At 31.3% G+C, this 230,686-nt stretch carries 189 protein-coding genes, 8 tRNA genes and 1 riboswitch (2 of these 198 running past the window's edge); of the genes, 62 read left to right on the top strand and 135 right to left on the bottom strand.

The annotated features are described in order from the left end of the window. A protein-coding gene (locus AWN65_RS15240; RefSeq protein ID WP_081078413.1) for an EcoRI family type II restriction endonuclease crosses the window boundary here: on the bottom strand, positions 1-686 show its 5' portion. 373 nt of this gene lie to the left of the window's left edge; only the first 686 of its 1,059 coding nucleotides appear in the window; its start codon is at positions 684-686; its stop codon lies beyond the left edge, outside the window. A gap of 120 nt (positions 687-806) precedes the next feature. On the opposite strand from AWN65_RS15240, the gene AWN65_RS08470 reads away from it, so the two are divergent. The 4 genes from AWN65_RS08470 (at position 807) to AWN65_RS15245 (ending at position 5,867) form a co-directional block, all read left to right on the top strand. Beyond that, the gene (locus AWN65_RS08470; RefSeq protein WP_060382770.1) at positions 807-1,469 is read left to right on the top strand and encodes a thiamine diphosphokinase; all 663 of its coding nucleotides are present in this window, start codon (positions 807-809) and stop codon (positions 1,467-1,469) included. 90 nt (positions 1,470-1,559) lie between these two features. Further along, positions 1,560-3,551 (top strand): excinuclease ABC subunit UvrB, encoded by a 1,992-nt coding sequence (uvrB, locus tag AWN65_RS08475; RefSeq protein ID WP_060382771.1) that lies wholly within the window; start codon positions 1,560-1,562, stop codon positions 3,549-3,551. A 179-nt stretch (positions 3,552-3,730) separates the two neighbouring features. Continuing rightward, a complete protein-coding gene (locus tag AWN65_RS08480) occupies positions 3,731-4,264 on the top strand; it encodes a hypothetical protein (RefSeq protein ID WP_060382772.1) in 534 nt (177 codons plus the stop codon). A 241-nt stretch (positions 4,265-4,505) separates the two neighbouring features. After that, positions 4,506-5,867 carry a hypothetical protein gene (locus AWN65_RS15245; protein ID WP_063744209.1) on the top strand — a complete coding sequence of 454 codons (1,362 nt, stop codon included), beginning with the start codon at positions 4,506-4,508 and terminating at the stop codon, positions 5,865-5,867. Positions 5,868-6,055: 188 nt separating this feature from the next. On the opposite strand, the gene argS is transcribed toward AWN65_RS15245, so the two are convergent. Beyond that, complete coding sequence (argS, locus tag AWN65_RS08490; protein ID WP_060382773.1) at positions 6,056-7,834, bottom strand: arginine--tRNA ligase; 1,779 nt, start codon at positions 7,832-7,834, stop codon at positions 6,056-6,058. Between the two features lie 202 nt (positions 7,835-8,036). On the opposite strand from argS, the gene AWN65_RS08495 reads away from it, so the two are divergent. From AWN65_RS08495 to AWN65_RS08505, 3 genes are all read left to right on the top strand, one after another. Beyond that, on the top strand, positions 8,037-12,350 hold the full coding sequence (locus AWN65_RS08495) for a T9SS type B sorting domain-containing protein (RefSeq protein ID WP_060382774.1): 4,314 nt from the start codon (positions 8,037-8,039) through the stop codon (positions 12,348-12,350). A gap of 175 nt (positions 12,351-12,525) precedes the next feature. Next, positions 12,526-14,943 (top strand): outer membrane beta-barrel family protein, encoded by a 2,418-nt coding sequence (locus tag AWN65_RS08500; protein WP_060382775.1) that lies wholly within the window; start codon positions 12,526-12,528, stop codon positions 14,941-14,943. A gap of 798 nt (positions 14,944-15,741) precedes the next feature. After that, on the top strand, positions 15,742-18,426 hold the full coding sequence (locus tag AWN65_RS08505) for a polysaccharide lyase family 8 super-sandwich domain-containing protein (protein ID WP_081078414.1): 2,685 nt from the start codon (positions 15,742-15,744) through the stop codon (positions 18,424-18,426). Positions 18,427-19,576: 1,150 nt separating this feature from the next. Here the strand turns inward: AWN65_RS08505 and AWN65_RS08510 are convergent. From AWN65_RS08510 to AWN65_RS08585, 17 genes are all read right to left on the bottom strand, one after another. Then, a complete protein-coding gene (locus AWN65_RS08510) occupies positions 19,577-20,449 on the bottom strand; it encodes an Rpn family recombination-promoting nuclease/putative transposase (protein ID WP_060382777.1) in 873 nt (290 codons plus the stop codon). 3,014 nt (positions 20,450-23,463) lie between these two features. Further along, positions 23,464-24,369, bottom strand: a complete 906-nt coding sequence (locus AWN65_RS08515) for a DUF5655 domain-containing protein (RefSeq protein WP_060382778.1) — start codon at positions 24,367-24,369, stop codon at positions 23,464-23,466. Between the two features lie 36 nt (positions 24,370-24,405). After that, entirely contained in the window at positions 24,406-27,426 is a 3,021-nt protein-coding gene (locus tag AWN65_RS08520; protein WP_060382779.1) for a type I restriction endonuclease subunit R, read from the bottom strand. After that, positions 27,423-27,878 carry an AAA family ATPase gene (locus AWN65_RS08525; protein WP_060382780.1) on the bottom strand — a complete coding sequence of 152 codons (456 nt, stop codon included), beginning with the start codon at positions 27,876-27,878 and terminating at the stop codon, positions 27,423-27,425. The genes AWN65_RS08520 and AWN65_RS08525 overlap by 4 nt, the downstream gene beginning before the upstream one ends. A gap of 3 nt (positions 27,879-27,881) precedes the next feature. After that, complete coding sequence (locus AWN65_RS08530; protein ID WP_081078415.1) at positions 27,882-29,159, bottom strand: restriction endonuclease subunit S; 1,278 nt, start codon at positions 29,157-29,159, stop codon at positions 27,882-27,884. Then, a complete protein-coding gene (locus AWN65_RS08535; RefSeq protein ID WP_060382781.1) occupies positions 29,156-31,147 on the bottom strand; it encodes a type I restriction-modification system subunit M in 1,992 nt (663 codons plus the stop codon). Before AWN65_RS08535 ends, AWN65_RS08530 begins: the two co-directional genes overlap by 4 nt. 414 nt (positions 31,148-31,561) lie before the next feature. Then, positions 31,562-31,906, bottom strand: a complete 345-nt coding sequence (locus AWN65_RS14910) for a hypothetical protein (protein ID WP_158447594.1) — start codon at positions 31,904-31,906, stop codon at positions 31,562-31,564. Between the two features lie 247 nt (positions 31,907-32,153). Further along, on the bottom strand, positions 32,154-32,627 hold the full coding sequence (locus AWN65_RS08540; protein WP_060382782.1) for a hypothetical protein: 474 nt from the start codon (positions 32,625-32,627) through the stop codon (positions 32,154-32,156). Positions 32,628-34,326: 1,699 nt separating this feature from the next. Further along, positions 34,327-34,400 (bottom strand) — tRNA-Thr (locus AWN65_RS08545). A 49-nt stretch (positions 34,401-34,449) separates the two neighbouring features. Beyond that, positions 34,450-34,523 (bottom strand) — tRNA-Thr (locus tag AWN65_RS08550). 52 nt (positions 34,524-34,575) lie between these two features. Further along, a tRNA-Thr gene (locus AWN65_RS08555) sits at positions 34,576-34,649 on the bottom strand. A gap of 80 nt (positions 34,650-34,729) precedes the next feature. Next, complete coding sequence (locus tag AWN65_RS08560) at positions 34,730-34,996, bottom strand: hypothetical protein (RefSeq protein ID WP_060382783.1); 267 nt, start codon at positions 34,994-34,996, stop codon at positions 34,730-34,732. A gap of 54 nt (positions 34,997-35,050) precedes the next feature. Next, the gene (locus tag AWN65_RS08565; RefSeq protein WP_060382784.1) at positions 35,051-36,019 is read right to left on the bottom strand and encodes a type I phosphomannose isomerase catalytic subunit; all 969 of its coding nucleotides are present in this window, start codon (positions 36,017-36,019) and stop codon (positions 35,051-35,053) included. Beyond that, positions 36,019-36,480 (bottom strand): peroxiredoxin, encoded by a 462-nt coding sequence (locus AWN65_RS08570; protein WP_060382785.1) that lies wholly within the window; start codon positions 36,478-36,480, stop codon positions 36,019-36,021. Before AWN65_RS08570 ends, AWN65_RS08565 begins: the two co-directional genes overlap by 1 nt. 7 nt (positions 36,481-36,487) lie before the next feature. Further along, complete coding sequence (locus tag AWN65_RS08575; RefSeq protein WP_060382786.1) at positions 36,488-36,895, bottom strand: 6-pyruvoyl trahydropterin synthase family protein; 408 nt, start codon at positions 36,893-36,895, stop codon at positions 36,488-36,490. After that, positions 36,892-37,419: an isopentenyl-diphosphate Delta-isomerase gene (gene idi / locus AWN65_RS08580; protein ID WP_060382787.1), complete on the bottom strand. Its 528-nt coding sequence runs from the start codon at positions 37,417-37,419 to the stop codon at positions 36,892-36,894. Before idi ends, AWN65_RS08575 begins: the two co-directional genes overlap by 4 nt. Before the next feature lie 96 nt (positions 37,420-37,515). Beyond that, positions 37,516-39,078 (bottom strand): NAD(P)/FAD-dependent oxidoreductase, encoded by a 1,563-nt coding sequence (locus AWN65_RS08585; RefSeq protein ID WP_060382788.1) that lies wholly within the window; start codon positions 39,076-39,078, stop codon positions 37,516-37,518. 79 nt (positions 39,079-39,157) lie between these two features. Between AWN65_RS08585 and AWN65_RS08590 the strand changes: the two genes are divergently transcribed. From AWN65_RS08590 to AWN65_RS08620, 7 genes are all read left to right on the top strand, one after another. Next, positions 39,158-39,391: a hypothetical protein gene (locus AWN65_RS08590; RefSeq protein WP_060382789.1), complete on the top strand. Its 234-nt coding sequence runs from the start codon at positions 39,158-39,160 to the stop codon at positions 39,389-39,391. A 66-nt stretch (positions 39,392-39,457) separates the two neighbouring features. Continuing rightward, positions 39,458-40,285 (top strand): sterol desaturase family protein, encoded by an 828-nt coding sequence (locus AWN65_RS08595; protein ID WP_060382790.1) that lies wholly within the window; start codon positions 39,458-39,460, stop codon positions 40,283-40,285. Between the two features lie 86 nt (positions 40,286-40,371). Further along, complete coding sequence (locus tag AWN65_RS08600; protein ID WP_060382791.1) at positions 40,372-40,650, top strand: TIGR03643 family protein; 279 nt, start codon at positions 40,372-40,374, stop codon at positions 40,648-40,650. A gap of 225 nt (positions 40,651-40,875) precedes the next feature. Continuing rightward, positions 40,876-42,729: a M61 family metallopeptidase gene (locus AWN65_RS08605; protein WP_060382792.1), complete on the top strand. Its 1,854-nt coding sequence runs from the start codon at positions 40,876-40,878 to the stop codon at positions 42,727-42,729. An 88-nt stretch (positions 42,730-42,817) separates the two neighbouring features. Next, positions 42,818-43,516: a DUF4369 domain-containing protein gene (locus tag AWN65_RS08610; protein ID WP_060382793.1), complete on the top strand. Its 699-nt coding sequence runs from the start codon at positions 42,818-42,820 to the stop codon at positions 43,514-43,516. Positions 43,517-43,691: 175 nt separating this feature from the next. Further along, positions 43,692-44,537 (top strand): helix-turn-helix domain-containing protein, encoded by an 846-nt coding sequence (locus AWN65_RS08615; RefSeq protein ID WP_060382794.1) that lies wholly within the window; start codon positions 43,692-43,694, stop codon positions 44,535-44,537. Between the two features lie 78 nt (positions 44,538-44,615). Further along, on the top strand, positions 44,616-45,155 hold the full coding sequence (locus AWN65_RS08620) for a YbhB/YbcL family Raf kinase inhibitor-like protein (RefSeq protein ID WP_060382795.1): 540 nt from the start codon (positions 44,616-44,618) through the stop codon (positions 45,153-45,155). Positions 45,156-45,230: 75 nt separating this feature from the next. On the opposite strand, the gene AWN65_RS08625 is transcribed toward AWN65_RS08620, so the two are convergent. Further along, positions 45,231-45,731 carry a DUF4252 domain-containing protein gene (locus tag AWN65_RS08625; protein ID WP_060382796.1) on the bottom strand — a complete coding sequence of 167 codons (501 nt, stop codon included), beginning with the start codon at positions 45,729-45,731 and terminating at the stop codon, positions 45,231-45,233. A 4-nt stretch (positions 45,732-45,735) separates the two neighbouring features. After that, entirely contained in the window at positions 45,736-46,029 is a 294-nt protein-coding gene (locus AWN65_RS08630) for a hypothetical protein (protein WP_060382797.1), read from the bottom strand. Positions 46,030-46,053: 24 nt separating this feature from the next. On the opposite strand from AWN65_RS08630, the gene AWN65_RS08635 reads away from it, so the two are divergent. Next, a complete protein-coding gene (locus tag AWN65_RS08635) occupies positions 46,054-47,466 on the top strand; it encodes a S41 family peptidase (protein ID WP_060382798.1) in 1,413 nt (470 codons plus the stop codon). A gap of 139 nt (positions 47,467-47,605) precedes the next feature. Here AWN65_RS08635 and AWN65_RS08640 read toward each other — a convergent pair whose 3' ends face one another. The 7 genes from AWN65_RS08640 to AWN65_RS08670 form a co-directional block, all read right to left on the bottom strand. Continuing rightward, positions 47,606-49,516: a TonB-dependent receptor plug domain-containing protein gene (locus AWN65_RS08640; protein WP_060382799.1), complete on the bottom strand. Its 1,911-nt coding sequence runs from the start codon at positions 49,514-49,516 to the stop codon at positions 47,606-47,608. A gap of 69 nt (positions 49,517-49,585) precedes the next feature. After that, positions 49,586-49,865: riboswitch (cobalamin riboswitch) on the bottom strand. Between the two features lie 470 nt (positions 49,866-50,335). After that, positions 50,336-51,097 (bottom strand): DUF2490 domain-containing protein, encoded by a 762-nt coding sequence (locus tag AWN65_RS08645; protein WP_060382800.1) that lies wholly within the window; start codon positions 51,095-51,097, stop codon positions 50,336-50,338. Positions 51,098-51,280: 183 nt separating this feature from the next. Continuing rightward, positions 51,281-51,811, bottom strand: coding sequence for an alpha-ribazole phosphatase (gene cobC, locus AWN65_RS08650; RefSeq protein WP_060382801.1), 531 nt, complete (start codon positions 51,809-51,811; stop codon positions 51,281-51,283). Beyond that, the gene (locus AWN65_RS08655) at positions 51,796-52,596 is read right to left on the bottom strand and encodes an adenosylcobinamide-GDP ribazoletransferase (RefSeq protein ID WP_060382802.1); all 801 of its coding nucleotides are present in this window, start codon (positions 52,594-52,596) and stop codon (positions 51,796-51,798) included. The genes cobC and AWN65_RS08655 overlap by 16 nt, the downstream gene beginning before the upstream one ends. 36 nt (positions 52,597-52,632) lie before the next feature. Continuing rightward, the gene (gene cobT, locus AWN65_RS08660) at positions 52,633-53,640 is read right to left on the bottom strand and encodes a nicotinate-nucleotide--dimethylbenzimidazole phosphoribosyltransferase (protein WP_060382803.1); all 1,008 of its coding nucleotides are present in this window, start codon (positions 53,638-53,640) and stop codon (positions 52,633-52,635) included. A gap of 11 nt (positions 53,641-53,651) precedes the next feature. Continuing rightward, positions 53,652-54,296 carry a Dph6-related ATP pyrophosphatase gene (locus AWN65_RS08665; RefSeq protein WP_060382804.1) on the bottom strand — a complete coding sequence of 215 codons (645 nt, stop codon included), beginning with the start codon at positions 54,294-54,296 and terminating at the stop codon, positions 53,652-53,654. A 43-nt stretch (positions 54,297-54,339) separates the two neighbouring features. Further along, a complete protein-coding gene (locus AWN65_RS08670; RefSeq protein WP_060382805.1) occupies positions 54,340-54,846 on the bottom strand; it encodes a bifunctional adenosylcobinamide kinase/adenosylcobinamide-phosphate guanylyltransferase in 507 nt (168 codons plus the stop codon). 113 nt (positions 54,847-54,959) lie between these two features. Between AWN65_RS08670 and AWN65_RS08675 the strand changes: the two genes are divergently transcribed. From AWN65_RS08675 to AWN65_RS08690, 4 genes are all read left to right on the top strand, one after another. Next, positions 54,960-55,469 carry a mechanosensitive ion channel domain-containing protein gene (locus AWN65_RS08675; protein ID WP_060382806.1) on the top strand — a complete coding sequence of 170 codons (510 nt, stop codon included), beginning with the start codon at positions 54,960-54,962 and terminating at the stop codon, positions 55,467-55,469. 103 nt (positions 55,470-55,572) lie between these two features. After that, positions 55,573-56,712, top strand: a complete 1,140-nt coding sequence (locus AWN65_RS08680; RefSeq protein WP_060382807.1) for an ABC transporter substrate-binding protein — start codon at positions 55,573-55,575, stop codon at positions 56,710-56,712. 5 nt (positions 56,713-56,717) lie between these two features. After that, positions 56,718-57,728 (top strand): iron ABC transporter permease, encoded by a 1,011-nt coding sequence (locus AWN65_RS08685; RefSeq protein WP_060382808.1) that lies wholly within the window; start codon positions 56,718-56,720, stop codon positions 57,726-57,728. Then, a complete protein-coding gene (locus AWN65_RS08690) occupies positions 57,728-58,510 on the top strand; it encodes an ABC transporter ATP-binding protein (protein ID WP_060383865.1) in 783 nt (260 codons plus the stop codon). Before AWN65_RS08685 ends, AWN65_RS08690 begins: the two co-directional genes overlap by 1 nt. A gap of 6 nt (positions 58,511-58,516) precedes the next feature. Here the strand turns inward: AWN65_RS08690 and AWN65_RS08695 are convergent, their stop codons facing one another. Beyond that, a complete protein-coding gene (locus AWN65_RS08695; protein ID WP_060382809.1) occupies positions 58,517-59,470 on the bottom strand; it encodes an acyltransferase family protein in 954 nt (317 codons plus the stop codon). A gap of 76 nt (positions 59,471-59,546) precedes the next feature. Continuing rightward, complete coding sequence (locus AWN65_RS08700) at positions 59,547-60,113, bottom strand: pseudouridine synthase (protein WP_060382810.1); 567 nt, start codon at positions 60,111-60,113, stop codon at positions 59,547-59,549. Between the two features lie 287 nt (positions 60,114-60,400). On the opposite strand from AWN65_RS08700, the gene AWN65_RS14915 reads away from it, so the two are divergent. The 6 genes from AWN65_RS14915 (at position 60,401) to AWN65_RS08725 (ending at position 64,839) form a co-directional block, all read left to right on the top strand. After that, complete coding sequence (locus AWN65_RS14915; RefSeq protein ID WP_158447596.1) at positions 60,401-60,577, top strand: hypothetical protein; 177 nt, start codon at positions 60,401-60,403, stop codon at positions 60,575-60,577. Beyond that, complete coding sequence (locus AWN65_RS08705) at positions 60,546-60,953, top strand: DUF2335 domain-containing protein (RefSeq protein WP_060382811.1); 408 nt, start codon at positions 60,546-60,548, stop codon at positions 60,951-60,953. Before AWN65_RS14915 ends, AWN65_RS08705 begins: the two co-directional genes overlap by 32 nt. 413 nt (positions 60,954-61,366) lie before the next feature. Next, positions 61,367-62,737 (top strand): DNA recombination protein RmuC, encoded by a 1,371-nt coding sequence (gene rmuC / locus AWN65_RS08710; protein WP_060382812.1) that lies wholly within the window; start codon positions 61,367-61,369, stop codon positions 62,735-62,737. 7 nt (positions 62,738-62,744) lie between these two features. Further along, positions 62,745-63,113 (top strand): hypothetical protein, encoded by a 369-nt coding sequence (locus AWN65_RS08715; protein WP_014165131.1) that lies wholly within the window; start codon positions 62,745-62,747, stop codon positions 63,111-63,113. A 38-nt stretch (positions 63,114-63,151) separates the two neighbouring features. After that, positions 63,152-64,270 (top strand): esterase-like activity of phytase family protein, encoded by a 1,119-nt coding sequence (locus AWN65_RS08720; RefSeq protein WP_060382813.1) that lies wholly within the window; start codon positions 63,152-63,154, stop codon positions 64,268-64,270. Positions 64,271-64,290: 20 nt separating this feature from the next. Then, positions 64,291-64,839, top strand: a complete 549-nt coding sequence (locus tag AWN65_RS08725; RefSeq protein ID WP_014165133.1) for an acyl-CoA thioesterase — start codon at positions 64,291-64,293, stop codon at positions 64,837-64,839. A 131-nt stretch (positions 64,840-64,970) separates the two neighbouring features. On the opposite strand, the gene AWN65_RS08730 is transcribed toward AWN65_RS08725, so the two are convergent. Next, positions 64,971-65,819 (bottom strand): DUF5777 family beta-barrel protein, encoded by an 849-nt coding sequence (locus AWN65_RS08730; RefSeq protein WP_060382814.1) that lies wholly within the window; start codon positions 65,817-65,819, stop codon positions 64,971-64,973. Positions 65,820-65,919: 100 nt separating this feature from the next. Between AWN65_RS08730 and AWN65_RS08735 the strand changes: the two genes are divergently transcribed. Together AWN65_RS08735 and AWN65_RS08740 are read left to right on the top strand one after the other, a co-directional pair. Further along, complete coding sequence (locus AWN65_RS08735; RefSeq protein ID WP_060382815.1) at positions 65,920-66,258, top strand: cytochrome c family protein; 339 nt, start codon at positions 65,920-65,922, stop codon at positions 66,256-66,258. A gap of 99 nt (positions 66,259-66,357) precedes the next feature. After that, positions 66,358-66,900 (top strand): YceI family protein, encoded by a 543-nt coding sequence (locus tag AWN65_RS08740; RefSeq protein ID WP_060382816.1) that lies wholly within the window; start codon positions 66,358-66,360, stop codon positions 66,898-66,900. A 26-nt stretch (positions 66,901-66,926) separates the two neighbouring features. Here the strand turns inward: AWN65_RS08740 and AWN65_RS08745 are convergent, their stop codons facing one another. Beyond that, the gene (locus AWN65_RS08745) at positions 66,927-67,886 is read right to left on the bottom strand and encodes an ion channel (protein ID WP_335338724.1); all 960 of its coding nucleotides are present in this window, start codon (positions 67,884-67,886) and stop codon (positions 66,927-66,929) included. 45 nt (positions 67,887-67,931) lie between these two features. Here AWN65_RS08745 and nhaA point away from each other — a divergent pair, with 45 nt between their 5' ends. After that, complete coding sequence (gene nhaA, locus AWN65_RS08750) at positions 67,932-69,074, top strand: Na+/H+ antiporter NhaA (protein ID WP_060383867.1); 1,143 nt, start codon at positions 67,932-67,934, stop codon at positions 69,072-69,074. An 867-nt stretch (positions 69,075-69,941) separates the two neighbouring features. Here the strand turns inward: nhaA and AWN65_RS08755 are convergent. Beyond that, the gene (locus AWN65_RS08755) at positions 69,942-70,382 is read right to left on the bottom strand and encodes a hypothetical protein (RefSeq protein ID WP_060382817.1); all 441 of its coding nucleotides are present in this window, start codon (positions 70,380-70,382) and stop codon (positions 69,942-69,944) included. Between the two features lie 89 nt (positions 70,383-70,471). On the opposite strand from AWN65_RS08755, the gene AWN65_RS08760 reads away from it, so the two are divergent. Further along, positions 70,472-71,158, top strand: coding sequence for a Crp/Fnr family transcriptional regulator (locus tag AWN65_RS08760; protein WP_060382818.1), 687 nt, complete (start codon positions 70,472-70,474; stop codon positions 71,156-71,158). 11 nt (positions 71,159-71,169) lie between these two features. Here AWN65_RS08760 and AWN65_RS08765 read toward each other — a convergent pair whose 3' ends face one another. The 3 genes from AWN65_RS08765 to rpmH all read right to left on the bottom strand — a co-directional run bounded on the left by AWN65_RS08765 (position 71,170) and on the right by rpmH (position 76,390). After that, on the bottom strand, positions 71,170-72,987 hold the full coding sequence (locus tag AWN65_RS08765; protein WP_081078419.1) for a chloride channel protein: 1,818 nt from the start codon (positions 72,985-72,987) through the stop codon (positions 71,170-71,172). A gap of 236 nt (positions 72,988-73,223) precedes the next feature. Then, positions 73,224-76,079: a carbamoyl-phosphate synthase large subunit gene (carB, locus tag AWN65_RS08770; RefSeq protein ID WP_060382819.1), complete on the bottom strand. Its 2,856-nt coding sequence runs from the start codon at positions 76,077-76,079 to the stop codon at positions 73,224-73,226. A 149-nt stretch (positions 76,080-76,228) separates the two neighbouring features. Further along, a complete protein-coding gene (rpmH, locus tag AWN65_RS08775; RefSeq protein WP_026979292.1) occupies positions 76,229-76,390 on the bottom strand; it encodes a 50S ribosomal protein L34 in 162 nt (53 codons plus the stop codon). A gap of 207 nt (positions 76,391-76,597) precedes the next feature. On the opposite strand from rpmH, the gene AWN65_RS08780 reads away from it, so the two are divergent. Beyond that, on the top strand, positions 76,598-77,107 hold the full coding sequence (locus tag AWN65_RS08780; protein ID WP_060382820.1) for a hypothetical protein: 510 nt from the start codon (positions 76,598-76,600) through the stop codon (positions 77,105-77,107). A 148-nt stretch (positions 77,108-77,255) separates the two neighbouring features. Beyond that, positions 77,256-77,957, top strand: coding sequence for a TlpA family protein disulfide reductase (locus AWN65_RS08785; protein ID WP_081078420.1), 702 nt, complete (start codon positions 77,256-77,258; stop codon positions 77,955-77,957). Between the two features lies 1 nt (position 77,958). Here AWN65_RS08785 and AWN65_RS08790 read toward each other — a convergent pair whose 3' ends face one another. The 3 genes from AWN65_RS08790 to AWN65_RS08800 form a co-directional block, all read right to left on the bottom strand. Next, positions 77,959-78,327 carry a sulfite exporter TauE/SafE family protein gene (locus AWN65_RS08790; protein ID WP_060382822.1) on the bottom strand — a complete coding sequence of 123 codons (369 nt, stop codon included), beginning with the start codon at positions 78,325-78,327 and terminating at the stop codon, positions 77,959-77,961. An 86-nt stretch (positions 78,328-78,413) separates the two neighbouring features. Beyond that, positions 78,414-79,211, bottom strand: coding sequence for a lytic transglycosylase domain-containing protein (locus AWN65_RS08795; protein ID WP_235588363.1), 798 nt, complete (start codon positions 79,209-79,211; stop codon positions 78,414-78,416). Between the two features lie 46 nt (positions 79,212-79,257). Continuing rightward, a complete protein-coding gene (locus AWN65_RS08800; RefSeq protein WP_060382824.1) occupies positions 79,258-79,917 on the bottom strand; it encodes an alpha/beta hydrolase in 660 nt (219 codons plus the stop codon). A gap of 103 nt (positions 79,918-80,020) precedes the next feature. Here AWN65_RS08800 and AWN65_RS08805 point away from each other — a divergent pair, with 103 nt between their 5' ends. Continuing rightward, positions 80,021-80,779, top strand: coding sequence for a hypothetical protein (locus tag AWN65_RS08805; RefSeq protein ID WP_060382825.1), 759 nt, complete (start codon positions 80,021-80,023; stop codon positions 80,777-80,779). A 226-nt stretch (positions 80,780-81,005) separates the two neighbouring features. Here the strand turns inward: AWN65_RS08805 and mtaB are convergent, their stop codons facing one another. The 4 genes from mtaB to AWN65_RS08825 form a co-directional block, all read right to left on the bottom strand. Then, on the bottom strand, positions 81,006-82,328 hold the full coding sequence (mtaB, locus tag AWN65_RS08810; protein ID WP_060382826.1) for a tRNA (N(6)-L-threonylcarbamoyladenosine(37)-C(2))-methylthiotransferase MtaB: 1,323 nt from the start codon (positions 82,326-82,328) through the stop codon (positions 81,006-81,008). Positions 82,329-82,543: 215 nt separating this feature from the next. Beyond that, positions 82,544-83,944 (bottom strand): aspartate ammonia-lyase, encoded by a 1,401-nt coding sequence (gene aspA / locus AWN65_RS08815; RefSeq protein ID WP_060382827.1) that lies wholly within the window; start codon positions 83,942-83,944, stop codon positions 82,544-82,546. A 64-nt stretch (positions 83,945-84,008) separates the two neighbouring features. After that, the gene (locus AWN65_RS08820) at positions 84,009-85,181 is read right to left on the bottom strand and encodes a GlmU family protein (RefSeq protein WP_060382828.1); all 1,173 of its coding nucleotides are present in this window, start codon (positions 85,179-85,181) and stop codon (positions 84,009-84,011) included. A 278-nt stretch (positions 85,182-85,459) separates the two neighbouring features. Further along, complete coding sequence (locus AWN65_RS08825; RefSeq protein ID WP_014165095.1) at positions 85,460-85,711, bottom strand: type B 50S ribosomal protein L31; 252 nt, start codon at positions 85,709-85,711, stop codon at positions 85,460-85,462. Between the two features lie 216 nt (positions 85,712-85,927). On the opposite strand from AWN65_RS08825, the gene AWN65_RS08830 reads away from it, so the two are divergent. The 4 genes from AWN65_RS08830 to AWN65_RS08845 all read left to right on the top strand — a co-directional run bounded on the left by AWN65_RS08830 (position 85,928) and on the right by AWN65_RS08845 (position 91,180). After that, complete coding sequence (locus AWN65_RS08830) at positions 85,928-86,458, top strand: DUF4199 domain-containing protein (protein WP_060382829.1); 531 nt, start codon at positions 85,928-85,930, stop codon at positions 86,456-86,458. A gap of 2 nt (positions 86,459-86,460) precedes the next feature. Next, positions 86,461-87,411 carry a glycosyltransferase family 2 protein gene (locus AWN65_RS08835; RefSeq protein WP_060382830.1) on the top strand — a complete coding sequence of 317 codons (951 nt, stop codon included), beginning with the start codon at positions 86,461-86,463 and terminating at the stop codon, positions 87,409-87,411. A 212-nt stretch (positions 87,412-87,623) separates the two neighbouring features. Continuing rightward, positions 87,624-89,351 carry a phospho-sugar mutase gene (locus AWN65_RS08840; protein WP_060382831.1) on the top strand — a complete coding sequence of 576 codons (1,728 nt, stop codon included), beginning with the start codon at positions 87,624-87,626 and terminating at the stop codon, positions 89,349-89,351. Then, on the top strand, positions 89,351-91,180 hold the full coding sequence (locus tag AWN65_RS08845; RefSeq protein ID WP_060382832.1) for an ABC transporter ATP-binding protein: 1,830 nt from the start codon (positions 89,351-89,353) through the stop codon (positions 91,178-91,180). Before AWN65_RS08840 ends, AWN65_RS08845 begins: the two co-directional genes overlap by 1 nt. A 156-nt stretch (positions 91,181-91,336) precedes the next feature. On the opposite strand, the gene AWN65_RS08850 is transcribed toward AWN65_RS08845, so the two are convergent. From AWN65_RS08850 to AWN65_RS08860, 3 genes are read right to left on the bottom strand one after another with little or no spacing between them, the layout of a single operon-like run. Further along, positions 91,337-92,023 (bottom strand): hypothetical protein, encoded by a 687-nt coding sequence (locus AWN65_RS08850; RefSeq protein WP_060382833.1) that lies wholly within the window; start codon positions 92,021-92,023, stop codon positions 91,337-91,339. A 37-nt stretch (positions 92,024-92,060) separates the two neighbouring features. Beyond that, positions 92,061-94,517, bottom strand: coding sequence for a TonB-dependent receptor (locus AWN65_RS08855; protein ID WP_060382834.1), 2,457 nt, complete (start codon positions 94,515-94,517; stop codon positions 92,061-92,063). 2 nt (positions 94,518-94,519) lie between these two features. Then, entirely contained in the window at positions 94,520-96,220 is a 1,701-nt protein-coding gene (locus tag AWN65_RS08860) for a M23 family metallopeptidase (protein ID WP_060382835.1), read from the bottom strand. 222 nt (positions 96,221-96,442) lie between these two features. Here AWN65_RS08860 and AWN65_RS08865 point away from each other — a divergent pair, with 222 nt between their 5' ends. The 3 genes from AWN65_RS08865 to rny all read left to right on the top strand — a co-directional run bounded on the left by AWN65_RS08865 (position 96,443) and on the right by rny (position 98,816). Beyond that, positions 96,443-96,733: a hypothetical protein gene (locus AWN65_RS08865; protein WP_060382836.1), complete on the top strand. Its 291-nt coding sequence runs from the start codon at positions 96,443-96,445 to the stop codon at positions 96,731-96,733. Positions 96,734-96,741: 8 nt separating this feature from the next. After that, a complete protein-coding gene (locus tag AWN65_RS08870) occupies positions 96,742-97,029 on the top strand; it encodes a cell division protein ZapA (RefSeq protein ID WP_060382837.1) in 288 nt (95 codons plus the stop codon). A gap of 224 nt (positions 97,030-97,253) precedes the next feature. Further along, complete coding sequence (gene rny, locus AWN65_RS08875) at positions 97,254-98,816, top strand: ribonuclease Y (protein ID WP_060382838.1); 1,563 nt, start codon at positions 97,254-97,256, stop codon at positions 98,814-98,816. A 454-nt stretch (positions 98,817-99,270) separates the two neighbouring features. On the opposite strand, the gene AWN65_RS08880 is transcribed toward rny, so the two are convergent. Both AWN65_RS08880 and AWN65_RS08885 read right to left on the bottom strand, forming a co-directional pair. Then, positions 99,271-100,767, bottom strand: a complete 1,497-nt coding sequence (locus tag AWN65_RS08880; RefSeq protein WP_060382839.1) for a PAS domain-containing sensor histidine kinase — start codon at positions 100,765-100,767, stop codon at positions 99,271-99,273. Between the two features lie 528 nt (positions 100,768-101,295). After that, positions 101,296-101,369 (bottom strand) — tRNA-Met (locus tag AWN65_RS08885). Positions 101,370-101,668: 299 nt separating this feature from the next. Between AWN65_RS08885 and AWN65_RS08890 the strand changes: the two genes are divergently transcribed. Both AWN65_RS08890 and AWN65_RS08895 read left to right on the top strand, forming a co-directional pair. Next, positions 101,669-102,061, top strand: a complete 393-nt coding sequence (locus tag AWN65_RS08890; RefSeq protein WP_060382840.1) for an START-like domain-containing protein — start codon at positions 101,669-101,671, stop codon at positions 102,059-102,061. A 46-nt stretch (positions 102,062-102,107) separates the two neighbouring features. After that, entirely contained in the window at positions 102,108-102,920 is an 813-nt protein-coding gene (locus AWN65_RS08895) for an aminotransferase class IV (protein WP_060382841.1), read from the top strand. On the opposite strand, the gene AWN65_RS08900 is transcribed toward AWN65_RS08895, so the two are convergent. The 5 genes from AWN65_RS08900 to AWN65_RS08920 all read right to left on the bottom strand — a co-directional run bounded on the left by AWN65_RS08900 (position 102,917) and on the right by AWN65_RS08920 (position 107,475). Next, positions 102,917-103,477 carry a YqgE/AlgH family protein gene (locus tag AWN65_RS08900; RefSeq protein ID WP_060382842.1) on the bottom strand — a complete coding sequence of 187 codons (561 nt, stop codon included), beginning with the start codon at positions 103,475-103,477 and terminating at the stop codon, positions 102,917-102,919. The two genes, AWN65_RS08895 and AWN65_RS08900, sit on opposite strands and share 4 nt — an antisense overlap. A 116-nt stretch (positions 103,478-103,593) precedes the next feature. Then, positions 103,594-103,869 carry an HU family DNA-binding protein gene (locus tag AWN65_RS08905; RefSeq protein WP_014165082.1) on the bottom strand — a complete coding sequence of 92 codons (276 nt, stop codon included), beginning with the start codon at positions 103,867-103,869 and terminating at the stop codon, positions 103,594-103,596. 172 nt (positions 103,870-104,041) lie between these two features. Then, complete coding sequence (gene fmt / locus AWN65_RS08910; protein WP_060382843.1) at positions 104,042-104,992, bottom strand: methionyl-tRNA formyltransferase; 951 nt, start codon at positions 104,990-104,992, stop codon at positions 104,042-104,044. Further along, positions 104,992-106,884: a RecQ family ATP-dependent DNA helicase gene (locus AWN65_RS08915; protein WP_060382844.1), complete on the bottom strand. Its 1,893-nt coding sequence runs from the start codon at positions 106,882-106,884 to the stop codon at positions 104,992-104,994. The genes fmt and AWN65_RS08915 overlap by 1 nt, the downstream gene beginning before the upstream one ends. A 45-nt stretch (positions 106,885-106,929) precedes the next feature. Beyond that, on the bottom strand, positions 106,930-107,475 hold the full coding sequence (locus tag AWN65_RS08920) for an AAA family ATPase (RefSeq protein ID WP_060382845.1): 546 nt from the start codon (positions 107,473-107,475) through the stop codon (positions 106,930-106,932). Positions 107,476-107,718: 243 nt separating this feature from the next. On the opposite strand from AWN65_RS08920, the gene AWN65_RS08925 reads away from it, so the two are divergent. The 4 genes from AWN65_RS08925 to AWN65_RS08940 all read left to right on the top strand — a co-directional run bounded on the left by AWN65_RS08925 (position 107,719) and on the right by AWN65_RS08940 (position 111,073). After that, entirely contained in the window at positions 107,719-108,006 is a 288-nt protein-coding gene (locus tag AWN65_RS08925) for a DUF493 family protein (protein WP_088419198.1), read from the top strand. Position 108,007: 1 nt separating this feature from the next. Next, positions 108,008-108,727 (top strand): DUF4290 domain-containing protein, encoded by a 720-nt coding sequence (locus tag AWN65_RS08930; RefSeq protein WP_060382847.1) that lies wholly within the window; start codon positions 108,008-108,010, stop codon positions 108,725-108,727. Between the two features lie 35 nt (positions 108,728-108,762). Continuing rightward, entirely contained in the window at positions 108,763-110,073 is a 1,311-nt protein-coding gene (gene murA / locus AWN65_RS08935) for a UDP-N-acetylglucosamine 1-carboxyvinyltransferase (RefSeq protein ID WP_060382848.1), read from the top strand. A 232-nt stretch (positions 110,074-110,305) separates the two neighbouring features. After that, a complete protein-coding gene (locus AWN65_RS08940) occupies positions 110,306-111,073 on the top strand; it encodes a sulfite exporter TauE/SafE family protein (RefSeq protein WP_060382849.1) in 768 nt (255 codons plus the stop codon). Between the two features lie 78 nt (positions 111,074-111,151). Here AWN65_RS08940 and aroQ read toward each other — a convergent pair whose 3' ends face one another. Then, a complete protein-coding gene (aroQ, locus tag AWN65_RS08945) occupies positions 111,152-111,568 on the bottom strand; it encodes a type II 3-dehydroquinate dehydratase (RefSeq protein WP_060382850.1) in 417 nt (138 codons plus the stop codon). 71 nt (positions 111,569-111,639) lie between these two features. Further along, positions 111,640-112,176 (bottom strand): porin family protein, encoded by a 537-nt coding sequence (locus AWN65_RS08950; RefSeq protein WP_060382851.1) that lies wholly within the window; start codon positions 112,174-112,176, stop codon positions 111,640-111,642. Positions 112,177-112,365: 189 nt separating this feature from the next. On the opposite strand from AWN65_RS08950, the gene AWN65_RS08955 reads away from it, so the two are divergent. Continuing rightward, positions 112,366-113,070, top strand: a complete 705-nt coding sequence (locus AWN65_RS08955) for a hypothetical protein (protein ID WP_060382852.1) — start codon at positions 112,366-112,368, stop codon at positions 113,068-113,070. Positions 113,071-113,145: 75 nt separating this feature from the next. Beyond that, a complete protein-coding gene (gene xerD / locus AWN65_RS08960) occupies positions 113,146-114,054 on the top strand; it encodes a site-specific tyrosine recombinase XerD (protein WP_060382853.1) in 909 nt (302 codons plus the stop codon). A 56-nt stretch (positions 114,055-114,110) separates the two neighbouring features. Here xerD and hisS read toward each other — a convergent pair whose 3' ends face one another. Further along, positions 114,111-115,529, bottom strand: coding sequence for a histidine--tRNA ligase (hisS, locus tag AWN65_RS08965; RefSeq protein ID WP_060382854.1), 1,419 nt, complete (start codon positions 115,527-115,529; stop codon positions 114,111-114,113). Positions 115,530-115,705: 176 nt separating this feature from the next. On the opposite strand from hisS, the gene AWN65_RS08970 reads away from it, so the two are divergent. Beyond that, on the top strand, positions 115,706-116,950 hold the full coding sequence (locus tag AWN65_RS08970) for an ABC transporter permease (protein ID WP_060382855.1): 1,245 nt from the start codon (positions 115,706-115,708) through the stop codon (positions 116,948-116,950). Positions 116,951-117,003: 53 nt separating this feature from the next. Here AWN65_RS08970 and prmC read toward each other — a convergent pair whose 3' ends face one another. Together prmC and AWN65_RS08980 are read right to left on the bottom strand one after the other, a co-directional pair. Next, positions 117,004-117,873 (bottom strand): peptide chain release factor N(5)-glutamine methyltransferase, encoded by an 870-nt coding sequence (gene prmC, locus AWN65_RS08975; protein ID WP_060382856.1) that lies wholly within the window; start codon positions 117,871-117,873, stop codon positions 117,004-117,006. A 19-nt stretch (positions 117,874-117,892) separates the two neighbouring features. Beyond that, positions 117,893-118,366 carry a GNAT family N-acetyltransferase gene (locus AWN65_RS08980; protein WP_060382857.1) on the bottom strand — a complete coding sequence of 158 codons (474 nt, stop codon included), beginning with the start codon at positions 118,364-118,366 and terminating at the stop codon, positions 117,893-117,895. Positions 118,367-118,451: 85 nt separating this feature from the next. Between AWN65_RS08980 and ribD the strand changes: the two genes are divergently transcribed. From ribD to AWN65_RS08995, 3 genes are read left to right on the top strand one after another with little or no spacing between them, the layout of a single operon-like run. Next, positions 118,452-119,459 carry a bifunctional diaminohydroxyphosphoribosylaminopyrimidine deaminase/5-amino-6-(5-phosphoribosylamino)uracil reductase RibD gene (gene ribD, locus AWN65_RS08985; protein ID WP_060382858.1) on the top strand — a complete coding sequence of 336 codons (1,008 nt, stop codon included), beginning with the start codon at positions 118,452-118,454 and terminating at the stop codon, positions 119,457-119,459. Continuing rightward, on the top strand, positions 119,452-120,060 hold the full coding sequence (locus AWN65_RS08990; protein WP_060382859.1) for an HAD family hydrolase: 609 nt from the start codon (positions 119,452-119,454) through the stop codon (positions 120,058-120,060). Before ribD ends, AWN65_RS08990 begins: the two co-directional genes overlap by 8 nt. Positions 120,061-120,114: 54 nt before the next feature. Then, entirely contained in the window at positions 120,115-120,723 is a 609-nt protein-coding gene (locus tag AWN65_RS08995; protein WP_060382860.1) for an IMPACT family protein, read from the top strand. On the opposite strand, the gene AWN65_RS09000 is transcribed toward AWN65_RS08995, so the two are convergent. After that, on the bottom strand, positions 120,720-121,121 hold the full coding sequence (locus tag AWN65_RS09000; RefSeq protein WP_060382861.1) for an acyl-CoA thioesterase: 402 nt from the start codon (positions 121,119-121,121) through the stop codon (positions 120,720-120,722). The genes AWN65_RS08995 and AWN65_RS09000 overlap by 4 nt on opposite strands. Positions 121,122-121,318: 197 nt before the next feature. Here AWN65_RS09000 and dnaA point away from each other — a divergent pair, with 197 nt between their 5' ends. The 3 genes from dnaA to AWN65_RS09015 all read left to right on the top strand — a co-directional run bounded on the left by dnaA (position 121,319) and on the right by AWN65_RS09015 (position 124,068). Continuing rightward, positions 121,319-122,746, top strand: a complete 1,428-nt coding sequence (dnaA, locus tag AWN65_RS09005) for a chromosomal replication initiator protein DnaA (protein WP_060383869.1) — start codon at positions 121,319-121,321, stop codon at positions 122,744-122,746. Next, positions 122,746-123,213, top strand: coding sequence for a low molecular weight protein-tyrosine-phosphatase (locus tag AWN65_RS09010; RefSeq protein WP_060382862.1), 468 nt, complete (start codon positions 122,746-122,748; stop codon positions 123,211-123,213). Before dnaA ends, AWN65_RS09010 begins: the two co-directional genes overlap by 1 nt. A 129-nt stretch (positions 123,214-123,342) precedes the next feature. Next, complete coding sequence (locus AWN65_RS09015; RefSeq protein ID WP_060382863.1) at positions 123,343-124,068, top strand: SAM-dependent methyltransferase; 726 nt, start codon at positions 123,343-123,345, stop codon at positions 124,066-124,068. On the opposite strand, the gene AWN65_RS09020 is transcribed toward AWN65_RS09015, so the two are convergent. The 4 genes from AWN65_RS09020 to dapF all read right to left on the bottom strand — a co-directional run bounded on the left by AWN65_RS09020 (position 124,069) and on the right by dapF (position 127,734). After that, a complete protein-coding gene (locus tag AWN65_RS09020; RefSeq protein ID WP_060382864.1) occupies positions 124,069-124,713 on the bottom strand; it encodes a hypothetical protein in 645 nt (214 codons plus the stop codon). Positions 124,714-125,297: 584 nt separating this feature from the next. After that, the gene (gene mltG, locus AWN65_RS09025) at positions 125,298-126,317 is read right to left on the bottom strand and encodes an endolytic transglycosylase MltG (RefSeq protein ID WP_060382865.1); all 1,020 of its coding nucleotides are present in this window, start codon (positions 126,315-126,317) and stop codon (positions 125,298-125,300) included. Between the two features lie 12 nt (positions 126,318-126,329). Next, a complete protein-coding gene (locus AWN65_RS09030) occupies positions 126,330-126,863 on the bottom strand; it encodes a GNAT family N-acetyltransferase (RefSeq protein ID WP_060382866.1) in 534 nt (177 codons plus the stop codon). An 88-nt stretch (positions 126,864-126,951) separates the two neighbouring features. Further along, positions 126,952-127,734 carry a diaminopimelate epimerase gene (gene dapF, locus AWN65_RS09035; protein WP_060382867.1) on the bottom strand — a complete coding sequence of 261 codons (783 nt, stop codon included), beginning with the start codon at positions 127,732-127,734 and terminating at the stop codon, positions 126,952-126,954. Positions 127,735-127,958: 224 nt separating this feature from the next. On the opposite strand from dapF, the gene AWN65_RS09040 reads away from it, so the two are divergent. The 4 genes from AWN65_RS09040 (at position 127,959) to AWN65_RS09055 (ending at position 132,471) form a co-directional block, all read left to right on the top strand. Next, positions 127,959-129,344 carry a S1C family serine protease gene (locus AWN65_RS09040; RefSeq protein WP_060382868.1) on the top strand — a complete coding sequence of 462 codons (1,386 nt, stop codon included), beginning with the start codon at positions 127,959-127,961 and terminating at the stop codon, positions 129,342-129,344. 130 nt (positions 129,345-129,474) lie between these two features. Then, a complete protein-coding gene (locus AWN65_RS09045) occupies positions 129,475-130,920 on the top strand; it encodes a glyceraldehyde-3-phosphate dehydrogenase (RefSeq protein ID WP_060382869.1) in 1,446 nt (481 codons plus the stop codon). Positions 130,921-131,048: 128 nt separating this feature from the next. Beyond that, positions 131,049-131,903, top strand: a complete 855-nt coding sequence (locus tag AWN65_RS09050; protein WP_060382870.1) for an alpha/beta hydrolase — start codon at positions 131,049-131,051, stop codon at positions 131,901-131,903. Between the two features lies 1 nt (position 131,904). After that, positions 131,905-132,471 carry a GNAT family N-acetyltransferase gene (locus AWN65_RS09055; protein WP_235588305.1) on the top strand — a complete coding sequence of 189 codons (567 nt, stop codon included), beginning with the start codon at positions 131,905-131,907 and terminating at the stop codon, positions 132,469-132,471. Positions 132,472-132,600: 129 nt separating this feature from the next. Here the strand turns inward: AWN65_RS09055 and AWN65_RS09065 are convergent, their stop codons facing one another. From AWN65_RS09065 to AWN65_RS09145, 16 genes are all read right to left on the bottom strand, one after another. Next, positions 132,601-133,659, bottom strand: coding sequence for an acyltransferase family protein (locus AWN65_RS09065; protein WP_060382873.1), 1,059 nt, complete (start codon positions 133,657-133,659; stop codon positions 132,601-132,603). Next, positions 133,656-134,792 carry a hypothetical protein gene (locus AWN65_RS09070; protein ID WP_060382874.1) on the bottom strand — a complete coding sequence of 379 codons (1,137 nt, stop codon included), beginning with the start codon at positions 134,790-134,792 and terminating at the stop codon, positions 133,656-133,658. The genes AWN65_RS09065 and AWN65_RS09070 overlap by 4 nt, the downstream gene beginning before the upstream one ends. Positions 134,793-134,983: 191 nt before the next feature. Then, entirely contained in the window at positions 134,984-136,312 is a 1,329-nt protein-coding gene (locus AWN65_RS09075) for a peptidoglycan endopeptidase (protein ID WP_060382875.1), read from the bottom strand. 549 nt (positions 136,313-136,861) lie between these two features. Next, a complete protein-coding gene (locus tag AWN65_RS09080) occupies positions 136,862-137,359 on the bottom strand; it encodes an endonuclease V (RefSeq protein WP_060382876.1) in 498 nt (165 codons plus the stop codon). Positions 137,360-137,851: 492 nt separating this feature from the next. After that, on the bottom strand, positions 137,852-140,623 hold the full coding sequence (locus AWN65_RS09085; RefSeq protein ID WP_060382877.1) for a bifunctional aconitate hydratase 2/2-methylisocitrate dehydratase: 2,772 nt from the start codon (positions 140,621-140,623) through the stop codon (positions 137,852-137,854). Positions 140,624-140,837: 214 nt separating this feature from the next. Next, positions 140,838-141,521: a carboxylesterase family protein gene (locus AWN65_RS09090; protein ID WP_060383870.1), complete on the bottom strand. Its 684-nt coding sequence runs from the start codon at positions 141,519-141,521 to the stop codon at positions 140,838-140,840. A gap of 1 nt (position 141,522) precedes the next feature. After that, on the bottom strand, positions 141,523-142,476 hold the full coding sequence (locus AWN65_RS09095) for an AAA family ATPase (protein ID WP_060382878.1): 954 nt from the start codon (positions 142,474-142,476) through the stop codon (positions 141,523-141,525). Positions 142,477-142,614: 138 nt separating this feature from the next. Then, on the bottom strand, positions 142,615-144,264 hold the full coding sequence (locus AWN65_RS09100; RefSeq protein ID WP_060382879.1) for a hypothetical protein: 1,650 nt from the start codon (positions 144,262-144,264) through the stop codon (positions 142,615-142,617). 105 nt (positions 144,265-144,369) lie between these two features. Further along, a complete protein-coding gene (locus AWN65_RS09105; RefSeq protein WP_060382880.1) occupies positions 144,370-145,722 on the bottom strand; it encodes a peptidylprolyl isomerase in 1,353 nt (450 codons plus the stop codon). Positions 145,723-145,742: 20 nt separating this feature from the next. After that, positions 145,743-147,701, bottom strand: a complete 1,959-nt coding sequence (locus tag AWN65_RS09110; protein ID WP_060382881.1) for a peptidylprolyl isomerase — start codon at positions 147,699-147,701, stop codon at positions 145,743-145,745. 142 nt (positions 147,702-147,843) lie between these two features. Continuing rightward, positions 147,844-149,802: an OmpA family protein gene (locus tag AWN65_RS09115; RefSeq protein WP_060382882.1), complete on the bottom strand. Its 1,959-nt coding sequence runs from the start codon at positions 149,800-149,802 to the stop codon at positions 147,844-147,846. A gap of 10 nt (positions 149,803-149,812) precedes the next feature. Continuing rightward, positions 149,813-150,727, bottom strand: a complete 915-nt coding sequence (locus AWN65_RS09120; RefSeq protein WP_060382883.1) for a PorP/SprF family type IX secretion system membrane protein — start codon at positions 150,725-150,727, stop codon at positions 149,813-149,815. Between the two features lie 54 nt (positions 150,728-150,781). Continuing rightward, a complete protein-coding gene (locus AWN65_RS09125) occupies positions 150,782-160,177 on the bottom strand; it encodes a gliding motility-associated C-terminal domain-containing protein (protein WP_060382884.1) in 9,396 nt (3,131 codons plus the stop codon). 756 nt (positions 160,178-160,933) lie between these two features. Next, positions 160,934-162,760 (bottom strand): T9SS type A sorting domain-containing protein, encoded by a 1,827-nt coding sequence (locus AWN65_RS09130; protein WP_060382885.1) that lies wholly within the window; start codon positions 162,758-162,760, stop codon positions 160,934-160,936. A 514-nt stretch (positions 162,761-163,274) separates the two neighbouring features. After that, complete coding sequence (locus AWN65_RS09140) at positions 163,275-163,886, bottom strand: response regulator transcription factor (RefSeq protein ID WP_060382887.1); 612 nt, start codon at positions 163,884-163,886, stop codon at positions 163,275-163,277. Beyond that, the gene (locus AWN65_RS09145; RefSeq protein WP_060382888.1) at positions 163,886-165,580 is read right to left on the bottom strand and encodes a sensor histidine kinase; all 1,695 of its coding nucleotides are present in this window, start codon (positions 165,578-165,580) and stop codon (positions 163,886-163,888) included. Before AWN65_RS09145 ends, AWN65_RS09140 begins: the two co-directional genes overlap by 1 nt. 124 nt (positions 165,581-165,704) lie before the next feature. Here AWN65_RS09145 and AWN65_RS09150 point away from each other — a divergent pair, with 124 nt between their 5' ends. Beyond that, entirely contained in the window at positions 165,705-167,294 is a 1,590-nt protein-coding gene (locus tag AWN65_RS09150) for a peptide chain release factor 3 (protein ID WP_060382889.1), read from the top strand. Positions 167,295-167,465: 171 nt separating this feature from the next. Here AWN65_RS09150 and AWN65_RS09155 read toward each other — a convergent pair whose 3' ends face one another. From AWN65_RS09155 to AWN65_RS09285, 27 genes are all read right to left on the bottom strand, one after another. Next, positions 167,466-167,780, bottom strand: coding sequence for a DUF3467 domain-containing protein (locus tag AWN65_RS09155; protein WP_060382890.1), 315 nt, complete (start codon positions 167,778-167,780; stop codon positions 167,466-167,468). Positions 167,781-168,006: 226 nt separating this feature from the next. Next, positions 168,007-168,282, bottom strand: a complete 276-nt coding sequence (locus tag AWN65_RS09160; RefSeq protein WP_060382891.1) for a hypothetical protein — start codon at positions 168,280-168,282, stop codon at positions 168,007-168,009. A gap of 84 nt (positions 168,283-168,366) precedes the next feature. Beyond that, the gene (gene rpoC, locus AWN65_RS09165) at positions 168,367-172,671 is read right to left on the bottom strand and encodes a DNA-directed RNA polymerase subunit beta' (RefSeq protein ID WP_060382892.1); all 4,305 of its coding nucleotides are present in this window, start codon (positions 172,669-172,671) and stop codon (positions 168,367-168,369) included. Between the two features lie 76 nt (positions 172,672-172,747). After that, complete coding sequence (gene rpoB / locus AWN65_RS09170) at positions 172,748-176,560, bottom strand: DNA-directed RNA polymerase subunit beta (RefSeq protein ID WP_060382893.1); 3,813 nt, start codon at positions 176,558-176,560, stop codon at positions 172,748-172,750. A 262-nt stretch (positions 176,561-176,822) separates the two neighbouring features. Further along, positions 176,823-177,188 (bottom strand): 50S ribosomal protein L7/L12, encoded by a 366-nt coding sequence (gene rplL, locus AWN65_RS09175; RefSeq protein ID WP_060382894.1) that lies wholly within the window; start codon positions 177,186-177,188, stop codon positions 176,823-176,825. Positions 177,189-177,245: 57 nt separating this feature from the next. Next, positions 177,246-177,749: a 50S ribosomal protein L10 gene (gene rplJ, locus AWN65_RS09180; protein ID WP_060382895.1), complete on the bottom strand. Its 504-nt coding sequence runs from the start codon at positions 177,747-177,749 to the stop codon at positions 177,246-177,248. A 25-nt stretch (positions 177,750-177,774) separates the two neighbouring features. Beyond that, positions 177,775-178,464 carry a 50S ribosomal protein L1 gene (gene rplA / locus AWN65_RS09185; RefSeq protein WP_060382896.1) on the bottom strand — a complete coding sequence of 230 codons (690 nt, stop codon included), beginning with the start codon at positions 178,462-178,464 and terminating at the stop codon, positions 177,775-177,777. 6 nt (positions 178,465-178,470) lie between these two features. Then, the gene (gene rplK, locus AWN65_RS09190) at positions 178,471-178,911 is read right to left on the bottom strand and encodes a 50S ribosomal protein L11 (protein ID WP_060382897.1); all 441 of its coding nucleotides are present in this window, start codon (positions 178,909-178,911) and stop codon (positions 178,471-178,473) included. A gap of 63 nt (positions 178,912-178,974) precedes the next feature. Next, positions 178,975-179,526: a transcription termination/antitermination protein NusG gene (gene nusG / locus AWN65_RS09195; protein ID WP_060382898.1), complete on the bottom strand. Its 552-nt coding sequence runs from the start codon at positions 179,524-179,526 to the stop codon at positions 178,975-178,977. A 9-nt stretch (positions 179,527-179,535) separates the two neighbouring features. Further along, the gene (gene secE, locus AWN65_RS09200; protein ID WP_060382899.1) at positions 179,536-179,733 is read right to left on the bottom strand and encodes a preprotein translocase subunit SecE; all 198 of its coding nucleotides are present in this window, start codon (positions 179,731-179,733) and stop codon (positions 179,536-179,538) included. A gap of 15 nt (positions 179,734-179,748) precedes the next feature. Then, a tRNA-Trp gene (locus AWN65_RS09205) sits at positions 179,749-179,820 on the bottom strand. Between the two features lie 57 nt (positions 179,821-179,877). Then, positions 179,878-181,065 (bottom strand): elongation factor Tu, encoded by a 1,188-nt coding sequence (gene tuf, locus AWN65_RS09210; protein WP_060382900.1) that lies wholly within the window; start codon positions 181,063-181,065, stop codon positions 179,878-179,880. Between the two features lie 54 nt (positions 181,066-181,119). Next, positions 181,120-181,191, bottom strand: a tRNA-Thr gene (locus tag AWN65_RS09215). A 78-nt stretch (positions 181,192-181,269) separates the two neighbouring features. Beyond that, positions 181,270-181,350 (bottom strand) — tRNA-Tyr (locus AWN65_RS09220). 66 nt (positions 181,351-181,416) lie between these two features. Further along, positions 181,417-181,490: transfer RNA gene (locus AWN65_RS09225), tRNA-Thr, on the bottom strand. Between the two features lie 100 nt (positions 181,491-181,590). Next, a complete protein-coding gene (gene hpf / locus AWN65_RS09230) occupies positions 181,591-181,893 on the bottom strand; it encodes a ribosome hibernation-promoting factor, HPF/YfiA family (protein ID WP_060382901.1) in 303 nt (100 codons plus the stop codon). A 36-nt stretch (positions 181,894-181,929) separates the two neighbouring features. Then, positions 181,930-182,823 (bottom strand): tyrosine-type recombinase/integrase, encoded by an 894-nt coding sequence (locus tag AWN65_RS09235; RefSeq protein WP_060382902.1) that lies wholly within the window; start codon positions 182,821-182,823, stop codon positions 181,930-181,932. A gap of 88 nt (positions 182,824-182,911) precedes the next feature. Then, positions 182,912-183,106 (bottom strand): 30S ribosomal protein S21, encoded by a 195-nt coding sequence (gene rpsU / locus AWN65_RS09240; protein WP_060383871.1) that lies wholly within the window; start codon positions 183,104-183,106, stop codon positions 182,912-182,914. A 321-nt stretch (positions 183,107-183,427) separates the two neighbouring features. Beyond that, positions 183,428-184,768 (bottom strand): flavin monoamine oxidase family protein, encoded by a 1,341-nt coding sequence (locus AWN65_RS09245; protein WP_060382903.1) that lies wholly within the window; start codon positions 184,766-184,768, stop codon positions 183,428-183,430. Positions 184,769-185,073: 305 nt separating this feature from the next. Then, positions 185,074-186,243 (bottom strand): acyl-CoA dehydrogenase family protein, encoded by a 1,170-nt coding sequence (locus AWN65_RS09250; protein WP_060382904.1) that lies wholly within the window; start codon positions 186,241-186,243, stop codon positions 185,074-185,076. Between the two features lie 25 nt (positions 186,244-186,268). Beyond that, positions 186,269-187,162, bottom strand: coding sequence for a ComEA family DNA-binding protein (locus AWN65_RS09255; protein WP_060382905.1), 894 nt, complete (start codon positions 187,160-187,162; stop codon positions 186,269-186,271). 2 nt (positions 187,163-187,164) lie between these two features. Then, positions 187,165-187,386 carry a hypothetical protein gene (locus AWN65_RS09260; protein WP_060382906.1) on the bottom strand — a complete coding sequence of 74 codons (222 nt, stop codon included), beginning with the start codon at positions 187,384-187,386 and terminating at the stop codon, positions 187,165-187,167. A 49-nt stretch (positions 187,387-187,435) separates the two neighbouring features. Further along, the gene (locus AWN65_RS09265) at positions 187,436-188,710 is read right to left on the bottom strand and encodes a DUF2851 family protein (protein ID WP_060382907.1); all 1,275 of its coding nucleotides are present in this window, start codon (positions 188,708-188,710) and stop codon (positions 187,436-187,438) included. A 190-nt stretch (positions 188,711-188,900) separates the two neighbouring features. Continuing rightward, a complete protein-coding gene (locus AWN65_RS09270; RefSeq protein WP_060382908.1) occupies positions 188,901-190,262 on the bottom strand; it encodes a pyridoxal-phosphate dependent enzyme in 1,362 nt (453 codons plus the stop codon). A gap of 150 nt (positions 190,263-190,412) precedes the next feature. After that, positions 190,413-192,329, bottom strand: a complete 1,917-nt coding sequence (locus tag AWN65_RS09275) for a putative porin (protein ID WP_060382909.1) — start codon at positions 192,327-192,329, stop codon at positions 190,413-190,415. A gap of 74 nt (positions 192,330-192,403) precedes the next feature. Next, positions 192,404-193,819, bottom strand: a complete 1,416-nt coding sequence (locus tag AWN65_RS09280; RefSeq protein ID WP_060382910.1) for a RagB/SusD family nutrient uptake outer membrane protein — start codon at positions 193,817-193,819, stop codon at positions 192,404-192,406. A 10-nt stretch (positions 193,820-193,829) separates the two neighbouring features. Continuing rightward, the gene (locus tag AWN65_RS09285) at positions 193,830-196,817 is read right to left on the bottom strand and encodes a SusC/RagA family TonB-linked outer membrane protein (protein ID WP_063743148.1); all 2,988 of its coding nucleotides are present in this window, start codon (positions 196,815-196,817) and stop codon (positions 193,830-193,832) included. A 199-nt stretch (positions 196,818-197,016) separates the two neighbouring features. Here AWN65_RS09285 and AWN65_RS09290 point away from each other — a divergent pair, with 199 nt between their 5' ends. After that, positions 197,017-197,676 (top strand): ribonuclease HII, encoded by a 660-nt coding sequence (locus tag AWN65_RS09290; protein ID WP_060382912.1) that lies wholly within the window; start codon positions 197,017-197,019, stop codon positions 197,674-197,676. A gap of 81 nt (positions 197,677-197,757) precedes the next feature. On the opposite strand, the gene lipB is transcribed toward AWN65_RS09290, so the two are convergent. Both lipB and AWN65_RS09300 read right to left on the bottom strand, forming a co-directional pair. Continuing rightward, positions 197,758-198,456 (bottom strand): lipoyl(octanoyl) transferase LipB, encoded by a 699-nt coding sequence (gene lipB / locus AWN65_RS09295; protein WP_060383872.1) that lies wholly within the window; start codon positions 198,454-198,456, stop codon positions 197,758-197,760. 23 nt (positions 198,457-198,479) lie between these two features. Next, positions 198,480-199,220: a hypothetical protein gene (locus tag AWN65_RS09300; RefSeq protein ID WP_060382913.1), complete on the bottom strand. Its 741-nt coding sequence runs from the start codon at positions 199,218-199,220 to the stop codon at positions 198,480-198,482. Positions 199,221-199,393: 173 nt separating this feature from the next. Here AWN65_RS09300 and lysS point away from each other — a divergent pair, with 173 nt between their 5' ends. After that, positions 199,394-201,085, top strand: coding sequence for a lysine--tRNA ligase (gene lysS / locus AWN65_RS09305; RefSeq protein ID WP_060382914.1), 1,692 nt, complete (start codon positions 199,394-199,396; stop codon positions 201,083-201,085). 175 nt (positions 201,086-201,260) lie between these two features. On the opposite strand, the gene AWN65_RS09310 is transcribed toward lysS, so the two are convergent. The 27 genes from AWN65_RS09310 to AWN65_RS09440 all read right to left on the bottom strand — a co-directional run bounded on the left by AWN65_RS09310 (position 201,261) and on the right by AWN65_RS09440 (position 228,769). Beyond that, on the bottom strand, positions 201,261-202,616 hold the full coding sequence (locus AWN65_RS09310) for a glycoside hydrolase family 19 protein (protein ID WP_060382915.1): 1,356 nt from the start codon (positions 202,614-202,616) through the stop codon (positions 201,261-201,263). Positions 202,617-202,674: 58 nt separating this feature from the next. Next, a complete protein-coding gene (locus tag AWN65_RS09315) occupies positions 202,675-204,243 on the bottom strand; it encodes a PepSY domain-containing protein (protein ID WP_235588306.1) in 1,569 nt (522 codons plus the stop codon). A gap of 89 nt (positions 204,244-204,332) precedes the next feature. Next, positions 204,333-206,474 (bottom strand): TonB-dependent receptor, encoded by a 2,142-nt coding sequence (locus AWN65_RS09320; RefSeq protein ID WP_060382917.1) that lies wholly within the window; start codon positions 206,472-206,474, stop codon positions 204,333-204,335. 553 nt (positions 206,475-207,027) lie between these two features. Next, complete coding sequence (locus AWN65_RS09325; protein WP_060382918.1) at positions 207,028-207,396, bottom strand: hypothetical protein; 369 nt, start codon at positions 207,394-207,396, stop codon at positions 207,028-207,030. Positions 207,397-207,422: 26 nt separating this feature from the next. Next, positions 207,423-208,457, bottom strand: a complete 1,035-nt coding sequence (locus tag AWN65_RS09330) for a cytochrome-c peroxidase (RefSeq protein WP_060382919.1) — start codon at positions 208,455-208,457, stop codon at positions 207,423-207,425. A 262-nt stretch (positions 208,458-208,719) separates the two neighbouring features. Then, positions 208,720-209,604: an MbnP family protein gene (locus tag AWN65_RS09335; protein WP_060382920.1), complete on the bottom strand. Its 885-nt coding sequence runs from the start codon at positions 209,602-209,604 to the stop codon at positions 208,720-208,722. Positions 209,605-209,627: 23 nt separating this feature from the next. Beyond that, positions 209,628-211,616, bottom strand: coding sequence for a TonB-dependent receptor (locus AWN65_RS09340; protein WP_060382921.1), 1,989 nt, complete (start codon positions 211,614-211,616; stop codon positions 209,628-209,630). A gap of 6 nt (positions 211,617-211,622) precedes the next feature. Further along, entirely contained in the window at positions 211,623-212,528 is a 906-nt protein-coding gene (locus tag AWN65_RS09345) for a hypothetical protein (protein ID WP_060382922.1), read from the bottom strand. Positions 212,529-212,626: 98 nt separating this feature from the next. Continuing rightward, entirely contained in the window at positions 212,627-212,995 is a 369-nt protein-coding gene (locus AWN65_RS09350; protein WP_060382923.1) for a hypothetical protein, read from the bottom strand. 620 nt (positions 212,996-213,615) lie between these two features. Next, on the bottom strand, positions 213,616-214,428 hold the full coding sequence (locus AWN65_RS09355) for a hypothetical protein (protein WP_060382924.1): 813 nt from the start codon (positions 214,426-214,428) through the stop codon (positions 213,616-213,618). Positions 214,429-214,532: 104 nt separating this feature from the next. Further along, positions 214,533-214,832: a helix-turn-helix transcriptional regulator gene (locus AWN65_RS09360; protein ID WP_060382925.1), complete on the bottom strand. Its 300-nt coding sequence runs from the start codon at positions 214,830-214,832 to the stop codon at positions 214,533-214,535. A gap of 85 nt (positions 214,833-214,917) precedes the next feature. Further along, positions 214,918-215,787, bottom strand: coding sequence for a hypothetical protein (locus AWN65_RS09365; protein WP_060382926.1), 870 nt, complete (start codon positions 215,785-215,787; stop codon positions 214,918-214,920). A 16-nt stretch (positions 215,788-215,803) separates the two neighbouring features. Next, complete coding sequence (locus tag AWN65_RS09370) at positions 215,804-216,400, bottom strand: mobile mystery protein B (RefSeq protein ID WP_060382927.1); 597 nt, start codon at positions 216,398-216,400, stop codon at positions 215,804-215,806. Next, complete coding sequence (locus AWN65_RS09375; protein WP_060382928.1) at positions 216,391-216,855, bottom strand: mobile mystery protein A; 465 nt, start codon at positions 216,853-216,855, stop codon at positions 216,391-216,393. Before AWN65_RS09375 ends, AWN65_RS09370 begins: the two co-directional genes overlap by 10 nt. Before the next feature lie 108 nt (positions 216,856-216,963). Next, positions 216,964-217,773 carry a tyrosine-type recombinase/integrase gene (locus tag AWN65_RS09380; protein WP_081078422.1) on the bottom strand — a complete coding sequence of 270 codons (810 nt, stop codon included), beginning with the start codon at positions 217,771-217,773 and terminating at the stop codon, positions 216,964-216,966. Next, on the bottom strand, positions 217,774-218,268 hold the full coding sequence (locus AWN65_RS09385; protein WP_060382930.1) for a hypothetical protein: 495 nt from the start codon (positions 218,266-218,268) through the stop codon (positions 217,774-217,776). Positions 218,269-218,464: 196 nt separating this feature from the next. Next, a complete protein-coding gene (locus tag AWN65_RS09390; protein WP_060382931.1) occupies positions 218,465-218,908 on the bottom strand; it encodes a CopD family protein in 444 nt (147 codons plus the stop codon). 28 nt (positions 218,909-218,936) lie between these two features. Next, complete coding sequence (locus AWN65_RS09395; protein WP_014166193.1) at positions 218,937-219,704, bottom strand: ABC transporter permease subunit; 768 nt, start codon at positions 219,702-219,704, stop codon at positions 218,937-218,939. 4 nt (positions 219,705-219,708) lie between these two features. Continuing rightward, positions 219,709-220,425: an ABC transporter ATP-binding protein gene (locus AWN65_RS09400; RefSeq protein WP_060382932.1), complete on the bottom strand. Its 717-nt coding sequence runs from the start codon at positions 220,423-220,425 to the stop codon at positions 219,709-219,711. Then, positions 220,422-221,660, bottom strand: coding sequence for a nitrous oxide reductase family maturation protein NosD (locus AWN65_RS09405; RefSeq protein ID WP_060382933.1), 1,239 nt, complete (start codon positions 221,658-221,660; stop codon positions 220,422-220,424). The genes AWN65_RS09400 and AWN65_RS09405 overlap by 4 nt, the downstream gene beginning before the upstream one ends. Further along, positions 221,624-222,055 (bottom strand): nitrous oxide reductase accessory protein NosL, encoded by a 432-nt coding sequence (locus tag AWN65_RS09410; RefSeq protein ID WP_060382934.1) that lies wholly within the window; start codon positions 222,053-222,055, stop codon positions 221,624-221,626. Before AWN65_RS09410 ends, AWN65_RS09405 begins: the two co-directional genes overlap by 37 nt. Continuing rightward, complete coding sequence (locus AWN65_RS09415; protein ID WP_060382935.1) at positions 222,052-222,630, bottom strand: hypothetical protein; 579 nt, start codon at positions 222,628-222,630, stop codon at positions 222,052-222,054. Before AWN65_RS09415 ends, AWN65_RS09410 begins: the two co-directional genes overlap by 4 nt. A 92-nt stretch (positions 222,631-222,722) precedes the next feature. After that, positions 222,723-224,696 (bottom strand): Sec-dependent nitrous-oxide reductase, encoded by a 1,974-nt coding sequence (gene nosZ, locus AWN65_RS09420; RefSeq protein WP_060382936.1) that lies wholly within the window; start codon positions 224,694-224,696, stop codon positions 222,723-222,725. Positions 224,697-224,704: 8 nt separating this feature from the next. Next, positions 224,705-225,187 carry a c-type cytochrome gene (locus AWN65_RS09425; protein WP_060382937.1) on the bottom strand — a complete coding sequence of 161 codons (483 nt, stop codon included), beginning with the start codon at positions 225,185-225,187 and terminating at the stop codon, positions 224,705-224,707. A 157-nt stretch (positions 225,188-225,344) separates the two neighbouring features. Next, entirely contained in the window at positions 225,345-226,631 is a 1,287-nt protein-coding gene (hemL, locus tag AWN65_RS09430) for a glutamate-1-semialdehyde 2,1-aminomutase (protein ID WP_060382938.1), read from the bottom strand. A 143-nt stretch (positions 226,632-226,774) separates the two neighbouring features. Beyond that, entirely contained in the window at positions 226,775-227,704 is a 930-nt protein-coding gene (locus AWN65_RS09435; protein ID WP_060382939.1) for a glucosaminidase domain-containing protein, read from the bottom strand. A gap of 141 nt (positions 227,705-227,845) precedes the next feature. Then, positions 227,846-228,769: a 1-aminocyclopropane-1-carboxylate deaminase/D-cysteine desulfhydrase gene (locus AWN65_RS09440; protein ID WP_060382940.1), complete on the bottom strand. Its 924-nt coding sequence runs from the start codon at positions 228,767-228,769 to the stop codon at positions 227,846-227,848. 309 nt (positions 228,770-229,078) lie between these two features. Between AWN65_RS09440 and AWN65_RS09445 the strand changes: the two genes are divergently transcribed. After that, positions 229,079-230,686: the start of a GEVED domain-containing protein gene (locus AWN65_RS09445; RefSeq protein WP_060382941.1), read on the top strand. Its footprint extends 2,814 nt past the window's final position; 1,608 of the gene's 4,422 nt are visible here — the first part of the coding sequence; it begins with the start codon at positions 229,079-229,081; the stop codon falls past the right edge of the window.

Raw genomic sequence — 230,686 nt, forward strand, 5'->3', positions numbered from 1 at the left:
CTATTTCCTAAACTATCTATTTGAGTTTCTGTTCCGTAAAGCTCATAATGTTTAGGTACTATAAAACCTGAAACACCTCTTCCTAAATTTATTCCCAACCAAACTTTGTTTTCCTTGATTAGTTTAAATATTTCTTTATAGGTTATAACATTAATATTACCGATTATTAAAAATTCTTTTTTAAATTTAACTAATTGGGCTACAAACTCTCTAAATAAAGAAAAAGGAGGATTTGTTACAACTATGTCAGATTGTTTGAGTAGTTCAATACTTTCTGAACTTATATCTTGATTATTTAATTTCCCTACTAATTTCCCTCTTAAAATATTCTCTATATCTTTCCCTTGATGTTTAGCTTCCGAAACTAAAATTATTCTCCAATTATTATTATCATCTTTTACTTCAATTATACCTCCATCAGGCTTTATACTTGATTTTGAAACAAAAAGAGTTTGTCCTAAATCTTTATCTACTTTTTTTAGAGCTTCATTTATTTCTTCTTTTTTAACACTCTTTCTGTATCGAAAAGTTAATTGAGGATATTCTTTCTTAAGTTGTTCAATAACATCACAAGATATATTACCAACCTTATTATCATGCCATTTTGCCTGGTTTCCAAATATACCAACTACACCTTGAGATAGCTTATGTTGATCGGTTAGTCTCTTTGATTGGTTCTTTTTTATGTTTTTATATTTTTACTTCAAGTAGTTCTAGTTACAGAGATACTAATTTATAGTTGATACTCATTTTTTAGACTTTTACTACCTTATTATTATCCTCTCTTTTTTATTTTTGTAGAAAAAATGTCTTCACACTCCGTTGTTAGAGATAACCAAGAACCCGCATTAATAATTGCTAATGGGGCGGAATGCTCACGCGAATTATTAGATCAATTACTTGAATGGTCACCATTCGTAATTGTCTTAGATTCAGCTATAGAAAGAGTTCTTAATTTAGGTATAAAAGTAGATGTTTTATTAGGCGACTTTGATAGAGGTTTTGATGCTGAATCTTATAAAGAGAAACAATATCCTCTTGAAATTGTTCATACTCCAGACCAAGATAAAACAGATTTAGAAAAAGCGTTTGATTATTTGATTAATAAAGGTCATAAAGCCGCAAATGTTATTTGGGCTACAGGAAGACGAACAGATCATACGCTTACAAATATTACGAATATTGCTCGTTATAGAGAGGAATTAAAAATTGTAATTCTAGATGATTATTCAAAAATTCATTTATTGCCTCAAAAATTTGAAAAGTGGTACACTAAAAACAGTATTCTTTCACTTATTCCTATTGGAGAAGTAAAGGGTATTCATTCTAAAAATTTATTTTATCCTTTAAACAATGACATCTTAACTTTAGGTTTTAAAACAGGCAGTAGCAACTTTGTAACAGAAGATGGTATTGTAACTATTGAACATGCCGAAGGACATTTATTATTAATAGAATCCTTTGATTAATGTATTTCAATGATAAAAAAACACTTAGAGTTCACGTGCTTTATATAATCAATAAAACTTTAACTTTACATTTCTAATTTTTAGTATTAAATGAAATTTCAAGTTGTATCTAATTTTTCTCCCATGGGAGATCAACCTCAGGCTATTAAAAAATTAGCCGAAGGAATCCAAAATGACGAAAAGTATCAAACTTTATTAGGTGTAACAGGATCAGGTAAGACTTTTACAGTAGCCAATGTAGTACAAGAAGTACAACGCCCTACTTTAGTCCTAGCGCATAACAAAACATTAGCTGCTCAATTATATTCAGAGTTCAAACAATTTTTTCCTAATAATTCAGTACAATACTTTGTATCTTATTATGATTATTACCAACCAGAAGCATATATACCCGTAACGGGGACTTATATAGAAAAAGATTTATCAATTAATGACGAATTAGAAAAACTTCGTTTAAGTACTACCTCTGCCCTACTTTCAGGTAGAAGAGATGTATTAGTGGTAGCTTCTGTTTCATGTTTATATGGTATTGGAAATCCTGTTGAGTTTCAAAAAAATGTTATTTCTATTGAGAGAAATCAAGAAATTTCAAGAACAAAGTTTTTACATCGTTTGGTTCAAAGTTTATATGCTCGTACTGAAGCAGATTTTAATCCTGGTAACTTTAGAATAAAAGGAGATACTGTTGAAGTCTTTCCTGGTTATGCAGATGATCCTTTTAGAATTCATTTTTTTGGTGATGAAATAGAGGAAATTGAGGCTTTTGATGTAAAAACGTCTAGAGTAATAGAGCGTTATGAGAAACTAAACATTTACCCTGCTAATATGTTTGTTACCTCTCCTGATGTTTTACAAAATGCTATTTGGAATATTCAACAAGACTTGGTAAAACAAGTAGATTATTTTAAAGAAACAGGTAAACATTTAGAAGCAAAACGGCTAGAAGAGCGAACGAATTTTGACCTCGAAATGATCCGCGAGTTAGGATATTGCTCAGGAATTGAAAATTATTCTCGCTATTTAGATGGTCGAGAAGCAGGTACTCGCCCTTTCTGTTTATTAGATTATTTTCCAGATGATTTTTTAATGGTTGTAGATGAAAGTCATGTAACTATTTCTCAAGTACATGCAATGTATGGTGGAGATAGAAGTAGAAAGGAAAACTTGGTTGAATATGGTTTTAGATTGCCTGCTGCTTTAGATAACCGTCCTCTTAAGTTTGAAGAATTTGAAGCACTACAAAATCAAGTTATTTATGTATCTGCAACACCAGCCGATTATGAATTACAAAAATCTGAGGGCATTTACGTAGAACAAATTATTCGTCCAACAGGATTATTAGATCCTATTATTGAAGTACGTCCAAGTGCCAATCAAATAGACGATTTAATAGAAGAAATCCAACAACGCTGTGAAGCAGATGAACGTGTTTTAGTAACTACTTTAACAAAACGTATGGCGGAAGAATTGACTAAATATTTAACCAAAGTTTCCATTCGCTGTCGTTATATACATTCTGATGTAGATACACTAGAAAGAGTACAGATCATGCAGGATTTACGTAAGGGTTTATTTGATGTGTTAATTGGTGTTAACTTACTTCGTGAAGGATTGGATTTACCAGAAGTTTCTTTAGTAGCTATTCTAGATGCTGATAAAGAAGGTTTTTTACGCAGTCATCGTTCTTTAACACAAACTGTAGGACGTGCTGCTCGTAATATTAATGGTAAAGCTATTATGTATGCTGATAAAATAACGGATTCTATGCAACGTACGATTGATGAAACGAATTATCGTCGTGAAAAACAAATTAATTTTAATACAGCACATAATTTGGTTCCAAGAGCTTTGAATAAATCTATTGAAAATCATTTATCTAAAAGTTCAACAAATAGTTCTCATCATGAACATTTTATTTCTAAAGCTGCAGAACCTGAAACGGAATATCTAACTAGACCTGAAATAGAAAAACGTATTCGTGAAAAACGAAAAGCAATGGAAAAAGCCGCTAAAGATTTAGATTTTATGCAAGCAGCAAAATTACGTGACGAAATAAAAGCTTTACAAGAAAAGTTAAATTAGTTTTTTATTTTTTTCAATAAAATTTAAGATTCTTTTTTTGAAAAAAAGAAGTGTGAACTATCTTTCTTTTTTATTTATTTACAATTTAACGGTTGTATTATGCTTCTTTTTTGTGTATTATCTGCTTTTTAAAACAATATTTATTAATTTAATACCGTTAACTAACTAAAAATTACAAAATGAAAAAAACTTTTTTAACATTCATTACCTTATTGGGCATTACAGCTACGGGCATAGCTCAAGATAATGCTATAGGGATACGTCTTAACGAAAACAACGGTTTTGGTGCTGAAATCACTTTTCAAAGAGATCTCTCTGATGATAATAGAATAGAAGCTAATCTTGGCTTCAAAAATCAAGGATATACAAGATATGGCAACTATAAGTATGATCAACGTGAAATAAAACTTACCGCTCTATACCACTGGGTTTTTGATATAAAGGACGGTTTTAAATGGTTTGTTGGACCTGGTGCGGGAATAGGTTCTTGGACGGCGTCTTCCTATTATAATTCAAATAATGGTAGATATGAGGACAAAACGGGAATTTACTTAATTCTTGCTGGGAATGGAGGAATTGAATATAATTTTGATTTCCCATTAAGATTAGCAGTAGATCTAAGACCTGAACTTTATATCAGTTCTGAATACAAAGACATAACCGATAGAGGATTTGGTCCGAACGTAGGGGTAAGTGCTCGTTATTGCTTTTAAAAAAAGGAGGCTGTCCTAAAAGTTTGCAATCTTGTCATCGATCAAAGGGAGAAATCACATACTATTGATTATGAGACTCCTCCTTCGTCGGAGTAACAAACTACATGTTGATTTATTACTTTTTGGGCACATTCATAATTACCCAAACACTTGCATATCAACAAAATAAGTGTTATTTTAGAAGAAACAAACCCCGAAATTGCTCAAAAAGAGTCAAAAACGGGGTTTTTCTTTAAATGCTATGCCAAAAATAATACGTTTAAGCGAATTTCAATACCAAATTCCATTTTTTACTATCAATAAAGATTTTGATGGTTTTTACGCCCAATTTTTAAAAACAGATTTGGGTAAAATTTATCTTTCGATGCCTTTTTCAGAGCTTGCTCAAGCCTTCAAACTGAAAGATTCTCAAAAAGGGACTCATTGTTATTTTAGTCCTAAAGGCAAAATTGCTCTGATGATGCTTAAAAACTACTACGGTTGTTCGGATAAAAAGTTGATTGAACTTCTCAATGGAAATATCTTTATGCAATTTTTTTGTGATATTCTGATTCCGATTGATAAACCTTTGAAAAACTTTAAAATCGTGAGTCAAATCAGAATGGAGCTATCCAAGACTTTAACCATTGGCAAAGCTCAAGAAGTACTAGCTAAGAACTGGATTCCTTATATGGGAGATTTAGATAAAATGCTTACGGATGCTACTTGTTACGAGAGTGAAGTGCGCTTTCCTACGAACCAGAAATTGCTTTGGGAGTGTGTACAGTGGAATTATAAGCAAATGGAAGCTTTGTGTCATTTGTTTAAAATAAAACTACCAAGAACTAAATATTTAGATTGGTGTAAGCGATACAATCAATATTCAAAAAAGAGAAAAAAACAATCAAAACATCGCACAAAAGTTACCCGAGGTTTACTTAAATTATTATACAAACTCAATGGCGAACTTAGCCGTATTGAAGCACAAAATCCGTTTGAAGCCACTACAAAATATAGCAAACAGCGCCTGATTATCAAACAAGTATACAAACAACAAATTCAGATATTTAAAACTGGTAAAAGTGTTCCAGACAGGATTGTAAGTATTAGCAAAAGTTATATCCGCCCAATTGTTCGCGGGAAAGAAGTAAAGCAAGTTGAATTTGGAGCCAAAGTAAACAAAATTCAAATCGATGGCATTAACTTCATCGAACACATTCAATATCGAGCTTTCAACGAAGGAACTCGTCTGCAAAGCAGTGTTTTTTGCGCTCAGAATTTAACTAAAACAAAAGTAAAAATACTTGGAGCCGATGCCATTTATGCTACCAATAAAAATCGAACCTTCACGTCTACCAATACTATCCAAACCGATTTTGTACGTAAAGGAAAAGCTGGAAAAAATGAAGAACAACGCAAAATTTTAGCGCAACACATCAAGAAAGAACGAGCTACTCGACTAGAAGGAAGTTTTGGCAAGGAGAAGGAACATTACCATCTCAAGAAAATCAAAGCCAAAACCCAAAAAAGTGAGATCCTTTGGATTTTCTTTGGCATTCACACAGCCAATGCATTAGAAATAGGGAGACGGATTTATCTACAACAGCAAACTTTAGTAGCATAAAAAAAATGTAAGACCAGCATCATAGGGGAACGTGCGTCGTGTTGCGACCCAAAAACCTATTTTTAAACATTTGAATCCTTTAAAAAACAAAAATGACCCAAATTTGTAAATCAAAATGGGTCATTGTTTTATTTTTTTACAAAAGTGAGGTTACTTCTGAATGTGCCTTTTTGGACAGCCTTATCTTATTACATTCTTTCAGGAACTTGAATTCCTAATAAACTAAATGCTCGTTGGATTGTTTCTCCCACTAATTTAGCCAATTGAACTCTAAAAATCTTTTTATCTACATTTTCTTCACCTAAAATAGATACATTTTGGTAAAACGAATTAAATTCTTTGACTAAGTCATACGTATAATTAGCTACTAACGCAGGACTATGGTTAACCGCTGCATTTTGAATAGCTTCGGGGAACAAAGCAATTTGTTTAATCAGTTCTTTTTCTTTTTCGTGTAAATTTTCTAAAAGAATATTACCTGAATAATCAAAATCTGCTTTTCTTAAGATAGACTGAATACGCGCATAAGTGTACTGAATAAATGGTCCTGTATTTCCATTAAAATCAACGGATTCTTCAGGATTAAACATCATTGTTTTTTTAGGATCTACTTTTAGCATATAGTATTTAAGAGCTCCTAGACCTATTATTTTATATAAATCTGCTTTTTCCTGATCTGTATACCCATCTAATTTTCCTAATTCTTCTGAAATAGATTGTGCTGTAGATGTCATTTCTGCCATTAAATCATCTGCATCTACTACAGTTCCTTCACGTGATTTCATTTTACCTGAAGGTAATTCAACCATACCATAAGAAAGATGATACAATTGCTCAGCCCAATCAAATCCTAATTTTTTTAGAATTAGGAACAATACTTTAAAATGATAATCTTGTTCATTTCCTACTGTATACACCATTCCTCCTACATCTGGAGTATCTTTTACACGTTGAATAGCTGTTCCTATATCTTGTGTTATATATACAGATGTTCCGTCTGCACGTAAAACCAATTTTTCATCTAATCCTTCAGACGTTAGATTGATCCAAACGGATCCGTCTTCTTTTTTATAAAAAACTTCTTTTTGTAATCCTTCTTCTATAACATCTTTTCCTAACAAGTAGGTATTACTTTCATAATAATACGAATCAAAATCAACTCCTAAATTTTTATAGGTAACACTAAACCCATCGTATACCCATTGATTCATTTTTTTCCAAAGAGCAACTACCTCAGCATCACCGGCTTCCCATTTGCGGAGCATTTCCTGTGCCTGTAAAATAGATGGTGCTATTTTTTTTGCTTCTTCTTCAGTGTGTCCAGCTTCTATTAGATCTTTTATTTCATTTTTATATTGTTTATCAAATTCAACATAAAAATGTCCCACTAATTTATCGCCTTTTAAGCCTGTTGATTCTGGTGTTTGATTCTTTCCTTCCTTTTGCCACGCTAACATAGATTTGCAAATATGAATACCGCGATCGTTTATAATTTGTGTTTTATAAACTTTTTTTCCTGATGCTTTTACTATTTCGGCCACGGCATAACCTAATAAATTATTACGAATATGCCCTAAATGTAAAGGTTTATTCGTATTAGGCGAAGAATATTCTACCATTATAGCTTTATCTCCTTCTATAGGTGTTTTAAAACCAAATTGTTCAATTGTTCTAGCTATATTAAAAAAATCTACATAATAACGGTCGGCAACTACTAAATTTAAGAACCCTTGTACCACATTAAACTTTTCAATTTCGGCTACGTTTTGAACTAAATAATCACCTATCTTACTTCCTATTTCCACAGGATTCCCTTTTATTAGTTTTAATAAAGGAAAAACAACCATGGTGATATCTCCTTCAAATTCCCTACGGGTAGCCTGAAATTCTACTTTATCAAGTGAAACCTCAAACAATTGCTCTACTGCAATCTTAATCTTTTCCGTAAGAATTTGTTGTAATGTCATAATTTAATTATTTTTTTAAGTATACAAAGATACTATTTAAATAGAAATTCACTAAATTTATATAGCAAGTAGAATTCCGAGGTTTTTAAAAAAAACCTCCCAAAAACAAATTGAAGGATCTAAAATAAACATATTTATATTTTTATCAGTTTTTTCCTATATTTAATATAAGTTTGCCGTCTCATTTTTAAAGAATTGTACCATGCTCAAAAGATATCTACTCTTATTGGTCTTTTTTATAGACTTTTATTCTAATGCGCAATTTATTTCTGTTGAAACAAATCGAACTCCTGATGATTTAGTACGCAATGTATTAACACAATCTGTCTGCATAAACGTCTCTAATGTCAAGAGTTCTACAGGAACGAACTTTGGATCTACAAATGGCATTGGTTCTTTTAAAAATACAAATCCTGCTTTTCCTATTAGTGAAGGAATCATTTTGAGTACAGGGAATGCCCTAAAATCTACGGGTCCCAATACATCAAGATTACAGGACGGAAGCGACACATGGCCTGGTGATAGTGATTTGACTTCTGTATTTACAACTGATCCTGCTTTTCCGCCAATTTTTTTAAATGCAACGAAATTAGAATTTGACTTTACCTCTTTGAGTTCTCATATTCAGCTTCCTTTTATTTTTACTTCTGAAGAATATGGCACTTATCAATGCAATACCTATGATGGAATTGCTATTTTACTAACGCATCCTGATGGAAAGGTGGAAAATCTTGCTTTAGTACCTAATACAAATCTTCCTATTTCTGTGGAAACAATCCGTAATAATTTATACAACTCTAGTTGTAATTCAGCTAATTCAACCTTTTTTGGTAGTTTTAATGGAGGAATTAGCACTAGTACTTCTCCTACTAACTATAATGGGCAAACGGTTTTATTATCTGCTACCAAAGATAATTTAATAAAAGGAGCTACTTATCATCTTAAAATTGTTATTGGAGATAGAAATGTAACTAGTGATGATTCTGCTATTTTTTTAGGTAGAGCCAACTTTTCTTTAGACACCTCCCCTTTGGGACCTGATCTAACCCTATGTAATAACGAGGGTATAAACGAAACATATACATTACAATCAGGACTAGATAGCTCCTTATATGATTTTGAATGGAGAAATCAAAACAACAATCCTATTGGTACAAATGCTCCTAATTTAGTTCTAAATCAAGCGGGAAGTTATCGTCTGATTTATTATATAAAGTCAACTCCTTGTATTGCTGGACAGGATGAAATTAAGATTGGTTACCAGAGTGCTCCATCTAGCGTAAATCCTAAAGTTTTATATAAATGCAATACGAATTCAACTAGTTATGATTTTGATTTCAGCTCGAATCAATCTTTATTAAATCCAACAGGTGCTCTAACAATTAGTTTTCATGACACATTGTTAGATGCTCAACAAAATATTAATTCTATAGGCAATAATTATAACGTTGTAGCGAGTACGCTTCCTAAAACTATTTGGACCAGAATTCAAAATGCAAATGGTTGTTATAATACAAAATCTTTTGATTTACAACTAACCCCTTCTCCTTCATTAATTAAACCCACAGACATTACAAAATGTGAAAATACTTTTGGAAGTGGGCAAACCTTTATTTCTACACAAGAATTTTCAATTCTAACGAATAAGTTATTGAACGGATTATCGAGTTCTATTTATCAAATAAATTATCACTTACAACCTGATTTTAGTGATTCTCCTATAGATATAAATAAACCTTTTTTAACAGGTAATAGGACTATTTATATTAAATTATTTGTAAAAACGGAAACCAATTGTTTTGTTACGGAATCTTTTAACGTTATCGTAATTTCACGACCTACACTAGAAGTGATAAAAGATCAATATGTTTGTGTTCAATATATCCTACCAGAGCAACCTAATGGAGCTCAATATTGGTCTGGTCCTAATCAAACAGGCATTAATTGGCCTGCAGGAACTAACATAACAATAGATGGAACATTAGTATACCAATATATAAGTAGTGGAAATCTTAGTGATTGTTATATAGAGAATGCTTTTACCGTACATGTTGTAAAATCAACCCAATTAATTCCTACTACCTTAACAAGTTGTGACAGTTATATTATTCCTGGCCCTCGTATTCCTGGATCAAAGTTTTTTTTAGATAGTGCATTAACTCAACAAATACTTCCTGGTACTAGCATCAGTACTATTGGAGAAACAACTTTATATGTAAGTTATGTCTTTTCTGATCCTAATTGTCCTCCTATTACGACTTCTTTTAAAATAAATATCTCAAAAAGCCCCACTATAAAAAACACTTTTACTAATTTATTTAGTTGTATTCCTATAAACAATTTACCAATCTTGATTACAGATCTTGGAACCGTAGATTACTACACCTATGATAATACTACTGGTATGTATAGTGTATTAAGTTTTCCTATTAGTAAAACAACTCATGTATATGCTTATGCTATAAATAATAATTGTCGTTCAAATATTTATGATTTTTGGGTTTATATAGGAGATATTGGATTAAAAAATATTGATTCTTGTAGTAATTTTTATGTTTTACCCCAACCTGTTATAGGTGAATTTAGAGATGCTCCTAATGGGGGTGGAAACCTGATAAAAACACCTAAAACGATTACCCAAAACACAACCATTTATCATTATATTGAAAATGCTAGTTGTACTTACAATAGTTCTTTTAGTATAAATTTTCACCAACCTTCTTTAGTAAGTCCTGAAGAGGCTAAATCTTGTATAAATTATATTTTACCAATAGAAAGCCAAGGAGGAAGGTATTTCACATTACAAGGAGGTCCTAATACACCTGGCAATACTGAACTATTCCCTAATAATGAAATAAAAACCTCTACAACTCTCTGGATTTATAAAGAGTCTAGTACAGCCCCAGGAAACCTAACCCCTAAATGTTTTAACGAAGTCCCTTGGAAAATAACTATCTTTAACAAACCTATTATTGATGTCCGAGGGGACCAAATTACCTGCTTTAAATACGATCTTACTCCTTTAGCTAATGGAAATTATTACCAAGACCCTAATGGTAAAAACCTTATAACTAATTTAAGCATAGACAGTAGTGATCTAAGACCTGGAATAGAACAATCAACTAGAGTAAAAACTATTTATATATATGCACAAAACCCTGTGGTATCTAACTGTTACAGCCAAAGTTCTTTTACCATAACATTTGATAGTTTAGAGGTTCCTCCACAAACAGATCTAGTAGTTTGTAATTCTTACACACTTCCTACTCTACCTGTCAATATGCTATATTATGATAGTCCTTTGGATCCTGCCCATCCTGAATTACCTCATCCTGGTAAAATTATTCCAGCAGGAACTACCTATAATACTTCCAATGTCATAAGTCCTATTTATGTATATACGAGTACTAATAATAAACTTAAGTGTATAGATGAAAAAAGTTTTAAACTAACAATTATATCCCAACCTGTTGCTCCTAAAAATATAAGCACTCTTCCTATATGTGATGAGTTTCAAGATCCTTTTGATGGTATCTTTCAATTTGATTTAAGCACAATTAATACTCTTGTTTTAGGAAATACAACTTCAACTAATGATTTAAAAGTAGACTATTTCAGAAGTTTTAATGAAGCAAATGATTTAAATGCAACCCCTCTAACTATAAAATACATTAATAATATCCCTTTCAACCAATCTATTTGGGCCAGATTATCAAGCCGTAAGCTCAATTCTTGTTTTGATGTAAGCAATGAAATAAAATTAATCATTGAGCCATTGCCAAAATCTAATTTACAACCAGAATATATTATTTGTGAAGATTATGCAACAGGTACTTTATACAATCAAGCAATTTTAGATACAGGTTTATCCTTACAAAATTATCAATTTCAATGGTTTTATAACCATACCCCTTTGGCAGAAAAAAACCCTTCAATCACGGTTTCACAAGATGGTAATTATTCTGTAATGATAACCAACACTATCACTAATTGTACAAAAAATTACACCACAAAGGTAACTAAATACAAACCTTACATTCTCTTAGAATATAATGATGCTTTTGAAATACCATCTTATATTAAGATTAATGTTATGGGGAATGGTTCAGGCAATTATAGCTATCAACTAGATAATGGTAACTATCAAGAGAGCAATCTATTCTATAATGTAAGCTCAGGAGAACATACCATTGCATCAAAAGATAATTCAGGACATTGTAGCCCTGCTCCTATTACAATATCAATTATTAACCATCCAAAATATTTTACCCCTAATAATGATGGTTATAATGATTATTGGAATATTCCTGATTTAATCCAGTCTAATCCAACAGCCTCTATTCAAATTTTTGATCGTTATGAAAAACTAATTCAACGCTTTTCTCCTAATTCAAAAGGTTGGGATGGAACCTATAAAGGCATTCCCTTACCAGCCGATGACTATTGGTTTACAGTAGAATACAATGAAAAAAATAGTACAAAAATTTTCAAATCCCATTTTAGTTTAAAAAGATAATATTTTAATCCCGAAAAAATTTCGGGATTTTTTTTTTATCTAAACTGTAACAAAAAAAATCATATTACGTCTTACTCTACAGAATCAAATTTAATTCTAAAAGTACCTTGTATTACACAATATCGCTTTTAATTTAAATTGTTTCAATCATCATCAATCAAAATTATCAATCAAAATGAAAAGAAAAGCAATTTTAGTTTGCTTACTAGCTGCTATGGCTTGTATGCAAGCACAAACTCCAGTAATTTCTACTAATAGTAATAACACGATTAATGCTAATACTACGGGATCTTTATCGGGTAAAATAATCGACAAAAAAAACAATTCTCCTCTCCCTTATGTTTCTGTAACAATAAAAAGCGAAGGAAAAACAATAGCTGGAGCTATTACAAAGGACAATGGATTATTTACTATTACCAATCTCCCTCTTAAAAATCTAGTCTTAGAAATTGTTTATATGGGCTATAAAAAATACATTAATACTATAATACTAACCCCAGAGAATAAAAACATCAATCTAAAAAACATTGTATTAGAAGAAGAATCTAAACAATTAAATGAAATAAGCATCACAAAAGAAAAATCATCAATTGAACAAAAAATTGATAGAAAAGTAATTACAATTGGCAAAGATTTACAAACAGCAGGTGCCACCGCTGCTGAATTAATGAATAACATTCCTACTGTAAGTGTTGATGTACAAAATAATACCGTGAGTTTAAGGGGAAATGAAAATGTTAAAATTTTCATTGATGGTAAACCCTCTAACCTTTCTGCTGCTCAAGCTTTACAACAAATACCCTCTACTGCTATAAAACAAATTGAACTGATTACCAATCCATCTGCAAAATATAATCCTGAAGGAATGAGTGGTATTATAAATATTATACTCAACAAAAATTCAAATTTAGGTTTTAACGGAACTATAACTACAGCTCTTAACTTTGCTATTAAACCTAAATTTAATGGTTCTATAGACCTAAACTACCGAGTTAATAAATTTAATTTCTATACTACTTACTCCTTAAATCATGGAAAAAATACAAATTACGGTCTTATAAATTGGAACAAATACAATAGTACAAAAGATTATGATCTTGCTATTGATGTGGTTCATTTCCGAAAAAATAATTTTGCTAAAATAGGAACTGATTTTTACATCAATGATAAAAATACACTTTCATTTTATTCTATTCAAAATTTTGACAACCCAGCCGTTGAATTTAAAAACGGTATCCATTATTTAGATAGTAATCTTAAAGATTTACAAACACAAGAAGCTAATGGTTTAGAAAGAAATCAGACCTATAATCTTGCTTACAAACGCAAATTTGATAAGGAAAATAAAACACTGGATATTGAGTTAAATTACAATACAAATGATGATCCCGAAAATAGTCTTTTTAAAGACCTCAATAACAATATCAAATTTACAAACAATGTTCAAAAAAACGGTACAAACTTTATAGCCAATATTGATTTTGTAAATCCTATAAACGAAACTTCTAAAATAGAACTCGGGGTAGAAAGCCGATTAGATGATACTAATAATAAAATTCAGGTTAATTCTGTTTTCGATGCTCATTTTAATTTCAAAAGAAATATTTATTCTGCTTATGGAAATTACAGCAAAGAATTAGGTAAATGGAATTATCAAATAGGTCTTAGATTAGAAAGTTATGATGCAAAAGGCAGTTTTCAAAAAATAGGAAATACAGACAAAATTTTTTCAGATTACATTTTTACCCTATATCCCTCTACTTTTTTAACATATAATTCATCCGAAAATAATTCATTTAACCTTAACTATTCTAGAAGAGTTGACAGACCTAATATGGATCAGGTTAATGAAATTAGACAATGGAACGGAATTACTATGCAGCAGGTAGGAAACTCTAAATTAAGACCTCAATTTACCAATTCTATTGAATTGAATTACACTCGAAAATTAAAAACAGGATCTTTTACATCAGGTTCCTTTGTACGCTTTATTCAGAACCAAATTAGTCAAATTATTACTACAAACCCTGATGAACCAACAAAACAACAATTAACCTTTACTAATTTTGACCGCAATACAGAATATGGAATTGAATTATCTGGTAACCTAGATTTAAAAAAATGGTGGAGTGTAAACTTTGGTTCTGATAGTTATTTTACTCATTCAACAGGTATTATAGAAAAGAGAGATGGCAACTTATATACACAAAGCATCAATGCAATTCTATTTAATAGTAGAATAAATCACACTTTTAAACTTACTAAAGACTTTCGCTTAATTTGGTTTACCATGTACAGAGCAGGTCAAAACGGTTTACAATTTTCTAATAAAGATATGTGGAAAACAGACTTAGCCACTCGATTGAATTTATTAAATGGAAAAGGATCTTTAAGCATTCGATACAATGATATTTTTAATACAATGAGAGCGCGTTTTTATAGTAACGAACCTGCTCAAATTAACGGAAACTTTAGGTGGGAAAGCCAAACTATAAATATTAATTTCAATTATCGTTTTGGCAGTGGCAAAAATAAAACCCTAGATAGAAAACAAAGAAATCAAGATGAATCACAAGGAGGAGGATTATTTTAAAATTATACCATTTAAACTTTGAAATTTCCTCATAATACTATTTTTTTAACCCTGAGACTGTCCAAAAAGTTCACAATCTTGTCATCCTATGTTTGCATAGGAAAATTCTTTGAATATTTTATAAATTTATTTCAACAGAAGAAAGAGAAAGATAAAAGCTAAATTTTGTCATTGGTAAAAAGACTGTAGGCAATGCTAGTTCCTTTCTCTCTCTGCTTTTGAACTTGGACAGTTCTTTTTGGGATCACATAAAGAGTGTAACATAACGTTTTTGCTTTAGCAAAGCATATATTATATATTTTAGAAAACTAATTTAAGAACGAAAAAACTTTATTTATTTTAAAAAATGTTTCGCCTCAAAGCATTTTTTAGAAAGAAAATTTCTATAAAATAAGAAATCCTAAAATAAACTTTTTCAATGAATTAAACTCTGTTTTGAAATAAATTATTAAATTTGTTATAAGACAGATAAAAAAATGTAAACCTGTCAGACTTTATACCTATCGCTTCAGTAGTAATTTATCAAAGATGATAATCTAATGAGCCGGATGATTAGAAATCATCATTATTCTACAATTTTAGCTTTTCAAGATAGGTTATAATTATATTAATTTTTTCTAATTAATCTAATTTTTAGTATTGTTTCCCTTTTTGCAACAAGTATACTAGTTGCCTGAATTGCTATTAAGTCAAACTATAAAAAATATAAAAATTAGATAAAAGCAACCTTCGTCACGGCAATTGCTTATAAAAATACAGCCAAGCAATGCCATAGTATTAATAAAAATAAGAAAACAAATGAAACAAAGTTTTTTTTTAATTACAGCACTATTCTTGACGAGTGTCTTAGGAATAGACGCTCAGTGTACACCTACTTTTGTTCCTGATTTAGCATTACAATCCAGTGATCCGGCCATTAAATCGGAAATTCAAAATATTTATGATAAAGCTAAAAACACAAGATTAGCTACCACCCAACCATCTACCTCAAGTTTAAATACTGCTATTAGGCTTTATAACAATTTAAATATAGTGGTAAACGGCAATACCATTACTGGTAATCCTATAACAGATTACAATAAACTTACTTTTTTAAATACGTTTGTTGATCACCTAAAATTCAATCCTAATGATACTGCCGTAATTCAAAGAGTAAATGATTTAATCTGGTGGGTTTCAGAAAACCTTTGCAATAATACCCTATCAGTTGATACACACGGTTATGTATTTAAAAACTTTTCAAGAAAAGGCTTTTTCTGTGCAGAGTATTTAACTCCTCAAAACAAGCAAAGAATTTTGTATATTATAGAAAAAGAATTTGCCAATTGGAATGTTTTTTGGAAGCCAACCTATGATTATAATTCCCAAGCCACAGAAGGAGTTATTAATACAGATGATGTTTATAATAAATTAGACGCACTTGTGCCTTTAGTAAAATGTTTCTCAACAGATGATGAACAGTATCGTTATATGTTAACCTTAAGCCGATTTGTTACCCGATTTGCCTCTGTATACACAGATGGTACCCGAGATGGAATAAAACCAGATGGCAGTGGATATCATCATTGGAACAATTACGAAACGTACATGTACGCTTATAATACCCTTATTTATTGCCTAGATGTATTTGGGAACACCCGTTTTCAAATAAAAGCCCCAGCATATAAAGTTTTTAGAGATGCTGTTATGCACAAAATATTAATTTCTAATGATGCTGGATGGATCCCCTTATCTATGACAGGTAGAAGTGGTAACTGGGAAACAATATCTGTAGATCAAAATTCTATAAAAAATTTAGCTCTTGTAGGAGGACACATTTTAGGTTTACAGACAGCAGACCCTCTTTTAGCAAGCATCTATAACAAAAGATATGGCGTAGAGCCCTCTTTTAATCATAGTACAATTGCTCCTTTTCACGATGGCTTTTATCAAAACAATCACGCAAGCGCAGGTATATTTAGAACCAAGAATACAGTGATACTAAATAAAGGATTTAGCAATCAACTTTGGGGAGCAGAAACCTTTAGTAATAGTAATAGATATGGTAGATACCAAAGTTATGGAGCTATGAATATCCTATATCCAGGAACTGCTGCTGCCAACGGTTTTGATAATACAAAGTGGGATTGGAATTATAATCCAGGTGCTACTACTAAAGTTTTATCATGGCAAGATTTAATTGTACCTTGGCAAAGAGTAGATGAATATTCAAGTAAAAAATTAGCAGGTTCTTTGCAACATAATCTTAAAAAAGGCGAATATTTAAAAGATGTTTTTGGAACACTAGGTATGTTTGCTATGGATTTTCAAGAAGCAGAAAATATAGGATGGGGAGGAACACCAACAGGATCAAATACACATGATACCTCTTTTACCTTTAAGAAATCTTCGTTTTTCTTTAATGATATGATCATTTGTTTAGGTTCTGATATAAGCAATAGCGATGTTAATACTGCAACAGTTACCACTTTATATCAAAATGCAACAACTCCTAACAATGTGATAATAAATAACAATACATATACCTCAACAGGTATAACATCTACTTATTTAGGAACAAATCCAAACTGGATTTTAGATAACTTTAATACAGGCTTTTACTTAGTTACTGGAAATAATGATGTAAAGATTCAGCGTAAGAATCAACAAACACCATCACATAATCAAAACAATCCAGCAATTCTAAATCCCAATACAGAAGCAGCTATAGGATTTATAGATCATGGTAAAGCCCCTAATAATGCTCAATACGAATACGTAGTACTTCCTAATACGAATGCTTCAGATATGCAAAATTTAGCCAATTCATTCCAAAGTACCAGCACACGACCGTATACGGTACTAAATAAAGATAGTAAATCACATATTATCAAACATACAGCATCAGGAATACATGCTTTTGCACTTTTTGAAGCAAATACAGTACTTCCTGGAAATACCAACCTAATTTCAAATGATAAACCTTGTTTAATAATGTATGGACCGTTAAACTCTAATTCAGAAATGACATTGAGCTTGTCTAATCCTGATCTAGGTCTTCCAGACAAAAGAAGTTTTGACTCATTTAAAATTCAGCCCATAGAAATTACATTTGATGGAGAGTGGGAATTACCACAATCTCATAAAGATATTCAATTAGTTTCTTCAAATTCAACGAGTACTACATTCAGGTTTTTAACCTATCAAGGATTACCTATTGAAACAACTTTTAAAAAACATATTACCTTAATAGGACCAATTACGAGTTCTCCTATAATAAATCCATCAAAGAACCTTTTGGCTTATCCTAATCCAACAAATGCTATGATACGAGTTGATAATGTTCAAATGAATATAACAAATACTAAGTTGTATAATTTACAAGGACAAGATATAACCCATCTTGTAATAATTAATAGTAACACAGTAGATATGTCTAAATTATCCAGTGGATCATATCTATTAAAAATAGGAAATCAGAGCATTACAGTCCATAAAAAATAATTAAAAAGACTTTAAATCATAATAAACTAAAAAAAGTATTTGTTAATTCTCTATACAATATGATTTTTAGTTAACATCCTAAAAACCCTCATTTTGAGTAATTGCAAAATGAGGGTTTAAGATTTTATCCAGAAACCCAGATTATGTGTTATCTTATTTAAACTTAAAATATACTGGATTAAAAAGAAAAATTCTCGATATGTTTTTTTCATTTTAAAACAACTCGAACAGACCGTTGAGTATATAATTAAAATCATCGTTAGTTTGAGCGTGAAGCGCATCGAGAATCAAGACTAATTTTTATTGCTTTTGTAGGATAGTGTCTCAACATCCAGTTTGTCACTACGTAAGGAGGCGTCTCACAATCAATATTATGCGGTTTCTCCCTTTGGTCGAAATGACAAGATTGCGAATTTTTTGGGCAGTATAAGGGTTAAAAAAAAGTATTATGAGGAAATTTCAAAGTTTAAAATAATATAAATCGACATGCAGTTTGTCACTCCGACGTGAGGAGGAGTCTCATAATCAACATTATGTGATTTCTCCCTTTGGTCGAAATGACAAGATTGTCAGTTTTTTGGACAGTCTCAGGGTTAAAAAAATAATATTATAAGGAAATTTCAAAGTTTAAATAGTATAAATCAACATGCAGTTTGTCACTCCTGCGTAATCCTGCGTAAGGAGGAGTCTCATAATCAATAGTATGTGATTTCTCCCTTTGGTCGAAATGACAAGATTGTCAGCTTTTTGGGCAGTCTCAGGGGTAAAAAAGTATTATGAGGAAATTTCAAAGTTAGATGGTATAAATCAACATGCGGTTTGTTTCTCCTGCGTAATCCTGCGTGAGGAGGAGTTTTATAATCAATAGTATGTGATTTCTCCCTTTGGTCGAAATGACAAGATTGCGAACTTTTTGGGCAGTCTCAGGGGTAAAAAAATAGTATTATAAGGAAATTTCAAAGTTAGATGGTATAAAAAAACAAAATAAAATAACTTCAAAAAAAGAGGCGTTTATGCCTCTTGTATATTCTTAAATTTTTACCTATAAATCCCCATAGTGAGCGGAAGTGTAAGCAGTTGCTTTCAACACGAGTTTGATTGTTAGCTCTTCGAGCCCAACGAAACCTTAGCTGTTGGCGGTAGTGCCTTATTATAATTTGTTGATTTCTTCTTTGGTTAAGCCTGTTGCCTGCGTAATGATTTCTACTGAAACACCTAATCTTTTTAAGGATTTAGCCGTTTCAATTTTTCCTTTTATTTCTCCTTCAATTAATCCTTCCATCTTTCCTTCCATCTTTCCTTCGTCGAAAGCAGTGTCAATAACGCCTTTTAGATCTCGGTAAACTTTAAGGCTGCTCTCGTATTTGTCTAAATCTAATTGCCCGAAATTTGCCAATTCTGCTTTTTCAAAGGCTTGGGTAAATACTTCGTCTTTGAAAATTGTAGGAATATTTTGAAAATCTTCCAAGTTTTTGATGAAATATAACCATTTGTCTAAACGGGAATTTAATTGGTTTTCCTGTTTGTTAAAATTGGGCATTTCTAAGTAGATATAGGTCAGTTTATCGTAAAATACTTTTCCGTTTTGGTTTTTTAGTTTGATGGTATGTACTACTTCGCTTCTTTCGGGTTCTGTTTCGTAATCGTCGAAAGTGAAATCTAAAACACCTACGCAATAAACCGCTTTCAAATTATAGTTCCATTCGCCTTTTTCGGCTTGTTCTCTAATGGGAAATGTGGAGTAATAGATGGTTCTTTCTTTGAAGTAGTTTTGCTTGGCTTTTTGGAGTTCTACGATGAATTTTTCGCCTTTTTCGTTTTCGCAATAGATGTCGTAGATGGCTTTTCTGTCGAGGTCACTCTGCCCGAGTTGCTCGGTGTTTTTAAAAGAAAGTTCTTTGATTTGGTCATATTCTGGCAACAAGGCATTGAGGAAGTCGATAAGTAGGTTTTTACTGGCTTCTTCTCCAAATATCTTCTTAAACCCAAAATCTGTAAAGGGATTGATGTATTTTGCCTTCATGTTCTCAACTTGTTTTCTTGGTCAAATTTACAAAAAATAATCTTTGATGTTGATCTTAAATTTCGGAGGATTCTGGTTGAGTATATAATTAAAATCATCGTTCGTTCGAGCGTGAAGCGCATCGAGAATCAAGACTAATTTTTATTGCTTTTGTAGGATAGTGTCTAAATTAACATGCGGTTTGTTACTCCGACGTGAGGAGGAGTCTTATAATCAACATTGTGTGATTTCTCCCTTTGGTCGAAATGACAAGATTGCGAACTTTTTGGACAGTCTCAAGGTTAAAAAAATAGTATGATGAGGAAATTTCAAAGGTTAAATAGTATAAATCAACATGCGGTTTGTCACTCCTGCGTAATCCTGCGTAAGGAGGAGTCTCATAATCAATAGTATGTGATTTCTCCCTTTGGTCGAAATGACAAGATTGTGAACTTTTTGGGCAGTTTCAGGGTTAAAAAAATAGTATGATGAGGAAATTTCAAAGTTTAAATGGTATAAATCAACATGAGGTTTGTCACTCCTACACAAGGAGGAGTTTTATAATCAATAGTATGTGATTTCTCCCTTTGGTCGAAATGACAAGATTGTGAACTTTTTGGACAGTTTCAAGGTTAAAAAAATAATATTATAAGGAAATTTCAAAGTTTAAATGGTATAAATCAACATCCAGTTTGTCTCTCCTACACAAGGAGGAGTTTTATAATCAATAGTATGTGATTTCTCCTTTTGGTCGAAATGACAAGATTGCGGACTTTTTGGGCAGTTTCAGGGTTAAAAAAATAGTATGATGAGGAAATTTCAAAGTTTAAATGGTATAAATCAACATGAGGTTTGTTTCTCCTGCGTAATCCTGCGTGAGGAGGAGTCTTATAATCAATACTATGTGATTTCTCCCTTTGGTCGAAATGACAAGATTGCGAATTTTTTGGGCAGTCTCAGGGTTAAAAAAATAGTATGATGAGGAAATTTCAAAGTTAGATGGTATAAATCAACATGCGGTTTGTTACTCAGTAAGGAGGAGTTTTATAATCAATAGTATGTGATTTCTCCCTTTGGTCGAAATGACAAGATTGTGAACTTTTTGGGTAGTCTCAGGGTTAAAAAAATAGTATTATGAGGAAATTTCAAAGTTTAGATGGTATAAATCAACATGCGGTTTGTTTCTCCTGCGTAATCCTGCGTGAGGAGGAGTTTGATAATCAATATTATGTGATTTCTCCCTTTGGTCGAAATGACAAGATTGCGAATTTTTTGGGCGGTCTCTAGGTTAAAAAAATAGTATTATGAGGAAATTTCAAAGTTAGATGGTATAAATCAACATGTGGTTTGTCTCTCCTACACAAGGAGGAGTCTCATAATCAATAGTATGTGATTTCTCCCTTTGGTCGAAATGACAAGATTGCGAACTTTTTGAACAGTTTCAAGGTTAAAAAAATAGTATTATGAGAAAATTTCAAAGTTAGATGGTATAAATCAACATGCGGTTTGTCACTCCTACGAAGGAGGAGTTTCATAATCAATATTATGTGATTTCTCCTTTTGGTCGAAATGACAAGATTGTGAACTTTTTGAACAGTCTCAGGGTTAAAATAGTATTATGAGGAAATTTCAAAGTTTAAAATAATATAAATCGACATGCAGTTTGTCACTCCGACGTGAGGAGGAGTCTTATAATCAATACTATGTGATTTCTCCCTTTGGTCGAAATGACAAGATTGTGAACTTTTTGGACAGTCTCAGGGTTAAAAAATAGTATTATAAGGAAATTTCAAAGTTTAAATAGTATAAATCAACATGCAGTTTGTCACTCCGACGTGAGGAGGAGTCTTATAATCAATATTATGTGATTTCTCCTTTTGGTCGAAATGACAAGATTGTGAATTTTTTGGGCAGTTTCAGGGTTAAAAAAATAGTATGATGAGGAAATTTCAAAGTTTAAATAGTATAAATCAACATCCAGTTTGTCTCTCCTACACAAGGAGGAGTTTTATAATCAATAGTATGTGATTTCTCCCTTTGGTCGAAATGACAAGATTGTCAGCTTTTTGGGCAGTCTCAGGGGTAAAATAGTATTATGAGGAAATTTCAAAGTTAGATGGTGTAAATCAACATCCAGTTTGCCATTCCTACGAAGGAGGAGTCTTATAATCAATAGTATGTGATTTCTCCCTTTGGTCGAAATGACAAGATTGTCAGCTTTTTGGGCAGTTTCAGGGTTAAAAAAATAGTATGATGAGGAAATTTCAAAGTTTAAATAGTATAAATCAACATGCGGTTTGTCACTCCTACACAAGGAGGAGTTTTATAATCAATAGTATGTGATTTCTCCCTTTGGTCGAAATGACAAGATTGCGAACTTTTTGGACAGTCTCAGGGTTAAAAAATAGTATTATAAGGAAATTTCAAAGTTAGATGGTATAAATCAACGTGCGGTTTGTACTCCTGCGTAAGGAGGAGTTTGATAATCAATAGTATGTGATTTCTCCCTTTGGTCGAAATGACAAGATTGCGAACTTTTTGGGTAGTCTCGAGGTTAAAAAAAAGTATTATAAGGAAATTTCAAAGTTTAAATGGTATAAATAAACATGCGGTTTGTTTCTCCTGCGTAATCCTGCGTGAGGAGGAGTCTTATAATCAATAGTATGTGATTTCTCCCTTTGGTCGAAATGACAAGATTGTGAACTTTTTGGGCAGTCTCAGGGTTAAAAAAATAATATGATGAGGAAATTTCAAAGTTAGATGGTGTAAATCAACATGCGGTTTGTTTCTCCTGCGTAAGGAGGAGTCTTATAATCAATAGTATGTGATTTCTCCCTTTGGTCGAAATGACAAGATTGTGAGTTTTTTGGGCAGTCTCGAGGTTAAAAAAATAGTATTATGAGGAAATTTCAAAGTTTAGATGGTATTAAATATATAAAACTTCAAAAAGTTATTCTAAATTTTTTTGAGCTTTTTAAATTGGTTCAAATTTTTAGAATAACTTTTTAAATTACACAGTTCGTGGTATATTATTTTTATATAATTGCTTGTTTAATTAAACTCATAATATACTCTAAGTTAGAAGTATCAGTAACCATTAATTCATAATCACCATTGCCTATATGACCAACGCTAGAAACATCACGAGCTAGTTTTTTTGAATCATCCAAGCTTCCCTTTTTTAAATTAATCCATATTTTTAATCCTTGTTTCTGAATTTCAATATCAGCAATATTGCTTTTTAATTTAAAAGCTATATACCATTTTTGTGGTTTAATTTCTATGTCACTATTTAATTGTAAAATAGCATCTCTATAGGTCTCGTACAACTCCTTTATATCATCACTCTTTCCTTGAAATTTTTCCTCTTCGGTATATACCTTTATTTCATTAGTAACCGTTTGAATTTTACTATCCTTTTGCGCTAAAGGCTTAATACTTTCCGCCGAATTCGTCTTTTTGATAGGGTTAATGCTGATAATATCATTCTCAAAACGCTTGATTTCCCATAACTCAATCGCAATATCTTTAAAATTGGTAGCTAAACGTTGATTCTCTGTAAAACTAGGCGATACAAAAACCACCCGTGTTTGTGACCAGTCCACGGTACTACTATGTAAGTTTTTATGTAGTGTTTCATTATACGTCAACACAAAATCCGCTTTGTTCTCCAGCATCAAACTCAAATAGGTAAAGCCTTGGTCAACCACACTCGCATTTTTATCGCGCTTATATTCAATGATAATAAATGATTCTGATTGCATATCATACGCAAGGGTATCAATGCGTTTGCCTTTTATACTAAATTCGCTTTTAACAAACTCTAAACCCGTGAGTAAGGTCAGGTTTTGCTCAAAGAGGTTTTGTATTTCGCGTTCTAGCTTAAAGGGTTTTTCTTTTAAGGCTTTTAATTGAGTATTATTTATTTGATATAGGTTCATTAAAAATAATTTAAAAAGAGGCTATTAGTAAGTAGTTTATTTTTCACTATTTATTTTCTTAAAAGCTTCTTTGGCTAAAAGTTCCGTTATGGTCTTGTTAAAATCTTTTTCCTCCATATACCTTGCAAAAATATCTTCATTTTGATCGATGCGTTCTACAAATAATTGTTGTAAAACATTTTTAAACATTAAGGTAAATTTATCTTGTGGATTGGATTGCGCTGCTTGGATAATATCTTCATTTTGAATAGCCGATTCTACAATTTGATCAAAGAAATATTGATCGGCTTGCGTAAAATCAGTCCCGTAACGTTCATTTACTACATCTACAATTCTAGATATAGGGGTATATTCTTCTCGTACCATTCCTGTCGCAACATCTGTTGGTCCATCAAGTTGATATTGTTTAGGAGTTTTTAAACTTATAGAGCCTTCGCTAATTTTTTGTAATCGATAATACTCTAAACGAACTGTATCATCAAAATTATAGGCTGCTCCTGTATTTCGTTTGGGTAATTTGTTTGATAAATGCCTTAAGAAAATAAATAGTTTCTCTAAATCAGAATCCTGATAAGGAATAATTTGACTTAAAAAAGCATACAAATTTTTATAGGCTGTTATTTTACCTCTCCATAATTCTGCTTCTTCTTCTTGCTCTTGTAAAAAGTGTCTGAAATTTTCAACAGGAATATCTAAGATATGATTCATGTCCTCGTGATCCTTATTGCTTTGTTTTTCCTTAGGTTTGAAATAGATTTCAGTAAAATGGTTTATATCATTATATGTAAATATATCTTCTAATAATAATTCTTGTTGAATACGATATAAATTATTAGGGTCTGCTTCCTGACCTAGTACAGCACATTCATAATAGGTTTTAAAAGCGGCTTGAATTTCCTCGCGGTCATTTACAAAATCAAGTACAAAAGTGTCTTCTTTAAGCGGATGGGTACGATTTAAACGCGATAAAGTTTGTACTGCTTGAATACCTGACAAACGTTTATCTACATACATAGTATGCAAAAGCGGTTGGTCAAACCCTGTTTGGTATTTATCGGCTACTAATAAGATACTGTATTCTGGAGTGGCAAAATGTTCTGGTAATTCTTTTTCTTTAATGCCCTTATTCATTTCCACTTCTGTATAAAGGGTATCAGGCAATTTATCATCTTTGACTTCTCCCGAAAAAGCTACTAATGATTTTATATTATACCCTTTAGCTTTAATTACTTCGTCAAAACTTTGCTTGTATCGAACTGCTTCTAATCGAGAACCTGTTACGACCATTGCTTTTGCTTTGCCTCCTATTTTATGGCGAGTCGATTGGTAAAAGTGTTCCACCATAACCTCTGTTTTTTGTGCAATATTGTGCGGATGCAAACGCATAAAACGACCTAAGGCTCTAGCTGCCTTCTTGCGTTCTACTTTAGGATCTTCTTCGGAAGCTTTAATCAATTTGTAAAAAGTAGCATAAGAGGTATAATTTTCTAAAACATCTAAGATAAAACCTTCTTCAATGGCTTGACGCATCGTGTATTTGTGAAGCGGTTCGCCATTAGTAGCAAACAATTTTATGGTTTTATGTTTGGGCGTAGCGGTAAAAGCAAAGAAACTGATGTTTTTTTGTTGTCCGCGTTTTGCCATATTACGGTAAAGAGCCTCTAAACCTTGGGCTTCTTCTTCTTGTGCTTTTTCTTGCGCTTCTTGTGCTAAGGCTTCGCCACCCAGTACCTCTTTTAGATCGGCGGCGGTTTCTCCTGATTGTGAGCTGTGGGCTTCGTCAACTAAAATGGCGTAATTTTTTGTTTTTAATAAGCCTGTTGTTTCTTCTCCACGTTCTTCGGCTAGTTTTCGTAATTGCTCCGTTACAAACGGAAACTTTTGTAAGGTGGTAATAATAATAGGAACACCATTTTCTAGAGCCTCGGCTAATTGTTTAGAGTCTTTATCTATTTTTAAAACAACGCCTTTTTTATGTTCAAACTGGTAAATAGTATCTTGTAATTGTCTATCTAATACCACACGATCTGTAATCACTATTACCGAATCAAACAAACGGGTATTATCTGCTTTATGTAAAGAGGATAAACGATGTGCTAACCAGGCTATGGTATTACTTTTGCCACTTCCTGCGGAATGTTCTATTAAATAATTTGTCCCAACATTATCCTTTAATGCTGTTGCAATCATACTGCGAACGGCTTGTAATTGATGATAACGAGGGAAAATCATCGTTTCTTTTTTTAATTTTCTGCCTTCATCCGTGATTCTTTCCTCGACTTGCAAATGAATGAACTTTCCTAAAATATCCATTAGGCTATCTTTTTGCAAGACTTCTTTCCAGAGATAGGCTGTTTTATAACTCAAGCCTTCTAGATCTACAGGATTACCCGCACCGCCTTCGTTGCCTTTGTTAAACGGAAGAAAATAAGTGGCATCTTTAGCTAAACGAGTGGTCATTTCGACCTGATCAGTATCTACAGCAAAATGAACGAGTGTTCTTTTTTTAAATTCAAAGAGCAGTTCACGAGGATCACGATCGTGACAATATTGTTTTTTAGCGTGGGTTATATTTTGATGGGATAGTTGATTTTTAAGTTCTAAAGTAACCAAAGGAATACCGTTCACACTTAAAACAACATCGATTGAATTTTGATTGCGATTACTATAATAGAGCTGACGTGTAATCCCAAATATATTTTTATGATACCGTTCTAAAACCTCTTCATTCATAGAATGCGAAGGTTTAAAATAAGCCAAGTGCAATTGTTTGCCATAGCATTTAAAACCGTGGCGTAAAGTGGACAAAATACCGTGAAGCTCAATCCATTTGGTTAAATCATATAAAATTTGATTCCCTGTATTGTCCCCTAAAATAGTTTGCAACTTTTCCCAGGTTTTAGGCTGGGTATCTTGTATAAAAGCAAGTGTCGTATCAGGAAAAATAGCTTTGTCTTTGTCGTAACTGCTACTAGCTATCGTTTTGTATCCTGTAGCAAGCAATACGGTTTCTATACTTTTTTCAAAGGCTATTTCTTTAGTTTGGGTATTTCTCATTTCTTTCTAGCGTACTTTAATTTTTGTTCAAGTTTTTCTAAAAAAACTAAATGCTCTTTTAAAGCGTGTTTTAAAGGAATACAAAATTCAACATACTTACCATTTGATAGCTTATCAATTTCTGCTATCGCTTGTATTGTTTTTGCCTTTTTTATAGGATTTGTTTTGCCTATAAAAGCCTCAATAGCGTTTTTTCGCTCTTCAATTAATGTGGAATGATCAAGAGCTAATAAAGAATTAATATTAATATCCGATTTTTTAAAACTCTCTTTCGAGATTAAAGGAGCTTTTATTTCTGTAAGAATATGAGAAAGCACAATTCGTAAACTTTCTAATACGGTTGTTTTACCTACTCCATTGATCCCCACAATCAAATTAAAACCAGGTTGAAAATCTAGTTTTGCATAGGTAAAACCACGAACGTTAGTTAATTCTAGTGTGTTTATTTTCATAAGTTATAATTCTATTTCGCCATTTATGGCAGCTGAGATAATAGCAATACGTTTATCTTTTAGCAAATCTATTGCAGACTTAACTTTATCTTTAATTTTATCAAACCTTGAACACTCTGTATCCAAGAAATTAATTATTTCTTCTTGTTGTTCTATTGATTGAGGAAATGAGATAACAAAATTCTTAATATTTTCAAAAGAAATCGCTTCTCTTCCTCCACCGTATTGCAATAAATCGATTTGATATTGACCTACAAATGAAACGAATAGAAAGTGTAGGTATCTATACAAAATCTTATTGTTAACTCTTATTATACATACGTGTTGATTTATATTTGCCTCTATGTCTAAATCAAAGTAAAAACATCTTCCTATTGATCCACCTGTAATATTCAAAAGCAAATCACCCTTCATTACTTGCGAAGATTTCATATCATTATGGATTTCTTCTGGAATATAGGTTTCATCATTTAACTTTAATCCGTCATTATAAATATTTTGACTTCTTAAAAAAAGAACTCCTTCATCAGTATAAATATTGGCTCCACCAAGAGGAGTTACTCCGCTACCAACTTTATTTGTTAAAAATTTTAATCTCTCAATATGCCAATGTTCAGGAATTTCCCCTAGCCATTCTATACCCGAATCCTTCATAGCTACCGAAGTATCTAAGCCTTTAGTTACCGCTTGATTGATAACGGCTTTTTTCTTTTCTTCTAGTAGCGCGATTAATTTTGTTTTCTTTTCAATTAAGGCATCTATTTTGGCAATTTCGCGGTCTAAATAATGAACAATTTTATTTTGTTGTTCTAAACTGGGAAGGTTTGCTTTATTATTTAAATAATCTTCTATATCTAAATTTTGAATTCCTGTTGTTTGTTTTATAGACTTTACTACAGTCCTATTTTTCCACAAATAATAAAGAATGTAGGTAAGATAATCTGTATTAACAATTTTATTATTAGGCCTTAATAAGTCTAAAAAATTAGAGCATAAAGCAGCTTCATTAAGAACAAACTTTGCTACTCTACCAACAGGTTGATTTTCACCTCCTCCAGATTTTTCTATTATAATATCACCAGGGCTAAGTTTTCTTGAATTTAATTCATTATCAGAAAAAGTACGATATGTTAAATCATTACTTTTATGAATTATTTGATCTGTTTCAATATCAGCGGCACGTAAACAAACAACAGAATCATCATCAGGCTCTGTACCCCAAGCACCACCAATTCTTTTTATGAACAAATGTTTTAAACGATACTCCTTAACTGAACTCATAACGAACTGTTTTGAAGCATTTTTAAAATTTCATCCTCAACTTTATTCAATTCTTTATTAATAACATCTAACGAACGATTTTCACTCATTGTAAAGAAATAACGATTAAAATTGATTTCGTAGCCTACTTTATCTTTAGTACGATCCATCCAAGCATCGGGCACAAAAGGCAGTACTTCATTTTTAAAATAGTCTTGAATGTCTATTTTTAAAGGGATGTTTTCAAAATCACGTAAATCGGCATCGGCTTCATACTCGTCTTTGCTTTTTAGTACTTTCTCAGCTTCAGGATCTTTGGTCGTAAATACACTTCTAAATAAACTGAGTTCTCTAGCAGACCATTTTAGTTGGTTAATTTTTTTGATTTCTTTTAGGGTTTTATTCCAATCGAGTAAAGGTGCACGCCCTAGTTTTTTATCTATGGCTTGTACATCGTCTAACAAATGAGGACAAGCGTCTAAGAAAGCCGTTTTAGCTACTAAACTCATTTGGTATTTTAAACGCAAAGGACGTTCTATGGTTACTCGGGTGAAACCAAAATCGGCATTGTCAAAAATTTTAGAATGCTCGGTAGTGGTGTGTAAACCGTATTCTTGGGTAATCATCGCAATATGATCGGGTTCCATTACTTGTATGATGCCATCATCTACATTGCCTTCTCCCATTTTACGGCGTTTGCTCCCTTGACTTTTACGCATAGGGATATAAAAATCGCGGGCATCAAACAACTGGATTTTACCTTTTCGGTCGTCTTTTTTTCTGTTGGTCAATACCCATATATAGGTGGTAATGCCTGTGTTGTAAAACATTTGTTCAGGTAAAGCAATGATACTTTCTAGCCAATCGTTTTCAATAATCCATTTGCGTATATCACTCTCACCTGAGCCTGCGCCACCAGAAAACATAGGCGAACCGCTAAACACGATAGCTAAACGCGAACCATATTTTTTATCTTGAGGGGCATACGGTTCAAATTTGCTAATCATATGTTGCAAGAACAATAAAGCACCATCATTTACTCGGGGTAAACCTGCTGTAAATCGACCTGTTTTGTCACGTTCTATTTGCGGTTTTTGTTTTTTCCAATCTACCCCAAAAGGCGGATTGGCAATCAAGTAATCAAAGTTTTTATCAGTAAACTGATCATCAACTAATGTATCGCCATATTTTATGGTGTCTTCAAATTTTGAATTGGTATCGTTTTTAATCAATAAATCGGCTGCCGCTGTGGCAAATGCTCTCTTGTTATAGTCTTGTCCGTAAGCCACTAATATTGCGTCTTCATTGAGATCTTTTACGTGATTTTTAGCTTCAGACAACATACCGCCTGTACCACAAGTAGGATCCATAATTTCGCGAATAACCGATTTGCCTTGTAAGAAGTTATCATCATCAATGAATAAAATATTCACCATCAGCTTGATGATTTCACGAGGTGTAAAATGGTCACCCGCAGTTTCATTTGCTAACTCATTGAATCGTCGAATTAAGTTTTCAAAAATCAAACCCATATCTCGGTTAGAAACCATAGTAGGATGCAAATTGACTTTAGCAAATTCAGAAACGATTAAATACAAAATATTAGCATCGTTCATCGCAAATATTTCTTTTTCAAAATCGAAAAACTCAAATATCTGCCTTACGTTGGGTGAAAACCCGTTAATATAGCTTACTAAATCTTGTGCAATACTATCAGGTGCTCCTTTTAACCTTTCGAACGTAAAGGGTGAGGTGTTGTAAAATTTTTGCCCTGTAATTTTTTCTAATTTAGAGGTTAAAATAGAAACAGGAATATCGTTGTTATATTTCTTTTTGAGGCTGTTGTATTCGTTTATTACTTCCTCTTTAGAGCTTTCTAACACTGAATCAAAACGACGTAATACGGTCATAGGCAACATAACACGTTCGTACTGTGGTGGTCTGTAAGGTCCACGTAATAAATCGGCTATATCCCAAATGAATTTTATATGTTGTTGATGTGTGGTCATTTATAATTGAAATAAAATTAACAAACAAAATAGGCAAATAAAACACTAAAAATATCAAAAAAACGAAGATTGTCAATACTAGTGATTTTTTAATTTTTATAGTTTTATTTTAATAACAGCAAATGTAATGCTTTAAAAAAGATTGTATGGTATTAAAATAAGTAAGTATGCCAAAATAGCATATTTAAAACACTCCCCTCGAGCTCTATCTTAAAAAGTGTATAAGTTATAATAATGGGGTTTGACTTTTTACCAAAGCCCCCCTTTTATCAAACCAATGCCCCTACTCCCAATCAAAACAGCGGGTATGTTACCGTTCCTACACTACCCTATTAATTAAACAATACCGCTAAGAGTCCACCCCCACTCTTTTTGGTTCAACGCCGAGTCTTTTTTACTGGACCACGAGTCTTTTTAGCTGGACCACGAGTCTTTTTGGCTGGACGACGAGCCTTTTTTACTGGACGACGAGCCTTTTTGGCTGGACGGCGAGCCTTTTTTACTGGACGACGAGTCTTTTTGGCTGGATGACGAGTCTTTTTTACTGGACGACGAGCCTTTTTTACTGGACGACGAGCCTTTTTGGCTGGACGGCGAGCCTTTTTTACTGGACGACGAGCCTTTTTGGCTGGACGGCGAGCCTTTTTTACTGGACGACGAGCCTTTTTGGCTGGACGACGAGTCTTTTTTACTGGACAACGAGCCTTTTTTACTGGACGGCGAGCCTTTTTTACTGGACGACGAGCCTTTTTTACTCAATTAAAATAAAAAAAGATTTATATTGGCAAGTTTTTGCTGATAAAAATGATTCCCAAATGCTGCATGTCTTGAAAAAATAGTGCGTAAAAAAAGAGACTGTCCAAAAAATGCACCATCCTGTCATGGCTACTAAAGCGAGAAATTACCTGCTATTAATAGCAGGTCTCCTTCTTAGCTCAGAGTGACAAACGACAGATGGATTACTTTTCAGACAGCCTCTTCTTAAACCGCTTGGGACTTAGGCGCTTTATTCCTCTGTTTTTTTACGGTACGGACGAATAAAACGTTGGCTCAAATCCTCATAAATAGGCTTAGCCGTAGCAATCCCCTTACTTTGCGCCTCCTTAATTTGACCATAATACAACAACGCCGATTGTAAAGCTTCACTACCCGCTAGCATAATCGTATCGTTTACATCAGTAGATAACTGAGAAGCTAAATTGCCTATAGGACTTAAAGAACTCACCACTGCCTCATCCTTTAAAAACTCAGCTTTGTCCATATACACAGGGACAAACTCGGGATTGGTTTCTACATACGACTTGATTTTTTGCACCGTAGCCACGGTTTTATTGCCCATTTTAAACAGCGTCGAACGATCTTCGGCAGTTAAACCTTGCAAATAAGGCGCTAAAGCTGTTTTGCATTCTTGTAATTTTAGTGTTACCGTATCAATTACTTCTTGAGGAATTGTGATACTGATTTGATTCTTAGTTGCCATTGATTTTAGTTTTGAAATTAAATAATAGTTATTAAAAAATATAAAAAAATGTTTTTAGTTTAATAAATTAACAAAAAAACAAAGTAAAAACGAAATATTTTAAGAAATATTGTGTTGCATTTTTATTATATATAAACCGCAAAAACACCTCAAATACCTATAAAAAAACAAAAACTTCATATAATTTACACTTCCTAGCGTCGGGATGACAAGAACGCGAAATAAAAAACGTTTGTTACGCTCTTTATGTGATCCTTCCTAGGGTCGGGATGACAAGAACGCGAAATAAAAAACGTTTGTTACGCTTTTTATGTGATCCCTCCTAGCGTCGGGATGACAAGAACGCGAAGTAAAAAACGTTTGTTACGCTCTTTATGTGATTCCTCCTAGCGTCGGGATGACAAGAACGCGAAGTAAAAAACGTTTGTTACGCTCTTTATGTGATCCTTCCTAGCGTCGGGATGACAAGAACGCAAAGTAAAAAACGTTTGTTACGCTTTTTATGTGATCCTTCCTAGCGTCGGGATGACAAGAACGCGAAGTAAAAAACGTTTGTTACGCTCTTTATGTGATTCCTCCTAGCGTCGGGATGACAAGAACGCGAAGTAAAAAACGTTTGTTACGCTCTTTATGTGATCCCTACTAGCGTCGGGATGACAAGAACGCGAAATAAAAAACGTTTGTTACGCTTTTTATGTGATTCCTCCTAGCGTCGGGACAAGAACGCGAAGTAAAAAACGTTTGTTACGCTCTTTATGTGATCCTTCCTAGCGTCGGGACAAGAACGCGAAGTAAAAAACGTTTGTTACGCTCTTTATGTGATCCTTCCTAGCGTCGGGACAAGAACGCGAAATAAAAAACGTTTGTTACGCTCTTTATGTGATCCCTCCTTACATCGGGATGACAAGAACGCGAAGTAAAAAACGTTTGTTACGCTTTTTATGTGATTCCTCCTAGCGTCGGGATGACAAGAACGCGAAGTAAAAAACGTTTGTTACGCTTTTTATGTGATCCTTCCTAGCGTCGGGATGACAAGAACGCGAAGTAAAAAACGTTTGTTACGCTCTTTATGTGATCCCTCCTAGGGTCGGGATGACAAGAACGCGAAGTAAAAAACGTTTGTTACGCTCTTTATGTGATCCCTCCTAGGGTCGGGATGACAAGAACGCGAAGTAAAAAACGTTTGTTACGCTCTTTATGTGATCCCTCCTAGCGTCGGGATGACAAGAACGCGAAATAAAAAACGTTTGTTACGCTTTTTATGTGATCCCTCCTAGGGTCGGGATGACAAGAACGCGAAGTAAAAAACGTTTGTTACGCTCTTTATGTGATCCTTCCTAGGGTCGGGATGACAAGAACGCGAAGTAAAAAACGTTTGTTACGCTCTTTATGTGATCCCTCCTAGCGTCGGGATGACAAGAACGCGAAGTAAAAAACGTTTGTTACGCTCTTTATGTGATCCCTCCTAGCGTCGGGATGACAAGAACGCGAAGTAAAAAACGTTTGTTACGCTTTTTATGTGATCCTTCCTAGGGTCGGGATGATAAGAACGCGAAGTAAAAAACGTTTGTTACGCTCTTTATGTGATCCCTCTAGGGTCGGGACAAGAACGCGAAGTAAAAGACCTTTTATAAAATGGGTTCGTTTTGATGTACTTTTTTTAAATAAAAAAGAGAAACTTAATAAGTTTCTCTTTTTGAGCCGATGGAGGGACTCGAACCCACGACCTGCTGATTACAAATCAGCTGCTCTAGCCAGCTGAGCTACACCGGCAAGGTGTATTTTAATAAATTTATTTAATAGTTTCTTTTGATAAAATTTGAGCCGATGGAGGGACTCGAACCCACGACCTGCTGATTACAAATCAGCTGCTCTAGCCAGCTGAGCTACACCGGCAAAAGTGTACTTTTAATAAATTTATTTTTACAATATTTTTGCATAAATTTTGAGCCGATGGAGGGACTCGAACCCACGACCTGCTGATTACAAATCAGCTGCTCTAGCCAGCTGAGCTACACCGGCGACTCATTTACGGGTGCAAATATAGGAGAGTTTTTTTATTTTCCAAAGCTTTGCACCCTACTTTTTTACACTTTTTTTTACTACAAAGCGTTAATTTTATTAACTAATTGGTTTGCAGCATTTTCTAATTCAACATTTATTTGTTTAAAGTGTGCTTTTTTATTTTCAATATTTTTTTCATTTACTTTTACAATCAAATTATCGAAAATAACAAATGCTTCTTCTATAACAGCATTAGTTTCATCAGTTGGTTTACCTGTTGAAGTCATTTCATATAAATAAACCGCTTCAATAATTTGACCAATTACATAATTGATATTCTTTTTTAAATTTTTTACACTTGCCATTGGTATGTATTTTAAATTACGTTTACAAAATTACAATTATTCTTTCGATATCTGTTAAGAAATTACAATTTCCAACAATTTAGCTTTTCCTATTAATTGAAAGTCTTTTAGAGCTGCGGGAATTAAAAAAGTATTTCCTTTAGCAAATTCGTATATATGCTGATTTATTTTTACTTGTAAATTTCCTTTAATACACATATACGCTACAAAACTATTTCCTTTGTTATGGTAGTTATACGTTTCTTTTAGATTTATGACTTTTACTGTAAAATAAGGACTATCAACTACATTTACTGCTTGATTATCTGATAATTTATAATCTACTTTTACTTTTTTCTTTTTATAATCTATTGCATCTAAAGCTAGTTCTATATGCAGTTCTCGTAAGTTGCCTTGTGCATCTTTGCGATCGAAATCATAAATTCTATAGGTAATATCTGATGTTTGTTGTATTTCAGCCACAACAGTACCTGCTCCAATAGCATGCACAGTACCTGTTTCTAAATAAAACACATCTCCTTCTTTTACTGGATAGGCTTCTAAAATAGAGGATAGGTTTTTATTTTTTAGGTGTTCTAAGTAGGCTTCTTTTGAAGCATCTTCTTTAAATCCTACTATTAATTTTGCTTCAGGCTCTGCTTCTACTACGTACCACATTTCTGTTTTACCGAAAGAGTTATGCCTTTCTTTTGCTAACACATCATTAGGATGCACTTGAATAGAAAGATCTTCTCTGGCATCTAAAAACTTAAAGAGCAATGGAAATTGTGTTCCAAAACGTTGATATACCTCGCTTCCTAATATTTCGACTGGGTATTTTTCTATTAATTCTGTCAAAAGTACTCCTTTATAAATACCTTGACTGATTTGACTTACATCTTGATCTATGGCAGCGAGTTCCCAACTTTCTCCTGTTTTTTCGGAAGGTATGGATTTATTTAGAAGTGTTTTCAAACGCGTACCGCCCCAAATTCTATCTTTAAAGATAGGTTCAAACTGTAAAGGATATAATTCTATCGGCATTAAATCAAACTTTTTACTTTTTCTACTGTACGATCTAAATGATTTGTAGCATTCATGTCTTCAAAAATCATTTGAACCACTCCTTCTTTGTCTACTATATAAGTTACTCTTCCTGGTATTAATCCTAACATATTTGATTTTACTCCGAATAAGTTTCGTAGTGTTTTATCTGGATCTGATAGTAATATATATGGCAGATCATATTTGCTTGCAAATTTTTTATGTGCTGCAATACTGTCTCCGCTAATACCTATTACCTCTGCTCCTATGGTTTTAAACTCTTCGTACTGATCTCTTAAGAAACAAGCTTGTTTGGTACAACCAGGCGTATCATCTTTCGGATAAAAATAAATGACTAATACTTTTTTACCAAGAACAGAATTAATATAAAAATCATTTCCGTTTTGATCTTTTGCTCCAAAAAGAGGAAGTTTATCCCCTACTTTCAAACTTTTTTGCATAATTATACTATCCTTTATATGTAACGAAATTACGTGGTGTTTCAAACAAGGTAACTTCTAAATCATTTTCTTTTTTTATTCTTTTTCTAATTTTATTCCAGATAACAACTACGATATTTTCTGCTGTAGGTATTAAATTTTGAAATTCTGAAACATCTAAGTTTAGGTTTTTGTGGTCAAACGGAATTTCTACTTCTTCACAAATTATATCGGCTAGATCTTTAATATCAATCACATAACCTGTTTCTGGATTGATATTTCCTGTAACACTGACTATCAACTCATAATTATGTCCATGATAATTAGGATTATTGCATTTACCAAAAACTTTTTGATTTTGTTCATCCGTCCAATCTTTTCTATACAAACGATGAGCTGCATTAAAATGAGCTTTTCTTGATACTGTTACTCTCATAATGTGTGCGCTTCTAAATAATGATAAAATTCGTCAAAAATAATCTTAAACCAAACTGTATATTGATGAGGATGTAGTTTTATATCTTGTTTTACTGCTTCGATAGACATCCATTTCCAGTTTTCTACCTCATCTGTGTTTATAGATGGTACTTCATTAAAATATCCAATCATTACGTGATCTAACTCATGTTCTGTTAATCCGTTATCAAAGGGTGCTTTGTAAATAAAATGAAAAAGTTCTTTTAGTTCTGTTGTAAACCCCATTTCTTCTTGTAAACGACGTTTTCCTGCCTCTATGTTAGACTCTCCTTCTCGTTGATGACTACAACAAGTATTGGTCCATAATAATGGTGAATGATATTTATGATGCGCTCTTTGCTGAAGCATTATTTCTCCTTTATCATTCAACACAAATACTGAAAAAGCTCTATGCAACAGTGCCTTTTCATGTGCTTCTAGTTTAGGCATTAATCCTATTACCTCATCTGCTTCATTTACCAATATTACTTTTTCTTCAATCATAGTTTTATATTACGGGAGTAAAAGTACGAAAAGTCTATCAATTACTGCCCTATCCTTTTTATTTAGACTTCTCCTTACATTTCTTATACAAACTATTTAATTCAGCAATGCTTCTGCTGCTTTTATTGCACATTTTTCGCCATCTATAGCTGCTGAAATAATTCCTCCTGCATATCCTGCTCCTTCTCCACACGGATAGAGTCCTGTAATTTGAAAATGTTCTAACGTAATGTTATCACGAGGAATTCTAACGGGTGATGAGGTTCTACTTTCTGGGGCGTGTAAAATGGCTTCATTCGTAAAGTATCCTTTCATTGATTTTCCAAATTGAACAAATCCTTCACGCATAATTTGTGTTAAAAAGGGAGGAAATACAGTTCCTAACTCTACACTTGTTGTTCCTGGAACATAGGATGTTTTAGGTATATCTATTGACCCTTTTTTTTGAGAAAAATCAACCATTCTTTGGGCGGGTACTTTTTGTGTTTTACCTGCCATTTCCCATGCTTTTTGTTCGATTGCTTTTTGAAATTCCATACCGGCCAACGCTCCAAATTTAGCATACGGCTTAAAGTCTTCTAATTTTAATTCTACCACAATTCCTGAATTGGCTGTGACTTGATCTCTTTTAGATGGGGACCAACCATTTGTAACAACTTCTCCTGGACTTGTTGCGCAAGGAGCTATCACTCCTCCTGGACACATACAAAAAGAATACATCCCTCGTCCGTTAACCTGTTTAACAACAGAATATGGTGCTGGTGGCAGAAACGCTCCTCTAAAATCACACGAATATTGTATTGAATCTATTAAACTTTGTGGGTGTTCTGCTCGGACTCCTAAAGCAAATGGTTTTGCTTCTATTAAAACTTTTTTTCGATCTAATAATTCAAACACATCACGAGCGGAATGTCCTGTAGCAAGTATTATTTTTTTGGCTTTTATAACTTCTCCTGACTGTGTAACGATTCCTTCTACCTCATTATTTTTTATTAAAATATCCGTTACTCGTGTTTCAAATAACACTTGTCCGCCATATTCTTTGATTTTCTCTCTAATATCTTGAATAATTTCAGGTAATTTATTGGTTCCTATATGGGGATGGGCTTCTACTAATATTTCCGAAGAAGCTCCAAATGCTACCAATAATCTTAAAATACGATCTACATCTCCTCGTTTTTTTGAACGTGTGTACAGTTTTCCATCAGAATAAGTTCCTGCTCCTCCTTCTCCAAAACAATAATTAGAATCTTCATTTACTATATGGTCTCTATTAATTGCTTTTAGATCTCTTCTTCTACCTCTTACGTCTTTTCCTCTTTCTAACAAAATGGGTTTAATTCCTAATTCAATTAATTGTAAGGCAGCAAACAACCCTGCTGGTCCTGCTCCCACCACAATTACTTCTGGAGCATTGGTAACATCTTGGTAATTAGGTAACATTATTTTATCTTCAATAATTTGTTCTCCTTGAAAATAAACAATGATTTTTAAATTTATTTTAATTGTTTTTTGTCGAGCATCAATTGATCTTTTAAGAATTACATAGTATTGTATGTCCGTAGTAGATATTTGCATTAATCTTGCAAGATGGTTCTTTAGTATGACTTCACTAGAAGCTACCTCAGGTGATACTTGAATTTGTAGTTCTTTTGGCATTATCCTTTTTTTACGATGCAAAAATACTACTTATTTTCAAGTGAATCATTGTAAATTTGTATTTCAAATTTGACAGATCATGGAAAGACAAATCAAACTTATTTGGGATTTTAGAGGTTCCGCAGCAGCTAAAACCGCAGAACATCATGAAATTCATTTAAAAGAATATATTGAAATAGAAGGTTTTCCTATTAAAATCACAGGTTTTTCTGTATTAAATGATATGCACGCTATAGCTTGGATGGTGGTAAATGATCAAAATATGATTCAAGTTAGAGACGCATTAAAACCTCACAGAGGTGAATTATTTTAAATAAAATAAACATTCTTGCTTTATTTATAACAAATAGTTTAGTAATTTTGATTTGAATTAAAAAATATGACTAACGAGATTACAAATTATTTTGAAACGATACCTTCGTCCCATAGATCTTTGATTTTATTTGGTGGCATTGCTTTTTTTTGGATTTTAGAAAGCGGTTTTCCTCGTTTTCGTTTTGAATACAACAAAATACAACATGCTTTGCTAAATCTATTTTTTACTTTTACAACGATAATTATCAACTTTTTTTTAGCAATCCTTTTATTTGAAAGTTGCGTCTGGGACAGTCAAAATCATTTTGGCATCATACATTGGTTTAACATTAGTAATTTAGGATTACAGTGTTTTATAGGTCTTTTACTTATGGATTTTATAGGTGCTTATGTTCCTCATTATTTACAACATAAAATAAAATTTTTATGGCGTTTTCATCTCATTCATCATACAGACACTTGGCTTGATACAACCAGTGCTAATCGTCATCATCCAGGAGAAAGTATCTTTCGCTTTTTGTTTACCGTTTTGGCTGTTTTGATTACAGGTGCTCCTGTTTGGCTGTTTTTTATGTATCAATCTTGCTCTGTTTTAGTATCTCAGTTTAACCATTCAAACATACAGCTCCCTAAAAAACTCAATTCATTACTATCAATTGTATTAGTTACCCCAAAAATCCATCGTGTTCATCATCATTATCAACTTCCTTATACGGATAGTAATTATGGAAATATTTTCAGTATTTGGGATCGTTTTTTAAGAACTTATCAAAATTTACCTCAGGATCAGATAGTATTTGGTATAGACACTCATACCTCCTTTAAAGAGCACAATAATTTAGGTAATTTATTAAGTATTCCTTTTCAAAAATATGGGAATCCTAAAACATAAAAAAATTTTCACAAATCATTCCTTTTTACTAATATTGGAATAAGTATTGCATAAAGTTTAATACAATTTTGTTTTTATAATTTAAAATGAGAAAAAGTAAAATCGCTGAATTAGACAGAAAAAGTTTAGAAAGACTAATCAGCATGGCAAAAGAAGAACGCAAACCCTTTGAATTAATTAAGGAAGAGTTTGGTATTGGCGAAAGTGACGTAACAGAATTAATACGCAAACATCTATCAAAAGATCAATTTGAGCTTTGGAAGAAAAAAGTGACGGCTTCCAAACCTAAACCTAAACTCATCAAAAATAACGATTTTGATGATGATTTGGATGGTAAGTATTATCTTAAAAATAAATTTGATTAAGTTAGAGAATCTGCCCGAAAAGGTCACAATCTTATCATTTCAAGAAGAAGGAGAAATCACATAACTTTGATAATGTGATTTCTCCTATCTGTTTAAATAAGAGAGTAGATATTTATTTTTTTAGACATCTTCTTTTTTTGTTAATTTTTTTAAAAAAGATTACGTTAAATTTTAATAAACTAATACCTTTATTGGCAAATTTTTTAAATCTTTTATTATTTATTAATGAAAAAAATATTTTTATCCGCTCTATTAACATCATTATTCTTTACTGGTAAAGCAGCACCTTTAAATGGTTCTAAAACACCAGAAGTAAGCGTTACAATTGATTTAAACACAATACAAGATGACAAGGTCATGGTAACGGTAATTCCTACTCCTTCTAAAGAAGATGTCATTCTCTTTAGTATTCCTAAAACAGTTCCGGGTACTTATTCATTAGATAATTATGGTCGTTTTATTGAAAAAATAAAAGCTTATACTACAAAGGGAGAGAATTTACCGTTAGCAAAACTAGACGAAAACACTTATCGTATTACGGGGGCTAAAAAACTAGGTAAAATTACTTATTGGGTAAATGACACTTATGATACTGAACAAGTTGGAGGCATAGGAGGTGATGATGTTTTTTCTCCAGCTGGAACGAATATAGATTCTAATTGTTTTGTTTTAAACACGCATGGCTTTATTGGTTATTTTAGCGATAAAAAAGAAGCTCCTTATACTTTAACAATTCTTCATCCTGACCATTTGTACGGTGCTACCTCTCTTACCGATAGTGATCCTAGTAAAATTGTTGATGTTTTTAAAACGAATCGTTATGCTACTCTAGTAGATCATCCAATAATGTATACTAAACCAGACATTGCTACTTTTAAAATAGAAGATATGGATATTCTAATAAGTGTATATTCGCCCACTGGAAAATACAAAGCGGCTGATTTAGCTCCTAACATGGAAAAAATGATGAAGGCTCAAAAAAAATTTTTAGGACCTATCAATAATACTAAAAAATATTCAATCCTAATTTATCTTACGGACGTACAAAAACAAGATGCAAAAGGCTTTGGAGCTTTAGAGCATACTACTTCTACAACTGTTGTTATGCCTGAAATGATGCCTTCTGATCAAATGGACGAACAGTTAAAAGACATTGTTTCTCACGAGTTCTTTCATATAGTAAGTCCACTAGGTGTTCATTCAGAAGAAATTCATTATTTTGATTTCAATGAACCTAAAATGTCTAAACATTTATGGATGTATGAAGGAATAACAGAATATTTTGCTAATCTGTTCCAAATTAATCAAGGTTTAATTAATGAAGATGAATTTTATAGTCGTATGACTGATAAAATTAGACAATCGGCTAATATGGACGACACAATTCCTTTTACTAAAATGAGCACTAATGTACTAACAAAACCTTATAAAGATCAATATTTAAATGTATATCAAAAAGGAGCTTTAATAGGTATGTGCCTAGACATTATTATTCGTGAAAAAAGCAATGGTCAACGTGGTGTATTAGATTTAATGCAAAAACTAAATAATGAATATGGTATTAATACTCCTTTTAAGGATGATGCTCTTTTTGATAAGATCATAGCTCTTACTTATCCAGAAGTAGGTGATTTTTTAAAAACTTATGTAGACGGGCCAACTCCCATTCCTTATGAAAAGTTTTTTGCTAAAATGGGGATTACACAAGCACAAACAAAAGTACCTGGAAATGTTTTTATAAAGGATCAAACTCCTTACATAACAGTTAATCAAACGACTAAAGAAATCATAATTCTTCCGGGTATAGAACTTCCCGAATTTTACAAGTATTTAGGTTTAAAAGGAGGCGATTATATTTTAGCTATAAATGATAAAAGTTACAATTTAGACAATATTTACGATATGATTATGGTAAGTCAAAGCTGGAAAGAAAATGACAATATTTCTATTAAAATTAAAAGGGATCAAAAAGAGATTACTTTAAAAGGAAATATAAAACTTCCATTTGAAGAAGTAACTGGCTACAAATCTACTGACGATAGTAAAAAAAGTTTAAAAGAAGCTTGGCTAAAAGGATAAATCTTATTTTAAAAAAAAATTAAAACCTCAAAATTCAATTGAATTTTGAGGTTTTTTTTTATTACATTGCGGGAAATTTATAAGAACTATGTATAAAAAAGTTATCATAGCAATCTCTTTTGCTTTTTTTATTTCGTGTGCTGATAAAGCACCTACAAAAGATGAGGTAATCATAACGGGAAATATAAAAGGGTTAAAGAAAGGAAAGCTATATATCCAAAAAGTACAAGATAGTACTTTAGTAGCTTTAGATACTATTGAATTAAATGGTTCATCTAATTTTGAGAGTTCAATTAAATTAGATTCTCCCGAAATGCTTTATTTGTTTGTAGACAGAGGACAAACTAACTCAATGGATAATAATTTGTTATTTTTTGCGGAACCAGGAAAAATAACTATTGATACGGATCTTGAATATTTTTTTGCTAATGCAAAAATTACAGGTTCTAAAAATCATGAGCTTTACAAAGAATATAAAGACATCATTGCTAAGTTTAATGAGCAACAGCTTCAATTACTTCAATCTAAAATACTAGGTAGCAAGGGCAACAAAAACTACAATGAACTAGATAATCAAAACAAGCAAGACCAATTATTGAAAAAAAAATATTTATACTCTGCTAATTTTGCACTTACTCATGCGGATTATGAAATTGCGCCCTATATAGCTCTTACAGATATTTATGATATGCAACCTAAGTTTTTAGAGGAAATACATAGCAAAATGTCTCCAGAAGTAGCCAATTCTAAATACGGTAAAAAATTTTCTGATTATTTAAAGAAATAGAGAATAAAAGAGGCTGTCCTAAAAGTTTGTAATCTTATCATTTCGACCCAAAGAAAAAAATCACATAATACTGATTATAAGACTCTTCCTTACATCAGAGTAAAACTGCATGTTGATTTATTACTTTTTGGACAACCTCTTTTCTTTTAGTTTCTTTATTGTTAAATCTAATATAATGAATACACAACTTATTCATAATTTACCTTTTGATTTTTTTCAGAACAATCATTTTGATTGTGCTATTTATTTTTACAATACACAACAATCTAGCAAAAATATTCCCGTTACTTTTACTCACAATGTACTTTGTTTTTTACTAAATGGACACAAAGAAGTTATTAGTAATCAGAATAATATTTCTATACAAAATGATCAATTCTTTTTATTACAATCTGGAAATAGTCTAATGACAGAACGTCTAATAGGAGATTCAGGCTATAATAGTATTCTTTTTTTCTTTTCTGATCATTTTTTAAATGAAATCTTATCAAAAAAACAAATTGAATTACCCAAAACAATGCAATCAAATCAAACGGTATTAAACATTCATAAAGACACTTATATTAATTTATTCGAAAAATCATTACTTTTATTAAAAAACGAGTTTAATAAAACACCTTATCTTACTTCTATAAAGTTAGAAGAAATTTTATTTTACTTACTAAGTAAGGAACCTGAGAGAATTACTAATTTTTTTAAAAATACATTAAGTAGACATAAAAATAAATCAATAAAAGACATTATTCAACAATACGAAGATAGCCACTTAACTATTGAGGAACTTGCTTTTTTATCTAATATGAGTATTTCTACGTTTAAAAGAAAGTTTGCTGAAATATATCAAATTTCACCTAAAAAATACTTTATTTCAAAAAGAATGGAAAAGGCTCGAAATGAGTTAATACTTAACAAGAGACCTTCTGATCTTTATCATGAATTGGGTTATGAAAATTTATCTGCATTTAGTAACGAATTTAAAAAGTATTATGGAGTATCTCCAAAAAACTTCAAAATGGACTAAAAGAACATCTTTTTGAACTTTTAGCGCAATAATACTCATAACCTTAATCTTAAATTTGCATCATAAAATAATATAAAAATGAAAAAAATCTTAACCTTGCTTGCTTTTATTTCTGCTTTTACAGCAAGCGCGCAAACTTTTACTTTAAAGAGTAATGATCTAGGAGGTCAGGCAACTATGAAACAAGTTTTTAACGGTTTTGGTTGTACAGGTGAAAATATGTCTCCTCAATTATTTTGGGAAAATGTACCAAAAGATACTAAAAGTTTTGCTGTTACAATACATGATGAAAATGCACCTACAGGTAGTGGATGGTGGCATTGGCTTGCTTTTGATATTCCTGCTACAACTAAAGAATTAAAAACAGGAGCGGGAGATGTTACTAAAAACTTAATGCCTGCTGGTTCAATACAAAGTATTACTGATTTTGGCAAATCAGGTTATGGGGGTCCATGCCCTCCTGAAGGACATGGTTTTCATAAATACACGATTACTGTTTATGCCTTAAAAACGGATAAGTTAGGTCTAGATAAAAATGCTAGTCCTGCATTAGTAGGTTATTACTTAAATGGCAATACAATTGAAAAAGCTTCTATTGTGATGTATTACAAAAGATAATTTTAACAACTCTTTTTAGTTAAAATAAACGGTTCCAAATACGGCTTACTATTTGTATTTGGGACCATTTTTTTGTTATTTTTTAGCGGCTCTGTTTAATTCTTCTCCTCCTGGCAAATTCATTCGTTTGGTTAAAAGTGAAATTTCATTCAATGAAAAATTACCAGTTAAAGACATTAATATCGTTTCTTTTCCTTCCATAAACAATAATAATTCTGATACATTTGTACTTCCTGGAATCATTTTTACATAGATTTTAGTACTTTTTCCGTTTTCATTCACGCGCATTAATTCTTCTAATTTATCACTATATTGTTCTATACTAGTACGCATATCGGAAATGGTTTTAGAGTGACTAGTTTTAAAAACTTTTAAATAATCTAGTTTTTTTATCAAATTTAAATACACTTGATCTTCTTTCGTTTCCATTTTCACTTTGCTCATTAATTCAAACATTTTATCATTTACGATAACAGAAGAGACATTATTATTACTTTCAAATTTATCAAAAGGAGTTTGTGCCGTGCCTAAATAAAATGATAAAATACTAAAAACTAAAACTATTTTTTTTTTCATTTTTTTACTTTTTAAAAATTTTGCGTGTCGTTTGATCATACTCTTTTAACTTATTTACATTTTTCATGCCAGAGTTCAATTGAGCCGAAATCAGATGTAAAGCTTTTTGTGTTTCTCTATAAGCTTCTTCTGGGGTTTGACAAGTTCCTAATTGAGAGTTAACATTTTTTATTGTTTGTTCTTCAAGATTATAATAATAACTCCCAAATGCTACTGAACCCACTATAAATGTTAAAAACCAAAATATTTTTTGATTTTTCACTTTTTCTTTACGCATTTGATCTAAATTTAAGCTCATAAATTTACATCATATCTTTTATAAATGAAAAAAAATATAATCAAGCTTTTCGTGGTCCTAACAATCGGTACGTTATTTAGTTGTAATGACTTAGATGATCAACCTCAATATAATGAGCTAGATCCTTATAATTTTGTATGGAAGGGATTTAACAAATATTATTTTTATCAAGAAAATGTAGCCAATCTAAGTGATTATCGTTTTAATTCTCAATATGAACTTAATTCGTTTTTAGGTACTTTTTCAAAGCCTGAAACTTTATTTGAAAGTTTAATTTACAATCGAAAGAATATTGATAAATTTAGTTTTATAACTTCTAATTATACTGTATTAGAACAGATTCTTTCTGGAACGAATGACAGTAATGGTATGGAGTATGGGATTAGTCCTAAGAATGGAAGTCAAACTGAAGTTTTTGGCTGGGTAAAATACATCATGCCTAATAGTGACGCTAGTACAAAAGATCTAAAACGAGGGGATCTTTTTTATGGGGTTGATGGTATTCCTCTTACTCGTAACAATTATCGTGAATTGTTATCTAAAACAAATTATACTTTAAATTTAGCTTCGTATGATGGAGGTGCTATTACACCTAATGGAAAAACAGTGGCGTTAACTAAAAAGGCGTATTCTGAAAATCCTGTTTATATTACCGATGTGATAGAGGAAGGAAATAAAAAAGTTGGTTATTTAATGTATAATGGTTTTTATACGTATTATGAACCAGAATTAAATCAAGCTTTTGGTAAATTAAAGGCGGCTGGAATAACGGATTTAGTCTTGGATTTACGTTATAATTCAGGAGGATCAGTAGCAACCGCTACTCGTTTAGCAAGTATGATTACGGGACAATTTGAAGATCAAATTTTTGCTAAAGAGCAATGGAACTCTAAAATTAATAGAGCAATAGATCCTAATAGATTATTAAACAAATTTACCTCACAACTAAAAAATGGCACTCCTATTAATTCATTAAATTTAAATAAGGTATATATCTTAACAACTACTAATACTGCATCTGCTAGTGAATTAGTCATTAACTGTTTAAAACCTTACATACAAGTAGTTCAAATAGGTAATACTACTACAGGGAAGAATGTGGGGTCTATTACATTGTATGACTCACCTGATTATACAAAACGAAATTTAAATCCAACTCACAGATATGCTATGCAATTAATTGTTTTAAAAATTGTTAATAAAGTGGGTTTTGGAGATTATGAAGCGGGTATTACGCCTGACACGACTAATATATTAATGGAAGATATAAGTAATCTAGGTATTTTAGGGAACAGCTCTGAACCTTATTTAGCTAAGGCAATGAGCTTAATTAAATCTGGTAATAGAATTGGTATTCAAAAACCTCAATTTAAAATTGGCAATGAAATTATTGATCTTTCTAAACGTGATTTAAAATATGAAATGTATATAGATTAAACGACACTCTGTAACTGGAAAATTATTTTTTATCCAAAAATAAGGAGAAATCACAAAATAGCGATAATGTGATTTCTCCTATTTATTGAAGTAACGAACTTATGAATATTATTATTTTTTAAGCTATAATTCGTTTTAATTAAAACTGAAAATTCATTCCGATTTTAAAGTTTCTTCCTCTTGTATTATATCCCATGGTTTCTATAAATTCTTCATTTAATAAATTTTGAACGGATCCAAAAACACTCAAATGGTTTGTTAATTTTACTTTCAAATTCGTATGAAATAATTTATAAGCTGAAACGGATACATCTGTTGCTTTAAAAGTGAAAGAATTGTAATATGATAGGTTTCTAAAATCTATAAACTGAAATTGAGCATCCCATGCAATAGATTTAGTCAATTCAACCGATAAACTAGCATTTACTCTATGTTTTGCAACGGCTTTTGCTATAGCCTGATCATTTTCTACAAAAGTATAATTACCAGTTAAGGTTATTTTTTCTAGAGGTTTGATCATTATATTGGATTCAATCCCTTTTGATTTATTTATTCCTTCTGTATTTTCATATTGCCATCCTGTATTTGAGGTCTTCTTTTTAAAAGCAATTGAATTATTTTCTTCTCTATAAAATCCAACTGCTGAAATTTTTAATTTTTGATTTAAAAAACTTTTTTCAAAACCAGTTTCAATAGTAGTATTTTCTTGTGGTGTTAAATCTTTATTGCCATACTCAGAATATACTTGATATAATGTTGGTGCTACTACTGCTCCTCCTATTGATCCATATAATTTTAAATTGATTTTTTCAAAATTAAAACTTGGATTAATATTAAAGATGACATAGTCTTTATAAACGCTGTGTTTTAAATAACGAGCTCCCGCATTTACATTTAATCCAAACTTAGTGTTTAATACTGCTGTAATATAAGGATCTAACATGGTGTATTTAGCGTCTTGATTATAAATATTAACATAAGGGGTAGCTTGAAGCATATCAAAATATTGAAATTGAACCCCTGTGATAAAAGCTAAAGAGTTTCCTATATTGTATTTATTAAAAACGTCAACATTAATATTTCGTGATTTAGAAAAGGATTCTGTATAATTATTTAATGAGGCTCCTGATAGTCTTTTTTGTTCATAAAAGCCAAAAGAAGAATTTATTTTCAACTCTCCTTTTTTATACTTCATTGAAGGAGAAAAGCCTCCTCTAAACTGTTCTCCTATTAAAGTATTTACTTCATTATCTACAAAGGCTCCTGTATCGTAAGCAAATCTTAAGCGATCATAGTTAGCAAAAAAATCTAATTTAATTCCTTTGTTTATTGCTACTCCTAATTGTTGATTAAGATTAACTCTTGAAAACTTATCTTTTTCAAAATCATCTCCTTTTGCTTCACTAATACCTGTTATTTCAGCACTATTTAGAGAGGTTAAAAAAGAGATTTTTCCCTTTGTTCCGTTCAATGAAAAACCTTGATTGTATTCTTCTGGTTTATACTTTTTGGTGGTTGTTAAATTTTGAGTTCCTATATTAAAGTAGGCTGTTCCTATGACTCCTTTGTCAGTTGCTTTTTTTAATGTAATATTAATAACTGCTGTGGCTGCATTAGCACCATATAATACGGAGGAAGCTCCTTTGAGTACTTCTATACTTTCAACTTGTTCTACGGGTAATAATCGTAAATCATACGTAGTTGAAATACTCGATGCGTCTACTACAGGATTACCGTCTATTAGAATTAATACTTGTTTTGTACTTCCTCCTCTAACAAACAAATCTAAATTCTTTCCTACTCCACTCTGACTTCCTACAACTTCAAATCCAGCTAACTGGCTTAATACGGTAGCAACACTTTGCCCTTTTCTTTGCTCTAAATCTTTTGTTGTGATTTTTTCAATCGTTCTACCTGTTTTTGTTTTGTTTTGCTGAAATTTAGTTTCTGATACGACTACTTCTTCTATTTTTTTTGATTCTTGCTCTTGTGCAAAAGCACTACCATACATACACGTTAAAACGCTTGCTAATAAAATGTTTTTTTTCATTTTAATTCTTTAAATGCGGAAAAAAAGACAGAATTTACCCATACCCAAACTTTTTTTCCCGAAAGTTTGTTAATAAAATAAATTTAGGCAGGTCTCCTGGCTTGCGTCTTGTAATTAGCCTTCCCGTTTTAAATTTCAAACAGTGGTTGTAGATCATTACAAGCTGAATAGCTTACAGTTGCGGGTACAGCTCAGGTTTTGATATTCGATTTTTTATTTTAGATATTGATTTTCAGGAATACGATTCCGTTATCATTAATCTTCAAATAATTTATCTATAATCTCACTCTGATTCCCTTTTAAGCTGACTTTTAACAAAAGTCGAGCACCATAAATTCACAGGCAAAGTTAGCACATCTTTTAAAAAAAATAAAAAAAATAAAAAAAAACAGATTCCTTTATTAAAAATTATTCAATAAAAGAACCCTAAAATCCATATATTTCAAAGTTTAAAATATAATTTAGTTTTATTTCATCTCCAATTATTGTTATACCATTTAAACTTTGAAATTTCCTTATAATATTTTTTTTAACCTTGAGACTGTCCAAAAAATTCGCAATCTTTTCATTTCGATCAAAGGGAGAGTTCGAGTTGTTTTTAAAATAAAAAAAACGTATCGAGAACTTTATTTTTTAATCCAGTATATTTTAGGTTTAAATGGTATTACCTCTTTATCTATAATAGTTTTCTAATACCTAACCTATATTGAGCAAAATTTGAATAAAAAATGCCCCAAATAGTGTCTAACTTTTTGGGGCATGTTCAATGTTGTAGCTTTTTTTATTTAAAACAAAGGTCTTTTTACGAAGCTTTTAAAATTATTTTTTCTTTGACCAATCTAAGTTCGTTACATAAGAAATCCTTAGCGTGGGATTATTTTCTTGTATGGTGTTAGGTACATTCCATAAATTTTGGTGAATGTAACTTATTTGAATTTGATGTTGAGGGTTTAAATTATATCCTAAACCTGCAATTACTCTATTTTGTTGTACAAATGTTTTGGCTGCTTTTACTCCTATATTCATAAATATCTCATCTCCTAAAAAAGCAAACAATTGAGTTTTATCTTCTTTTTTAGTTAAAGTGTAATTTACCAAATACATGTATCGTAAACGATTTCTATAATCTCTATTAGTTATGACAAAATCTCCTGCTTCATTTTTAGTAGCTACTCCTACCCAACGACTCTCATCGCGTAGACGATGGGTAAATTTAAAATCATTTTTAGCACAGCTATAAACACCTTGTATCCATACGTTATCCTCTGGTGTTACGACTCTATTTAAAGGGACATCTCCATAAACAAAAAATTCATGGTGTGTATAACCTATGCTACCACTGATTTGTTTGGTAAACTGGTAATCTACAGATGGGCGTATAAAATATTGTTGTTTTTGGTCAAATCCGTTGGCGAATATTAAAGATCCTTCTAGTGTTAAGGAAAGTTTTTTTCCTATCGTGTTTTTTCCTAAATAATGCAACCAAATATCATTATTATGATTTATTACTTGACCAAATACGTTATTACACAAAGAAAATAACACGAACAAAAATAGTGGTGTTTTAATACTTTTTTTCATATTTTTTTGTTTAAGGGAGCGCAAAGGTACAATAAAAAACAAAAAAATAAATATTTTTCACATGTATTTATAAAAACACTTGCTGTTTTGAAAAAAAACCACCTTGTTTTCAGTTCCTCACAAACAAATTATTATCAATTAGTTAGTTATAAAATATTATTTTAAAAAAGATAGGTTCTCTTTTTATTTAATTGAAACCTTTTTTACTTCTCCAAAATCTACTTTATAATTAAACGCATCTTTTAGGGGTTGTTTTTCTAGGTAACATATTAAACTTCTTATAACACCTGCATGAGTAAAAATAACTAATGGTTTCTCTAACGCCATTTTTTGTATTATTTCCCAAAATTCAACTACTCTTTCGTATAAAACTTGAAAAGACTCTCCCATTGGAACTGAAATATTTACAAAATCTTCCATCCAAGGATTTAATTCTTCCTCTGGTATTGCATTCCATTTTTGTAATTCCCATTTTCCAAAATTCATTTCCTTTAATCGGTTGTCTACCGTTATTTCTTGTTTTGAGAAACAATATTCAGCCAATTCTAAGCAACGTGTCAAAGGGCTACTATATACGAATGCTTTTTCTGGTAATTTTTTTTTTATCTCTTGAAATTGTTCTAAAAAATTAGGTGCTAAGTTTACATTGCTCTGTCCATAACAAACTCCTTTGGGACAAATGGTTTCGGTATGGCGTACTAAATAAATTTGCATAGTGTCAGAAAAGATAAAAGGGTTACTACTTCGCTAATCTGTTCTAAAGCTCCTAAACAATCGCCTGTGTATCCTCCAATCCATTTGGTAAAATACCGTCCCATATACAAACGTGTGAGGAGTAAAATGGGTAATACTACCAAATAAAATGGATTGTAAATATAAGCCATACAAGCCAATGGTGCTAATCCAAAGAAAAGTACTCCTATTATTTCATATTTACTAAAACCTTTGGCTATAGGTTTACTTTTACTTAATTCGTCTTCTCTTACATACGGTAACGTAAAGGAAAGTGAAATGGCATTTGCTCTGCTTATACTATGGTAGGTAATAAATAAAAAGCTTGCATAAGCATATTGGTTCCAAGAAGTATTAGGGATTCTGTTCATTATTTCAAAAAGGAGTAAAAACTTGATTAGCAGTAGAAGTACAACTCCTATAGCGCCATAAGCTCCTATAGCACTGTCTTTCATAATTTTTAATATTTTTTCTTTTGTCCAGCCTCCTCCAAACCCATCGCAAACGTCCGCAAATCCATCTTCGTGAAAGGCTCCTGTAATCAGCACGCCTGCTACCATGGAAAAAATAATGGCTATTAATAATGAAAAAAGATAATGAGCTCCTAAAAATACTAAATAAGATAGACTTCCTACTAACCAACCTACTAACGGAAAATAACGTGTTGCTTTATTTAAATAACTAGGATCATGATGAATATGTTTTGGACAGGGAATACGTGTATAGAACATTAATGCTGTAAAAAAGATGTCTCGCTGTTTTTTCATTTTTTTTATAAACCTTAGGGTATAAAACTAGCCTCTTTAAAGGCTTTCACTAACGCCTGCTTCTTCAAAACTTGCCATTTGATTTAAAAAATTAACGGCTCCTTGTATGATTGGAAAAGCAAGGGCTATTCCTGTACCTTCTCCTAATCGTAATCCTAAATCTAGCAATGGTTTTCCATTTAAATAGTGCAACAAGTTTTTATGTGCTTTTTCTTGTGAACAATGACAGAATATGGCGTTTTTTATAATTTTTGGTTCATAAGTATACGCTACTAAAAAGGCTACTGAACTAATAAATCCGTCTACTAGAATTAACATATTGTTTTCAAAGGCTTGAAGCATTCCTCCTGCCATTTGATAAATTTCAAATCCACCAAAATGGGCTAATTTTTCATCTATCATGGAGGATCCTTTGTAATTTTGTAAAGCTGTTTTTAAAATAATTGTTTTTCTATCTAATGCTTCATTAACTACTCCTGTCCCACTCCCTACACAATCTTGAATTGGAATTTCTGTTAAAATACTCATTAATACAGCGGAAGTGGCTGTGTTTCCAATACCCATTTCTCCAAAGCCAACGCAATTAGATCCTTTTGTGTGTATTTCTTGTACAATCTGTCTTCCTTTTTGTAAACATTCTTTAAATTGCTCTGCTGACATGGCAGCTTGCTCTAAAAATGATTGAGTTCCTTTTGCTACTTTTTGATGTATTATGGGTAATGAATTATCAAAATCAAAATTTACTCCTGCATCAATTACTTCTAATGTTAATCCATTTTGTTTTGAAAACACATTAATTGCTGCCCCACCGTTTACAAAATTCAAAACCATTTGAGGGGTTACTTCAGCTGGATAAGCACTTACGCCTTCTCTTGCTATACCATGATCTGCTGCAAAGACTAAAATATGTGGATTTCGTATTTCAGGTGTAAGTGTATTAAAAACTTGTCCTATCTGCAAAGCTATACTTTCTAATTGGCCTAAAGCTCCTAAAGGTTTGGTTTTAAAATCAATCTTATGTTGTAATTTTTCTGTTAAACTCATCACTTCTTATGTTATTTTTCCCAAACTAAAAAACAATAGTCTTGGTAAATTTCTTTTTTATAATTAGGTAATACAATAGGATTATCAAATAACGGGCAGTTAATTACTACTGTGTGAAACTCTCCATTTTCACCACATGGATCTATATTTAATTGAATTAATTTTTGAATGATTTCCTTTGTTAAAATTTTTCCTAAAAATTCTACTCCCATAGTAGTATTACAGGAAACAATCATACAAACAATATTTTGTTCTATCATTTGTTTTACTAATTCTAAACGATCTTGTTGCCAGAGAGGTAAAATGGCATTTAATTTGGCTTCTTGGCATACTTTTTCTTCCCATTCTTTATGAGGTGCTAAATCAATATCTCCAAAAATAACATTTTCTACTTTATATTCTTCTTTTAATTGATGAAGTGTTTTTATGTATTTTTTTTCATAATCGCTCCAAGTGGTTGGTATTCCTATGAATGGTATTTTTAACTGATTGGCTTGTTGTTCTAAAATAAGTTGTGTTAATCCGTGCGAACGGGATACTTTTCCGTTTTCATTCATCATGTTTAAAAGCACTGTCGGTTGATATCCTGATTTTATGGCTTTTATTGTTGCGTAACAACTGTCTTTACCTCCACTCCAAGAAAGAATTGCTTTCATTATTTTGTATGATTTTTATACTCTTGTTTTTGAATGATAAATATTACTTAATTTCTACAGGAATTCCTGAAATCATCAAAATTACTTTATCTGCTTTTCGAGCTAAATATTGATTCATCCAACCTTGTAATTCGGTAAATTTTCTTCCTATTTCGGTCTGAGCATGAACTCCCATACCAATTTCATTTGTAATAATAATAATATTTGTATCTTCTTGAAGTAATATTTTTTCAATTTCTGATTTTGCTAATTCTAGTGATTTTTCAATATCATTTTGGGTATCTACAAAAAAATTAGTCAACCACAAGGTTACGCAGTCAATCATAGTCACTTTTTTAGAAAAGTTAAAATTGCTTATATATTTTTCTTCTTCAACATTCGTCCATCGTTGGTCACGATCTTTTTGATGTCTATCTATTCTTTTTTGAAAATCACCGTCCCATTTGCGAGCAGTAGCCATATACACGGGATTAGACGACAACTCTAACGCTAAGTCTTGGGCATACGCACTTTTACCTGAACGTTCGCCACCTGTTATAAGATACAACATACACTCTGTTTTTTGGCTGTAAAGATATTTAAAACTTTATCTTTGCTTATAAAATACTAAAAAAACATTATAACTTACTTTTTTTACTAAAGTTCGTGATTTAATATATAATTATGGGTACTTATAAAATTCAAATTTTAGAAACAATAGCCGCTCTAGTCATATACATATTTCTTTTTTTCTTTACTAAAAACATAATTAACAATACGTTAAAAAAGACCTACATTGAAAGAACAAGGAGAAAGATATCTATTAAGGTATTACATCTTCTAATAACTATTGTTTTTTTTGTTTTAATTTCTGGAATTTGGGGGCTGGAACAAAATGAAATAGCCCTCTTTGCTAGTAGTATTCTAACAGCTTTGGGAGTTGCTTTTTTTGCTCAATGGTCTTTATTGTCTAACATAACATCAAGTTTAATACTTTTTTTTAATCATCCTCTTAAATTAGGTGATACCATAAGAATACTTGATAAAGACTTTCCTTTAGAAGGTGAAATTATTGAGCTTACCTATTTTTTTGTTTATTTAAAAACTGCTGATGGGCAAACTATTACAATTCCTAATTCTTTAATTTTACAAAAATCGGTTTCAATAATAGAAAAAACCGATACTCCTTTTTAAAAATATATTTTAGAATTATACAACCAATCAATAGTCTCTTTTAAGATAAAATATATTTTATCTTTGTTGATCATTTAAAAAAATTAATTTTCCATATACTATTATGATAAAACTATTACAATATATCTTTTTTGTTTTATTTTGTTCTCTTACTATACAATGTAAAAAAAATGAAGCTACACGTACTTTTGCTCCGCAAAGAAATAACGTTTTAACAGATGCCACAGCTTTTACCTTAAATGAATACGAAAATTATTCTGTTATAAAAGTTACAACTCCATGGCCTAATGCTCAAAAACCGTTTACTTATGTTCTTACCAAAAGTAATAAGAACATCCCTGATAGCTTAAAACAATATCTTCAAATACCAGTTCCTCTTAAAAACCTTGTAGTAACCTCTACTACTAATATTCCTTTTTTAGAAATTTTAGGAGTAGAAAACAAGTTGGTGGGTTTTCCTCATACTGACTATATTTCGTCTGATAAAACTCGGAAATTAATTGATTCTGGAAGAATAAAAAACTTGGGGGAAAATGAAAAAATTAATATCGAACAATTGATTAGTCTAGCTCCAAACGCATTGGTTGCTTTTGGAGTAGATGGAAATAATCCAACCTTAAACACCATTGAAAAAGCAGGAATCCCCGTTCTAATTCAAGCAGATTGGATGGAGCAAACACCACTAGGAAAAGCTGAATGGATTAAGTTTTTTGGTGCTTTAGTAGGAAAAGAAAAAGAAGCTAAAAACTATTTTGATCAAGTTAAAAAAAACTATTTAAATGCGCTAGAAATTGTAAAAACGATTCAACAAAAACCTACTATTCTTTATGGTACAATGTATCAGGATCAGTGGTATATGCCTAAAGGTGATAGTTGGAAAAGCACCTATATACAAGATGCGGGGGGCAACTATCTTTGGAAAGATGTAAAAGGTACAGGAAGTATCCCTCTGAGTTTTGAACAGGTTTTTGAAAAAGGACAAAATGCTTTGATCTGGATTGCAACAGGAGATATTACAAATTGGAACGAATTTGGAAAATCAAATATTCATTACTCTCAATTTAAAGCGTATCAAAATAAGAAGGTATATACTTTTGAAGGGAAAAAAGGAAAAAAAGGAGGTACTCTTTTCTTTGAATTTTCGCCTAGTCAACCCGATAAAGTACTGAAAGATTACATAAAAATTATACATCCTGAATTATTGCCTAATTATCCATTTACATTTGTAACGCCCATACAATAAAAGTCTTGAAAAATAAAAAACTTCTTTTTTGTTTTATTCTCTTAAGCGTAATTCTTTTTATTTTAGACTTATGCTTAGGTTCTGTTAGAATCCCAATACAGGATACTTTTCAGGTTTTAATAGGCAACAATGCTTCTAAAACTACTTGGCAGTATATTATTTTAAATTTTAGACTTCCTAAAGCTCTAATAGCATTAGCCGTGGGTACAGCATTACCTATATGCGGATTACTCATGCAAACTCTTTTTAGAAATCCATTAGCAGGTCCTTATATTTTAGGATTAAGTTCAGGTTCCAGCTTAATGGTTGCTTTCGTGATCATGGGAAGTAATTTTTTACCCCCTCTACTTGTTCCTCTTTTTACATCGTCTTACGGAATTGTCTTTGCCTCTATCATAGGTTCTCTAATTGTTTTGATAGCAGTGCTTCTAACGGCTCAGAAAATAAAAAACACTATGTCTATCTTGGTTATTGGATTGATGTTTAGTCATTTTACAAGTTCTATTATCAATATTTTAAGTTATTTTTCATCAGCTGAACAATTACAAAAATTTTCTATTTGGTCTATGGGAAATTTAGGTAGTGTGAGTTGGGAAAATATTTATTTTATTTTTATCGTTTGCGGCATTACGCTACTTTATACAATCCGTCTTCTTAAAAATTTAGACGCTCTTTTGTTGGGAGAAAATTACGCTAAAAGTCTGGGTGTTCCTTATAAAAAAACTTTACATCAAATTATTTTAATAACGAGTATCCTTACTGGCATACTCACGGCTTTTGTGGGCCCCATAGCTTTTATAGGGTTTGCAATTCCTCATCTTGCAAAAATTATTTTCCAAGGCAGTCAACATCTTCATCTTTTTATAACCACTTTATTAACAGGAATTTGCATTATGCTTCTTTGCGATATTGTTTCTCAGGGTTTTGAGGTAGCTATTCCTATAAATGCTGTTACCTCTATTATAGGTGCTCCTATAGTAGTATGGCTTTTGCTAAAAAAACGTACTTTAAATTAATGAAAAATCCAATCATTTTACAAACCAAACACCTTAGTATTGGCTATACATTAAAAAAGAATCCAATTTATATAGCTCAGAATTTAAATTTAAATTTTGAAGCAGGAAAATTAATTACCCTTATAGGTGCTAACGGAATAGGGAAATCAACTCTTTTAAAAACGCTAACAGCTATTCAATCTCCTCTTTCGGGTGAGGTTATTTTAAATTCTTTAGACATTCAAAAATACACGACTATTGAATTAGCAAAAAACCTAGCAGTTGTTCTTACTGAAAAACTCCCTTCTAGTAATCTAACCGTTTATGAATTAGTTACTTTAGGTCGTCAACCCTATACCAATTGGATTGGAACGCTTACACAAGAAGATCGTCTGAAAATAAAGGAAGCTTTAATTCTAACAGAAATAACAGCTATCCAAAACAAGAAACATTACGAAATAAGTGATGGTCAGTTGCAAAAAACATTAATAGCAAGGGCTCTAGCTCAAAATACCCCTTTGATTATTTTAGATGAACCTACCACACATTTAGACTTACATCATAAGGTTGCTGTTTTTAAATTATTAAAAAAGTTAGCTCACGAAACCCAAAAGTGTATCTTATTTTCTACTCATGATATTGATTTGGCCATTCAGTTAAGCGATGAAATGGTTGTTATGACTCCTGATTTTGTTGTACAAGATCAACCTTGCGTACTAATTGAAAAAGGTGTTTTTAATTCTTTATTTAAGGATGAAGACATTCTATTTGATAACGAAAAGAGAAAATTTATATTTAAATAATCCCAATTAAAAAAAATAGGTCAATTTCTTATTTATTTGATCCATTAACCACCAAAGTATAAGTGTTAAAAAACAAATAATAGGATATTTTAATAGCCAATCATAAAATCCTTGTTCGGGCAATAATTCATTTACCATTCTTATAGCATACGGATGACATAAATAAATACCTAAAGAGAGTGTAGCTGGTATTGTTTTTTGAATGAACGATTGGTGGGATTCATTTATCCAATAAAAAGTCAACATACTTAGCAAAGGAAGCGTTAAAAGAAAATCCATTGCTTTAACCTTATATCTATAATACATCCCTACTTCTATTAATAATATAATCCATAATGGGATAAATAGCCATTTGCATTTGGTTATCTCATTTTTCCATTTATCATACATAGTCCCAATCATCATCATAGGTAAAGCAAAAAATAAATAGTTACGCGTTGTTCCTATTATTTTATACAAAAACATAAGGTCTAAACGATTTGATTGAATTCCTATTTGAAAACTGTAGCCTACTATGAGTAGAAACAGTATTAACTTCGTTTTTATCGCAGTACTTAAATTTCGTAAAAGATATAACAAACCTACCGCTATAGTTGTGGCTAATAAATACCATAAATGCCAATAACCGTAAATAAGTTTTAAAATCATATCTGATTTAGAAAACCAACCTAAATTATAAAATCGGATTAAGTCAGGTAAATAAATGAATTGCCAAACCACATATAACAATAAAATTCGCTTGGTATACTTCCACAAATAAGGTTTATCATTTAATTTATTTCGCAAAAAATAACCTGAAATTAAAAAGAATGTAGGTACAGCAATTCGAGTTATACCACTGGCAATTTCATAGGAAATTAGTCCTTCTATCCCTGTTTCTTTAGATACAGGAAAAATATGTAACGCAATGACTAAAAAAGCCATTATTATTTTCAGTACATCAAGATTATTATTGCGCATTTTTATATCTAAAATAATTGTAATACAAAAACCAAACTAAGTTTTTAGATCGTAATTTAGTTTAAAAAAATGATATTTAAAATTCATTTACTTCAATTACTTCTCCTGCTTTCAACCCCTTCAAATTAACATTTCCAACTCTCACACGGACTAATCGCAAAGTAGGGAATCCAACTGCGGCCGTCATTTTACGTACCTGACGAAATTTTCCTTCGGTAAGTGTAATAGATAGCCAACTAGTAGGACCGTGGCGTTCGTGGCGTATGCGTCGACCTTCGCCAATGAAATCAGGTAATGTCTCTAGGATTCTTGCTTCACAAGATTTGGTAGTATAACGAACACCCTTTACTCCTATTTCTACTCCGTTTTTCAGTTTTTCAATAGCTTGGGGAGTTACAACACCATCTACTTGGGCAAAATATTCTTTTTCGATGGTTTTACTTCGTACAATTTCGCTCATCATTCCGTCTGTGGTGAGCAATAACAATCCTTCAGAATCTTCATCTAACCTTCCTATTGCCATCGTACCTTCAGGAAAATCAAATAATTCGCCTAGCTTTTTCTTATTTCGTTTTTTCTCGTAAATAAATTGGCTTAAATAGCCGTGGGGTTTATGGAGTATAAAATGACGGTGTTCACTCATAAGGCAAAAATACAACAAAAGACCTAAAGGTTTTTATACAAGTTTTTCAAGTTTTTTTACATGATTCCAAAGACACAGTGTTAATAATTTATGTTCTTTTGTTTTTAAATAATTCTTAGAACGAAAATCCTTTATCAATGGTATAAAAAAATTACATCTAAAATCAATACATTACTTCAAAAATCATAATAACTTATTCATCTAAATTAACACAATATTAATTGTATAAAAACGTTTTTAATATGCAATAAATAGTATCTTTGTATGCTAAGACTCAAACAATACAAATGAACTTCAAATATTTTAAATACGGTTTTTTTGCGGTTTTTGGTTTATGTTCCATTTCTGAATTATTACCAAAATCTAAAAGCACGAATACAGCTATTTTTTCATATTGGAATAACGTAAGTGTTCTTTTCAAAAAGATTTTTGATGAACAAGCAAAAGAATTACAAAGAAAATAAAAACCATGGTTTAGAGCATTCGAAAGGCAAGTTACTTTTGAGTCAAACTTATGAAGGACAATTACCTTCTCCAGAAATGATGGAAAAATACAACCAATTAGATCCTACCTTTGCAAACAGGATACTAATTATGGCTGAAAGGGAACAAATTCATCAACATTCAATAGACAAAAGAAGTCAATTTGGAATCTTATTTTCCATGATAATTGGTATGTTTTTTGCTTTTTCAAGTGTATTAGTTATTTCATATTTAGTATATTTATGTATTACAAAAGACTACCCTAAAACAGCCGCAACAATTGCTGTAGGAGTTATAGTAGGTATTGCAGGAGTATTTCTATACAAAAAAAATGCTTCTAAAAAAGAAGATTTATAGTCCTATTTAACGAATTAACTTAACAATAAAAACAAATAAAGTTATAACAATAGACCACACAATTATTCTTATGTTATCAATATTATTGTAATATTATTCACTCCTTTTAACAATTCTCTTCTTAAGTCCCATAAATGAATTGTAACTTCCTTTGATTTTCTGAAAATCTGATTGAATTTCATTTTTAAATAGAAGATTACTAATTATACTTTTTACCCTAGTTTTTTTTCAGAAAGCCTACACCTACGATAGATTCATTTTACTAACTACCCTATTATATACAATTATTATTACTTAAAAAAACAAACTCCAAAATAATAATAACTTCACACACAACCCCTCTTAGTTCTTCACAAAAAAACAAACAAAAACTTAAAAACAAATTCCTAAATTTACAACAAAAAAACAAAACCATGTCAGACACACTTATTGTACTAGCCACATTCATCATTGCCTTAGGAATAGGAATTTATTTGGGAAAAATCATCTTTTCGGCTTCGGCTAAAACTACAACTGCCACTTTTGAAGAAAAAATCAACGGTTTGTTTGCACAAAATGAACAACTAAAAATCCAAATACAATCCGAAAAAAGCACTTGGGAAAAACAATTATCGCAACTTAATCAAGAAAAAGATACTATTCGGAACGAAAAAGAAGCCCTTGCGATTCAGCTCTCCAAAAAGGAAGTTGATTTTGATAATTTACTCGAACGAAATAGAGAACAAAAACAAGAAGTAGCACAACTGCAAGAAAAATTCACGAAAGAATTTGAAAACCTTGCCAACAAGATATTAGAAGAAAAATCAACTAAATTTACTGAACAAAATAAAGAAAACATAAAAAATCTCCTTTCGCCATTACACGACAAAATCCAAAACTTTGAGAAAAAAGTGGAAGACACTCACAAAGAGAGTATTGATTATCACGCAGCATTACGCCAACAAATTTTAGGTTTGCGCGAAATGAACGCACAAATGAGTAAAGAAACCCTCAATTTGACCAAAGCATTAAAAGGCGATAGTAAAATGCAAGGGAATTGGGGTGAACTAGTGCTAGAACGCGTACTTGAAAAATCGGGTTTAGAAAAAGGGCGCGAGTACGAAGTCCAACAAAGTTTTACTAACGACGAAGGGCAACGCTTGCAGCCCGATGTGGTCATCAATCTACCTGATGGTAAAAAAATGATCGTCGATTCTAAAGTAACGCTTACTGCTTATGAACGTTTTATAAACGAAGAAGATGAAACTCTAAAAGAGCAATACCTAAAAGAACACGTCCTTTCTTTAAAGCGTCATGTAGATCAACTGGGCGAAAAAAACTATCATGATTTATATAAAATAGAAAGCCCTGATTTTGTGCTACTTTTTGTTCCTATAGAACCCGCGTTTGCCATTGCTTTACAGGAAGATGCCACTCTTTACAACAAAGCTTTTGAGAAAAATATTGTAATTGTTACACCATCAACCCTTTTGGCTACACTAAGAACTATTGACAGTATGTGGGCTAACCAAAAGCAACAGGAAAACGCTTATGAAATTGCCCGTCAAGCGGGAGCTTTATATGATAAGTTTGAAGGATTTGTTCAGGATCTTATCAAAATTGGAAAACGTATGGATGAAGCTAAAAATGAGTATTCAGGAGCTATGAATAAATTAGTTGAAGGCAAAGGGAATTTAATTACCAGCGTTGAAAAACTCAAAAAAATGGGAGCTAAAGCTAAAAAATCACTTCCTGAAGCCATTATTAATCGAGCAGAACAAAATGAAAATAACTTAATAAACTAATAATTGTATGTTAAAAAAAATTCTTTTACTCAGCCTTGGTACTTTTGCTCTTTGTTTTGCTTTGTACTTTACTCTTTTGTACTATGCTACTTATAGCGAAGGCACTCGTACCGGAGAATTAATTAAATTCAGCAAAAAAGGTTATATCTTTAAAACGTGGGAAGGCGAATTAAGTCAAGGCCTTTCAGGAAACAAAATTTTTGCTTTTTCGCTATTGGATAGTGAAAACAGCACCATTCAAAAATTAAAAAATCTAGAGGGACGTTATGTAAAAGTAACTTATATAGAACGTTATAAAACATTTCCTTGGTGGGGAGACACCACTTATTTCGTAACCGATGTAAAAGAGGAAAAATCTCCTATATTTAACCGATAGTTTTCATACTATAAAACTAATTTACAGGCAGGAATGATATGTTATTTTTTAAAAAACACATAATTCTATTCTTTCTTCTTTTCTTTTTTATATGCTGTCATAAAACTGAAATAGAAGAAATTAATCAGACAACTAAGGTAAACGACATAACTAATTCATCAAGTATAAAATTAAATTTTTTAGATGATTTTATTTTCCCTTCAAATCAATATTTTCAAAATTTATTAATTGGTGGTTTATCTGGTATAGATTATGATTTTGAGAAAGATCGTTACTATATTGTTTCTGACGATCCTAATACCCCTCGTTACTATATTGCCAATATAGTAACTAAAAATAACACTATTAGTAAAACTGTTTTTACTGACATGATTCTTTTTGATACAAAAGAAAATTTTTATTCTTCTCGGTTTTTAGACTTAGAGAGTATCGTTTTTACAAACAATCAAATAACGTTATCATCAGAAGGAAGCATTTATGGCAATCAAAAACCAAGTATTTTTAATTCCGATGAAAAAGGACATTTTTTATCCGATTTTTCTATCCCTCCTATTTTTTTCCAAGAAACTAGGCATAATGGTTCTTTTGAATCCTTGACAAAAAGTGTAGATAAACAAGGTATATGGAGTGCAAACGAATTACCTCTTAAAACAGATGGATCAGAACCAGATTATAAAACAACAGATTCTCCTGTTCGATTTACTTTTTATGATTTTAATACAAAACAAGCTACAAAAGAATTTGTTTATGAATTATCTCCTCTTACCAAACCTAGAACAGGAAGCGGAGACATAAATGGTGTATCTGATATTTTAGAATACAAAAAAGATCATTTTTTAGTAATAGAAAGAGCCTTTCAAAATGAAAATATTGTAAAAATATTTGAAGCTTCTATTCATTCAAACACTACAAATTCATTAAACATAAAAAGCTTAAAATCAGAAAAGTATGTTCCTATGAAAAAAGAATTGGTTTTGGATTTTAATGACATAAAAAAACATCTAAAGCAATCTAAAATAGATAATATTGAAGGTATCTGTTTTGGAAAAAATTTACCCAATGGAAATAGAACAATTTTGGTTATATCAGATGATAATTTTCAACAATTTGGCCCACAACTCAATCAATTTATTTTATTTGAATTAATTGAAAAATGATTTTAAGATAACTTTATATAATGAATACCCTCTTTAAAACCGTAAATGACTCTAGAATAGTTATTTCAGAACTCATGTTACCATCACACACTAACTTTAGTGGTAAAATACACGGCGGCTATATTTTATCTTTATTAGATCAAATTGCTTTTGCCTGCGCTTCTAAATTTTCAGGACATTATTGTGTAACTGCATCAGTAGATACTGTAGATTTTTTAGCTCCAATAGAGGTCGGCGAATTAGTAACTCTTAAAGCTTCTGTAAATTATGTAGGTAAAACTTCTATGATTGTAGGGATACGAGTAGAAGCTGAAAATATACAAACAGGCTTTGTTAAACATTGCAATTCATCTTATTTCACTATGGTTGCAAAAGATAAAACGGGGCAATCAACACCTGTTCCAGGTCTTATTCTTAGTAATTTTGAAGATGTTAGGCGCTTTTATAATTGTATCAAAACAATCTCTAATAGAAAAGAAAAGCAACAACACGAAGATCATTTTAATTATAAAAGCCCTGAAGCTCTAGCTCATCTATCAGAATACAACGTAGAGGTTGATTTGAAATAAGTAAAAAGAAACTTTCCTAAAAGATAATATTGTAAAGATTTAATTTTGTTACTACTTTAATAGTCTAGCGGAACGAAGAATCTAACAAAATTATCCAAGCTTTTAGAAAAGTTTCTTTTTTTAGAATAATTTTAAAATACTCTTACTAAATTAAATCCAAAGCTAATTTCTCCTTTTGCCCAATTACCTGCTGTTCTACCTAGATAACCTGTATCGTGCATGGCATTCGCATTGGTAAAAAACATTTGAAATATGTGTCCCCCTGTTTCTAAATCTACTCCAACCGAAAGAGGATCTCTAAAATTTGAATTTTTAATTCTATTCAAATGTGCTGCATAATCTACATTTAAAGAAAATCGCTTACTTAACTTATAACGACCTCCCATACCTACTGCAAATTGTGCGTTTTTTTGTTCGGGATTAAGAACTACATTTTCATAAAAAAATGTAGGCGCTAATTGTAATGTTAATTGATCGTTGAATTTTCTTGACACTAATATTTGTGAATTATAAGAAAGTCTGTGTTTAAATTCTAACAAAGGATAAGCTTCTTTTTTCATAGCCGAATTAATTGCCAAAGCATTATATCCTACTATTGTAAAAGGAAATCCTTCTTTCTTTTGGCTTATAATTTTATATTTTATTCCCGCATCATAAGTCTTGGCAAAAGTACTTCTTGAAAAATGCAACGTGACATCATCTGTTAACCCATAAACCATTTTTAGTTGAGTAGTAGCTCCATCTAACCCAAAAAAGTTTTCAAACCCTGAGTTCAAAAAACCAAAACGGTGAGAAACAATAAAATATAAATCTCCTTTTGATGCCAATTTTGTTGACTCTAAATTCACAATCTTTAAAGATTTAAATGCTGATTCAACGACTTCTGAGTCGTTATTTTCTACTCCTTTTAACAAATCATCTTGTGCCTGCAAATTATTACTTAACACAATAGAAAATCCTAATAAAATTTTTTTTAACATACTTTTTAGTTTTTTAACATCTAAACATCAAATAAATAAATTATTTTTGCTGTCATTTGTATAGACAAATATATAAATTTAATAACTAAAATCACTTATTATGAAAAAAACATTTCTGTTTTTAAGCTTTTTAACAATCAGTTTAGCAAGTTGTTCTAAAGACAATGAACCTTCTATTTCAGGTCCTACCACTACTACTACTACTACTACTGGAGCTAAATTAACTTATGAAGCAAACGCTAAGGCTATTTTCACAAATAACTGTGTAGGTTGCCACCCTGCTTTTGCTTCATACAGTGGTGTAAAAACAAATATTAATAACATCTTAGATAGAATACAAAGAGATGGAGCTGGAGTTATGCCTCGTTCAGGAAAAATGCCCCAAGTTAACATTGATATTATAAAACAGTGGCAAGCTGATGGCTTATTAGAAAAATAATTTTTTTAAAGTAGCTAAAGAAGCACACTTCCCCCTAAAGTGTGCTTGCAAAAAAGTTAATTTAACGATTCAATACTATTAAAACTACACAAATAAGTTATGAAAAAACTATTTTACTCCCTAATTTTACTTATCAATTTACACTCTTGGTCTCAAGAAAAAAGTATAGCAAAAAACGGAGTTATAACATTTGAGGCATCTGTTGCCACTTTTGAAGAAATAAAGGCTACAAGTTCCTCTGCTGTATGTGTTTTAAATTCTAAAACAGGAGATATTGCCTCGGTCATAAACATTAAAACTTTTAAGTTTAAAAACAGCTTAATGCAAGAGCATTTTAATGAAAACTATATGGAAAGCGACAAATTTCCTAAAGCTATTTTTAAAGGAAAAATAGAAAATTACAACACTTATAGTTTTGATAACCAAACAAAAGTTCAAATAAATGGTACTTTTGAAATTCACGGAAAATCAAAAAATATGACGGTACCTGCTTTTTTAAAAAAAGAAGGGAACAACTATATTCTTATAGCTAACTTTATTTTAAAGCCAGAAGAATTTAATATTGAAATACCTAGTGTTGTTGGCTATAAAATTGCGAAATCAATAGAAGTATCTACTACTTTTAAACTATTAGGTCAATAAAACCTTATATTCATTTTCTTTTTTAGTTATATCTCAACATTTTCAAATTGGTTTAATCGGTCTATATGTAAAATAGTTGAGGTAAAACTATTATTATGTTCGTACATAGGTTTAAATTTTGCGCCATATACGACTTCATCAAATGTATAAGAAGTTCTTTTAACAACGTTATTACTAAACATATCATCAAAAGCTTTTAAAAAAACTAATACTTCTCCTTTTCTTGATTTAAAATCTTTTTCAGAAAATCCATAAAGAGGACTATTTTCATTAATGATATGTACTAGCGTCCAGCTGAGTGTTAAAACATTTACATGATCGTACTCAAGTTCTAACGGATAAAATTTATTAACCCATTTCCCCTTTTCCTCTACTTTAAGACCTAACGTTATTTTTGCTACGGCATCTGTTAGAGTTGTATTTTTAAAAGGAGCCACTCTCATCATTAGTGCTACTCCTCCTTGAAAAGGAGTAATCAATGCGTGGTGAGAAAATTTTAAATAAGCTCTAGGTTTACTAAACCTACCATACAACAAACCTGTTGCCAAAGCAAAAGCTAATAACCCCATAAGAGCTTCTACAGATGCAATTGCACTAGTCAAAAAACCTTCTGGGTTTATATGACCATATCCTACTGTTGTAAAAGTTTGTGCGCTAAAAAAATAAGCCTGTCCAAACTTTTCTAATTCATTTATAGCACTAATTCCATTCAAATGTTCTACTCCTATTATGTAATATATAGAGGCAAAGAAAAAATTAATAATTACAAATACGGCTAATATTATAAGATGAAATTTCCAAATGGGTAATTGCAAGAGAGTATGAAACCAACTAATTTGATCAAATAAAGGAATTCCTTTTTTTACAACGTTAGCCGATCCGTCTTTACTAACAAAACGGCCTCCATAATTTTCAGGATCTGAGCCAAAACCAGTATGTTCATCTGTTGTAAACTTCTTTATTCTCCTTCCAAATACTGCCATCATTTTTTTTTCGTAAATTTACCAATATATTTTATAAAAACATTGACTGTGAAATTAACTAAATTATTCCAATCTTTTTTTGAGAGTGAAAAAGCTAGTGGTATTATCTTAATATTTTGTACTTTATTTTCTATTATCATAACAAATTCAACTTTTGGGGAAAGTTATTCTCATTTGTGGCATATTAAAATTGGTTCCTTTTCAATAGAACATATTATTAATGATGGTTTGATGACTATTTTCTTCTTAATGATAGGTTTAGAGTTAGAGCGTGAAATTTATATTGGAGAATTATCAAAAATCAAAAATGCGCTACTTCCCATCTTAGCTGCTTTAGGAGGAATGCTTATTCCTGCTGGAATTTACTTTCTGACTAATCAAAATACCCCTTATACAAATGGAATTGGGATTCCTATGGCAACTGATATTGCTTTTGCCATTGGTATTTTATCTTTATTAGGTAATCGAGTTCCTATTTCTCTAAAAATATTTCTAACAGCTCTAGCTGTAATTGATGATTTGGGGGCTATAATAGTTATTGCTTTATTTTATTCAACGGATTTAAATTGGATGAACTTAGGTATTGCTTTAGCAATATTTTGTATCCTTTTAGTAATGAATAGGATAAAGTTTTATAAGCTCTGGCCTTATTTAATCTTAGGAGTTGCAATGTGGTATTTCATGCTACACTCAGGAGTTCATGCTACCATTACAGGTGTTTTACTAGCCTTTGCTATTCCTTTTGAGGATGGAACAGAGAATACGATTTCTTATAAATTAGAACATATATTGCATAAACCTGTTGCTTTCTTAATACTTCCTATTTTTGCTTTGGCCAATACTGCTATTGTGCTTTCATTTGATCGTAATCAGGGCTTATTACCAAGTTATGGATTAGGAATCATTTTAGGGTTAATTATAGGAAAACCTCTAGGAATTACTTTTTTTTCTTGGTTATCTGTAAAATCAAAATGGGCAAAATTACCAAAAGACCTAAACTGGAGTACCATTTTTGGTGCAGGGATATTAGGCGGAATAGGATTTACAATGTCTATTTTTATAGATTTATTAGCTTTTACAGATGCTACGACGATTAACAACTCTAAATTATATATTATTATTGGATCCTTATTAGCAGGAATTATAGGTTTGTTTTACTTGAAAACCGTATTAAAAAAGAGCCTCAAATAACGAGCTACTATTTGTATCTCATTTATTTTTATTCATTAAATAAAAATTGCTTCAACTGATATTAATGATGTACTATAGTTTAACAACTTTCTTTGGTATTATTTTATACTAGGATCGTTTACTTTTAACCCAATTATATCATTTAAACTTTGTTTTTTAAAAAAAATAATACATCTACAAAAATTAGTGTTAGTTCTCGATGTGCTTCGCATTCAAACTAACGATGATTTCAATTATATACTCAACCGTCTATTCGAGTTGTTTTTAAAATTTAAAAAACGTATCGAAAACTTTACTTTTTAATCCAGTATATTTTAAGTTTAAATGGTATAAAAAAACAGCTCTTCTTTTTAAAATCAAAAAGTAAGAGCTGTTTAAAAAACCTTATCCCTCTTATTTTAAGAGGTTTTTCTTTTAAAAAATCAAGGTTTGTTTTTTCAAAAAACAAAAAAGACTGTCTATCTAGTAAATAAGTAAAAAATCAAATTTTTGTCAATCTTTATAAAAGAGGATTAATTAGTATTGATGATTATTTCATCTATTCGAACAAATAATCTATTCTCGTTTTAATCGACTAGAGTTAAACATCAAACGGAAATTCTAGATAACAAATTAGGTATATTTCAGACAGTCTTTTAAAAATTAGAGTTAAGCAATAAATATAATCTATAATCTGATTATTCATAATTTTAAGAACACATAATGAGACTGTGCGGAATGGAAGGTTTTCCAGCTTAGTTAAAACAGTAACTGATTAAAATCAATCACAAGAACAAAACATTTTTGTGCACAACCCAAACTTATAACAATTACAGCTGGAAAACCTAACCATTTCAATTATAAAAACAGAAATAAAGCACTATATAACTAATTATCATGCAACATTTTTAGATCTTTTAAAATAGTTTCATAAGCTAAAATTGCATTTATAATGTTATTTTTATCAGCAAAAGGAGTAATTGATTTTTGACAACTTTCTGTCTCTAATATAAAATTCTTAATAGCCTCATGTTGTTTGTCTAAAAACTTTCCATATCCTGAATTTTCGGGTATTCCTATATCTTGCATAGATATACCAGCTTTATTCGTTAAGGCAATAAAAGGAATTCTATTAGCTAAAACGCGAATTCGTTCTAAATATAGTTCTACTAATCCTCCTTTTTGCATTTCTTCTAGTTCTCTTTTTTCGTAAAATTTAGTAACACGTGCTGTTGGATCAATTATACTTTTTGAAACATTTTTACTCTGAGCATTCAAATTATTACAAAATGTTAAAACAAAAAAAGTCAAGGTTAAAATCTTCTTCATTTTATTAATACTTTTACATATCACAAAAATAATAAACCTTTATTTTAACAAAGTTGACCATCGTCAATATTTAAATAAAACTATTTTTCATGAGTTTTGATATAACAAAGTATACCTTTAGGAGTCATGAACTTCTTAAAGATGTGAAACCTAAATTTTTACAAGAATTAGAAGCCAATAAATCAATTGAAAACCATTTCAAAGGAAATATTCTTTACGAAGAAGGTACAGAAGCTAAAGCTGTATATAGATTAATAAAAGGAAAAGTAAAGATAGAGCAACTTAATCAAGATGGAAAAACTAGAATTGTATATATCTTCGTTGAGGGGGAGTTCTTTGGATTTAGACCGTTATTGAGTAATGAAAAGCATCCTGTGACTGCTATTCTACTAGAAGACAGTCAAGTAGAAGTTTATGAAGGAAATAAATTCATTGAAATTACTAAAAAATCGCCTAATCTTTCATTTAACTTGGTTCAAATTTTAAGTTTCGAATTTAATGTTTGGATTAATTTGATTACTTCACTTTCTCATAAATCAGCAAAAGAAAAAATTGCTTTAATTTTGCTCATTTTAGATGAAAAGTATAGGACAGAAAAGGAAGAATATGAAATATCTATGACAAAATCAGACATAGCCAAATACTCTGAAACATCTGAAGAAACGGTCGTTAGAGTAATTAGCTTTTTTGAATCTGAAGGTATTTTAATCAACCATAGCAGAACAATAAAAATCATTAATATCAAATTACTTTCAATTCTGTCAGAAGGATTTTGATTGAAATTTCCTTAATTAATCAACAAATTTTTAAAAGTCAACCTATAATTTTCTAAAATTTTAATTTTATCTAAAATTCCATAAAATGTATTATTCTTTAGCACAACAATACTCTCTATTTCCTTACTATCTAATTTATTCATTATTTCGTCAATGTCTTCATTAATATCAATTACTAAAAAATCACTTGACATTATTTCTTGTACTTTTGTAAATTTAACCTGAAAAGAATTGAATAAGATTTTTTTTACAAGATCATAATACACAATTCCTATTACCTTTTGTTCTTTATTTAGAACTGGAAAAATGGTTTGTTTACTATCCGATATTATTTCTATGATTTTATCCAACAAATCTTCTGGCGATAGTGTTTCAGCTTTTACATTTATCAACTTTTGTACTTCGATACTTTGTAGTACATTTTTATCTTTATTGCTTGTAAAAACATCTCCTGAGTTAGCTAACATTTTTACATCCATAGAATGTTCTTCAAAACGCTTAGAAACCGCATAACTGACAGAAGAGACAATCATTAGAGGAATCATTAAGTCGTATCCTCCTGTAATTTCGCCAATCAGAAAGATAGCTGTAAGAGGAGCATGAAACAGTCCACTAAGTATACCTGCCATTCCCACTATCGTAAAATTTGTTACAGGTAATTGAGAAATCCCTAATATATTGATTGTTTTGGCTACTACAAACCCTAAATAAGATCCCACAAATAATGATGGAGCAAAATTACCTCCATTGCCTCCGCTTCCTAAAGTAATTCCTGTGGCTATAGATTTTATAAACACAATAACTCCGATAAAAAGAATCAGAACCCATTTTTCATTTTTAACACACTCTAATAAGGTATTTTCTAAGAGTATTTCAGGATGTGATGTAGATAAAATTTTTATACTTTCATATCCTTCTCCGAATAAGGTTGGAAAAAAGAAAATTAAAACCGCTAAAATTAATGCTCCAAAAATAGCTTTTGCATAAATTCGTTCTGAAAAGTGGTTAAAAAAATGTTCTATTTTCCTAAATGTGCGGGCATGATAAACAGAAACTAAACCTGCCAATACTCCTAATAAAATATAAAAAAACGTATTTGAAAAATTAAATGCTTGTACTTTTTGGAAACTCAAAATAACCTCACCACTAATAACTATTTTACTTACCAAAGCCCCCGTTGCAGCTGAAATCATAATAGGAATAAACGCAGAAATGGAAATGTCTGCCAATATAACTTCAATAGTAAAAAGGACTCCCGCAATAGGGGCATTAAATGCTGCGCCTATACCAGCTGCTACTCCACAGGCTAATAATAATATTCTATTATTTTTGGACAAAGAGTATTTTTGTGCATAATTAGATCCAAATGCAGCCCCTGTAATAACAATCGGACTTTCTAGTCCTGCTGATCCTCCTAATCCAACTGTTAAAGAACTGGTCATAATTTGAGCATACATTTGCTTTCTAGGTACAATTCCTCCTTTTTTTGCAATAGAATGCAAAATTTTTGCACTTCCTTTTTCTATACTTCCTCCCAAAAATCGTTTGATTACAAAAACTGTTAAAATCAAACCAATAATAGGCAACATACTATTAGGGTAGGGTAATTTTAAGTATTTATTAAGAAGATTAGCCCAAATAAAAACTTTGTGAGCAAAGGTTTTAAGAAAAATTACAGCCAAAGAAACTGAAATTGCTATCGCTACACTGGATAAATATAAAAAATTGCGTTCAGAAAGCATTTCTTTTGCTTTAAAAAAGAAATATTCTAAACGAGCAAAAAGGGTTCTGAAAAGAAGTTGGATTTTAGCTGAAATTCTCCTTGGCATAATTTAGTTTATAGTATGCCAAATATAAATAATAATAAGCAAAACATTTAATAAAAAGCAAGCTGCCCCAAAAGTCATTTAATTTTATTGAGTCTTTCTCCCTCTATTCTACCTAAATAAGCTTTTATAAATGATTAAAAAGTAAATAGTATAACGCTAAAGGATTCTACTTATTGAATTGTTAAAGTATAGACTATATTTTTAAATATTGTTTTTTGGACAGCTTTCTTAAAATTTTATTTTGTTAAATACATTTTTCTTCTAGAGTATAATTCGTAAAACTGATCGTCCTTTAAATCATCAATAAATAAGATACTTTCTCCTGTTGATTTCATTTCGGGACCTAATGCTTTATTAACTCCTGGAAACTTATTGAATGAAAATACAGGTTGTTTAATAGCAAAACCGTTAAGTTTGGGATTGAATGCAAAATCCGTCACTTTTTTATCACCTAACATGACTTTAGTAGCATAGTTTACATAAGGTTCACCATAAGCTTTTGCTATAAATGGTACGGTACGCGATGCTCTTGGATTAGCTTCTATAATATAAACGGTATCTTCTTTTATAGCAAACTGAATATTTATCAAACCTACTGTTTTTAATGCTTTTGCTATTTTTTCAGTATGATCTTTTATTTGCTGCATTACAAACTCACCTAAATTAAACGGCGGTAAAGTTGCATTACTATCCCCTGAATGCACTCCACAAGGCTCAATGTGTTCCATAATTCCTATTATGTACACATTTCCATCTGCATCACAAATAGCATCGGCTTCTGCTTCTATAGCGCCATCTAAATAATGGTCTAACAACAATTTGTTATTTGGAATATGTTTTAAGATTTCAATAACGTGTTCTTCTAGTTCTTGCTTATTGATTACAATCTTCATCCCTTGTCCTCCTAATACATACGAAGGACGTACTAATAATGGAAAATCTAATTCATCTGCTAATTTGACTGCTTCTTCAGCATTTTCTGCTACTCCAAACCTAGGGAATGGTATCTCTAAGTCCGTTAATAATTCTGAAAAGCGTCCTCTATCTTCAGCTAAATCTAATGCGTCAAAACTTGTTCCTATTATTTTAACACCATATTTACTTAATTTTTCAGCTAATTTTAGAGCGGTTTGTCCACCTAATTGCACAATTACGCCTTCTGGTTTTTCATGACGAATAATATCATAAATATGTTCCCAAAACACAGGCTCAAAATATAATTTATCAGCTGTATCAAAATCTGTAGAAACTGTTTCTGGATTACAATTAATCATAATAGTTTCATACCCGCATTCTTTAGCGGCTAAAACACCGTGTACACAAGAATAGTCAAATTCAATACCTTGTCCAATTCGGTTAGGTCCTGAACCTAAAACTACAATTTTTTTCTTATCAGAAACTACACTTTCGTTATGTACATATTTTGTACCATCTGCTTTTTCTATCTCTGCTTCAAAAGTAGAATAATAATAAGGTGTTTGTGCTTTAAATTCAGCTGCACATGTATCTACTAACTTGTACACACGTTGAATATTCATTTCTTCTCTTAGTGTATGTACTTGACTTTCTAAACAACCTAACATGTGTGCTATTTGGCGATCACCGTATCCTTTTTGTTTTGCTTCAAGTAATAGTTCTTTTGGCAAAGTATCTAATTTGTATTTAGAAATTTCTTTTTCTAATAAATACAAACCTTCGTATTCTTTCAAGAACCACATATCTATTTTTGTGATTTCATGAATTCTTGATAATGGAATTCCCATAGCAATTGCGTCGTATATAACAAATACACGATCCCAACTTGCATGGGTGAGTTTTTCTATAATTTGTTCATAATTTTTATATCCTTTACCATCTGCTCCTAAGCCATTACGCTTAATCTCTAAAGATTGTGTGGCTTTGTGCAATGCTTCCTGAAAAGAACGCCCAATCCCCATTACTTCCCCAACGGATTTCATCTGTAAACCTAATGTTCTGTCTGATCCTTCAAATTTATCAAAATTCCAACGAGGAATTTTTACAATGACATAATCTAATGTGGGTTCAAATAGAGCTGAAGTTGATTTTGTAATTTGGTTTTGTAATTCATCTAACGTATAGCCTAAAGCTAATTTAGTAGCAATTTTTGCAATTGGATACCCTGTTGCTTTTGAAGCTAATGCTGATGAGCGAGATACACGAGGATTAATTTCAATGGCAACAATATCTTCTTTTTCATCTGGAGAAACGGCAAACTGGACGTTACACCCCCCCGCAAAGTTACCAATGCTACGCATCATGTGCATTGCCATATCACGCATTTTTTGGAAAGTTGTATCGGACAATGTCATGGCCGGTGCTACTGTAATACTATCTCCTGTATGGATTCCCATAGGATCCATATTTTCGATAGTACAAATAATTACAACGTTATCGTTTTTATCGCGTAATAATTCTAATTCGTATTCTTTCCATCCTAAAAGAGCTTTATCAATTAGTACTTCATGTATAGGTGAAGCCTCTAAACCACGAGTTAATAAAGCATCAAAATCTTCCTTTTTATGAACGAAAGCAGCTCCTGTTCCTCCTAATGTAAACGAAGGACGGATTACTAATGGAAAACCAAATTCTTGTGCAATTTCTTTTCCTTTTAAGAAAGAATTAGCTGTTTTAGCTGGTGCTTGTGGAATCCCTATTTTATTTAACAAATCTTTAAATTGATCTCTATCTTCGGTAATATTGATAGCATTTACATCTACCCCAATTAATTTTACACCAAAATCTTTCCAAATACCTTTATCTTCTGCTTCTAAACATAAATTTAAAGCTGTTTGTCCCCCCATAGTTGGAAGTACTGCATCAATTTGCGGGTGTGCTTTAAGAATTTCGATAATTGATTTTGTTGTTAGCGGTTTAAGATAAATATGATCTGCCATAGAAGGATCCGTCATAATAGTTGCGGGATTAGAATTGATTAAAATTACTTCAATTCCTTCTTCTCTTAATGAACGGGCAGATTGAGAACCTGAATAATCAAATTCACAAGCTTGACCAATGATAATAGGTCCTGACCCAATAATTAAAACCGATTTAATAGAGTTGTCTTTTGGCATTTTGTGTGTTGTTTATGCTGTTAACGAGCGGTATTAGTGTATTCTTTTTTATTTTTCAAATAATTTAGAAAGGTGCTTTCTAAATTATTTTTTAAAAAAAAGGCGTTACCAATAAAAGTAACGCCTTAGTATAGATTGTTGAACAATCATTATTTTTTATGTCTTGGTTCAGAAGAAACGGTTAACTTATGTCTTCCTTTAGCACGACGACGAGCAAGAACTTTTCTTCCGTTTGCAGAAGCCATTCTTTCCATAAATCCGTGTTTATTTCTTCTTTTTCTTTTCGATGGTTGAAATGTTCTCTTACTCATAGCTTTTTATCTTTAAAATCCTGTATATTTATCTAGTTATTTGGTCTTCTAAAAACCGAGTGCAAATATACAATCATTTTTTATTTCTGCAAATCCTTTTTTAAAATAATACAAAAAAATAACCAAATTTTATTAGATGACTCTAAAACTTCCCTTTATTTCTTAGTATAACTTTTCTATATTTGCACCACATTAAAAGGAATTAATATGTTTCACAGAAATATCAAATTAGTATTAGCAGCTTTGCTGGTTGTAACAGGAATTTGGCAATTTATAGAAAATAACAATGGCATTTTTTTATTTTTACTTTCCATAATCCCTATCTTTTTATATTTTCGTAACGAGTACATTTTACTTGCATTCTTAAAATTAAGAAATCAGGATTTTGCTGGAGCTAAAAACTGGTTAGACAAAATTAAGAATCCTGAAACGGCATTGATACAAAAACAACAAGGTTATTACAATTACTTGAATGGATTAATGGTATCTCAAACAAACTTAAATCAAGCCGAAAAGTTTTTCAAAAAAGCTATCTCATTAGGTTTATCTATGGATCAGGACTTAGCACTTGCTAAATTAAATCTAGCAGGAATTGCGTTATCTAAAAGGAGAAAAATAGAAGCTACGACACTTTTAAATGAAGCTAAAAAGTTAGACAAACACAATATGCTAAAAGATCAGATAAACATGATGAAAGAACAACTAAAAAGAATTTAACTACAAAATATGTTAAAATTTAAAAAACCGCACCTAACTAGTGCGGTTTTTTACTACATTTAGGGTAGATAATCGAAAAAAAAGACTGTTAGTCGGATTTTTTATTTCATTAAGAGTGAGCCGTTTATCTTCGCAGCAAATAATAAACATGAAAAAGTTATATTTCTCAATAGTTGCGTTATACTCCATTTATAGTTTTTGCCAAGACAAGGTGATAACTACAAGTTTTCCTGACGCATTAAGAGCTCATTTAGCAAAGTATAATCAAAAAATAAATTATGCTTATGAACGAAATGATGTAAATACTTCTAAAATATTATTTGACTCTTTAGTTCAGTTTCATCTTAAAGGAACACATTTCGAAGATTATACATTCAAAACATTTGAAAAAAGAAAACTCCAATTAAGTAGTATTCAAAAACCTATCTTTATTCTTACTTATGCCTCTTGGTGTGTCCCTAGCAAAGGAGAGTTCCAGGCTTTAAATAAACTAGCAGAAAAGCATGCTAAGGACATTAAATTCATCTTATTATTTTGGGATAAACGAAAAAACATCAAAGAAATAGCTCGAAAGTTCAACAATAACATAGAGGTTTGCTACGCCAATGAATCTTACAAGAACGATGCCCCCATAGTAGCTCATTTAAAACATACTTTAGGATTTCCTACTTCTTATTTTTTAGACGAAAAATTAAAAGTCATTGACATCAAACGAGGAGGCGCGCATCCTTTACCTAATTCAAGTTTTGCAACCGCTTTAAGTATGAACTATGAAACCTTTAACCTAGGTCTAAAATCTATCATTATTGAAAAAAAAATAAATAAAAGTCAAATTTCAGATTCTAATTAGCTTATTTTTCAAAGAACATCTTACTTCCTATAACAATTAATATAATGCTGAAAACTTTTTTCAGCATTTTTTGATCTAAATTAACAGCCAACTTACTCCCAGCATAACTCCCTACAACAAAAAATAAAGCTATTACTCCAGCATACTTCCAATTAATATATCCTTCTTTATAATAATTAAACACAGCCAAAGCCGTGACTGGCACTACTAATACAGCCAAACTAGTTCCTTGGGCTTGGTGTTGTGAAAAACCTAAAATAAAAACCATCATAGGCACCATTATAATTCCTCCTCCTACTCCTACTAAGCCACTTAGCATACCTGCTAATAACCCTGTAATAATCAAAACAATTATCGTAATTGTATTCATACACTCATATTTTTATCTATTATACCCTAAATCCGATCTCTTTTTACTCACTAATACCTACCCGACTAACTAATAAAATTATATTTTTATTTAACAGGTAAATCTAAAATATATTTTTTCTTATTAGGATTATCAAGTTTTACATCTCGTAACCAAGGGTTCATTAATTTTAATTCTTTATAATTAACTCCTTGGCTTTTAGCAAATTTAGCCAAATCTGTAATTGTACTATCTACTTCTATCTTTTTTATTTTTAACGGTTTGTACAACTCCTCCTCATTTAATTCAAACCCATATTGTTTTGGGTTTTTCATAATTTCTTTTAGTGCTAAAATTCTAAATACATATCGGAATGTTTCATCTGTAAGCAACAAATCATAGTAATTCGTAACGAATTGTTGATTAATAGCTTTTTGCAAACCATTCATTCCTCCATTATAAGAGGCAGCCGCTAAAGTCCAAGAACCAAATTTCTCTTTTGCTTTTAACAAATATTCACAAGCTGCTTGTGTAGCCTTTTCTAAATGATAACGTTCATCAACTCCTTCTGTTATTTCCATTCCTTTTTCTTTAGCTGTTTGAGGCATAAATTGCCAAAATCCTTTTGCTCCTGAAGGAGAAGTAGCATTCGTTAAAGAACTTTCTATAACAGCTAAATATTTAAAATCATCGGGTATATTATTTTTAATCAGAATAGGTTCGATAATAGGAAAAAAACGATATGCCCGTTTGATGATCATTATGGTAGAACCGTGCATATATTCATTAATAACTAATTCTCGATCTAATCTTTCACGCACATCAGGTATATTAAGAGGCACTTCTTCTCCACAAAAATCAATTTTTATTGGAAAAAGATGATTATTTTTCCAACTTACTAACATAAAGCCAACACATAAAATAAAAAAAACAATATTTCTCAACTTCATTTTATTCCTTTATTAATTTAGGTAAATTTTCATTTAACCATTTGTATTTATTTAAAATCATAATATGGGTCCCCCCTTTAACATTTATATATTTTTCTATATTTTTCACAGGAAAAACCTCATCTGCATCTCCCTGAATATGAATTACTTTTAAATCAGGTTCGTTTCTTTCCCAACATACTACTTGTTCTATAGCCCAATCTAAGTACTCTTTTTCAGTACGTGTCATAAATTTTTTGTATAATTCTATTCTTTGTTTTACAATTCCTTTTCCAAAAACGTATTTCGCCAAGGTTTCTATATTTTTGGCTAAACCTGTGGGCAATATTTTATACAACTTAGTTCTCTTTGCTATTTTCATCCTTTTAGGTAATTCTTCATTACTTTTTACACTTGAAATAATGATTACCTTTTTAGGATTTATAAATTGCGCCATTTCTTGCACTAAAATGCCCCCAAAGGAAACCCCTATTAAAACAATATCTTCTCCTGATACTTTTTTCGACATTCTTTGAGCATAATTTTTAAGTGTTTCGTTTTTTTGAGGCATTTCCCACTCTAAAAAATACGTATCAAAAAATTCTTTAGGCAACTGAATCCGTTCAAATATTTTTGAACTGGCAGCCATTCCTGGCATAAAATATACTTGCAACTTAGACATTCTTTTATTTTTATTATTTTTTCGACTAAATTAATTATTTATTCTGGCCGTAAAACAGTAGCATGAAAAAAACTTTTTCTTTAAAATTGCAAAAAAAATAAAAATGAAAAATTTAACTCTTAAGTGGAAAATTGCTTTTAAAATTTTCCCTATTATTTTGATTGTTGGAATTTTTAAATTACTGAGTCATTACTATAATTTTGAACTAATGGAACTCAATGCTCTTTTTACTAGTTTAGTTGCTGGTACTATTTTTCTAATTGGTTTTCTAATTAGTGGTGTGTTGTCTGACTACAAAGAGAGTGAGAAATTACCTACTGAATTAGTCTGTTCTATGCGTACTTTACAAGATGATACACTTACAATTATTAAATCTAAAAATTCAGAAGCCGCTATTTTTTTTTTAGAATACCAAAAAGAGCTCCCTATCTTTATTAAAAAATGGTTTTATAAATCAGAAAGCACTTCTTCTCTTTTAGCCTATATTAGCTCTATTAATGATCATTTGGTTAATCTTGAAAGAGAAGAAATTCAGGCTAATTATATCATAAAAATGAAAAACGAACAAAATCAATTACGTAAAGTTATTATGAGAATGGATACAATACGTGATACTGATTTCGCTGTTTCTGCTTATGCTATTGTTGAGGCTATGGCTTTCTTAACTTCAATTGGGTTAATTATTATTCAGATAGAGCCTTTTTTAGCTGCCATGTTTCTTACTATACTTATTACCTTCTTAATTTGGTATATGCTTTTTTTAATTAAAGATTTAGACAATCCTTTTGATTATATTGAGAATGGCGAAACGGGAACTGAAATTTCACTTAAACCGTTACATGATTTCATTGCTGAATTTTAACGTTCTACATAAAAGAAAATTATCTAAAGAGATTTTATTACAATAATTTATTTTATTAAGTTCCTTCGCTCAAATCTACTTTTTATTGATTTGAATGAAGGAACCTGCAAAAAATCACGAAAATCACTGACGATGTATGTCATTCTAACTGCTTTTGAGATAAAACCATATATGGAAATATAACTTTTTAGACATCTTATTTTATGAATTATAAAAAAAAGAAGGACTAGTCTTTCACAAATTCTATCCTTACACTTCCGTCTTCATCTATTTTAGACAAGCTAACTTCATGTAATGAATTAACTAATTCTGGATTCCATGGTGTTTTTACTTTTACATAATTCTCTGTAAATCCGTGAATATACCCTTCTTTATTTTCTCCTTCAAAAAGAACTGTTCTATTAGTTCCTATTTGACTCTCGTAAAAGGCGCGGCGTTTTTTTACAGACAAACCACGTAACATTTTTGAGCGTTTGGCTCGTATATTTCCAGGCACTACTCCTTCCATTTCTGCGGCTTCTGTATTATCTCTTTCTGAATAGGTAAATACATGAAGATATGAAATATCTAAATTATGTAAAAAATTATATGTTTCTAAGAATAGTTCGTCTGTTTCTCCTGGAAAACCAACAATAACATCTACACCAATGCAGGCATGAGGCATTACTTCTCGTATTTTAGTAACTCGATCTGAGTATAACTCGCGCAAATAACGACGTTTCATGCGTTTTAATATTGTATTAGAACCTGATTGTAACGGAATATGGAAATGAGGAACAAAGGTTCTGCTTTGTGAAACGAAATTAATGGTTTCATTTTTCAATAGATTGGGTTCTATTGAGGATATACGCAATCTTTCGATACCTTCTAACTTATCTAAGGCTTGAACTAACTCTAGAAAAGTGTGTTCGTGTTTTTTATTTCCAAACTCTCCTTTTCCATAATCTCCAATATTCACGCCTGTTAATACAATTTCTTTAATTCCTTTTTTAGAAATTTCTTGAGCATTTTTCATTACATTTTCCATGGTATCGCTACGAGAAATTCCTCTGGCTAACGGAATTGTACAATAGGTACATTTATAATCACATCCATCTTGGACTTTCAAAAAAGCACGGGTTCTATCGCCTATAGAATAACTTCCTACATAAAAATCTGCTTCCTCTATTTCGCATGAATGTACTTCGCCTAAATCATTTTTAGAAAGATCATTCAAATAATCTGTTATCTTAAATTTTTCGGTAGCCCCTAAAACTAAATCAACACCATCTACAGCTGCTAATTCTTCGGGTTTTAACTGTGCGTAACAACCTACCGCAGCTACAAAGGCTTTTTCGTTAAGCTTCATTGCTTTTTTTACAATCTGCTTGAATTGTTTATCTGCATTATCCGTAACGGAGCAAGTATTAATTACATAGATATCTGCTATTTCTTCAAAATCTACGCGATCAAAACCTTCCTCATGAAAATTTCGTGCAATGGTGGATGTTTCAGAGAAGTTTAATTTACATCCCAGCGTATAAAACGCTACTTTTTTTTTGTTTTCCATAATTTATTCTCAATCGATGAAATCGTTGTCAAAAATTGAGAAGGCAAATTTAACTAGATTTTTTGGTTAAAAAAATAGTAGTTTATTCACTCCTTACTAATTTATTACTATTCTTAATTAAAAGAAAAACACCGATTTTACATTCTGAAATTCTAAAAAATCGCTTTAAACAGTAATTTTATATTTACTTTTTTTTCGTAAAATCGGTATTTTTTTTATTTATGAAAGGCTTTTGGGGCTAACATATTTTCTGGATTTAAAATATCGTCTAGCTGCTCTTTCGAAAGGATGTTGTGTTCTAGGACTAAATTGTATACACTTTTGCCTGTTTCTAGTGCTTCTTTGGCTATTTTAGTACTGTTCTTATAGCCTATATAAGGATTTAGAGCGGTTACGATACCTATACTATGTAATACCATTTCACGGCAATGTTCTTCATTGGCGGTTATACCATTAATACATTTTTCTCTTAGGGTATCCATGGCTTGACTCATTAATTGCATGGATTCAAGAATAGCATAAATGAGTACTGGCTCCATAACGTTTAGTTGTAATTGTCCTGCTTCAGCTGCCATAGTAACGGTTAAATCATTTCCTATAACGCGAAAACAAACCTGATTCATTACTTCTGGGATAACAGGATTTACTTTCCCAGGCATGATAGAAGAACCTGGCTGCATGGGAGGCAAATTGATTTCGTTTAGTCCACAACGAGGTCCCGATGATAACAATCGTAAATCGTTACATATTTTTGACATTTTGATTGCCATACGTTTTAAAGCGGAAGAATAAATTACGTAGGATCCTGTATCTGGTGTTGCTTCAATTAAGTTTGGAGCTGATACTATAGCTAAACCTGTAATTATCGCTAATTTTTCCGCACATAACTGAGCATATCCTATGGGTGCATTTAGTCCTGTACCAATGGCAGTTGCTCCCATATTAATTTCTAAAAAAAGATTTGAGTTTTGTGTTAGTCGATCTATTTCTTCTTCTAAAGTAGCTGCAAAAGCTTCAAATTCTTGACCTAAAGTCATTGGAACTGCATCTTGTAACTGGGTGCGTCCCATTTTTAAAACATGTTTAAACTCTTCTCCTTTTTTCCTAAAAGATGTTATTAATTGTTTTAAATGCGAAATTAGATTCATATTAGAGCGTATAGCTCCAATTTTTATAGCGGTTGGATACGCATCATTTGTAGATTGCGATAAATTTACATGGTCATTAGGTGAGCAAAACTGATACTGCCCTTTTTCATATCCCATGATTTCTAGAGCTCTATTGGCTAAAACTTCGTTAATATTCATGTTTGTTGAAGTTCCTGCTCCTCCTTGAATCATATCAACTGGAAATTCGCGATCAAACTTTCCTTCAATCACTTCTTTGGAGGCCTGTACGATAGCATTTTTTATTGGTTCTTCAAGTAACCCTAAATCAAAATTTGTTTCGGCTGCTGCCCATTTTACATAGGCAAGTCCTTTTATAAATTCGGGAAATTGATACAATCGTACTCCTGAAATATTAAAATTTTCAATGGCGCGTTGTGTTTGCACTCCGTAATAGGCATTTACAGGAACTTGTAAATCACCTAATAAATCATTTTCTATTCTATACATTTTTTTCAAAGCTAAAAAACCACGAATTTACACTCGCGGTTTCTTATTTTAATTTATTTTTTGGTTATTCTTTTCTATATTTTTTAGTTTCTTCGAAAACGTGTTCTAAAATTTTAACATCTTGTTCTGAAAATTCAATATTACGTCTTGACATTACAATTTTAGCGGTTTGAAAGGCTTTTGCGGTAAGATAGGTGGTAAACCCAGAAGCGCCTCCCCAAGAAAAACTAGGTACAAAATTACGAGGAAATCCAGCACCAAAAATATTAGCAGAAACACCTACAACGGTACCTGTATTAAACATGGTATTAATTCCACATTTACTATGGTCTCCCATCATTAAACCACAAAATTGAAGTCCTGTACGGGCAAAAGTTTCTGTTTCATAACTCCAAAGTTTTACTTCTTCATAATTATTTTTTAAATTAGAGTTATTACTATCTGCTCCTATATTACACCATTCTCCTAATACTGAATTTCCTAAAAAACCATCGTGTCCTTTATTAGAATAAGCAAATAAAACCGAGTTATTAATTTCTCCTCCTACTCTACTGTGAGGACCAACCGTAGTAGCTCCATAAATTTTGGTTGCTAATTTTACTTGTGCTTCTTCACATAAAGCAAAAGGACCGCGTATAACAGATCCTTCCATTATTTCTGAGTTTTTACCAATATAAATTGGTCCCGTAGAAGCATTTAGGGTTACAAATTCTAGCTTAGCACCTTCTTCTATAAAAATATTTTCAGGAGCAATTACATTCACCGATTTAGGAATTGGTTGTGAGGTTCTTCCTTCTGTAATTAATTCAAAATCTTCACGAAGCGCTATATCGTTTTTAGCAAAAATATCCCATGTATGTTCAATTGTAATACAATCAACTGTGCATTCTATTATTTCAAATGTATCAAAATCTACTTCTTGATTTTCTTTACTATAAAAAGCAACTACTTCATCTTTATAAAAAAGGGCTTGATTTTCTTCTAAAGATTTAATCATTTCTACCAGTACATCGTTGGGTAAAAAAGAAGCATTAATCATAATATTTTCTTCCATTTCTACCATAGGATATTTTTCTGATAAGTATTCCTCGGTAATAGTTGTAGTGGTATATCCTAAAAATTTTTCCCATTTTTCACGAATAGTCAAAATTCCTATTCGAATATCTGCTACGGGACGAGTAAAAGTAAATGGAAGCAAAGCATTGCGTACATTTCCATCAAAAAGTATGTAGTTCATATATTTTTATAATTTTATAGAAAGATGTTTCAAAAACTGACAATGTTATACTTTATATACCAAAAGGATAGAGCTTATACTATTGAGTATAAAGTTCCTCTTATTGCAGGAATAATAAAGCAGATAGTGTTTTTTGTTTTTAGAACACCCTTTTTTAATATTCCAAAAATAAGCAAATTCCATTTTTAAATTAGCATTTTTTCATAAATTTCAAAAAAATGTTAAAACAAAAAAGCACCACTTTCATGGTGCTTTTGTTGACTATATAAAATTCAATATTATTTATTGAATTTGGCATATTTAGTTTTGAATTTGTCAATACGTCCTGCTGTATCAACCAATTTAGATTTACCAGTGTAAAAAGGGTGAGAAGAACGAGAAATCTCCATTTTAAATACTGGATATTCTACACCTTCATGTGTAATTGTTTCTTTTGTTTCAACTGTAGATTTAGTAATAAATACATCATCGTTTGACATATCTTTGAAAGCTACTAATCTGTAATTTTCTGGATGGATTCCTTTTTTCATAATAAATCTGTTTATGTTTTGCTGTATTCAATCTTGATGCTTTTATCGCTAAAAGGTATTGATTTACAACAGCTTTTACTATATAATACTTTTAATTCAGGTTGCAAATGTAATATATTTTTTTAATATACAAATTATTATGTAACATTTTTAATTTTAAAACTACTTACTATCAAAATACTTATATTTGTTAATCTAAAATCAGAGCATTAAATTATGAACGAAATTATCAAAAAAAACGGGGTTCAATACGGATTGGTTATAGGACTCATTTCAATATTGACTACGCTTTTCATTTACCTTACCAATATTGAATTATTTACTTCAGGATGGATTACTTTTATTAAGTATGGACTTTATCTTATTATCATTTTTTTATTACTAAGAAAGACTCAAAAAGATTTTGAAACAGGGATTACTTTTAAAGAAACATTTACAACTTATTTTATTGCTACTACCATTGGAATACTTATGGGTTCTCTTTTTGAACTAATTTTATTTAATGTTATAGATTCTTCTTTAAAAGAAAGTGTAAAGGAAATTATAATTAAAGAAACAGGCACTATGCTTCAAAAATTTGGAACGCCTAGATCCGTTATTAAAGAATCTATTAAACAACTTGAAATGCAAGATCAGTTTTCAATAGGTAACTTTTTTAAAGGAACTATTTTTACAATTTTAATAAGTGCAATTTTTGGTTTAATTTTGTCTGCATTTTTCAAAACAAAATCGTCAAATCAACTATAAAAGTGGATATATCAATTATAATACCCTTATTAAACGAACAAGAATCATTACCCGAGTTAGTTTCATGGATTGAACGTGTTATGATTCAGAATCAGTATTCATACGAAGTCTTGTTTATTGACGACGGAAGCACTGATGATTCTTGGCAAGTGATACAACAATTAGCATCAAAAAACGAAAACTTAAAAGGAATTCGTTTTTTGCGCAATTATGGAAAAAGTCAGGCTTTACATGCTGGTTTTGCTAAGGCAGAAGGTAGTGTAGTCATTACTATGGATGCCGATTTACAAGACAGTCCTGATGAAATACCAGAACTTTACCAAATGATTTCTAAAGAAAATTTTGATTTAGTTTCAGGTTGGAAAAAGAAACGTTATGATAATACTTTAACAAAAAATCTACCTTCTAAACTTTTTAATGCAGCCGCTAGAAAAACTTCAGGCGTGCAACTGAATGACTTTAACTGCGGTTTAAAGGCATACAAGAACACGGTAATAAAAAACATAGAGGTTTTTGGGGAAATGCACCGCTATATCCCTGTATTAGCAAAAAACGCTGGCTTTAAAAAAATTGGTGAAAAGGTAGTTCTACATCAAGCTCGAAAATATGGTGAATCTAAATTTGGTATTGATCGTTTTGTAAATGGCTTTTTAGACCTCATTACCATTTGGTTTTTAGGTAAATTTGGAAAAAGACCAATGCATTTATTTGGATTGTTGGGTACTTTAATGTTTGTAATTGGTTTTTTATCAGCAAGCTATATAGGTGCTATTAAACTTTGGAAACTTTACACACATCAGGAAACAATTTTAATCACTCATAATCCATGGTTTTACATTGCTCTAACTACAATGATTATAGGTACTCAATTATTTTTAGCAGGCTTTTTGGGCGAAATAATTCTTCGTACAAAAAACAACGAAGAGCGATATAAAATTCAAGAAACGATATAAAAATCAAGATCATAGTACCAATAATAGGTCTATTTTTTTTGACTATTGAAAAAAAAATCAATCCAAATAACCGATATTTTTTTGGCACAACCAACCTTTCATTATCTATCTAGAAGATAAAAATCAACTCTTTTAATATTACTATTTTCTAACAGAAATAAATTAAGGCTATAATAAGAACAAAAAAAATTGACTATAAAAACAACAGAATTATGCACATTGAACAGGCAATTTTAGAAAAAGCAAATATTTGGTTAACCCCTACTTTTGATAGCGAAACCCAAGAAATCATTAAAGAGATGATGACCTCATCACCTAAAGAACTAGAAGATAGTTTTTATAAAAATTTAGAATTTGGCACAGGTGGTATGCGCGGTATTATGGGAGTGGGAACTAATCGAATTAATAAATATACTCTAGGTAAAAACACACAAGGCTTATCTAATTATTTAAAAAAATGTTTTCCAAACGAAGAAATAAAAGTAGCTATTGCTTATGACTGCCGCGCTAATAGTAACACATTAGCGAAAGTTGTTGCCGATGTTTTTTCAGCTAATGGAATTAAGGTTTTTTTATTTTCTGAATTAAGACCCACGCCAGAATTATCATTTACGGTTAGATATTTAGCTTGTCATGTAGGCATTGTACTAACCGCATCACACAATCCACCCGAATACAATGGCTATAAAGTGTATTGGCAAGATGGAGGTCAGATTGTACCTCCACAAGACAAAGAAATTATCCAAGCTATTGAGGCTTTAGAGTATACTGATATCAACTTTAAATCAAACGAAACTCTCATTGAATATATAGATAAGGAAATAGATGATGCTTTTCTAAAAAGCACACTTGAAAATGCCTGTTTTAATACAACAACGGAAGCTAAAAAAGATTTAAAAATTGTTTATACTTCATTACACGGCACCTCTATAAAAGCAATCCCTAACGTTTTAAACGCTGCTGGATATACCGATCTAAATATCGTAGAAGAACAAGCTGTTCCAGATGGTAATTTTCCTACTGTAAAATCACCTAATCCAGAAGAACCTGAAGCTTTGACTCTAGCCGTAGAATTAGCTAATAAAATAAATGCCGATATTGTTATTGGAACCGATCCTGACTCTGACCGTCTAGGAGTTGCCGTGCGAAACAATCAAAACGAGATGATTCTTTTAAACGGAAATCAGACTATGGTAATCATGACTGCATTCTTATTAGAACAGTGGAAAAAAGCTGATAAATTAACAGGTACAGAATTTATTGGATCTACTATTGTTTCAACTCCTATGATGCTTGATTTAGCAGAGGCTTATGAAGTAGAATGTAAAGTAGGACTAACAGGATTTAAATGGATTGCTAAATTTATTAAAGATTTTCCAAACCAAAAATTCATTGGCGGTGGAGAAGAAAGTTTTGGTTTTATGGTAGGCGATGCTGTACGTGATAAAGATGCAGTAGGTGCAATTCTATTAATTTGCGAGATTGCCGCACAAGCAAAAGAAGCTGGTAAAACATTGTATCAAAGATTAGAAGAACTCTACGTAGACTTTGGTTTTTATAAAGAACATCTTATTTCTATTACAAAAAAAGGAATAGATGGAGCAGCTGAAATAGAAGCCATGATGAAAAATCTTCGTGAAAATCCAATGAACGAAATCAATAATGAACGTGTAGTTTGTGTGGAAGATTACCTGACTTCTAAAGGAAAAGATTTTATGAATAATGAAGAATTTGATATTCATGTTCCTAAATCAAATGTTTTAATTTATTACTTAGAAGATGGTAGTAAAATCTGCGCACGTCCGAGCGGAACAGAACCTAAAATTAAATTTTACTTCAGTGTAAATTGTACTATTGGTTCAACAGCTGATGTTCCAGAAGCAGAAAAACAACTGAACACTAAAATAAAAAATATCATCAACGATATGCAATTGAACTAATGGATCACAATTTAAAAAAAATAATTCCATACGCATTAAGCTATAAAAAGAACATTCTTTGGAATGTTCTTTTCAACGTCTTATATGCTTTGTTTAGTACACTCTTAATGGTATCTATCATGCCTACACTTGAGGTTCTTTTTAAACAAAACGCAAGGATTAACAAAAAACCTTTTTATACAGGTATATCTAACTTAAAAGAATTCTTATCTGATTCTTTTAACTACAAACTAACTGAAATTTCAGATGAATACGGCAAACAAAACGCATTATTAGTAGTTATAAGTATTGTAATCATTACGGCTTTATTTAAAAACTTATTTAATTATTTAGGATCAAGACAAGTTACGATATTAAGAAATGGAGTACTTAGAGATCTTCGTATTAAACTTTATCACAAAATCATTAACCTACCTGTATCTTATTATTCAGATACTCGAAAAGGAGACGTAATGGCTCGTATGTTAGGTGATGTAGGCGAGGTTCAAAATTCATTTTTTCAAATTTTAGAACTTATTGTTCGCGAACCTATGACAATACTTTTTTCAATTATTGCCATGTTATTCATTAGTATAAAACTAACTTTATTTGTTTTTATATTTATTCCTATTTCAGGCTTTATCATTTCAAGAATTGGTAAAACATTAAAAGCTAAATCACAAAGAGCCCAACAAGAACAAGGTATTTTCATTTCTATTTTAGACGAAACTTTATCAGGATTAAAAGTTGTAAAAGGATTTAACGCAGAACCTATTTTTATACAAAAGTTCAATGACTCTGTTAATCGTGTATTAAAATTATCTAACAACATAGCCAATAAAAACAATCTTTCCTCTCCTATGAGTGAGTTTTTTGGTATCCTAACCATTGCTACCCTATTATGGTACGGAGGACATTTGGTTTTAATTGAAAAAAGTCTTGCAGGAACAGCCTTCATTGGTTATATAGCACTAGCATACACTATTTTACAACCTGCTAAATCTATTTCAAAAGCTTCTTATCAAGTAAAAAGCGGTTTAGCTGCTGCTGAAAGGGTTTTTACTTTATTAGAACAAGAAAGCCACATAGTAGATCAACCTAATGCTCTAGATCAAAAAGAATTTAAAAATTTGATAAAAATTGAAAACATCAATTTTAGTTATAAAGACGAGAAGGTTTTAAAAAATTTCACGATTGAAGTTCCGAAAGGCAAAACCATTGCTTTAGTGGGGCAATCAGGATCGGGAAAAAGTACAATTGCCAATTTACTTACTCGTTTTTACGACGTAAATGAAGGAACAATAAGTATAGACGGAATCAATATTAAGGATATTTCAATGCAATCTTTAAGATCTTTGATGGGTATTGTTACGCAAGATTCAATTTTATTTAATGATTCGATAAAAAACAATTTATTAATAGGTAAACCTACTGCCACTGATGAGGAAATCGTTAATGCTTTAAAAATTGCGAATGCTTATGAATTTGTAAAAGACCTACCTAACGGGATTGAGACCAATATTGGCGATGCGGGTGGAAAATTATCTGGTGGACAAAAACAACGTTTATCAATTGCAAGAGCTGTCTTAAAAAACCCTCCTATTATGATTCTTGATGAGGCTACTTCTGCGCTTGATACTGAAAGCGAAAAACTGGTACAGGTAGCTCTTGAAAATATGATGCAAAACAGAACTTCTATTGTAATTGCACACCGCCTTTCAACCATTCAAAAAGCAGACAATATTATTGTAATGCAAAAAGGAGAAATTGTTGAACAAGGTACACACAGCGAATTACTTGCAAAAGAGGGTATGTATGCAAAACTCGTAATGATGCAAAGTTTAGAGTAAAATAATGAGACTGTCCAAAAAGTAATAAATCAATATGTAGTTTGTCACTCAAACGTAAGTAGGAGTCTCATAATCAACATTATGCAATTTCTCCCTTTGATCGAAACGACAAGATTGCTGACTTTTTGGACAGTTTCATTTATTAAGAAAATCTTATTATATTTTAAACTCTTGGGCTACCCAATCTTTTTTAACATCAACATAAAAATAATGTAAGCCATCCGTTTTATCAAAAGCTCCATTTTTATTGCGATCATCTATAGTTCTAAAAAAGATTCTGTTTGCTACTTCTACATAATTCCAATCGATCAATTCCTGCATATCAGTTGAAACTTTAGTAAATTGATTCCCTAAATCAGTACTCAAATACAAAGATTTCACATCATAAGAATCAACTTTACCATCCTGATTTGTATCATTATCGGCCATGACATATACTAATATCTTTTTTGACTTAAGATAAGTCATTCGTTCAATTAAAACAGATTTATCAGTCAACACATGTAAAGAATCTTTTCCTATTTCTTGAAACTTAACATTTTGTAGGTATCCTGTAAGTTCTTCATCTAAAACATTTGATACATTAAATCCATTCATATCCATCTTATCACCATCATAATTTCCTTTTTTCAGATCACTTACCCTTAGCTCTCCCATTGGATAAATTAAAACATTGGAGCTAGAAAAGTAAATAGGCAAATCCGCAACTAATAAGCGGGTTGTATCTTTCTTTATTTCAACTTGTTTTACAGATCTATCATATTTTACTTTTGGTTTTTCTTCTTCTTTACAACTTCCTAATGAAATGATAAAAGGCAGAAAGTATAAAATCTTTTTTTTCATTGTAGTTCTATTTAATCCAAATATACCTTTTTAAATTTTATATTTTTACGTTTAATTTTATACTAAATACACGAGTTGTTAAGTAATTAGGTACTCCATATTGGTTTTTAGTATAGACATCTCTTACCCATGTATTTGTAATTGAGTTCTGGTTATCAAACATATTAAAAATTTCCATTCCAAGAGCTAGTTCTTTAAAATGTCTTAGCCAATTATCTTTTTCTTTGGCTCTAGCTCTATCCGTAAAAACGTATGAAAAACCAATATCTGCTCTACGATAATCTCTTAATCTTGATTGGTATTCATAGGGATTTGCATAAGAAGGTGATCCTCCAGGCAAACCTGTATTATACACTAAATTAAGATACATTTTTAGAGCAGGTATGTTAGGAACATAATCTTGAAACAAAGCTCCAAACTTTAATCTTTGATCAGTAGGCCGAGGTATGTATCGTTTTCCATCAATAGACTCTTGTGTATCCATATATCCAAAACTTAACCATGATTCAGTCCCTGGAATAAATTCACCATTCATTCTAATATCTATTCCTTTAGCATAAGCTTCGGCGTTATTAAGAGCTTTATAACGTATCCTTACATTATCTATTGTATAAGGATTTACGTTATTCATATCTTTATAATACAATTCTGTCACCAATCTAAATGGGCGCTTCCACATTTTAAAGCTAAAATCATGTCCCAACACTATATGAGTAGACTCTTGTGCCTTAACATTAGATCTAACTTCTCCTAGGGAATCTCTCAACTCCCTATAAAAGGGCGGTTGATGATACCAACCTCCTGAAATTCTAAAAAGCATATCTGTGCGCCAATTAGGTTTTATAGCAAATTGTGCTCTTGGACTAAAGGTAATTTGATTATTGCCTTTTTTAAGTATATCTATAACTTTCCAGCTTTGAGCTCTTACTCCTGTATTTATAAATAATTCATGTTCTCTCCACTTCAAACGTTTATTCCACTGAACATACGCAGAAAAACGATTAATATTAGTATAATTAACAGCTCTAATACTATTATAAGGTACTAAAGGTCCTATATAGGGCGTATAGGGTTGATCTTTTTTGGGTACAATTTTAGGAGGGTTTAATAAGAAACCGGCAGAATCAATTACTTCCCATTCTCTGATTCTATCTCGTATACTTTCATACGTATATTTAAATCCCCAGTCTATTTGGTTTTCTTTTATCTTATGATTTCCTTTTAGTTCAGTATTTACAATTAAAGCATCTAAATCATTACGAGCATGGGTAAGCTGAGAACCTATTCCTCTAGCATATTCAACATTACCAAAACTAGAATCTCCTAAATTGGAGTTTATCTCTCCTAGTTTATATTCTGCCATTATATCATAGTACTCTTGTTCAATCGTATGATAAATTGAGTTAATCCATTTTAAATTAGAATTATCATTTATTTTATACTGCCCTTTTAATGCTCCAAAAGCTGTAGTATAAGCATCTTTTTCTACTCCATCATACTGTACTAATAATGCTATAGGTTCTTGTAGAGAGCCAAAATTCGTTTGTCTAGAAAAAGGTCTATAATCGTATCTATTTTGCGATAAATTCCCTAAAAAACCAAATTGCCATTTAAGATTAGGGGTAAAAGTTATATATGTTTGTAAATCTGCAAATCGCGGTTTGAAATTTGTTTGAGTTTCTTGGCTCTTTACTAATAAACTATTATCTCGATAACGTATTCCTGTAACTGCATTCCACTTTTGATCTTTCGACACATTATCCATAGAAACACTTCCTCCTAAAAACGAGGCTTCAAGGGAAGCTCCAAATTTAGTTGGTTTTCTATACGTTATATCTAGTACAGATGACAATTTATCTCCATATTTAGCCTGAAATCCTCCTGATGAAAAATCAACGTGTTGAATTAGATCCGCATTCGTAAAACTTAAACCTTCTTGTTGTCCCGATCGAATTAAAAAAGGGCGATATACTTCTATTTCGTTTACATACACTAAATTTTCATCATAGTTACCTCCTCTTACGGCATATTGTGTACTTAGTTCGTTGTTAGAATTTACTCCTGGTAATGATTTTAAAATATTTTCTACTCCTGAATTAGCTCCTGGTATCAATCGAATAGCTTTAGGCGATAATGTTGTAATTCCTTCTACTCTTTTTTTATTATTATTAGATATAACAACTTCTCCTAGTTGCTCCGTTGTGCTTTTTAGTACTATATTAAACTCATAATCTTCATTAGGATTAAGTTCTAAAGAGATAACAGCTGATTTTAAGGATAAATGTGTAAACTTTAAATTAGATTTTACTTTTGAAGGAATTACTAATTGATAAAAGCCGTTTTCATTTGTTTTGGTATTTTTTTGTTGAAAAGACACATTTACTCCCTCTACAGGAATATCGTTTTCATCTAACACAATTCCTTTCACTCTAGCGATCTGACCTAAAAGAGTAAACGAAAATAGCAGCAATAAAAAAGAAAGTTTAGTTTTCAAAATTATGTTTTTGTTTTATAAAAATTGGATTCAAATGTAGTTGTATTTCCTAAATTATCCACTACCTCTAATTTAAAATCATTTTTACCGTCTATAAATTTAGAATCCGAAAAATAATGAATTAATCTATTTAATTTAGGTTCATATTCCATTAATATCCATTGGTTATTTAAGTAAGCATTATAGGATTTTATCCCAGATAAATTATCAGAAATAAAAATTTTCAATGAATCCTTTAAAGTTAAATCTTCTGACGTTTTAAAATTAGGGGCATAAATTTTAGGTGCTGTCGTATCTTTAGATATTAAAAATTTTCCAAGTTTTTTTACTTTAATTGAAAACTGATTTTCGTTCTTAGTGGTTGGATTATATTCTATTCTTGAACCATCTAAATTGGCAATAAACATTTTTTCACGTCCTTCTTTAGGTAAATGAGAGACATCAAAAGTTATAGTCATAGGCTTACTAATTGCTACCGACTGGTCGTGCAAATATAGTTCTTGATTTTTTACATCAAATTTGATGTAAAAATCTTCGTAGAATGTTTGTTCTGGAATAAAAACTGAAATTCCTTCTTTTGAATATAGTTGCTCTATTTGTGATTTTAGAAAATAGGGAGTTTTAAAATCATTATTTTCTACTGAATTGTTCGTATTTGAATATTCTATTGGAATAATTATGGTGTTCTTATTACCATGAAAATCATGAATTTCTATTTTATAATTGAGGTTATAACTGGGTTCTACTATCAGCTGTCCATTATTGTTTTTATATTTTATGATACTTTCTGGAAATATATACCCCACAAAAAGTTTTTGAAAACGTTGGTGTGTTTTTTTATATCTTGAATAATCTATAAAACAGTTTATATGTTTTGATTCTTCAAAAGAAAAACTATCAAATTGATATTTAAAATGAAGTGTTCCATTTAAAAATGTTTCTAATTTATAAATTCCATTTTTACCAAAATTATAATCCGATACATCATGAGTATTTACTGCAAATCCTATTGTATCTTTAGCTTTAACAGGAGCTGCTAGGTACGTCCCATCTAATTGCAAACTCAAAGGAATCATAATAGGCTGGGAAGAACCGTTAATTGTAGCTTTTTTAGATAAAGTATAAGCATACAATCCATCTATAGAAGGGGCTTTAGTATCTTTTATTAATCCGTCATATCCAAACAAGAAAGGATTCATAACAAACTCTGTTTTTGTATCTCTTATTTCAAAATGTAAATGAGGTCCACTAGATCCTCCTGTATTACCTGTATACCCTATCAAATCACCTTTTTTTACAGGCAAAAAATGTTCTTTTAGACGTAATTCTAAAACAAAGGTTTTATCTAAATATTGCTTTTCTCGAACGTAATGCTCTATTGATTTTGAAAATCGTTGTAAATGCGCATATACTGTAGTATAGCCATTAGGATGATCAATATATAAACACTTTCCATACCCATAAGTTGAAACATTTAAACGAGAAACAAATCCATCGGCTGTTGCATATACAGGAAAACCTTCTTTTTGTTGTGTCCTAAAATCAATTCCCGAATGAAAATGATTAGGTCTAAGCTCTCCGAAAGACCCCGCAATACTCAATTTAATATCTAAAGGAGAACCAAAATAATCCTTAGGATACTTATCTTGACCAATTGCTATAAAAGAAAATAGTAAACAAATAAACCAAAACTTTTTAATCATATTATAAAAATTACAGCTGTAAACTTTAAAGACTTTCTTTATTTGCGCTAAGATAACGATTCCTTTTACAATATTTCACTCCTGTTTTTTTATTTTTAAAAGTTTCATTTTAAAACGATTAACAATAAAAAATTGATAATTATCATTTTTTTCTTCAAACTTATTGTTAAAATACATTTTAAAATTTAAATTTGTGAAGTGATGTAATGTATTTTTATTACGATGAGCGAACTAAACGGAATAACTGATTCTCTTGAAGTTAAGATTCAGGAACTTTTCCAGAAAATGGAAAATCTGAAACTTGACAACCAAGAACTAAGATTAAAACTTAGATATTCGGAATCAATTATACTAAGACAAAGTGAAGACCTAAAAAAAATAAAGGCAGAACTTGACTCCGTAAAAATTACAAACTCACTTTTAGGTAGTGACGAATTCAAAAGGGATACGAAACTCAAAATAAATTCATTAATCAAAGAAATTGATTATTGTATAGCACAACTTTCTGATTAGAAAGCATAATGAATGAAAAACTAAAAATAGATATATCAATAGCAGAAAGGCTTTACCCTCTAACGGTGGATCCTAGCCAAAAAGAAAACTTGTTAAAAGCTTCTCAAAGGGTTGACTATATGCTAAAGCAGTTTGAACAGAATTATGCGGTAAAAGACAGGCAAGATTTACTTGCCATGTGTGCTTTGCAATTTGCCACTCAAGTAGAGCAAAAAAATGAGGAGATAAATAACTCAAACCTACAAGTGACAGAAAAATTAAAAAGATTACACAGTTTATTAGACAAACATCTCTAAATAAAATAAAAAACACGTTCTTAAAAATAAATTTAAAGCACTACCTACATTAGTACCCAATTTGATAAACTCAACACTAACGTTTAAAAAGGGCAAATCATCAATACTATAGCAAGCCTTTCAGTAGGAAGCTTGAACATTGAGTTAACCCAAAACTTGTATATTCCGAGTTTATACAATTTTTCTAATGTAGGTTTTTTTATACATAACACTTAACACAGACTATGGACATTTTAATAGTAATTATTATTGGAATTCTTGGAGTTGCATCAGGTTTTAGTATTGCAAAATACTTAGAAAAAATCAATGTATCTACCTTGATTAAAAACGCAAAGAAAGAAGCTTCTTCTATCTTAAAAGACGCTAACACAGAGGCTGAAAACATCAAAAAAGATAAGATATTACAAGCTAAAGAAAAATTTATCGAATTAAAAGCCGAACACGAGCAAGTTATTTTAACTCGTGATCGAAAAGTTGCTGAAGTAGAAAAGAGAACACGCGACAAAGAATCTCAAGTTTCTAATGAACTTGCCAAAACAAAAAAATTAAACGAAGAAATTGAACACAAAATAAAAGAATACGATTCAAAAGTTGAAAACTTAGAAAAGAAAACTTCTGAAATCGAAAAAATGCACAAAGCTCAAGTAGAACAGTTGGAAACTATTTCAGGACTATCCGCCGAAGAAGCCAAAGACCAACTGATAGAAAGCTTAAAAGCAGAAGCTAAAACAAATGCTATGGCTCATATTCAAGAAACCATAGAAGAAGCTAAAATGACCGCTCAGCAAGAAGCCAAAAAAATCATCATCAACACGATTCAGAGAGTAGGCACAGAAGAAGCAGTTGAAAACTGCGTTTCTGTATTCAACATAGAGTCAGACGATGTAAAAGGACGAATCATTGGTCGTGAAGGACGTAATATACGCGCTATAGAAGCCGCTACAGGAGTTGAAATAATCGTTGATGATACCCCTGAAGCTATTATTTTATCCTGCTTTGATCCTGTAAGAAGAGAAATTGCTCGTTTATCACTTCATAAATTAGTAACAGACGGACGCATACACCCAGCAAGAATTGAAGAAGTAGTTGCTAAAACAACAAAACAAATAGAAGAAGAAATCATTGAAGTAGGAAAACGAACCGTAATAGAATTAGGAGTTCATGGATTACACCCTGAATTAATAAAAATAGTAGGACGCATGAAATATCGTTCTTCATACGGTCAAAACCTATTACAACATTCAAGAGAAGTTGCTAAACTTTGCGGTATTATGGCCGCTGAACTGGGATTAAATGTAAAACTAGCTAAAAGAGCTGGTCTTTTACACGATATAGGAAAAGTTCCTGAAACAGAAAGCGACTTACCACACGCTTTATTAGGTATGCAATGGGCTGAAAAATATGGCGAAAAAGAAGACGTATGCAATGCTATTGGTGCTCACCATGACGAAATAGAAATGAAGTCATTAATCGCTCCAATCATTCAAGTTTGCGACGCTATTTCTGGTGCTAGACCAGGCGCTAGACGTCAAGTATTAGACTCTTATATTCAACGCCTTAAAGATCTAGAAGACATAGCCTATGGTTTTGGAGGAGTTAAAAGTGCTTATGCTATTCAAGCAGGACGAGAATTACGAGTAATTGTTGAAAGCGAAAAAGTAAGCGATGAAATGGCAGCAAAATTATCATTTGATATCTCACATAAAATTCAAACTGAAATGACCTATCCTGGTCAAGTTAAAATTACTGTAATCAGAGAAACTAGAGCTGTCAATATAGCCAAATAAATTATTATTAAAACATAAAAGAGGTTGTTCAAAATTTTGAACAACCTCTTTTATTACTAAAATATTCGAATACCTACTCCAGAAATGATACCATTCAAACTTAAAACATACTGGGTTAAAAAGTAAAATTCTCGATATGTTTTTTTTATTTTAAAACAACTCGAACAAACGGTTGAGTATATAATTGAAATCATCGTTAGTTCGAGCGCGAAGCGCATCGAGAACCAACACTAATTTTTATTGCTTTTGAAGGATAGCGTCTAAATCACCATTATGTGATTTCTCCCTTCGATAGAAATGAACAAGATTGCGAACTTTTTGAACAGCCTCAAGGTTAAAAAATAGTATTATAAGGAAATTTTTCAAAGTTTAAATGGTATGATTTTCATATATTCGATTCTTATAAAGTGAATTCAACTTTTAAGCCCCTTCTTTTCTATTATCTATTAATCAATTACCTCTTAAAATAAACTTTAAAGACAGAACCTACCCCCAACTTACTAACCACACTAATCTTCCCTCCCATAGCTTCTACTTGGTTTTTTGCAATATAAAGCCCTATACCTGTAGACTCTCTATTTTTATGAAACGTTTTATAAGGACCAAATACAGCCTGTTGATACTTCTCTAAATCAATCCCTATTCCGTTATCTTCAACACACAAAACATCATATTCTATATTATCATCTATTTCTGATTTCAGATAAAACGAAATAAAACTATCTTTTTTATTAGGATCTGAATATTTGACTGCATTTGTAGTTAAATTAAATATTACACTTTCTAGATAAGCAGGAATAAACGAAACTTCAAAGTTTTCATTTATATCTAGATTCACAAAAATACCTTTAGCATAAACCATTTCTTTTAAAACAGACAATGATCTTTCTATATAGTATCTTAATTTATTTTTCTGTTTTTCATTAATAACCTCCGCTTGTAATCCCACTAAATCTACTAAATTATCAATGGTTTCTTTTAGCTCATTAAATACAACTTGTAAACTTTTAATAACTTCTTCTGTAGAAACATATCCATTTTTATAAAAAGACAATAACATATAAAAATTTTCCGTATGACTTTTTAAGTTATGAGAAACAATATGAGCAAAATTCATCAATTTTCCCTTTTGCTTATTTACCACATCAAAAGTCTCCCTTAGCTTTTCCTCTTTTTCTTTTTGAATTGTAACATCTGTATGAGTTCCTACAATCCTCAACGGTTTTCCGTAAGAATCACGCTCTATAACCTTTCCTCTATCTAAAATCCACTTATAAACACCATTACACATAACACGATGATACGTTTCATAATGAGGTGTTTTCCCTTCAAAATGCTCTTTTATTCTATCAAAATAAGCCTCCTTATCATCTGGATGAACTAACTTATCCCATTTTTCAGGATCTGAAATCAATCCCTCTCTACCCTCTATCTCTAGAATTTTAAGGGATTGAGCCGAATAAAAAACTTCATTAGTAAGTAAATTCCAATCCCACACACCAATCTCAGAGGCTTCATTAGCAAATTGATTTCTTAACTCAACTATTTTATTTTCTTTTTCAACCTCTTTTTGATTTGTGATGTCTGTCATTATACCTAAAAAAGAAACTTTATCTTTTCCCCTCTCAATAGTAGCCATCATGCTATACCATTTAAGTTTATCAGATAGAACAACCCTAAAATCTAATTCTAATTTATTTAGATCTTTTTTACTCTCATCTATAGATTTTAAAATTTTTGATTTATCTAACGGAAATACTACTTTCCTAAAAATACTTAAAGGATCTTTATCAAACATTTCTATGTCAGATTCAAAAAAATCATAATAAGGTCCTTGCAAATAATCAACCATCAAACGACCATCCAAATCTATAGAGAATTGAAAGAAAAGTAACGATTGATTAGAAATTATTTTATTTAAAAGAGAATGATCTGACCGTCCTAATTGCATTTTTTAGATTTTTTTTAAAAAAATATTAAACAAAAATATCAATAAATATGACATTATATCATATAAAACTGACAAACACCATTTTATATAAACCTAAATAGGTAAAAAATAGTTTTTTTTCATTTAATATGGTCTTAGTTAATAAACAAATTTCTTTTTTCAAAACCTTCTTTTGCATTTTACAAATTTCTTAATACAACACAAGAAAATATTATAAATAAATCATAAAACGCATTTAACTTTACTAACAACAGAAATCTCTATGTTTTTACATGATAACATTTGCTAATTTCTAAAAAGCAATAAAAACATCACAAAGAGTCTTTTTTATGTAGATAAAAAGTTTTAGAAGTAAATTTAGAGGAGTCAGAAATGATTTTTTTTAGACTAACTAATTATACGCTGAAATAAATTAAGTCTACATATTTTGACTTAATCTTTGATCCGCTTCTTGTCATAGATTTGACATAGATTTTAAGTAAAAATCCCCAAAACTCTTTTATACATTAAGAGTTTATGGGGATTGAGTAGCGAAGACGGGAGTTGAACCCGTGACCTCAGGGTTATGAATCCTGCGCTCTAACCAACTGAGCTACCTCGCCTTTTTTTCTGTTGGTAACATCCTTCCCGAATGCGAGTGCAAATTTACAACTAAATTCAAGTTGTGCAAATTTTTTTCTTACTTTTTTTTATTTTTTTTAAACAAAAAAACATAATACACTCAAAAACAATCACTTAAAAAATAAAAAAAATTATTAATACACTTCAAAAAGGATATAATTATAAAAATTTGATCTTTTCAAAAAATAATCCAAGAAATCAATTCTTTTCTTGAAACAAATAAAAAACATTTTACTTGTTTTAATAAGTCATATTATCTATATTTCGAAAAAAAATCATTATGAACAATAAAATACGATACGAATTAGAGTTCCCTATACATTCATCACCACAATTATTGTATCAATATATTTCAACTCCATCTGGATTACAAGAATGGTTTGCAGATAATGTTAATTCTAGAGGTGATTTTTTCACATTTAAATGGGATGATTCAGAGGAAAAAGCTCGTATTTTCTCTAAAAAAACAGGTGAAAAAATTAAATTCAAATGGGTCGACGAAGAAAACAAAGATACAGAATACTATTTTGAACTTAGAATATTGGAAGATGACATCACAAAAGATGTTTCCTTAATGGTTGTTGATTTTGCAGAAGAAGATGATCTATCAGAGGCTAAAATGCTTTGGGAGAATCAAATTTCTGATCTAAAACACGTTTTAGGTTCTATTTAAAAAAGAATAAAACTTATATTTGTCCCGATTTATCGGGATTTTTTTTATGGATACATTTTTAACTTTACAGGATAACAGAGCTTTTTTATATGGAGATGCCGTTTTTGAAACCTTAAAAGTTCTTGACAACAAAGTTCTTTTTTTAGAGGATCATTATTTTAGATTAATGGCTTCTATGCGTATTCTAAGAATGGAAATTCCTTTAAACTTTACGTTAGAATACTTTGAAAATCAAATATTAGAAGCCGCAAAAAACTCTGGAATAGAAAAATCAGCTCGTGTTCGTTTTAATGTTTTCAGAAAGAATGGCGGATTATACTTACCTCAAACCAATGATGTAAATTATTTTGCAACAGCCTTTCCTTTAGAAAATACTATATATACAATATCAAGCCTTCCTTACGAGGTAGATATTTACAAGGATTTTCTAATTACAAAACAGCTTTTATCTACTATAAAAAGCACCAATAGAACGATCAATACGATAGGAAGTATTTATGCCAAAGAAAACAATCTTGACAATTGTTTACTATTAAACCATGAAAAAAACATAATTGAAGCATTAAATGGTAATATCTTCATGATCAAAGAGGGTATTTTGACTACGCCTCCTCTTTCAGAAGGGTGTATCAATGGAATTATGAGAAAGCAATTACTAGCAATAGCTCGAAACATAGAAGGTTTAAAGGTAGAGGAAAATCCTATATCTCCTTTTGAATTACAAAAAGCAGATGAATTGTTCATATCTAATGTTATCAGAGGAATACAGCCTATAACAAAATATCGTAAAAAAGAATACAAAACAACAACATCTGAATTATTAACTTCAAAATTAAACATTAAGATACGGTTATCTTAATTATAAATAGGATTTTCTGGAGTATTTGACCAAACTAAATACTCCCCTCCTTGTTGTATTATCTTTTCTCTCCAAAAATCAGAAGAAGATTTCCCTATTATATTATTACTCAAGTCATTTTCGGAAATAATCCAAGAGTTTGATTGTAATTCATTTTGTAGTTGCTCTGCATCCCAGCCTGAATACCCTAGAAAAAAACGTATATTATTTCTATTAATTTTCCCTTTATTTATTAGTTCTTTTGTCTGCTGAAAGTTTCCTCCCCAGTAAATCCCAGAAGCAATTTCTACACTTGCAGAAATCAAATGAGGTACATTATGTATAAAATACAAATTGTCTTGCTCAACAGGTCCTCCATTATATATTTTAAATGAGGCTGATATTTCTGGGATTAAATCCTTAATCGTGTAATTCAATGGTTTATTTAAAATAAACCCTACAGAACCTTCTTCATTATGATCAGCTAGCAAAACCACCGATCTGTTAAAAGATAAGTCTCCTATAATAGAGGGCTCTGCTATCAACAAGTGCCCTTTTTGTGGTTTCATTAGTATCATACCTATTCTTTTTTAACTAAATTTAACAAATAAAATCATTACAAACAAAATATAATTATAAAAAAATAAAAAAGCCACGGTATTGCGTGGCTTTTTTATATAATATTTTAAAATTATTATTTATTAACAGCTCCTTCTAATTCTGCTCCTGCTTTAAATTTCACTACATTTTTAGCTTCAATTTTAATAGTATTTCCTGTTTGAGGGTTTCTTCCTTCTCTAGCCGCTCTTGTAGATACTGACCATGATCCGAATCCTACTAAAGCAACTTTACCACCTTTACTTAAAGTTCCTTCAACATTACTTAAAAATGACTCTAATGCAGCCTTTGCAGCAGCTTTAGTAATTCCTGCATCAGCAGCCATAGCATCGATTAAATCTGATTTGTTCATAATAATTAGTTATTAATTGATATGTTAATATTAATTCTAAGCCCCACAAATTTAGTAGGATTTACTTAGCCTACAACATTTTTAACTATTTTTTATTTATTTTCATAATAAAAACCGCTTTTAAACTAAATTAAAATTATTTTTTGAAAGAAAATACTGATTTTAATATAAGCTATTCTACTCTTGCTTGTTCTGAAAAACGCAGTCCATTTAGTAATTCTTGTGCACTCATTCGTTTTTTACCTGGAAATTGTAAAGATTTTACAATTAAAAAACCTCCTTCTAAAGCAATCTTAATTTCTTTTTTAGTGTGTTCTATTTTTCCTATTGGCAAGTCATGTATTATAATTTCTTTTTCTACTTCATATAATTTTACACTCCATTGTTCTTCTTGATCTATAAAATTACAATATGCAGCTGGATAAGGAGCTAAGCCTCTTATTTGATTATAAATAACATCTAAACTTTTAGTAAAATTTACTTTGCAATTATCCCGATCTAATTTATATGCTGTTTTCATTTCAGGTAAATCTTTTTGTAAAATAGTAACTACTTTCTGACTTTGTATTTTTTCTAAGGTTTCTACAACAGCTTCACAACCTAAATTCATCAAACGATCATGTAATTGTCCTGCATTTTCATTTGGCAAAATAGGTATTTCTTTACTCAAAATGATAGCTCCTGTATCAATTTTATTATCTATAAAAAAGGTAGTAACTCCTGTTTTAGTCTCTCCGTTAATAATAGCCCAATTAATAGGTGCTGCACCGCGGTATTCTGGCAACAATGAAGCATGAAGATTAAAAGTTCCTAATTCTGGCATTTCCCAAACAACAGCGGGTAACATACGAAATGCTACTACAACTTGTAAATTAGCTTCTAAAGATTTTAATTCTTGCAAGAAACTCTCGTCTTTTAGATTTGTTGGTTGTAATAACCGTAATCCTTTTACTAAAGCGTATTCTTTAACCGCTGAATACTTTATTTTTTGCCCTCTTCCTGCGGGTCTATCTGGAGCTGTAATAACTCCAACTACTTCATATTTATTTTCTTTTACAATGGCATCCAAAATTCCTACAGCAAATTCTGGGGTTCCCATAAAAACAATTCGTAACGATTTCATTATTTAAGAATAAATTGGTTTTTATGATTTAATTCAATCATATTATACTCTAGCATTTCCTTTAATATTTCAAAAAGGACTTTTTCTTCTATATCTATTTTTTCTAAAATTTCACGGGATGTCAATTCTTTAGTTTCTAATAATTTTAGTAATTGCTGCACTAGTGTTTCTTTATCAAAGACTTTTTTATTCTTTTTTAGACAATAAGAACAATTTCCACAATCTGAAATTCCTATTTCTCCAAAATAGGTAAGTAATAATTTATTTTTACATTGGTTTTGATCTTTTACATAAGTTATAACTGCCGCCAATTGGCTTTTTTTTGTAAGATTTTGTTTTTCTAGGTATTTAGCTACTCTATTAATCGTATGATCATCTTCTCTTACTTCTAAAAAAGTAATTTTAGATTCATTTTGAACAGTCAGCAATTGCACCATATTTTGTTCTTTTAGTTTATGCAATAGACTTAAAACATTTTCTTCTTTACAAAACGCTTGTTTTGCTACGAAAGAAGCATTTATATTGGCTTGAATTTCAAAAATACCTGGGTAATTTCTTAAAATAGTTGTTATGATGGCTTCTTCATCAGGATGGCGACTTATATAGCGTATTATTTCTTTTGATTCTATTATAAATTGAAGTTGTATTTTTTCGGATTGTTCATTGGAAAGTGAAATAATTCCTTGTCTATCTAAAAATTGCAAAGCCTGAAAAGCTTTTAAAACAGGAAAGTTATAATGTGTACAAAAACGATTTAGACTGAAGGTAAATTCTTCATTAATTCCTTCTCCGTAGGGAATTTGAAAATAATTGCATAATTTTTTATAAATTTCTTTTAAAAAAACAACATCTGGCAAAACATTAATAAATTGTTCTTCAGCATGAATTACATCATTATTGGAAGCAATCATAATAGCAAAGGCTTTTTGTCCTGCTCTGCCTGCTCTGCCTGCTTCTTGGTAATAACTTTCTAGGTTTTCAGGAAGGTTTATATGTATTACGGTTTTTACATTTGGTTTATCAATTCCCATTCCAAAAGCATTTGTTGCAATCATAATAGGACAACTTTCATTCATCCATAATTCCATATTTTTTGTCTTATCCTTATTTGACAAACCTCCGTGATAATAGGTTGTACTAAAACCAATAGAGTTTAATTGATTGGCATAATCAGAACATAGTTTTCTATTTCTAACATATATGATTGATGGTTCTGGATTTTTGACTAAAATTTGCTGGATTTTATAAAGTTTATCTTCTGATTTTATGACATGATAACTTAAATTATCTCGCAAAAATGATTTTTTAAAAATTTTAGGTTTTGTTAAACCTAAAATTTGTTGTATATCTTCTTGAACTTCTGGAGTTGCAGAAGCTGTGAGTGCAACGAAAGGGATTTTAGAAAAATATTTTTTTAACTTATTAATTTTTAAATAGGAAGGTCTAAAATCATGCCCCCACTGAGAAACGCAGTGTGCTTCATCTATTGCTACTAAATGAATGGGCAAATTTTTAATTCGATCTAAAACCCAATCTTGTTCTAATCTTTCTGGAGAGAGATAGAGAAAACGATAATTACCAAACTGACAATTATCTAAAAGTTGTATCAGTTCATCTGTATGGATTCCTCCTGTTAAGGCTATTGCTTTTATACCTCTTTTTTGGAGTTGACTTACTTGGTCTTTCATTAGTGCCACTAATGGTGATATGACTAGACATAATCCTTCATTCATCATTCCTGGAACCTGAAAGCACAAGGACTTGCCTCCTCCTGTAGGGAGAAGTGCAAATGTATCATATCCATCTAAAACGGACTGAACAATTTCATCTTGAATAGGTCTAAAACTCTTATATCCCCAATATTTTTGGAGAATTTGTAATGATTTTTGCAAAAGTTAATTTTTTAAATCAGGCTAAAGTTAAGAACTTTAGCAAACTTATCCAATTACTTTGAGTTGTTCAAAAATAAAATCTACACGATGTTCTACTGTACCAATAGGTACTTCAATAAGTTTATACCCATATTTTTGATACGTAAGTTTTAAGTGTTCATAAATTATCTTTGCTTGGTCAAAATTTTCATAACGTGCTTCATCACTTATGTATATCTCTTCCCAAGGAGGCAAAACAAAGACCGTATCATAACGTGTTTCATGGCATTGAAGATCAAAATGTTCTGGACATTCATCTCCAATAAAATCCATATAAGCTAATACATCTGGGATTCCTCGATCAATAAAAACTAAATGATTTCCTTCATTTTGAGCATTTTCAAATTGTTTAATACGTCCATCCAACAACATTTGACTAAACAGTAATGGTTCTGTTAAAAACAACTGATCAATTCCTTGCCTTTTAGCTTCCAAAGTTACTTCACGTGAAATTTCAGGATAACAAACATATCCTTTTTCAACTAAACTATTAATAATAGTGGTTTTACCTGTACCAGGTCCACCTGTAATTACAACGATTCCTCTTTTCAAAACATCAATTTCAAGGAAGCAAAATTAATCAAACTATTTCTTTTTTAAAAATGAAAATAATTCTTATCTTTAGTAAATATCATTTCATAATATTTTCTTTCTATAACTTCTTTTTTTTATCGGAAAATGATTTGTTGTAAACTCGTTTTATTTTAAAGCTATAAATAAAAAACAAAGTAAAACTCTGACTTTCAAAAAAACCATTAAAAAGCTTATATTTGCCTATATTTATAATATATGAAGATGGATAAAAAAACAACTGAATTTTATATTCGATTAAAAGAGGAATTAAATGCTGTAAATAAAGTTTGGCCTTCAAAATATTTATATAAATTTATAGTTCCTACTGATGTTAATAAAATAAGTGCTGTAGAAAAAGCTTTTAATTGTATGGGGGCTGTAATAGATACTCGCCAATCAAAAAATGGGACTTTTACTAGTATTTCAGTTGATGTCATAATGCCGAATGCTGAAGAAATCATAAAAAAATATCAAGAAGTATCAACCATCGAAGGGATAATTTCACTATAGAATGAGTACAAAATTTAATACAGATCAAATTTTAGAAGCAATTCAATTTTTAGAGTATAACTCTGAAAGGAAATCACTTGTTATACCTGAATACGGCCGCCATCTTCATAACTTGATTAATCAAGCGATTACCGTTGAAAGTAGAGAAGAGCGCAATAAACTAGCAAAGTATATTATTGGTGTAATGGGAGGAATGAATCCCCATTTACGTGATGTTCCTGATTTTCAACATAAACTTTGGGATCAATTATTTATCATGTCTGATTTCCAATTAGATGTTGATTCTCCTTATCCAATTCCTACTCGCGAGGTAATCAATATGAAAGCAGCTCCTTTAGCATACCCTCAAAACTTTCCAAAATATCGTTTTTATGGTAACAATATCACTTATATGATAGACAAAGCCAATGAATGGGAAAATGGGGATCTTAAAAATGCTTTAATTCGTGTAATTGCAAATCACATGAAAAAAAGCTATTTAAGTTGGAATAAAGACACTGTAACTGACGCTGTCATATTTGAACATTTATATGAATTATCTGGAGGAAAAATAAATCTTTCTTCTTCTACTGAAGAACTTTCCAACACACATGATTTAATGCGTACTAACAAAAGAACATCTAATAAAATGCAAAGTACTAGTAGTAGTAACAACAACAATGGTAAGCATAAAAACCAGAAAAACATTCAGATAAAAAGACCTTTTAAAAAAAATAACTAAGAGCCCACAGAGCTCCATAACTTATAATTCAAAACATGGGAACTTTTAAAATTGAAGGAGGAAAACCTCTTAAAGGAAACGTTCAACCACAAGGTGCAAAAAATGAGGCACTACAAGTTTTATGTCCGGTACTTTTAACTTCTGAAAAAGTACGCATAACGAATATCCCTGATATTATTGATGTTAATAAACTAATTTCATTATTAGGGAATTTGGGTGTTAAGATTCAAAAAAACGGTCCTGGAGATTATACTTTTCAGGCTGATGAAGTAAATATAAATTATTTAAAAACAGAAACTTTCAAAAAAGAAGGAGGAAGTCTTCGTGGTTCCATCATGATTATAGGTCCTTTATTAGCTCGTTTTGGCTGTGGTTATATACCTAAACCAGGTGGAGACAAAATTGGTCGTCGTCGTTTAGACACCCATTTTGAAGGTTTTATAAATTTAGGGGCAAAATTTAGGTACGAAAGAGCGGATCATTTCTATGGAGTAGAAATAGATGGAAGACTTAAAGGAACTTATATGTTATTAGACGAGGCTTCTGTTACGGGAACAGCAAATATTGTAATGGCTGCCGTATTAGCAGAAGGCACAACAACAATATATAATGCAGCATGTGAACCTTATTTACAACAGTTGTGCAAAATGTTAAATGCAATGGGAGCTAAAATCAACGGTATTGGTTCAAATCTCTTAACCATCGAAGGGGTTGAATCATTAGGAGGTTGCGAGCATCGTATTTTACCTGATATGATTGAAATAGGATCTTGGATAGGACTAGCTGCCATGACCCGAAGTGAAATTACAATAAAAAATGTAAGTTGGGAAAATCTTGGTGTTATCCCTAATGTTTTTAGAAAATTAGGTATCACCATTGAAAAAAAAGGAGACGATATTTATATTCCTGCTCACACTAATGGATATGAAATTAAAACAGATATTGATGGTTCTATCCTAACAATAGCCGATGCTCCTTGGCCTGGTTTCACTCCTGATTTATTAAGTATAATATTGGTTGTAGCTACCCAAGCAAAAGGAGATGTCTTAATTCATCAAAAAATGTTTGAAAGCCGTTTGTTTTTTGTTGACAAACTAATTGATATGGGAGCTAAAATAATGCTATGTGATCCTCATAGAGCCGTTGTTATGGGACACAATTTCCAATCACAACTAAAAGCCACAACTATGAGTTCACCGGATATCAGAGCAGGTATTTCCTTATTAATTGCTGCTTTAACAGCTAAAGGCACTAGTACTATTCAAAACATCGAACAAATTGATCGAGGTTATGAACGTATAGATGAACGTTTGAGGGCTTTAGGTGCAAATATTATAAGAGCATAACCCTACTTTAAACACACAAAACTGTCCGAAGAGTAGCATTATAACGTATAATCCATCACTTAGATAATAAATTTTAGTGTACCATTAATAATTAGCCATTTTTTTACTTCCTTCAAAATCTCCTTTGAGTTGACTAGGATGAAGTTAATTAGATAAAGCCAAATATGATGATACAATTATACTTCTTTAGGACAGTTTCTTGAAATAAAAACTACAAACTAAATATCTTTTTTTGGAAACTTATCTTATCATTATACTTTGTTTCGCTTCATTTATTGCAGGATTCATCGATGCTATCGCTGGAGGAGGAGGACTCATACAAACTCCCGTAGCTCTGATTTTACTTCCTAATCTTTCTATTTCTAATTTAATAGGGTCGCTAAAAGTACCCGCGATTACAGGAACTTCTATTGCAGCAGTTCAGTATCTAAAAAATGTCACTATGTACTGGAAATCATTACTAATTATGGCTTTTTTTTCCTTTTTTAGTGCTTTTTGGGGTTCTTATTTACTTACATTAGTAAGCAATTATTTCATGAAACCATTATTATTCTTCATTTTAATTGCACTCGCTTTTTATACTTTCATAAAAAAGGATTTCGGTATTCATCAACCCAAAAACATTTCTAAAAATAATTTTTTATTTCTTGGTTGTATTATTAGTAGTCTTATAGGATTTTATGATGGTTTTATAGGTCCTGGTACAGGAAGCTTTTTAATTGTTTCTTTTATTGTTATTTTAGGACTTGATTTTTTACACGCTTCTGCACATGCTAAATTAATTAATATAGCCTCCAACATTGGCTCTTTATGTTTATTTATCTTAAAAGGTAAAATTATTTGGATTATAGCAATTCCTATGGCTATCTGCAATGGTTTAGGTGGATGGCTAGGAGCAAAAATAGCCATCAAAAAAGGAAATCAAGTTATTAGAATTTTCTTTTTAACAGTCGTTATAGGTACTCTAATACGACTAAGCTATGATATTTTTATAAAGTAAATTTTCTTTTACGAACTGCATATCTATTACAAAACTAAGAATGTTAATCGTTTCTATAAAAACAAAAATATTCTGGCATCATTTAACAAAACTTTCCAAAGCTAATCGGTAACTTTCTAATCCAAAACCTAAGATTACACCTTTGGCATTAGGAGAAATATAGGACTGATGACGAAATTCTTCTCGTGAAAAAGTATTTGATATATGTACTTCTACTACTGGAGTCATAATTGCTTTTACACAATCTCCTATTCCTATAGAGGTATGAGTATAAGCACCTGCATTTAATACAATACCATCATGAGAAAAACCTATTTGTTGTAATTTATCTATTATCTCTCCTTCTATATTACTCTGAAAATAGGACAATTCTATAAAAGGGAATCTTTGTTCTAACTCTTTAAAAAAATCCTCAAAAGTTTTACTTCCATAAATTTCTGGCTCTCTACGTCCTAATAAATTAAGATTAGGTCCGTTTATAATACATATTTTCATTGATTTAGATTTTTGTAAAAATAAAAAAACCATTCTATTAAGAATGATTTTTTTATTTTTTATGTTATATTTTAAAACAATACTCCTAATGAAAGCTGTCCCACACTATTTTTAATATCCACATTCTTTCCAATTTCGGTGAGACCTAAAACATATCTTCCTTGAATAAATAAACGGTCTGTAAGTTTAACACCTAATCCTGCATTAGCACTAAAATCAAGTGTTTTTACATCTGTTTGCCAATTAACCTTTTTAGAAGCTAACCATGAAAACTGAGGTCCTAATTCTAAACTTAATGTTTTCCCTAAATCTATTTTAGTCATAAGAGGTAATGAAACATATCCTAACTCTGATTTAAACTCTTGAAAAGCGTAATCATAAGTTGCTCCTTGTGTAGAATATAATAATTCTGGTTGTAGATTAAAACCTTCTAAAACTTTAATTTGAGCAATTAAACCTGCATGATAACTCGTTAATGCTTTTGTTTGTAAAGTAGTACTTTTAAAATTAGCATAATTTGCACCTGCTTTTATCCCTAATGTGATCAACTGAGCCCTTCCTGTAAAAATAACAAGAAACAAGAGCAATATAAAAAGTGGCTTCTTCATATTATAAATAATTTATAGTTAAACCTTTTAGTCAATAAAATCTCTAAAAATATTAAACAAATTTCACAAAAAAAGAGGTTTACATCCTAAAAACAGATATTTTTTACTTTTAATGTAAATTCTGACATTTATAATTTGCAGAGTATTTCTTTTTTTCTCTAAATTAGCAAAAAAATTAAATTAACTAAAATGAAAAAATTTTTATTAACTGCTGCTGCAGTTTTTGCTTTCGGTTTTGCTAATGCGCAAGAATCTTTCAAACCTGTTAAAGGTACTTTAACTACAGAAGTAGGTGTTACAGGAGGTATTTTAAATACTAAATTTGACGCTATTGGTGGAGCTGCTAAATTTAGATATTTTATAAAAGATGATTTAGCTGTTAGAGCTGGTTTAGGTTTAGGTAGTAATAAGAGAGAAGAGAACTCTATCGTAAACCAAAATACTCCTTTAGAATTTACTACAACTGAAGTTGCTAGAACAACGAACAGAGTTATCACATTAGGAGCTGAAAAGCATTTTGCAGGAACAGATCGTTTATCAACTTATGTAGGAGCTGATATTGTTTTTGGTTTTACAGGAGCAGAGCACAAAAATACTCAATCAAACAATAATAACTCTACAACGGTAGTTGGTTCAGTTAACGCTCTTGGAGTAAATGGAGTTGGTTCTTCTACTTTTGGTGTTAGAGCTACAGTAGGTGCTGATTATTATTTTACTAAAAAATTATACCTTGGAGTAGAAGTTGGATTAGGTTACAATTCTGGAACACAAGATGCTGTTGAAACCACAATAGTAAATGGAAACACAACTACAGTAACAAAAACTGGAGAAGGAAAAGTTTCAAACACATACACTAACGCAATTGGTGGTTTAAAATTAGGTTTCCAATTCTAATATTAAAACGAAATCAATAAAAACAAAACCTCGGATGATTCCGAGGTTTTATTTTATAAATAATAACATAGTCTTATGAATTGGCAAAACCTTTTAAAAGATTACCAGCATTATTTAAAACTCGAAAGAGCTCTTTCTAAAAATTCTATTGAAAATTATACAATGGATATAGAGAAGTTAATACAATATCTTTCACATTACAATCTAAACTACTCTCCCATAAATATTAAAGAAGAAATCATTCAAGATTTCATATATTATACTGCCAATAATATTAACCCAAGGAGTCAAGCTCGTTTAATTTCAGGATTAAAAAGTTTTTTTGGTTATCTTATTTTTGAAAACTATCGAGAAGACAACCCCCTAGAATTAATAGAAAGCCCAAAATTAGGAAGAAAGCTACCTGATATACTTAGCATTGAAAATATAGATCATTTAATCAATGCCATTGATCTTTCTACCCCTGAAGGCGAACGTAATCGAGCCATATTAGAGACGCTGTATAGTTGTGGACTTCGAGTTTCTGAACTAATTACTTTAAAAATCTCAGATTTGTTTTTTGAGGAGGGATTTATCAAAATAACGGGAAAAGGAAACAAACAGCGTTTTGTTCCTATAAATGAACTCACTCAAAAATATATTACTTTTTACAAAAATCAAATTCGTTGTCATCTCAAAATTCAAAAAGGAGATGAAGATACTTTATTCCTTAATAGAAGAGGAAAACAACTTACTCGAGCTATGATTTTTACAATCATCAAAGATTTGGCAAAGAAAATAAACTTAAACAAAACAATTAGTCCACATACTTTTAGACATTCGTTTGCCACTCATTTATTAGAAAATGGTGCTGATCTTCGATCTATTCAAATGATATTAGGACATGAAAGCATTACTACTACAGAAATCTATATGCACCTTGATCGCACTCATCTGAATCAGGTTCTTCACAAATACCATCCCAGAAGTAAAAATCATATTTAATTCAAACAAGGTGTTCTTCTATTTTCAAGAAAATCTTAGAACACCTTGTTTATTATTTATTGTAAAATCTCAAATAGTGCATCAAAAGACATTGTTTTTTGTTCACCTGATTGAAGATTTTTTAAATTGTATTGATCTTTTTTCATTTCCTCTTCTCCTACTATGATAGCGAAAGGAATACCTCTTTTATCAGCATATTGAAACTGTTTACCAATTTTTACTGAATCAGGATACAACTCTACTTTTATCCCTAATTGGCGTAATTTAGTTATGGCTTTCATTGAAAACAAAGCTTCCTCGGTTCCATAGTTTAAAAAGATAGCTTTAGAAGTAGCCGTTACTGTTTCAGGAAATAAACCTAACTCTTCCACAACTAAATAAATTCGATCTAAACCAAATGATATTCCTACCCCACTCATATTTTTTAGACCAAAAATACCTGTCAAATCATCATATCTTCCACCACCACCAATAGATCCCATACTTACTCCTATAGGCGCTGAGACTTCAAATATAGCCCCCGTATAATAATTTAGTCCTCGTGCAAGAGTCACGTCTAAGTCTAATTTAGAATCCTGAAGTCCTACCGCTAATATATTTTGGCAAATAAATTGTAATTCTTCTACTCCTTTCATTCCTTCATTAGAATTTTCTAAGAGTTTTGAAAGTTTTTCTATTTTTTCAGTTATTGTTCCTGTAAAATTAAAAAGAGGTTGTATTTTTTGAATAGCTGCTTCAGTAATTCCTTTTTCTAGCATTTCTTTTTTCACGCCATCTTCTCCAATTTTATCTAATTTATCTAGAGCTACGGTAAAATCTATTAACTTATCAGAAGCTCCTATTACCTCAGCTATACCTGATAAAATTTTACGATTATTAATTTTAATAGTTACTCCTTTTAAACCTAAATCAGTAAAAACAGCATCGTATAACTGAACTAATTCTACTTCTTGCCATAACGAAGTAGACCCAACCACGTCTGCATCGCATTGATAAAATTCTCTAAATCGTCCTTTTTGAGGTCTATCTGCTCTCCAAACAGGTTGCATTTGATAACGTTTGAATGGAAACTCAATTTCGTTTTGATGTTGAACCACATAACGCGCAAACGGAACAGTCAAATCATAACGAAGTGCTTTTTCAGAAATTTTATTAGTAAATTGATTTAATTCTATTAATTGTTCTGTTGAAATTGTCTCTGCAGAATTCGTTTGTAATTGCTCAATACTAATAGGTAAATCAATTTTTCTTTTATTAAAAAAATAATTTCCTGAATTTAAAATTTTAAATATCAATCGGTCTCCTTCTTCTCCATATTTCCCCATTAATGTTTCTGAATTTTCAAAAGTAGGTGTTTCTATAGGTTGAAATCCAAAACGTTCAAAATGATTCCGAATGATTCCGAATATATAATTTCTTTTAGCTACTTCTGAAGGTGAAAAATCACGAGTCCCTTTTGGAATAGATGGTTTCATTATTTTTTATATTAAGTTAAAACTATAGATTCATTAGCTTATCTATACAAACAACGAATTAAAATTCTTAAAATGCTAAGCTATTATCTTCTGCAAATATCTTATTTTTTCGAAGAAAACTAAAATTTTGATTTTAATTGTAACATTTCACCAAACTGATAGACTAATATGGGTATATGATAGGATTAGTAAAAGAAAATATCAAAATTGCCTTAAATGTTATCCGTACTCAATTCTTACGAACTACGTTAACGGCCTTAATTATTGCTATCGGAATAATGGCTCTTGTTGGAATATTAACTGTAGTATCTGCTCTAAGTAACACTATTACTAAAGATTTTACCTCTATGGGAGCTAATACCTTTTCTATTAGTCAGTACAAAGACGAAATAAAGAGACATAAAAAGGGAAAACAACATCAAAAAATAAATCCTATAATTACTTATTCTCAAGCACAATTTTTTAAAGAAAAATACAATTTTCCTTTCACTTATACTTCTATTTCGTTTATTGCTACTACTACAGCAGAGATAAAATATGAAAATAAAAAAACAGATCCTGAAGTAAGCGTATTAGGGATAGATGAAAATTATACTATAAATGCTGGTTTTGAAATTGCTAAGGGACGAAATTTTTCGACATTAGACATTGGTAATAATCATCCTGTATGTTTATTAGGGGCTGATTTTGAAAAAAAACTTTTAGCAAATATTAATCCATTAGACAAAACTATTAGTATACGAGGTGCTAAATTCAAAGTAATTGGTATTTTAAAAGAAAAAGGATCTAGTTTTGGAAACAAACAAGATTTAAGGGTACTCATTCCTTTACAGGTAGCCCGATCTCTTTTTAGTGCTCCTAATATTAATTACACAACTAGTGTAATGACCTCTAGAAAAGAGTTTTTAGACCTTGCTATAGATGATGCCACTCTAAAAATGCGTATTATTAGAAAATTAAATCCCGTAGAAGACAATGATTTTGGCATTTCAAGAAGTGATGACCTCATTCGAAGAATTATTGAGCTCACTTCCTATCTTGATATTTCAGCTTGGGTTATAGGAATTATAACCATCTTTGGATCTTCTATTGCACTCATGAATATCATGCTTGTTTCTGTTACAGAAAGAACTCGTGAAATTGGAACACGAAAAGCTTTAGGAGCTAAAAGAACAACCATTGCTTTTCAATTTTTTATGGAAACCTTAATCATTGGGCAATTGGGTGGATTGGTAGGAACAATAGGAGGCATATCAATAGGATATGGATTTGCTACTTTATTAGAATTTGACTTTGTAATTCCCTGGATCGCTATTATTTCTGCATTTATTGTTTGTTTTATAGTAGCGATCATTTCTGGTTCTTACCCCGCTTTAAAAGCTTCTAAACTTGATCCCATAGAAGCTTTACGATATGAATAAATTTATTTTAAATTACAAAATCAACATAGCACAGATAAACGTTTGTTTTTTTGTCAAATTAAAAAACTAGATTTTTCGCCTATTAACATCCTATCGTTTCCATAAATATCTTTACGTAAATCAACATTTTCGAACTGTAATTCTTTCATTAACTCTACCATTTCTTTTCCCAAATACTGATTTATTTCAAAAAAAAGACATCCTTTTTCAGTCAACCCTTTTATAGCTAATTGGGCTATTTTTTTGTAAAAAATCAAGGGGTTTGTATCCTCTACAAACAATGCTAAATGAGGTTCATAGTCTAAAACATTTTTCTTTATTTCTATTTTTTCTGCGTTTCGAACATAAGGAGGATTAGAAACAATAATATCAAATGTAGATTCTAATTTTTCTAAAATCAATATATCTTGATGAATAAAATGGACTGTTGCATTATTTTTTCTAGCATTTCTTTCTGCTACTTCAAGGGTTTTTAAAGAAACATCTATCGCGTAAACCTCTGCCATTGGTATATTTTTTGCCAATGAAATAGCAATACACCCTGTTCCAGTTCCTATATCCAAAATTTTAATTTTTTGTTCTTTTTTAAAGGTTGAAACGGTTTTAATAATCCAATCAACTAACTCTTCTGTTTCAGGTCTAGGAATTAATGTATGCTCATTAACATAGAAAGACATTCCAAAAAAATTAGTTTCACCCAAAATATACTGTATAGGTTTTTCTTGTTTTAATTGACCTAAAACTGTTTCCCATTGCAACAATTGTAGTGCATCTAATTCTAAATAAGGATTCAACACAAAATCAATTCTTTTCATAGCATGAAAAGCTTCTAGCAGCAAGTAAAAGAAGCTTTCTATTTCCTTTGATTCATAAATTTTCATTAATTCTTTTTCAAATTGTACCTTATACTCTTTTAGTAACATACTCTTCTTTTTATCTAAATTATAATTCTTTCAACATCCAAATAGGACAAGCTGAATGACCTGTATTTCCCATGGGTTCAGACAAATATATAAATCCTGATTTTAAATATAATCTTTGGGCTTTTTCCATAGTGGTTAAAGTTTCTAAATAACATTTTTCAAACCCCATTTCCTTTGCTTTATCAAGACAAATCTTCATCATTTGAGTCCCCCATCCTTTTCCTCTTACTGAAGATAAAAAATACATTTTTTGCAATTCGCAAACTTCTGTGGTAGCATTTTTTAAAGGAGCTATACCTGCGCAACCTACTATTTTTCCTGAAAGTTCTAATATAAAATAAGCTGATTGAATCTTTTGATAAGTTTCAAACATAACATCCAATTGTGGATCTTCATAAGCAGTTCCTTCCTTAGGAGCCTTATACTCTTCTAAAACGGTTCGAATTAGAGCTGCTACCTCTCTATTATCTTCTTTCCTTATCAATCGAATCATATCTCTTAATCTTAATTTAATTCACAAAAATCTAAAATCTCATTTACTTGGTATTTTTCCGTCATCAATTTATTATTTTTGTGTGGTGAAGATACATCAAAAATATATATATCGTTGTATAGAATTAGCTAAAAATGGATTAGGGACTACATATCCTAATCCGTTAGTAGGAAGTGTAATTGTACATCATAATTTGATCATAGGTGAAGGTTGGCACCAGAAATCAGGAAAGGCTCATGCCGAAGTCAATGCTATAAACTCGGTAAAAAACAAAGAAATGTTAGCTGAATCTACAATTTATGTTAGTCTTGAACCTTGTAGTCATTTTGGCAAAACACCTCCGTGCGCAGATTTAATTATTCAACACAAAATACCGAAAGTAGTGATTGGTACCATAGATCCTTTTGCGAAAGTATGCGGAGCAGGTATAAAAAAACTAAAAGATGCTGGTTGCGAAGTAATTGTAGGAGTATTAGAAAAAGAATGCCAAGAACTTAATAAACGTTTTTTTACTTTTCATCAAAAGAAACGTCCTTATATTGTTTTAAAATGGGCAGAAACAGCAAATGGCTTAATAGCTCCTTCTCATAAAAACATTCAAAAACCCGTATGGATCAGTAATTTATACAGTAGACAATTGACTCATAAATGGAGAACAGAAGAACAAGCTATTTTAATAGGAACTAAAACTGCTCTTGATGACAATCCACAACTAACTGTTAGAGATTGGCAAGGAACAAATCCTGTAAGAATAGTTTTAGATAAAAAAAATATAATTTCAAAAGAAAATCTTATATTTGATAAATCAGCTCCAACTTTCATTTTAGATGAAGCTGTTTTAGACAACAACACAAACTCTGTTTCTTCTATAATTGAGTGGATCTATCAAAATCAAATCCAATCTGTCATAATTGAAGGGGGTAGTCGTACATTACAACACTTTATAGATCATGATTGCTGGGATGAAGCTCGTGTTTTTAAAAGTACAAGTATATTTCCAGAAGGAGTTACCGCTCCTTTTATCTCTAGTAAGAATGTAAAAAGTAAAAAAATATTGAATAATGAACTTTTAATTTTTTCAAATTATGATTAACAATATTATTTTCGATTTCGGCAATGTTTTTATGAATTTAAATAAAAAGGCTTGTCTTGAAGCTCTTAAAAAATTGGGGCTTTCAGAATGGGATGACCATTTTGAAAAAATTAATCAAGATTTTGAAAAAGGAAAAATATCAGAAGTTCATTTTTTAATTGAATTAAAAAAAAGAATGCCCAATGCTTCTATAGATGATATCCGTATTGCTTGGAACGCTACTATAAATGATTTTCCTCTTTCACGACTTGAATTTTTACAAAAATTATCTCACAGATATAAACTTTATCTTTTAAGCAACATAGATGAAATACGCATTGCCAAATTTGAACATCGCGTAGGAATGACCTTTGCTCGAGAATTTTATCAATGTTTTGAAAAAGTATATTTTTCATCTGAAATAGGTTTTCGAAAACCTGAAAAAGAAGCTTTTGAATTTATTCTTAAAAAACATGAATTAACCCCTAAAAGAACCTTATTTGTAGATCATGAAAAACAAAATATAGAAATAGCCTCTTCACTAGGTATGCACGTATGGCATTTACAAATAGAAAAAGAAGAAGTAACAAATCTCCTTTCTAAAAAAGAAATCCCTTTTTGATGGATTTTCATTTTATATCCAAAAACAATATTTTTGCGTTAAATTTTGAACTTATTGAACACAAAAGATACTTATACAACACTCCAAGAAGCTTCTCCCGAAGTTTTATACAAAGAAAAAAACAGTAAGTTTTACGGCTATGCTTTTCCTGTAACCAACGAAGACCAAATTAGAACGCATTTAGAACACCTTAAAAAAAAACATTATACGGCCAGACACTGGTGTTATGCTTGGCAACTTGGCACAACTCAAAAACACTATCGAGCAAATGATGACGGAGAACCCAATAACAGTGCAGGAATGCCTATATATGGTCAAATTCAGTCATTTGACTTAACTAACATACTCGTTGTGGTAGTACGTTATTTTGGCGGCACAAAATTAGGCGTTGGAGGATTAATTTCTGCCTATAGAGAAAGTGCTAAGATGACATTAGAAACTTCGTTCTTAATAGAAAAAACAATTGATATTCAATATAAGATAAATTTTGACTATAAAAACATAAACAAAGTTATGAGAGTCATAAAAGAAAAGGATCTAAACGTAATTTCACAAAGAATGGAAGAAAGCTGCGAACTTATCATTTCAACAAGACAAAAAAATGCTGATATGGTTTTCAGCATCTTCTCATCTATTTTTGAAGTAACAATAACGGAACTCTAAAAAGATTTCAACAACTCTTCTAAATATTCAGGAGGGGTTATAGGTCTACCTGATTTAGCATCTACAAAAACCAATATAGAGTTAGCCGTTGTTAATAACTCTTGCGATTCATTATAAATTTCATAATCAAATTCCAGCTTAACAGAAGATTGACTTTTAAAAATTGTTCTAATAGTAAGCAAGTCATCATAGTGTGCTGGTTTTTTATAATTCATACTCAATGACACTAATGGCAAGAACACGCCGTTTTCTTCCATCCACTTATAAGAAACCCCCAGATTTCTAAGCCATTCCACTCGCCCCATTTCAAAATACTGCGCATAATTACCGTGGTAAACAACCCCCATTTGATCCGTTTCAGCATAACGGACACGTACTTGAATGTCAAATTTTTTCATACTATTTATCTTACTTTTTTATGTTTTATTTAAAGTGAAAATTCAATTCTTACAATAAAATTTCTACAAAATCAAGATCAAAAAAATTTTTTTTAAAGAATTTTATCAACCATCTTTGCTATCCCGATTGACCCTAAATCTTGACCTAAATTTTGTCAAGTAAAACCTTAAAATTAACACAATTAAGAATGCACACAATGAACAAAACTGCTGAATCAGTATGGGCTAACTGTCTTTTATTTATAAAAGACAACATCCAGGAGCAAGCTTACAAAACTTGGTTTGAGCCTATCAAAGCGGTAGAGCTTACTGATAGCGCGTTGTACATTCAAGTTCCCTCAAAATTCTTTTACGAATGGCTTGAAGAACATTATGTTAAACTACTTAAGGTAGCACTACAAAAAGAACTGGGAAAAAGTGCTAAGTTACTATATAAAATCAAAATGGAAAACCCTTACGGGAATAAACTTCCATTTACACAACAAATACCAAGTGCAGATAAAGCTCCTGTAAAAACACAGGAGATTGACGTACCTGTACAACAAAAAAATCCAGAATTAAAAAATCCATTTATAATTCCTGGAATACGTAACATTAAAATTGACTCTCAACTAAACTCTAATTATAGTTTTGACAATTTCCTTGAAGGCGACTCTAACCGCCTTGCAAGAAGCGCAGGAATAGCAGTAGCAAACAAACCAGGAGGAACTTCATTCAATCCTTTATTAATTTTTGGAGGCGTTGGATTAGGTAAAACACACCTCGCCCACGCTATAGGTGTTGAGATAAAAGAAAAACATCCAGAAAAAACGGTTTTGTATATCTCAGCCGAGATATTCACACAGCAATATATTGACTCCGTTAAGAAAAACACTCGTAATGATTTTATACACTTTTATCAATTGATTGATGTTTTAATTATTGACGACGTTCAATTCTTATCAGGCAAAGCAGGTACACAAGATGTTTTCTTCCACATCTTTAACTACCTTCATCAGAATGGCAAACAAGTCATTTTAACTTCTGATAAAGCTCCCGTAGATATGCAAGATATCGAACAACGTTTACTATCTCGTTTCAAATGGGGATTATCAGCAGAACTTAATCAACCAGATTACGAAACCCGCGTAGCAATCGTAAAAAGCATCTTATTCCGTGATGGGGTTGAAATGCCAGAAGACATTATAGAATACGTTGCTCGAAATATAAAATCAAATGTAAGAGAATTAGAAGGAGCAATTATTTCTTTAATAGCTCAGTCTTCATTCAACAAAAAAGAAGTTACTATTGATTTAGCAAAACAGGTAGTTGAGAAGTTTGTAAAAAATGTAAAAAGAGAAATCTCTATAGACTATATCCAAAAAGTAGTATCTGACTATTTCCAGTTAGATGTTGCTACGTTACAATCCACAACGCGTAAACGCCATGTTGTACAAGCACGTCAGTTAGCTATGTTTTTTGCTAAGAAGTACACAAAAGCTTCTTTAGCTAATATTGGCTCACAAATTGGAGATCGTGACCATGCCACCGTGTTACACGCTTGCAAAACAGTTGATAACTTGCTCACAACAGACAAACAATTTAAAAAGTTCGTAGACGACATCAACAAAAAACTTTCATTATAATGTCTCAAAAAATCTTGATGGTATGCCTGGGGAATATTTGCCGTTCCCCATTGGCTGAAGGAATCTTAAAATCTAAATTACCCAACACTTACCTAATAGATTCTGCTGGAACTGGCGGATGGCATGCTGGAGAGCAACCTGATAAACGTTCTATACAAACGGCTCGAAATAAAGGAATTGACATCAGTCAACAAAGGGCTCGAAAATTTCAAAAATTAGATTTTGAAATTTTTGATTACATATTTGTCATGGACAATCAAAATTACAAAGACATCATTAATCAAGCTACGACAGAAAATCAAAAAAACAAAGTACAATTAATTTTAGATGAAATTTTTCCTAACGAAAAAGTAGACGTACCAGACCCCTACTACGGCGGACAAGAAGGTTTTGAACAAGTTTTTAACTTACTTGAGCAAGCCTGTCAGAGTATTGCTGATAAATTATTACTAAAAAAGAGCTTCTAAAAGCCCTTAAACACCATTACAAACACAAACAAAAGGATTAAAAAACCTATTGCAATACTTCTACCTATTTCTTTTATTCTATCTTTGTCCATAATAAAAATACATTTTCAACAAAAGAATATAAAATCTATGAAACCAACAACTTTTCTTGGAAAATTATATCTAATACCAACAACTTTAGGCGAAATAAATCCTGAAGATGTTTTGCCTTATACTGTTAAAAGAAGTATTGATTTTATAAACCATTATATTGTTGAAAACGAAAAAACAGCTCGTCGATTTATTAAAGCAATACACCCAGAAAAAAAACAACCTGAACTTATCATTAACACTCTAAATAAGCATACACAAGAATCCGATCATATTACTTTTATTCAACCTTTGTTAAATGGTCAAAATATTGGACTAATGAGCGAAGCTGGATGCCCTGGCGTAGCAGATCCTGGTGCAGCTATCGTAAAACTTGCTCACGAACGAGGTATACAAGTAATTCCTTTAGTTGGCCCCAGCTCTATCCTATTAGCCTTAATGGCATCAGGAATGAACGGACAAAGTTTTGCTTTTAACGGTTATTTACCAATAGACAAAGGCGAAAAAAAACAGGCTCTAAAAACATTTGAAAAGTTATCCTTTGACAAAAAACAGTCACAATTATTCATAGAAACACCTTACAGAAATAACAAATTATTAGAAGATTTGATTCTAATTTTACACCCTAATACTAGTTTATGTATTGCAGCTGACATTACATTACCAACTGAGTATATAAAAACGCTAACTGTAAAGGAGTGGAAAAAACAAAAGGTCGATTTACACAACCGACCTTCTATCTTTATTATTCATAAATATTATTAGTTAAAAGGTATAATGATGGGCTTTTGCTTTTTTATTAGCTTCCACGCAGCTTGTATCATACCCCCCGAATTCTTTTAGATACTCTGCAACAGAAGTACCATAGCCATCTCTACATTTACGATTTCCATTAGTTCTTAAAAATCTTTTTACTGACCCCACTCCTCCTAAATGAGCAGCTGCTAAAATTCCTGATTCAGTAATTACAATACCTCGGATTTCCTGACCTGAATAATTAGCAATTTCCTGACGAAGTTCCCATTTATTTCTTGCCAAATTAGCTAGAAATGCTTTTTCTTGTAATTTTTTACTGCTTAAAAATTGCGCCTGATCTTCTATCCCTAAGGCAGCAAGTGTTTCTTTTCCAAATTGATATTTTCCTAGATAGCCTAATGAATTTACTATGTTGTAAATCCCTCGCGATTCTCTTACACCTATATCTTGTGTAAAACCTACAAAAGTCTTACCTGTAAAAGGCACATCAAAAAATCGCTGTTCTACTTCTACTTCCATTGGCACTGTGTACAGCTCTTTATTTTCAAAAGCATGCAACCAAGGATACATTTCTATTTTGAAAGGTCTAAAACCTGAACTCAAAAGAACGATTGAACCAAATAATCCAAAATAGAATATTTGTTTTTTTGTCATAAAAATAAATTTCTTTTTAACTAAGTGCAGTAAAAAAACACTACTTACACTATCATCGCCAAAAAATTAACCCGACAAATTTACAATTAAAAACAAAATACACAACAAAAAAGTTTGTTAACTTTTTGAATATTAACATCAAAGCTTATAAAGACTTCGTTTATTCCTAGCAATTATTTTCTAAATTATTTTTAGATAAAATCTTTTAATACCATTTAAACTTAAAATATACTGGATTAAAAAGTAAAATTCTCGATATGTTTTTTTTCATTTTAAAAGAACTCGAACAAACGGTTGAGTATATGATTGGAATCATCGTTAGTTCGAGCGCGAAGCGCATCGAAAACTAACACTAATTTTTATTGTTTTTATAGGATAGTGTCTAAATCAACATTATGTGATTTCTCCCTTTGATCGAAATGAACAAGATTGCTAACTTTTTGTACGGTCTCAAGGTTAAGAAGATATAATATACTTTTCTACCATTTATAAGAATATTTTTCCAATCAAGCTCATCATTGTTTTATATAAAAAATGCAACCTTATCAAAGATTGCATTTTAAAATTATATTATTCTAAAAATATTATAATCCTAACTTATTTACCCATTCTGCATATTTTTTTGCATTTGCTTGGTGTTCTTCATACGTAACTGCAAAATCATGATATCCTTTACGTTCTACACTAGCACAAAAATAGATATAATCGTGCTTTTCTGGGGATAAAACGGCATCAACTGCTGATATGTCTGGCATAGCAATAGGACCTGGGGGTAACCCAAGGTTTTTATAGGTATTATATGGAGAATTTACAAATAGCATATCTCCTTTTACTCGTTTTATTACTTGATCAAAATCATTCGTGTTTTTTTTGATGGCAAAAATAATGGTTGGATCTGCCTGCAAAGGCATTTCTAATTTTAATCGGTTTAGATAAACACCGGCTACTCTTGGCCGTTCATCTTCTTTTACTGATTCTTTGTGTACTATAGAAGCTAAGGTAATAACTTGTTCTGGAGTAAGTCCAAGGGATTTTGCTTTTTTCATACGATCTGAATCCCAAAACTTATGATATTCTTCTAGCATTTTATCTCTAAATTTCTCAGCTCCAATATTCCATTTTATTTCATAAGTGTTAGGTATAAAAATTCCCAAAACATTATCTGATGTTAATCCATTTTTTTTCAAGAAAACAGGGTCTTGTATAACACGCATAAGACTCAAACTATCGGCCTCTATTTGCCCCGCTACACGAGAAACTAATTTCTCAAGAACTTCTTGATTATTAAACGAGAGATTTAAAGGTATATTATGACGCAGGGCTGTCACAATCTGAAAACTTCCCATTCCTTTTTTTAGTAAGAAACGTCCTGGAAAAACGTTTTGATTGTAAGAACGTTTTTCTGCTATTAATTTAAAGTTTTCTATATCGACTACCTCAGGTGTCATAATTTTAATTACTTCTTCGTAAGTAGCTCCAGTTGGGATAAAGATATACTTTTCGTTTTCTTCAAATTTTGTATTGCTTGTAAAGGCTTTAATGCAAACAAAAACGACCAGCACTAACCCTACTAGTCCTAACCCTAAAAATACTTTTTTGTTCAAAATAATTCGATTTTAATAATTTGGATTGATTAATTGAAAAAGGAGTTCATCTTGATAGCTTCCATTTTGAAAAATCCAATCTTTTTTAACTCCTATTTTCTGGAAACCAAAATTAGTAAAAAGCTTTAAACTGGCTTCATTAGAACAACCAATATTTGCATATATTTGATGTAATTGTAAATGTGAGAATGCGTATTTAACTAATATCTGTAGTGCTTCACTTCCTAATCCTTTGTTCCTATGTTTTTTATTTTCTATCACTATTCCTACTCCTGCTCTATGATTTTTAGGATCATAATCAAATAAATCAATCAACCCTACTGGTTTATACACTCCTAACTCGCATATTGCCAAACGTAATTGCTTTGCTTGATAAATATCTTGATCTGCGTTTTCTAAGTATTGTTTAATCAAAAAACGAGAATAAGGGGTTTGTGTATTACTAACTTCCCATATTGTTTCTTCATTTTCGATTTTATAAATAAATGACAAGTCTTCTGGTTCAAGTGCTCTTAGAAATATTTTTTCTCCTTTTAATGTAATCATAAGTTGTTCTTAATAAAATGGCAATTAAAAATAGCAATATTCTATGTCAATGTGATAGTATTATAAAAATTGACTCTTTTTGATTCTTTTAAACACTAATTTCTCCTTGAAAAACAAATTGAGCAGCCCCTGTTAATTGTATGTTTTTATATCCATTTTCACTTTTTTGAAATGCAATTTGTAATTGCCCTCCTTCAACTTGGATTGCTATTGAATTTGACGTTGCTTTTCCTAAATGATACATTGCTAATGCTACTGCTGTAGCACCTGTACCACAAGAAAGGGTTTCATCTTCTACTCCTCGTTCATACGTTCGAATTGCGAAACTATTTTCTCCTTTTTGAATTACAAAATTAATATTACTTCCTTCTTGCCCATACAAATCGCTATAACGAATTTTTGCTCCTTCTTTTTTAACTTCTAGTTCTTTTAAATCTTCTACTTCTTGTACGTGATGAGGAGATCCTGTGTTTAAAAAAACATATCCTGATTGTACTTTTACGGATGCTACATCTATCATTTGAAGTGAAACAAGATTTTCTTCTGTTATTCTTGCATGATGAATACCATCTACGGCAACAAAGGTGGTTACGTCTTGAATTACCCCTATTTTTTTAGCAAATGCCACAAGACATCTACCTCCATTTCCACACATAGAACTCTCATTCCCATCTGCATTGTAATATACCATCTTAAAATCTGTCGATTTGTCACTTTCTAATAACATCAATCCGTCAGCACCTATTCCAAAACGTCTATCACAAAGGAATTTGATAAGTTTGGTATCATTTTTGGGAAAACTCAAATCACGGTTATCTAATATGATAAAATCGTTTCCCGTTCCTTGGTATTTGTAAAATATGTGTTTCATTTGTTAAGATTTATTTATTATAAGTTGTTTATAAATCGACTATTTTTATAATTTCCTTTATTCGCACTGATTTATGCAACTCATATCCGATTTCTTTATAACCTCACCAAAGATACAAATATTAATAGGAAGTTAAAGATTGTTAAACGAGCGTTAAAGCTAAAAAATTGAAATAAGAAAATTATATTTTTACATTTAAATAAAACAAAGAAATAGAAGATGCCATGAGAAAATTAAGTAGTTTATTTTTAATTTCATTATTAAGTGGTACAACCACTTTAGGAGGTTACAAATTGTTTTTTGAAAACACTTCTACAGCCTCTTCCTTATCTATTGCCCCAAATTACACAAGAGCTGTAAGTATGGGAGCTGAAAATATAGATTTTACATCGGCTGCAGAAAAAGCTGTTCATACTGTTGTACACGTAAAAAATAAAACGGTTTATAATTTGCCTTCTGATCCTTTTATGGAATTTTTCTACGGGCATAGAGGTGGTCAACAACAAACGCAGGTGGGAACGGGTTCTGGAGTAATTATTAGTAAAGATGGCTATATTGTAACAAACAATCATGTAATTCAAAATGCAACAGAACTAGAGGTTACTTTAAATAACAACAAAACGTATAAAGCAAAATTAGTTGGTACTGATAGTAAAATGGATATTGCTTTATTAAAAATTGAAGCTGAAGGCGATTTACCTACTGCTATTTTTGGTAATTCCGAGCAAATAAAAGTTGGCGAATGGGTTTTAGCTGTTGGAAACCCTTATAACCTAACATCTACCGTTACAGCAGGTATTGTATCTGCTAAAGCCCGTGATTTGAGTAACCAAGGAATTCAATCGTTTATTCAAACAGATGCGGCTGTAAATCCAGGTAATAGTGGTGGCGCATTAGTCAATACAAGAGGTGAACTAATAGGCATTAACACTATGATTTCATCCCCTACTGGAAGTTACACAGGATATTCTTTTGCTGTACCATCTAATCTAGCTCGCAAAATTGTAGAAGACCTAATGGAATACGGCAATGTACAAAGAGCTGTTTTAGGTATTGAGGGTAGAGAATTGAATACCACAGCAGCAAAAGAGGTTGGGTCTAAAGAAACAACGGGAGTATACGTTGCTAAAGTTTCAAAAGGCACTGGTGCTGAGAAAGCAGGTATAAAATCAGGCGATATAATCAAAAAATTAGACGATAAAACAATCAATACATTTGCTGATTTAACTGCTTATATTAATACCAAAAGACCTAATGAAGAAGTAAAGGTAGGTTTTGTAAGAGATGGTAACCTACAAACTACTGTTGTAAAATTAGTAAAAAAAGAGTTGATTAATTATGACCTAAAAGGCTTAGAATTAGAAGATTTAGATGCTCATGATAAGAAACGATTTCGCTTAAGTTATGGTGTAAAAATAAAAGAAGTTACAAATGAAGAACTAACCGATTATGCGGAACAACTAAAAGGTGGAATCATCTTAAAAGTAGACAACATAAAGGCTACCGATATAGAAACGGTTACACGAGTAATAGCAAAAAAGGGAGAAACTCAAAAAACTCAGATTGAAATGTTAACAAATACAGGAGAATTATTACGTTTCCTTTTGTAAATAGTCTTCTCTATTAACCATTGAAAACCAACGTTAAAACGTTGGTTTTTTTAATAAAAAAAATCAAAAAAAAGTTTAGCAAAAGATTTTAAATAAATACTTTTGCAGGGTCTAATTTTTATAAAAAGAAATGAGCAATACAACTTATGAAAAAGAGTTAGCTTTTCAAGCTGACAGAAGAAAAGCAGCGGTTGAGTTTATCAAAATTGTAAGTGATTTATGGTATGACAAGTCAATCGAAATGGTTCTATTCAGAAACCAACTACTAGATCGCAATGTAAGCGAAATCATGAATTTACATGATTATGCTGGAGAGTTCGTTCAAAAACCAATTAATATTTTTGATTCTGTAGAAATTTTAAGAGCTATTCAAGCATTAGATTTCCCCCCTTCTCGTTTAGATATTGGTAAATTAACTTATGAATTTCACTTGGAAGACAATAAGTATAACGATGCTACTAGCTTTGTGGTAGACAAATTGAAAGATGCTAAGGCTTCGGATGAAATTAAACCTAAAGATGTTGTTCTTTATGGATTTGGTCGTATTGGTCGTTTATTAGCACGCGAACTTTCTTCAAAAGTAGGAAAAGGTCAACAATTACGTTTACGAGCTATTGTAACACGTGATAAAAATGATGCTGTTTTATTAGAAAAACGCGCTTCTTTATTACGTTATGATTCGGTTCATGGTGATTTCCAAGGTTCTGTAGAAGCTGATGCTGATAATAACACGCTAATCATTAATGGTGTTCCAGTACATATTATTACAGCTAATTCTCCGGAAGAAATAGATTATACAAAATATGGCATTCAGGATGCCTTGGTAATTGATAATACAGGTGCATTTACAACAGAAGAAGCATTAAGTCGTCATTTAACTTCGGTAGGTGTAGAAAAAGTTTTGTTAACAGCCCCTGGAAAAGGAGTTCCAAACATTGTTCATGGAGTAAACCACGAAGCTTATAATCCAGATGAAGTTAAAATTTGGTCAGCTGCTTCTTGTACAACGAATGCTATTACCCCTGTATTAGCTGCTATTGAGGAAACATTAGGCGTAGAAAAAGGTCATATTGAAACAATTCATGCTTATACCAATGATCAAAACTTGGTAGATAATATGCACAAAAAATACCGTCGTGGTCGTTCTGCTGCATTAAATATGGTCATCACTGAAACAGGAGCTGGAAGTGCTGTTGCAAAAGCATTACCAAGTTTAGCAGGTAAATTAACTTCGAATGCAATTCGTGTACCAGTTCCAAATGGTTCATTGGTAGTATTAAACCTTGAAGTAGGAAAAGCTACGAATCGTGAAGAGCTAAACAGTATTATGAAAAAATATGCTTTAGAAGGCAAATTAGTAGAGCAAATCAAATATGAATTAAATAATGAGCTTGTTTCATCTGATATTGTAGGAACATCAGCTCCTTCTATTTTTGATAGCAACGCTACTATTGTTTCTGCAGATGGTAAAAATGTAGTAATGTATGTATGGTATGATAACGAATATGGTTATAGCCATCAAGTAATTCGTTTAGCTAAATATATTGCTAAAGTAAGACGTTATACTTATTATTAATAGACAAACAAACAGAAAGTATATAAAGCCGTTTCTAAAAGAAACGGCTTTTTTAATGCCATTTGGCTGATTATTATTATTTTAAAATTTTTTAAATTTGAAAATAGAATCAATCAAAAAAATAGAAAATGAAAAAATTATTATTTCTGAGCTTTTTTTTCTATTCTTTAATAGTAGAAGCTCAAAAAAACATTTCACCCCCAATTCCCAAATCATTTAATTTAGGAATAGTTGATGAAATTACATCTAGTATCTTAAATGAAAAAAGAATTCTTAACATTTATCTTCCACAGGGCTATAACAAACAAGAGCGTTATCCTGTGATTTATGTTTTAGACGGAAGTGCTGACGAAGATTTTATTCACATAGCAGGTTTAGTACAATACTTTACATTTCCTTGGATTGAACGTATTCCTAAATCTATAGTGGTAGGAATTGCTAATAAAGATCGCAAAAGAGATTTTACATCAATTCCGAATCAACAAATCGTGAGGGATCGTTATCCTACTTCAGGTGGATCTGATAAATTCATGGCGTTTATAGAAAATGAATTACAGCCTTATATCTCCAAAAATTACACCACAACCAATGAAAAAACTATTATTGGTCAATCTTTAGGTGGTCTTTTAGCTACTGAAATTTTATTTAAAAAACCACATTTATTTGATCAATACATTATTATTAGCCCTAGTTTGTGGTGGAATGACGGAGAACTTTTAAAATTAAATCCTGATGTGTTAAAGGAAAATTTCCAACAAAATAAGTCTATTTATATTGGTGTTGGAAAAGAAGGACTAGGTCCTATTTTTGATAACCATGTAATGGAAGTAGATGCTAATTTACTTTTTGATAAAATAAAATATGGTAAATCTAAAACTGTAAAAGTTGTTTTTGACTATTTACCAGAGGAAGATCATGCAACAGTAACACATCCTGCTGTATTTAATGCTTTTAAGCTACTATATCCTAAAAAGAATCATTAAGATGAATTTACAACCGCAATTAGAAAATGAAAACGTTTTGTTGGTCCCTCTACAAAAAGAAGATCTTGATATATTGTATCATGTGGCATCAGATCCTTTAATTTGGGAACAACATCCTAAAAAAAATCGTTATCAAATAGAGGTATTTGAAATATTTTTCAAGGAAGCTATTGAATCAAAAGGGGCTTTTAAAATTATTGATAAAAAAGAAAATAGAATAATAGGTAGCTCACGATATTATGATCTTAATCTAGAGGATAAAAGTGTATTAATAGGCTATACTTTTTTGAGTAGAGATTATTGGGGATCTCTATACAATTCTCAAATAAAGAAATTAATGCTAGATTATGCTTTTGAGTATTTAGATAAAGTTTATTTTACGGTTGGCGCATCCAATATCCGTTCTCAAAAAGCAATTGAAAAAATTGGTGGCATAAAGAACAAGGAATTTTCTGTATTTTATGACAATCAATCTGAAGTTTTGAAATTTCAATATGTCATTCAAAAATCTATTTGGTTCAAAGATACTCAACAATTAAAAATTCAAAGCACTAAATTGCTCAAATAAAATTATGGCATTTATACAACATTTTCAAAACAAAGTATAAATGCCATTTTTTGTAGGTTTTAAGAAATTTGTTTTTTCTCTCTACATAAAAGTAAAATTGGATAAATTTTACAACGGCTTTATGAATATTTAAAAATTTATTTTCTTTCTTTCCATTATCATAGTTATCCAATAAGTAACAAAAAAAACGAGAATCATTAGTAAAATAGATTCATATACATTGCATTCTTTTTGTCCTAAGAAAGGTATTAAGCCTACTATTATAATCCATTGAATAGCATAAAAATTAGTAAGGTTTTTACTCAAAAAAGCTATAGGTTTATAACTCTTTTCGGAAACATATTTAATTAAAATATCACAAATTTTCATCCATATAAGTACAAATCCTATATATAGCATGATTCCTCCAATTCTAGTATGCCAATAGTCACCTAAATGATAAACAGGACTTCTATAAGTAATTATTCCTCCTATTAAAAAAAGGAAAGTTCCTAAGTAAAAACTTTTCATCAAAACTTCTTTATCTTCTTTATGCAAGAAATAGTATCCCATTACATATCCTGTTAGAGGATATACTAACCATGGAAATAGAGGGAATGACACAGCATCACCCTTGTCACCCCAAAATAAGTCTAATATTCTGTCTATAAAAGGATAACCTGTTTGAATACCCCATACATAAGTTGAACAACTCCCTATAAGCAGTATCAGAATTGCTATATATTTTACAAGTATTTTATACCTGCTTAATAAAGTCATGACCAAATAGGATAATCCCGCAAACTGTAGTATATCAATAACTAAGAAGTTATTTAATATGTTTTGGATCACATCGCCTTCTTTTGAAATTTCTTCAACAGTTTCTGTCTTTACGAATAAAGAAACAATACCAAAAAAAATGGCTGGAATTAATAATCTAAAAAAATTAAGTTTATACCCTTTCAAAAAAATAGACCCACTTCTTTTTAATCTTGACATAAAATCAAAGTTTCTAGAATAGGAAAAAGAAAGTCCCATACTAAACATAAAAACGGGAGCTGCCGGAGATTCACCTAATAGGGTAATTATTTTTCCGAAATAGGTATCTTTTTCTATTGCCGATAAAGTATGTGTATTGAGGATATGTACACAAACCATAAACACTGCTGCTAGTGCTTTGGCTAAATCAATAAATTTTAATCTTTTCATTTTATGTCTTTTAATTTAATTAATTTAATTTCATAATCTAAACTATCCATTTTATAGTCTTTTTTGTTCTTTAAATATCTAAAGCTTAGCACGCCTGTGTTATATTGTCCTGTTTGAATAGCATTAAGAAGGTTTAATTTTTCTTTGGAAACATAAAATTTATAGTTATTATTTCTATCTAACTTTATATCTTCTTTCACTAATTGTACTTTATAAGTACTATAGTCTGGTGTGGTATAAAGAGGAGAATAAAAAGTCCATGAAAAATAATCTGAAATAGGCTGATTTTTAACTGTAACTTCTAGTGCTTCGTCGTCATTTAGTTTTACATAAATACCTTCATAAAATATATCTTTTGATGGAAATAATGCGTTAGAATTTTTAGGATTCAACTTAACTTCTTGTTTTGAGGTATTAGGTGCCACACTTAGCGAATTGGTTAGATCTATTGAATTTTCAACCAATCCTTCAAAGAAGTTAACAAAAGAGGTGTTGGTATCAATCTTTTCTTCTTCGTTCTCTATTTCTTTGGATGAATTTGACGCAAGTTTATCTATAATGGGGGTTGTTTTAATATCATTTAATCTTTTATTGTAATCCGAATAGTATTCTCTTAGTATAATAATATAATCGTCATCGCTTATTTTTAACCAATTTTTTTTACCTCCTGTATTAGCGGCTGACAGGTTTATTTCATAATCTCCATTTGGACTAATTTCCATTGCTTCTGAAGCAATACTTTCTGAAAGTAAATTATAACCTTCATCTTGTTTATATACTTGTACACCTACATAAAAGGCTTTTCCTAAATTTCCTTTTATTACGTAATCATTTTTACTTGAAATAAATGCGGAATAATAATTTGTAGAAGGATTATCTCCTGCAATTTTACGATTTAACCCTATCCAGTTTGTAAATCTAGGGTTATCACTGTCATTATTTTCTAAATACACATCTTTACTTAAGGATAGAGCGTCTGTAAGGAAAATTAATGATTCTTTTTTAATTGATTCTACTTTGTGTCTTTTTGCAAATTTTTCTACTTTACTTAAAGTGTTATCAATTTTTAAATTTTGTGCATTTAAATAATTTAATCCTATAAAAAGGAGTGTTAGTAATCTCAAATAATTCATTTTTTATATTTAAAAGTTTTTATTATTTCTAATTATCAAATTTGTTATAAAAAATATATTTACAAACAATTTTTTCTTAGAGGAAGAGCTATATAATATAGCATGGGACGTTTATTCCAGATTCAATAAACCTGGTTTTAATATTATTTTATGTTGAATTAGTTTAAAAGTTTAATATTTTAAACCTTATTCTATTCATCTAGTAAAACGCGATTGATTTGAACAAATCTTTTAGCATAATAGGGTTCTTTAGTGGATGATATAATTACTCCTTGGCTAGTTGATGAATGGATAAATTTAATTTCATCTTCTATAACTTCTGTAATCATACCTACGTGTCCTACTCCTCTACCTCTTGTAGCAAAGAAAATTAAATCTCCTTTTTGGGCTTGACTTCTATCAATACGAACACCTGCTCGTTGCGCCATTTCTCTTGATGAGCGGGGTAAAGTCATTTCTATATTTTTAAATGTAGCAAACATTAAACCGGAACAATCAAAACCTCCATTACCTGTAGATCCGCTACGATAGCGAGCTCCTATATTTTCAGATGCTTTGGTTATCAAAAATTCTGCTTTAGATATATTTTCTTCTGACAAAGGAGCTACTACGGTAATAGGTATTTCTGGTTGTACTGCTTCTGATTCAATGATTAACTCATCTGTATTTTCTTCTTCTATTTGAGGTTTAATTTCTACTATCTTAATTTGTCCTTTTTTAGATGGAGCAGGTATTATATTTTCTGATGTTTTAACTGCTTCAACTTCTTTTTGAGGCACTGTTTCTTTAGATGTTACAACCTCTTTTATTGAATTTTGAGATTTTGTATCTATTGCTAGTACAGGTGTATTTTCAGGTATTGATTTTGTTTTTATAATTAATTTATCACCTATGGCTAAATTATTTTTTATCTGAGGATTTAAAGATTCTAATTCCGTAATGGAGATACCATATTTTCTTGAAATACCGTATTTTGTTTCTTTTATTTGTACTTCGTGTAATAACTCTATGGTATTACCACTTAAATTAGGAGAAATATCTGTTTTTCCTTGTGCAGTAAGAGTTTCTTCTTTTTTGTTTTTTTTATTTTTTTTCGGTTTTTCATCTATTAGATTTAACTCGTTGCCTTTTTCTGCTGGAATTTTGATATGTTCTCCTATTTTTAGTCCTTGTAATTCAATATTAGGGTTTACTTCCTTTATTTTTTCTATGGTTGTGTTATATTTTTTGGAAAGGCTGTATAATGTTTCTTTCGTGAGTACTTCATGTTCTAGTATTTCAACTTGAGGTTGTTCTTTATCTTTAACTTTAGAAATCGGTATTTCTAAAATCATATTAAGCTGTAATGTTTTTTTTGCTTTTGGATTTAGTTCTATTATTTTACTTTGCTTTACGTTATACTTTTGAGCAATACTATAAACTGATTCACCACTCACTACTTTATGTTTAATTTTTTCTTGCCCAAAAACACTAACCGAGAACCACAAGAGGCTATAAATAATTTTTTTTTGAAAATCCATTTTTTACATTTAGGTGTATAAAAGGTTTGCCCTTTTTATTCGTTTCGCAATTTACATAATAAAAGTGGGTCCTTCCTTTAAATTTAACATTTTTTTAAAATCAAGAATACCTAATTTGCCTTTTAATATGGTATAATACCATTTAAACTTTGAAATTTCCTCATAATACTATTTTTTACCCTTGAGACTGTCCAAAAAGTTCGCAATCTTGTCATTTCGACCAAAGGGAGAAATCACATAACGTAGGTTATGAAACTCCTCCTTTCGTAGGAGTGACAACCGCATATTGATTTAGACACTATCCTACAAAAGCAATAAAAATTAGTATTGATTCTCCATACGTTTCGCGCTCGAACTAACGATAACTTCGATTATATACTCAACCGTTTGTTCGAGTTATTTCTAAAATAAAAAAAACATATTGAGAACTTTATTTTTTAATTCAGTATATTTTAAGTTTAAATGGTATAATTTTAGTCACAATTAATATTTTAGGATTTCAAATAAATCAAAACTCTTGTATTAAATGAATGTTATTATTTTTTAATCTTATGTTTTAGTAATAGTATCTAATTCTTTTAATATAGATGGAATACGAAAATTTCCATGCATATTTTTCAAATGACCAACTGCTTTTCCTATTTCGATTCCAATGGTAGAAACATATAACGGTTTTTTACTTTCTCCTCTATATACAGGTTCTACCGTTGTTTTATTACTATGAAATGCGTTTTTAGCAACTCCTATGATTGGAATTTTTTTTTCTAATAATTCCCATACATATCCGCCTAATCCGTATTTTAAGGAGTCATCTACATAAATGTGTCCGTCTATTATGATAATCTCTAGTTTTTCTAAAGGTATCTTCTTTAATAGTGCTTCAATACATGGCAATTCTCTTTTGTAAAATTCTCCTGGTATATACTCTTCTATTCCTTGCTTTATATCTATAATAATTTCTTTAGGTTCTGCATCTTCCCAATTAAAAAGTACTCCAACACTTTTGGCTATATCATCTATATAATATACATCTATGGCTAGTATCATGTTATATCTTTGTATGTATTAGTTTGTTTTTATTCAATCTTTCAGAAAGTATTTTAACTAGTTTTTTATTTCTATATTTTTTAAATATAAATTAACTTAATTATATTTTTATAATTAAATCTAAAGTTATTTAGTGTTCGTAATGTTTTCTATAAAAATAGAAAAGGTATTGTTTTGTAATCTGTTTATTTCTAAATTTAGTTAAACTCAAATTACGCATTATAAATTTATTAGAACTAAAAATGTCTTTAACTCTAAAAAAGTACTCTTTTTTTCTTCTTTCCTCTTTTTATCTTCATTAAAAAGTAAGGTATAATTTGGGTTTAAAAAAAATTCAAGAATGTATTTTATTTGAATTAAATCAAGTTTAGACGAAATGAGCTCGATCAAATACCGAGCTCATTTTTATTAGAATTAATTATAAATTTGTTTAACCTTTTGGATTTTACTTATCTTTTTGAACAGTTCTCATTAATTCATTTTAAAAACATATTATTTCACCAATAATTTATGAGATGGTGCAAACTTAGTTAAATTAATATTTTGTACTGCTTGTTTGTATTCTTCAATAGTTGGAGTTCTACCTAGGATAGTTGACAACACTACTACGGGTGTTGAAGAAAGTAGAGATTCTCCTTTTTTAGCATCTGTATCTTCTACTACTCTCCCTTGGAATAAACGAGTAGATGTGGCCATAACGGTATCTCCTTTTGAAGCTTTTTCTTGATTTCCCATACATAAGTTACATCCTGGACGTTCTAGGTACAACATGTTTTCATACTCGGTACGTGCATTTGATTTAGGGTTATTATCATCAAATTCAAAACCTGAATATTTTTGTAATACTTCCCAGTCTCCTTCAGCTTTTAATTCATCTACAATGTTATAAGTTGGAGGTGCTACTACTAATGGTGCATTAAATTTTACTTCGCCTTTTTGTGCTTCTACGTTTTTCAACATTTGGGCTAATATTTTCATATCGCCTTTATGCACCATACAAGAACCTATAAATCCTAAATCGACTGTTTTGGTTCCGCCATAAAAAGATAATGGGCGAATGGTATCATGTGTATAACGTTTAGAGATGTCTTTATTATTTACATCTGGATCGGCAATCATTGGTTCGTTTACCACATCTAGATCTACTACCACTTCTGCATAGTATTTAGCGTTTGCATCTGGTTTTAATGCAGGTTCTTTTCCTGAACGAATCTCGCTAATACGCTGATTTGCTTTATCAATCAAGCCTTGTAATACTTTGTTTTTGTTGTCCATTCCTTTATCAATCATGATTTGGATTCTAGACTTTGCAATTTCTAAAGATTCTATCAGGGTTTCATCTTCAGAAATACAAATAGATGCTTTAGCTTTCATTTCTGCGGTCCAATCTGTAAAGGTAAAGGCTTGATCTGCTGTTAATGTACCTATATGAACTTCAATAATTCTACCTTGGAAAACGTTTTCGCCTCCAAACTGGTGTAACATTTGTGCTTGTGTTGCATGAACTACATCACGGAAATCCATATAATTAGCCATATTTCCTTTAAAAGTTACTTTTACTGATTCTGGAATTGGCATAGAGGCTTCACCTGTAGCTAAAGCTAAAGCTACTGTACCAGAGTCAGCACCAAACGCTACTCCTTTAGACATACGTGTATGTGAATCTCCTCCTATAATAATGGCTCTATCATCAACTGTAATATCATTTAACACTTTGTGAATTACATCAGTCATTGAATGGTATACTCCTTTAGGGTCACGTGCTGTAATCAAACCAAAATCGTTCATAAATTTCATTAATTTTGGAATGTTTGTTTGTGCTTTTTTATCCCAAACGGAAGCGGTATGACATCCTGATTGGTAAGCTCCATCAACAATTGGCGAAATTACTGTTGCAGCCATTGATTCTAATTCTTGGGCAGTCATTAAACCTGTAGTATCTTGGGATCCCACAATATTAACTGTCACACGAACGTCAGAACCGGCGTGTAATATTGTTCCTGGTGTATTACCTACTGCATTTCTATTGAATATTTTTTCTACAGCTGTTAATCCTTGACCTTCTATAGAAACTTCTTTTGAAGGAGCAAAAACTACAGGTGCTGTTATCCCCAAGGTTTTTGCTGCAAAGGTTTGTAATTTTTTACCAAAAACAATAGCATAAGATCCTCCTGCTTTGATAAATTCCATTTTTTGTGGAGTAAATGATTTTGATAAATCAATTAATTCTTTATCTCCGTTGTATAATTTTTTTGTTTTTGTGTTGATTGTTAAAACAGTTCCTGTTTCAACAGAATAGACTTGTTCTAATACAGGCTCTCCATTTTCATCTCGAACTAGTTCTCCATTTGTGTCTGTCTTTTTTATCCAGTTTTTAAGATCAATACCAATACCTCCTGTTACATCAACTGTAGTTAAGAAAATTGGTGAGATTCCGTTAGTACCCCCTACAATTGGAGCAAAGTTTACAAATGGTACGTAAGGACTTGCTTGTTTACCTGTCCATAATGCTACATTGTTTACACCTGACATACGAGAAGATCCTACTCCCATTGTGCCTTTTTCTGCTACCAGCATTACGCTTTTATCTGGATGTTGTAATTTTAAAGCTTCTATTTCTTCTTGTGCTTTAGGAGAGATCATACATTTACCATGTAATTCTCTATCAGAACGTGAATGTGCTTGATTACCTGGAGATAGTAAATCTGTGGAAATATCTCCTATACCAGCTACGAAAGTAATAACTTTCATTTCCTCTGCCACTTCTGGTAACTTTGTAAAAAACTCAGCTTTAGCATAACTTTCTAGTATTTCTTTTGCTACTGTATTTCCTTTTTCAAAAGCTACTTTTAAACGATCCATATCTGCATCGTATAAGAAAACTTGTGTTTTTAATACTTCTGCTGCTTGTTTGGCTATTTCGGGAGTATTTCCTAAAGCTAAATCCAGCAATACTTCTATAGAAGGTCCTCCTTTCATGTGTGACAACAATTCGAAAGCAAAAGCGGGTGAAATTTCGGCAACTAATACTTCTCCTAAAATTATTTCTTTTAAAAAATCAGCTTTTACTTTTGCTGCTGGGGTTGTTCCTGGTAAGGTATTGTAAATAAAAAACTTTAGAGAATCTTCTCTATCTTGATTATTTACATCTTTAATTTGTAGTACAATTTCGTTTAATAATTCAGCTCCATCAATAGGTTTTGGATGTAATCCTTGTCCTTTTCGCTCTTCAATTTCTTTAAGGTATTCTTTATACAATTCCATATCTAATTACTATAAATATAAGGTTATTATTTTTGTTGTTCAAATTTACGAAATGTTCAGATTGCTTAAAAATTTTCAAAACAAATATCGCAATCTTTCATTATTTTTTACCAAAATATCAAATTAAGCACTTTATATTTAAAAATAAATAAATAAAACAGGTTGTATTTTAACGAAATACAACCTGTTTTAGTTTTATAAAATGTTTTTTCTATTATTTTTTGGCTTTTATATATTTAAATAACCAATCATAAAAGACATCTTTATGAAAATAGCGTTCTACACTGCCATGATTTCCATTGGGCTCTATGGTAAAAGTAGCATCTGCTTCTGGTATACATTTTTTTATAGCTTCATATACTTTTGAGGATTCTCTTAATGGTACTATAAAGTCTTTTGCACCATGAATAATCCATAAAGGAAGTTGTGCTAAGTTAAAACTATCTGCTGTATTACCTCCTCCACATATAGCAACGGCTGCTGTTAATTCATTTGGGTATTTTCCTGCAAAATGTAAGGTTCCATATCCTCCTAGGCTCATTCCACAAACATAAATACGACTTGCATCTACAGCGTAATTTTCTTTTGCATATTGAATGAGTTCTAGTACTTTATCAGGATTCCAAGCTCCTTTAGCTAATTGGGGTGCCATTACTACCGCATCAATCTTACGTCCGCGTTCTATAGCACGCAGAACGCCGTATCGTTTTACACGATTCAAATTGGTACCGGAGAGGCTTTTTCCGTGTAAAAAAAGTAATAAAGGTAATTTTTCTCCTTCTTTAGGGGCTTGTACCCAAAAAGGATATGAGGTTTTTCCTTTAACAGCCTCGATTTTTTTAGGTTTTTCTTGAAAGGATAAGAAAAAAAGTGCAATGATTACTCCAATCCATCTCATATTAAAATAATTTTTGAATAATACTTTCTTCTGAAATACCTTCTGCATCTGCTTTATAATTTTTCACAATACGATGTCTTAAGATTCCTACTGCTACGGCTTGTACATCTTCTATATCAGGACTAAATTTACCTTGTAGAGCAGCGTGTGTTTTGGCTGCTAAAATTAAATTTTGAGATGCACGCGGTCCCGCTCCCCAATCAATATAGTTCTTCACCAGATTGGGTGCTAAAGGATTGTCAGGACGTGTCTTGGATACTAAAGTTACAGCATATTCTATGACGTTATCGGTAACAGGTATTCTACGAATCAATTGTTGGAATTCAATAATTTCACTTGGGGTAAATAATGGATTTACGCTTGCTTTAAAATCTGACGTAGTACTTTTAACCACCATCACCTCTTCTTTAAAGGTTGGATAGTTTAACTTGATGGCAAACATAAACCGGTCTAACTGTGCCTCTGGTAAAGGATAAGTTCCTTCTTGTTCTATAGGGTTTTGAGTGGCTAATACAAAAAAAGGTAGCTCTAACTTATAATGGTGTCCTGCTACTGTAACTGATTTTTCTTGCATAGCTTCTAAAAGTGCTGCTTGGGTTTTTGGCGGTGTACGATTTATCTCATCTGCTAGAATAATATTAGAAAAAATAGGTCCTTTTATGAATTTGAAGGTCCGATTTTCATCTAAAATTTCACTTCCTAAAATATCGGACGGCATTAAATCTGGAGTAAACTGAATACGTTTAAAATCTAATCCTAATGCTTGCGAGATTGTATTTACCATTAATGTCTTTGCTAATCCTGGTACTCCTACTAAAAGTGCATGTCCTCCGGAAAATATACTTAGGACAATTTGGTTAACTACTTCTTGTTGTCCTACAATTACCTTGGCAATTTCTGTTTTTAATTCTTTTTGTTTTTGAACTAGTTGCTCTATAGCTGTTACGTCTGACATTTTATTTTAGATTTTTTGAATTTGATTTTAAAATTGAAAAACAGATAAAACCAAACTCATTTACAAAAAAACTTTTTCTTTTAAAAAAGTTAAAACTAATATTTTTATTTGATTTAAAAAAATTTGAAATAAAGCTAATCACTCATCTAAGCTCATTTTTCGTAAGATTTTTAGTACTTCATTAAAACCTCTAAATTGTTCTAGATAAAATTTCAATTGTTTTTCATCATAATTTTTTATTATAAATTGAACAATTTCGTTCACTTCTTTTTTCTCGTATAATGACGAATTATGGATATTACATAATGCTTTTAAGAATTTAATTTCCGACATTTTAAAAGCATCTTCTTTGTATTTATTAAAAATGGTGTAACTATTTGTTTTATTTAAAATATCAAAAAGAAATTCTTGTTTTCCTTCTTCTTTTTTTAATTGATAATATAACTCAAATGCTTCTTGATTTCCATAAAATATGGCATTAGTTGCGTTTGTCAACAAAGCTTGTCGGTATTTTTTAAAATCTTCTAAAGGAGCATATTTTTTTATTAATTCATAGTTATTTCGACTAAAAATATATTTTCCGTGTCGTGCTAGTAATAAGGCTAATTTATCGTTTTGTTCTAGTTTACGATATAATTCATCTAAAATTTCAACATAAGGGATATTAATTTCTTCATAATAATTACTATGAATTTGATCTAAAGCGTATTTTTCTACTTTTTCATTTTCACCTAATTCATTTAATGCTTTAATAAGTAAGAGGTTATAGTCGTTTTGAAATTTTACAGGTTCAAAAATTTTTACATACTTGGCAAACACCCCATGTTCTATATAAATAGGTAGAACAAATTCTCTTAAATCAAAGTTTTCTAATCTCCAATCTATTTTTTTTTCTAAAAAAGGTTTTGCTTTTTCTTCTAATTTATTCAAGAAAAATGCAAGTTTTAACTCGTTTGTTTTTGAAAATTTATAAATCTTATCTAGATAAAAGAAATTAGTATATTTTTTTCCATCTGTTATTTCAAAGACTATCAAAGCCTCTACTCTTTCACACCATAAGTCAAAATCTTTTAGGAGTAAAAGATTTGTAATAAAAGTTTCTTTTATTTTTTTGATAAAGGTTTCAATTCGAGTCGTATGTAAACAATAGTCATTATAAAATTGCCAAAGCTCTTTGGCTATATAATCAATATGCTTTAGATTTTCTAGGGTTTGATTTTTTAAAAGAATTTCAATATAAGGTTTTAGACTTATTTGAAGGGTATCTATAATTTTTTTTACCTCATTGGTTTGTACTGTTTTTCTTTTTCCTATAATAGATTTTATAGATTCATTAATAATATCTGTAAGTTTTTCTTCTGAAATTTGAATTTCTTCTTTAAAGAATTGATTTTTAAAAACAAAGGCTATTTCTTTATTTGTGTTCAATAAATTTGCTATCCAAATCCGCAAATCGGTATCTGAAATCGTTTCTAATAATTGGTCTGATTCGGATTGTTTTTTAAGGATTCTTTTTTTTGATGTTTCAGTTATTGTTTTTTGATTTTTAAGAAAAGAGGCTAATGCTATTATATGTATACAAACACTATTAGCTGAACAATCGCAAAGGGTTGTCTCAATTTCTTTTTTGGAATTGATTTTTATTTGTACATCATAACTTTTATCTTTTTGATCTACATAAGCAACAAACGAGTTGGGCTCTAACTCATCTAAATCACGAACAGTTAGTTTCTTTATCTCTTTTAGTTTTGTATTATTTTCTTTTAAAAAGGTAGAAAGAGTAGACATAGGCAACAATTATAACGAACACTTTTTTCTAAAAATAAATATTAAAAAAAAGAGTTAATTCTATAAAACTATAAAATTAACTCTTTTTTTGTATTATAATAAAATTTATTTTTTTAACCAATTATTAGTGAAGGTACAGTCACGATACTCTCCATTAATTTTAATATGGGTTTCTTTTATTTTATCTGCACTCCACTTCCCAATTTCTTTTAATTGTTTTTCTTTTAGTGCTAATTCTTTTAAACGTAAGTAATCTTTTGCATAATCAGCCGTATGTTCTTCAAAACGATTAGTTACGGTCATAATTTTAAAAAATTTTGCACCTGTTCTATCTTCATCTGTTACAGGATATGATATTTCACCGTCTTTTAAATTTGCTACTACTCCGTAAATAGAAGGATCCATTTTGGTCAATTCAAAACGAGTGTCTTGTGTTTTTGGGTTTGTTAAAACTCCTCCATCATTTTTAGTTTCCTTTTCATCTGAAAACTGGCGAGCTGCTTGGGAAAAAGTTAATTCTTTATTTAAAATACGTGATCTAATTTTTTCTGCTTTTTCTTTTGCTTCTTTTATGGCTTTATCAGATGCTTTAGGTGCAATTACTATATGTCGTAACTCTAAATCTTGTCCTTTAATTTTTTCTAATTGTATAATATGATAGCCAAATTCTGTTTCGAATGGTTCTGATATTTCTCCTTCTTGTAGACTAAAAGCTACATCTTTAAATTCCTTAACAAATTGTGTTTTTCTATTCATTTTATAGTAACCTCCACTATTTTTAGATCCTGGATCTTCTGAATATAAAACTGCTTTCGTAAAAAAACTAGCCCCATTTTCTAATATTTCTTTTTTTAATGATTTTAGTTGATCAATGATGGCTTGTTTGGATTCTTTAGAAATTTCAGGTTTTATTACAATTTGAGCCAATTCCATTTCTGCTCCAAAAACGGGTAGTTCTTCTTTTGGTATTTTTTTATAGAAATCACGTACTTCTTCAGGCGTAATAGTTACACGATCTACAATCTTTTTTTGCATCTCTGCGGTTAATTTATTTGACTTAATAATATCAAATAACTCAGTTCTCAAATCTTGTTCGTTCGTTTTTCTATAATATTCAACTACTTTTTCTATTGAGCCTAATTGTTGTTTAGCATAGTCTAATTGTTCCTCTAATTTTTGATTTATTTCTGCATCTGTTACCTTTATACTGTCTTGAACTGCTTGATGAGCATATAACTTATCTTCTAATAATTTGCCTAGCATTTGACAACGAGAAATTTCTTTTGTATTAATTCCTTGTTGTTTGAGTTCTATATAGGTTTTATCAATATCTGAATCTAAAATTATATAATCTCCAACTACTCCAACTACACCATCTACTTTTGTTTTTTGAGCAGTAGTCGAAAAAACGGCAATGAATAAAGTTAGAAAAACACTTACTTTTTGAATTAATTTCATTTTTATTGCTTTATTACTTTTTATTTAGATGTTTTTAACTTTTCAAAAACATTGTTATTTATATTAACCTTAAATTCTTTTTTGAGTTCAGAAACCCAATTATCTTCCAGAAACTGCTGATAATCACTAATAACTTTTCCTTTGATTTCTTCCAATTCTTTTTGTCTAGCTGGTAAAATTTTCAGTACTTTTGTAACGTAAAAATACTCTTTTTCTTTGTAAATTTTAGTAACTCCTTCTTTTAAAATAATATTAGGATTGTTTCCTTCTTCAACTATTTCTTTTTTAGGTATAACATTAACTATTTCTTTTGTATTTAATTTTTCTTTTAATACATCAATAGTAGCATTTTCCTTTAACAACTTTTGAGCTTTTTTAACAAATTCCTCATTAGTTGAGGATACAGTTATCACTTCTGCTCGATTTTTCCATTGATATTTTAATTTATTTTCTTGGAAATATTTTTTAAGACCAATTGTATCTTGTTTTGCTTTATTCCAAATTTCTTTTTCCATTAAATCAAATAACAATAAACCATCTCTGTATTCTTCTACTATATTTGCAAATTCAGGAAATTCCTTTTCTAAATTTTCATTATAGTAAATATTTAATTGGTTATCTATAAAATTAGAATATGCTTGATCTATTAATTTTTCAATTGGTTTTATTTTGGTTTTTATTTTTTGTTGTGAATTTAGTTCGTTTATAAAAAGAGTTCCTTCAATTGATTTATCGGCTATTTTTACTAATTCTTTATCAAATAGTTGCTTTTTATTTTCTGGCATTTGCCATTCTGGATTATAATAACTATCTGTTATAATATTTTTAATTTCTAAAAACATTTTTTCATTACGTTTTACAGAATATTTTTGACGTAATTTAGAAGTTAATGCTGAAACTATTATTTTGGAGCGATCATCTTTTCTAATTTTAGCATCTAGCTCTCGTTCCATCTCTTGTAATTTCTTAATGGGATGTTTTTCAATAAGTTTAACTATGTGCCATCCGAATTGGCTTTCGAAAGGTTCTGAATAATCACCTATTTTTTTTAGTTCAAATGCTTTATCTTCAAAAATATCTGAACTTAACTGACCTGAACTAAAACGAGGCAAAGTACCTCCTTTTGGAGCAGAACTCTTATCTTCTGAATACTGATTTGCCAAAGTAGCAAAATTTTCTCCTTGTTTTAATTTTGAATAAATATCATAAATTGAATTTTTCGACTTTATAATATCTGCATCAGTATTGTTCTGAGGTCTTAAGATCATAATATGAGCTACCGTTACTTCTCCTCTATTTTCTCTTATATCTTGTACTTTTAGTAAATGGTATCCGAACCTTGTACGTACTGGCATCGAAATTTCTTCTATTTTTGTTTTATAAGCTACAGATTCAAAAGGATATACCATTCGAAAAGCAGAAAAATATCCCAAATTTCCTTTATTTTCTTTAGCTGATGGATCTTGAGAATACTGAATTGCTAAAGATTCGAAAGATTCTCCTTTTAAGGCTTTATTTCTAACTTCTTGAATTTGTTTATATGCTTTTAGTGTATCTTCAGGAGTTGCATTTTCATCACATAATATCAGAATGTGACTTGCTTTTACTTCTTTTTGTATTCTGGTATATGCCTCATCTATTAATGCCTTTGTAACTTTAGTATCAGAGGTATAATTTTTAGCCAATTGATTTCTATAGGAACGTAATTCGTTTTTATATTGTGTTCCGTTTTGTAATTCTAATTTATTTGCTTTATTAATTTTTAGCTTATAAGCCACATATAAATCTAAATAAGCATTCAAATCTTTTTGTGACTCATCTTTAACTAGATCAATATTTTTATTATAAACGCGTAAAAACTCATCTGTATAATATGGTTTATCATCAATTGTAAACAATATATCTTTATTGAGATTTTGCGAAAAACCTGTAGTAGAAATTATTAATAATGCAGTAGTTAAAAACTGTTTTAGATTCATTATCCTATTGTTTTTTATAAATAGCAAAGCAAAAATAAGAATTAGAACACATTAAACAAGTAAAGATAAATCTATTAACAAAAAATTATTAACAAAAAAACACCTCCTATGAGGTGCTTTTTAACCAAGCTTTTATATTTTATTACATTTTTACAATGATAAATTCGCTTCTTCTATTTTCTTGATGTTGTTCTTCTGTACAAGAAGATTGATTAGTTGGTTCACAACCGCAATTATTTATTAATTGTGATTCTCCATAACCACGACCTGTTAAACGATCTTTTGCAATACCTTTTTTGATGAGCCAAGCCACTGTTTCTTTTGCTCTACGATCTGAAAGTTTTGCATTATAAGCTGCGGTTTGACGACAGTCAGTATGTGATCGAACGTCTACTTTCATGGTGGGGTATTGTTTCATCACTTCTAAAATTTTAGCTAATTCTACTGCTGCATCAGGACGAATAAATGATTTATCTAGATCAAAATAAATAATTTTAATTTCAAATATTTTGGCTAAATCGGATCCTTCTTTTATTTCTTTTACTTTTTTGGCAGTATCTATAGGTAAATTTGTTTTTCCTGTTTTATTTGGAATTTCTACTGGTTTTTCTTTGGTTTCATAATCTTCTTTTTCTGCTCGTACATAATATTTTTTACCCGCAGGAATTTTCTTAAAATCATAAAATCCTTTGTTGTCTGCTAGAACTTTTTCTATTTCTTTAAATTTTTCATCATATAATGTTACGGTTGCTTCTGGAATTGCTTCTCCTGTTTCGGAGTTTGTAACAATGCCTGTTAGTTGGTGTTGGATTTCTAAATTTAATGGGGATTTTTCTATAAAACTATAGATGTCATCTAAACCTTTGCCTTCTGAACGGTTTGAGGAAAAGAAGCCTTTTCCTTTTTCGTCTATGATAAAAGCAAAATCGTCCATGGGACCATTTATTGGGGATCCAACATTGGTTACTAAATTAGTAACCATTCCTTTATCATCTAATTGTGTTGCGTAAATATCTAATCCTCCTAGTCCTTGTTGTCCATCGGTTGCATAATATAATACTCCTTTATCGCTTATAAAAGGAAAGGTTTCTCTGGCTTCTGTATTGATTGTATTTCCTAGGTTAATAGGGGTTCCATAACTGTTTTCTCCTAAAATAGCTACCTTGAATAAGTCGGATTGCCCGTATGTTCCGGGCATATTAGAGGCAAAATATAAGGTTTTTTCGTCAGGGGATAAGGCGGGATGTGCTACACTGTATTGATCACTATTAAATGGTAGTTCTGTTATATTAATCCATTCTCCTTTTGTATTTAAATTAGCTCGATAGATCTTTAAATTGATGACTTTTTTATCGTCTTTTCCTACTTTTCCTTCATTGAAATTATTACGGGTAAAGTAAACTGTTTTTAGATCTTTGGTGAAAACGGGAGAGTCTTCGTGATATTTGGAATTGATTTCTTTTGCAAAACGAGCTGTATTAATAAGATCGTCTCCTGTTTCATTTTTATCAGCAGCATACAGGTTGGTAAATGATTTTCCTGTCCATTTTGCTTTTGTTTTGAAAACTCCAATGGTATCTCTAGTGGATGCAAAAAGTACTTTGTTTCCATAGAATGCTGTACCATAATCGGAAGAACTGCCATTAATGCTTACTGGTTTTATTTCAAAACGTCCAGAATTTTTTGCGATAATATTTTTATAATCTTTTTGATTATTATAAATACTGGCTCTTGTATCTTTGGATGTTAATTGATAAAATTTATCCATATATTCATCGGCTTTTTTGTAATTTTCTACCGATTTGAGGGTTTGTGCATAACGATAGTAATATTCAGGTTCTACTGTTTCACCTAAAGCAAATAATTCAGTATACCATTTATGGGCTTCTGTAAATTTAGCATTGTAGTAATAGGAATCTCCTAAGCGTTGAAATAACTCTTTTGATTTATATCCTTTTTGAGCTACTTTTAAATAGGTGCCAATTGCATCGACGTATGCTAAACCATTATAGTGATTACTTGCTTTTATGATTTTTTTCTCTTGTGCATATATTCCATTCAAAGACAATCCTAATACAGTAAATAAAATTATTCTTTTCATAATAATAGTTTTAGAAGAAACGTGGGGCTACCACTTTTTCTACACGTTTAAACAATTCATAACGTAAAAATATTTCGTGTGAACCAGAGTTAAAATTTCCTAATCTGGTAACATCTCGATCGTAGGCATATCCTACTAACCAAGAATCGTTAATTTGAAATCCTGCCATAGCGCTCCATGCTGCACTCCAACGATAGGCGGCTCCCAATGAAAATTTTTCATTAAACCAAAAATTCCCTGATAAATCGACTTGTAATGGGGCTCCATTTACATATTTAATCATCGTTGTGGGTTTAAATTGTACTTCACTACTTAGGCGAAATACGTGTCCTGCTATTAAATGAGGGTGCATACGTTCACTGGCTACGTATTGAACATCGTTATCATAGTATTTTTGTTCTAATATAAAAGGGATGGATAGTCCTACATAGGTCTTATCTGAATACCAAAATGCTCCTGCTCCTATATTTGGGAAAAAACGATTGTCTACATTTTGTCTTATCAAACCATCTGATACATTATGAATCTTTGTCTTATTAAAATCAACACTAAAAAAATTAGCTGTTCCTTTTATTCCAAAAGACAATTTAGAGTTTTCTGTAGTGTTAATATTATAACTTAGGTCTACTGATATTGCATTTTCATCTGAAGGACCTATTTTATCGTTTATAACGCTTACTCCTAATCCCATCCTATTGTTAAGACCTAAGGGGGTACTCATTGCAACTGTATTTGTCTTTGGGGCTCCTTCTAATCCTACCCATTGGGAGCGGTGCATTACTAAAGCACTAAAACAACCGCGGGTACCTGTGTAACCGGGATTTACATTGGCAGTGTTATACATATATTGTGTATACTGTGCTTCTTGTTGAGCAAAACTAATTCCACTCATTAAAAGTAGTAAATATATAATTTTGTTTTTCATATCATATTCTTTTTTAAATATCCTCCGCCCTAAAGACGGAGGTATATTAATTCTTTATCTATTGATATATAAATAACCTGCTTTTTCTTGGGGCATACCTTTAGTATCTTCGTACTTAAACATATAATAGTATGTTCCTTCTGGCAATTCTTCTAATTGTTTGATCGTAACTCGTCCTGATGATATGCCTCGGAATGATCGATCATTATTATTATATCCTTTTGCCTCATATACTAATACTCCCCATCGGTTGTAAACTTCTACTGAGTTATTAGGAAATTTATCTATTCCGTCTATAAAGAATACATCGTTATTCCCATCTCCATTAGGAGTCATGTGGTTGTAAATAACAAATTCCTCTTTGTTTGATGGTTCTACTCTTACAGTTACTGTAGCGGTATCACAAATACCTGGTTTAATTAGTAAACATGCTTTGTAATCAAAAGTATAGGTTCCAGCTGGTGTACCTGCTGGTACAATTACTCTTCCTGTAGCAGCATCTAAATATGGCACTGGAGATTTTGATGGCACGGTAATTACTGGCTGTGCTAAAGTAATTTGACTTAGCACTACATTATTAATTGTTGCAGAACCTTGACTTAAGTTGTTTATGCTGTCATTAATTAAAACATTTCCTGCTACTAAACCTGATCCTCCATTAGTTGTTACAAATTCATCATTATTTGCGTCAACTTTAGCTGAAACATCTATAACAACTGTTTGTGTAACACAATTTGGAATTAAAGCACCATTTTCACAAACAGTATAAGTAAAGGTATATGTATTATTGTCAACCGTATTATCTACTGTAATTGTTCCATTAGAATTAAGTGTTATTCCTTGTGGTAATCCTGTTATTGTGACTGTTACTTGACCTACTCCTGTTCCTATGGTAGATGATAATGGTTTTCCATTAAATGTGTCATTATTATAAATTGAAATTGTTCCTGTAGTTCCTGACACTATTAATTCTTTATCTGGTCCTCCCAATACTATCGGGTTTTTAACTTCTACTATAGCATTTGCGATGTCACAGTTTGCTGGGTTAGCTCCGTTCTCACATATTTGATACTCTACTTGGTATATACCACTTGGTGTGGTAGCGCCTATTGTAATGGTACCATCGGCATTTAATGTTAAGCCTGCTGGAACGTTTACTCCTGTTAGGCTTACTTGACCTGCTGCTGTACCTATGGTAACGTTTGATCCGTTTAACTTATCGTTTAACGTTACATTGGGTGTATTACTTCCTGAGGTAACGGTTACTTTGGCATCGTCTATAGCGTCAATAATATTTTTAACTTCTACTATAGCAATTGCGATGTCACAGTTTATTGGATTAGCTCCGTTTTCACAGATTTCATACTCTACTTGGTATGTGCCACTTGGTGTGGTAGCGCCTATTGTAATGGTACCATCGGTATTTAATGTTAAGCCTGCTGGAACGTTTACTCCTGTTAGGCTTACTTGACCTAATATTGGACCTATGTCAACGTTTGATCCGTTTAACTTATCGTTTAGCGTTATATTGGGTGTATTACCTCCTGAGGTAACGGTTACTTTGGCATCGTCTATAGCGTCAATAATATTTTTAACTTCTACTATAGCAATTGCGATGTCACAGTTTACTGGAGTTGCTCCGTTTTCACAGATTTGATAATCTACTTGGTATGTGCCACTTGGTGTGGTAGCGCCTATTGTAATGGTACCATCGGCATTTAATGTTAAGCCTGCTGGAACGTTTACTCCTGTTAGGCTTACTTGACCTGCTGCTGTACCTATGGTAACGTTTGATCCGTTTAACTTATCGTTTAGCGTTATATTGGGTGTATTACCTCCTGAGGTAACGGTTACTTTGGCATCGTCTATAGCGTCAATAGTATTTTTAACTTCTACTACAGCAATTGCTTTATCACAGTTTACTGGAGTTGCTCCGTTTTCACAGATTTCATACTCTACTTGGTATGTGCCACTTGGTGTGGTAGCGCCTATTGTAATGGTACCATCGGCATTTAATGTTAAGCCTGCTGGAACGTTTACTCCTGTTAGGCTTACTTGACCTGCTGCTGTACCTATGGTAACGTTTGATCCGTTTAACTTATCGTTTAGCGTTATATTGGGTGTATTACTTCCTGAGGTAACGGTTACTTTGGCATCGTCTATAGCGTCAATAGTATTTTTAACTTCTACTATAGCAATTGCTTTATCACAGTTTATTGGATTAGCTCCGTTTTCACAGATTTCATACTCTACTTGGTATGTGCCACTTGGTGTGGTAGCGCCTATTGTAATGGTACCATCGGCATTTAATGTTAAGCCTGCTGGAACGTTTACTCCTGTTAGGCTTACTTGACCTGCTGCTGTACCTATGGTAACGTTTGATCCGTTTAACTTATCGTTTAACGTTACATTGGGTGTATTACTTCCTGAGGTAACGGTTACTTTTGCATCGTCTATAGCGTCAATAGTATTTTTAACTTCTACTATAGCAATTGCTTTATCGCAGTTTGCTGGGTTAGCTCCGTTTTCACAGATTTGATACTCTACTTGGTATGTGCCACTTGGTGTGGTAGCGCCTATTGTAATGGTACCATCGGCATTTAATGTTAAGCCTGCTGGAACGTTTACTCCTGTTAGGCTTACTTGACCTGCTGCTGTACCTATGGTAACGTTTGATCCGTTTAACTTATCGTTTAGCGTTATATTGGGTGTATTACTTCCTGAGGTAACGGTTACTTTGGCATCGTCTATAGCGTCAATAGTATTTTTAACTTCTACTATAGCAATTGCTTTATCGCAGTTTGCTGGGTTAGCTCCGTTTTCACAGATTTGATACTCTACTTGGTATGTGCCACTTGGTGTGGTAGCGCCTATTTTAATGGTACCATCGGCATTTAATGTTAAGCCTGCTGGAACGTTTACTCCTGTTAGGCTTACTTGACCTGCTGCTGTACCTATGTCAACGTTTGATCCGTTTAACTTATCGTTTAACGTTACATTGGGTGTATTACTTCCTGAGGTAACGGTTACTTTGGCATCGTCTATAGCGTCAATAGTATTTTTAACTTCTACTATAGCAATTGCTTTATCGCAGTTTACTGGGTTAGCTCCGTTTTCACAGATTTGATACTCTACTTGGTATGTGCCACTTGGTGTGGTAGCGCCTATTTTAATGGTACCATCGGCATTTAATGTTAAGCCTGCTGGAACGTTTACTCCTGTTAGGCTTACTTGACCTGCTGCTGTACCTATGTCAACGTTTGATCCGTTTAACTTATCGTTTAACGTTACATTGGGTGTATTACTTCCTGAGGTAACGGTTACTTTGGCATCGTCTATAGCGTCAATAGTATTTTTAACTTCTACTATAGCAATTGCTTTATCACAGTTTACTGGAGTTGCTCCGTTTTCACAGATTTGATACTCTACTTGGTATGTGCCACTTGGTGTGGTAGCGCCTATTGTAATGGTACCATCGGCATTTAATGTTAAGCCTGCTGGAACGTTTACTCCTGTTAGGCTTACTTGACCTGCTGCTGTACCTATGGTAACGTTTGATCCGTTTAACTTATCGTTTAACGTTACATTGGGTGTATTACTTCCTGAGGTAACGGTTACTTTGGCATCGTCTATAGCGTCAATAGTATTTTTAACTTCTACAGTTATATTGGCTGTTTTACAGTTTACTGGAGTTGCTCCTGTTTCACAAATTGTATAAGGAATTGTGTATGTACCACTTGCTGTACCTGGCTGGATCGTTACATTACCATCTGCATCAATACGGATAGGACCTGTTGTAACAGGGGTTACATCTGTGTTGGCTGTGGTTACTACAACGCCATTTAATGTATCGGCTCCGTTTCCATTATTGGCTAAAACGCTTCCTGCTACTGTAGTTGCTGTGGCAGAAGTGGCTACGGTTCCTAAATTATCATCCTTAGCTATTAATTCGTTTTTAACTTCTACAGTTATATTGGCTGTTTTACAGTTTACTGGGGTTGCTCCTGTTTCACAAATTGTATAAGGAATTGTGTATGTACCACTTGCTGTACCTGGCTGGATCGTTACATTACCATCTGCATCAATACGGATAGGACCTGTTGTAACAGGGGTTACATCTGTGTTGGCTGTGGTTACTGCAACGCCATTTAACGTATCGGCTCCGTTTCCATTATTGGCTAAAACGCTTCCTGCTACTGTAGTTGCTGTGGCAGAAGTGGCTACGGTTCCTAAATTATCATCCTTAGCTATTAATTCGTTTTTAACTTCTACAGTTATATTGGCTGTTTTACAGTTTACTGGGGTTGCTCCTGTTTCACAAATTGTATAAGGAATTGTGTATGTACCACTTGCTGTACCTGGCTGGATCGTTACATTACCATCTGCATCAATACGGATAGGACCTGTTGTAACAGGGGTTACATCTGTGTTGGCTGTGGTTACTGCAACGCCATTTAACGTATCGGCTCCGTTTCCATTATTGGCTAAAACGCTTCCTGCTACTGTAGTTGCTGTGGCAGAAGTGGCTACGGTTCCTAAATTATCATCCTTAGCTATTAATTCGTTTTTAACTTCTACAGTTATATTGGCTGTTTTACAGTTTACTGGGGTTGCTCCTGTTTCACAAATTGTATAAGGAATTGTGTATGTACCACTTGCTGTACCTGGCTGGATCGTTACATTACCATCTGCATCAATACGGATAGGACCTGTTGTAACAGGGGTTACATCTGTGTTGGCTGTGGTTACTGCAACGCCATTTAACGTATCGGCTCCGTTTCCATTATTGGCTAAAACGCTTCCTGCTACTGTAGTTGCTGTGGCAGAAGTGGCTACGGTTCCTAAATTATCATCCTTAGCTATTAATTCGTTTTTAACTTCTACAGTTATATTGGCTGTTTTACAGTTTACTGGGGTTGCTCCTGTTTCACAAATTGTATAAGGAATTGTGTATGTACCACTTGCTGTACCTGGCTGGATCGTTACATTACCATCTGCATCAATACGGATAGGACCTGTTGTAACAGGGGTTACATCTGTGTTGGCTGTGGTTACTGCAACGCCATTTAATGTATCGGCTCCGTTTCCATTATTGGCTAAAACGCTTCCTGCTACTGTAGTTGCTGTGGCAGAAGTGGCTACGGTTCCTAAATTATCATCCTTAGCTATTAATTCGTTTTTAACTTCTACAGTTATATTGGCTGTTTTACAGTTTACTGGAGTTGCTCCTGTTTCACAAATTGTATAAGGAATTGTGTATGTACCACTTGCTGTACCTGGCTGGATCGTTACATTACCATCTGCATCAATACGGATAGGACCTGTTGTAACAGGGGTTACATCTGTGTTGGCTGTGGTTACTGCAACGCCATTTAACGTATCGGCTCCGTTTCCATTATTGGCTAAAACGCTTCCTGCTACTGTAGTTGCTGTGGCAGAAGTGGCTACGGTTCCTAAATTATCATCCTTAGCTATTAATTCGTTTTTAACTTCTACAGTTATATTGGCTGTTTTACAGTTTACTGGGGTTGCTCCTGTTTCACAAATTGTATAAGGAATTGTGTATGTACCACTTGCTGTACCTGGCTGGATCGTTACATTACCATCTGCATCAATACGGATAGGACCTGTTGTAACAGGGGTTACATCTGTGTTGGCTGTGGTTACTGCAACGCCATTTAATGTATCGGCTCCGTTTCCATTATTGGCTAAAACGCTTCCTGCTACTGTAGTTGCTGTGGCAGAAGTGGCTACGGTTCCTAAATTATCATCCTTAGCTATTAATTCGTTTTTAACTTCTACAGTTATATTGGCTGTTTTACAGTTTACTGGGGTTGCTCCTGTTTCACAAATTGTATAAGGAATTGTGTATGTACCACTTGCTGTACCTGGCTGGATCGTTACATTACCATCTGCATCAATACGGATAGGACCTGTTGTAACAGGAGTTACATCTGTGTTGGCTGTGGTTACTGCAACGCCATTTAATGTATCGGCTCCGTTTCCATTATTGGCTAAAACGCTTCCTGCTACTGTAGTTGCTGTGGCAGAAGTGGCTACGGTTCCTAAATTATCATTTTTAGCAACAAGAACATTAGTTATTTTTAAGATTTTAGCATCAGAAACCTTTTCACCACATACAAAATTAGATTCTTTTATGACTAATTTGTATTGATAGTTATTCATACTAACTGGAGGTGTAGTAAGGGTAAGTGTAGCTGTAGTAGCACCGCTATATACTCCACCATTAGAAACATCTGTCCAAGTAGCGCCATTATCTTGAGATTCTTGCCATTGATAGCTAGTAGTACCAGTACCTGGGGTTACTGCTGCTGTAAAAGTAGCATTAGACCCAAAAGCAATAGTCTGATCGCTAGGTTGTGTAGTAATTGTAGAAGCAGTGCCTATTGTGGTTACATTAATTATTGTAGTACCATTATAACCTGCTGTAGTAACAGTCCCGTCAGGATTAACCGTAGGATTACCTACACCATACACACCGCCATCACCACCATCAGCAGTAACATTATTATAGTACTCATTTGCATCGGAACAACCATCATTATCTGAATCTAAATCTAATAAATCAGGAGTACCATCTTTATCTGTATCTAAATCCCTACAGGCAAAGAAAATCATTTCAACACCGTCAAAACCAGTACCAAACCCTCCGTCTTGATTAAACATCATCTTAAATGAAGATACATTACTTGTTAATTGTAAAGATCCTGCGGCTGTTCCATCTACATCATTTAAAGTACTTTCACCACTCCAAGTAGCAGAAGATAAAATACCTACGCCTCCATCTTCCATCGAATTAGCTGTAACAAAGAAATCATTCGTTCCGTTGATTAATTTTTCCCATGTAAGACCATTTTGTAATGTTATTAAAGCACTATTTTGCTTTTGAGGAATAACAGAGTCTCTACCTCCTACACGATCAAAATGAATTTCTGGACGCTTTACTACCAAAGGATTTCCTAAAGCATCTTCAAAACTAACTGTAAGTTCTGTACCAAAACCTACATTTCCTACAAGGGATTTTTGACTTGCTAATGCTCTTGACCAAAAAGGTTGTGCATTAAATGTATCATTTGACCAACCATTTGAAGTACCAGAACCATTTCCAACTGGATTTGATGCTTTTACTCTAACAATAACCCCATTTCCTAAATTTTGTGTTGCCTCTGAAGTACTAATTACATTCCATGTTGCAGTTCCAATAGGAGTACATATTCCTTCCTGTGTATCTAAAATACCATCATTATCATTGTCTAAATCTACCGAATCATAGACACCATCATTATCAATATCATTAATAATAACAGTAGCGGTAGCGGTAGTACAATTTGCAGGTACAGCTCCTATTTGACAAATGGTATAATTAATAGAATAGGTTCCGGCAGTTGTTCCTGCAGCTACTGTCACGTTACCTGCTGTATCTATAGATAAAGGTCCATTTGTTGAGGAGGTAACAACAGCATTTCCAATAGTCACAGGTACGCCATTTAAAACATCGTTACCTAATACGGATCCTCCTTTATCTACAAAAACTTCATTACTTGCTACAAGAGTATTCCCTATTTTTAGAGCTTTTACATCCGATATTTTCTCACCGCAAACATAATTAGACTCTTTAATTACTAGTTTATATTTGTAATTATTCATGTTTATTGGAGGTGCAGTAAGAGTAAGGGTAGCTGTAGTAGCACCGCTATATACCCCACCATTTACAACATTAGCCCAAGTAGCTCCATTATCTTGAGATTCTTGCCATTGATATTTAATAGCAGAAACACCCGTTGCAGTTGCCGAAAAAATTGCATTAGCCCCCAAGGCTATTGTTTGATCGTTAGGCTGCGTTGTTACATTTAAGTTAGTAGTCGAACCTGCTAACACAACATTTGTATAAGAGCCATTGTAACCCGCTACATTTACAGTACCATTACCGTTAACAGCAGGATTACCTGTTCCATATACTCCATTATCACCACCATCTATAGTTGCTGAATCATAATACTCATTTGCATCAGAACAGGTGTCATTATCTGAATCTAGATCTAAATGATTTGCTATACCATCATTATCTGAATCACAAACTAGATAATAGGTTTCCACATTATCAACTACACCATCTGTAGAAATTCCTGCGGTAAAATTTCTCAACCAATTTTCGTTACCTGAAAGATTTACATTATTAGTCCATGATCTTTGATAATTCGTTCCTGTAAGATTTCCATTTGAATCATAGGCTCTAGTGTTCAATGTTATGGTTAAAATATTTTCAGTACTATTCAAAGAAAATGTAACCTTTTGATGATACCACTTATTATTATTTGCAGCAGTTGTAATATCAATAGTGTTATCCCCTGCCGCTACAAGTGTCCCTGAAGCGACGAAAGGGGCAGCATCAACCTTAAATAAAGCATTGGCTCTATATGTGTAAAACCCCCTTAAAGTCGTTCCCGTATTTGCCCATAAATTATCTGTAACACCATTGCTAATATATACACCTGGTTCATTTCCAGCAGCTCCATTGGCTTGAAAAAAATCGTATTCGATAACAAAAGATGGATATATTGTAAGCTGATTTAAATTTTTTCTAAATTCAAAACTATTTACATCAACAGTTGTTGTAAAGGTAGAGGGTGTTTTAGGTGTTCCTAAATCTAAAGTATAAACTCCTCCTGACTGTGTACTCGAAAAAGTAGCTGCGTTAAAAACTTTATTAGCATTTCCTAAACTTAGAGGAAAAGGATTAGCTGATCCTGTAGTTGCAGATGCAGCATAATTCCCCGAAGGTGTTACTGGTGAATATGAAGGATAGTTAAGAGAATAAGCATTTGAAGTACCTGTAGCATTCATTTGTAAAATCTCTCCCAAATTAGTAGAAAAATTATTAGGTTTTTTTCTTCCATTTGTATAAGTTCCTGTAATCCCGACACTGTTCATCCCAGAAATAACTGAAGACAATGTACCATTTACCCCTGATTCAAAATCAGATAACATTCTTTCCATTTTGAAACTGGGTGATGGACATGATCTAGATTCAAGAATATCTAATATTCCATCGTTATCATCATCTAAATCAACAGAATCGTCAATACCATCATTATCCGTATCAGTTAATGCTAAAAAAACAGTCTTACTGACACTCTTCTTGATCTTTCCATGATCTGAAAAACCTGACAAAACACCATTAGACAACAAATTAACTTGTCTCATAGTATTTAAAAAAGGCATAGAATACACCGCTATAGGTTTTCTATTTTTTACGTCAGCAAAATAAATTTCATTAACTGTACCTTTCAAAAAATCTTTCTTTTTGAAACTATATCCATATTGTGAATATGACTTTTGAACAGGTAAAAAGAATAATGTGGTAAGACAAATTAGAAAAATTAAGCTTCTAAATTTATGTCTAAATGTTTTTGGTATTTTTTCGACCATATATTAAATTTTAAATTTTAGAATAAGGTTTTAAAAATATGTTTTTCACATATTATATTACTTAAAATATTATCTCTTTAATGTTCTAAAATAAACTTATTATTATTAAGACTAAAAAGATATAACCAAAAGCTATATTGATTTCAATAAGACTTTTACCTTCTTGATAAGGTTAAATACAACCTACAATACCCGTAATAAACTAAAAAATTAATGTAATCGAAACGTTCTATCTTTTAAAGATCGTAAGACTATAATCTCAAAATTATGACCCATTTTTTAGTAAAACAATTCACTTAGAAAAATAAATTGTAAAGTAATTATTTAAACTTTATTTTTTATCCCATATCATATTTTTTTGTTATTATACACTAATTTATTCTTTTTTAAGCCACACAATGTATATTGCTATATTTCGTATCAGAAGATATTCAAATTATGATACTACCTTGTTAATATTTTATAAGAACACTAAGGATCTAATTCAATAAGCACATAAAATTAGCAAAGTAGTAAGATTAATTTATTTTTCAACATCTAAAATAGAATCATAAAGCAACATCTTATATACATTGTTTTATAGGATATGGTTTTTATTTTTTTAGTATTTTTATTTTATGGTTCAGACAGTAATAAATTAATATTTAATACTTTTTTAAAAAAAATAAAAACCGATATTCTTTTTTATATTCAAATTTTAAAACAAAAAAATGAGAATCTGATTTTTTAATCCTTTTCTCATTTTTTGATAAGTACTTAATTAATAATTATTTTTTTAGATACTATCCTTTTGAGTTTATCTTGAATTTTGACGATATATGTTTGAGTTTGAATATGATCAACCGCTAATGTATATTTGGATTTTTCATTTGATTGTAAAGATGTACATTTAATACTTTTTCCTGTGAGGTCTAACAAACATACCTCTTGCAAATCGTGTTCTTGTTTATTGTCTATAATAATAGATCTTTGTTCTTTGTTATAATAGACAATTAAATCTTGAGCCAACTTTATTTCATCCGTATTTAAAACTTCTGATTTTTTATCAAATACAATTTCATAAGTTTCGTAATCTTCCCCTTTTTTTACGATAAACTCAACAGGATCTCCGTCTAAATCATAGTATTGATCGTCTTTTATATTATGCAAATAGACTTTAGAATTTTCTATTCCTTCTTCTGATGCTTTTTGAATTCTAAAAACACAATCTTGGTCAGATACCGATTTTAACGAGTATTTTGTATTTTTATTAAATGGTCTACAATCATGGATAAAGGTTTCTTTATTGATGGTTAAGTTAATATCTTTAGTGTATCTTGAAGGAGCTCTGGAGTCTCCTCTATCAACACCTTCCTCACATCCATTCATTAATACTAATGCTAATTCTTTAGTAGCTATTCCTCCACAAAAAGAAACTTTTAATTTAATGTTTGGATTAACTACCCTTTCTTTTGTGTAATCAATTCCTGCAACATTGGGAATTACAGGATAGAACTCATTTATATTTTTATTACTAGTTCTCTCAAATTGTGAAGTTGTACTTGTTACATTTTCTTTTACAAATACCCTATGATTGTTTTTTATTGTTAATTCACCATTTGCTTTCCCTCTAACCATAAATCCTTGAGCAACAGGGGAAAAACGCCTTTTGTAATCATGTCCAGGCGAACTATAAATAGTTCCCTTAGTACCGGCAGAATCATAGGTATAAAAAACTGCAGGAGTATAAACACTTGTAGTAGCATTATAAACGCCATATCCTCCTCTATATTCTCCTAGATAGTGAGAATTAACAGTTTTGTCATGTTCCCAAAATAAGGCTGTTCCATCAGAAAAAGGAATATTATCAACATCATTAAGAAATAAGTTTAAATCTATTGCGCTAGGATATGGATTTCCTGTTAAAGTAAGTTTTCCATCTGCCACTGGTACTTTTATATCTCCGGAATTTGGTTTTCCTCTAAAATCATAACGTTGATTACTCCCTGAATTATTCTGAGTTAGTCCCGTCATGGGAATCATATTATCGGTTCCCATTGTCCCTTTCATTGAAAAGCCTTCTCCTGCTTTTATATCAATAGCATCTCCTTTGAATACCCACCCGTTATACACACTAGATTGTTGATAGGTATGTATCCATCTTTTAGCAATTGTTAGTCCTCCATTTGTTGAAACACCATCAAGTCCTGAAGTTATAATGGCATCTGACTTTCCTAACGAATTAAGAGGTAACTTTAATCTACTAATTCCAAATTTAGAATTACCTATTCCTGAACTGGGTTCTCCAACAGGAGAGCACCAATAGTTGTATTGAAAATTATTAACCGTCCCTTCTTGAAAAACAGAAAGATTACCCAAACCTGTGTTAGTAGAAACTCCAGAGGATGTTTGCATCAGTTGACCGTCCTTTCTCAAAAAGAAATTTCCTTCAGAATTAGCTAAATTAACATTTCCTTGAACCGTTACAAGAACGCCTTGTACAAAAAAATATTTATTAGAATCCCCTCCCACATACAATTGCGAATAGTTTTTACTAAATAAAAAAAATAAAAAATAAAAAAGAAAAATAGTTTTTTTTCTCATAACATACATATTTAAGCACTATAACCCAAAGCATCTAATCCAAATATCATCCTATTTTTTTTCTATAGGAATGATACAACCACAAAAAAAATGCCATAATAACAAGGACACTTTCACTACACCCAACACTCAAACCTACAGGAGGAACATCATCAAAAGGAGTTGGAGGGGCATTTTTAAGGTCTACAAAAAGCTTCATATGATTCTTTTTAAACAAATTACATTGTAAAAGTAATTCTTTTTTTATTTTTTTCTTTTCTTTTTTGCTAGAAAATTTTCTACACAACAAAAACTAACAGAAAGCTATCCTATTGAAAATCATACAAAACAAAGTTTTCAAGTTCTTTAAAATAGCATAGATTCTCTATTTCTATTATATGCTTTTTAAAACCTCAATCAAAAATAATCAAGACATATTATTTGTAAAAAACACCCAAAAAAGACTATCCATTTTTCAATCAATATGTTTTTTTATTCAAATTCTAACTTTTATTCAACAGTATAAAGTAGAATTTTACAAAATATTTTCTGTGAAATAATTTAATAATTCAACATTATTCGTGAGATCTAATTTACCTAAAATCCTTTTACGTAAGGTTGATATGGTTGATTCTTTTATATCTAAATGGTATACCATTTCTTTATTTCCCATACCACTTAACATACATTCTAATATATCGAGTTCTCTTTCTGTAAGTGTTTCAAGCCTTTTTACTTTTTCTTCATTTAGGGGTGAACTTACAAAGCCTCCTGTATTAAAAACCGTTTCGAGTGTATGTATAAAAGCAGATGCTTCTGACTGTTTGGTTAGAATGGCGTTTACTTCTTTTTTTAAAATATTAAATTCTTTAAATGATAATCCACTCGTAAAAACAACAATCTTTGCTTGAGCTGATTTCGCTCTGATTTCAGAAATCTTTTGAGTTAAATTTCCATCGGCATAATTTACATCTAACAATAGAACGTCGTATTGATTTTGTTCTATTGTCTCTAAAACTTGTTGAATTGAATTAGCATAAGAAAATACTGCTTTCTCAAATGCAGGTCTCACCAATACTTCTATCCCACGGCACACTACTGCATGATCATCTGCAATCAAAATTTTCTTTTCTCCTTTTATATTCATTATTTTTTAAAATTCAGATTAAACTTAATTTGACTTCCTTTATTTATTTCACTTTCAACAGAAATTGTGCCATTACTTGCTTTTATAATATTTTTACACAAATACAACCCCAATCCGAGACTTAAGGCATCGACAGACTTATTATTCTTGCTTTGATACTCTAAATCAAATATTTTTTCTTTTTCTTCTTTTGAAATTCCTATTCCATCATCTTTTACTGTAAAAGAAAAGGATTGTATTTCTCCGTTTTTTTCCAATTTTGCTATAATTTCAATTTTTGATTTCGCAAATTTTACTGCATTACCAACTATATTGTAAACTAACTGATAAAACTTGGCTTTATCGTATTGTACAATATAACTGGCAGGTAGTTCATTTTTAAAAACTAAATCAATATTCTTTGAGGAAGCAAAAATTTTTAATGAATTAATAATTGCTGTTGTTTCATCAAACATATTAACTTCTTCCAATTTCAATTTTATCTCTCCTTCATCATTTTTCACCAATTCTACTGCTTGATTGGATATATGAGTTAATGTATTGGAGGTGTAAACTACAGTATCAAAAAACTCCTTTAATTCTGTATCTTTATTTTTATTTCCCATAAATGCCCCATATAAATTAATAATGCTTACAGGTGTTTTTATTTCATGGGTTAATGTTGAAATAATACGATTTTTCAAAAATAAATCTTTTGTTATTTGGTCTTTTGCTTCGGATAATTTTCTTTTAACCTTAAATGTATCTCTTATGTATTTTAATAACACAAATAACATAAATAAGATTAAGATCATAACGGTCATAATTAAATAGAAACGAACTTCTTTATTCACTTTAGCTTGTTTATCTATTTTTACTGAATTATCATCTAATACGTCATCTATCATTAATCTTAAATTATCATTTACTTGACGATAAGAAGAAACTAGTGTTTGATTTTTCTGAATTAATTTCTTTTCTGCTCTTTTAATATTAGACAAACTTTTACCAAGAGCTCCAAATTGTTTATTATAATGTCTTTGAGATTCTAATAAAACATTTTTAAATTGTTGTTTGATATCTCCTGAAACTACTTTTTTACCAAATTTAAGACGTAGTATACTATTAATTTGTTCTTTTTGTATATCATTTTGTCCTTTTAAGGCACTGCCTAGCCTAGAAAACAAACCTTTTTTCTTTACGCTATCAACTTTTTTGTCTGTTTCAAATTCTACACTGTTTAAAACATCTTCAAACTTATAATTACTTGGCTTTAAGAATTCATCTAAATTGACTTGTTCAGAAATTGTTGCACGTTCATTTATTATTGAATCTGTTTTTTGCTTTAAATCAATTAAGTTTTGATTAAGAGTTACGTTTTTTTTAATCTTCTCTTTTAGTTTTACACTTTGATTATGATCCGTGATAAGATCGTTCAAATGTTTAGCCATTAAAACAAGACTTTCGTTATATTTTTTCAAATCTGGCAATTCTCTAAAAAGAATATATTTATTGAAGTATAACTGAGTTCCTTCGATCAAATCTGAAAGCTTTTGTGCTTTGTCTTTAAATTTTCTATCAACTTTATCTTCTTTTGTAATTACCAACAATTGTTTTTCCCCTTTATATTCCAAAAAAACTAAATAAAAAAATAGTATTTGCAATAAAAGTATTACAATAAGACTTAAGTAAGATTTATTTTGAAGCTTATTCATGTTTATTTATTAATTTTGCAGACTTGCAGGCTTTTTTAACAAAAAATTACAATTCAAATTTTTAAAAAAAAGCAAGTTTTTTACATTTATTTAACGCAAAAATACTTAATTTTTTCTTTTAACAATGAGTTTCAACACTGAAATACAACGCCGAAGAACATTTGGAATCATATCGCACCCCGATGCGGGGAAGACTACTTTAACTGAAAAACTCCTACTTTTTGGAGGAGCTATTCAAGAAGCTGGAGCTGTAAAAAGTAATAAAATCAAGAAAGGAGCTACTTCTGACTTTATGGAAATTGAACGTCAGAGAGGAATTTCTGTAGCCACTTCAGTATTAGCTTTTAATTATAAAGACAAAAAAATTAACATTCTTGATACGCCAGGTCACAAGGATTTTGCTGAAGATACTTTTAGAACACTAACCGCTGTTGATAGTGTTATTGTTGTAGTTGATGTGGCTAAAGGGGTTGAAGAACAAACGGTAAAATTAGTTGAAGTTTGTCGAATGCGTAATATCCCAATGATTGTTTTCATTAACAAATTAGATCGAGAAGGTAAAGATGCTTTTGACCTAATGGATGAAGTAGAAAAAAAATTAGGTCTTCATGTTACACCACTAAGTTTCCCCATAGGTATGGGGTATGATTTCCAAGGAATTTATAACATCTGGGAAAAAAACATTAATTTATTTGAAGGCGATAGCAGAAAAAACATTGAAGAAACCATTGCATTTGAAGATGTTAACAACCCTGAGTTAGAAAAAATAATAGGAGAAAAAGCAGCTCTTAAATTAAGGGAAGAACTAGAACTTATTGAAGAAGTATATCCTTCTTTTGATCGTAACGCATATCTAAAAGGCGATTTACAACCTGTATTTTTTGGTTCTGCATTAAATAACTTTGGTGTTCGTGAGTTACTCGATTGTTTTATTGAAATTGCCCCTTCTCCTAGACCTAAACATTCAGATACTCGAGAAGTAAAACCTGATGAAAATAAATTTTCAGGATTTGTATTTAAAATACATGCCAATATGGATCCTAAACATAGGGACCGTTTGGCATTTATTAAAATCGTTTCAGGAACTTTTGAAAGAAATAAACCTTATTTACATGTTCGTCATGGTAAAAATTTAAAATTTTCTAGTCCAAATGCTTTTTTTGCTGAGAAAAAAGAGATTGTAGACATATCATACCCTGGCGACATTGTAGGCTTACATGATACTGGAAACTTTAAAATTGGCGATACCCTTACAGAAGGAGAACAAATGAATTTTAAAGGAATTCCTAGTTTTTCCCCTCTTCATTTCCGTTATATAAACAACGCAGATCCTTTAAAAGCAAAACAATTAGAAAAAGGAGTTGATCAATTAATGGACGAAGGAGTAGCTCAATTATTTACTCTTGAAATGAATGGAAGAAAAGTAATTGGTACTGTAGGAGCACTTCAATACGAAGTAATACAATACAGATTAGAACATGAATATGGTGCTAAATGTACTTATGAGAACTTCCCTGCTTTTAAAGCTTGTTGGATTCAACCTGATGACCCTAAAAACGAAGAATTTGCAGAATTTAAACGTATTAAACAAAAATTTTTAGCAAAAGATAAATATGGTCAAATGGTTTTCTTGGCTGATTCTGATTTTTCAATTCAAATGACTCAACAAAAATACCCAAGTGTTAAATTACATTTCACTTCTGAATTTGAATAAAACGGGGAATTAAAACTAAAATAAAGCGGTTCAAAAAAGCTTAAGAATATTCTTTTTATCAAATAGAAAGTCAGATAAAACGAACATAAAATCAGATTATCTTTTTTGAACCGCCTTTTGCTGTTAAATCATACTAAATAAATCATTTACTACAGGGAATAACAGTTTTTATTATGCTTTTCCTGTAGGACCAAAATTTAAAGGAATTTGAGGTTGTTCACTCTCTTTAATATCTCCATGTGTATTTTCAAATCGGTGAATATTTTCTATTAAAGCTTGAGTTAGACGCTTAGCATGCTCAGGAGTTAATACAATCCTAGATTTTACCTTTGCCTTTGGCATACCTGGCATAATATTAATAAAATCTACTACAAACTCTGTATCAGAATGATTAATTATAGCTAGGTTAGAATAAGTTCCTTCAGCAATTGTCTCATCTAATTCTATATTTATCTGTCCCTCTTGCTCTTGATTAAGATTGTTCATTATATTTTTATTTAAATGTTACGCAGTATTATTAGAACAATAATAGTAAAAAAATTTCAAGAGTTTACACGGTTCGGATTTATATTTAGTAGAATACTCAAATTATTGAATTTACATTCTTCTTGAAAACCTATTAATCATTTTATAGTTGTTTCTCATAAATACAATACTAAAAACAAATACATTTCATCTATTTCCAATACCTGTTTCTCTTAATTTTGATTCATTAGATTCTAGAAATAATTCTTATTATTCTAAAAATAATAAGAATTGCAACTATTGCACCAGTGATCATTTGCTTAGTCGTTACACCTCCGTAATTCTCTTCCGATGACCCTCTATTGTAAACTGGCTCAGGAATATCAATACCTTTTAAGGCCTTATCAATATCAGATTGACTATACCCCATAGATAATAGATTTTGAATAATTCCTTTCTTTGAAAAACCATTTTCAACTTGTCTTTTAATTTCGGAAGCTATGTTTTTACCTTCTAGTTCCATAAGTTTTTTTTTACAAATGTATAAATTAAGAATAAAAAAAGCTGTTCATCACTGAACAGCTTTTAAAATTTATCATTAAATAAATTAGAAATTATATTCTTCTTTAGTAATCATTAATTCATCATACTCTTCTTTAGAACCTACAATTGTATTATCATAGTCTCTCATACCTGTACCAGCTGGGATTCTGTGACCTACAATTACATTTTCTTTAAGACCTTCTAAAGTATCAATTTTTCCAGCTACGGCTGCTTCATTTAACACTTTTGTTGTTTCTTGGAACGAAGCTGCTGAAATAAATGATTTAGTTTGTAACGAAGCTCTTGTAATACCTTGAAGAATTGGAGTAGCTGTTGCTGTAATTACATCTCGAGCCACAACTAAATCTTTATCTTCTCGTTTTAACAATGAATTTTCATCACGTAATTGTCTTGGAGTAACGATTTGTCCTGGTTTTAGATTAACAGAGTCTCCTGCATCTTCCACCACTTTCATACCATATAATTTATCATTTTCTTCAATAAAATCTTTCGTATGAATCAATTGCTCTTCTAGGAATAATGTATCTCCAGGATCATTTACTTGTACTTTTCTCATCATTTGACGAATAACCACTTCAAAGTGTTTATCGTTGATTTTTACCCCTTGTAAACGGTAAACTTCTTGAATTTCATTTACTAAATATTGTTGTACAGCTGATGGCCCTTTAATTCTTAAAATATCGTCTGGTGTTATTGCTCCATCAGATAAAGGCATACCCGCTCTTACGAAGTCATTTTCTTGTACTAAAATTTGATTAGAAAGTTTTACTAGATATTTCTTTATTTCACCAAATTTAGACTCAATAACGATTTCACGGTTACCTCTTTTAATTTTTCCGAATGATACAACACCATCAATTTCAGATACCACTGCTGGATTAGAAGGATTACGAGCTTCAAGTAATTCTGTAATTCTTGGTAAACCTCCTGTAATATCACCTGCTTTAGACGAACGACGTGGAATTTTTACTAATACTTTACCTGATTTAATTTTTTCTCCATCTTCTACCATTAAGTGAGCACCTACTGGTAAATTGTAAGAACGAATTAATTCTCCATCGTTTCCATAAATATGTAACGTTGGAATTAATTTTTTATTTCTAGCTTCAGAAATTACTTTTTCTTGGAAACCAGTTTGCTCATCTATTTCAACTAAGTATGATTGTCCTTGTTCTAAATCTTCATAGCCAACTTTACCTGTAAATTCAGAGATGATTACCCCATTATAAGGATCCCATTTACAAATTGTATCGCCTTTAGCTACTACCTCACCATCCTTTACAAAAATACTCGAACCATAAGGAATATTGTGAGTACTTAATAAAATACCTGTGTTTTCGTCTACTAATTTTAATTCTGTAGAACGAGAAATTACGATATCAACTTCTTCTCCATCTGCATCTTCCCCTTTAACTGTTTTTAAATCTTCAATTTCTAAACGTCCAGGGAATTTAGCAATGATACTAGATTCTTCAGAAATACCTCCAGCAACCCCTCCAACGTGGAACGTACGAAGCGTTAACTGTGTACCTGGCTCACCGATTGATTGTGCTGCAATTACACCTACCGCTTCGCCTTTTTGAGTCATCTTACCTGTTGCTAAGTTACGACCGTAACATTTAGCACAGATTCCTTTTGTAGCCTCACAAGTTAACGGAGAACGTACTTCTACTGCCTCAATTGGAGAAGCTTCAATCTCTCTAACGATTGCTTCTGTGATTTCACTACCTGCAGCTACTAAAACTTCAGAAGTTAAAGGATTTACTACATCTTGTAACGCCACGCGTCCTAAGATACGTTCACCTAAACTTTCTACTATATCTTCATTTTTCTTTAAAGCTGTTACTTCAACTCCTCTTAATGTACCGCAATCTACTTGATTTACAATTACATCTTGAGCAACGTCATGTAAACGACGTGTTAAGTAACCTGCATCCGCTGTTTTTAACGCCGTATCCGCAAGACCTTTACGAGCACCGTGTGTAGAGATGAAGTATTCTAAGATAGATAATCCTTCCTTAAAGTTCGATAAAATCGGGTTTTCAATAATTTCACCACCCCCAGCAGTTGATTTTTTAGGCTTAGCCATCAAACCACGCATACCGGTTAACTGACGAATCTGCTCTTTCGAACCACGGGCTCCAGAATCAAGCATCATGTATACCGAGTTGAAACCTTGTTGATCCTCACGGATATTTTTCATAGCCGCCTCTGTCAATTGTGCATTGGCAGAAGTCCAAATATCAATTACCTGATTGTAACGTTCATTATTTGTAATAAGACCCATGTTATAGTTCATAGAGATTACCTCTACTTGTTCTCTAGCCTCTGTAATTAATGATTGTTTTTGGTCAGGAATCTTAATATCTCCTAAAGAGAATGACAATCCTCCTTTGAATGCAAATCCATACCCCATATCCTTCATATTATCTAAGAAGGCTGCTGTTGTAGGCACATTGGTAACTGCTAAAATTTTTCCGATAATATCACGAAGTGATTTTTTAGTCAATACCTCATTGATATAACCAGCTTCTTCAGGTACTACTTCATTGAATAATACACGTCCTGCTGTTGTCTGGATAATTTGATATGTTAATTCTCCATTTTCATTGAAGTCTTTGGCTCTTACTTTTATACGAGCATTTAATTCTAAACGTCCTTCATTTAATGCTATATGTACTTCTTCAGCAGAATAGAAAGTTAGACCTTCTCCTTTAATTGTTAATTCAGGTGTTGACAAACGTTCTTTTGTCATATAATACAACCCAAGAACCATGTCCTGAGATGGAACCGTAATAGGAGCACCATTTGCAGGGTTCAAGATATTGTGAGAACCTAACATCAATAATTGCGCTTCAAGGATTGCTTCTGGTCCTAATGGTAAGTGAACCGCCATCTGGTCACCATCAAAGTCGGCGTTGAATGCCGTACATGTTAACGGGTGTAACTGGATTGCTTTTCCTTCAATTAACTTAGGTTGGAATGCCTGAATACCTAAACGGTGAAGCGTAGGAGCACGGTTAAGTAATACTGGGTGTCCTTTGATTACATTTTCTAAGATATCCCATACTACAGGCTCTTTTTTATCAATGATTTTCTTAGCCGACTTAACTGTTTTTACAATACCTCTTTCAATCAATTTACGGATTACGAAAGGTTTGTAAAGCTCAGCAGCCATATCTTTTGGCAAACCACACTCATACATTTTTAACTCAGGCCCAACGACAATTACCGAACGAGCAGAATAGTCAACACGTTTACCTAATAAGTTTTGACGGAAACGTCCTTGTTTACCTTTTAACGAGTCAGATAATGATTTTAGTGGTCTGTTAGATTCTGTTTTAACAGCAGAAGCTTTTCTTGTATTATCGAATAACGAGTCAACCGCTTCTTGTAACATACGTTTTTCGTTACGTAAGATTACTTCAGGCGCTTTGATTTCCATTAATCGTTTTAAACGATTGTTACGAATAATTACACGACGATATAAGTCATTCAAGTCAGACGTTGCAAAACGTCCACCATCAAGTGGCACTAATGGGCGTAATTCAGGTGGAATAACTGGAATTACTTTTAAGATCATCCACTCAGGTAAGTTCTCTCTGTTTAGATTTGCTTCACGGAAAGACTCAACTACTTGAAGACGTTTTAAAGCTTCCGTTTTTCTTTGTTTAGATGTTTCATTATTAGCTGCGTGACGCAATTGATAAGATAGCGAATCTAAATCAACGCGCGCTAATAGATCCATAATACATTCAGCACCCATTTTAGCGATGAATTTATTAGGATCATTGTCATCTAAATATAAATTTTCTAATGGAAGAGAATCTAAAATATTCAAGTATTCTTCTTCTGTTAAGAAATCCATTGCTTGTAATGATTCCCCTTCAGCATTTTTAGCAATACCTGCTTGGATTACTACGTAACGCTCATAATAAATGATCATATCTAATTTCTTAGATGGTAATCCTAATATGTAACCAATTTTGTTAGGTAACGAACGGAAATACCAAATATGAGCAATAGGCACTACTAAATTAATATGTCCTACACGGTCACGACGTACTTTCTTTTCTGTAACTTCAACCCCACAACGGTCACAAACAATTCCTTTATAACGGATTCTTTTGTATTTACCACAAGCACATTCATAGTCTTTTACAGGACCGAAGATACGCTCACAGAATAAACCATCACGCTCAGGTTTATGTGTACGATAATTGATAGTTTCAGGTTTTAATACTTCTCCACGAGATTCAGCCAAGATAGATTCTGGCGATGCCAAACCGATAGAGATTTGATTGAATCGTTTGATGGTATTTTTATCTTTATTTCTATTTGTTGTCATAGTCGATTTTTTAAAAGTTTTCAGTTTTAGTGTTTGCTTCAGCCACAGTATTCTATGGCTGAAACGAACTACTGATTTATTCTTCTAATCTGATGTCTAAACCAAGACCTTTTAATTCGTGCATTAATACATTGAATGATTCAGGTAATCCTGGTTCTGGCATAGTTTCACCTTTAACGATTGCTTCGTAAGTTTTCGCTCTACCTATTACGTCATCGGACTTCACAGTCAAGATTTCACGTAACGTACTTGATGCTCCATAAGCTTCAAGTGCCCAAACCTCCATCTCTCCAAAACGCTGACCACCAAATTGAGCTTTACCTCCTAATGGTTGTTGCGTGATTAATGAGTAAGGACCAATAGAACGAGCGTGCATTTTATCATCAACCATGTGACCTAACTTCAACATATAGATAACACCTACGGTAGCTGGCTGATGGAAACGTTCTCCTGTACCACCATCGTATAAATAAGTATGACCAAATCTTGGCACACCAGCTTCGTCAGTTAAAGCGTTGATTTCATCGAGAGAAGCACCGTCAAAAATTGGAGTAGCATATTTTCTACCTAATTTTTTACCTGCCCAACCTAATACCGTTTCATAAATCTGACCAATGTTCATACGCGAAGGTACCCCTAGTGGATTCAATACGATGTCTACAGGTGTTCCATCTTCTAGGAATGGCATATCTTCTTGACGAACGATACGAGCCACAATACCTTTGTTACCGTGACGACCTGCCATCTTATCACCCACTTTTAGTTTACGTTTCTTAGCGATATAAACTTTTGCTAATTTTAGAATACCTGATGGTAACTCGTCACCCACTGTAATAGTAAATTTCTCACGACGTAAAGCTCCTTGAAGGTCATTTAACTTAATCTTATAATTGTGAATTAAGTCATTAACCATTTCATTTGTCTCGTCATCAGCAACCCACTGTCCTTTTGTTAAGTGTGCAAAATCCTCAACTGCTTGTAACATTTTTTTAGTGTATTTCTTACCTTTTGGTAGTACTTCTTCACCTAAATCATTCATTACACCTTGAGAGGTTTTACCATCAACTATCAAGAATAATTTATCTATTAAACGATCCTTTAATTCAACAAATTTTGTTTCATATTCCATTTCAAGAGCTGCTAACTCATCTTTTTCAGCAGAGCGCTTACGCTTGTCTTTTACAACTCTTGCAAATAATTTTTTATCTAAAACAACACCATGTAATGAAGGAGATGCTTTTAATGAAGCATCTTTTACATCACCTGCTTTATCTCCGAAGATAGCTCTTAATAATTTCTCTTCTGGAGTAGGATCAGATTCTCCTTTAGGTGTAATTTTACCGATTAGAATATCACCAGGTTTCACCTCGGCACCAATTCTAATCATACCGTTTTCATCTAAATCTTTAGTAGCTTCTTCTGATACGTTTGGTATATCATTTGTTAATTCTTCGTTACCTAATTTTGTATCACGAACTTCTAATGAATAGTCATCAATATGGATTGATGTAAAGATATCATCACGAACTACTTTTTCAGAAATTACAATTGCATCCTCGAAGTTGTATCCTTTCCAAGGCATGAAGGCTACTTGTAAATTTCTACCAAGTGCTAATTCACCATTTTGTGTTGCATAACCTTCACAAAGTACTTGTCCTTTCACAACTTTGTCACCTTTTCTTACAATTGGTTTTAAGTTGATAGTAGTACTTTGGTTCGTTTTACGGAACTTAATTAATTGGTATGTTTTTTCATCTGGATCAAAGCTTACTGCTCTTTCAACATCTGTTCTTTCGTACTTAATCGTGATTTTATCGGCATCTACATACTCAACAACTCCATTTCCTTCAGCATTAATTAATACTCTTGAGTCGGAAGCTACTTGACGTTCTAATCCCGTACCAACAATTGGAGATTCAGGACGTAACAATGGTACGGCCTGACGCATCATGTTTGATCCCATCAACGCACGGTTCGCATCATCGTGCTCTAAGAAAGGAATTAAGGAAGCTGAAATAGAAGCAATCTGGTTAGGAGCAACGTCTGTATAATGAACGGCATTTGGTTCTACTACAGGGAAATCTCCTTCCTCACGAACAATTACTTTATCAGTAGTAATTACTCCTGTGTCATCCATTTCGATGTTAGCTTGTGCTATTAACTTTCCTTCTTCTTCTTCAGCACTTAAATAAACAGGTTCTGAAACTAAATCTACTTTTCCGTCTTCTACTTTACGGTAAGGTGTTTCAATGAATCCCATTCCGTTAACTTTAGCATACACCCCTAATGAAGAGATAAGACCAATGTTTGGTCCCTCTGGAGTTTCAATAGGACATAAACGACCGTAGTGTGTATAGTGAACGTCACGCACCTCGAAACCTGCTCTCTCTCTAGATAAACCTCCAGGTCCTAAAGCTGATAAACGACGTTTGTGTGTAATCTCTGCTAATGGATTTGTTTGATCCATAAACTGAGATAACTGGTTCGTACCGAAGAAAGAGTTGATTACTGAAGACAATGTCTTGGCATTAATCAAATCTATAGGTGTAAACACCTCGTTATCACGAACGTTCATACGTTCACGAATAGTACGCGCCATACGCGCTAAACCAACGCCAAACTGAGCCGATAATTGTTCCCCTACTGTACGTACACGACGGTTAGATAAGTGGTCAATATCATCAATCTCAGCTTTTGAGTTAATTAACTCAATTAAATATTTTACAATGGTAATGATATCTTCTTTAGTAAGCACTTGCTTATCCATAGGAATATCAAGACCTAATTTTTTGTTCATTCTGTAACGACCTACATCACCTAAGTTATAACGTTGGTCAGAGAAGAATAATTTCTCGATAATACCACGAGCTGTTTCTTCATCTGGTGGTTCAGCGTTACGTAACTGACGGTAGATGTGTTCTACAGCCTCTTTTTCTGAGTTTGTAGGGTCTTTTTGTAATGTATTGTGAATGATTGAATAGTCAGCAGTATTTAAATCTTCTTTGTGCAATAAGATAGATTTTACATTAGCATCAACAATTTCTTCTACATTGTCTTTATCTAAAAGCGTATCACGATCTAAGATAATTTCGTTACGCTCGATAGATACCACTTCACCAGTATCCTCGTCTACGAAGTCCTCATGCCAAGTGTTTAATACACGTGCAGCTAAACGACGTCCAATATATTTCTTTAAACCTGATTTAGACACTTTAATTTCTTCAGCAAGATCGAAGATTTCTAAAATATCTTTATCACGCTCAAAACCAATTGCACGGAAAAGCGTTGTTACTGGTAGTTTTTTCTTTCTATCGATATATGCGTACATTACGCTGTTGATATCCGTAGCGAATTCAATCCAAGATCCTTTAAAAGGAATTACTCTGGCAGAGTATAATTTTGTACCATTGGCATGGAAAGATTGACCAAAGAATACACCAGGCGAACGGTGTAACTGAGAAACCACTACACGTTCTGCACCATTAATAACAAAGGTACCGCTTGGTGTCATATAAGGGATAGTACCTAAATATACATCCTGAACGATAGTTTCAAAATCTTCGTGTTCTGGATCAGTACAGTATAATTTCAGACGTGCTTTAAGTGGCACACTGTATGTAAGACCTCTGTCTATACATTCTTCAATTGTATAACGAGGAGGATCAACAAAATAATCTAAGAATTCTAATACGAACTGATTACGCGTATCAGTGATTGGAAAGTTTTCCATAAAGGTGTTGTACAACCCCTCGTTGCCTCTTTCATCAGATTTCGTTTCTAATTGAAAGAAATCCTTGAACGACTTCACTTGAACATCCAAAAAGTCTGGATAGTTAGGAATGTTTTTTGTCGAGGCAAAATTCAATCTTTCAGTATGATTTAATATCATCTATGGACAAAATTATGATTAAAAAAAAAGTAATTTTCTGTTAGTCTATTTAACATTTTAAACGATCAATACTTTTTTATTTATAACCTTACACATCTTTTGAAAACAAGCGTATTGATAAACTTTAGTTTCTTTCTTCGTGTTGGGTTAAAATTCGTATAAGTATTATTTTATAAATAAATAAAGATATTATACGAAAAAATGGTTTAGACCTTTGAGTGGTTTACTCAAGGTCTAAACCTATAATTTATACTATGTATAATTATTTAAGCTCAACTACAGCTCCAGCTTCTTCTAAAGCTTTTTTCAAGCCTTCAGCTTCATCTTTAGAAACACCTTCTTTAACGTTAGCAGGAGTTGAATCTACTAAATCTTTAGCTTCTTTTAATCCTAAACCTGTTAATTCTTTAACAGCTTTTACTACTCCTAATTTAGAAGCTCCAGCTTCTTTTAATACTACTGTAAATTCTGTTTGCTCAGCAGCAGCTTCAGCAGCAGGACCAGCCATAACAACTGCAGCAGCAGCAGGCTCGATACCGTAGTCATCTTTTAAGATTGCAGCTAATTCATTTACTTCTTTAACTGTTAAATTTACTAATTGTTCTGCGAATTGTTTCAAATCTGCCATTTTTTCTATCTTTTTTAAATGATTTGTAAAATTTATATAATTTAATTAGTGCGCTAATTATTCAGCTGTTTCTTCACCTTTTTGCTCTGCGTTGTTAAGTAAAGCAGAAATGATTCGTTTAGCTGGCGATTGTAATAATCCGATGATGTCTCCGATAACTTCTTCTTTCGATTTAAGAGCTGCTAAGGATTCTAATTCTTTATCACCGATATATACTTCTTCATTGATATAAGCTCCTTTCAATAAAGGTTTGTCACCTTTTTTGCGGAATTCTTTAATTACTTTAGCTGGAGCATTAGCAATGTCAGCAATTAATATTGAAGTATTTCCTTTTAAAGTAGTTGGTAATTCACCAAATTCTTTATCAGAAGCTTCCATTGCTTTAGCAAGTAAAGTATTTTTAACAACTTCTAATTTAATACCTGCTTTGTAACAAGCTTTTCTTAAATTTGAAGTAGTTTCTGCATTTAAACCAGAAATATCTGCTAAATAAACGATATTTGTTCCAGCTAACTGTGCAGTTAAATCTTGAATCGCTAATGATTTTTCTTCTCTAGTCATGATACTAAATTTTTTTAACTACCAATTACACTGCTTTAGGATCTAAAGCAATAGCTGGACTCATAGTACTTGATAAGTGGATAGACTTAATATAAGTACCTTTTGCAGCAGTTGGTTTTAATTTAATTAATGTTTGAATAATTTCGTGAGCGTTCTCTTGAATTTTTTGAGCATCAAAAGAAACTTTACCGATAGCAGCGTGAACGATACCTGTTTTATCAACTTTAAAGTCAATTTTTCCAGATTTCACCTCTTCTACTGCCTTTCCTACTTCCATAGTTACAGTACCTGTTTTCGGGTTTGGCATTAAACCACGAGGACCTAAAATACGACCTAATGGACCTAATTTACCCATTACAGCTGGCATAGTGATGATTACATCAACATCTGTCCAACCGTCTTTAATTTTTTGTAAGTATTCATCTAAGCCTACATGGTCAGCACCAGCAGCTTTTGCTTCAGCTTCTTTATCTGGAGTCACTAAAGCTAATACTCTTACGTCTTTACCTGTACCGTGTGGTAATGAACACACACCTCTCACCATTTGATTCGCTTTACGAGGGTCTACTCCTAATTTAACAGCGATATCAACTGATTCATCAAATTTTGCAGAAGCAACTTCTTTGATTAATGCAGAAGCATCTTTTAAAGAATAAGCTTTATTCTTCTCAATTTTAGAAGCAGCAACTTTTTGCTTTTTCGTTAATTTTGCCATTTTCTCTTAGTTTAAAGGAGAATCTCCAGTTACAGTAATACCCATAGATCTAGCTGTTCCAGCTATCATGCTCATTGCTTTTTCAATTGTGAAAGCATTTAAATCAGGCATTTTGTCTTCAGCGATCGTTTTAATTTGATCCCAAGAAACGCTAGCAACTTTTTTACGATTTGGTTGCCCAGATCCTGATTTAATTTTTGCAGCTTCTAATAATTGGATAGCAGCAGGTGGAGTTTTTACAACAAAATCAAACGATTTGTCTTTGTACACAGTAATTTGTACTGGTAATACTTTGCCTGGTTTATCTTGTGTTCTAGCATTGAACTGCTTACAGAACTCCATGATGTTAACCCCAGCAGCTCCCAAAGCAGGTCCAACCGGTGGCGACGGGTTCGCAGCACCTCCCTTTACTTGTAGTTTAACTACTTTACTAACTTCTTTAGCCATTTTAAAAAAAAATTAAGCACATCGATCATTGGAAGCGATTGATGTGAATTATATAAATAAATATTATACTTTTTCTACTTGAACGAAGCTTAATTCTAGAGGTGTCTTTCTTCCGAAAATTTTAACCATTACCTCTAACTTACGTTTTTCTTCATTTATATTTTCAATAGTACCATTAAATCCATTAAATGGTCCATCAATAACTTTAATTGTTTCACCAACAGAATACGGTATAGAACCATGATCTACAGTAGTTGCTAATTCATCTACTTTTCCTAACATCCTATTAACTTCTGATTGACGCAGAGGCACAGGATCTCCTCCTTTCACTTCACCTAAGAAGCCTATTACACCTGTAATAGATTTTATAATATGAGGTATTTCTCCTGTTAAATTTGCTTCGATCATTACATAACCAGGAAAATAAACTCTTTCTTTGCTGATTTTCTTACCATCACGTACGGTTACCACTTTTTCAGTTGGTACTAATACTTGTGATATATAATCAGCCATTCCTACACGATTAATCTCTTGCTCGATGTAGGATTTTACTTTATTTTCTTGACCACTTACAGCCCTTACAACATACCATTTCTTCACACTAGTTTCAGCCATAACTTTATTTTATCCTTTTAACAAATTAAAGAAACCCTCAATTGTTTTAGTAAAAATTTCATCAACGCCCCAAGTGGCTAGTGCAAAAATGACAGAGAAGATGGCCACAACTACTGTTAGTTTTTGAACCTCTTCCCATCCTGGCCAAGTCACATTTGACTTAAACTCTTCAAAAGCTTCTGATATATAATTAGTCACTTTGTTCATTATATTCCTTATTTGCACGGGCGGAGGGATTCGAACCCCCATCAATGGTTTTGGAGACCACTATACTGACCCTTGTACTACGCCCGTTTGTTATAAATCAGTGTCGTCGTTAAACGACACTGACTTGTTTTTATGTGAATTTAATTATTCAACGATTTCAGTTACCTGACCAGCACCTACTGTTCTACCTCCTTCACGGATAGCGAAACGTAAACCTACTGATAAAGCGATTGGTTGAAGTAACTCAACATTGATAGTTAAGTTATCACCTGGCATTACCATTTCAACACCTTCAGGTAAAGAGATAGTACCTGTTACGTCAGTTGTACGTACGTAGAATTGAGGACGGTAGTTGTTGTGGAATGGAGTGTGACGTCCACCTTCTTCTTTTTTCAAGATATAAACCTCTGCTTTAAATTTAGCGTGTGGCTTAACTGATCCAGGCTTACAAATAACCATACCACGACGGATGTCAGCTTTATCAATACCTCTTAACAATAAACCTACGTTATCACCAGCTTCACCTCTATCTAAGATTTTACGGAACATCTCAACCCCAGTAATAGTAGAAGTTAACTTGTCAGCACCCATACCGATGATTTCAACTGGATCTCCAGTGTTAGCAACACCTGTTTCGATACGACCTGTAGCAACTGTACCACGTCCTGTAATTGTGAATACGTCCTCAACTGGCATCAAGAATGGTTTTTCGTTATCACGAACTGGCTCTTCAATCCAAGCATCAACCGCATCCATTAATTCGATGATTTTAGGAACCCAGTTTGGATCGTTGTTTAATCCACCTAAAGCAGAACCTTGAACAACTGGACCATTATCTCCATCATATTCATAGAAAGATAATAAATCTCTGATTTCCATCTCTACTAACTCTAATAACTCAGCATCATCAACCATATCCACTTTGTTCATGAAAACAACGATACGAGGAATACCTACTTGACGACCTAATAAGATGTGCTCACGAGTTTGCGGCATCGGACCATCAGTAGCAGCAACCACTAAAATAGCACCATCCATCTGCGCAGCACCAGTAACCATGTTTTTAACGTAATCCGCGTGACCTGGACAGTCTACGTGAGCGTAGTGACGGTTAGCTGTTTCATATTCTACGTGAGATGTATTAATAGTAATACCTCTTTCTTTCTCTTCTGGAGCGTTATCAATTTGGTCGAATGACTTAGCTTGACAGTAACCTGCATCAGATAACACTTTAGTGATCGCAGCAGTTAAAGTAGTCTTTCCGTGGTCTACGTGTCCGATAGTACCGATATTTAAGTGCGGTTTCGAACGATTAAAACTTTCTTTTGCCATTTTACTTAATTTTTAATCTTAGTTATAATAATTAGTGTTCAAAAAAATCTTGTGAGCCAATGACGGGATTTGAACCCGTGACCTCTTCCTTACCAAGGAAGCACTCTACCCCTGAGCTACACCGGCGGTAAAGTTTTAGGTTTCTTAATAAAGTTTTCAAATTTACAATAAAATTCAAAACTTAAAACTCTGAAACTTAATTTGTGGGGAGAGCAGGATTCGAACCTGCGAAGGTTTCCCAACGGATTTACAGTCCGTCCTCGTTGGCCGCTTGAGTATCTCCCCTCCTTATTTTTATTTTGCTTTCGTTTTCGAGGTGCAAATATAAAACATTTTTTCAATATTTCAAAGAGCCGATGGAGGGACTCGAACCCACGACCTGCTGATTACAAATCAGCTGCTCTAGCCAGCTGAGCTACACCGGCATTCAGTAAAAAAGTCCGCTATTTCTAACGGACTGCAAATTTAGACATATATTTTAGATTTCAAAAGTTTTTTTTTATTTTTTTTTATTTTTTTTTCAAATCAAGCATGCGCCCTCTGTTTTTCTTTGCGTTTTACAAGCAATCTTTCCAAAGCATCAACAGACAAATCTACTCCTTCTTCAAATGATTTACAGGTTTTTTTAACAACAAATTCATCACCAGGAACTAGAATTTTAGCTTCCACCACTTTATTTTCTTTTTCACTGGTCTGCTCTACCCTCATAAACACATCAGCAGAGACAATTTTATCATAAAATTTTTCTAATTTGTTTACTCTTTCATCTGTAAAAGAAACTAACTTTTTGTCAATGTTAAAATTAACCGCATGAACATTTACCTTCATAATTAAATATTTTTAAGGTTAAACAATTTAAAAGAATTACTTTCGCCCTCTAGGATGCGCCTTTTTATACACTTCTTTTATCCGCCCTAAACTAGACTGCGTATAAACTTGCGTAGATGCCAAACTAGAATGACCTAAAAACTCTTTTATTGAATTTAAATCTGCACCTCGGTTCAACATGTGGGTTGCAAAAGTATGACGGAGCACATGAGGGCTCTTTTTTACTTTTTCCGAGACAAGACTAAGATAATAATTTATTAACCTATAAACAAAAGTTTCATTGATTTTCTTTCCATTATGAAGAAGAAATAAATATTTTTCATCTACAATACAGGATAACTCTTTTCTTTTATCTAAATACACCTTAATCTCTGAAAGAATCACATCTAACACTGGAATAATACGTTCTTTATTACGTTTTCCTAAAACCTTAAGAACCTTTATATCAAAATCCACACTCTCTATTTTCAAACCAATCAATTCTGAGCGCCTAATCCCTGTTGTATACAATAAATTAATTATTAACTTATCACGACAGCCTTCATAATCTTGATCATATTGCACATCATTCAACATCATCTCTAATTCTTTTTCTGAAAAAGGAATCTGAATTTTCCTTTTAGCTTTCAAAGATTTATGTTGAGACATAGGCGAAACGTCGATCACTTTAATTTTTAATAAAAATTTATAAAAAGCCGTTAATGATGCCATTTTTCTATTAACCGTAAGATTAGACAGGCCCGAATCTACCAAAATCACTACCCAACTCCTAACCAATGAATAATTAACTTCCTCTAATTCTCCTCCTTTTATCTCTAAAAGATAATCAAAAAACAACAACAAATCTCTCACATACGCTTTAACTGTATGTAGTGAATATTTTTTCTCTTTCAACAAATAGTCTTCAAAACGAATTAAATTTTCAGTCATGAGCTCAAAAATTAAGTCCATAAAAAAATCGCTAGGTAAAAGTAGTACTTTTATCTCTAGCGATTTAATATATGATTACAATTTGCTATTAATTTTCTACAGCATCTCTTAATCCTTGGATATATTGTGCTTTCTGAATTTCAGCTCTTCTTGTTACAGAAGGTTTTGTAAACTGCTGACGTGATCTTAATTGACGCACAACTCCTGTTTTATCGAATTTTCTTTTATAACGTTTTAACGCTCTATCGATATTTTCTCCGTCTTTAATAGGTATAATTAACATAATCTTGACACCTCCTCTCATTTGTGGCTGCAAACGTAAGGATTTATTTTGAATTAAGAATTATAATTCACAAATTATTTTTCTTTATTAATAATTTTTTGTTTCTAAAGTTATTCTGTATCATACATATAGTATCAAGCATTAGAATTACATATTTAGCACTAAATTCGTATAGGCTAACTATATATAGTTATTTCAAAAAAATCGCAAATTATCTTATTATAAATCATTTTTTTTCTAAAAGGATAGATTTATCTGATATTTTTATAGAACTTGTTTAAAAATTACTTTTATAATTCTTAATAAGATGATTCAGTTTTATTATACTAACAGAGAGGCTACTTTTTCTGCTTGTTCTACGCCAGTCGCTACGGCTCCATGAACTGTTTGATGATCTCCTTGTAAATTGGTTGCTTCTCCTGCAAAAAATATTTTACCATCTATAGATTGTGCTAAAATTTCTCTAGCATTTCCCATATCGACAGGACTATAAGAATAGGCTCCTCTTATGAATGGATGTTTTGTAAAATTCTGAACACTAGATTTAACAAATGTAGCACTTGCTCTACCATTGAACATATAATCTAATTCTGTCAGCAATGCGGTTGTTATTGCTTCATTACTATTCAAATCTGAAAGAGCTTGAGCTTGTTTACCCATTACGAATGCTAATAAAACATTATCTTTAGTTTGTTTTCCTAGTGTAACATCTCCATAGGCAGCACAAACGGAACCTCCATAAACAAAGTTATTTGGATAGAATTTTTCACTAAATTTCAGAAAGACTTTCATTCCTGCTTCCATTCCAATTTTTTGAAAAGCTGCGGTTTTTTGACTAGGTAAAGAAGGCTTAAAAACAATGTCATTTGATTTTAGAATAGTAATGGGTACTGTAACAATTACTTTATCCGCAATAAATACGGTTCCATTTAAATCTGTTACTTCAATTGATTTCCCTGAGTAATCAATTTTTTTTACAATTGTATTTAACCTTATATGTTCTTTTACAAAAGGAACTATATAACTTTCAAAAACATCGAAATAGGTCTTTTCGAATTTATAATTTTTTTCTTGGCTATTTGTTTTTTTTGCCTCTTCATTATCCCATTTTACAGAAATATTAGTTGCGCTTGCTCCTTGATCTCCGGCATAAGCTTCTATAATATTATTATATGAATTATCTAAACCTTTTTGATGTGCGTATTCTAAATAACTAATATCTTGAAAGACTTCTGTTTCACTTCTAAAAATATCAGTTTGTAGAGGTAAAGTTGACGTGATTTTATTATTATACCAATATTTTACTTCGGTGTCATCTAAAGTTATTTTGGTTTGTGTATCTTTAATTATTTTACCTATTATACTATTTTCTAAGTGTAACCATTCTGCTCCTTGATCAATATCAAAATCAGCAAAACCTGATTGTTTTCCTAGTCGTCCACCATATTTTGAAGAAGCTTCTAAGATTTTGAAACTTATTCCTTTTTTCTTTAGTGTATATCCAGCAAATAATCCTGCTGCTCCTGCTCCAATGATCAATACTTTTACATTTTTTGAATTATTCTCTTCGGTTTCAGAAACACAAGAGGCTACAATTGAAGGCATTAAAACTGAAGCACTGAATACCGCAGTTGAATGTTTTAAAAATTTACGTCTATCCATTAATTTTTAGTTTAGTTGGTTTTACAAAAAAGAGATGATTTAACAACAGCAATTGTTTTCAAAACTTCTTTTTGTGTTAAACCGAAATTACGCATTAAATTTTATTTGTAAGAAAAACTTTCTTTAAAAATGAAAAGGTACTTATTTTTTATGAATATAAAAATTTAACCTGTGGCAAATTTTATATATTTTTTATTATTTTATCCTTCATTAGAAAAGCTAATGCGTAATTTGGGGTAAACAACTAATGGAGGAGAATACTTTTTTAGCATCTCACTTAAATACAGTATTTTTTCGTAAGGGTTTTATTTTACTGCTGGTTGATAATCTTTATTATCAATGATCATTTTTGATAGAATTTCTTTTAGTATTTCAGAAGTTCCACCTCCAATAGGACCTAATCGACTATCTCGTAATAAACGGGCTAAGGGATATTCTTCCATATAACCATATCCTCCTAGCATTTGTAAACAGTCATAAATTGCTAAATCTGCAACTTTAGTTGACTTTAATTTTGCCATAGTAGCTTCTTTTACTACATATTCTCCTTTATTTAAACGAGATACTGCTGCATAATTAAAGAGTTTACAATGTTCTACTTCTGTTGTATGTTCTACTATTGTATGACGCAAAGCTTGAAATTTATTGATTGTTTTTCCAAAAGCTTCTCGTTCTGACATATAGCCTAGTGTATAGTCTATTGCATATTCAGCTCGAGCATGTGCATTAATAGCCATTATTAATCGTTCTAATGCAAAATGTTGCATGATATAAGGGAAGCCTTTTCCTTCTTCTCCCATTAGGTTTTCTAAAGGAATTTCTACATTATCAAATGCTAATTCTGCTGTATCAGATGCTTTCCATCCTAATTTATTTAATTTAGTAGCTGAAATGCCTGGTGTTTTAGCATCTATTAAAAATATACTGATTCCTTTATTTCCCAAAGTTGGATCAGTTTTAGCCGCTACAACGTAATAATCCGCATAGACTCCATTTGTAATAAATGTTTTAGAACCATTAATCACAAATTTATTTCCTTTACGTTCTGCTGTTGTTCGCATACCGGCCACGTCACTCCCTCCAAAGGGTTCTGTAATACAAAGCGCACCTATTTTATCGCCTGCAATACTTGAAGCTAAGTACTCCTCCTTAATACGTTCGTCTCCTTCTGCATTTAAATGTGTCATTGCTAAATAGGCATGAGCCCACATTGCTGCTGCAAAACCTGATGATTTGATTTTTTGTAGTTCTTCTAAAAATATAACTGTATAAAATAAGTCAAGATTTGATCCGCCATAAGCCTCAGGATAGTTTAATCCAAAGAACCCCATGTCTCCAAATTTTTTCCAGATAAAACGTTCTATTGTTCCTTCTTTTTCCCATTTTTCAATGTGAGGTACTACTTCTTTTTGTAAAAAATCGCGAAAACTCTCTCTGAATAATTGATGGTCTTCTGTAAAATAAATTGAGTTCATAAAGTTGTATTGTTCTTCTTGCTATTTATTTAAAGTCCAAATATAAGGTAATTATTTTTACTTTATCAACTGGAAAATTCTTAATTTTAAGTAAATCATCTACTGAATGGATTCCGTTATTCATACTTCTAAACCCAATTATTTCCCGAGCTATAGGATATTTTATATACGGAATTTTTAAAAGTTCTTTAGTGGATGCTTCGTTTATTTTTAGTTTTAAGACTTCAGGGGTTTTCAATAAAGTAAATTTTTTATTTAATTCAATCATTACTTCTGGGGATATTCCCCACACATACTCTAATTGATTCATAGATACAAAACCTCCTAAGGTTTCTTTCTCTTTTAGTATTCGATCTGAAATAACATCTCCTATACCGTATACTTTCATTAAATCTTCTTTAGTAGCTAGGTTTATATCTATTTGTTCTATTTTATCTCTTTTCTTTTCTTTTCTTTGATCTTCTAATGAAGGAGATTTTGAATTATTTAAATATTTCTTTTTTAGTACCCAATCTGGAAATTTAAAATAAGTTGAAATTGAGGTTAATAAGGAATCTGATACTTTTGTTATTTTTTGAAATTCTTGTATTGAATTAACGTATTTGCCTTTTTTTCTATAAGCAAATAAACGATTGAGTTCTTCTACTGACATTCCTAGCTTATATCCTTTATAATCGGTCATAAAATTGGGATTAAAAGGATATATTTTGTATCTATTTTCTTCTTTTTTATTTTTTAAAGAATCTATTATATTTTGTTGAGCGAGCCATTTTTTTTCTTCTTCTGTCAATTTGTTTTTTTCTGAAAAGTCAATGCAGGTATATAGGATTTGAAACAATACACTCAAAAAGATAAAACTCAACAAAGCTATACGTTGATTTTTAGTATATTCAAAATATGGTTTGAGTGATTGGCGCATAGTTATAAATCAAAAACGGAGGTTCTTTTAGCTCTAACCAGATCCTTTAATTTTATAATAAATCCAATGGTAATATACACTCCAAACCAAAGTCCTACAGTAACGAATGAGATGTAAATAAAAAACAACCGAACATTATTTGCTCTCATACCTAATCGATCCGCTAATCTAGAAGCGATATGAAATCCTTGACGTTCAAAAAAATATTTAAGTTTTTGTATCATTTTAAGTAAGATAGTTTTAAAAAAAGGAAAGCTTTAGTAAATCTACAATTTATTTTTCAGACTTCAAAGTTTGAAGACCAATGGCGCATTCTAAGCAACGATTGGTATCACAATATTTATTTTTTAATTGAATAAGTCCTTGTGATTCCATTGCATTTTTTGTTTTTATTCCATAGGATTGAAAGTAATTCAGTATTTTATTTTTTTCGGGTTTAATCGTTTCTATTAACATTTGATCTAGTTCATGATCATTTTTATTATTGTATTGTGCATAGGAAAATCGAATTGGTATAATAGCGTTGATGATTAATAATTCTATAAATGATTTAGAAATTTTCTTTTCTTTATAACTTGTTTGTTTTTCAAAGACGTAATGATTTTTCCAATAATCTGAAACCCCAACTGAAAATATTTCATAAAAATCTTCTATAGATGTTGCCTGAATAATAAGAGAAAAAAGGTTTTTACGAATATGATAAAGCATTGCGAATTGTGCTATGCGAATTGTAGGGAAGTTATCAGGTCTTAATCTAAAAAATTCAAATTGTTCTACATATTTCGAGTCTAAACAATATTTGATCTTAATATACTCGTATAATGTGACTAAGTCTTTGATATAATTTTCTTGTGGTTTTAGCGGCAATAGTCCTGCTATCCCAAAAAACAAAGCTTCTAAATAATTTATATCAAAACTTTCTTTTCTAATTAGTGTAAAAGGAATGTTTTTAGCTAGGCTAAAGAAGGCATTTTTATTTACGTTTAATCCAAAATTTTTAGCTAAAGTTATAAAAAGAACTGACTCCCAGTCATAATTTGTTTCTTGTAGTAGTGCTTGAATGGGTTTATTTTTCAATTCTAGTCGTTCGAAATATAGTCGTTGGATCCAATTATACACTATAAATTCTGGTATCTTTTTTAGGCTTTCTTCACAATTAATCCATCTTTTTTTTGTTTTTAATTTTTCATATTGAATAATTAGTTCTTTTGAAACGTATTTTTGAAGTACTAAAACAGGTAGTTCTGTGTTGTCTTTTCTAAAAATAGATATATCGTGTTCCCATACTACGTGTAGAATACAATTATCATATTGATTATTGAGCTGATGATGGTGATGATACCAATCTGATGACTTTAGATGTATTTCTACATTTCCAGCCCATCTTTGTTCGCCAATAATGAGTTGAACGTTAAAAAAATCAGGACCTGATTGATTTAATTGAAACCCTGAGTGAAGTATTTGAAGGTTTTCACCTTGTTCTGTTTTCAGGGATTGTAAAGTAACTTTTTTATTTTTCCATACATAGTGTAAAAATTCTTCTTTCATAATTCAGGCGTATAATATTAATAAGGCGTATAAAAAGGTATATTTTGTAATTTTATTTCATACAAAATATATAATTCGATCATAATCATAAAGTTACAAAAAAAACCTAACAAATTCATTATTAATGAATTTTATTAGGTTTTTTCTTTTGATGATAAAAAAGTCTTGTAATTTAAATATTACAGGATTATTATTTTATGGCGTTAATAATATCATGTTTTGTAATGATATGATGTTTACCTTCTCCTAAATCTACTAATACTGCTTGATTTTCTTTCGTAATTAGTTTAGAGACTTCTTCTATGGAGGATCCCTTTTTTACGATTGGAAATGGTGCTCCCATTACCTCTTTAATTGGTTTTTCAGCAGTATTTTTATCTGTTATATAGCTTTGAAAAAGGTCTGATTCATCAACAGATCCAACAAATCCATTTACATCAACAACTGGTATTTGAGAAATTTTATATTTACGCATTCTTTCTATAGCGTGTGAAACTAATTCTTCAGTGCGAACAATTACAAGTGGTTTTTCGATATGGTCTTTTATTAAATCTTCTGCTTTGGCTAGTTCTTCTTCTAGAAAGCCTCGTTCGCGCATCCAATCATCATTAAACATTTTGCCTACATAACGACTTCCTGAGTCATGAAACAAAACAACTACTACATCATCTGGTTTAAATTCGTTTTTTAGTTGTAATAATCCTTTAATAGCTGCACCTGCTGAGTTTCCTACAAATATACCTTCTTCTAATGCTATCTTACGTGTATATACTGCAGCGTCTTTGTCTGTAACTTTTGTAAAGCCGTCTATCAATGAAAAATCAACATTTTTTGGTAAAATATCTTCTCCAATACCTTCTGTTATATAGGAGTATATTTCATTTTCATCAAAGATACCAGTTTCATGGTATTTTTTAAATACAGAGCCATAGGTGTCAATTCCCCAAATTTTAACATTTGGATTTTTCTCTTTTAAGTATTTAGCAACTCCTGATATAGTTCCTCCTGTACCTACACCTACTACAAAATGCGTGATTTTTCCTTCTGTTTGTTCCCAAATTTCAGGTCCTGTTTGTTCGTAATGGGCTAGCGCATTACTAGGGTTATCGTATTGGTTTACATACCACGCATTAGGTGTTTCTTCTGCTAAACGTTTTGAAACAGAGTAATACGAGCGAGGATCTGTGGGCTCAACGTCTGTTGGACAAACCACTACTTTTGCTCCTACTGCTCTTAGTATATCACATTTTTCTTTTGATTGTTTATCTGAAATTACACAGATTAATTTATAGCCTTTAATAATGGCTCCTAAAGCTAGTCCCATTCCTGTATTTCCAGAAGTCCCTTCAATAATAGTTCCTCCAGGTTTTAAACGACCATCCGCTTCTGCATCTTCAATCATTTTGATAGCCATACGGTCTTTTACAGAATTACCTGGATTAAAGGTTTCAACTTTTGCTAGAACCAATGCGTTAATCTCAGCCGTTACTTTATTCAACTTTACTAGAGGTGTATTACCAATTGTTTCTAGTATGTTCTTTGCGTATTGCATACTTTTATCTTTATAATGTTTTTCTTATTTTTAAACTATTCTTTACCAACCTCTTTGCAAAGGTATAAATATTCTGAATATAGATTTCAAATTTCAAGAGATTTGAAAGTGGAGCTTAATTTAATGATTTTCAGTATTAGAAATTCATGATTATTGAAAGAAATTCCACACTAATCCAAAACGCACTAGAAAGTCTTTATAAGGCTGACCTGGTGCTGCAAAAAAATCATTATTTCTGAAAGTAGTATTAAGATGTTCTGCTTTCAAGAAAATTCTTGTTTGACGTACTCTAGCATTAACAAAAAAATCAATTATAGGATGATTTCCTATCTGACTTTGATTTTGGGTATAAAAATCACCTATCAGAGGATTGTATCCATTAGCATAATAGCTAGTAAAATACTGAAAAGTAATACCTGTTTGTAATAATAAAGCTTTTTTAAAATATTGATCTGAAAAATATAGACTATTTCGTGTCAAAATTTTGGGTACATTTAAAATTTGTTCTGCTTGAACTACTTGTTGATATAAAACACTATTATCCAATGTCCATTTAGCTAGTTTTATTTCTTTTTGTAATTTAATTGAAAAATAATTTAAAGGTCCTGTATATTGTTTAGGTGTTGTAAGCAATGTTTTTTGGGTTAAATCATCATTACTAAAATAAATATGATCATGAAGTACTATAATTTGTGATTCTATAGTTCCCCATTGAGTTTGAGCGTTTAAACGGAAAGAATTCATTTTTTCATTATTAAATGAATTTTTCCAATTGTAATTTACAAAATCACTTTGATAAAGAGAATAAGTTAAATCAGGCAATTTGCTCAAATTAACGTATTGAAGCGAAAAACTATTTTTATCATTCAATGTATATTTTGCAAAAATATCAACAATTGAATTTGTTTCTTTTGAAAAGGCTTTTGAGAAAAGTACTTCTCCTCTGATCTTATTTTTTAAATAAAAATATTTCCCTCCTATATTTTGAACTGAAAAATCATTTCGAGCTGGAACTTTTATTTGCTGGTTTTCAATCACTAAACGATTATATCCATAACGAAAACAACTGTCTTCAACAAACACATTAAACTTACCTATTGATGTATTAAAGAAAGTAGCTCCTATTTTGTTATAAAAGACAGAAGATTTAGTTAGATCTGAATAGTTAGAATTTTCATAACCTAAACCAAAATAATCTGTTTTAGTGGCTTTTTCAAAACTAAAATTAAACATTTCGTATTTAAATTGATGTTCTAACAATATATTATTAGTCTTTTGATTTCGATTTAAACGAAAATATTGGTCGAGGAAATAACGTTTGCCTTCAAAAAAGGATTTTGCATCTTTTAATTTTATATCTAATCTTGAACGTTGACTAAATTGAGGATCTCCTGAAATAAAATCGGCTTCATTTAAGATTCCTCCGTTTTCTTGATTGGTAAAATCTTGACTTGTAAAATGTAAATTAAATCCATAACGTTTATTGGAAGTTTGATAACTTGAAGTAAATCTAAAGTTTCCTGTGCTTGATAATGAATTTAGATATTTACCCAATGATCGTAATCCTTTATAGGCTAATGAAAAATTAAGATTTTTAGAGGTATTCAATGTAATAAAAGCGTCTATGCTTTGCCCTTGTTCTAAAACAGTTTTAAAATACAATTCTGTCAAGGGAGTTGGCACATTATAATAGGATATATCTTCTGATTGCAAGTAATTAAATTGCTTAGCACTAAAACCTATATTAGGAGATGTATTAGGCATTTTAAAACCATAGTTTAGAATGGTATATACATAACCATCATTAGCAAATGGCAATAAACCGAAATTATCTTTTCTGAGTTGATTAAACTTATAATCACTTTTTATCGTAAGCGAGGTATCAACAAAGGTGGTATCTCTTTTTAAATTATAAATTTTATACCAGTTATGGGGAGCTTTAGGGTTTTCTTTTCGGACTTCGCGTAGGGATTTACGAACCGTATCATTTTTAATTTCAGACAAATCATTTTGTCCAAATGTTGGAATAACAACTAAAACAATAATTAAATAAAAAAAATACTTCATAGGTTTTTAATGAAGTACAAAAATAGGGAAAAGAGAAGAGATAAAAAAGCCCTCACTAAGGAGGGCCTTTTATATTAATAATTAGGATTTTGAACTAAATTTTTATTTAAGTCTAATTCTCTTTGAGGAATTGGTAAAATCACTCTTGGTTTCCCAGGAGCTGTTTCAGCTGGTGCTGGCACAGTTCCTGATAATCTTAGTTGTTTTCCATTACGTAATAAATCCATTCTTCTATGACCTTCAAAACAGAACTCAAGGCGTCTTTCTTTTATAATATCATCTAATGTTACAACTGCCAAATCAGGAAGATTTGCACGTCTTCTAATTTTATTAACATCATTAAATGGAGTATCCCCTATTATTGTTCCTGCTCTTAAATTAGCCTCAGCTCTAATTAAATACATTTCAGAAATACGAATTACAGAATAATCTGATGACTGATTAAGTCCATCATTATACTTCGTCGTATAAAAAGGAACTCCTGCTTTTTCAATATCTCTTCTTTTTAATGTGTAACGTAAATCTCCTGAATTCTCAAAAGCAGCGTTCAAACTTGCTGAGAAAGGACAATCTCCTCTTCCTCCGTTAGCAGCTGAATTAGTTAGAGTTGAAAAACTAACTGACGGTCCATTTTCATTGCTCCCCGACTGACTATCATTAGATAAGCTAACTAAATTAAATATGTGTTCATAAGAATCCTTATTATCGTAAAATAAGTAGTTTGTAGCTAATACAAACTCATTTTGCATTCCTATAACTTGATTTGCATAATCAGCTGCTTGTGAAAATTTATCTTGATATAGATAAACACGAGCCAATAAAGCTTTAGCTGCTCCTACATTAGCTCTTGTTCTATTAAAAGTTTTGATTTTACTAATTGCATCTAATAGGTCTGCTTCAATTTCAGCATATACTTGACCAATAGTAGCTCTAGGAGTATTTCTTATACCAATTTCATCCACAGAGTTAACATGTTTAGTAATTAATGGAACAGACAAACCATTAACTCCAACTGTTTGAATTGGTTGCGCAAACAAACAATTTAGTTGAAAATAAGCTAAGGCTCTCATAAACTTAGCCTCACCTACAGCCTCATCTCTTTCTTCTTTTGAAAAGTTAACATCTGAGGCTAAGTAAGCTTTATTAATCACCGTATTAGCCTGAGTTATGATTTCATAATGATCTTGCCATATTGAAGCAACGTTACCATTTGTTGGTACAGTTGTATAATCTCTTATTTCTTGTAGAGTTGGAAAAGTACCTCTAAAACTAATATTATCTGACTGCCAGTCTCCTAATAATTGTGGAACACCTCCAAAAGCACCTTCTTGTTGTGCTAATCCGTATAATCCTGTCACATAAGACTTCACACCCAATCCTGTAGTTAATACCACTTCACGAGAAGATTCATCCTGTGCTTTAACATCTAAATCAGTTTGACAACTAATTGCAAATGTTAGAAAAAGTGTTGATATATATATATATTTCATAATTAAAAGCTTAGAAAGTTAAACGTGTACCAAACAAAAACGTTTTAGTTTGAGGGGCAGTAAAAAATGTTTCACCTTGGATACCAGCAGAAATAGAATTAGATACCTCTGGATCAATACCTTGTAACTCTTTATTTTTCAAAGTATACAAATTTTGTGCAGTTGCATAAATTCTTACAGATGATATAAAACTTTTACTAAACTTACTCATAGGAAAATTATACCCAAAAGTTACATTCTTCAATCTAGCAAAAGAACCATCCTTCAATTGTCTAGTTGAAGCATTTTGAACGGTTCTAAATGTAGGAGAAGTAGGATTTGGAGTAAATGCATCATCTCCAGATTTTTGCCACACATTACCTACAACTTCTCTATGATTGTAAGCGTATGTTGCGCGATCAACAAAACGTAATCCATCAACAAATATATCATTCCCATAACTAAAGTTAACTAATGTTGATAAATCAAAATTACCGTACTTCAAGTTATTAGACCATCCTCCTGTAAAATCAGGGTTTGCATCTCCAACAATTCTTCTATTTGCAGTAGAATAAGTAGTAGTTGGATTACCATTTATATCTAACCATTCAGCATGTCCCGTTTCCTTATTAACTCCTAAATAAGGCACTAAGTAAAAAGTATTAGCAGAATATCCCTCAATTGCTCTCTGATAAGTAGAGCCTCCAATAAATTTATTTCCTTGTGCATCTACAGAAGCATCAGAATTTAGTTCTAGTATTTTATTTCTGTTAAAGTTAAAATTTAAATTTGTACTCCACTTTAGTTTTGAATCTCTTAAAACATCAAAATTAAAATCTAAATCTAAACCTTTGTTCTCCATTTTACCAGCATTGATCAAGTAAGTCCTAACTCCATCATTATCAGCTGTAGACAACAATTTATTTAACAATAAATCTGAAGTCACTTTTCTATAAACATCAACAGCAATTTTAACTCTATCGCTAAACATACCTAAATTTAACCCAAAATCAACAGATTCTGATCTTTCCCATTTTAAATTTGGATTACTAAATCTGTATAAAGCTAAACCAGAAGTTTCATTATAATTTGGATAAATACCACCATTAACACGCTCTCTCCAAGCATAATCTCCAATTCTATCATTACCAGAAACTCCCATATTAGCTTTTAATTTTAATTCACTAATATATTTACTTTCTTTTAAGAAGTTTTCACTGGCAATATTCCAAGCTGCTCCAATTGCCCAAAAATTACCAAATCTATTATTAGAACCAAATCTAGAAGACCCATCTCTTCTAAAAGAAGCCTCTAATAAATATTTTGAATCGTAATCTAAATTGAAACGTGAAAAATAACCATTTAATCTAGATTGAGCGTTAGTATTATCAGTAGTTGATTTTATAACTGCCGAAGTAACATTCAAGAAATCATCAGAAGCAAAAACCGTACCTGCTACGCTAATATCTCTTACTTCAGTGTTTTCAGCAGTAAAACCTACTAAAGCATTTAAATTAATTTTTTCAGCTAACTTTTTGTTAAAATTTAAAGTATTTGTAAAAATAGTCTTTTGCTGAACGGCTTGATAATCTGAAGCAGAACCACCTGCTTGATTAATATCTTTTTCACGTCTAAATTCCTCAATTGAAGATCTGTCTAAACCAACTTCTACTCTATAGGTTAAAGGTTTAAATAATTTAAAATCTGCAAATACATTACCCGTTATACGATTCGTAATTAAATCATTTATATTTAACGCTTCTATTGCTACAACATTAGCTATAAAACCTGTACGTTGAAAATTACCATTTGCATCGTAAGGTGTTACATAAGGTTCTTGTAAAAAAGCAGATGTAAACGGAGCATTCACTGAATTTTCAGAAGCAACCCTATCTATTTTAGAAGTAGTTACACCTAAATTCATACCAACCTTTAGCCAAGAATTTGCCTCTGTATTAATATTAAGTCTTCCTGCAGATTTCTCTAATCCGTTACCTATAATAAAGCCGGATTGTTTAGCATAGCTACCTCCTAGAAAGTAAGTTGTTTTTTCAGAACCGCCTGAAACTGAAACATCTGAACCCATAGAAACTCCTGTTCTTGAAACAGCATTTAACCAATCAAAATTAGTCTCCCCTATATCATCAATCGTAACTCCTGAATTTGTTAACGCTTGAGGAAATTTGGCATTATATTCCTTGTACTGAGACGCGTTCATCATTTTCATTGCATCTGTATAATTTGTGAAAGAAGTAGTAAAACCAACCGCAACTTTAGCATCTTGATTTCTCTTACCCATTTTTGTAGTAATAAGAATAACTCCATTTGAACCACGAGACCCATAAATTGAAGTAGCTGCGGCATCTTTTAATACAGACATACTCTCGATATCTGCAGGATTTAAGTCTGCAATTGGATTTAAAGCCTGACCTCCTTGAGCAGAAGTTAAATTAACATCATTCAATGGCACTCCATCAACAACATACAAAGGTCTAGCTCCTGCCGTGATAGAGGCAACACCTCTTACTTTTACAACGGGTGCAGAACCAATTACCCCTGAAGAAGACACAACCTGAACACCTGAAGTTTGTCCTTGAAGAACATCTTGAACAGAAGCAACAGGAACATCTTTAATTTTATCAGATCCTACAGTTACCACTGACTGAATCATTTTTTTCTTTTCTTGTTTAGCAAAACCTACAATAACGACATCTCCAAATTGTTTTGCATCACTCTGCATCACAGTATTGATTACATTAGAAGCGCCTACCACTTTAGATACTTCTCTCATGCCCATAAATGAAAAAACTAAAGTTTCGCCTTCTTTTGCTTTAATACTATATTTACCGTCAAATCCGGATGAAACCCCACGTTGTGTACCTTTTACTACAACATTTACCCCTGGTAGTGGACCATTTGCGTCTGTAACCACCCCAGTTATTGCTTTCTCTTGAGCGAAAGAAAACTGCATTGTTAACGCTAACAGTAGCGTAAAAATCCATTTGAACTTTGATCTCATATTAATTTTATTTGAGTTAGTTATCCCGCAAACTTCTTAAATATTTCTTAAATTCCCAAATATTATCTATAGATATTCATTTTTTACAAATGTTAAACTTTATAAAGTACCTTTGCAACTTGTATAATTTCTATTAAAACTTATTTATTTACTTTTCAAAAAATCTAAAAATTTAAGCACTTTTATTACTATATAAACTATGTTATCTTTAAAATTCAGCAATTACACAATAGAAGTCGGATGTGACGAAGCTGGTAGAGGTTGCCTTGCAGGACCTGTTACAGCAGCCGCCATTATACTTCCAGAAAATTTTAATATTGATTCTTTAAACGATTCTAAACAATTATCTGAAAAAAAGAGGGATATTTTAAGACCTACTATTGAAAATTTAGCATTGGGCTTTGCGGTAACGCATATTTTGAATGAAGAAATTGATGAAATCAATATTCTTAATGCTTCTATGAAGGCTATGCAGGAAAGTATTTTAAAGTTGAAACAAAAACCTGATTTTATCATTATTGATGGAAACCGTCCTTTATTGGGAAAACTAGGAATCAAAACGCTAACTGGCTACAACTTAAACCATGAAGAAATAGCTTTTTTAAAATCTATACCTAACGAAAGTATTATAAAAGGGGATGGTAAATACATGAATATAGCTGCTGCTTCTATCTTAGCTAAAACGCATAGAGACGAATATATGAATAAAATTCATGAAGAATTTCCAATGTATAATTGGAGTAAAAACAAGGGATATCCTACAAAAGATCACAGAGAAGCTATTGCTAAATATGGGGTCACAAAATACCACAGGAAGTCTTTTAAATTACTCCCTGAACAGTTTGTATTGGACTTATAAATAATTATTTTTTTTAGACAAACAAAATCGTAGAAAACTAATTAAGGTTTCAGTTTCACGATTTTGTTTGTTATTTTGAGTCTATAGCGACACTAAATTTGTATTAAACAAATTATTAAAATGTTTTAATATTTTCTTTTTTACTTCTTCTTCATCCACTGGTTTTCCTAACTCAACATGAAGAGAGGTCACTGCCTTTCCTTTTATACCACAAGGAATAATATGATCAAAATACCCTAAATCAGCATTTACATTTAATGCAAAACCGTGCATAGTTACCCAGCGAGAGGCACGAACCCCCATAGCGCATATTTTTCTAACAAAGGGAGTTCCTACTCCTATCCACACTCCTGTTTCTCCTTCGCTTCGTTCAGAGGCTATACCATATTCAGCTAAAGTTTGAATAATAACTTCTTCTAGTAATCGCAAATATTTATGTATGTCGGTAAAAAAGTTTTCTAAATCTAAAATTGGGTAACCTACAATTTGTCCTGGTCCATGATAGGTAATATCTCCTCCTCTGTTTATTTTATAAAATGTGGCTCCTTTTTCTTCTAATTGTTTTTCAGACAACAATAGATTTGATAAATCTCCACTTTTTCCTAAAGTATAAACATGAGGATGCTCTACAAACAAAAAATAATTATCTGTTTCTACTTTTGAATCGTCTCTCTTTAGCATTTTTTGGGCTACAATTTCAGCAAATAAGCTTTCTTGATAATCCCATGTCTTTTTATAATCTTGACATCCCAAATCTTGGAATTTTACTTTTCTACTCATTATTATATTTAATTCTAAATAATTTATTTGAATTGAACTTCTAAATTTAAACATTCTGGGGATTTCACTATTTCATCCCATTTAAATTCTATTGTTACTATTTTTCTATCTTTAGAAAATACCGCGGTTTTATTTGATACGGTTTTAACTTCTTTGGGAAAATGGTATTTTACCACATATTTAGATGCTTCTAAAATCGTTTTATATTTCGCTAAGAAATTGGCATCTATTTTTTTAAACGGTTGATTGGTAGCAATGGTTTTTCTAAAGAATTTTTTACCATCATACAAATAATTCATTTTAACTCCGTTTTCTAACAAAACACTTAAGTTTCCTATTCGTTGTATTTGTTGTTTTTTAATTGATTTGGTCAATTTTTGAAAGCTTTCCATTCCTTCTATTAACTGTTGTAAATCTGTTACGGATTTAAAAAATGTTTCTAAAGAAAATAGCAATTGTTTTTTTTCTTGATTAATTTGTATTCGCATCAAAAAATTTTCGCTTTTTCGAAATTTAGATTGTTCTTCTATACTGAGTTTTGCTATACTATCTTTTTTTTCTTCTAGCAATTGTTTGAAGGTAAAAACTGAATCTATTGTTTTTACTAACTTTGAACTATCTTTTGGCATCATAGCTATCAAACTAGATCCATCTATAGCAAAAGCATATTTTCCTGATCCGTCTTGATTTATTTCTATTTCTTCTGTAAAAACACAACTTGTTAATACAACTAGGGGTAATAATAAACATAAAAAACGTTTCATCTCATTTTCTTTTTGCCAAAGATACAGATTCTAAAACTCTCAAGAAATCAATATTTTTCAAATAAATCACAAAAACAAATAATATAGTTATGCAATACTTGAATTTTAAACTTTTAAAACTTTTAAACTTTTAAACTTATGGTTATCTTTGCTGTCTTTAAAAAATTAATGTTATGCAACTTTCAGAACAAGAAATCATCAGAAGAGAAAAGTTGACCAAGTTACGTGAACTTGGTATCAATCCATATCCCGCTAATTTGTATCCAGTAGATCATACTTCGAAACAAATAAAGGAATCTTTTGAAGAAGGTAAGAAGGTTGTAGTAGCGGGTCGTTTGATGAGTAACCGCGACCAAGGAAAAGCTTGTTTTAGTGAAATTCAAGATAGCGAAGGACGAATTCAAGCATATTTTAACCGTGATATTATTTGCTCTGGAGAGGATAAAACCTTATACAATACAGTTTTTAGAAAATTAGTTGATTTAGGCGATTTTATAGGAATAGAAGGTGAATTATTTACTACACAAGTAGGCGCACAATGTATTCGTGTAACGAACTTTACTTTTTTAAGTAAAACGTTACGTCCTTTACCAATGCCTAAAACAGACGAAACGGGAAAGATTTTTGACGAATTCATAGATCCTGAACTACGTTACCGTATGCGTTATGTGGATTTGGTAGTAAATCCACAAGTAAAAGAGGTATTTGTAAAAAGAACGAAACTCTTTACTGCCATGCGTACATTTTTTAATAACGCTGGTTACATGGAAGTAGAAACGCCTGTTTTACAGTCTATCCCTGGAGGAGCGGCAGCACGCCCATTTATCACACATCACAATAGTTTAGATATTCCTTTATATATGCGTATTGCTAATGAGTTATATTTAAAGCGATTAATTGTAGGTGGATTTGACGGCGTATATGAGTTTTCTAAAAACTTCCGTAATGAAGGTATGGACAGGACTCATAATCCAGAATTTACCGCTATGGAAATTTATGTAGCGTATAAAGACTACAACTGGATGATGGCGTTTACTGAAAATTTATTAGAATACTGCGCATTACAAGTTAATGGTACTACGGAAGCTACTTTTGGTGAACATAAAGTAAATTTCAAGGCTCCTTACGCCCGTGTTACGATGACTGATGCGATCAAACAATTTACAGGTTTTGATATAACGGGTAAGACTGAAGAAGAATTACGTGAAGCAGCAAAATCTATGGGCATTGAGGTAAATGACACCATGGGTAAAGGAAAATTAATTGATGAAATATTTGGCGAAAAATGTGAAGGTAATTTCATTCAACCAACTTTTATTACGGATTATCCAAAAGAAATGTCTCCTTTAACTAAAGAACACCGCGATAATCCTGATTTAACGGAACGTTTTGAGTTAATGGTTTGTGGAAAAGAAATAGCCAATGCTTATTCAGAACTAAACGATCCTATTGACCAGCGAGAACGTTTTGTCGCGCAAATGGAGTTAGCCCAAAAAGGAGATGATGAAGCCAATGGAATTATTGATGAAGATTTTTTACGAGCTTTAGAATATGGAATGCCTCCTACTTCGGGATTGGGTATAGGTATGGATCGTTTAATTATGTTCTTAACCAATAATGCGTCTATTCAGGAGGTATTATTCTTCCCTCAAATGCGTCCAGAAGTAAAGCCATTAGCTATAAGTGATGATGCAAAGACTATCGTTGAATTACTAAAAGTTGAAGACAATCAAACTTTAGCTCTTTTAAAAGAAAAATCAGGATTGAGTGGCAAAAAATGGGATGCTTCTATGAAAGAATTAACAAAAGCGGGCTTGACGAAAGTAGTCGTTGAGGGCGAAAGCAAAACGGTTGTTCTTATATAATTAAACATCTCTTGTATTGCTTTATATTTTATACAAATAGACTGGCAAAAAAGTAAATCATATCGACCATAAGTAGAAATCGCAAAAACTAATCATGTGACTTCCCGTATGGTCGATGTGATAATTTGAGTACTAAAACATTTCTTTAGATCGTTTTTATCTATATTCCAGAAGGTTAGTTTTTTATAATCCTAAAAATTGCCGATTCCCCTTCGCTTATAACTTGTAATAAATAAACTCCTTTTTCAAATTTGCTACAATCCAATTCAAAATTTGCCTTTTGAACACGTAATTTCTGAATTTCTTTCCCATCTAATCCATAGACATTTATTTGATCTATCGTTTTTTTATATTTTATTTTAAGATTTTCTTGAACGGGATTAGGACCATAAGAAAAACTTTCTAGATCAAATCCTTTCGCTGCTAAAACATTTGCACTCTGATAGTCTTGCATGGCGTTAGAAGCATCTTGAAAACAAGTAGTAGTATATTGTCCAGAATCTTCCGCAGCTATTTGATTAGGATTTAAGCCTAATATTCCCAAATAATATTTATATAAATCAGAACGTAAAACTACTTTTAGAGTAAAAGCAGCACTAGATGAACCTCTACATTCTAATCCTCCGTTAATAATGTTATTCGTATGAGCAAATCCTTTTAAATACATTTTGTTCATAGTATATTCTCCTATACTTGGCACCCAAAGATCGTGCATAACCTGATGACAAGAAGGTTTAGGCCATTGCGGCATCATCCAAAACCAAATAGCTGATTTAAAAGCTAAAACGCCATCTTGTTGTACTAAATCAGGATTATCTAATAACACATTTTTGTCGTTGTATAAAAACTTACTAAATTGTCCATAATTATAATTCCATGACAATTGAATAGGTCCTCGTCCGTAATATCCTTTTGTAGGATTGGCGGGGTATTCTGTACTGGCTTGACTGTATGCTCCTGCTGAATTAGTTGTATTATATCCTAATTCATGTACAAAATACAATCCCCATTTAGCGTAATCTCCTAAACTTCCTCCTCCTACTGGTGTTTGCCATCCACCTGTGGTTTCTTTTGATATATTCGCTAAAAAGGCGCCTAATTCTCGGGTATTATTTAAGGTGTTGGAGGTATTAACAAAATCTGCAAAATCAACATTAATGACGGTTTCAGCTGTTGTATTAGCATACCATGAAGGGTCTACTTGTGAATAATTATAGACTACTTGCGAAGATTTTTTAGTTATGGTTATGAGTTCTCCATATACACCTTGTTTTTTTCTAATTTTAACCCAATAATCAGCCATTTCGTTACGGGCTTGTATAAAATTATTATAGGAAAAAAAATCTGTGTTATATCCTTGTGGATGCCCAGAAGCTAATCCTGCTCGATTAGGAAATAACGATTCCCATTGGACGTTTGTTAACAAACTTTGTTTATCCGCTATACTTGACAAATTTTGTTGAGAATGCAGTAATTGGAAAGAGGCAAAAACAGTTGTTAAAAAACGGAATTTGAGTAATTTAAAATTCATAAATACAAAGATTGGTTAGTTTTATAAAACTAACCAATCTTGATTGTAATACAAAAATTTATTCTTTTTTAATTAATAATTTAATCCCTAAAAAAGTTAATATTAGCAATGTAATAGCTGCAAATGTCATGACTAAATCACGTATTGGTTTTCCTGCCCAATCCATCCATAAAAATTTATGAAGAATTGCAAATGAGTATCCTTCTGTTCTATCTGTTTTCTGTATCACCGAAGCAATTCTAGAAGTTGCTGTTTCTACGAAGTATGTTGTTTTTTCAGGAGTATTGTATGCTAATTTTACGACAGGTAATCGTTTATTTACAAAACCGTATTCCCTATTATCAAAATCAGTTAGAACTTTAATTTCTAGTAGTTCAACACTATCAATAGCACACGTTTTAGTTTCTTCTGAGGTTTGATTTTCACAACAAGGAGCGTTTTCTACTGAAGGATTTTCAAAATAATGGGCTAAAAATTCCGCATATTTCAGATCTAGACCTTTGGCAAGAGTGTTAGATTGTGCATTTAGATATACAACATCTGCTACAGGAGCTAATTTCTTTTTTTCTTTTTTGGATTTGTCTTGGTCAAAAGATTTAAAATTAGCTTGTAATTGGCAACGGTAATAAATTGTATCTTCAAATTGTATGAGGCTTACATTTTGAAGTTTTGTTTTATTAACGGCAATTTCTATTGGATTTATTTTTATTTTATTGCTATTCAAAACAGGTTCATATACCATATCTTGAACAGGCTTTGGATTCCACTTTTTTGTTAGATGGAATGCTCCACTAAACGCAAATCCAATGGTTAGTAGAGAAAACCACATTCCTAATTTTCGATGGTGAATCCGGGTTTTGTTTTCCGATGAAATTTGTGTTTTTTTAAAAATTTTCCAAAAAAAACCGTATATAATAATTCCTGATAAAGCAGATGCGATAATGGTTCCTAGCAAAATAATCATAAGGATTATTCGTATTTCATTGGTTGTAATAGCATCTAAAAATGACCAATTATGAAAGGTATCAAAAAACCATATAAAAACTTGTCTCGAAAGCGGATTAAAGGTGGCTAATTTACTGGAGGTTGTTTCTACATATACTTGCATATTATCACTTCTATCAAAAGTAATTTTATAAACGGGTAAATAGCGATTTATATATTTGTATTGATGATCAAATTCTGTGAGGTATTCGACTTTTAAAATTTTACTTTGATAATCCTCTAAAAAATATTGTGCTAAATATTGTGCATATTTTTCATCTCCTTTTTCTATTTTTTTGCCATTGGTGGCACTAAAATAAACCAGCGAATTATCTATCAATTTTATCTGATAGAACCAATCATTATTCATTTCAATGAAACGAAAGTTTTTGAAGGTTTCAATTTTTTCTTTTCTCAAAATTTCTTTTAGAGAAACTTGTATTTTGGGTATGTTAATTACCTTTGGTTCAATCCATTCATTTTTTATCTGGGGTTTAAAAAAATGTGCCATAAATGGGTGCATAATTCCTGAAAAACACCACAATATAACGGGAATAAAGGTTATATAGGCTAGTAATTTATGTCCTTTATAAATACGCTTTTTTATTTTTTTATTTATTTTTTGAATAATTGTTTTTATCATTATTGTACAGGGTTTCATGAGTTAAAACTCAAAGTATTATTAATGTCTTATGGGTTTAGAATTTTAGAAATTTCATATTTTTATTGAGTTTATAAGGATAGGTTGTATTGCACACCAAAAACAAAAGTTCTGGGTGCTGCGACTGTATAATTTGCGGAAGATTTTGATGAGTTTCCTCTAGATACATTGTAAGCATATAATTGATCTGTAAGATTTATTATATTTAAATAGGCTTCTATTCCTTTTATTTTGTAGCCTATTCTTCCATTGATTACGTTATATCCTTGGTATTTTGTTGTATTAATTTGATCTTGATAAAAACTTGAAACGTACTGCCACTCTGCTGAGATCCTAAAATTTGGCAACTCTTTTGGATGGTAACTAAGTTCTGAATTAGCTATCCAACGTGGTGCTGAAGGCATTTCTTTCCCATTTAAATTTTTTATTCCTTCTAAAGATTTCTCTGGAAACTCAAATTCTACAAATTGATGTTCTGAGTAAGCACTTCCTATTCTGAGATTAATAGATTTTGAGATGCCATAATTTAATCCAAATTCTACTCCTTTGTGTAATGTTTTTCCCGCAGAGCGATAATCTGTTGAGTTATCTACTAAACGGGTGTTGATTAATTCGTTTTTCCCTTTCATATAGTACAAAGAATAATCTATTTTTAATTTGGTATTTATTAGGGATAACCAACCTCCTATTTCATAATTATAAAATAATGCAGGCTTTAGATCGTAATTAAATTCAGCTGGAACTCCTGTTTTTCCTCCTGTACCTGCTTTGATTTCAAAAATAGTAGAAACACTAGGAGGCGAAAAACCTTGTGAGTAATTAGCGTAAAAACCTGCTGTTTTTAATGGATTATAATTAATTCCTGCTTTAAAAGTGGATTGATTATAATCTTTTGTCCCATTTTTTTTACTAATATCATTATAATAATCTAAATTCATTTTATCATATCGTCCTCCTAATGTAAGAACGAGATTTTTTATAGGCATGGTTTTTATTTGTGTAAAAACTGCGTAATTGTAGATGGTTCCGTTGTATACTTTTAATCTAATATCTGGTCGTTCTGCAATAAAATCGTATTGCGAAACAATTGTAGTTTCTGGTTTTAGTATAGGTTGTAAATCCGTTCTATACGACTCATAATCAATAGGAGAACGATCTAATAAGCCTCCTACTACTAGGGTTGTATTAAGCCAATTAAACTTTTGATTGTGTTGTGCTACAATACCATAACTGGTAAAATTATTAGAATTAATTTCTCCTGTAGCAGTTTTTTTATCTTCTGAGAGTCTAATAGCATACGATGGATTTTGACCTAATTGGTTCTCTCGCATAAAAGTTGTTAGAGAAGTCATAGTATTCTGATTCCAGTTTAGTTCATAGATTAATTTTGTCCGCAATGCTTTTGATTTTCGGTAAGCAAAATTAGTTTGGCTTTTATAGGTTCTCTCATAAAAATCTTGTTCATTTACACTTCCACTCATTTGGGTATAATATTCTCCATAAAAAACCGTAGCAATAAGTTTATGATTGGGATTAAAAGTATAATCAAAACGCCCGTTTATATTGTTTTTATCATAGTCTGAATAGGTCATCCAAGCATTTTTTTGAACGGATGATAAGCTGGCAATGTGGTATCCTAACCTACCTATAGTTCCTGAACCCATTGCTTGAAAGCGGTTGAAATGAAATTGATCGCCTTGATATCCTAATTTTAATTGTGGTTTATCAGACGGTTTTTTTGAAATAAAATTAACAGCTCCTCCTACGGCTTCTGGCCCATATAATGAGGAAACAGGACCTTTGACTACTTCTATACTTTCAATGTTGAATTGATTTATTTCTAATAATGCATTGTGGTTAAAAACACCTAGGGGACGAATAGGTAAACCGTCTTCTAGATATAAAAAATAAGCATTTGTTGTCATGGGTTGTCTGATGGACATACTATGTTGTTCATTTCCTAAATTAGTCATTAAAACGCCTGCTGTTTTATTTACTAACTCATACACAGCTGTTGCTTTTGTTTCTGTAATTTGTTTTTCTGTGAGTTTAGAAATAGCAACAGGTGTTTCTGTTTTTTTAGTGTGTATTCTACTAGATGTTACAACTATTTCTTCTATCTGGTTGATTTTTGTTGTGTCTTGATTTTTCTTATTTTGTGCACATACACTCATAACTCCTAAAAGAGTAATGATCTTTATTTTTATTTTCATTGGAAGATTTTTGTTTTATAGCATACTATTCTTTTTATCCCCAGATTACGTATTAGAAATTTATTACAGATAAAATGATTTTGAATCTAAAAAGGTTCTTCCTCTTTTGTCCTGAATGTAGTAAAACTTCATTTGTGGAAAATTTTGGATCTTTTTTATCTTCTTTACTCTTTTTATTTGCATCATAAAGTCCAATACATAATATGAAATGAATACTATGTTTTTTTAGACTAAGACATAAGATTATGAGGTTTTTTATCTAAAAAGAAAAAACCTTGTTTGTTTTTATCTTTATTTAATAAATAGCTTTTGTAGAGGTCGTTTTTTTTGTATTCTCTAACAATATATTACTTGGTTTTTATTTTTAGATAATTATACCTATTATGCTAACTGACAAGGAAGGTTCAAAAAAAGGATGTATTGTCTAACTTTGTTCTGTTTTTTTCTTTGGTTCAAAAAAAGGAACGAAAATCAGACAAAGTTAATAATATGTTTTCTTCTATTGTGAAATACAAATGAAGCTTTATTAAAAAATATTTTTTTTGAAAATCCTCTAAAATAAAGAAGGCGGGTGAAAAATGAGGTTTTCTTTTAAAAAGTTATATAGGTTGGTATATACAAAATGATTTTTTTGAAAATTAAAAATTTTGATGGGTATTAAACTTTCTAAAACGGGATAAAGAAACAAGGTTTCGTGTTCTAGTTTTACTTGTTTTGTGTCTTTTTGAAGTGGTTTTTCTTCTTCGGCTATTTTAGCCATTTGTTTTTGTAAATAACATTTACCATTGCATTTTAATTCAGGTTTATCATTGTTTTCACACAATACGTTGCTTATATAATCATAGTTTATAATATAAGAAACCATAGGTTCTACAGGACGTAGCAAAAATGATAAAACTAATATTAGAAGGGTAAATTTCATTTAGGGTTTGTAACTGATTTTTAAAATTATTTTTTAATGAATGTTGGATCACTTAATGTATTCATGAAGTGAATAAGATTTGTTTTTTCTTCTTCTGTTAATGCAATTTTGTTGTTTTTATTTTTAAGAATAGGATCTAAATTATCTGCATCTAAAACGCCTTTATCAAAATAATCTAATACTTCTTTTAATGAGGCAAACTGCCCAAAACTTCCGTAGGGAGCTGTATATTGTATGTTTCTTAAAGAGGGTACTCGAAAAGCTTGTATGTCTTCTTTTTTTCCTGTTACTCTTGCTCTTCCAACCTCATCTTTATCAGGATTTACAGGAAACCCTATATTTCGAAACGATTGATCTGTAAACAATTCTGTGGCATGGCAATTGGCACATTTTTGTTTAAACGTTTCATATCCTTTTTTTTCATTAGGAGTAAAATCTTGGTCTTTTTTCATGACTTGGTCATATTTACTATTAGAAGAGACTAAAGTGTATTCATATTGTGCAATGCTTTTAAATATTTTTTCTTGTGTTATTTTATCCTCTCCATACGTTTTTTTAAATAGTTCTTGGTACTCTTTGTCTCCTTGTATTTTTGTTATTATTTCTAGAATAGAAGACCCCATTTCTTCTTTCGTAATAATGGGTACGATAGGTTGGTGCTCTAATTCTAATTCGTTTCCATCCCACATATAAAAATTCATAAAGGCTAAATTTTGAATTGGAGGTGTATTACGTAATCCTACTCGTCCTAAAATTCCGATCGCTTTTGTTTTTTTATCTGTAAACGCATTTTCTTGAATGTGGCAACTTGCACATGAAATAGAGTTATTACTACTTAATCTTTTATCATTGAACAATTTTTCGCCTAACTGTACACCGTATTTTGTGGGTTTATTTTTAAGAAAAAAACCATTCAATAGAGGAAAATACTTAGGTGTTTCTATGAAAATTTCTGGATTATTAAATTCAGAAATAAATGTTGGTTCTACGTCTATTTCTTTGTCCTTAGAACAAGAGTATAAGGTAGATACTAATATTAAAAGTAAAATATATGATTTCATTTTTTTATTTTTTTAACGGTAAATATCGTATGCTTCTATTTTTGGTATTTACTTGATCAACATTGATTCATGATAGGTACTCAATGAACATATTATTTGCATACTCAAACCGTCATATCAAAATGACAAAAAGAGGGGACTCAAAAAAAACAATAGTTTCTTGTTTTTGATTATAGTATAAAACTATTACTCACGTTATTTTATTTCTCTTTATAAGTAAAACAAAACGTTTGTGTTCTTTTGGATCCCCTCATATTAATCTTTAATTTTGAACTTTACTAACAGAAAACATACCTGTAACATTTGTAGTACCATTTCCTCCTATATTGTTTACAAAACGCATCATTTGTACAGCTGAATGAACACTTGGGGTTGCATTGTTATCATTTTTATCATTCGTTATCAGCGTTATTTTTTCTGTTCCGCTTAATAACTTATCCAAATCAGCGTTTATAGTAATTTTAGGGTTCATTTTATTCACAATTGCTTGTACTGGAAGATTCAAGGTAATATCTCTATAAGCATCTACTCCTTGAACAAAATTTTTGTTGGGATCTTTTTTTTCAGTACTTCCTGTATGAATTGAAAGAGGTTTGTTTTCATCACTATAATAACCTTCAATTTTCACAAAACGATAACCTGCTCCCCATTCCCACATCATTTGTGTTTTATTTTCTCCAGCGTTAGCAAAAAATTTAGGGAATTTTGTTTGATCTACTTTATTCAAATCACTTTTTACTCCTAAGCCAAATTTAATTTGTTTATAATTACCATAAGGGATTTTTGATAAAGTATAACTTAGTGTTTCAGGCTTTGATTGATCTATTACAATAGCTCCTAAATCAAGATTTGATACGTTGTAAGGCACTTCTGTACCATCTTCTTTTATCAGTCTTATATTACTAACTACATACTTTAGCTCTTTAAAGAGGTGTTTTTGGTTGTTTACTGAAACGTTCGTTGTTACAGCGGTTGAAGTAGGTTCTCCAAGTACAATAGGGGTACTTTTGAAGGTGTTTTCAAAAACCAATGTTACATCATTAGCAAATGTGTTTGGCTCAAGTATTTTTTGATCTTCTTCTTTACTACAAGATAAAAATAAGAATGATGATATAGCTAATAAATAATATTTTTTAAAATTTTTCATAATAATTAAAGTGTTTATTTTTTTTAAAGATTGAGTTTTAACGAGATAAAAATATTTCGTCCCATTCTATTAATATTTCCCCAATCAGCATACGTGCTATAATTTTCGTTTAATATGTTTTCTGCCCCTGTTTGCAATGTTATTTTGTATTCGTTAAAGAGAATTGCATAATCTACTGAGGCTCCCCATAATAGGTATTTAGGTGTTTGATCTTCACCGTATAAAGAGCTGTAATGTATTTGATCTAAATCACCATTTATAGCTGTTCTTGCTCCAAAATTACAATGTTTATATTGCAGGGAAGTTAGATAACTTAATGGTCTAATGAACGGGAGGTTAATCCCTTTACTATCTATACCTCTGGCGTAAGTTAGTGAGCCTTCCCAACGAATATGTTCTCCTAAGTTATAAAAGGAGCTTACTACTACATTATAAAGTTTTGCATGATCTAAGGAAGTGTACCCTTTCACGCCTATAGATTGGTAATTCATAGGACTTCCTATATTTAGGATTTTGCCCACAATATAATTTTCAATGTAAAAATGGTTAACCTTAGCTTCTAATCCTATAGTAGCATTTTTATAGCCTGCACTTGCATTTACTTCATAGGAAATTTCATTTTTTAAATCTGGGTTTCCTATATAATCGTATCTATCAAAACTATTGTAGATATAATAGCCATATCCTTCTGAAATAGAAGGTGCTCTATGGCCATATCCTGTACCTACAGAAAAATGATACTCTTTTTTCTTGTATTGATAATTTAAATTAAGACTAGGCAAAATTCGATTTTTTTCTTGAGAACTATTTGGATAAAAAATTCTATTAAATTCTATGTATTTAGAAAAGTTGTAATGAGCTCCTAAAGAAGCACCAAAAGACAACTGACGTTCTGTTGAAAAATCCCATGAGTTCTGTACAGCTACACTTGCAAATTGTGTAGTTACCCAAGGCCAACTATAGGCAAACATTGTTCTTTTGCTACGGTCCTGTGGGTACATTCTCATTTCTGCAATGGATAAATTAGTATACGCATTGAACTGAAATTCTGAGGAGAGTTTATTAGTTCTCGTGCTTACTTTAGAAAGCAATCCATAGGTTGTACTCCATCCGGGCATATCCATGTGAACCAAATTTTCAGGGCGCGTTGTATCATCCATATAATGCTCAATAGCATTGAAGTATACTTTCGTATCCCATACTTTGATTCGTTTGTCATCAAAAAGCTGTTTATAAGCGGCTGATGTTATTAGGGTTCTTGAAAGGTATAAATCCATAGGCAAGGCAGGAAATCCTACATTTTTTGCCATATCAAAAACGACATCCGCTTTTAAAGATGAAAGCAATCCTGTTTTATAAGCTAAACCTAATGAGGAGTTGAATTTAGAGTATTGAGAATGTTTTATTTCTCTATTTTTACCATCAAAATAATTACCTGCTTCTCTATAAGCGATACTTCCATCTAACACAAATTTGTTGTTTGTAAAAGCTATATTTCCCAAATTAAAAAGCTGGTGGTTATTGGATTCAAATCCTCCTTGAAAACTGCCTACTATTTTTGTTTTTTCAGTAAAAGAGCTATTTTTTCTAACTAAATTGATATTTCCTGCAATAGTGGATCCGTGTAATCCTCCTTGTTGTCCTGATTTGATATCAATAGTAGCTAAATTATTTACTTCTAGATAGGAGGTAACAGGGTCCATTTTATCTGTACAGGCTCCAAAAATGTGCATCCCATCAATAGTAATTGTGGAACGCTCGCTACTCATATTGTTTAATAATGGTTCCCAAGCATACGCACCTCTTTTTACAAAAGATATCGTATGAGATGATGCTAGAAATTCGTCTATTGAAACTGCCAATTTTAGATCTGTTTCGATCTTCTTTTTTTTCTGAATTTTTTTCAAATAAATTTCTTTTATCACTTTTACTGAATCCTTATTAACCTCTATACTTTGTGCATTTGTTAAAAAGCAAATACTAACAAATATTAGTAATCCTATTTTTTTCATAAGGTCTTAGAATAGAATATCAATAAAAAGAGAGCTCTTTAATCCTTGAACTCCAGGAGTAAAGTCTTCTGGAACATTGGTTCCTTTTATTACTTTTCCGTTTGAGTCTAATAATATCATATTGAGCGTCCAATTGCCCGTCATAGTATAGTTAACTATACCGTGATAGAAACCATCTTGTTCTTGTGTCAAATCTTTATTATTAGGAGACGAATGATTGCCCATAGAGGGTTCTGGCATTCTTGGATCTAACTTTAACGTATGATTCCTAACTTCCGTAAAAGAATATTCATTGGGTTCCGAAATTGTAGGTTTATTGTATTTATAAATTCCTGCAATTAATGTATTTTCTGCTACTTTAGGTTTTTGTGGGGCGACCAAAGCTATATAATATTTTTCGCCATCATTTCCCGTAAAAGTGGTCATACCTAGATTTTTATTCTTTTGAGGAAGAACTGGAATCGTTTGGGTACCGCTCATCACTTGGTTATTGATTGTCATTTTAATATTTATTTGCCAAGTTCCTTCTTTATTTTCATCAGTAAAGACAGAATACCCTGCAAAATATTCTTCTGCTGGTTTGTACTTCATATTATATTGATGAGGACAAGATGATTTTGTATCATTTGCCAATGTTATAATTGGTAAAAAAGATACTGAAGTAGGAACTACTGTTTTATTTGTATTGCAATCAAAAACTTTTACATGAATTTCGTTATATCCTTTATAAAAAGTTCCGTTAAGTGCTTCAATACAAATATTATAATTACCTACTTTTAAAGAAGTAACTTCTCTAAAAGCAGCGTATTCAGTTACCACAGTTGCTATTTCTGCTTCATAATCTGTTTTTTCCAATGTACAAGAAGTCATTGTATAAACCAATACAATACTCCAATACTTTAGAAATTTCATACTTTCTTAAATGATTATTTTTTATGCAAAACGCAAGTGAACAGTGCTAAAATGTTATAGCATCTGTACGCGATTAAAAAAATTGGGACGATAAATAATTATCTAAAAATAGGCGGTTTGAGGATACTACATTTAGTAAGAAGTTGATACCAATTTGTATAATTACTAAATGGGTGAATTTGTATATCAATAGGTTTTATAAATTCAAACTCAAAAATACTTTGACAAAATAGTATTTCATATCGTTCTGAAAGGTTATTTTTTTTATCTGGTGTGGGTTTTTCAGTTTCAGAAACTTTTGCCAACTCTTTCATTAAGTGACACTTTCCATTACATTCTAACGTAGGTTTATCTTTATTTACACACAATACCTCAGCTATGTAGTTGTAATTTACTACATAATCAATAACTGGCATTACAGGACGCAACAGTATTAAAAAAGCCAATATGGTATATAACCCTTTCATTATTAAAGTACAAATGTATACAATTTAGATAAGCTTTACTAAAAAACAAATTTGGTTTTCTTTTTTATGATCAAACACAATCGGTTTTTTAATAAAACTTAAATGCGATAATTCTTTTTTTATAAGGTAAAACAAATGTAAACCAATCTTAATTAAACCCTTATGATATTTATCATTTAACAATTTGTTTTTGAAATAATATTTTTTTTACGTTATATTCTACTTTTTATATTTGTAAACTCATACAATTCTATTTATTTTTAAAATTTTATACTATCACCCGCACAAAGTAAAGACTTAAAATAAGGTGAGGCAGTAAAAGGTGTTTTTTAGCCGACCAAACACAGGAGAATGTTACATATAGGTGTACGTATATAAATTTTCTTGTTATTATCCTTCTATAAATAGTTTTTTAAGCATAAGCAATTCACTTATATCTGACAATATTCTTTTTTCGCAAAACATTTTAAATCATCTATATCAACATCAAACAAATAGCCTCAAGTTTTAAAAAATTGTATTAGATAGTATTTCATTACCTTACCAAAAGTCAAGCTTTGATTTTCATAAATTGAATTATTAAAAAATTCATTACTAAATTTCTCATATAATTTGTCCGCTTATAATATTAAGCCCAGTATAATCAATAGCTGTCGTAATTTCATCGAACATATAAATGACAGGTGAATTGTTATATTGAAACTTATTTGATGGTTTTGAAACATTTTCAACATTAAATACAGCAAAAATAAAACTGCGGATTTTACGTCGATTTCAACTAGACTTTCGTTTTCATAGCGTAAATACTTTATTAATTCTTTTTTTAATCTTAAAATATTGGTATGTACCCTGCCATCAGTTTTTGCTTTTAGTACTAATGAAAATTCGTGTTTCATAATTTTAAAGGCCTTTTTTATATATTTTCCCCTTTCTGAAAACGGAATTGAATCAATGGCGTTTTGCGGATTATGAACTGTTAGTTTTTCCCGTTTGAAATGTTTTAGTAAAAAATGATACTGCTTTTGTATGTTTTTACTTGTCTTTTGTCTTACAAATAGTTTTTTATACTTTTTGATTAGTTTGTAATCAGTAATAGTTACAATTTCAAATCCATTTTCATAAAAATAATCTCGCAGTATATAACTAAAACTATGGTTTTCAGAATAAGGGTAACGGTTTAAAATATTGCCAACTCCGCCAAAATTCTCCGACAGATAGTTTATATACTTATGATAATCTTTGCCAAACAGTTTTTCAAGCGTTTTTGAATAGAGTTCCACTTTTTTTGTGTTAGTCTTTTTGTTACTGAAAAGGATTACCAAATAGATTAAAAGATAGGCTTTTTCAAAATTGAAATTAAAATCAGGCTTGAAACGGTTAACACGGTTTTCAAGATGTAAGTTTTTGGGTTTTAATATTGTATATGTTTTCATTCTTTTAATTTTTAAAAAATAAAGGTTTAGGCGATGTGATAACAACGCTTGAATATTTAGTGATAAATAAATTGTATTAGTGCCTGAAAACGGCTAGAAATAAGCTATGCGCTTGCTTTTAGTTTGTTTAGTACTTCGTCTTTGAAATAGTAGACCCTTCGACCAATTTTTTTGGCTTTTAGTATAGCATCACGATTCCATAAAAATAAAGTTGTAGTTGAAACCCCTAACATTTTGGCGGTTTCCTCTCTTGATAGCAAATCAGTTTTGGGAACTGTTTCTTGAGGTGCAAGCGGTAACATAGAAGTAATTTGAGTTAATTCTTCTTTTACCGCTTCTTTAATAAGTTGTTGTAGGTCGCCAACTGAAAGTTGGACTAGTAATTGATTTGTTTTTTCTAACATAAGCATCTTTTTTAATTATTTAGAACAAAAGTAAGACGCCTGTTTTCGGTAAAAAAAACGGATTGTTCGGATTTTTCCGAACTAATTAAAAGTATTTATTGTAAATATTTAATCTGCTTTCAGAATGTGAATTTTTCTCAAACCCTCTTTTGTCTTCAAATTTTTCTTTTTGACTTTGATTAATCAATTGGTTTCTAAATAACCAATCAACAAAATATAAATGCGGTACTTTATAAATCTTTTCATCATCAAGTAATTGAAAGAAAAAAAATGAAATGTCTAAATAATGATTAATGATGTTTCTTTCATTTATAAGGTTTTTAAAGCTATAATAATCCTCCGCCTTTTTGAATATATTTATCCAATTCATATCGATATTTTTAGGCTCTATAATTTCAAGAGATTGTCTAAATAATTTGATTGTTTTTTCAAAGGATGTAAATCTATCTTTAGTTAAAGTTCTAAAATAGTTTATGTTTAATTCATTGAAATTTTTTATCAGACCAGAATTATATGAGTTATAAAAATTATCCTTCATTCGATTTAAAATTTCATCATAAAAAAAAATCATTTCATCATTATATAATTCTTTGTTTTTTATATGAAATTCCGTTAATTTTTTTGAAATGTTTTTATATAACAAATCCAATTTGCTTTCAAAATAACTGCTATTTATTAATTCGATTTCATCATCACGCAGAATAATTTCATTCTTTATTTTGTCAAATAATTTTGAATCCCTGCAAATACTATATGATTTTGAATTATAAAGGATTTCACTTTTATAATCTTTATTTAATTTGATTTCGCATTTTAAATTATTTATGTCTAAAACGTTATTTTCATATTTATTAAAAAAGTTAAAAATAAATCCTTCAATGTTTTTTTCGGTTAATAAACCATTTATAGTTGAATTAAGATTTAAGCAGTCATTTTCAAATATTTTATTACTCATAAAATCAAATTATTTTTTAAATTCTAGCAAACTCAATCAAGGCACTATACTCTTGATTGTCTGCAAGTCTTAATGCTTTAATGTAATCCGTTCTTGTTTCGTTAGCTTGTACAAGGTTGCTCCTGCCCCACGTAAAATAATTGGCATTATAAAGTTTGGTTACTATCAAATCAGCAATTAATCTGGAATGCCTGCCGTTGCCATTAGGAAAACAATGTATGCTTACCAAGCGGTGTTTGAATCGTATCGCCATTTCATCCTGTGGATAAGTGTTGTTTTGATACCAAAATAAAGCATCGTCAAGTAACTGTTTTAGTGCCATAGTAACCATATAACTTTTTATACCAATATTTTTTTCTGAATTTCTGAAATTCCCAGCCCATTTCCAAACATCACCATACATTTTTTTATGGAGGTCTTTTATAAATTTTTCACTGAATAACTGTTCAGGCTTAAGTTTTGCACGGAGCGTCCACTCAATAGCCTTTTCAATATTAAGTTGCTCAAATTCGTCTAATTCTTTTCGGGTAGTTATAGAAGGGATTTTTAAGCCTTCCATTTCTTCTTCGCTTAATGGCGTTTGACCATTGATATAGTCAATAGTTAATCCCATAAATATTTTGGCATTTCATATTTAATTTCTTCTGCTTTTTGCTTTATGGCTTTCTGAATACGTTCATTAGAATTTTGTTGGTCTTCTAAAGTCATCGTAATATGTGTGCGTCCTACAATTTCCTTAGCGATTTCCAACGCTCTTTTTTCAATCATTTGTTCTATAGAACCGTTATTAGGAACAAATCCATATACTAAACGCATATCTAAAGCATAAGCCAGTTCTTTTAAAGTATTAAGCGTAATTGTTCCATTAGCTTCCCTCTTTTCCATTTCGCTGATGCTTTGAGGGCTTATTTTCATTTTATTTCCTAATTGGCGTAACGACATTTTTAGAGCGGTTCTAATGGGTTTTATCCAACCTGTAGAAGGAGAGATAGTACTTTCAATAGTATTGAAACATTGAATTTTTGCATCTAATTGTTCAATCAGCAATAATCTTTTCTTTTCTTTCATCAGTCTATATGTTGAAAATTACAAACAAATGTAAGCTTATATATTGAAATTAAAAAAATATTTTAAACTTATAAGCTTAATAAAATGAAATAATATCAACTTATAGGTTTAAATTTTATTTTGTTTTTCCCATAAAGCTTTTAATTTCTCTGCATATTCTTTAGGCGTTATCTTAATGTAAGACAGGAACTGTTTTTCTGTGCTATGCCCTGTTATTTTCATAATAGTTAAAGTATCTAATTTACCATAAAGATTAGTTGCAAAGGTTCGCCTACATATATGGCTTGATACTAGTTCAAATTTAGGATATTTTCCATTTTTTTTACGGTGTATTTTTTTCTTTTTACCGTTTTCTATTATTTCTATTTCATCCATTCGAGCTCCTTGCACCATTTCAGTTAAACCCGCTTTTTCTGCAATGATTTTAATGTAGTCATTAAATTTTTGGTCGCTTATTTTTCTAGGAAATTCCCCGTTTCTTTTATCTAAAATTAATTTAACTTGAGAGTGTATTGGGATAATAACAGGAAAATCAGTTTTTAGGGTTGTCTTATTAATAAAACCGTCATTATCTGTATTAGCCTTAGACAAATTTAAAAAATCTGAAATACGTAAACCAGTCCTTAATCCAATGATAAACCAATCTCTTGCATTATCTAAAAAGTCTGCTTCAAATTCTGTAGTAAATATTTTATTTATTTCCTCTTCCGTTAAATAAATATCATTGGTTTTGTTAGTTGGGGAAAAGAATTTTGGAGATTTTATATCGTTAGAAGTGTTAAGTCCTTCTCTCTCCGCAGTATTACAAAACAACTTAATGTCATCTATATACCCTCCTATAGTATTGTTGTTTAACTGTTGCTTTTTCTCTAAAAAAGTTATGAAATTATTATGAAATTCTAAATCTATATCTGAGATTTAAAGTTTTACATTGTGTTCTTTTTCAAAGGCTAAGATTTTATTTTGTGTGGTTATGTAGTGCTGTATAGTTCTTGGCTTTATGTCATTCCCTAATCGATTTCTTGATGTTTTAGATTCATCAATAAAAGTTGAAATAAAATTGGTGAAAAAAGTCTTATTATTTTCTGCTTCCTTATTTGATTCACGATTAAAGAAAGCATCAATTTTACTTTTCAACCATTTGTTATTTATTACAATGGTTTTGTCGTTTATTTTAGTAGCTTCATATTCGTTTTTTAGGTAAATTTTAAACTCATTGAGTTTTTTATTTACCGCTGTATAGTTAACTTCTTTAGTACTTAAAATTTCTTGCTTTGATTCACTCCATCGTTCAGAGGGTGTTTCAAGTCCTGTTGAAGCTTCTGCGTCAAATTGACTGCCTTGTTTGAATCTGACGTATATTGTTGACCAATCTGATTTTTTACTTTTAAGTCTAAAGTTTATTGAAGCCATAATTTAAAAGAGTAGAATTATACTTAAATTTTACCCCCAAATATACCCCCTAATTTTTTAAATTAAATAGAATTTAATTAAATTTAACTATGTTTGCCGAGTGTTAAATCAATGCTAAAAGCTTATTTTACAAGTGTTTTAAATATCAATTGGATTTATTGAGTTTTATAGGTTGTACTCCTATCACAAGTACAACCTATAATCCTCCAAACCTAACAAAGCTTCCTACAATTAACATACTTACACCAATAAGTGTTATCAGTAAAATGTGAACAGCCATTAAAATAATGGTTTTAGAAGTTAACTTAGGAATAATGAATAGTCGCGCATGAATGGCTAGAACTAAAGTTAACATGAGCAAACATAATTTGATTGATATCACTCTTTCAATATTCGATTCAAAAGAAAACCAGCTTGTTAGTGTAACATTGTATTGATAGGCCATTAATACGCCTGTTCCTACCAAAATCAATAAAGCGGGTAGTCCTATAGGTTCATACTGTTTTTCAAAATTTTTAATAATTTCAACGTCTTTGTTTTTTAAGGCTTTTGGCAAATATCTAATGAGTAAGATAAGATGTCCTCCTACCCAAACACTAGCAGCTAATAGGTGGATTATCAATAAAAGATGGTGTGTCATATCGTATTATTTTAGATTGAATGGGTTCTTATAAATCTTTGTTTTTGAATTTTCTTAAAGAAATTACAAAAGGTATAAAAGCCCACAAACAAAGGAATAAAAAGGAAAACATTACGCCTAATGTCGTTCCAAAAAAGTCTTTAAAAATAGCTCCTGTATAGCCCATCATGGCAGAAGCATCTAGGTGCAATAAAATTTGAATACGAGCTAAATCTATTGGGCTAAATATTGTAATTCCAACCATTGCATTTTCTATTGGATACTCAGAAAATTGAAATAATAAAAAAAGAATTATTCCATCAAACAAAATAGAAAAGTATAACCATATCATGATTGCAACACCAATTCCTTTGGCTTTATCTCGAATAAAAACAACACCTAAAAAAGCTAGAGAAATAAAGATGATAGATAGTAAGATCCCCACAATTAACATTAGTATCCCTATACTATCAGGAAAATTTATAAGCAACGGAATTCCTGCTCCTATAAAAAAGGCAGTGGTTAATGAAAGGGATACTCCTAGGTATAAATTAGACCAAATTTTTTTTCGTTTAATAGGTTGACTTAACAATAGTTCTATAAATTCAGCGCTGTTGTATAAATAGATTGTTGCAAATAAAATAGAAACAAGAGGTACTGTAAATAAAATTACATTTAGGATGGTTAGTATTCCTTTTGACGAATTGTCTTCTAATAAAAAAGAACTCCAACTTAAAATAGATAAAATAATGGTATAGGCTACTATTATTTTATTCTTGTAAATATCTTTTGTAATTATTTTTAGTAACGAATTCATCTTTCTAATTTGTAAAAAGTTTTTGTTTTAGAATTTTTGCAATGGCTTTGCTTATTTTTTCCTCAGCTGTTTGACTTTTTAGTTCATTAATGGTTTTATAGAATTGTATTTCTCCTTCTTGCATAAAAATAATATGCGTAATTAGGTCGTCTAACTCACTTAATAAGTGAGAAGTAATCATAATGAGTTTTCCTTTTGCTTTTTCTTTATTAATTTTTGTTTTTAGGATCTCAGCCGCTAAAGGATCTAGACCTGCGGTTGGCTCATCTAATATCAGAATATCAGGATTGAATAAAAAGGCTAAAACAGCGCTTACTTTTTGTGTAGTTCCTCCTGATAATGTGCCCATTGGTTTATCAAACATTTTTTGAACTTCAAAAGAATGCAATAACTCTTCATCTAATTTGTCTTTTGAATTTCTTAGTTCTTTTATCATTTCTATAACTTCGCCAATGGTTAGTCCTTCTGGATATCGTCCTATTTGTGGCATATAACCTATATTATTTCTGTACAAAAAATCTTTTTGTATAAATTGGTTCTTTACAAAAATGGCTCCCGAATCAGGAATAACCATTCCTAATATTGATTTGATTAAAGTTGTTTTTCCGCAACCGTTAGGCCCTATCAGTGCAACACATTGTCCGCTTTCTAAAGTGATCGACACGTTTTTTAGCACGTTTAATTTTTCGAATTTTTTATTACAATTATCAATTACAATCATAAAAGCAAAGGTTTTGTTTTGGGGTGATTATCAACAAAATTATCGGGTGTAATGGTTGGTAAAACTTTTTCGGATTTATCTAAAAGCATGATCATAAAACTTCTATATAATAGCATTGCTGAAGGTATCCTTTCTGTTAAAACAGCAAATAAACTTAATGGATGATAAGGTACATCTCCTAAACCATCTTTATTTATGTCGTATCCTTCGTATTTGTCCCAATAATTTTTAGTAAAAGTATTCATCACTAAACTCCCATTCGTACTTACATCAAAGGTGTTTTTAATAAAATTATTATCCGTTATAATATTATCCATACAACTGGCTTGAATTTTCATTCCCCATCCATTGTTCTTGAATTGATTTTTTTTTACCCAAATTCGGGAGGTTCCTTCCATGTAAATACCCGAAGTATTGCTAACAAATTTGTTATTGTAGATATAACTATCTGATATTTCTTTTAATAATAGCCCGTAAGCAGAGTTGCCCCAATTTTCTTCGAAATAATTATTAAACATTTTAACGTTTTTAGTAAACATTACGGCTACACCTGCTCCATTGTTTTTAAACATATTTGTTATATAAGCATCATTATGAGAAAACATAAAGTGTAAACCGTAACGAATGTTATTATTTGATCTATTTCTCCAAATAACAGAATTTGTTACAAATTCAAAGTAAATACCGTCTCTATGTCCTTCTATTGTATTGCCTATAATTTTTAAATTTTTGCTTTTCCAACAATGAATACCATTCCCTATTAATTGTTCTTTCTGACCATAAGCTTTTATTTTATTATTTTTAATCAGGCAATTTTTTGCATTTTGAATATAAATTCCAAAGAAGTTATTATCTAAAATATTGTTTTCTATAACAACATTTTCTTTGTCATACACTCTAATTCCACAAGGATCTTGAAGTGCGGCAAAACCTGAATTAACTATTTTAAACCCTTTTATGGTAACATTATCGGCATTTATTGAAAAAATTTCGAATTTATTTTCACCATCAATTAGTGGGAAATCTTTGCCTATCAAAACAATTTTTTTGGAAATCATGATATTTCCTTCTCGATATGTTTTTTTAGGAACAATAATTGTATCATTGTCTGCGCTCTGCTCTATAGCTTTTTTAATAGAATAGTTAACGACGATTGTTTTTGCTTGCAAATTCTGAAAAAAAATTAAGGCTAAAGCAATTAATATGATTTGTATATTTGAGTTAATTCTTTCCAATTTAGTACATCTGTATGAAGTTTTGATTGATATTTTTTACTTTCTTTTAAATTTGAGAAACAAGCAATATTTCCATTCATTGGGCTTTTAAAATTGATATGTTTTACAAAAAAACCATCGTTTGCAGAAATCATGTTTTTATTTAAATAATCTGACACATATACTGCTTTTATTTTTGTATTCCTAATATATTGAAGCAAACAGGAGAGATCATCAAACTTGTAACATCTTCCTTTATCTGTAATTATCTGACAAGAGAATTGAGGATTTGAAATGGTCATTTTACAAAAATCGCAAGAATCTATATTTAGTTTTATGGGCTGGGGTTTATCAGAGCCACACGATAATGAGAAAATAAAACTGAAAAACAATAAAATTCTATATAATACTCTCATGATTGTATATTTTTTTCATTAATCATTATAAAAAACAGTATTATTCCAGCAGTTATTAGCATCCAGCCTCCTTTATCAGGAATAGAATAGGCTCCAAAGTTTAATAACTGTTTATAACCTACTAAGGGAGGTTGATAGCTCATTCCTGGTACTTTTATTGCAGCATTAGGATCTAGATTATGTCCATACTCGTAATTCCAACGGTAAAAATCTATTGCTGATAGAATTACGAATAAAAAAAATAGCACTAAAAAAGATCCCACATATTTTTTTTTATCTAAAAATAGGAGTAGTAGGGAAACTAGTCCAAAACCTACAATTATAAATGTAAGGATCCTAAATTCAAAAAAGTTTTCTGTATGAAGGGTTGCCATCCCTATATAATGATTTAAACCATTGATTATATCAACATCTCCTCCTATTTTATCAGCATATAATCTTAGAACCAGTCCTTCAGGGTACTGAGGGGCATCTAGTTGTATTTGCCATAGCGGAAAAAAAACGGATCCCATAAAAAGTCCTGACACAATTATTAGAAGTCCTTTTGATACTAATGATACTCTTTGATTTTTCATTTTGAAAAATATTAGCATAATAACTAAAGACTGTCTAAACAATAAGCTTTTATTACTAAGTACTATACACTTAGACAGTCTTATAAGTAATTTTATTTTGTATTAGGTAAATTGGTTCCTACACTATAAGTAATGGGTACTTTACTATTGGCGGGAGATACCCTTACATAACCTTGCATTTCTTGATGTAAAGCACTGCAAAAATCAGTACAATACATAGGATACATACCTACTCTCTTAGGGATCCATTGTAAGGTAGCGGTTTCACCAGGCATAATGAGTAACTCTCCATTATCAGCTCCTTTGATAGCAAAACCATGCGGAACGTCCCAATCTTGTTCTAAATTGGTAACATGAAAATATACTTCATCTCCTAGTTTTATTCCTTCAATATTATCAGGAGCAAAATGGGATCGGATAGAGGTCATGTATACATGAACGACTTTTCCTTTTCTTAGTACTTTAGCTTCTTTTTCTCCTTTTGTTGCAAAAGGATGCTTATTTTCGGCAATTTTATAATACTTCAATTGTCCGTTATTTCTGATTAGATCTGCTGGTGCTGCTTGTGCATAATGAGGCTCTCCTATTGTTGGAAAATCTAAGATCATTTGCATTTTGTCTCCACTAATATCAAAAATTTGAGCTGATTGAGCCAATTCAGGTCCCGTTGGGAGGTATCTGTCTTTTGTAATTTTATTATAAGCTATTAAGTATTTACCAAAAGGTTTTTTAGTATCTCCTCCAGGAATACATAGATGACCAACAGAATAGTAGGTTGGTACTCTGTCTAGTATTTTTAGTGTTTTTAAATCCCATTTTACAACTTCTGATGATACAAAGAATGTTGTATAAGCATTGCCTCTTTCATCAAACTCTGTATGCAAAGGTCCTAAACCAGGTTTTTGAACCTCTCCGTGCAGTGCTTCTTCATACTTTATTACGTTAATCCCTTCAAATGTTCCTTCAAATTTTTTATGATTAATAGCTGTTATCATTTTATCAAAACTAAATACAGGAACTAAGGCCGCTAATTTTCCTGAACCTACAATGTATTCTCCTGAAGGGTCTACATCACAACCGTGCGGTGACTTAGGACAAGGGATCATATAACAAATATCTTTTAGTTCTGCTGCATCTAAAACCATAACTTCATTTTTAATTTCTGAAGTAGCAGAATGTGTTTTATCATTCCATTTATTATGAGCGTATTTTACAGTTTCTTTTTTGGCTTTTCCTGTTTTTAAATATTCTTCTGCTTTTTTCCAATTTACTGCCATTATGAAGTCTTTATCTTTTTGAGAAGCATTAACTTCTAATAGTGTATTAGCTTGCTCTGTATTGTAACAAGAAAAGAAGAACCAACCATGAGATTTTCCTTTACCTGCATGAGATAAGTCAAAATTTACACCTGGTGTTACAATTTGAAAAGCTAAATCCATCTTTCCTTTCTTATCTACTTTAACAAAACTTATATGTCCTTTAAAGTTTTTCTTAAAAGTATTAATTTCAACATCTCCATTTGAATAATCTGCTGGTACACTAAACCGTGTCCCAGCTACTACATACTCTGTATTTTCTGTAATAAATGGCGATGAATGATTACCTCCTGAGTTGGGCAATTCAATTATTTCAGTTGTTTTAAAAGTTTTTAGATCAATACGTGCTATACGAGGCGTATTATTAGCATTTCCAAAAACCCATCGTCCATCAACTTCACCATTTGTTTGAGATAATTCCGTATGATGCAAATCATCCCAAGGCACAAATCCATTGGAAGTATTCAGCATTGGCTTTGTTTCTTCACTATATCCCCATCCTTTTTCGGGATCTACAGAAAACACGGGAATTACTCTAAATAATCGACCACTTGGCAATCCGTAAACGCTTAATTGTCCACTAAATCCTCCTGAAACAAAATTATAGAACTCATCGTATTTACCTGGTGCAACATAAGTCTTCTGAGCAGCATCACCACTTACAGCATCGCCTGAATTTTTAGGTTTACAGGAAAAAACACCTCCTATAACTAAAATTAACAATCCGAGTTTTGAAATATTTTCATACATGATTTCTATTATTTAACACCATCATTTTTTCGCATATATTCTAAAATATTTCTAGCTTCATCATCTGTCAGACCTTGATTAGGCATTCGTACTAGACAAATTTCTAATTGTGCTTGAAGTTCAGGGTCTTTATCAATCATTGGATCTGGATTGGTTATAAAGTTCATTATCCATTCTGGTTTTCTTCTTTCCGTTACTCCTTTCCAACCTGGTCCTACTAATTTTTCATCTGTCGTTTTATGACAAGAAATACATTTAACTGCGGACACTTTTTCTCCTTCAGTTGCTTTTGCTAGGTCTAAAGTTCCTAGTTCAATTTTATCAAACTTTCCTTCTCCTCTATTGGGATCGTATGAAGAAGCGTCTGAATTAGATTCTTGCTTAGTTACTTGTTCTTGTGTTGATTTAGAAAAATCTTCTGTTTTTCCCTCTTTTTTTCCACATGAAACTAGGATTGTTAAACCTAAAATGATTGATGAAATTCGTTTCATAATTTTTCTTATTTATAATTACTATACAAATTTCCTACGAACATAATTAATTTCTTATGACCCTAATCATAAAAAGAATAATTGAATTTTTATAAAAAAAGCCCCAAATAGTGTCTAACTTTTTGAGGCATGTCCAGATTATCGGGCTTTTCTTTTTTTATAAGTTTTTTGATACTTTATCTATAGCATGAATGGTATAATCTAAATCTTCATAGGTCAAGGCATCAGTAATAAACCATGTTTCATAAGCTGATGGTGCAATATAAACGCCTTCTTTTACTAATCCATGGAAAAAATCTTTAAAATATTGGTTATCTCCTTTTTTAGATGTTTCAAAATCAATTATCTCTGCTTGATCAAAATGAACTGAAATCATAGATCCTACTCGATTAATTGTGTATAAAATATTATTTTTAGTTAATACTTCATGTATTCCTTTTTCTAAATAAGCTGTTTTTTGATCTAAGCGATTAAAAATTTCAGGGTCTTCATTTAATGCTTGTAACATTGCTAATCCAGCGGCCATTGCTAAGGGGTTTCCTGATAAAGTTCCTGCTTGATAAACAGGTCCTAATGGTGCTAAATGATTCATTATTTCATTTCGTGCTGCAAAGGCTCCTACTGGTAACCCTCCTCCTATTACTTTACCAAAACAAACGATATCTGCTTTGATATTAAATAATTCTTGCGCTCCTCCTTTTGCTAAACGAAATCCTGTCATTACTTCATCAAAAATCAATAATGTACCATGAATATCACAAATCTCTCTTAATGCTTGTAAAAAACCTTCTTTAGGGGGTACACATCCCATATTTCCTGCAACAGGTTCTATGATAATGGCTGCTATTTGTTCTTTATTAGCTTCTAACAACGCTTTTACATTATCAATATCATTATAATTGGCTAATAAGGTATCTTTAGCAGTTCCTTCTGTTACTCCTGGGCTATTGGGTGAACCAAAAGTAATAGCGCCACTACCTGCCTGGATTAAAAACGAATCAGAATGTCCGTGATAACATCCTGCAAATTTAATTATTTTATCACGATTCGTGAACCCACGTGCTAAACGAATAGCACTCATACAGGCTTCTGTTCCTGAATTAACAAATCGAATTTTATCAATATTAGGTACCATAGAAACCGCTAATTTTGCTATTTGTGTTTCTAATTCGGTAGGCATTCCAAAAGAGGTTCCTTTTTGAGCTTTTTCTATTACGGCTTTTACTACGGGTTCATAGGCATGACCTAAAATCATAGGTCCCCAAGAGTTGATATAATCTATTAACCGATTACCATCTTCGTCATATAAATAAGCTCCTTTGGCTTCTTTAACAAAAATAGGGATTCCTCCTACATACTTAAAAGCGCGTACAGGTGAGTTAACTCCTCCTGGAATAACTTCTGCCGCTTCCTGAAATAACTGACTGCTTCTTTGATAAATCATTTTTTTTCTAATGTTTGGGTTTAGTTTTACTTGAAACGGAGTACTCTCATTATGCCTGAATATTCAATTCTGAATTAATATGTTATTTTTAATGATCCACACGCGTATAACGAAAACTATGTTTAAAAATAGCCTTAAGGCTTCTAAAAAATTATTAATATTTGTCCGATAGCTATTGCGTTATCTACCAAACTGTTTTTTTGACGAATTTGTTCTACTGTTGTATTGTATTTTTTTGAAATAGCATACAATGTTTCTCCTTGTGCTACAATATGGGTGGTACCTGTATTAGGAATTTCTGTTTTAGAATTTGATTTGGTTAAAATTTTCACAGTATCTTTCACTTGAGGAGTTACCTCTTTGGGCATTGCATTTTTTGTTTCCTTTACTGTCTCTTCTGTTTTTGTTAAAGGAATGAAAACAAAACCTAAAACCTTAGAATCATACTCATGAAGTTTATATCGTTCAATAATAGAGATAAGTTTTTCAGGATATTTAGGATCAGTTGCATACCCAGACTTTTTTAATCCATACGCCCATCCTTTATAGTCATAAGGATCAAGTTTAAACAATGGTGCATACCAAGAACGAGAGGTTAAAAACAAGGAATGATCACGATAAGAATGAGAAGGATTTTCATATTTCCTAAAACATTCCTGAGCTGCATCGTCATCATAACGCACAGATTCTCCTGTCCATTCCTTATGACATTTGATTCCAAAATGGTTATTGGCAGTACGACAAAGCGTACCTGTACCCGCACCTGACTCTAAAATTCCTTGGGCAAGAATAATACTAGCGGGTACCTTATGTTCTTTCATATTATTCATAGCAACATCTTTAAATTGTAAGACATAACCATTGACTATTTCAGGGGTAACTTTTACCCGTGAGGTTGCTACTAACTCTTCTGATTTACGAAGATTTTGATCATTTGTAATTTCTTTTTCAGATTGAGTTCCTTTTTTTTGGGTAGTAGAATGTGCTGTTTTTTTGGTTGTTTGAATCTTCGGTTTAGAAGTTCCACAACTCACTAAGAAGAGAACTAATAAGAAATGTGTTATTTTTTTCATGAAGTAACTTTATTTTATATTTCTCTAGTATATAACTTAAACGAACTCTTTTAAAATTTGTTTTTATTTATAATATTTTTTAAAAACAAAATTTCAGTTATTCTTTACTTTTTACAATTATTTTAAAAGAAAAGTTCAAAATTATTGATTTTTTAAACTATGAGCATAATCAATTAATGTTTTATTTTTTTTATCTAAGAATTGATTCATTCCTTCTATCCCCTGTAATCCTCCTGTATGAATGGTTAAAATTTTTGCTCCTGATTTAAAACATCCTTTATGAATCATATCTATAACCCCAAACAGCATTTTGCCTGTATATATGGGGTCTAATGGTATTTTTGTTTTAGCATAAAATTTATTTAAAAAACAAATCAATTCTTCCGTTACTTTTCCATAACCTCCGAAATGGTAATCATTTACCATATCCCATTTCTTGTTATTTAATACCCATGATTGCACCTCAGCCTTTAAAAAATCACCTTTTAAGGCTGGAAATCCCAAAATTTCCTGATGGGATAGAGCACTATTAATGATCCCTGAAATAGTGCCTCCTGTTCCAACTGCTGTACATATATAATCATACACTGTATCTGATTCATTAAGAATTTCAGTACATCCTTTAATTGCTAGCTCATTCGTTCCTCCTTCTGGTAACCAATAACAGGTTCCGTATTTAGATTCTATAAAATCTTTAAAATCTACATTTTCTTTATCTCGATATTGCTCTCTGGTTACAAACTCAAATTTCATACCCCATTTTTGAGCAAATTGTAAAGTAGCATTATAACTTATTTCTTTCCAAAGTTCTTCTCCTCTAATAACTCCTAAACAATTTATCCCTTTTTCTTTACAAGCAAAAGCAGTAGCCGCAATATGATTTGAAAAAGCACCTCCAAAGGTTACCAATGTATCGTAATGATTTTTTTCTAAATATTTTAAATTATACTTAAGCTTTCGATATTTATTTCCTGAAATAAAGGGGTGAATTTGATCTTCTCGCTTAATAAAAAGCGTGATTTCATGAGGTAAAGGAATATCTATTTTTTGTATTAAACTATTCACTAGACAAAGGTATATTTTTTTATAAATTAAGCATTTTAGAATTTCTTTTTTATTAACAAAGAAAGAAAATTCTTATATTTTTTTAAAAAAAAGTAAAAACATAATCTAAAAATCAAATCATTAAAAAAACCTAGTGTTTGTAGTAGTTTCCAATAAAAAAAATTAAACAAAAAAACTTTATTGTTTGTAGAAAAAAATCGACAAAGGCTTTTTTTGCTTAAAATAAATTGTATATAACTCTAACAAATTCTATTTTTACGATCTACATGCTTAAAATATAAGCAAATATCTCCAAAAAAACAAACATTTATGAAAGAATTTCATACAAAAAAGAAAGGTTTATTTTTTCTTATATTATTTCTAGTTCTATTTATAGATGAAAGTCAAGGACAGGTATCATCATACAACTTTTCAGAAAGTAGCGGAGTATATAATTCTATCTCAGGTAGTGTAGCTATTAATACTGGATGGGACGAAAACGTAGTACCTAATATTCCTATAGGTTTCTCTTTTAATTTCAATAATTCTAATTATACAAATTGTACCGTTAGTAGCAATGGATTCATTACATTTGGTACAACAATACCTAATGGTTCTTTGTATAATCCTATTTCATCAGGAACGGGTTATAATGGTGCTGTAAGTGCGCTTGGAGTTGATATGGCTGATTCAGGAACAAAGGCAATCACTTATTCAACAACAGGATCCGCTCCTAATAGAGTTTTTACTATTCAATGGGATGATGCTAAAAGATATAATAGAAATGGAAATTTTGACTTTCAAATAAAACTATATGAAACTACTAATGTTGTTTCAATTGTGTATGGAATTTGTTCCCCAACTGGCACTACTACAAGTGAAAACATAAATGTAGAAGTGGGACTAAGAGGTGCAACTAATACGGATTTTAACAATAGAAACAAAACCAATCATTCTAGTTGGGCTTCAACAACTACTAGAGGAACCACAAACATCAATACATGTACAACTAACGGTTCAAGTGCGCCATCTAATGGTTTAACCTTTACATGGACTCCCATTCAAATTCAACCTTGTTCAACCCCTACAATTCAGCCCACAGAGCTAACTCTAACGTCTGATAGCTCTACAATAACTGGAAATTTTATAGAAGCAAAGCCTTCTCCTAATAATTATCTAGTAGTACGTTCTAGTACTAATATAAGACCAAATCCAATTAATGGAACTGTTTATACCATAGGATCTACAGCATTAGGATCTAATTATGTAGTCGTAGACACAGATACAAATACGTCTTTTAATGATAGTGGATTAGCAACTAATACAACGTATTATTATTACATTTTTTCTTACAATAATACCAATTGCTCTGGAGGACCTAGATACAATACAACAAATCCTTTATCAGGAAATACCAGTACAAGTTTTGCATACTGTATTCCTTCTTCTAATAATAATTCTAGATATATAAATAGTTTAGAATCTATAGGTACTGTAACAACTTATGCTAACAATAATACAGGTTACTCTCCTAATGGCTACGGAAATTACAGACATATTAACTTGTTTACACAGGTACAAGGAGGCGGTGTAAACCTATTAGCAACCCTACCAGATAAGCCCTTTCGTCAGACTATAAGGATATGGATTGATTGGAACAACAAAAATGGCGTTTTTGAAAGTAACGAATTGGTGTACACCACTGGTAGTATATACACGGAGCTAAAAAACACATTAGGTTTTACAATCCCTACCACAGTACCAGCTGGAACATATACTCTCCGAATTAGAACTTTTTCATCTAATGTTTTAGATCCTTGTGGAAATCACGACCATGGAGAAACAGAAGATTACACGATAACAATCTTACCTTATTGTGTTGCTAAAGTTAGTGCTGCCACATCAGGAAGTAGTTGTGGTCCAGGAACTGTTACTTTA

It is taken from the genome of Flavobacterium covae, assembly GCF_001534645.1.
In the GTDB taxonomy this organism is placed as follows: Bacteria; Bacteroidota; Bacteroidia; order Flavobacteriales; family Flavobacteriaceae; genus Flavobacterium; species Flavobacterium covae.

Excerpts from the sequence above, each read along its gene's own strand:
- AWN65_RS09110 (WP_060382881.1), bottom strand. The coding sequence starts at position 147,701 with ATGAATCTAAAACAGTTTTTAACTACTGCATTATTAATAATTTCTACT.
- AWN65_RS09090 (WP_060383870.1), bottom strand. The coding sequence starts at position 141,521 with ATGAGATGGATTGGAGTAATCATTGCACTTTTTTTCTTATCCTTTCAA.
- AWN65_RS09130 (WP_060382885.1), bottom strand. The coding sequence starts at position 162,760 with ATGAGAAAAAAAACTATTTTTCTTTTTTATTTTTTATTTTTTTTATTT.
- AWN65_RS08830 (WP_060382829.1), top strand. The coding sequence starts at position 85,928 with ATGAACGAAATTATCAAAAAAAACGGGGTTCAATACGGATTGGTTATA.
- AWN65_RS09045 (WP_060382869.1), top strand. The coding sequence starts at position 129,475 with ATGAGCAATACAACTTATGAAAAAGAGTTAGCTTTTCAAGCTGACAGA.
- carB (WP_060382819.1), bottom strand. The coding sequence starts at position 76,079 with ATGCCAAAAGACAACTCTATTAAATCGGTTTTAATTATTGGGTCAGGA.
- AWN65_RS08535 (WP_060382781.1), bottom strand. The coding sequence starts at position 31,147 with ATGACCACACATCAACAACATATAAAATTCATTTGGGATATAGCCGAT.
- rplJ (WP_060382895.1), bottom strand. The coding sequence starts at position 177,749 with ATGACTAGAGAAGAAAAATCATTAGCGATTCAAGATTTAACTGCACAG.
- AWN65_RS08700 (WP_060382810.1), bottom strand. The coding sequence starts at position 60,113 with ATGAGTGAACACCGTCATTTTATACTCCATAAACCCCACGGCTATTTA.
- AWN65_RS08520 (WP_060382779.1), bottom strand. The coding sequence starts at position 27,426 with ATGAGAAATACCCAAACTAAAGAAATAGCCTTTGAAAAAAGTATAGAA.
- AWN65_RS09425 (WP_060382937.1), bottom strand. The coding sequence starts at position 225,187 with ATGAAACGAATTTCATCAATCATTTTAGGTTTAACAATCCTAGTTTCA.
- AWN65_RS08745 (WP_335338724.1), bottom strand. The coding sequence starts at position 67,886 with ATGATGGCAGTATTTGGAAGGAGAATAAAGAAGTTTACAACAGATGAA.
- AWN65_RS08585 (WP_060382788.1), bottom strand. The coding sequence starts at position 39,078 with ATGCCAAAAGAACTACAAATTCAAGTATCACCTGAGGTAGCTTCTAGT.
- argS (WP_060382773.1), bottom strand. The coding sequence starts at position 7,834 with ATGACATTACAACAAATTCTTACGGAAAAGATTAAGATTGCAGTAGAG.
- AWN65_RS09085 (WP_060382877.1), bottom strand. The coding sequence starts at position 140,623 with ATGGAATTGTATAAAGAATACCTTAAAGAAATTGAAGAGCGAAAAGGA.
- AWN65_RS09280 (WP_060382910.1), bottom strand. The coding sequence starts at position 193,819 with ATGAAATATATATATATATCAACACTTTTTCTAACATTTGCAATTAGT.
- AWN65_RS09300 (WP_060382913.1), bottom strand. The coding sequence starts at position 199,220 with ATGAAACGTTTTTTATGTTTATTATTACCCCTAGTTGTATTAACAAGT.
- AWN65_RS08980 (WP_060382857.1), bottom strand. The coding sequence starts at position 118,366 with ATGATTCGATTGATAAGGAAAGAAGATAATAGAGAGGTAGCAGCTCTA.
- AWN65_RS09095 (WP_060382878.1), bottom strand. The coding sequence starts at position 142,476 with ATGTCAGACGTAACAGCTATAGAGCAACTAGTTCAAAAACAAAAAGAA.
- AWN65_RS09055 (WP_235588305.1), top strand. The coding sequence starts at position 131,905 with ATGAATTTACAACCGCAATTAGAAAATGAAAACGTTTTGTTGGTCCCT.
- AWN65_RS08970 (WP_060382855.1), top strand. The coding sequence starts at position 115,706 with ATGATAGGATTAGTAAAAGAAAATATCAAAATTGCCTTAAATGTTATC.
- AWN65_RS08495 (WP_060382774.1), top strand. The coding sequence starts at position 8,037 with ATGCTCAAAAGATATCTACTCTTATTGGTCTTTTTTATAGACTTTTAT.
- lipB (WP_060383872.1), bottom strand. The coding sequence starts at position 198,456 with ATGAGTAGAAAAGTAAAATTCCAAGATTTGGGATGTCAAGATTATAAA.
- AWN65_RS08850 (WP_060382833.1), bottom strand. The coding sequence starts at position 92,023 with ATGAAAAAAAAGATTTTATACTTTCTGCCTTTTATCATTTCATTAGGA.
- AWN65_RS08630 (WP_060382797.1), bottom strand. The coding sequence starts at position 46,029 with ATGAGCTTAAATTTAGATCAAATGCGTAAAGAAAAAGTGAAAAATCAA.
- AWN65_RS08840 (WP_060382831.1), top strand. The coding sequence starts at position 87,624 with ATGCACATTGAACAGGCAATTTTAGAAAAAGCAAATATTTGGTTAACC.
- AWN65_RS09315 (WP_235588306.1), bottom strand. The coding sequence starts at position 204,243 with ATGATAAAAACAATTATTCAAAAAATAAATAAAAAAATAAAAAAGCGT.
- rmuC (WP_060382812.1), top strand. The coding sequence starts at position 61,367 with ATGTCAGACACACTTATTGTACTAGCCACATTCATCATTGCCTTAGGA.
- AWN65_RS09370 (WP_060382927.1), bottom strand. The coding sequence starts at position 216,400 with ATGGGATTAACTATTGACTATATCAATGGTCAAACGCCATTAAGCGAA.
- AWN65_RS09015 (WP_060382863.1), top strand. The coding sequence starts at position 123,343 with ATGAAACCAACAACTTTTCTTGGAAAATTATATCTAATACCAACAACT.
- aroQ (WP_060382850.1), bottom strand. The coding sequence starts at position 111,568 with ATGAAAATATGTATTATAAACGGACCTAATCTTAATTTATTAGGACGT.
- nosZ (WP_060382936.1), bottom strand. The coding sequence starts at position 224,696 with ATGTATGAAAATATTTCAAAACTCGGATTGTTAATTTTAGTTATAGGA.
- AWN65_RS08600 (WP_060382791.1), top strand. The coding sequence starts at position 40,372 with ATGAGAAAAAGTAAAATCGCTGAATTAGACAGAAAAAGTTTAGAAAGA.
- AWN65_RS08895 (WP_060382841.1), top strand. The coding sequence starts at position 102,108 with ATGGATACATTTTTAACTTTACAGGATAACAGAGCTTTTTTATATGGA.
- AWN65_RS08515 (WP_060382778.1), bottom strand. The coding sequence starts at position 24,369 with ATGAACCTATATCAAATAAATAATACTCAATTAAAAGCCTTAAAAGAA.
- AWN65_RS09340 (WP_060382921.1), bottom strand. The coding sequence starts at position 211,616 with ATGAAAAAAATAGGATTACTAATATTTGTTAGTATTTGCTTTTTAACA.
- lysS (WP_060382914.1), top strand. The coding sequence starts at position 199,394 with ATGCAACTTTCAGAACAAGAAATCATCAGAAGAGAAAAGTTGACCAAG.
- AWN65_RS08500 (WP_060382775.1), top strand. The coding sequence starts at position 12,526 with ATGAAAAGAAAAGCAATTTTAGTTTGCTTACTAGCTGCTATGGCTTGT.
- AWN65_RS09400 (WP_060382932.1), bottom strand. The coding sequence starts at position 220,425 with ATGATTGTAATTGATAATTGTAATAAAAAATTCGAAAAATTAAACGTG.
- AWN65_RS09020 (WP_060382864.1), bottom strand. The coding sequence starts at position 124,713 with ATGACAAAAAAACAAATATTCTATTTTGGATTATTTGGTTCAATCGTT.
- cobC (WP_060382801.1), bottom strand. The coding sequence starts at position 51,811 with ATGCAAATTTATTTAGTACGCCATACCGAAACCATTTGTCCCAAAGGA.
- AWN65_RS08955 (WP_060382852.1), top strand. The coding sequence starts at position 112,366 with ATGAAAAAATTTTTATTAACTGCTGCTGCAGTTTTTGCTTTCGGTTTT.
- AWN65_RS08905 (WP_014165082.1), bottom strand. The coding sequence starts at position 103,869 with ATGAACAAATCAGATTTAATCGATGCTATGGCTGCTGATGCAGGAATT.
- AWN65_RS09140 (WP_060382887.1), bottom strand. The coding sequence starts at position 163,886 with ATGAATATAAAAGGAGAAAAGAAAATTTTGATTGCAGATGATCATGCA.
- AWN65_RS08870 (WP_060382837.1), top strand. The coding sequence starts at position 96,742 with ATGAATGAAAAACTAAAAATAGATATATCAATAGCAGAAAGGCTTTAC.
- AWN65_RS09360 (WP_060382925.1), bottom strand. The coding sequence starts at position 214,832 with ATGTTAGAAAAAACAAATCAATTACTAGTCCAACTTTCAGTTGGCGAC.
- AWN65_RS08565 (WP_060382784.1), bottom strand. The coding sequence starts at position 36,019 with ATGCCGATAGAATTATATCCTTTACAGTTTGAACCTATCTTTAAAGAT.
- uvrB (WP_060382771.1), top strand. The coding sequence starts at position 1,560 with ATGAAATTTCAAGTTGTATCTAATTTTTCTCCCATGGGAGATCAACCT.
- AWN65_RS09275 (WP_060382909.1), bottom strand. The coding sequence starts at position 192,329 with ATGAAGTATTTTTTTTATTTAATTATTGTTTTAGTTGTTATTCCAACA.
- AWN65_RS08765 (WP_081078419.1), bottom strand. The coding sequence starts at position 72,987 with ATGCCAAGGAGAATTTCAGCTAAAATCCAACTTCTTTTCAGAACCCTT.
- AWN65_RS09320 (WP_060382917.1), bottom strand. The coding sequence starts at position 206,474 with ATGAAAATAAAAATAAAGATCATTACTCTTTTAGGAGTTATGAGTGTA.
- hemL (WP_060382938.1), bottom strand. The coding sequence starts at position 226,631 with ATGATTTATCAAAGAAGCAGTCAGTTATTTCAGGAAGCGGCAGAAGTT.
- secE (WP_060382899.1), bottom strand. The coding sequence starts at position 179,733 with ATGAACAAAGTGACTAATTATATATCAGAAGCTTTTGAAGAGTTTAAG.
- AWN65_RS09065 (WP_060382873.1), bottom strand. The coding sequence starts at position 133,659 with ATGAAAAGATTAAAATTTATTGATTTAGCCAAAGCACTAGCAGCAGTG.
- AWN65_RS08525 (WP_060382780.1), bottom strand. The coding sequence starts at position 27,878 with ATGAAAATAAACACACTAGAATTAACTAACGTTCGTGGTTTTACCTAT.
- dnaA (WP_060383869.1), top strand. The coding sequence starts at position 121,319 with ATGAACAAAACTGCTGAATCAGTATGGGCTAACTGTCTTTTATTTATA.
- AWN65_RS09125 (WP_060382884.1), bottom strand. The coding sequence starts at position 160,177 with ATGGTCGAAAAAATACCAAAAACATTTAGACATAAATTTAGAAGCTTA.
- rplA (WP_060382896.1), bottom strand. The coding sequence starts at position 178,464 with ATGGCAAAATTAACGAAAAAGCAAAAAGTTGCTGCTTCTAAAATTGAG.
- AWN65_RS08540 (WP_060382782.1), bottom strand. The coding sequence starts at position 32,627 with ATGGCAACTAAGAATCAAATCAGTATCACAATTCCTCAAGAAGTAATT.
- AWN65_RS08605 (WP_060382792.1), top strand. The coding sequence starts at position 40,876 with ATGAAAAAAATATTTTTATCCGCTCTATTAACATCATTATTCTTTACT.
- AWN65_RS08655 (WP_060382802.1), bottom strand. The coding sequence starts at position 52,596 with ATGAAAAAACAGCGAGACATCTTTTTTACAGCATTAATGTTCTATACA.
- AWN65_RS09285 (WP_063743148.1), bottom strand. The coding sequence starts at position 196,817 with ATGAGATCAAAGTTCAAATGGATTTTTACGCTACTGTTAGCGTTAACA.
- AWN65_RS08760 (WP_060382818.1), top strand. The coding sequence starts at position 70,472 with ATGAGTTTTGATATAACAAAGTATACCTTTAGGAGTCATGAACTTCTT.
- AWN65_RS09105 (WP_060382880.1), bottom strand. The coding sequence starts at position 145,722 with ATGAAATTAATTCAAAAAGTAAGTGTTTTTCTAACTTTATTCATTGCC.
- cobT (WP_060382803.1), bottom strand. The coding sequence starts at position 53,640 with ATGAGTTTAACAGAAAAATTACAACATAAGATTGATTTTAAAACCAAA.
- AWN65_RS09410 (WP_060382934.1), bottom strand. The coding sequence starts at position 222,055 with ATGAGAGTATTATATAGAATTTTATTGTTTTTCAGTTTTATTTTCTCA.
- AWN65_RS08480 (WP_060382772.1), top strand. The coding sequence starts at position 3,731 with ATGAAAAAAACTTTTTTAACATTCATTACCTTATTGGGCATTACAGCT.
- AWN65_RS08795 (WP_235588363.1), bottom strand. The coding sequence starts at position 79,211 with ATGTTAGTAAGTTGGAAAAATAATCATCTTTTTCCAATAAAAATTGAT.
- AWN65_RS08725 (WP_014165133.1), top strand. The coding sequence starts at position 64,291 with ATGAATACCCTCTTTAAAACCGTAAATGACTCTAGAATAGTTATTTCA.
- AWN65_RS09145 (WP_060382888.1), bottom strand. The coding sequence starts at position 165,580 with ATGAATAAGCTTCAAAATAAATCTTACTTAAGTCTTATTGTAATACTT.
- AWN65_RS08820 (WP_060382828.1), bottom strand. The coding sequence starts at position 85,181 with ATGAACTACATACTTTTTGATGGAAATGTACGCAATGCTTTGCTTCCA.
- AWN65_RS08620 (WP_060382795.1), top strand. The coding sequence starts at position 44,616 with ATGAAAAAAATCTTAACCTTGCTTGCTTTTATTTCTGCTTTTACAGCA.
- AWN65_RS09435 (WP_060382939.1), bottom strand. The coding sequence starts at position 227,704 with ATGAAAAAAATAACACATTTCTTATTAGTTCTCTTCTTAGTGAGTTGT.
- AWN65_RS08680 (WP_060382807.1), top strand. The coding sequence starts at position 55,573 with ATGATAAAACTATTACAATATATCTTTTTTGTTTTATTTTGTTCTCTT.
- AWN65_RS09120 (WP_060382883.1), bottom strand. The coding sequence starts at position 150,727 with ATGAAAAACAAAATTATATATTTACTACTTTTAATGAGTGGAATTAGT.
- rpmH (WP_026979292.1), bottom strand. The coding sequence starts at position 76,390 with ATGAGTAAGAGAACATTTCAACCATCGAAAAGAAAAAGAAGAAATAAA.
- AWN65_RS08665 (WP_060382804.1), bottom strand. The coding sequence starts at position 54,296 with ATGAAAGCAATTCTTTCTTGGAGTGGAGGTAAAGACAGTTGTTACGCA.
- AWN65_RS09270 (WP_060382908.1), bottom strand. The coding sequence starts at position 190,262 with ATGCAATACGCAAAGAACATACTAGAAACAATTGGTAATACACCTCTA.
- tuf (WP_060382900.1), bottom strand. The coding sequence starts at position 181,065 with ATGGCAAAAGAAAGTTTTAATCGTTCGAAACCGCACTTAAATATCGGT.
- AWN65_RS09345 (WP_060382922.1), bottom strand. The coding sequence starts at position 212,528 with ATGAAATTTCTAAAGTATTGGAGTATTGTATTGGTTTATACAATGACT.
- AWN65_RS09160 (WP_060382891.1), bottom strand. The coding sequence starts at position 168,282 with ATGGAACTAGAAGGTAAAAACATAGCTTCCGAAATTAAAAGACAAGTT.
- hisS (WP_060382854.1), bottom strand. The coding sequence starts at position 115,529 with ATGAAACCATCTATTCCAAAAGGGACTCGTGATTTTTCACCTTCAGAA.
- AWN65_RS09000 (WP_060382861.1), bottom strand. The coding sequence starts at position 121,121 with ATGAAAAAATTTGACATTCAAGTACGTGTCCGTTATGCTGAAACGGAT.
- AWN65_RS08470 (WP_060382770.1), top strand. The coding sequence starts at position 807 with ATGTCTTCACACTCCGTTGTTAGAGATAACCAAGAACCCGCATTAATA.
- AWN65_RS09150 (WP_060382889.1), top strand. The coding sequence starts at position 165,705 with ATGAGTTTCAACACTGAAATACAACGCCGAAGAACATTTGGAATCATA.
- AWN65_RS09260 (WP_060382906.1), bottom strand. The coding sequence starts at position 187,386 with ATGATACAAAAACTTAAATATTTTTTTGAACGTCAAGGATTTCATATC.
- AWN65_RS08635 (WP_060382798.1), top strand. The coding sequence starts at position 46,054 with ATGAAAAAAAATATAATCAAGCTTTTCGTGGTCCTAACAATCGGTACG.
- AWN65_RS09235 (WP_060382902.1), bottom strand. The coding sequence starts at position 182,823 with ATGACTGAAAATTTAATTCGTTTTGAAGACTATTTGTTGAAAGAGAAA.
- AWN65_RS08705 (WP_060382811.1), top strand. The coding sequence starts at position 60,546 with ATGAACAAGCAAAAGAATTACAAAGAAAATAAAAACCATGGTTTAGAG.
- AWN65_RS09365 (WP_060382926.1), bottom strand. The coding sequence starts at position 215,787 with ATGAGTAATAAAATATTTGAAAATGACTGCTTAAATCTTAATTCAACT.
- hpf (WP_060382901.1), bottom strand. The coding sequence starts at position 181,893 with ATGAAGGTAAATGTTCATGCGGTTAATTTTAACATTGACAAAAAGTTA.
- AWN65_RS09070 (WP_060382874.1), bottom strand. The coding sequence starts at position 134,792 with ATGAATTATTTGAGATTACTAACACTCCTTTTTATAGGATTAAATTAT.
- AWN65_RS09010 (WP_060382862.1), top strand. The coding sequence starts at position 122,746 with ATGTCTCAAAAAATCTTGATGGTATGCCTGGGGAATATTTGCCGTTCC.
- AWN65_RS08510 (WP_060382777.1), bottom strand. The coding sequence starts at position 20,449 with ATGAAGGCAAAATACATCAATCCCTTTACAGATTTTGGGTTTAAGAAG.
- AWN65_RS09395 (WP_014166193.1), bottom strand. The coding sequence starts at position 219,704 with ATGAATTCGTTACTAAAAATAATTACAAAAGATATTTACAAGAATAAA.
- AWN65_RS08720 (WP_060382813.1), top strand. The coding sequence starts at position 63,152 with ATGTTATTTTTTAAAAAACACATAATTCTATTCTTTCTTCTTTTCTTT.
- AWN65_RS08740 (WP_060382816.1), top strand. The coding sequence starts at position 66,358 with ATGAAAAAACTATTTTACTCCCTAATTTTACTTATCAATTTACACTCT.
- AWN65_RS09385 (WP_060382930.1), bottom strand. The coding sequence starts at position 218,268 with ATGGCTTCAATAAACTTTAGACTTAAAAGTAAAAAATCAGATTGGTCA.
- AWN65_RS09375 (WP_060382928.1), bottom strand. The coding sequence starts at position 216,855 with ATGAAAGAAAAGAAAAGATTATTGCTGATTGAACAATTAGATGCAAAA.
- AWN65_RS08730 (WP_060382814.1), bottom strand. The coding sequence starts at position 65,819 with ATGTTAAAAAAAATTTTATTAGGATTTTCTATTGTGTTAAGTAATAAT.
- mtaB (WP_060382826.1), bottom strand. The coding sequence starts at position 82,328 with ATGGAAAACAAAAAAAAAGTAGCGTTTTATACGCTGGGATGTAAATTA.
- AWN65_RS08865 (WP_060382836.1), top strand. The coding sequence starts at position 96,443 with ATGAGCGAACTAAACGGAATAACTGATTCTCTTGAAGTTAAGATTCAG.
- AWN65_RS08625 (WP_060382796.1), bottom strand. The coding sequence starts at position 45,731 with ATGAAAAAAAAAATAGTTTTAGTTTTTAGTATTTTATCATTTTATTTA.
- AWN65_RS14915 (WP_158447596.1), top strand. The coding sequence starts at position 60,401 with ATGAACTTCAAATATTTTAAATACGGTTTTTTTGCGGTTTTTGGTTTA.
- nusG (WP_060382898.1), bottom strand. The coding sequence starts at position 179,526 with ATGGCTGAAACTAGTGTGAAGAAATGGTATGTTGTAAGGGCTGTAAGT.
- AWN65_RS08890 (WP_060382840.1), top strand. The coding sequence starts at position 101,669 with ATGAACAATAAAATACGATACGAATTAGAGTTCCCTATACATTCATCA.
- AWN65_RS09255 (WP_060382905.1), bottom strand. The coding sequence starts at position 187,162 with ATGCGCCAATCACTCAAACCATATTTTGAATATACTAAAAATCAACGT.
- rplK (WP_060382897.1), bottom strand. The coding sequence starts at position 178,911 with ATGGCTAAAGAAGTTAGTAAAGTAGTTAAACTACAAGTAAAGGGAGGT.
- AWN65_RS08590 (WP_060382789.1), top strand. The coding sequence starts at position 39,158 with ATGGAAAGACAAATCAAACTTATTTGGGATTTTAGAGGTTCCGCAGCA.
- AWN65_RS08610 (WP_060382793.1), top strand. The coding sequence starts at position 42,818 with ATGTATAAAAAAGTTATCATAGCAATCTCTTTTGCTTTTTTTATTTCG.
- AWN65_RS09415 (WP_060382935.1), bottom strand. The coding sequence starts at position 222,630 with ATGAAAAATCAAAGAGTATCATTAGTATCAAAAGGACTTCTAATAATT.
- AWN65_RS08505 (WP_081078414.1), top strand. The coding sequence starts at position 15,742 with ATGAAACAAAGTTTTTTTTTAATTACAGCACTATTCTTGACGAGTGTC.
- AWN65_RS08925 (WP_088419198.1), top strand. The coding sequence starts at position 107,719 with ATGGATAAAAAAACAACTGAATTTTATATTCGATTAAAAGAGGAATTA.
- rpsU (WP_060383871.1), bottom strand. The coding sequence starts at position 183,106 with ATGTTAATTATACCTATTAAAGACGGAGAAAATATCGATAGAGCGTTA.
- AWN65_RS09080 (WP_060382876.1), bottom strand. The coding sequence starts at position 137,359 with ATGATACTAGCCATAGATGTATATTATATAGATGATATAGCCAAAAGT.
- AWN65_RS09250 (WP_060382904.1), bottom strand. The coding sequence starts at position 186,243 with ATGAACTCAATTTATTTTACAGAAGACCATCAATTATTCAGAGAGAGT.
- AWN65_RS08805 (WP_060382825.1), top strand. The coding sequence starts at position 80,021 with ATGAAAAATTTAACTCTTAAGTGGAAAATTGCTTTTAAAATTTTCCCT.
- murA (WP_060382848.1), top strand. The coding sequence starts at position 108,763 with ATGGGAACTTTTAAAATTGAAGGAGGAAAACCTCTTAAAGGAAACGTT.
- rpoC (WP_060382892.1), bottom strand. The coding sequence starts at position 172,671 with ATGACAACAAATAGAAATAAAGATAAAAATACCATCAAACGATTCAAT.
- AWN65_RS08845 (WP_060382832.1), top strand. The coding sequence starts at position 89,351 with ATGGATCACAATTTAAAAAAAATAATTCCATACGCATTAAGCTATAAA.
- AWN65_RS09330 (WP_060382919.1), bottom strand. The coding sequence starts at position 208,457 with ATGAAATCATATATTTTACTTTTAATATTAGTATCTACCTTATACTCT.
- AWN65_RS09040 (WP_060382868.1), top strand. The coding sequence starts at position 127,959 with ATGAGAAAATTAAGTAGTTTATTTTTAATTTCATTATTAAGTGGTACA.
- AWN65_RS08950 (WP_060382851.1), bottom strand. The coding sequence starts at position 112,176 with ATGAAGAAGCCACTTTTTATATTGCTCTTGTTTCTTGTTATTTTTACA.
- AWN65_RS09245 (WP_060382903.1), bottom strand. The coding sequence starts at position 184,768 with ATGGATAGACGTAAATTTTTAAAACATTCAACTGCGGTATTCAGTGCT.
- AWN65_RS08670 (WP_060382805.1), bottom strand. The coding sequence starts at position 54,846 with ATGTTGTATCTTATAACAGGTGGCGAACGTTCAGGTAAAAGTGCGTAT.
- AWN65_RS08990 (WP_060382859.1), top strand. The coding sequence starts at position 119,452 with ATGATTAACAATATTATTTTCGATTTCGGCAATGTTTTTATGAATTTA.
- AWN65_RS09050 (WP_060382870.1), top strand. The coding sequence starts at position 131,049 with ATGAAAAAATTATTATTTCTGAGCTTTTTTTTCTATTCTTTAATAGTA.
- AWN65_RS08930 (WP_060382847.1), top strand. The coding sequence starts at position 108,008 with ATGAGTACAAAATTTAATACAGATCAAATTTTAGAAGCAATTCAATTT.
- AWN65_RS09155 (WP_060382890.1), bottom strand. The coding sequence starts at position 167,780 with ATGAACAATCTTAATCAAGAGCAAGAGGGACAGATAAATATAGAATTA.
- AWN65_RS08860 (WP_060382835.1), bottom strand. The coding sequence starts at position 96,220 with ATGATTAAAAAGTTTTGGTTTATTTGTTTACTATTTTCTTTTATAGCA.
- AWN65_RS08900 (WP_060382842.1), bottom strand. The coding sequence starts at position 103,477 with ATGATACTAATGAAACCACAAAAAGGGCACTTGTTGATAGCAGAGCCC.
- AWN65_RS09100 (WP_060382879.1), bottom strand. The coding sequence starts at position 144,264 with ATGTCTACTCTTTCTACCTTTTTAAAAGAAAATAATACAAAACTAAAA.
- rplL (WP_060382894.1), bottom strand. The coding sequence starts at position 177,188 with ATGGCAGATTTGAAACAATTCGCAGAACAATTAGTAAATTTAACAGTT.
- AWN65_RS08640 (WP_060382799.1), bottom strand. The coding sequence starts at position 49,516 with ATGAAAAAAAACATTTTATTAGCAAGCGTTTTAACGTGTATGTATGGT.
- AWN65_RS08615 (WP_060382794.1), top strand. The coding sequence starts at position 43,692 with ATGAATACACAACTTATTCATAATTTACCTTTTGATTTTTTTCAGAAC.
- AWN65_RS08880 (WP_060382839.1), bottom strand. The coding sequence starts at position 100,767 with ATGCAATTAGGACGGTCAGATCATTCTCTTTTAAATAAAATAATTTCT.
- AWN65_RS08755 (WP_060382817.1), bottom strand. The coding sequence starts at position 70,382 with ATGAAGAAGATTTTAACCTTGACTTTTTTTGTTTTAACATTTTGTAAT.
- AWN65_RS09325 (WP_060382918.1), bottom strand. The coding sequence starts at position 207,396 with ATGAAATTTACCCTTCTAATATTAGTTTTATCATTTTTGCTACGTCCT.
- AWN65_RS08560 (WP_060382783.1), bottom strand. The coding sequence starts at position 34,996 with ATGGCAAGTGTAAAAAATTTAAAAAAGAATATCAATTATGTAATTGGT.
- AWN65_RS08570 (WP_060382785.1), bottom strand. The coding sequence starts at position 36,480 with ATGCAAAAAAGTTTGAAAGTAGGGGATAAACTTCCTCTTTTTGGAGCA.
- AWN65_RS09115 (WP_060382882.1), bottom strand. The coding sequence starts at position 149,802 with ATGAAAAGAATAATTTTATTTACTGTATTAGGATTGTCTTTGAATGGA.
- prmC (WP_060382856.1), bottom strand. The coding sequence starts at position 117,873 with ATGTTACTAAAAGAGTATAAGGTACAATTTGAAAAAGAATTAATGAAA.
- xerD (WP_060382853.1), top strand. The coding sequence starts at position 113,146 with ATGAATTGGCAAAACCTTTTAAAAGATTACCAGCATTATTTAAAACTC.
- AWN65_RS09310 (WP_060382915.1), bottom strand. The coding sequence starts at position 202,616 with ATGAATTTTAAATTACTCAAATTCCGTTTTTTAACAACTGTTTTTGCC.
- AWN65_RS15245 (WP_063744209.1), top strand. The coding sequence starts at position 4,506 with ATGCCAAAAATAATACGTTTAAGCGAATTTCAATACCAAATTCCATTT.
- AWN65_RS08695 (WP_060382809.1), bottom strand. The coding sequence starts at position 59,470 with ATGCGCAATAATAATCTTGATGTACTGAAAATAATAATGGCTTTTTTA.
- AWN65_RS08785 (WP_081078420.1), top strand. The coding sequence starts at position 77,256 with ATGAAAAAGTTATATTTCTCAATAGTTGCGTTATACTCCATTTATAGT.
- rpoB (WP_060382893.1), bottom strand. The coding sequence starts at position 176,560 with ATGATATTAAATCATACTGAAAGATTGAATTTTGCCTCGACAAAAAAC.
- AWN65_RS08800 (WP_060382824.1), bottom strand. The coding sequence starts at position 79,917 with ATGTCTAAGTTGCAAGTATATTTTATGCCAGGAATGGCTGCCAGTTCA.
- AWN65_RS08780 (WP_060382820.1), top strand. The coding sequence starts at position 76,598 with ATGTTTCACAGAAATATCAAATTAGTATTAGCAGCTTTGCTGGTTGTA.
- rny (WP_060382838.1), top strand. The coding sequence starts at position 97,254 with ATGGACATTTTAATAGTAATTATTATTGGAATTCTTGGAGTTGCATCA.
- AWN65_RS09390 (WP_060382931.1), bottom strand. The coding sequence starts at position 218,908 with ATGACACACCATCTTTTATTGATAATCCACCTATTAGCTGCTAGTGTT.
- dapF (WP_060382867.1), bottom strand. The coding sequence starts at position 127,734 with ATGAAACACATATTTTACAAATACCAAGGAACGGGAAACGATTTTATC.
- AWN65_RS08715 (WP_014165131.1), top strand. The coding sequence starts at position 62,745 with ATGTTAAAAAAAATTCTTTTACTCAGCCTTGGTACTTTTGCTCTTTGT.
- AWN65_RS08645 (WP_060382800.1), bottom strand. The coding sequence starts at position 51,097 with ATGAAAAAAAGTATTAAAACACCACTATTTTTGTTCGTGTTATTTTCT.
- AWN65_RS09265 (WP_060382907.1), bottom strand. The coding sequence starts at position 188,710 with ATGAAAGAAGAATTTTTACACTATGTATGGAAAAATAAAAAAGTTACT.
- idi (WP_060382787.1), bottom strand. The coding sequence starts at position 37,419 with ATGATTGAAGAAAAAGTAATATTGGTAAATGAAGCAGATGAGGTAATA.
- AWN65_RS08575 (WP_060382786.1), bottom strand. The coding sequence starts at position 36,895 with ATGAGAGTAACAGTATCAAGAAAAGCTCATTTTAATGCAGCTCATCGT.
- AWN65_RS08595 (WP_060382790.1), top strand. The coding sequence starts at position 39,458 with ATGACTAACGAGATTACAAATTATTTTGAAACGATACCTTCGTCCCAT.
- AWN65_RS09030 (WP_060382866.1), bottom strand. The coding sequence starts at position 126,863 with ATGATTACATTAAAAGGAGAAAAAATATTTCTAAGAGCACTTGAACCA.
- AWN65_RS08675 (WP_060382806.1), top strand. The coding sequence starts at position 54,960 with ATGGGTACTTATAAAATTCAAATTTTAGAAACAATAGCCGCTCTAGTC.
- AWN65_RS08735 (WP_060382815.1), top strand. The coding sequence starts at position 65,920 with ATGAAAAAAACATTTCTGTTTTTAAGCTTTTTAACAATCAGTTTAGCA.
- AWN65_RS08690 (WP_060383865.1), top strand. The coding sequence starts at position 57,728 with ATGAAAAATCCAATCATTTTACAAACCAAACACCTTAGTATTGGCTAT.
- AWN65_RS09350 (WP_060382923.1), bottom strand. The coding sequence starts at position 212,995 with ATGAAAGGGTTATATACCATATTGGCTTTTTTAATACTGTTGCGTCCT.
- AWN65_RS08790 (WP_060382822.1), bottom strand. The coding sequence starts at position 78,327 with ATGAATACAATTACGATAATTGTTTTGATTATTACAGGGTTATTAGCA.
- AWN65_RS09075 (WP_060382875.1), bottom strand. The coding sequence starts at position 136,312 with ATGGATTTTCAAAAAAAAATTATTTATAGCCTCTTGTGGTTCTCGGTT.
- AWN65_RS09335 (WP_060382920.1), bottom strand. The coding sequence starts at position 209,604 with ATGAAAAATTTTAAAAAATATTATTTATTAGCTATATCATCATTCTTA.
- AWN65_RS09290 (WP_060382912.1), top strand. The coding sequence starts at position 197,017 with ATGTTATCTTTAAAATTCAGCAATTACACAATAGAAGTCGGATGTGAC.
- AWN65_RS08530 (WP_081078415.1), bottom strand. The coding sequence starts at position 29,159 with ATGAGTTCAGTTAAGGAGTATCGTTTAAAACATTTGTTCATAAAAAGA.
- AWN65_RS08825 (WP_014165095.1), bottom strand. The coding sequence starts at position 85,711 with ATGAAAAAAGGAATCCATCCAGAAAATTACAGATTAGTAGCTTTCAAA.
- AWN65_RS09355 (WP_060382924.1), bottom strand. The coding sequence starts at position 214,428 with ATGAAAACATATACAATATTAAAACCCAAAAACTTACATCTTGAAAAC.
- aspA (WP_060382827.1), bottom strand. The coding sequence starts at position 83,944 with ATGTATAGAATAGAAAATGATTTATTAGGTGATTTACAAGTTCCTGTA.
- fmt (WP_060382843.1), bottom strand. The coding sequence starts at position 104,992 with ATGAAATCGTTACGAATTGTTTTTATGGGAACCCCAGAATTTGCTGTA.